213 protein-coding genes, 4 tRNA genes, 1 pseudogene and 3 riboswitches (2 of these 221 only partly in view) are annotated in these 226622 nt (G+C 63.6%); of the genes and pseudogenes, 128 read left to right on the top strand and 90 right to left on the bottom strand.

Going from position 1 to position 226622, the window contains the following annotated elements; all coding sequences use genetic code 11:
• A protein-coding gene (folE2, locus tag MVC20_RS13345; protein WP_297542160.1) for a GTP cyclohydrolase FolE2 crosses the window boundary here: on the bottom strand, positions 1 to 312 show its beginning. Its footprint begins 789 nt before the window's first position; the window shows 312 of its 1101 coding nt (coding positions 1–312); its start codon is at positions 310 to 312; its stop codon lies off the left edge, out of view.
• Positions 313 to 450: 138 nt separating this feature from the next.
• Positions 451 to 1635 (bottom strand): O-succinylhomoserine sulfhydrylase, encoded by a 1185-nt coding sequence (gene metZ / locus MVC20_RS13350; RefSeq protein ID WP_297542162.1) that lies wholly within the window; start codon positions 1633 to 1635, stop codon positions 451 to 453.
• A 56-nt stretch (positions 1636 to 1691) separates the two neighbouring features.
• A riboswitch (SAM riboswitch) is annotated at positions 1692 to 1768 on the bottom strand.
• A 113-nt stretch (positions 1769 to 1881) separates the two neighbouring features.
• On the opposite strand from metZ, the gene MVC20_RS13355 reads away from it, so the two are divergent.
• Both MVC20_RS13355 and MVC20_RS13360 read left to right on the top strand, forming a co-directional pair.
• Positions 1882 to 2823, top strand: coding sequence for a DUF726 domain-containing protein (locus MVC20_RS13355; protein WP_297542164.1), 942 nt, complete (start codon positions 1882 to 1884; stop codon positions 2821 to 2823).
• 28 nt (positions 2824 to 2851) lie between these two features.
• Positions 2852 to 3511 (top strand): glutathione S-transferase N-terminal domain-containing protein, encoded by a 660-nt coding sequence (locus MVC20_RS13360; protein WP_297542166.1) that lies wholly within the window; start codon positions 2852 to 2854, stop codon positions 3509 to 3511.
• A 4-nt stretch (positions 3512 to 3515) separates the two neighbouring features.
• On the opposite strand, the gene dacB is transcribed toward MVC20_RS13360, so the two are convergent.
• Positions 3516 to 5015: a D-alanyl-D-alanine carboxypeptidase/D-alanyl-D-alanine-endopeptidase gene (gene dacB / locus MVC20_RS13365; RefSeq protein WP_297542168.1), complete on the bottom strand. Its 1500-nt coding sequence runs from the start codon at positions 5013 to 5015 to the stop codon at positions 3516 to 3518.
• A 58-nt stretch (positions 5016 to 5073) separates the two neighbouring features.
• Complete coding sequence (locus MVC20_RS13370) at positions 5074 to 5685, bottom strand: nicotinate-nucleotide adenylyltransferase (RefSeq protein ID WP_297542754.1); 612 nt, start codon at positions 5683 to 5685, stop codon at positions 5074 to 5076.
• Between the two features lie 151 nt (positions 5686 to 5836).
• On the opposite strand from MVC20_RS13370, the gene ettA reads away from it, so the two are divergent.
• From ettA to MVC20_RS13390, 4 genes are all read left to right on the top strand, one after another.
• Entirely contained in the window at positions 5837 to 7492 is a 1656-nt protein-coding gene (gene ettA / locus MVC20_RS13375; RefSeq protein WP_297542170.1) for an energy-dependent translational throttle protein EttA, read from the top strand.
• 13 nt (positions 7493 to 7505) lie between these two features.
• Positions 7506 to 7811, top strand: a complete 306-nt coding sequence (locus MVC20_RS13380) for a BrnT family toxin (protein WP_297542172.1) — start codon at positions 7506 to 7508, stop codon at positions 7809 to 7811.
• Complete coding sequence (locus tag MVC20_RS13385; RefSeq protein WP_297542174.1) at positions 7774 to 8016, top strand: CopG family antitoxin; 243 nt, start codon at positions 7774 to 7776, stop codon at positions 8014 to 8016. The genes MVC20_RS13380 and MVC20_RS13385 overlap by 38 nt, the downstream gene beginning before the upstream one ends.
• Before the next feature lie 97 nt (positions 8017 to 8113).
• The gene (locus tag MVC20_RS13390; protein ID WP_297542175.1) at positions 8114 to 8842 is read left to right on the top strand and encodes a hypothetical protein; all 729 of its coding nucleotides are present in this window, start codon (positions 8114 to 8116) and stop codon (positions 8840 to 8842) included.
• A 138-nt stretch (positions 8843 to 8980) separates the two neighbouring features.
• On the opposite strand, the gene MVC20_RS13395 is transcribed toward MVC20_RS13390, so the two are convergent.
• On the bottom strand, positions 8981 to 9340 hold the full coding sequence (locus MVC20_RS13395) for a BrnA antitoxin family protein (protein ID WP_297542177.1): 360 nt from the start codon (positions 9338 to 9340) through the stop codon (positions 8981 to 8983).
• A gap of 183 nt (positions 9341 to 9523) precedes the next feature.
• On the opposite strand from MVC20_RS13395, the gene MVC20_RS13400 reads away from it, so the two are divergent.
• Genes MVC20_RS13400 through arsB form a run of 4 tightly spaced genes read left to right on the top strand, consistent with a single transcriptional unit; the run spans position 9524 to position 13621 of the window.
• Positions 9524 to 10363 carry a helix-turn-helix domain-containing protein gene (locus MVC20_RS13400; RefSeq protein WP_297542179.1) on the top strand — a complete coding sequence of 280 codons (840 nt, stop codon included), beginning with the start codon at positions 9524 to 9526 and terminating at the stop codon, positions 10361 to 10363.
• Positions 10360 to 11358 carry an ArsJ-associated glyceraldehyde-3-phosphate dehydrogenase gene (locus MVC20_RS13405; protein ID WP_297542181.1) on the top strand — a complete coding sequence of 333 codons (999 nt, stop codon included), beginning with the start codon at positions 10360 to 10362 and terminating at the stop codon, positions 11356 to 11358. Before MVC20_RS13400 ends, MVC20_RS13405 begins: the two co-directional genes overlap by 4 nt.
• Positions 11355 to 12617, top strand: a complete 1263-nt coding sequence (gene arsJ / locus MVC20_RS13410) for an organoarsenical effux MFS transporter ArsJ (RefSeq protein WP_297542183.1) — start codon at positions 11355 to 11357, stop codon at positions 12615 to 12617. Before MVC20_RS13405 ends, arsJ begins: the two co-directional genes overlap by 4 nt.
• The gene (arsB, locus tag MVC20_RS13415) at positions 12614 to 13621 is read left to right on the top strand and encodes an ACR3 family arsenite efflux transporter (protein WP_297542185.1); all 1008 of its coding nucleotides are present in this window, start codon (positions 12614 to 12616) and stop codon (positions 13619 to 13621) included. The genes arsJ and arsB overlap by 4 nt, the downstream gene beginning before the upstream one ends.
• Before the next feature lie 64 nt (positions 13622 to 13685).
• On the opposite strand, the gene MVC20_RS13420 is transcribed toward arsB, so the two are convergent.
• Both MVC20_RS13420 and lipB read right to left on the bottom strand, forming a co-directional pair.
• Positions 13686 to 14075, bottom strand: coding sequence for a c-type cytochrome (locus tag MVC20_RS13420; protein WP_297542187.1), 390 nt, complete (start codon positions 14073 to 14075; stop codon positions 13686 to 13688).
• A gap of 98 nt (positions 14076 to 14173) precedes the next feature.
• Complete coding sequence (gene lipB, locus MVC20_RS13425) at positions 14174 to 14857, bottom strand: lipoyl(octanoyl) transferase LipB (protein ID WP_297542189.1); 684 nt, start codon at positions 14855 to 14857, stop codon at positions 14174 to 14176.
• A gap of 81 nt (positions 14858 to 14938) precedes the next feature.
• On the opposite strand from lipB, the gene MVC20_RS13430 reads away from it, so the two are divergent.
• Positions 14939 to 16270: a peptidoglycan-binding domain-containing protein gene (locus MVC20_RS13430; RefSeq protein ID WP_297542191.1), complete on the top strand. Its 1332-nt coding sequence runs from the start codon at positions 14939 to 14941 to the stop codon at positions 16268 to 16270.
• Positions 16271 to 16370: 100 nt separating this feature from the next.
• Positions 16371 to 16457 (top strand) — tRNA-Leu (locus tag MVC20_RS13435).
• An 89-nt stretch (positions 16458 to 16546) separates the two neighbouring features.
• Here MVC20_RS13435 and MVC20_RS13440 read toward each other — a convergent pair.
• Both MVC20_RS13440 and MVC20_RS13445 read right to left on the bottom strand, forming a co-directional pair.
• Positions 16547 to 16942: a metallopeptidase family protein gene (locus MVC20_RS13440; protein WP_297542193.1), complete on the bottom strand. Its 396-nt coding sequence runs from the start codon at positions 16940 to 16942 to the stop codon at positions 16547 to 16549.
• A gap of 55 nt (positions 16943 to 16997) precedes the next feature.
• Entirely contained in the window at positions 16998 to 17921 is a 924-nt protein-coding gene (locus MVC20_RS13445) for an MBL fold metallo-hydrolase (protein WP_297542195.1), read from the bottom strand.
• A 142-nt stretch (positions 17922 to 18063) separates the two neighbouring features.
• Between MVC20_RS13445 and MVC20_RS13450 the strand changes: the two genes are divergently transcribed.
• Positions 18064 to 19395, top strand: a complete 1332-nt coding sequence (locus MVC20_RS13450) for an MFS transporter (RefSeq protein WP_297542196.1) — start codon at positions 18064 to 18066, stop codon at positions 19393 to 19395.
• Positions 19396 to 19458: 63 nt separating this feature from the next.
• The gene (gene gltX, locus MVC20_RS13455) at positions 19459 to 20784 is read left to right on the top strand and encodes a glutamate--tRNA ligase (protein ID WP_297542198.1); all 1326 of its coding nucleotides are present in this window, start codon (positions 19459 to 19461) and stop codon (positions 20782 to 20784) included.
• On the opposite strand, the gene MVC20_RS13460 is transcribed toward gltX, so the two are convergent.
• On the bottom strand, positions 20768 to 22030 hold the full coding sequence (locus tag MVC20_RS13460; RefSeq protein ID WP_297542200.1) for a DUF2254 domain-containing protein: 1263 nt from the start codon (positions 22028 to 22030) through the stop codon (positions 20768 to 20770). The genes gltX and MVC20_RS13460 overlap by 17 nt on opposite strands.
• A gap of 13 nt (positions 22031 to 22043) precedes the next feature.
• Positions 22044 to 22619, bottom strand: a complete 576-nt coding sequence (locus tag MVC20_RS13465) for a gamma-glutamylcyclotransferase family protein (RefSeq protein WP_363320787.1) — start codon at positions 22617 to 22619, stop codon at positions 22044 to 22046.
• Between the two features lie 87 nt (positions 22620 to 22706).
• Here MVC20_RS13465 and MVC20_RS13470 point away from each other — a divergent pair, with 87 nt between their 5' ends.
• The 4 genes from MVC20_RS13470 (at position 22707) to gcvP (ending at position 27923) form a co-directional block, all read left to right on the top strand.
• The gene (locus MVC20_RS13470) at positions 22707 to 23159 is read left to right on the top strand and encodes an Rrf2 family transcriptional regulator (protein ID WP_297542202.1); all 453 of its coding nucleotides are present in this window, start codon (positions 22707 to 22709) and stop codon (positions 23157 to 23159) included.
• 31 nt (positions 23160 to 23190) lie between these two features.
• A riboswitch (glycine riboswitch) is annotated at positions 23191 to 23277 on the top strand.
• A 166-nt stretch (positions 23278 to 23443) separates the two neighbouring features.
• Positions 23444 to 24571, top strand: coding sequence for a glycine cleavage system aminomethyltransferase GcvT (gene gcvT / locus MVC20_RS13475; RefSeq protein WP_297542204.1), 1128 nt, complete (start codon positions 23444 to 23446; stop codon positions 24569 to 24571).
• A gap of 20 nt (positions 24572 to 24591) precedes the next feature.
• Complete coding sequence (gcvH, locus tag MVC20_RS13480; RefSeq protein ID WP_297542206.1) at positions 24592 to 24951, top strand: glycine cleavage system protein GcvH; 360 nt, start codon at positions 24592 to 24594, stop codon at positions 24949 to 24951.
• A gap of 122 nt (positions 24952 to 25073) precedes the next feature.
• Positions 25074 to 27923 (top strand): aminomethyl-transferring glycine dehydrogenase, encoded by a 2850-nt coding sequence (gene gcvP, locus MVC20_RS13485; protein ID WP_297542208.1) that lies wholly within the window; start codon positions 25074 to 25076, stop codon positions 27921 to 27923.
• Positions 27924 to 28137: 214 nt separating this feature from the next.
• Here gcvP and MVC20_RS13490 read toward each other — a convergent pair whose 3' ends face one another.
• The 4 genes from MVC20_RS13490 to MVC20_RS13505 all read right to left on the bottom strand — a co-directional run bounded on the left by MVC20_RS13490 (position 28138) and on the right by MVC20_RS13505 (position 34218).
• The gene (locus MVC20_RS13490; RefSeq protein WP_297542210.1) at positions 28138 to 29907 is read right to left on the bottom strand and encodes a helix-turn-helix transcriptional regulator; all 1770 of its coding nucleotides are present in this window, start codon (positions 29905 to 29907) and stop codon (positions 28138 to 28140) included.
• A 112-nt stretch (positions 29908 to 30019) separates the two neighbouring features.
• Positions 30020 to 30886 carry an inositol monophosphatase gene (locus MVC20_RS13495; RefSeq protein ID WP_297542211.1) on the bottom strand — a complete coding sequence of 289 codons (867 nt, stop codon included), beginning with the start codon at positions 30884 to 30886 and terminating at the stop codon, positions 30020 to 30022.
• A 135-nt stretch (positions 30887 to 31021) separates the two neighbouring features.
• Positions 31022 to 33544 carry an FtsX-like permease family protein gene (locus MVC20_RS13500; protein WP_297542213.1) on the bottom strand — a complete coding sequence of 841 codons (2523 nt, stop codon included), beginning with the start codon at positions 33542 to 33544 and terminating at the stop codon, positions 31022 to 31024.
• A complete protein-coding gene (locus MVC20_RS13505) occupies positions 33541 to 34218 on the bottom strand; it encodes an ATP-binding cassette domain-containing protein (protein WP_297542215.1) in 678 nt (225 codons plus the stop codon). Before MVC20_RS13505 ends, MVC20_RS13500 begins: the two co-directional genes overlap by 4 nt.
• Here MVC20_RS13505 and MVC20_RS13510 point away from each other — a divergent pair.
• Positions 34217 to 34903: an arylesterase gene (locus MVC20_RS13510; protein ID WP_297542217.1), complete on the top strand. Its 687-nt coding sequence runs from the start codon at positions 34217 to 34219 to the stop codon at positions 34901 to 34903. The two genes, MVC20_RS13505 and MVC20_RS13510, sit on opposite strands and share 2 nt — an antisense overlap.
• 10 nt (positions 34904 to 34913) lie before the next feature.
• Here MVC20_RS13510 and MVC20_RS13515 read toward each other — a convergent pair whose 3' ends face one another.
• A complete protein-coding gene (locus MVC20_RS13515) occupies positions 34914 to 35819 on the bottom strand; it encodes a LysR family transcriptional regulator (RefSeq protein WP_297542219.1) in 906 nt (301 codons plus the stop codon).
• 140 nt (positions 35820 to 35959) lie between these two features.
• On the opposite strand from MVC20_RS13515, the gene MVC20_RS13520 reads away from it, so the two are divergent.
• Genes MVC20_RS13520 through MVC20_RS13535 form a run of 4 tightly spaced genes read left to right on the top strand, consistent with a single transcriptional unit; the run spans position 35960 to position 40729 of the window.
• Positions 35960 to 37414: an aldehyde dehydrogenase family protein gene (locus MVC20_RS13520; RefSeq protein WP_297542758.1), complete on the top strand. Its 1455-nt coding sequence runs from the start codon at positions 35960 to 35962 to the stop codon at positions 37412 to 37414.
• Positions 37411 to 38400, top strand: coding sequence for a membrane dipeptidase (locus tag MVC20_RS13525; RefSeq protein ID WP_297542221.1), 990 nt, complete (start codon positions 37411 to 37413; stop codon positions 38398 to 38400). Before MVC20_RS13520 ends, MVC20_RS13525 begins: the two co-directional genes overlap by 4 nt.
• The gene (locus MVC20_RS13530; RefSeq protein ID WP_297542223.1) at positions 38397 to 40076 is read left to right on the top strand and encodes a hypothetical protein; all 1680 of its coding nucleotides are present in this window, start codon (positions 38397 to 38399) and stop codon (positions 40074 to 40076) included. The genes MVC20_RS13525 and MVC20_RS13530 overlap by 4 nt, the downstream gene beginning before the upstream one ends.
• Positions 40073 to 40729, top strand: a complete 657-nt coding sequence (locus MVC20_RS13535) for a DUF3726 domain-containing protein (protein ID WP_297542224.1) — start codon at positions 40073 to 40075, stop codon at positions 40727 to 40729. Before MVC20_RS13530 ends, MVC20_RS13535 begins: the two co-directional genes overlap by 4 nt.
• Positions 40730 to 40744: 15 nt before the next feature.
• Here the strand turns inward: MVC20_RS13535 and MVC20_RS13540 are convergent, their stop codons facing one another.
• Positions 40745 to 41857 (bottom strand): pyridoxal phosphate-dependent aminotransferase, encoded by a 1113-nt coding sequence (locus MVC20_RS13540; RefSeq protein WP_297542226.1) that lies wholly within the window; start codon positions 41855 to 41857, stop codon positions 40745 to 40747.
• Positions 41858 to 41966: 109 nt separating this feature from the next.
• Here MVC20_RS13540 and MVC20_RS13545 point away from each other — a divergent pair, with 109 nt between their 5' ends.
• Positions 41967 to 42755, top strand: a complete 789-nt coding sequence (locus tag MVC20_RS13545; RefSeq protein ID WP_297542228.1) for a crotonase/enoyl-CoA hydratase family protein — start codon at positions 41967 to 41969, stop codon at positions 42753 to 42755.
• A 3-nt stretch (positions 42756 to 42758) separates the two neighbouring features.
• Here the strand turns inward: MVC20_RS13545 and MVC20_RS13550 are convergent, their stop codons facing one another.
• The gene (locus MVC20_RS13550) at positions 42759 to 43268 is read right to left on the bottom strand and encodes an alkylphosphonate utilization protein (RefSeq protein ID WP_297542230.1); all 510 of its coding nucleotides are present in this window, start codon (positions 43266 to 43268) and stop codon (positions 42759 to 42761) included.
• Between the two features lie 176 nt (positions 43269 to 43444).
• Between MVC20_RS13550 and lepA the strand changes: the two genes are divergently transcribed.
• From lepA to MVC20_RS13565, 3 genes are all read left to right on the top strand, one after another.
• Positions 43445 to 45244, top strand: a complete 1800-nt coding sequence (gene lepA, locus MVC20_RS13555; protein WP_297542232.1) for a translation elongation factor 4 — start codon at positions 43445 to 43447, stop codon at positions 45242 to 45244.
• 92 nt (positions 45245 to 45336) lie between these two features.
• A complete protein-coding gene (locus tag MVC20_RS13560) occupies positions 45337 to 45864 on the top strand; it encodes an HU family DNA-binding protein (protein ID WP_297542234.1) in 528 nt (175 codons plus the stop codon).
• Between the two features lie 19 nt (positions 45865 to 45883).
• Positions 45884 to 45958, top strand: a tRNA-Val gene (locus MVC20_RS13565).
• A 51-nt stretch (positions 45959 to 46009) separates the two neighbouring features.
• Here the strand turns inward: MVC20_RS13565 and MVC20_RS13570 are convergent.
• Entirely contained in the window at positions 46010 to 46756 is a 747-nt protein-coding gene (locus MVC20_RS13570) for a folate-binding protein (RefSeq protein ID WP_297542236.1), read from the bottom strand.
• 64 nt (positions 46757 to 46820) lie between these two features.
• On the opposite strand from MVC20_RS13570, the gene MVC20_RS13575 reads away from it, so the two are divergent.
• Together MVC20_RS13575 and MVC20_RS13580 are read left to right on the top strand one after the other, a co-directional pair.
• Positions 46821 to 47513, top strand: a complete 693-nt coding sequence (locus MVC20_RS13575; RefSeq protein WP_297542238.1) for a TIGR04283 family arsenosugar biosynthesis glycosyltransferase — start codon at positions 46821 to 46823, stop codon at positions 47511 to 47513.
• A gap of 147 nt (positions 47514 to 47660) precedes the next feature.
• Positions 47661 to 48863: an aminotransferase class V-fold PLP-dependent enzyme gene (locus MVC20_RS13580; RefSeq protein WP_297542240.1), complete on the top strand. Its 1203-nt coding sequence runs from the start codon at positions 47661 to 47663 to the stop codon at positions 48861 to 48863.
• A gap of 77 nt (positions 48864 to 48940) precedes the next feature.
• Here MVC20_RS13580 and MVC20_RS13585 read toward each other — a convergent pair whose 3' ends face one another.
• On the bottom strand, positions 48941 to 49843 hold the full coding sequence (locus MVC20_RS13585) for a pirin family protein (protein WP_297542242.1): 903 nt from the start codon (positions 49841 to 49843) through the stop codon (positions 48941 to 48943).
• A gap of 155 nt (positions 49844 to 49998) precedes the next feature.
• On the opposite strand from MVC20_RS13585, the gene MVC20_RS13590 reads away from it, so the two are divergent.
• Positions 49999 to 50478 carry a hypothetical protein gene (locus MVC20_RS13590; RefSeq protein WP_297542244.1) on the top strand — a complete coding sequence of 160 codons (480 nt, stop codon included), beginning with the start codon at positions 49999 to 50001 and terminating at the stop codon, positions 50476 to 50478.
• Here MVC20_RS13590 and MVC20_RS13595 read toward each other — a convergent pair.
• Genes MVC20_RS13595 through MVC20_RS13605 form a run of 3 tightly spaced genes read right to left on the bottom strand, consistent with a single transcriptional unit; the run spans position 50475 to position 53361 of the window.
• Positions 50475 to 51062 (bottom strand): TadE/TadG family type IV pilus assembly protein, encoded by a 588-nt coding sequence (locus tag MVC20_RS13595; RefSeq protein WP_297542246.1) that lies wholly within the window; start codon positions 51060 to 51062, stop codon positions 50475 to 50477. The genes MVC20_RS13590 and MVC20_RS13595 overlap by 4 nt on opposite strands.
• Positions 51062 to 51598, bottom strand: a complete 537-nt coding sequence (locus tag MVC20_RS13600; protein WP_297542248.1) for a TadE/TadG family type IV pilus assembly protein — start codon at positions 51596 to 51598, stop codon at positions 51062 to 51064. The genes MVC20_RS13595 and MVC20_RS13600 overlap by 1 nt, the downstream gene beginning before the upstream one ends.
• Positions 51595 to 53361, bottom strand: a complete 1767-nt coding sequence (locus MVC20_RS13605; RefSeq protein WP_297542250.1) for a pilus assembly protein TadG-related protein — start codon at positions 53359 to 53361, stop codon at positions 51595 to 51597. The genes MVC20_RS13600 and MVC20_RS13605 overlap by 4 nt, the downstream gene beginning before the upstream one ends.
• Before the next feature lie 318 nt (positions 53362 to 53679).
• Here MVC20_RS13605 and MVC20_RS13610 point away from each other — a divergent pair, with 318 nt between their 5' ends.
• The 12 genes from MVC20_RS13610 to MVC20_RS13665 all read left to right on the top strand — a co-directional run bounded on the left by MVC20_RS13610 (position 53680) and on the right by MVC20_RS13665 (position 67811).
• Positions 53680 to 55110, top strand: a complete 1431-nt coding sequence (locus MVC20_RS13610) for a Glu/Leu/Phe/Val dehydrogenase (RefSeq protein ID WP_297542252.1) — start codon at positions 53680 to 53682, stop codon at positions 55108 to 55110.
• Positions 55111 to 55242: 132 nt separating this feature from the next.
• Positions 55243 to 56496: a sarcosine oxidase subunit beta family protein gene (locus MVC20_RS13615; RefSeq protein WP_297542254.1), complete on the top strand. Its 1254-nt coding sequence runs from the start codon at positions 55243 to 55245 to the stop codon at positions 56494 to 56496.
• Between the two features lie 56 nt (positions 56497 to 56552).
• On the top strand, positions 56553 to 56810 hold the full coding sequence (locus tag MVC20_RS13620; protein ID WP_297542267.1) for a sarcosine oxidase subunit delta: 258 nt from the start codon (positions 56553 to 56555) through the stop codon (positions 56808 to 56810).
• Positions 56807 to 59737, top strand: a complete 2931-nt coding sequence (locus MVC20_RS13625; protein ID WP_297542269.1) for a sarcosine oxidase subunit alpha family protein — start codon at positions 56807 to 56809, stop codon at positions 59735 to 59737. Before MVC20_RS13620 ends, MVC20_RS13625 begins: the two co-directional genes overlap by 4 nt.
• Positions 59730 to 60287, top strand: coding sequence for a sarcosine oxidase subunit gamma (locus MVC20_RS13630; RefSeq protein ID WP_297542271.1), 558 nt, complete (start codon positions 59730 to 59732; stop codon positions 60285 to 60287). Before MVC20_RS13625 ends, MVC20_RS13630 begins: the two co-directional genes overlap by 8 nt.
• A gap of 60 nt (positions 60288 to 60347) precedes the next feature.
• The gene (locus tag MVC20_RS13635; RefSeq protein WP_297542273.1) at positions 60348 to 60635 is read left to right on the top strand and encodes a DNA primase; all 288 of its coding nucleotides are present in this window, start codon (positions 60348 to 60350) and stop codon (positions 60633 to 60635) included.
• Positions 60636 to 60674: 39 nt separating this feature from the next.
• Positions 60675 to 62624, top strand: coding sequence for a DNA primase (gene dnaG, locus MVC20_RS13640; RefSeq protein WP_297542275.1), 1950 nt, complete (start codon positions 60675 to 60677; stop codon positions 62622 to 62624).
• A gap of 118 nt (positions 62625 to 62742) precedes the next feature.
• On the top strand, positions 62743 to 64728 hold the full coding sequence (gene rpoD / locus MVC20_RS13645; RefSeq protein ID WP_297542277.1) for an RNA polymerase sigma factor RpoD: 1986 nt from the start codon (positions 62743 to 62745) through the stop codon (positions 64726 to 64728).
• Positions 64729 to 64813: 85 nt separating this feature from the next.
• Positions 64814 to 65092 (top strand): HlyU family transcriptional regulator, encoded by a 279-nt coding sequence (locus MVC20_RS13650; RefSeq protein WP_297542279.1) that lies wholly within the window; start codon positions 64814 to 64816, stop codon positions 65090 to 65092.
• 314 nt (positions 65093 to 65406) lie between these two features.
• A complete protein-coding gene (gene fabB, locus MVC20_RS13655) occupies positions 65407 to 66636 on the top strand; it encodes a beta-ketoacyl-ACP synthase I (RefSeq protein ID WP_297542281.1) in 1230 nt (409 codons plus the stop codon).
• A 6-nt stretch (positions 66637 to 66642) separates the two neighbouring features.
• Entirely contained in the window at positions 66643 to 67434 is a 792-nt protein-coding gene (locus MVC20_RS13660; protein ID WP_297542283.1) for an enoyl-ACP reductase, read from the top strand.
• Positions 67435 to 67580: 146 nt separating this feature from the next.
• Positions 67581 to 67811 (top strand): hypothetical protein, encoded by a 231-nt coding sequence (locus MVC20_RS13665; RefSeq protein WP_297542285.1) that lies wholly within the window; start codon positions 67581 to 67583, stop codon positions 67809 to 67811.
• Between the two features lie 7 nt (positions 67812 to 67818).
• Here MVC20_RS13665 and MVC20_RS13670 read toward each other — a convergent pair whose 3' ends face one another.
• Positions 67819 to 68694 carry a glycosyltransferase family 2 protein gene (locus MVC20_RS13670; RefSeq protein WP_297542287.1) on the bottom strand — a complete coding sequence of 292 codons (876 nt, stop codon included), beginning with the start codon at positions 68692 to 68694 and terminating at the stop codon, positions 67819 to 67821.
• Between the two features lie 115 nt (positions 68695 to 68809).
• Here MVC20_RS13670 and miaB point away from each other — a divergent pair, with 115 nt between their 5' ends.
• The 9 genes from miaB (at position 68810) to MVC20_RS13715 (ending at position 77321) form a co-directional block, all read left to right on the top strand.
• Positions 68810 to 70132, top strand: a complete 1323-nt coding sequence (gene miaB / locus MVC20_RS13675; RefSeq protein ID WP_297542289.1) for a tRNA (N6-isopentenyl adenosine(37)-C2)-methylthiotransferase MiaB — start codon at positions 68810 to 68812, stop codon at positions 70130 to 70132.
• Between the two features lie 261 nt (positions 70133 to 70393).
• Positions 70394 to 70894 (top strand): OmpA family protein, encoded by a 501-nt coding sequence (locus MVC20_RS13680; RefSeq protein ID WP_297542760.1) that lies wholly within the window; start codon positions 70394 to 70396, stop codon positions 70892 to 70894.
• A 12-nt stretch (positions 70895 to 70906) separates the two neighbouring features.
• Positions 70907 to 71212 (top strand): hypothetical protein, encoded by a 306-nt coding sequence (locus MVC20_RS13685; protein ID WP_297542291.1) that lies wholly within the window; start codon positions 70907 to 70909, stop codon positions 71210 to 71212.
• Between the two features lie 151 nt (positions 71213 to 71363).
• The gene (locus tag MVC20_RS13690) at positions 71364 to 72371 is read left to right on the top strand and encodes a PhoH family protein (RefSeq protein ID WP_297542293.1); all 1008 of its coding nucleotides are present in this window, start codon (positions 71364 to 71366) and stop codon (positions 72369 to 72371) included.
• A gap of 5 nt (positions 72372 to 72376) precedes the next feature.
• Positions 72377 to 72865 (top strand): rRNA maturation RNase YbeY, encoded by a 489-nt coding sequence (gene ybeY / locus MVC20_RS13695; protein ID WP_297542295.1) that lies wholly within the window; start codon positions 72377 to 72379, stop codon positions 72863 to 72865.
• A gap of 42 nt (positions 72866 to 72907) precedes the next feature.
• On the top strand, positions 72908 to 73795 hold the full coding sequence (locus tag MVC20_RS13700; RefSeq protein WP_297542297.1) for a hemolysin family protein: 888 nt from the start codon (positions 72908 to 72910) through the stop codon (positions 73793 to 73795).
• The gene (gene lnt, locus MVC20_RS13705; protein ID WP_297542299.1) at positions 73788 to 75305 is read left to right on the top strand and encodes an apolipoprotein N-acyltransferase; all 1518 of its coding nucleotides are present in this window, start codon (positions 73788 to 73790) and stop codon (positions 75303 to 75305) included. Before MVC20_RS13700 ends, lnt begins: the two co-directional genes overlap by 8 nt.
• A 38-nt stretch (positions 75306 to 75343) precedes the next feature.
• A riboswitch (SAM-SAH riboswitch) is annotated at positions 75344 to 75391 on the top strand.
• A 5-nt stretch (positions 75392 to 75396) separates the two neighbouring features.
• The gene (gene metK / locus MVC20_RS13710; protein WP_297542301.1) at positions 75397 to 76563 is read left to right on the top strand and encodes a methionine adenosyltransferase; all 1167 of its coding nucleotides are present in this window, start codon (positions 75397 to 75399) and stop codon (positions 76561 to 76563) included.
• Between the two features lie 44 nt (positions 76564 to 76607).
• Positions 76608 to 77321 (top strand): tRNA (guanine(46)-N(7))-methyltransferase TrmB, encoded by a 714-nt coding sequence (locus tag MVC20_RS13715; protein WP_297542303.1) that lies wholly within the window; start codon positions 76608 to 76610, stop codon positions 77319 to 77321.
• Positions 77322 to 77479: 158 nt separating this feature from the next.
• On the opposite strand, the gene argE is transcribed toward MVC20_RS13715, so the two are convergent.
• Positions 77480 to 78643: an acetylornithine deacetylase gene (gene argE / locus MVC20_RS13720; protein WP_297542305.1), complete on the bottom strand. Its 1164-nt coding sequence runs from the start codon at positions 78641 to 78643 to the stop codon at positions 77480 to 77482.
• Positions 78644 to 79088: 445 nt separating this feature from the next.
• Between argE and MVC20_RS13725 the strand changes: the two genes are divergently transcribed.
• From MVC20_RS13725 to MVC20_RS13740, 4 genes are all read left to right on the top strand, one after another.
• The gene (locus MVC20_RS13725) at positions 79089 to 82139 is read left to right on the top strand and encodes an Ig-like domain-containing protein (protein ID WP_297542307.1); all 3051 of its coding nucleotides are present in this window, start codon (positions 79089 to 79091) and stop codon (positions 82137 to 82139) included.
• Positions 82140 to 82213: 74 nt separating this feature from the next.
• Positions 82214 to 83521: a TolC family protein gene (locus MVC20_RS13730; RefSeq protein WP_297542310.1), complete on the top strand. Its 1308-nt coding sequence runs from the start codon at positions 82214 to 82216 to the stop codon at positions 83519 to 83521.
• Complete coding sequence (locus tag MVC20_RS13735) at positions 83518 to 85746, top strand: ATP-binding cassette domain-containing protein (RefSeq protein ID WP_297542312.1); 2229 nt, start codon at positions 83518 to 83520, stop codon at positions 85744 to 85746. Before MVC20_RS13730 ends, MVC20_RS13735 begins: the two co-directional genes overlap by 4 nt.
• A gap of 1 nt (position 85747) precedes the next feature.
• Positions 85748 to 86947 carry an HlyD family type I secretion periplasmic adaptor subunit gene (locus tag MVC20_RS13740; RefSeq protein WP_297542314.1) on the top strand — a complete coding sequence of 400 codons (1200 nt, stop codon included), beginning with the start codon at positions 85748 to 85750 and terminating at the stop codon, positions 86945 to 86947.
• Between the two features lie 197 nt (positions 86948 to 87144).
• Here the strand turns inward: MVC20_RS13740 and MVC20_RS13745 are convergent, their stop codons facing one another.
• The 4 genes from MVC20_RS13745 to MVC20_RS13760 all read right to left on the bottom strand — a co-directional run bounded on the left by MVC20_RS13745 (position 87145) and on the right by MVC20_RS13760 (position 90443).
• Positions 87145 to 87663 carry a polymer-forming cytoskeletal protein gene (locus MVC20_RS13745; protein ID WP_297542316.1) on the bottom strand — a complete coding sequence of 173 codons (519 nt, stop codon included), beginning with the start codon at positions 87661 to 87663 and terminating at the stop codon, positions 87145 to 87147.
• Positions 87653 to 88972 (bottom strand): M23 family metallopeptidase, encoded by a 1320-nt coding sequence (locus MVC20_RS13750; protein ID WP_297542318.1) that lies wholly within the window; start codon positions 88970 to 88972, stop codon positions 87653 to 87655. The genes MVC20_RS13745 and MVC20_RS13750 overlap by 11 nt, the downstream gene beginning before the upstream one ends.
• A gap of 185 nt (positions 88973 to 89157) precedes the next feature.
• The gene (locus tag MVC20_RS13755; RefSeq protein ID WP_297542762.1) at positions 89158 to 89961 is read right to left on the bottom strand and encodes a ferritin-like domain-containing protein; all 804 of its coding nucleotides are present in this window, start codon (positions 89959 to 89961) and stop codon (positions 89158 to 89160) included.
• Between the two features lie 20 nt (positions 89962 to 89981).
• Positions 89982 to 90443 carry a peroxiredoxin gene (locus MVC20_RS13760; RefSeq protein ID WP_297542320.1) on the bottom strand — a complete coding sequence of 154 codons (462 nt, stop codon included), beginning with the start codon at positions 90441 to 90443 and terminating at the stop codon, positions 89982 to 89984.
• 107 nt (positions 90444 to 90550) lie between these two features.
• On the opposite strand from MVC20_RS13760, the gene MVC20_RS13765 reads away from it, so the two are divergent.
• From MVC20_RS13765 to lpdA, 5 genes are all read left to right on the top strand, one after another.
• Entirely contained in the window at positions 90551 to 93946 is a 3396-nt protein-coding gene (locus MVC20_RS13765; protein ID WP_297542323.1) for an AsmA-like C-terminal region-containing protein, read from the top strand.
• A complete protein-coding gene (gene queA, locus MVC20_RS13770) occupies positions 93943 to 95031 on the top strand; it encodes a tRNA preQ1(34) S-adenosylmethionine ribosyltransferase-isomerase QueA (RefSeq protein WP_297542325.1) in 1089 nt (362 codons plus the stop codon). The genes MVC20_RS13765 and queA overlap by 4 nt, the downstream gene beginning before the upstream one ends.
• Positions 95032 to 95097: 66 nt before the next feature.
• On the top strand, positions 95098 to 96351 hold the full coding sequence (locus MVC20_RS13775; RefSeq protein ID WP_297542327.1) for an MFS transporter: 1254 nt from the start codon (positions 95098 to 95100) through the stop codon (positions 96349 to 96351).
• Positions 96352 to 96453: 102 nt separating this feature from the next.
• Positions 96454 to 97032, top strand: coding sequence for a DUF924 family protein (locus MVC20_RS13780; protein ID WP_297542329.1), 579 nt, complete (start codon positions 96454 to 96456; stop codon positions 97030 to 97032).
• Positions 97033 to 97170: 138 nt separating this feature from the next.
• The gene (lpdA, locus tag MVC20_RS13785) at positions 97171 to 98565 is read left to right on the top strand and encodes a dihydrolipoyl dehydrogenase (RefSeq protein ID WP_297542331.1); all 1395 of its coding nucleotides are present in this window, start codon (positions 97171 to 97173) and stop codon (positions 98563 to 98565) included.
• An 18-nt stretch (positions 98566 to 98583) separates the two neighbouring features.
• Here lpdA and crtC read toward each other — a convergent pair whose 3' ends face one another.
• Together crtC and crtD are read right to left on the bottom strand one after the other, a co-directional pair.
• The gene (gene crtC / locus MVC20_RS13790; RefSeq protein ID WP_297542333.1) at positions 98584 to 99504 is read right to left on the bottom strand and encodes a carotenoid 1,2-hydratase; all 921 of its coding nucleotides are present in this window, start codon (positions 99502 to 99504) and stop codon (positions 98584 to 98586) included.
• 5 nt (positions 99505 to 99509) lie between these two features.
• Positions 99510 to 101012: pseudogene (crtD, locus tag MVC20_RS13795) on the bottom strand (1-hydroxycarotenoid 3,4-desaturase CrtD); the annotation flags it as partial.
• Positions 101013 to 101105: 93 nt separating this feature from the next.
• Between crtD and MVC20_RS13800 the strand changes: the two are divergent.
• The 14 genes from MVC20_RS13800 (at position 101106) to dxs (ending at position 114087) form a co-directional block, all read left to right on the top strand.
• Entirely contained in the window at positions 101106 to 101975 is an 870-nt protein-coding gene (locus MVC20_RS13800; protein ID WP_297542335.1) for a polyprenyl synthetase family protein, read from the top strand.
• A gap of 1 nt (position 101976) precedes the next feature.
• Complete coding sequence (locus MVC20_RS13805) at positions 101977 to 103110, top strand: methyltransferase (RefSeq protein WP_297542337.1); 1134 nt, start codon at positions 101977 to 101979, stop codon at positions 103108 to 103110.
• 114 nt (positions 103111 to 103224) lie between these two features.
• Positions 103225 to 104166 (top strand): chlorophyll synthesis pathway protein BchC, encoded by a 942-nt coding sequence (gene bchC, locus MVC20_RS13810; protein WP_297542764.1) that lies wholly within the window; start codon positions 103225 to 103227, stop codon positions 104164 to 104166.
• Positions 104163 to 105167: a chlorophyllide a reductase iron protein subunit X gene (locus tag MVC20_RS13815; protein WP_297542339.1), complete on the top strand. Its 1005-nt coding sequence runs from the start codon at positions 104163 to 104165 to the stop codon at positions 105165 to 105167. Before bchC ends, MVC20_RS13815 begins: the two co-directional genes overlap by 4 nt.
• Entirely contained in the window at positions 105160 to 105318 is a 159-nt protein-coding gene (locus MVC20_RS13820; RefSeq protein WP_297542341.1) for a hypothetical protein, read from the top strand. The genes MVC20_RS13815 and MVC20_RS13820 overlap by 8 nt, the downstream gene beginning before the upstream one ends.
• A complete protein-coding gene (bchY, locus tag MVC20_RS13825; RefSeq protein ID WP_297542342.1) occupies positions 105315 to 106865 on the top strand; it encodes a chlorophyllide a reductase subunit Y in 1551 nt (516 codons plus the stop codon). Before MVC20_RS13820 ends, bchY begins: the two co-directional genes overlap by 4 nt.
• The gene (gene bchZ / locus MVC20_RS13830; protein ID WP_297542344.1) at positions 106865 to 108340 is read left to right on the top strand and encodes a chlorophyllide a reductase subunit Z; all 1476 of its coding nucleotides are present in this window, start codon (positions 106865 to 106867) and stop codon (positions 108338 to 108340) included. Before bchY ends, bchZ begins: the two co-directional genes overlap by 1 nt.
• Positions 108341 to 108344: 4 nt before the next feature.
• Entirely contained in the window at positions 108345 to 108572 is a 228-nt protein-coding gene (pufQ, locus tag MVC20_RS13835) for a cytochrome PufQ (RefSeq protein WP_297542346.1), read from the top strand.
• A 126-nt stretch (positions 108573 to 108698) separates the two neighbouring features.
• Entirely contained in the window at positions 108699 to 108848 is a 150-nt protein-coding gene (pufB, locus tag MVC20_RS13840; protein WP_009819267.1) for a light-harvesting antenna LH1, beta subunit, read from the top strand.
• Positions 108849 to 108863: 15 nt separating this feature from the next.
• A complete protein-coding gene (pufA, locus tag MVC20_RS13845) occupies positions 108864 to 109025 on the top strand; it encodes a light-harvesting antenna LH1, alpha subunit (RefSeq protein WP_008280385.1) in 162 nt (53 codons plus the stop codon).
• A 113-nt stretch (positions 109026 to 109138) separates the two neighbouring features.
• Positions 109139 to 109978 carry a photosynthetic reaction center subunit L gene (gene pufL, locus MVC20_RS13850; RefSeq protein ID WP_037268979.1) on the top strand — a complete coding sequence of 280 codons (840 nt, stop codon included), beginning with the start codon at positions 109139 to 109141 and terminating at the stop codon, positions 109976 to 109978.
• A 3-nt stretch (positions 109979 to 109981) separates the two neighbouring features.
• Positions 109982 to 110971, top strand: coding sequence for a photosynthetic reaction center subunit M (gene pufM / locus MVC20_RS13855; RefSeq protein WP_297542350.1), 990 nt, complete (start codon positions 109982 to 109984; stop codon positions 110969 to 110971).
• A gap of 3 nt (positions 110972 to 110974) precedes the next feature.
• Positions 110975 to 112069, top strand: a complete 1095-nt coding sequence (gene pufC, locus MVC20_RS13860) for a photosynthetic reaction center cytochrome PufC (RefSeq protein WP_297542351.1) — start codon at positions 110975 to 110977, stop codon at positions 112067 to 112069.
• A gap of 89 nt (positions 112070 to 112158) precedes the next feature.
• Positions 112159 to 114087 (top strand): 1-deoxy-D-xylulose-5-phosphate synthase, encoded by a 1929-nt coding sequence (dxs, locus tag MVC20_RS13865; protein ID WP_297542353.1) that lies wholly within the window; start codon positions 112159 to 112161, stop codon positions 114085 to 114087.
• 2 nt (positions 114088 to 114089) lie between these two features.
• Here the strand turns inward: dxs and MVC20_RS13870 are convergent, their stop codons facing one another.
• From MVC20_RS13870 to bchF, 15 genes are all read right to left on the bottom strand, one after another.
• Positions 114090 to 114521, bottom strand: a complete 432-nt coding sequence (locus MVC20_RS13870) for a c-type cytochrome (RefSeq protein WP_297542355.1) — start codon at positions 114519 to 114521, stop codon at positions 114090 to 114092.
• 112 nt (positions 114522 to 114633) lie between these two features.
• Positions 114634 to 115848 (bottom strand): 5-aminolevulinate synthase, encoded by a 1215-nt coding sequence (hemA, locus tag MVC20_RS13875; RefSeq protein WP_297542357.1) that lies wholly within the window; start codon positions 115846 to 115848, stop codon positions 114634 to 114636.
• The gene (gene puhE / locus MVC20_RS13880) at positions 115838 to 116650 is read right to left on the bottom strand and encodes a putative photosynthetic complex assembly protein PuhE (protein WP_297542359.1); all 813 of its coding nucleotides are present in this window, start codon (positions 116648 to 116650) and stop codon (positions 115838 to 115840) included. Before puhE ends, hemA (MVC20_RS13875) begins: the two co-directional genes overlap by 11 nt.
• A 63-nt stretch (positions 116651 to 116713) precedes the next feature.
• A complete protein-coding gene (gene acsF, locus MVC20_RS13885) occupies positions 116714 to 117838 on the bottom strand; it encodes a magnesium-protoporphyrin IX monomethyl ester (oxidative) cyclase (RefSeq protein ID WP_297542361.1) in 1125 nt (374 codons plus the stop codon).
• The gene (locus MVC20_RS13890; protein ID WP_297542363.1) at positions 117835 to 118131 is read right to left on the bottom strand and encodes a hypothetical protein; all 297 of its coding nucleotides are present in this window, start codon (positions 118129 to 118131) and stop codon (positions 117835 to 117837) included. Before MVC20_RS13890 ends, acsF begins: the two co-directional genes overlap by 4 nt.
• Positions 118132 to 118146: 15 nt before the next feature.
• Positions 118147 to 118614 carry a photosynthetic complex assembly protein PuhC gene (puhC, locus tag MVC20_RS13895; RefSeq protein ID WP_297542365.1) on the bottom strand — a complete coding sequence of 156 codons (468 nt, stop codon included), beginning with the start codon at positions 118612 to 118614 and terminating at the stop codon, positions 118147 to 118149.
• Between the two features lie 15 nt (positions 118615 to 118629).
• Entirely contained in the window at positions 118630 to 119262 is a 633-nt protein-coding gene (puhB, locus tag MVC20_RS13900; RefSeq protein ID WP_297542367.1) for a photosynthetic complex putative assembly protein PuhB, read from the bottom strand.
• A 12-nt stretch (positions 119263 to 119274) separates the two neighbouring features.
• Entirely contained in the window at positions 119275 to 120048 is a 774-nt protein-coding gene (puhA, locus tag MVC20_RS13905) for a photosynthetic reaction center subunit H (RefSeq protein ID WP_297542369.1), read from the bottom strand.
• A 27-nt stretch (positions 120049 to 120075) separates the two neighbouring features.
• Positions 120076 to 121518 (bottom strand): PucC family protein, encoded by a 1443-nt coding sequence (locus MVC20_RS13910; protein ID WP_297542371.1) that lies wholly within the window; start codon positions 121516 to 121518, stop codon positions 120076 to 120078.
• The gene (bchM, locus tag MVC20_RS13915; protein WP_297542373.1) at positions 121515 to 122237 is read right to left on the bottom strand and encodes a magnesium protoporphyrin IX methyltransferase; all 723 of its coding nucleotides are present in this window, start codon (positions 122235 to 122237) and stop codon (positions 121515 to 121517) included. Before bchM ends, MVC20_RS13910 begins: the two co-directional genes overlap by 4 nt.
• Positions 122237 to 123133: a ferredoxin:protochlorophyllide reductase (ATP-dependent) iron-sulfur ATP-binding protein gene (gene bchL / locus MVC20_RS13920; protein WP_297542375.1), complete on the bottom strand. Its 897-nt coding sequence runs from the start codon at positions 123131 to 123133 to the stop codon at positions 122237 to 122239. Before bchL ends, bchM begins: the two co-directional genes overlap by 1 nt.
• 112 nt (positions 123134 to 123245) lie before the next feature.
• Positions 123246 to 126803 (bottom strand): magnesium chelatase subunit H, encoded by a 3558-nt coding sequence (locus MVC20_RS13925; RefSeq protein ID WP_297542377.1) that lies wholly within the window; start codon positions 126801 to 126803, stop codon positions 123246 to 123248.
• Positions 126793 to 128337, bottom strand: coding sequence for a ferredoxin:protochlorophyllide reductase (ATP-dependent) subunit B (gene bchB / locus MVC20_RS13930; protein WP_297542379.1), 1545 nt, complete (start codon positions 128335 to 128337; stop codon positions 126793 to 126795). The genes MVC20_RS13925 and bchB overlap by 11 nt, the downstream gene beginning before the upstream one ends.
• Positions 128334 to 129614: a ferredoxin:protochlorophyllide reductase (ATP-dependent) subunit N gene (locus MVC20_RS13935; protein WP_297542381.1), complete on the bottom strand. Its 1281-nt coding sequence runs from the start codon at positions 129612 to 129614 to the stop codon at positions 128334 to 128336. The genes bchB and MVC20_RS13935 overlap by 4 nt, the downstream gene beginning before the upstream one ends.
• Entirely contained in the window at positions 129611 to 130099 is a 489-nt protein-coding gene (gene bchF, locus MVC20_RS13940) for a 2-vinyl bacteriochlorophyllide hydratase (protein ID WP_297542383.1), read from the bottom strand. The genes MVC20_RS13935 and bchF overlap by 4 nt, the downstream gene beginning before the upstream one ends.
• Before the next feature lie 386 nt (positions 130100 to 130485).
• Between bchF and MVC20_RS13945 the strand changes: the two genes are divergently transcribed.
• From MVC20_RS13945 to idi, 6 genes are all read left to right on the top strand, one after another.
• Complete coding sequence (locus MVC20_RS13945; protein ID WP_297542385.1) at positions 130486 to 131280, top strand: hypothetical protein; 795 nt, start codon at positions 130486 to 130488, stop codon at positions 131278 to 131280.
• Between the two features lie 108 nt (positions 131281 to 131388).
• Positions 131389 to 132747, top strand: a complete 1359-nt coding sequence (gene ppsR / locus MVC20_RS13950) for a transcriptional regulator PpsR (RefSeq protein ID WP_297542387.1) — start codon at positions 131389 to 131391, stop codon at positions 132745 to 132747.
• A gap of 68 nt (positions 132748 to 132815) precedes the next feature.
• On the top strand, positions 132816 to 133727 hold the full coding sequence (gene chlG / locus MVC20_RS13955; protein ID WP_297542389.1) for a chlorophyll synthase ChlG: 912 nt from the start codon (positions 132816 to 132818) through the stop codon (positions 133725 to 133727).
• The gene (locus MVC20_RS13960; protein WP_297542391.1) at positions 133724 to 135016 is read left to right on the top strand and encodes a BCD family MFS transporter; all 1293 of its coding nucleotides are present in this window, start codon (positions 133724 to 133726) and stop codon (positions 135014 to 135016) included. The genes chlG and MVC20_RS13960 overlap by 4 nt, the downstream gene beginning before the upstream one ends.
• A gap of 2 nt (positions 135017 to 135018) precedes the next feature.
• Entirely contained in the window at positions 135019 to 136197 is a 1179-nt protein-coding gene (locus MVC20_RS13965; RefSeq protein ID WP_297542393.1) for a geranylgeranyl diphosphate reductase, read from the top strand.
• Positions 136194 to 136709, top strand: coding sequence for an isopentenyl-diphosphate Delta-isomerase (idi, locus tag MVC20_RS13970; RefSeq protein WP_297542395.1), 516 nt, complete (start codon positions 136194 to 136196; stop codon positions 136707 to 136709). The genes MVC20_RS13965 and idi overlap by 4 nt, the downstream gene beginning before the upstream one ends.
• Positions 136710 to 136714: 5 nt before the next feature.
• Here idi and MVC20_RS13975 read toward each other — a convergent pair whose 3' ends face one another.
• Both MVC20_RS13975 and MVC20_RS13980 read right to left on the bottom strand, forming a co-directional pair.
• Positions 136715 to 137047 carry an AzlD domain-containing protein gene (locus MVC20_RS13975; RefSeq protein WP_297542397.1) on the bottom strand — a complete coding sequence of 111 codons (333 nt, stop codon included), beginning with the start codon at positions 137045 to 137047 and terminating at the stop codon, positions 136715 to 136717.
• Positions 137044 to 137766, bottom strand: a complete 723-nt coding sequence (locus MVC20_RS13980) for an AzlC family ABC transporter permease (RefSeq protein WP_297542399.1) — start codon at positions 137764 to 137766, stop codon at positions 137044 to 137046. Before MVC20_RS13980 ends, MVC20_RS13975 begins: the two co-directional genes overlap by 4 nt.
• Before the next feature lie 57 nt (positions 137767 to 137823).
• Here MVC20_RS13980 and fdhD point away from each other — a divergent pair, with 57 nt between their 5' ends.
• The 4 genes from fdhD to glp are packed head-to-tail and all read left to right on the top strand — an operon-like array spanning position 137824 to position 141939.
• A complete protein-coding gene (gene fdhD / locus MVC20_RS13985) occupies positions 137824 to 138714 on the top strand; it encodes a formate dehydrogenase accessory sulfurtransferase FdhD (RefSeq protein ID WP_297542401.1) in 891 nt (296 codons plus the stop codon).
• Complete coding sequence (gene mobA / locus MVC20_RS13990) at positions 138711 to 139346, top strand: molybdenum cofactor guanylyltransferase MobA (RefSeq protein ID WP_297542403.1); 636 nt, start codon at positions 138711 to 138713, stop codon at positions 139344 to 139346. The genes fdhD and mobA overlap by 4 nt, the downstream gene beginning before the upstream one ends.
• Positions 139343 to 139834 (top strand): molybdopterin-guanine dinucleotide biosynthesis protein B, encoded by a 492-nt coding sequence (gene mobB / locus MVC20_RS13995; protein WP_297542405.1) that lies wholly within the window; start codon positions 139343 to 139345, stop codon positions 139832 to 139834. The genes mobA and mobB overlap by 4 nt, the downstream gene beginning before the upstream one ends.
• A 20-nt stretch (positions 139835 to 139854) precedes the next feature.
• On the top strand, positions 139855 to 141939 hold the full coding sequence (glp, locus tag MVC20_RS14000) for a gephyrin-like molybdotransferase Glp (RefSeq protein ID WP_297542406.1): 2085 nt from the start codon (positions 139855 to 139857) through the stop codon (positions 141937 to 141939).
• Positions 141940 to 141946: 7 nt separating this feature from the next.
• Here glp and MVC20_RS14005 read toward each other — a convergent pair whose 3' ends face one another.
• Positions 141947 to 142930 (bottom strand): KpsF/GutQ family sugar-phosphate isomerase, encoded by a 984-nt coding sequence (locus MVC20_RS14005; protein ID WP_297542408.1) that lies wholly within the window; start codon positions 142928 to 142930, stop codon positions 141947 to 141949.
• A 157-nt stretch (positions 142931 to 143087) separates the two neighbouring features.
• Here MVC20_RS14005 and MVC20_RS14010 point away from each other — a divergent pair, with 157 nt between their 5' ends.
• The gene (locus MVC20_RS14010; RefSeq protein ID WP_297542410.1) at positions 143088 to 144311 is read left to right on the top strand and encodes an MFS transporter; all 1224 of its coding nucleotides are present in this window, start codon (positions 143088 to 143090) and stop codon (positions 144309 to 144311) included.
• Between the two features lie 8 nt (positions 144312 to 144319).
• On the opposite strand, the gene MVC20_RS14015 is transcribed toward MVC20_RS14010, so the two are convergent.
• The 3 genes from MVC20_RS14015 to MVC20_RS14025 all read right to left on the bottom strand — a co-directional run bounded on the left by MVC20_RS14015 (position 144320) and on the right by MVC20_RS14025 (position 147009).
• Positions 144320 to 145690, bottom strand: a complete 1371-nt coding sequence (locus tag MVC20_RS14015; RefSeq protein ID WP_297542412.1) for a glutamate--cysteine ligase — start codon at positions 145688 to 145690, stop codon at positions 144320 to 144322.
• A 63-nt stretch (positions 145691 to 145753) separates the two neighbouring features.
• Positions 145754 to 146281 (bottom strand): hypothetical protein, encoded by a 528-nt coding sequence (locus tag MVC20_RS14020; RefSeq protein WP_297542414.1) that lies wholly within the window; start codon positions 146279 to 146281, stop codon positions 145754 to 145756.
• Positions 146278 to 147009, bottom strand: coding sequence for a 16S rRNA (uracil(1498)-N(3))-methyltransferase (locus MVC20_RS14025; RefSeq protein ID WP_297542416.1), 732 nt, complete (start codon positions 147007 to 147009; stop codon positions 146278 to 146280). Before MVC20_RS14025 ends, MVC20_RS14020 begins: the two co-directional genes overlap by 4 nt.
• 11 nt (positions 147010 to 147020) lie before the next feature.
• On the opposite strand from MVC20_RS14025, the gene ubiA reads away from it, so the two are divergent.
• From ubiA to MVC20_RS14040, 3 genes are all read left to right on the top strand, one after another.
• Entirely contained in the window at positions 147021 to 147986 is a 966-nt protein-coding gene (ubiA, locus tag MVC20_RS14030) for a 4-hydroxybenzoate octaprenyltransferase (RefSeq protein ID WP_297542418.1), read from the top strand.
• 62 nt (positions 147987 to 148048) lie between these two features.
• Positions 148049 to 149956 carry an OmpA family protein gene (locus MVC20_RS14035; protein WP_297542420.1) on the top strand — a complete coding sequence of 636 codons (1908 nt, stop codon included), beginning with the start codon at positions 148049 to 148051 and terminating at the stop codon, positions 149954 to 149956.
• Entirely contained in the window at positions 149953 to 150288 is a 336-nt protein-coding gene (locus tag MVC20_RS14040) for a hypothetical protein (protein ID WP_008280346.1), read from the top strand. Before MVC20_RS14035 ends, MVC20_RS14040 begins: the two co-directional genes overlap by 4 nt.
• A 175-nt stretch (positions 150289 to 150463) precedes the next feature.
• On the opposite strand, the gene MVC20_RS14045 is transcribed toward MVC20_RS14040, so the two are convergent.
• The 5 genes from MVC20_RS14045 to MVC20_RS14065 form a co-directional block, all read right to left on the bottom strand.
• Positions 150464 to 150940 carry a copper chaperone PCu(A)C gene (locus tag MVC20_RS14045; RefSeq protein WP_297542423.1) on the bottom strand — a complete coding sequence of 159 codons (477 nt, stop codon included), beginning with the start codon at positions 150938 to 150940 and terminating at the stop codon, positions 150464 to 150466.
• A 42-nt stretch (positions 150941 to 150982) separates the two neighbouring features.
• Positions 150983 to 151330: a hypothetical protein gene (locus tag MVC20_RS14050; protein WP_297542425.1), complete on the bottom strand. Its 348-nt coding sequence runs from the start codon at positions 151328 to 151330 to the stop codon at positions 150983 to 150985.
• Positions 151331 to 151433: 103 nt separating this feature from the next.
• Positions 151434 to 151724: a 50S ribosomal protein L28 gene (gene rpmB / locus MVC20_RS14055; RefSeq protein WP_297542427.1), complete on the bottom strand. Its 291-nt coding sequence runs from the start codon at positions 151722 to 151724 to the stop codon at positions 151434 to 151436.
• A gap of 295 nt (positions 151725 to 152019) precedes the next feature.
• Positions 152020 to 152095, bottom strand: a tRNA-Ala gene (locus tag MVC20_RS14060).
• Positions 152096 to 152179: 84 nt separating this feature from the next.
• Positions 152180 to 152506 (bottom strand): TIGR02300 family protein, encoded by a 327-nt coding sequence (locus tag MVC20_RS14065; protein WP_297542429.1) that lies wholly within the window; start codon positions 152504 to 152506, stop codon positions 152180 to 152182.
• 113 nt (positions 152507 to 152619) lie between these two features.
• Between MVC20_RS14065 and MVC20_RS14070 the strand changes: the two genes are divergently transcribed.
• Together MVC20_RS14070 and MVC20_RS14075 are read left to right on the top strand one after the other, a co-directional pair.
• Positions 152620 to 153312 carry a SprT family zinc-dependent metalloprotease gene (locus MVC20_RS14070; RefSeq protein WP_297542431.1) on the top strand — a complete coding sequence of 231 codons (693 nt, stop codon included), beginning with the start codon at positions 152620 to 152622 and terminating at the stop codon, positions 153310 to 153312.
• Between the two features lie 30 nt (positions 153313 to 153342).
• Positions 153343 to 153990, top strand: coding sequence for a GntR family transcriptional regulator (locus tag MVC20_RS14075; protein ID WP_297542433.1), 648 nt, complete (start codon positions 153343 to 153345; stop codon positions 153988 to 153990).
• 4 nt (positions 153991 to 153994) lie between these two features.
• Here MVC20_RS14075 and cbiB read toward each other — a convergent pair whose 3' ends face one another.
• The 3 genes from cbiB to MVC20_RS14090 are packed head-to-tail and all read right to left on the bottom strand — an operon-like array spanning position 153995 to position 156221.
• Positions 153995 to 154876, bottom strand: coding sequence for an adenosylcobinamide-phosphate synthase CbiB (gene cbiB / locus MVC20_RS14080; protein ID WP_297542766.1), 882 nt, complete (start codon positions 154874 to 154876; stop codon positions 153995 to 153997).
• A gap of 14 nt (positions 154877 to 154890) precedes the next feature.
• Complete coding sequence (gene cobD, locus MVC20_RS14085; RefSeq protein ID WP_297542435.1) at positions 154891 to 155835, bottom strand: threonine-phosphate decarboxylase CobD; 945 nt, start codon at positions 155833 to 155835, stop codon at positions 154891 to 154893.
• 5 nt (positions 155836 to 155840) lie between these two features.
• Positions 155841 to 156221 (bottom strand): DUF1636 domain-containing protein, encoded by a 381-nt coding sequence (locus MVC20_RS14090; protein WP_297542437.1) that lies wholly within the window; start codon positions 156219 to 156221, stop codon positions 155841 to 155843.
• 233 nt (positions 156222 to 156454) lie between these two features.
• Between MVC20_RS14090 and gpmI the strand changes: the two genes are divergently transcribed.
• Genes gpmI through MVC20_RS14105 form a run of 3 tightly spaced genes read left to right on the top strand, consistent with a single transcriptional unit; the run spans position 156455 to position 160449 of the window.
• Positions 156455 to 157969, top strand: a complete 1515-nt coding sequence (gpmI, locus tag MVC20_RS14095; RefSeq protein ID WP_297542439.1) for a 2,3-bisphosphoglycerate-independent phosphoglycerate mutase — start codon at positions 156455 to 156457, stop codon at positions 157967 to 157969.
• A 29-nt stretch (positions 157970 to 157998) separates the two neighbouring features.
• Positions 157999 to 159105 carry a peptidoglycan DD-metalloendopeptidase family protein gene (locus MVC20_RS14100; RefSeq protein ID WP_297542768.1) on the top strand — a complete coding sequence of 369 codons (1107 nt, stop codon included), beginning with the start codon at positions 157999 to 158001 and terminating at the stop codon, positions 159103 to 159105.
• 3 nt (positions 159106 to 159108) lie between these two features.
• A complete protein-coding gene (locus tag MVC20_RS14105) occupies positions 159109 to 160449 on the top strand; it encodes a S41 family peptidase (RefSeq protein ID WP_297542441.1) in 1341 nt (446 codons plus the stop codon).
• A gap of 145 nt (positions 160450 to 160594) precedes the next feature.
• On the opposite strand, the gene MVC20_RS14110 is transcribed toward MVC20_RS14105, so the two are convergent.
• The 5 genes from MVC20_RS14110 to MVC20_RS14130 form a co-directional block, all read right to left on the bottom strand.
• Positions 160595 to 161209 carry a hypothetical protein gene (locus tag MVC20_RS14110; protein ID WP_297542444.1) on the bottom strand — a complete coding sequence of 205 codons (615 nt, stop codon included), beginning with the start codon at positions 161207 to 161209 and terminating at the stop codon, positions 160595 to 160597.
• 25 nt (positions 161210 to 161234) lie between these two features.
• Positions 161235 to 161369, bottom strand: a complete 135-nt coding sequence (locus MVC20_RS14115; protein ID WP_297542446.1) for an aa3-type cytochrome c oxidase subunit IV — start codon at positions 161367 to 161369, stop codon at positions 161235 to 161237.
• Positions 161370 to 161459: 90 nt separating this feature from the next.
• Positions 161460 to 161912, bottom strand: coding sequence for a hypothetical protein (locus tag MVC20_RS14120; RefSeq protein ID WP_297542448.1), 453 nt, complete (start codon positions 161910 to 161912; stop codon positions 161460 to 161462).
• Positions 161913 to 161929: 17 nt separating this feature from the next.
• Positions 161930 to 162973, bottom strand: coding sequence for an MBL fold metallo-hydrolase (locus tag MVC20_RS14125; protein WP_297542450.1), 1044 nt, complete (start codon positions 162971 to 162973; stop codon positions 161930 to 161932).
• Entirely contained in the window at positions 162973 to 164691 is a 1719-nt protein-coding gene (locus tag MVC20_RS14130) for an acyl-CoA dehydrogenase (RefSeq protein WP_297542452.1), read from the bottom strand. The genes MVC20_RS14125 and MVC20_RS14130 overlap by 1 nt, the downstream gene beginning before the upstream one ends.
• A gap of 137 nt (positions 164692 to 164828) precedes the next feature.
• Between MVC20_RS14130 and MVC20_RS14135 the strand changes: the two genes are divergently transcribed.
• Positions 164829 to 165788 carry an L-threonylcarbamoyladenylate synthase gene (locus tag MVC20_RS14135; RefSeq protein ID WP_297542454.1) on the top strand — a complete coding sequence of 320 codons (960 nt, stop codon included), beginning with the start codon at positions 164829 to 164831 and terminating at the stop codon, positions 165786 to 165788.
• Positions 165789 to 165794: 6 nt separating this feature from the next.
• On the opposite strand, the gene MVC20_RS14140 is transcribed toward MVC20_RS14135, so the two are convergent.
• Positions 165795 to 166121, bottom strand: a complete 327-nt coding sequence (locus MVC20_RS14140; RefSeq protein WP_297542456.1) for a DUF1330 domain-containing protein — start codon at positions 166119 to 166121, stop codon at positions 165795 to 165797.
• Positions 166122 to 166330: 209 nt separating this feature from the next.
• Here MVC20_RS14140 and MVC20_RS14145 point away from each other — a divergent pair.
• The 4 genes from MVC20_RS14145 (at position 166331) to MVC20_RS14160 (ending at position 168690) form a co-directional block, all read left to right on the top strand.
• A tRNA-Gly gene (locus MVC20_RS14145) sits at positions 166331 to 166405 on the top strand.
• A gap of 123 nt (positions 166406 to 166528) precedes the next feature.
• Complete coding sequence (hisB, locus tag MVC20_RS14150; protein WP_297542459.1) at positions 166529 to 167116, top strand: imidazoleglycerol-phosphate dehydratase HisB; 588 nt, start codon at positions 166529 to 166531, stop codon at positions 167114 to 167116.
• A gap of 3 nt (positions 167117 to 167119) precedes the next feature.
• Positions 167120 to 167758, top strand: coding sequence for an imidazole glycerol phosphate synthase subunit HisH (hisH, locus tag MVC20_RS14155; protein WP_297542461.1), 639 nt, complete (start codon positions 167120 to 167122; stop codon positions 167756 to 167758).
• Positions 167758 to 168690, top strand: coding sequence for a glutaminase (locus MVC20_RS14160; protein WP_297542463.1), 933 nt, complete (start codon positions 167758 to 167760; stop codon positions 168688 to 168690). The genes hisH and MVC20_RS14160 overlap by 1 nt, the downstream gene beginning before the upstream one ends.
• A gap of 55 nt (positions 168691 to 168745) precedes the next feature.
• Here MVC20_RS14160 and MVC20_RS14165 read toward each other — a convergent pair whose 3' ends face one another.
• On the bottom strand, positions 168746 to 169135 hold the full coding sequence (locus tag MVC20_RS14165) for a DUF2147 domain-containing protein (protein WP_297542465.1): 390 nt from the start codon (positions 169133 to 169135) through the stop codon (positions 168746 to 168748).
• Between the two features lie 135 nt (positions 169136 to 169270).
• Here MVC20_RS14165 and hisA point away from each other — a divergent pair, with 135 nt between their 5' ends.
• Positions 169271 to 169993 carry a 1-(5-phosphoribosyl)-5-[(5-phosphoribosylamino)methylideneamino]imidazole-4-carboxamide isomerase gene (gene hisA / locus MVC20_RS14170; protein WP_297542467.1) on the top strand — a complete coding sequence of 241 codons (723 nt, stop codon included), beginning with the start codon at positions 169271 to 169273 and terminating at the stop codon, positions 169991 to 169993.
• Between the two features lie 15 nt (positions 169994 to 170008).
• On the opposite strand, the gene MVC20_RS14175 is transcribed toward hisA, so the two are convergent.
• A complete protein-coding gene (locus MVC20_RS14175; protein ID WP_297542469.1) occupies positions 170009 to 170461 on the bottom strand; it encodes a DUF302 domain-containing protein in 453 nt (150 codons plus the stop codon).
• Between the two features lie 102 nt (positions 170462 to 170563).
• Here MVC20_RS14175 and hisF point away from each other — a divergent pair, with 102 nt between their 5' ends.
• Genes hisF through MVC20_RS14190 form a run of 3 tightly spaced genes read left to right on the top strand, consistent with a single transcriptional unit; the run spans position 170564 to position 171933 of the window.
• Positions 170564 to 171328, top strand: coding sequence for an imidazole glycerol phosphate synthase subunit HisF (gene hisF / locus MVC20_RS14180; RefSeq protein ID WP_297542471.1), 765 nt, complete (start codon positions 170564 to 170566; stop codon positions 171326 to 171328).
• Positions 171325 to 171639 carry a phosphoribosyl-ATP diphosphatase gene (locus MVC20_RS14185; protein WP_297542473.1) on the top strand — a complete coding sequence of 105 codons (315 nt, stop codon included), beginning with the start codon at positions 171325 to 171327 and terminating at the stop codon, positions 171637 to 171639. Before hisF ends, MVC20_RS14185 begins: the two co-directional genes overlap by 4 nt.
• Positions 171640 to 171642: 3 nt before the next feature.
• Positions 171643 to 171933, top strand: a complete 291-nt coding sequence (locus tag MVC20_RS14190; protein WP_037269127.1) for a Dabb family protein — start codon at positions 171643 to 171645, stop codon at positions 171931 to 171933.
• Between the two features lie 72 nt (positions 171934 to 172005).
• On the opposite strand, the gene MVC20_RS14195 is transcribed toward MVC20_RS14190, so the two are convergent.
• From MVC20_RS14195 to MVC20_RS14230, 8 genes are all read right to left on the bottom strand, one after another.
• Positions 172006 to 173577 carry a GMC family oxidoreductase gene (locus MVC20_RS14195; protein WP_297542476.1) on the bottom strand — a complete coding sequence of 524 codons (1572 nt, stop codon included), beginning with the start codon at positions 173575 to 173577 and terminating at the stop codon, positions 172006 to 172008.
• A 27-nt stretch (positions 173578 to 173604) separates the two neighbouring features.
• Positions 173605 to 174129, bottom strand: a complete 525-nt coding sequence (locus tag MVC20_RS14200) for a Twin-arginine translocation pathway signal (RefSeq protein ID WP_297542478.1) — start codon at positions 174127 to 174129, stop codon at positions 173605 to 173607.
• Positions 174130 to 174185: 56 nt separating this feature from the next.
• Complete coding sequence (locus MVC20_RS14205; RefSeq protein ID WP_037269852.1) at positions 174186 to 174581, bottom strand: VOC family protein; 396 nt, start codon at positions 174579 to 174581, stop codon at positions 174186 to 174188.
• Between the two features lie 89 nt (positions 174582 to 174670).
• Positions 174671 to 174964, bottom strand: a complete 294-nt coding sequence (locus MVC20_RS14210; protein WP_206018417.1) for a ribbon-helix-helix domain-containing protein — start codon at positions 174962 to 174964, stop codon at positions 174671 to 174673.
• 133 nt (positions 174965 to 175097) lie between these two features.
• Complete coding sequence (locus MVC20_RS14215; protein WP_297542483.1) at positions 175098 to 175487, bottom strand: MAPEG family protein; 390 nt, start codon at positions 175485 to 175487, stop codon at positions 175098 to 175100.
• Positions 175488 to 175503: 16 nt separating this feature from the next.
• The gene (locus tag MVC20_RS14220; RefSeq protein ID WP_297542485.1) at positions 175504 to 176304 is read right to left on the bottom strand and encodes a phosphodiesterase; all 801 of its coding nucleotides are present in this window, start codon (positions 176302 to 176304) and stop codon (positions 175504 to 175506) included.
• Between the two features lie 120 nt (positions 176305 to 176424).
• Positions 176425 to 179865, bottom strand: coding sequence for a pyruvate carboxylase (gene pyc / locus MVC20_RS14225; protein WP_297542486.1), 3441 nt, complete (start codon positions 179863 to 179865; stop codon positions 176425 to 176427).
• A 152-nt stretch (positions 179866 to 180017) separates the two neighbouring features.
• Positions 180018 to 181157 carry an alpha-hydroxy acid oxidase gene (locus MVC20_RS14230; protein ID WP_297542488.1) on the bottom strand — a complete coding sequence of 380 codons (1140 nt, stop codon included), beginning with the start codon at positions 181155 to 181157 and terminating at the stop codon, positions 180018 to 180020.
• A gap of 109 nt (positions 181158 to 181266) precedes the next feature.
• Here MVC20_RS14230 and MVC20_RS14235 point away from each other — a divergent pair, with 109 nt between their 5' ends.
• Positions 181267 to 183606: a UvrD-helicase domain-containing protein gene (locus tag MVC20_RS14235; RefSeq protein WP_297542490.1), complete on the top strand. Its 2340-nt coding sequence runs from the start codon at positions 181267 to 181269 to the stop codon at positions 183604 to 183606.
• A gap of 99 nt (positions 183607 to 183705) precedes the next feature.
• Here MVC20_RS14235 and MVC20_RS14240 read toward each other — a convergent pair whose 3' ends face one another.
• The 5 genes from MVC20_RS14240 to MVC20_RS14260 are packed head-to-tail and all read right to left on the bottom strand — an operon-like array spanning position 183706 to position 187461.
• On the bottom strand, positions 183706 to 184848 hold the full coding sequence (locus MVC20_RS14240) for a saccharopine dehydrogenase family protein (RefSeq protein ID WP_297542492.1): 1143 nt from the start codon (positions 184846 to 184848) through the stop codon (positions 183706 to 183708).
• A 14-nt stretch (positions 184849 to 184862) separates the two neighbouring features.
• Positions 184863 to 185111, bottom strand: a complete 249-nt coding sequence (locus MVC20_RS14245; protein ID WP_296636715.1) for a SemiSWEET transporter — start codon at positions 185109 to 185111, stop codon at positions 184863 to 184865.
• Complete coding sequence (locus tag MVC20_RS14250; protein WP_297542495.1) at positions 185112 to 186167, bottom strand: saccharopine dehydrogenase; 1056 nt, start codon at positions 186165 to 186167, stop codon at positions 185112 to 185114.
• Between the two features lie 9 nt (positions 186168 to 186176).
• Positions 186177 to 186791, bottom strand: coding sequence for a glutathione S-transferase family protein (locus MVC20_RS14255; RefSeq protein WP_297542497.1), 615 nt, complete (start codon positions 186789 to 186791; stop codon positions 186177 to 186179).
• A gap of 19 nt (positions 186792 to 186810) precedes the next feature.
• Entirely contained in the window at positions 186811 to 187461 is a 651-nt protein-coding gene (locus MVC20_RS14260; protein WP_297542499.1) for a histidine phosphatase family protein, read from the bottom strand.
• 231 nt (positions 187462 to 187692) lie between these two features.
• On the opposite strand from MVC20_RS14260, the gene fdhF reads away from it, so the two are divergent.
• From fdhF to xrtE, 6 genes are all read left to right on the top strand, one after another.
• The gene (gene fdhF / locus MVC20_RS14265) at positions 187693 to 190467 is read left to right on the top strand and encodes a formate dehydrogenase subunit alpha (protein WP_297542502.1); all 2775 of its coding nucleotides are present in this window, start codon (positions 187693 to 187695) and stop codon (positions 190465 to 190467) included.
• Between the two features lie 100 nt (positions 190468 to 190567).
• Positions 190568 to 191617 (top strand): cobalt-precorrin-5B (C(1))-methyltransferase, encoded by a 1050-nt coding sequence (locus tag MVC20_RS14270; RefSeq protein ID WP_297542504.1) that lies wholly within the window; start codon positions 190568 to 190570, stop codon positions 191615 to 191617.
• On the top strand, positions 191614 to 192342 hold the full coding sequence (locus tag MVC20_RS14275) for a cobalt-precorrin-6A reductase (RefSeq protein ID WP_297542506.1): 729 nt from the start codon (positions 191614 to 191616) through the stop codon (positions 192340 to 192342). Before MVC20_RS14270 ends, MVC20_RS14275 begins: the two co-directional genes overlap by 4 nt.
• The gene (locus MVC20_RS14280; RefSeq protein WP_297542508.1) at positions 192339 to 192968 is read left to right on the top strand and encodes a DNA-3-methyladenine glycosylase 2 family protein; all 630 of its coding nucleotides are present in this window, start codon (positions 192339 to 192341) and stop codon (positions 192966 to 192968) included. The genes MVC20_RS14275 and MVC20_RS14280 overlap by 4 nt, the downstream gene beginning before the upstream one ends.
• Entirely contained in the window at positions 192965 to 193630 is a 666-nt protein-coding gene (locus tag MVC20_RS14285; protein WP_297542510.1) for an alpha/beta fold hydrolase, read from the top strand. Before MVC20_RS14280 ends, MVC20_RS14285 begins: the two co-directional genes overlap by 4 nt.
• A 66-nt stretch (positions 193631 to 193696) precedes the next feature.
• Positions 193697 to 195301, top strand: coding sequence for an exosortase E/protease, VPEID-CTERM system (gene xrtE, locus MVC20_RS14290; protein ID WP_297542512.1), 1605 nt, complete (start codon positions 193697 to 193699; stop codon positions 195299 to 195301).
• An 8-nt stretch (positions 195302 to 195309) separates the two neighbouring features.
• Here xrtE and MVC20_RS14295 read toward each other — a convergent pair whose 3' ends face one another.
• The 3 genes from MVC20_RS14295 to MVC20_RS14305 form a co-directional block, all read right to left on the bottom strand.
• The gene (locus MVC20_RS14295; RefSeq protein ID WP_297542513.1) at positions 195310 to 195483 is read right to left on the bottom strand and encodes a VPEID-CTERM sorting domain-containing protein; all 174 of its coding nucleotides are present in this window, start codon (positions 195481 to 195483) and stop codon (positions 195310 to 195312) included.
• A gap of 207 nt (positions 195484 to 195690) precedes the next feature.
• Positions 195691 to 199470: an efflux RND transporter permease subunit gene (locus MVC20_RS14300; protein WP_297542514.1), complete on the bottom strand. Its 3780-nt coding sequence runs from the start codon at positions 199468 to 199470 to the stop codon at positions 195691 to 195693.
• Positions 199467 to 200678 (bottom strand): efflux RND transporter periplasmic adaptor subunit, encoded by a 1212-nt coding sequence (locus MVC20_RS14305; RefSeq protein WP_297542515.1) that lies wholly within the window; start codon positions 200676 to 200678, stop codon positions 199467 to 199469. The genes MVC20_RS14300 and MVC20_RS14305 overlap by 4 nt, the downstream gene beginning before the upstream one ends.
• 218 nt (positions 200679 to 200896) lie before the next feature.
• Here MVC20_RS14305 and MVC20_RS14310 point away from each other — a divergent pair, with 218 nt between their 5' ends.
• The 4 genes from MVC20_RS14310 (at position 200897) to MVC20_RS14325 (ending at position 205628) form a co-directional block, all read left to right on the top strand.
• Positions 200897 to 201586 carry a hypothetical protein gene (locus MVC20_RS14310; RefSeq protein ID WP_297542517.1) on the top strand — a complete coding sequence of 230 codons (690 nt, stop codon included), beginning with the start codon at positions 200897 to 200899 and terminating at the stop codon, positions 201584 to 201586.
• Positions 201587 to 201659: 73 nt separating this feature from the next.
• Entirely contained in the window at positions 201660 to 202988 is a 1329-nt protein-coding gene (locus MVC20_RS14315) for a PQQ-like beta-propeller repeat protein (RefSeq protein WP_297542519.1), read from the top strand.
• 49 nt (positions 202989 to 203037) lie between these two features.
• On the top strand, positions 203038 to 204504 hold the full coding sequence (gene der, locus MVC20_RS14320; protein ID WP_297542521.1) for a ribosome biogenesis GTPase Der: 1467 nt from the start codon (positions 203038 to 203040) through the stop codon (positions 204502 to 204504).
• Positions 204505 to 204614: 110 nt separating this feature from the next.
• Entirely contained in the window at positions 204615 to 205628 is a 1014-nt protein-coding gene (locus MVC20_RS14325; protein WP_297542522.1) for a fatty acid desaturase, read from the top strand.
• A gap of 350 nt (positions 205629 to 205978) precedes the next feature.
• On the opposite strand, the gene serS is transcribed toward MVC20_RS14325, so the two are convergent.
• Entirely contained in the window at positions 205979 to 207271 is a 1293-nt protein-coding gene (serS, locus tag MVC20_RS14330; protein ID WP_297542524.1) for a serine--tRNA ligase, read from the bottom strand.
• Between the two features lie 160 nt (positions 207272 to 207431).
• Between serS and yajC the strand changes: the two genes are divergently transcribed.
• Genes yajC through MVC20_RS14375 form a run of 9 tightly spaced genes read left to right on the top strand, consistent with a single transcriptional unit; the run spans position 207432 to position 214269 of the window.
• Complete coding sequence (gene yajC, locus MVC20_RS14335) at positions 207432 to 207713, top strand: preprotein translocase subunit YajC (protein WP_297542526.1); 282 nt, start codon at positions 207432 to 207434, stop codon at positions 207711 to 207713.
• A 40-nt stretch (positions 207714 to 207753) separates the two neighbouring features.
• Entirely contained in the window at positions 207754 to 210390 is a 2637-nt protein-coding gene (gene secD / locus MVC20_RS14340) for a protein translocase subunit SecD (protein WP_297542528.1), read from the top strand.
• Positions 210383 to 211147 carry a sulfite exporter TauE/SafE family protein gene (locus MVC20_RS14345; protein WP_297542530.1) on the top strand — a complete coding sequence of 255 codons (765 nt, stop codon included), beginning with the start codon at positions 210383 to 210385 and terminating at the stop codon, positions 211145 to 211147. The genes secD and MVC20_RS14345 overlap by 8 nt, the downstream gene beginning before the upstream one ends.
• A gap of 3 nt (positions 211148 to 211150) precedes the next feature.
• Entirely contained in the window at positions 211151 to 211504 is a 354-nt protein-coding gene (locus MVC20_RS14350; RefSeq protein WP_297542532.1) for an Mth938-like domain-containing protein, read from the top strand.
• A gap of 56 nt (positions 211505 to 211560) precedes the next feature.
• Positions 211561 to 212178 (top strand): heme ABC exporter ATP-binding protein CcmA, encoded by a 618-nt coding sequence (gene ccmA / locus MVC20_RS14355; protein WP_297542534.1) that lies wholly within the window; start codon positions 211561 to 211563, stop codon positions 212176 to 212178.
• A complete protein-coding gene (gene ccmB, locus MVC20_RS14360; protein ID WP_297542536.1) occupies positions 212175 to 212831 on the top strand; it encodes a heme exporter protein CcmB in 657 nt (218 codons plus the stop codon). Before ccmA ends, ccmB begins: the two co-directional genes overlap by 4 nt.
• 16 nt (positions 212832 to 212847) lie before the next feature.
• Complete coding sequence (locus tag MVC20_RS14365) at positions 212848 to 213588, top strand: heme ABC transporter permease (RefSeq protein WP_297542538.1); 741 nt, start codon at positions 212848 to 212850, stop codon at positions 213586 to 213588.
• Positions 213585 to 213743, top strand: coding sequence for a heme exporter protein CcmD (gene ccmD / locus MVC20_RS14370; RefSeq protein WP_297542540.1), 159 nt, complete (start codon positions 213585 to 213587; stop codon positions 213741 to 213743). Before MVC20_RS14365 ends, ccmD begins: the two co-directional genes overlap by 4 nt.
• Positions 213736 to 214269, top strand: a complete 534-nt coding sequence (locus MVC20_RS14375) for a DsbE family thiol:disulfide interchange protein (RefSeq protein WP_297542542.1) — start codon at positions 213736 to 213738, stop codon at positions 214267 to 214269. Before ccmD ends, MVC20_RS14375 begins: the two co-directional genes overlap by 8 nt.
• A 78-nt stretch (positions 214270 to 214347) precedes the next feature.
• On the opposite strand, the gene MVC20_RS14380 is transcribed toward MVC20_RS14375, so the two are convergent.
• Positions 214348 to 214491, bottom strand: a complete 144-nt coding sequence (locus MVC20_RS14380; RefSeq protein WP_297542544.1) for a hypothetical protein — start codon at positions 214489 to 214491, stop codon at positions 214348 to 214350.
• A 202-nt stretch (positions 214492 to 214693) separates the two neighbouring features.
• Complete coding sequence (acnA, locus tag MVC20_RS14385) at positions 214694 to 217444, bottom strand: aconitate hydratase AcnA (protein ID WP_297542545.1); 2751 nt, start codon at positions 217442 to 217444, stop codon at positions 214694 to 214696.
• A gap of 247 nt (positions 217445 to 217691) precedes the next feature.
• On the opposite strand from acnA, the gene MVC20_RS14390 reads away from it, so the two are divergent.
• Positions 217692 to 218396 carry a DUF1223 domain-containing protein gene (locus MVC20_RS14390; protein ID WP_297542547.1) on the top strand — a complete coding sequence of 235 codons (705 nt, stop codon included), beginning with the start codon at positions 217692 to 217694 and terminating at the stop codon, positions 218394 to 218396.
• A gap of 81 nt (positions 218397 to 218477) precedes the next feature.
• Here MVC20_RS14390 and moaA read toward each other — a convergent pair whose 3' ends face one another.
• A complete protein-coding gene (moaA, locus tag MVC20_RS14395; RefSeq protein WP_297542549.1) occupies positions 218478 to 219485 on the bottom strand; it encodes a GTP 3',8-cyclase MoaA in 1008 nt (335 codons plus the stop codon).
• 85 nt (positions 219486 to 219570) lie between these two features.
• Between moaA and MVC20_RS14400 the strand changes: the two genes are divergently transcribed.
• The 3 genes from MVC20_RS14400 to MVC20_RS14410 all read left to right on the top strand — a co-directional run bounded on the left by MVC20_RS14400 (position 219571) and on the right by MVC20_RS14410 (position 222040).
• On the top strand, positions 219571 to 220011 hold the full coding sequence (locus MVC20_RS14400) for a hypothetical protein (RefSeq protein ID WP_297542551.1): 441 nt from the start codon (positions 219571 to 219573) through the stop codon (positions 220009 to 220011).
• Between the two features lie 73 nt (positions 220012 to 220084).
• Positions 220085 to 220750 carry an HAD-IA family hydrolase gene (locus MVC20_RS14405; RefSeq protein WP_297542553.1) on the top strand — a complete coding sequence of 222 codons (666 nt, stop codon included), beginning with the start codon at positions 220085 to 220087 and terminating at the stop codon, positions 220748 to 220750.
• A 90-nt stretch (positions 220751 to 220840) separates the two neighbouring features.
• A complete protein-coding gene (locus MVC20_RS14410; RefSeq protein WP_297542555.1) occupies positions 220841 to 222040 on the top strand; it encodes a DegT/DnrJ/EryC1/StrS family aminotransferase in 1200 nt (399 codons plus the stop codon).
• Between the two features lie 36 nt (positions 222041 to 222076).
• Here MVC20_RS14410 and MVC20_RS14415 read toward each other — a convergent pair whose 3' ends face one another.
• Positions 222077 to 222865: an alpha/beta hydrolase gene (locus tag MVC20_RS14415; RefSeq protein ID WP_363320801.1), complete on the bottom strand. Its 789-nt coding sequence runs from the start codon at positions 222863 to 222865 to the stop codon at positions 222077 to 222079.
• Positions 222866 to 222930: 65 nt separating this feature from the next.
• Positions 222931 to 224319: a M20/M25/M40 family metallo-hydrolase gene (locus MVC20_RS14420; protein WP_297542558.1), complete on the bottom strand. Its 1389-nt coding sequence runs from the start codon at positions 224317 to 224319 to the stop codon at positions 222931 to 222933.
• Between the two features lie 231 nt (positions 224320 to 224550).
• On the opposite strand from MVC20_RS14420, the gene hemA (MVC20_RS14425) reads away from it, so the two are divergent.
• Together hemA (MVC20_RS14425) and MVC20_RS14430 are read left to right on the top strand one after the other, a co-directional pair.
• Positions 224551 to 225780 carry a 5-aminolevulinate synthase gene (hemA, locus tag MVC20_RS14425; protein WP_297542770.1) on the top strand — a complete coding sequence of 410 codons (1230 nt, stop codon included), beginning with the start codon at positions 224551 to 224553 and terminating at the stop codon, positions 225778 to 225780.
• Positions 225781 to 225895: 115 nt separating this feature from the next.
• Positions 225896 to 226622, top strand: partial view of a helix-turn-helix domain-containing protein gene (locus tag MVC20_RS14430; protein WP_297542560.1) — the 5' portion only. The gene runs 506 nt beyond the window's last position; the window shows 727 of its 1233 coding nt (coding positions 1–727); its start codon is at positions 225896 to 225898; the stop codon falls past the right edge of the window.

Below are 226622 nucleotides of genomic sequence, written 5' to 3' on the forward strand. Positions count from 1 at the left end.
CAGGCGGAAATTCGAAATCCCCACATGCTGCAACTGCTGCCGCGTCCCGCGAATGAGCGAGGCCGGCCCATTCTGCAAGTCGGGCAGGCTGGCCAGATAGGCGGCGCTCGTGGCGAAATCCTCGGGATATTCCCGCGCCAGAACCGGATAATTCGCAACCTCGCCCGAAGGCAAAAGCCGTGCAATCGCCGGATCGAGATCGGCCACCTCTTCGGGCGACGCGGCACGCGCCCAGGAGCGCAGCAGCGCCAGCGCCTCTTTGGCCTCGTCCCGGTCCGGAGCAGGCTTCATCTCAGACGGATGCACATTCATCGCAAAACTTCCCTATCCGCTCTGCCAGACCTTTACATACAAGGTTTCCGCAGGAATTGCCATTATCGTAAGGATTTACGTCAAAAGCGGCAAAGCGGATCATTCAAGCCTCGGAAATTGCTGAAAAACCCCTCTGCCTCAACTTGCCGCTTCTAGCGCGTTCCGGATGTCGCGGATCAGATCGCCGCAATCCTCGAGGCCAACGCTCAACCGTACCAGCCCCGGCGTGATGCCAAGGGCCGCCTTCTGCGCGGCAGGCAGGCGTTGATGGGTCGTCGTGGCGGGATGGGTCACGATGGATTTCGCATCGCCCAGATTGTTCGAGATCACCACGATCTCCAGCGCGTTCAGAAACCGGAACGCCGCCTCTTGCCCACCCTTGAGGTCGAGCGCCAGAACCGTGCCGCCTTCGCCCATCTGCGCGCGCACCAGGGCATTCTGCGGATGATCGGCCAGCCCCGGATAGATCACCCGCGCCAGCCGCGCATCGCCCTGCAATGCCTCGGCAATCGCCTGTGCGCTGGCCGCTTGCGCCCGCACCCGCAGGTCGATGGTCTCCAGCCCCTTGAGCATGACCCAGGCGGTAAAGGGCGACATCGAGCCGCCGGTGTGCTTCATGTAGGGTTCCACGGTGCCGCGGATGAACGCGCGGCTTCCCAGGATCACCCCGCCCAGCGTGCGGCCCTGCCCGTCGATATGCTTGGTCGCGGAGTAGATCACCACATCCGCGCCCTGCTCGATGGCGCGGGAAAAGACCGGCGTGGCAAAGACATTGTCCACCAGCACGAGCGCACCCGCCGCATGGGCCAAATCCGCCACCGCGCGGATGTCCACCACGTCGAGCGTGGGGTTCGAGATGGTCTCGAAGAACACCGCCTTGGTGCCGGGCCGGATGGCTGCGCGCCATTCCTCCAGATTGGTGCCGTCCACGAATGTGACCTCGACCCCGAACCGGGTCAGGATTTCCTCGAGCACATAGAGACACGAGCCAAAGAGCGCCCGCGCCGAAACCACATGATCGCCCGCCCGCAGCATCGAGGTCAGCGCGCCCGAGACCGCCGCCATGCCGCTCGCGGTGGCAAAGGCATCCTCGGCCCCCTCAAGGGCCGCGATCCGGTCCTCGAACATCGCGACCGTGGGATTGCCATAGCGCGCATAGATGAATTCATCCGCGCCCGCCTTGATGAATCGCGCCTCTGCCGCCTCGGCGGTGTCATAGACAAATCCCTGGGTGAGAAAGATCGCCTCGCTCACCTCGTTATACTGGCTGCGCCGCGTGCCGCCATGCACCAGTTTGGTGCGCTTCTGCCAAGTCTCGCTCATATCCGTCCTCCGGGCCAACCGCCCATGAAAAAAGCCCCGACGCGGTCAAGCGAAAGGGCCCTTTCATCCTGACCTTTTAGCGGTTTGTTTAACGTGGCCCGCAATCCGGTAACAAATCGCCACATCTGCGGATTACTCCCGCGCCGCGCGCGCGTCAACTCTGTCACGCAGGTTTCACGCAAGCGTCACCGTAACGACGTATGCGCCGCGTAGCTCTCGGCCACAACATCTGGTGGGGTGAGGGACATGCCGCTGATCCATGTGAATGCGGGGCCAAATGGCCCGGTGCTGCATGACGGGGCCGGGGATCCGGCGCTGGCGCTCCCCGGTCTCTTGCGCGACAGCGGGCCGGTGATTCTGATGGTCCATGGGTTCAAATACGCCCCTCACCACCCCACCGAATGCCCGCACGATCACATCTTCTCACTCAGGCCGGAACGTAACTGTTTCAAAGTGCGCAGCTGGCCCGCGGGGCTGGGCTTTGGCGCCAATGCGCCAGAGGAAGGATTGGCCATCGGCTTTGGCTGGCCCGCGCGCGGCAACATCTGGCGCGCCTATGCCGAGGCGGCCAAGGCGGGGGCGCAACTGGCGCAACTTGTCCTGATGATTCGCGCCGCGCGCCCGGATCGCCCGATCCACGCGGTTGCCCATTCCCTGGGCGCGCGGGTGGTGCTCTCGGCGCTGGCGCATCTGCCCGAAGGTGCGCTGCGGCGCATGATCCTGCTGGCTGGTGCCGAATTCGGTCAGCGCGCGGCAGAGGCGCTGGATACCCCTGCGGGTCGGCGCGTCGAGATCATCAACATCACCAGCCGTGAGAATGATTTTTACGATTTCCTGCTCGAATGTCTGATCCCCGCGCCCCGGCGCGGCGACCGCAGTCTCGGGTTTGCGCTGCCCGCAGGGCCCAATGTGCTCACGCTCCAGATGGACCATCCCGGCACGCTTGCGGCGCTGGACCGTCTGGGCTTTGCCATCGCCCCGCCTGCCGCGCGGGTCTGCCACTGGTCGCCCTATACGCGCCCCGGTGTCTTTGCGCTCTACAACCGCCTGCTGCGAGCTGGCCCCGATCTGCCGCTTGGGGCGCTGCGTGCGGCGCTGCCCTCTGTCTGCGAGCCGCGGTGGTCGCGTCTTTTGACCTTGCCGGATCTCCGCCTGCCCTTGCCAATGGGACGCAAACCGTCATTCTGAGCGCATCCCATGCTCAGGAGCCTGACCCATGCCCGCCCCGATCGACCTCTATTTCTGGCCCACGCCGAACGGCTGGAAAATTTCCATTGCCCTCGACGAGATGGGCCTGCCCTATCGCTGCCACCTGATCGACATTGGCGCGGGCGATCAACACGCGCCTGAATTTCTTGCCATCTCGCCCAACAACCGGATTCCCGCCATCACCGACCCCGAGGGGCCGGACGGCGCGCCGATCCACATCTTCGAGTCCGGGGCGATCCTGCAATATCTGGCGCGCAAGACCGGGCAATATTACGGACAGACCGCGCGGGACCGGATTGCGGTCGATCAATGGCTCATGTGGCAGATGGGCGGCGTTGGGCCAATGGCTGGCCAAGCGCATCATTTCCTGAAATTCGCCCCCGAGGATATTCCCTATGCCAAGAACCGCTACCGCGCAGAAGTGGCGCGGCTTTACGCCGTGCTCGACCGGCAATTGGCGCAGTCTGAATATGTCGCGGGCGATTTCTATTCCATCGCCGATATGGCGCTCTGGGGCTGGTGTTCGCTCTGGGAAGGGCAGCAACAGACGCTGGAGGATAAACCGCATTTCGCCCGCTGGCTTGAGAAGGTGGGCGCGCGCGAGGGGGTGCAACGGGGCCGCGCGCTCCATGCCGACAAGCGCCGCGATCCGACAGCGCGGAAATAGCCTGTCAGCCGCCGTAAACCGCGCCCCAACGCTCGATCAGCGCCTGTTGCAGCCGCTTTGAGCGCGCATTCCAGCCGCGCGCGCCCGGAGGGCTGTCATCCTGCGAGGGATCAATGCGCGCGCGCAAACTGTCCGAGGCGGTGAAAATGGCAAAGGCCAGATCGGCCCCTTGCGGGGTCGTCACATAGCCTGCAAGCGCGCTTACGAAATGCAGCGTGCCGGTCTTGGCCGCCACCTTGAGCGGATGATTGCGATTGGGGCGGCCTTGGGCGTCGCGCAAGTCGACCTGTCGCAAGAGCGGTCGCAAGAGGCCCGCGCCATGCGCCCGCGCCAAGGCCTGCGCCATGGCCGCCGCCGACAGGCGCGACCGATCGCTGAGGCCCGAATGATCCCGGAGCGCCGCGCCCGACATGCCCAGCGCCTGCGCCGCCCAGTCGTTCATGTCCCGCGCCGATTGATCCAGCGCCACCACCGCGCCCCGCCGCTTGGCCGAGGCCGCAAGCCCCACCATTTCCGCCGTGAGGTTGGTCGAATATTTCAGCATGTCGCGCAGGATGTCGCGGAGCGGCGCGCTGGCATGGGTCACAAGCACGGTGCCGCCGGGCAGGTTCTCGGTGATCTGCGGCGCGCCGGTCTTGATCCCGTGGCTCCGCGCGAAGGTGGCAAAGACTTCGCCCGCATAAAGTTCGGGTTTGCGCACCGGCAACCAGCGTGCGCCGCCATTCCCGAGCGCCCCCAGCGCCACGGTCCAGTCGTCATAGCCGCCCGCGTCCTTGTAAGTATAGACCGGCACGCTGCGATCGGCGATCCGCATCCGCGCCATCGTCACATCGGGGCGGTAGCGGTCTGACCGCGCGTCCATGGTGACGGCATATTTGCCGCCCGCGCGCTTCCACTCGAAATGCACGCGGTTGTAATTGAGGTTGAGGCCAGAAAGGGCGGGGTTATAGCCCGCATGTTCCGGCTGCGCCTCGTCAATGGCGCGTTTGAACGGAACCGCGCCGCCCCAGACCAGGAACCTGCCGCGCAGCTCGCGCAGCCCTGTCTTGGCCAGATTGGCGGCCAGTCCCGCCAGCGCATCGGTATCCAGCGTCGGATCCCCGCCGCCCGCCAGAATGAGATCGCCATTCAGCACACCGCCCGCAATCGGCCCGGTTGCAATCAGCCGCGTGCCAAAGCGATGCTCGGTCCCCAACGCGTCAAGCGCATAGAGCGCCGTCACCGCCTTGGTGACGCTCGCGGGTGGCAGGCCGGTCGTGGCATCGCCCGCCTCGAGCAGCTGCCCGCTGCGCGCGTCGGCCACCGCATAGCCCACACGCCCCGACAGATTGGCCTCGGAAATCAGCGCCTCGGGGGCGGGCGCGCGTTGCACCGCGCGGCGTGCGCCCCCATCGGGCCGCGCCACCGGCCGCAGGGAGACCGCTGGCGCACCCGCAAAGGCCGGACTGCTCAGCGCGGCCAGCGCCGTGCCCAGAAAATACCGCCGTGACATGCGCGTTCTCATGGCCTCGAGTAAACCTTAGGCTGCGCCCGCACGCAATCGCGATTTGCCGGCCGCGCGGTCACTTCTGCCCCCGCGTCCAGGTGCCGCTCTCGCGCAGACGGGTCGAGGAAATATCCATCATCGGGACATTGACAAAGCACCAGGCGGGGGCGTCGCGCCGTCCCAGCGCCTGGCTCTGATGGCCGGGCAGGCGGGCACTGGCGTAGATGCGCGCCGCAGGGGACAGCCGCGCCGAGATACGCTGACCGGGCCGCGCCAGAACCCCCACCGGCACCGTGTCGAGAATGTCGCGCCAATCCTGCCAGAGGTGGAATTGCGCGAGATTGTCCGCCCCCATCAGCCAGACGAACCGCACGCCCGGACAGAGCCTGCGCAGCGCGCGCAGCGTGGCGGCGGTATGGCGCGTGCCGGTCCGCGCCTCGATATCCGTCACGTCGATGCGCGGATGATCGACCAATGCCCGCGCGGCCGCCATACGCTGCGCGAGCGGCGCAGGGCCATGCGCCTTGAGCGGATTGCCCGGGCTTACCAGCCACCACAGCCGGTCCAGCCCGAACCGCCGCAGCGCCTCGCGGCTGATATGCAGATGCCCCGCATGGGGCGGATCGAACGATCCACCCAAGAGGCCGATCACCTGACCGGGGCGGGTAGGGGGCAGGGCATGTGTCATCGCCTCTTCATTGCCAGCGGCGCGCGCGGTGTAAAGCGAAATCCGGGGCGCCCCCTGATCCATCGCCCCACAGCCCATTGCCCCCGCACGCCCATGCAGGTATCACGCGGGCTGAATTAGCAGTTACCCAAGCGGAATGGAGCGGCACATCATGGCAGCGTATCAATATGTCTATCACATGCAGGGCGTCTCCAAGGCCTATCCCGGCGGCAAGAAATGCTTTGAGAACATCAACCTCAACTTTCTGCCGGGGGTAAAGATCGGCGTCGTTGGCGTGAACGGCTCGGGTAAATCCACCCTGATGCGGATCATGGCCGGAATGGACAAGGATTTCTCCGGCGAGGCCTGGGCCGCCGAAGGCGCGCGCGTGGGCTATCTGCCGCAAGAGCCGCAGCTCGACGACAGCCTCGATGTGCGCGGCAATGTCATGCTGGGCGTGGCCGAGAAAAAGGCCAAGCTCGACCGCTTCAACGAACTGGCGATGAACTACAGCGACGAGACCGCCGACGAGATGGCGCAGCTGCAGGACGAGATCGACAGCCAGAACCTCTGGGATCTCGACAGCCAGATCGACATCTCCATGGAGGCGCTGCGCTGCCCGCCCGATGACGCGGCCGTCTCGACGCTCTCGGGGGGCGAACGCCGCCGCGTGGCGCTGTGCAAGCTCTTGCTCGAAGCGCCCGACATGCTGCTGCTGGACGAACCGACCAACCACCTTGACGCCGAAACCATCGCCTGGCTGCAACAGCACCTCATTGCCTACAAGGGCACGATCCTGATCGTCACCCACGACCGCTATTTCCTCGATGACATCACAAGCTGGATTCTCGAGCTGGATCGCGGCCGGGGCATCCCCTATGAGGGCAATTACTCGGCCTGGCTCGACCAGAAGGCCAAGCGCCTCCTGCAAGAGGCGCGCGAGGATAAGTCCAAGCAAAAGACGCTGGAACGCGAACTTGAATGGATGCGCCAGGGGGCCAAGGCACGGCAGGCCAAGCAAAAGGCGCGGATCAACGCCTATAACGAACTGGCCAGCCAGTCCGAGCGCGAGCGCATCAGCCGCGCCCAGATCGTCATCCCCAACGGCCAGCGCCTGGGCAACAAGGTGATCGAGGTCGAGGGGCTGCGCAAGGCGATGGGCGACAAGCTCTTGATCGAGGATCTCAGCTTTTCCCTGCCGCCCGGCGGCATCGTGGGCGTCATCGGCCCCAACGGCGCGGGCAAATCCACGCTTTTCAAGATGCTGACCGGGCAGGAACAGCCCGACGCCGGCACGATCGAACTGGGCGAGACGGTGCAGCTGTCTTATGTCGATCAGTCCCGCGACGATCTCAAACCCGACGATAACGTCTGGGAGGCGATTTCCGGCGGGGCCGAGGTGATCGTGCTGGGCGACGCGCAGATGAATTCCCGCGCCTATTGCGGGGCGTTCAATTTCAAGGGTGGCGACCAGCAGAAGAAGGTCTCGCTCCTCTCGGGGGGCGAGCGCAACCGCGTGCATATGGCGCGGCTCCTGAAAGAGGGCGGCAACGTGCTGCTGCTCGACGAACCGACCAACGACCTCGACGTCGAAACCCTGCGCGCGCTGGAAGACGCGCTGATGGATTTCGCAGGCTGCGCCGTGGTCATCTCGCACGACCGTTTCTTCCTCGACCGCATCTGCACGCATATCCTCGCCTTCGAGGGGGATGCGCATGTGGAATGGTTCGAAGGCGATTTCTCGGCCTATGAAGAAGACAAGAAACGCCGCCTCGGACCAGACGCGCTCGAGCCGAAGCGGGTGAAATACAAAAAGTTCGTGCGATAGCCACCTCTTGATTGTGTGTACGAATGTACATACATTTGACTGGGACGACGGCAACCGCGCCAAGTGTCAGAAACACGGCCTGAGCATTGCGCAGATCGAGTTTGCCCTGACACATGACGCGCGGGCGGCCCCCGATACGCGGCATTCCGGCGAGGAACAACGCTTCATCGCCATAAGCCGCACCGAAGAGGGCCGCCCTGTCTTTGTCGCTTTCTGTTGGCGCAACGGGCGGCTGCGCCCGATCAGCGCGCGATACATGCACGCAAGAGAGGTGGTCAGATATGAAGAAGCGTTTGGTGCCCGAAATGACGACGGATGAGGAGGCCGACGCCTTCCTCGACCAAGACCTGTCCGACCTCGACTTCACCCAGTTCCAGCCGCTCGATTGGGAACGCCTGCCCAAAACCGCCCGCATCACCATGCGCGTCCCCGAAGCTCTCGTGACCGCGCTCAAGGCCCGCGCAAAAGAGCGCGGCATCCCCTATCAGAGACTGGTGCGCGAAGCCATCGAGAAGGCGGTGTGAGAGGTGGGAACACGGGCGCGCCTGTTGACTTTGTCAGGATGCGCTGGAGCCGAAGAGGGTGAAATATAAAAATTTCGCGAGGTGAGGGGTTATCTCGATGTCAAAAAAGACTGTGCATTCCTGCTTCTTTGTAACGCCCATAGGAGGCGATGCCACACCACAAAGAAAGCGTGCTGATGATCTTCTAACTCATCTTTTACGGCCCATATCTAAAGATTTTTTAGATATTGTGCGTGCCGACGAAGTCGATGAACCGGGAACAATAACCTCCGATATAGTTAGGCGATTACACACTGCTGAACTGGTCATCGCGGATCTAACAGGTCAAAATCCGAATGTTATGTACGAGATTGGTTTGCGTCACTGTTTCAATCTACCGATTGTGCACCTTGCACAAACAGGAGAGAAGCCGCCTTTTGATCTTGCTGCAGAAAGAATTATCTTCTTTGATATTGCCGACATAGCCTCAGTCGAGGCAGCTAAAGGTAAAATAAAAAAGGCTTGCCAAGCGGCACTAGAAGCAAAGCCTTTTAGATCCCCCGTTGTCCGAGCACTTGAATTGGAAAGTCTTTTTGCATCGGTAGGCGAACTGCCTATGCCGCGTGACTTGATAGAAAAGCTTGACCAATTAGAGTCTAAACTTGACGAAGTATCCGGCGATCTTAGCACGCTATCGTTCTCAATAGACAGTGGGATAACCGTTTCAGCAGACGGCTTCGACATTTCTATATTTGAGAGAATTAACGAAATTATTCGCCTTTTTGACCGTGTGAGTCCATCTGATGTTGCGCGCCTTGCTGACGCTTTGAAGACAAAGCATTTGTAGCACGCGTAGGGTGGGTGACAACCCACCATCCATACGCCATCTCGCGCCGTTGGTGGGTTGCACCCACCCTACGCGTTGTCGCAAAGATCGCTCTTGTCGTTCGACTTTCCCCCGCGCGCGTCGGCCATCGCGCGGCCCTCAACCCGCCTCCCCATCCTCTGCTGTCTCCCCTTTATCTCCCGCCACCCGCTTCGCCAGATACGCATCCAGCCGCACCTCGCCCGCGATCTTCATTTGCGCCCATGTGCGGAGCAGGCGGTTGATGCGCGCCTGATAGCCGTGCCCCATGCCGCGATAGAACCGCGCCACCGAGCGGTCGAGATAGAGCGTCACCTTCTCGCGCGGTTCCTCCACATCCAGATCGACCTCCAGCGTGTGCCAGGCATCGGGCACGACATCGGCCAGTGTGGCCGAGACCCAATCGTCGCGGCTCAGGTGAATGAGGTCATGCAAGAGCCGCTCACGGGCAAGGCGTTGGGTTTTGGTCAGGCGGGCCATTCATGCGCTCCGGATTACGTGGGATCATCCTGGTCCAAAGGGGGTTAACACGCGCTTGCGCGCCCGCACGCGCCCACCGACGCCATACCGACAGGATACTGTCAGCAAACACGGCGCATTGTCCGACCCGCCTGTTACAAAACCTTCACTTGAGTTCCTCTATATTTCCGATATTCATGAAATATGGAAACACTGGCCCCCACCCGCCTCGCAACCCTTGGTCACCCGCAGCGGCTGGCGATCTTCCGGCTGCTCATGCGCCGCTACCCGGATCGTATCCCGGCGGGCGAATTGGCCACGGTGCTGGGCCTCAAGCCCTCGACCCTCTCCGCCTATCTCGCCGCCTTGATGCAGGCAGGGCTGGTGGTGCAAGAGCGGGCGGGTACATCCCTTAGATATTCCATCGACATGACAGAGGTGCGACGCACCTTCGATTACCTGTTCAACGATTGTTGTCGCGGGCGCCCCTATATCTGCGCGCCCTTCCCCACTCTGACAGGAGGCCCCGCTATGGCCCACCGGAAATACACCGTGCTCTTCATCTGCGTCGGCAATTCGGCGCGGTCGATCTTTGCCGAAACCATCCTGCGCGACATGGCGGGGGATCGGTTCACCGTCCATTCCGCCGGAACGCGCCCCTATTCCGAGCTTAATCCCTTTGCTCTGGAGGTCTTGCGCGCCAAAGGCCATGACCTGACCCCGCTACGCGCCAAGAACGTGGCAGAGTTTACCGGCCCCGATGCCCCGGCGCTCGATTTCGTCTTTACCGTCTGCGACACCGCAGCCAATGAGGAATGCCCGGCCTGGGAAGGCCAGCCGGTCAGCGCCCATTGGGGCATGCCCGACCCGGTCAAGGCCGAGGGCACGGAGGCGCAGAAAAGCCTTGCGTTTCAACAGGCTTATGGCGCGCTCCGCAACCGGATCACGGCCTTTGCGGCGCTGCCGATTTCGACCTTGGATCGTGTCAGCCTGCAGGCCGCGGTCGATGACATCGCGCGGCAGTCCGAGGGGCAGGGCGCATGACGGTCTATGCCATCAACGGTCTGGGTCGGATCGGCAAGCTGATCCTCAAGCCGCTCTTGGAGCGCGGCGCCAAGGTGGCGTGGATCAACGACGCGGTGGGCGATGCCGCCATGCACGCCCATTTGCTCGAGTTCGACACGGTGCACGGGCGGTGGGATGCAAGTTTCGGGCATGCCGACGGCGCGGTGATCATCAATGGCGTGCGGCTGCCGTTCATCGGCGCGCGAGATCTGAATGCGCTGCCGCTTGAGGGTGTGGACGTGGTGATCGACTGCACGGGCGTTTTCAAGACCGAGGCCAAGATCGCGCCCTACTTCGCGGCAGGCGTCAAGAAAGTCGTGGTCTCGGCTCCGGTCAAGGATGGCGATGCCGCCAATATCGTATATGGCGTCAACCACGCGATTTACGAGCCTGCGCGGCATCGCATCGTGACGGCGGCAAGCTGCACGACCAATTGCCTCGCGCCCGTCGTCAAGGTGCTGCACGAGAGCATCGGCATCAAGCATGGCTCGATCACCACGATCCATGACGTGACCAACACGCAGACCATCGTGGACCGCCCCGCCAAGGATTTGCGTCGTGCGCGTTCGGCGCTCAATTCGCTGATCCCGACCACCACGGGCAGCGCCACGGCGATCACCCTGATCTACCCCGAACTGAAAGGCCGCCTGAATGGCCATGCCGTGCGCGTGCCGCTGCTCAATGCGTCGATCACCGATTGTGTGTTCGAGATGGAGCGCGAGACCAGCGTCGAGGAGGTGAACGCGCTCTTCCAAGCCGCCGCCGAAGGTCCGCTCGCGGGTATTCTGGGGTATGAAACCCGGCCCCTTGTCAGCGCCGATTACACCAATGACACGCGGTCAGGCATCGTCGATGCCCCGTCGACCATGGTGGTCAACGGCACGCAGGTAAAGGTCTATGTCTGGTATGACAACGAGATGGGCTATGCGCATCGGCTGGTCGATGTCGCCTGCATGGTCGGGGATAGCCTGTGAGCACAAGACCCGAAGGCCTGAGCGCCTATATCGCCGTCACGGCGGCCTATTGGGCCTTCATGCTCAGCGATGGCGCACTCAGGATGCTGGTGCTCTTGCATTTTCACACACTGGGATTCAGCCCGGTGCAACTGGCCTATCTCTTTGTTTTGTACGAGGTCGCGGGGATGGTCACAAACCTCTCGGCGGGCTGGATCGCGGCGCGGTTCGGATTGACGGCGACGCTTTATGCCGGGCTTGGCCTGCAAGTGGCGGCGCTGATTGCCTTGGCGCAACTGGACCCGGAGTGGAGCCTCGCGCTCTCGGTGGCCTTTGTGATGGGTGTGCAGGGGGCCTCGGGCGTGGCCAAGGATCTGGCCAAGATGTCCTCGAAATCCGCGGTCAAATTGCTGGCCCCGTCGGAGGAGGGCGGGCTTTTCCGTTGGGTCGCCGTGCTCACCGGGTCCAAGAATGCGGTCAAGGGGGTCGGTTTTCTCCTCGGCGCGGCGCTCTTGGCCGGGACCGGCTTTGTCGGGGCGGTCTGGTCCATGGCGGGGGTGCTGGCGGTGATCCTGATGGCCGTGGTCATCGCCATGCCGCCGGGCCTGCCGCGCGGGCGCAAGGGGGCGAAATTCTCGGAAGTGTTCTCGAAATCTGCCAATGTAAACTGGCTGAGCGCGGCACGCGTGTTTCTCTTTGGTGCGCGCGATGTGTGGTTCGTGGTGGGCATCCCGATCTATTTCTACGGTGTCCTGTCGGACGGGTCAGAGGCCGGGAACCGCGCCGCGTTCTTTCTGATCGGCACGTTCATGGCGGGCTGGATCATCCTTTATGGCGCGGTGCAGGCGTCGGCCCCCAAGATCCTGCGCGCCAGGTCGCGGCCAGAGGCGGCGTTGATCGCGGCGGCGCGGGGCTGGGCGCTCGCGCTTTGCGGGGTGCCTGCGGTGCTGACCGCGTTGGCGCTGATGGCCGAGGGGGCGCAGACATGGCTCACCGTGGCGCTTGTGGTGGGGCTGTTGGTGTTCGGCGCGATCTTTGCCGTCAATTCGGCGCTGCATTCCTATCTGATCCTTGCCTTCACCCGCGCAGAACGGGTGACACTGGATGTCGGGTTCTATTACATGGCCAATGCCGGCGGGCGGCTCTTGGGCACGTTGCTCTCTGGGCTGACCTATCAATTGGGTGGGCTTGCGCTGATGCTGGGTGTGGCCACCGGGATGGTGGCGCTCTCGGCGCTGGCGGCGGGACGGTTGACCCCACAGGAAAAGGCAGAAACATGAGTGCTTTCGAACGCTATCTGACCCTCTGGGTCGCGCTGGCCATGGCCGCGGGCGTGGTTCTTGGCCTCGTGGCCCCGGGTCTTGTCGCGGCGGTTGCGGCGGCCGAGGTGGCGCGGGTCAATCTGGTGGTGGCGGTGCTGATCTGGGCGATGGTCTATCCGATGATGGTCGGCGTCGATCCCACAAGCCTCGGCAAAGTGGCGCGCCAGCCCCGGGGGCTGGCGATCACGCTGGTGGTCAACTGGATGATCAAGCCGTTCAGCATGGCCGCGCTGGCGGTGCTTTTCTTTGAGGGCGTCTTTGCCGAGCTGATCGCCCCTGCCGATGCCCAACAGTATATCGCCGGGTTGATCCTCTTGGGGGCGGCGCCCTGCACGGCGATGGTGTTTGTGTGGTCGCAACTGACCAAGGGCGACGAGAGCTACACGCTCTTGCAGGTCTCGGTCAACGATGTGGTGATGGTCTTTGCCTTTGCGCCGCTTGTCGCGTTTCTTCTCGGGGTCACGGATATTGTCGTGCCTTGGGAAACGCTGGTGCTGTCGGTGCTGCTGTTTGTGGCTTTGCCGTTGGCGGCCGGGTTGCTGACGCGGCGCAGGCTGGGGTCTGAGGTGCGGATCGCGGACTTTCAGGCACGGGTCAAGCCGTGGTCGATCCTCGGGCTTGTTGCAACGGTGGTGATCCTCTTTGGCCTGCAAGGCCGGGTCATCGTCGAGCAACCCATGGTGATCGGCCTGATTGCGGTGCCCATTCTTCTGCAAAGCTATGGCATCTTTGCGCTGGCCTATGCGGCGGCTTGGGCGTTCAAGGTGCCACACCGGATCGCGGCACCCTGTGCGCTGATCGGCACGTCGAATTTCTTTGAACTCGCGGTGGCGGTGGCGATTTCGCTCTTTGGTCTCAATTCCGGGGCGGCATTGGCAACGGTGGTGGGGGTGCTGGTCGAGGTGCCGGTGATGCTGTCGCTGGTGGCATTGGCCAACCGGACGCGGGCGCGGTTTCCCTGAGCCTTTCCATTCAAAAGCCCCGCGCGATGGCGCGGGGCTTTGTGCCTTGCGGCAAAGATTTTGCTTACTGCGAGAAGGTCGCGAGATAGGCCGCCACGTCCTCGGCGCCCTTGGCCAGCTTGAAGGTCATCTTCGACCGGCTGCCGAGATAGTCGTTGGGGTTGGTCAGAAATTTGGCCAGTTCCGCCTCGTCCCAGACCAGTCCTTCGGCACCTTTGGCAGCGAGGCCATCGGAATAGCTGAAGCCTTCATAGCTGCCTGCCGTGCGCCCGATTACACCATAGAGGTTGGGGCCGGTCTTGCCGCCTTTGACGATCGTTTCGCTGTCCGAGGCGATCATATGGCAGGCTTTGCATTTGTTGAATTCTTTCTCACCCTTGGCGGCGTCGCCTTCGGCAAAAGCAGGCAGAGAAAGAGCCACAAGCGTGGCAGATGCGGCGAGAAGGGTCTTCATGAGCTACCTCATTTGGGGTTTGGTTGCAGTCCGACGTTAACCATAGTCCGACCGCCCCGGCTTGCAACCTCCAACTTTGGTGCAGGTGGCGCATTGCCTCAGTCAAATACCTGTGAAAAGCACCGGCGCAGGGCGACATCGAGGTCGTCCATGGTGACGGGCAGGCCTAGATCGACAAGGCTGGTCACGCCATGCTCGGTGATCCCGCAGGGCACGATGCCGGTGAAATGCTCTAGGTTCGGCTCGACATTGATCGAGATGCCATGAAAGCTGATCCATTTGCGCAGGCGGATGCCGATGGCGGCGATCTTGTCTTCTGCCTGTTGACCGGCCGCGGTCGGCGGCCTGTCGGGGCGCGTGACCCAGACGCCGACGCGGCCTGCGCGAATTTCGCCTGTGATGTTGAATTCCGCCAGCGTGGCGATGACCCACCGTTCCAGCTGCCGCACGAAGCAGCGCACATCGCGGCCGCGCTTGCCCACGTCGAGCATGATGTAGACCACGCGCTGACCGGGGCCGTGATAGGTATATTGCCCGCCGCGTTTGGCCTCAAAGACCGGAAAGCGGTCGGGATCGGTCAGATCCTCCACTTTGGCAGAGGTGCCGGCGGTATAGAGCGGGGGATGCTCCAAGAGCCAGATCGCCTCAGGCGCGGTGCCTTCGGCGATTCGCGCGACACGCTCTTCCATTGCGGCCACGGCTACCGGATAGGGCACGAGATCGGCGGAGAGATGCCACTCAACGCCGGATGGGTCGATGGCAAAGGGGGTTTTTAGCGGCAAGGTTTGACTCTGTTCACGTGTGAGGGAAAACTTGTGGTAGATTATCCTATCAAGTTTGCACCTGCTTAGGGGAGATGAGCGATGTTTTCAAAACGATTTCTGATGATGGCCTTGGCGACCACGGTGGCGTTGCCTGCAGGCGGGGCCCGGGCGGATTTCAAGGATGGTTTGGTCGGCGGCCTTGTTGGTGGCGCGGTGAGCGGCATCATCGTGAACGAAAGCGCCAAGGCGCGGGAGCGAAAGCAACAGACGACCACCACAACGCGGCGGGTCTATCAGGCCCCGGTGAACAGCGTCGAGCGTCAGCAAGTGCGCGAAGAGCAGACCGCGCTCAACTATTTCGGCTTTCCGGCAGGGACGCCCGATGGCGTGCGCGGTCGCAACACGCGCGATGCCGCCGCGCAGTTCCAGGCGCATATGGGCTATCCGGCGACCGGCTATCTGGCGGATTACGAGCGGCAGTTTCTCATCAGCTCGTATTACCGTGCGCAGAGCAGCGGTGCGGCGACGGCGCAGTTGATCGCGCAGCGCGGGCAGGGCACGCGTGGCCTGTTGCACGCCTATCGCGACGAGGCGGCGGGCGTGACGACCTATGCGGCCGCCCCTGCGCCTGCACCGGCTGCCCCCTCGTCGGTGATGGCGTCGATCCCTCAGGCGGCGCAGGTGCCAAGCGCGCCCGCCGCCCCGGCCGCGGTCGGGTTTGCCGCGTTGCCGAATCTGATGGGCTCGGGTGGCGAAGGGCCGTCGCTGGCGTCGCATTGCAATCAGGTGAGCCTCATTACCAACTCCAACGGCGGTTTTGTCACCGAGGCCTCGATGGGGGATGGTCGTGTGGCGCTGAACGAGCAGTTCTGCCTTGCACGCACCTATGCCATTGCCGAGGGCGAGACGATGGCAGCCTCTCTCAAAGGGGTGACACAATCGCAACTCGAGGATCAATGCCGGGCCTTCGAACCTGCGATGCGGGATCACGTGGCGGCGCTTTCGCTCAGTCCGCGCGAGGAGGTCGTGCAGAACGTGCGTGGCTTCGTGCTTCAGTCGGGGCAATCCCCGGCGCAACTGGCGGGAACGGCCAAGATCTGTCTCTCGGTCGGCTACCGAATCGACAACATGAACGTGGCGCTTGGGTCGGCGTTGTTGCTCACGGCACTGGGTGAAGAGCCCTATGGCGAGCTGATGGGGCATCACCTGAACGAAGGGTTTGGCACCACCCGGCGGCCTGATCTGGCCCTGGCGTGGTATCAAGGCGCGGTCGAGGCGATCGAGCGCGGCGCAGAGCCTGTTTTTGCTCCCGGAAACACCGGCCGCACCGGGCTTTTGCGCAAGGCGGCGTTCCAGACGCAAGGCGCTCAGACCGGCAGCGGCGGCAGCGTGCAGCCGGTTGCGACCCTGCCCACGTTCAAGCTCGACTAGGCTGCGGAACGGTCCCGTGAAAAACCGGAGGGGCAATGTGTTTTGCCCCTTCACAAGGCGGATGAGTTTGCATATACGGCCCAAACCTACCTGATCACGTGCGGTCGTGGCGGAATTGGTAGACGCGCAGCGTTGAGGTCGCTGTGGGGTAACTCCCGTGGAGGTTCGAGTCCTCTCGACCGCACCATTTCATCTCTCTGAGGTGAAATAGGATCAGAAAAAACTTTCCCAATGGTCGTGATTTGTGGCTCGCTGGAACAGCAGGGCGCCGGGCACTCATTCCCACCAGCGATCTATGCTTGCAATGTCCGCATCCGACCAGCCGAAGTGATGCGCCAGTTCATGCACCACCACATGCGTGACCAGATCGGCCAGATCAATATCGCCCCTCTCGCGCCACTCGTCGAGGATCGGCTCGCGGAATAGCCAGATCGTATCGGGGCCAAACGGCTGATCGAAATGGGATTTTTCGGTGAGCGGAATGCCTTCGTAGAGGCCAGTCAGATCGAGTGGATCGTCGATCTCCATCTCGTCGAGCAGATGTTGCGGCGGCCAGTCCACCACCAGCAACGCCACCGCTTGTGCCGCCGGGCGAAACGCCGGGGGCAGGGCGGCGATGGCCGCGCGGGCCATATCCTCAAAACCGGCAAGATCGGTGGCGGGCCTGTCCATGCCCGGCATATGGGGCGCGGGGGCGGAAATGTAAATCCGCCCCCGCGCGGACCTGTCAGAGCATCAGCTGATAGCTCGCGGGCACATACTGGAACCCGTCGCCGCGCGTTTCGACATAGCCCACGGCGGGGAAGGGCATGTGATAGCCGATGAAGGGGATCTTGTCGGCGGCCAGCATCCCCAGAACCTTGCGGCGGGTGGCTGCGGCCTGTGCCTTGTCCATGTCGAACTTGACCTCCCAGTCGGGATAGCCGAGCGACCAGACATAGTGATTGGCGAAATCGGCGGCGATGACCAGCGATTTGCCGCCGCTCTCGATCATGTAGGCGGTGTGGCCGGGGGTGTGCCCCGCTGCGGACATGGCGGTGATGCCCGAGGCCACGCTGGCCCCGTCGCCGATCATCTCGGTCTTATCGGCGAGAGGGCGCATCTTGGCGTCGAATCCCTCGTTTCCGGCTGCGGCCCAATGGTCGTATTCGGCGCTTGCGGTCACGTAGCGGGCATTCGGGAAGGTGGCGACACCGCCCTCTCCCATCAGCCCGCCAATATGGTCGCCGTGCATATGGGTGATGACCACCACATCGACCTGATCCGGGGTATAGCCCGCCGCCGCGAGCGCGCCGGTGATCGCCTCGGGATTGAGGCCGGTGTCAAAGAGTACAAGCTCGGAGCCCGTGTTGATCACCGTGGGCGTAAAGAAGAACTGCGCCTGATCTGTGGGGATATTGTTGGCGGCAGAGACCTGCGCGAATTCCTCTGCGCTGACGTTGAGGCCAAAGATCGTCTGCGGCTCGGGGCGCGGCATGGTGGCGGCGAGCAGGGTCGTTACCTCGAAATCGCCGAGTGTCACCCGGTTGAACCGTGTGGTGGCAGCCCCTAGCATCGGGGCTGCGGCACGCGCAGGGCCGGTCATTGCCGCTAGAGGCAATGCCGCGGCAGAGCCAAGAATGGCGCGACGGGTCAGTCTGGTTTTGGGCATGGAATCCTCCTGCTTATGTTACTCGCGTCAGGGTAGCGCTGTTCCATGTAGTGCGCATGGCGCTCACGGAAAATTGAGATTGTTTTGGCGCGGGAGGAAACGCGCCATTCCCGGCGCGGATCACGGGGTGTAGCATCGGATTATGTTGACCCTCTTTGCACATCGCGATTACGCCCGTCTCTTTGCCGCGCAGGTTGTGGCCCTGATCGGCACCGGTCTCTTGACGGTGGCGCTTGGCCTCTTGGCCTATGATTTGGCCGGGCCGCAGGCGGGGCTGGTTCTGGGCACGGCCTATACGATCAAGATGGTGGCCTATGTGGGCCTGTCGCCGGTGGCACAGGCGGTGGTGCAGCGTCTGCCGCGCAAGGCGGTGCTGATCGGGGCGGACATGCTGCGCGCGGGTGTGGCGCTTTGCCTGCCGTTCGTCACGGACCTCTGGCAGGTCTATACCCTCATTTTCGTGCTTCAGGCGGCCTCGGCCACCTTTACCCCGGCCTATCAGGCGGTCTTGCCGGATGTGCTGCCTGATGAGCGGGATTATACCCGCGCGCTGTCGCTCTCGCGTCTGGCCTATGACCTGGAAAACCTCGTGAGCCCGGCCTTGGCGGGGCTCTTGCTGGCGGTGATGAGCTATCACTGGCTCTTTTTGGGCACTGTGGCGGGGTTTGTGGCCTCGGCCCTTCTGGTGGCAACGGCGGTGATTCCCGGCCTGCGCGGGGCGGCGGCAGAGCGCCCCTTTCGCGAGCGTCTGTCGCGGGGGTTGCGGATATATCTGGCCACACCGCGCCTGCGCGGCCTCTTGGCATTGAACATGGCCGCTGCCTCGATCGGGGCTTTTGTTCTGGTCAATACGGTGGTGCTGGTGCGCGGTGGCTATGGTGGCGACGCGCGGGCGCTGGCCCTTGCCATGGCGGCCTTTGGGGCGGGGTCGATGGCGGCGGCGCTGCTGTTGCCACGAATACTGGATCATGTTGCAGACCGGCCGGTGATGATGACGGCGGCGCGGGGGCTTATCGTTGTCGCTCTGATCGCGGGGGCGCTGCTCTGGCAGGGTAAACTGCCGGGCTGGCCGCTCTTTCTGGCGATCTGGGCGTGTATCGGCGCGCTCTATGCCGGTATCCTGACACCGTCGGGGCGGCTCTTGCGGCGCTCGGCCCATGCCGAGGACCGCCCGGCGGTCTTTGCCGCGCAATTCGCGCTCAGCCATGCGTGCTGGCTGGTGAGTTATCCCTTGGCCGGATGGGCGGGGCAGGCCCTTGGCATGGGTCCCGCCTTGGGGGTGATGGCGGGGCTTGCGGCCATGGGGTTGGGAGTTGCGGCGCGGCTCTGGCCGGCTGGCCTGACCGATGCGCCCGTGCACGCGCATCCCGACCTGCCCGAAGGGCATCCGCATTTGCGCGCCCATGGCGGGCGGCGGCATGCACATCCGCTTGTGATCGACGACGCGCATCGTGTCTGGCCCACCCAGGGCTAGGGGCGCAATCTGGACAAACGCGCGCGCCTGTGACAAAGCCCGCGGCAGAGTCAGGAGACACCCATGATCACCACCCGCTTTGCCCCGTCGCCCACCGGCTATATCCATGTCGGCAATCTGCGCACTGCGCTGATGAACTATCTCATTGCCCGGCGCGCGGGGGGCACGTTTATCCTGCGGATCGACGATACCGACGCCGAACGCTCGAAAGAGGCCTATGTCGATGCGCTCAAGCAGGATCTGGAGTGGTTGGGCCTGCATTGGGACCGGATCGAACGGCAATCGCTGCGGCTGGATCGCTATGCCGAAGCGGCGGATCAGTTGCGCGGCATGGGGCGGTTCTACGAGGCGTTCGAGACGCCAACCGAGCTTGACCTCAAGCGCAAGAAACAGCTCAACATGGGCCGCCCGCCGGTCTATGACCGCGCGGCGCTTGCGCTCAGCGACGCGGAGAAGGACAAGCTGCGCGCCGAGCGGGGCAATGGCGTCTGGCGGTTCAAACTGATCCAGGAGCGGATCGAGTGGCGCGATGGTATCCTTGGCGATATTTCGATTGACGCGGCCTCGGTCAGTGATCCGGTGCTCATTCGCGGCGATGGTCAGGTGCTCTATACGCTGGCCTCGGTGGTGGATGATGTCGACATGGGCGTCACGCATATCGTGCGCGGCTCGGATCATGTGACCAACACCGCCACGCAAATCCAGATTATCGAGGCGCTGGGAGCCACGCCGCCGCAATTCGCGCATCACTCGCTCTTGACGGGCCCGCAGGGCGAGGCGCTGTCGAAACGTCTGGGTGCGCTGTCGTTGCGCGACCTGCGCGCGCAGGGGATCGAGCCTATGGCGCTTCTGAGCCTGATGGCGCGGTTGGGGTCATCCGATCCGGTTGAACTGCGCTCGGAGATGGCCGAGTTGATCGAGGGCTTTGACATCGAGCGGTTCGGCTCTGCCCCGACCAAGTTCGATGAGAATGACCTCTTTCCGTTGACCGCGCGGCATCTGGCGGCGCTTCCGTTCGAGGCGGTGGCGGGCAAGATCGCGGAGATCGGCGTGCCCGAGGCACTGGCCCCGCAATTCTGGGAGGTCTCGCGCGAGAATATCACTACGCTCAAGGATCTTGAGGGATGGTGGGCGCTCTTTCGCGATGGGGCAGAGCCGGTGATCGAGGACGAGGACCGGGACTTTGTGGCGCAAGCGATGACGCTCTTGCCCGAGGGTCCGCATGATGCCGAGACCTGGGGCAAGTGGACGAGTGCCGTCAAGGACGCCACGGGCCGCAAGGGCAAGGGCCTGTTCATGCCGCTACGCAAGGCGCTGACCGGTCAGGCGCATGGGCCGGAAATGGCGCAGGTGCTGCCGCTCTTGCAGGTAATCAAGGCGAAGGGCTGAGCACCGCAGCGCGCAGCCGCGTCTTGTCACGTTCAAGGGGCAGCGCCTCTTCGGCATATTCGCGGGCATGTTGCGACATTTCCCGCGCCGCCTGAGCCAGATCCTCATCGGGAGCCGAGGCCAGCCGCGCCAGAACCTGTTGCAGGCGCAGCGCCACCTCGATCTGTCCTGCCCCATCCCGCGCCACGCTGGCAAAGGCCGTGTCGATTATCGCGGCACGTGACGTTTCCGGCAGAAAGAGCCGGGGAAAGCGCGGGCTATCCTCGGTATGCGTGGCATGGGCCCAGTCCAGCAAGAGTTTTTCCTGACGGCAGAGCACCGCGATTGCGGTGCCCGGATCGTTGATCCCCGGCGAGAGCGCCCGCGACGCGGTTTCCGACAGCACCAGCAGCCCGTAGCTCGCGTCCTGCTCGAAGCTGCGGGTCGCGGCGATGGTCAGGTTCTCGCAGATGGCGCTGCGCTCTTCATCGCTCAGCCCTGTCGCATGACCCACGGTCTGGCCCCGGACAAGATAGGCACCGGGCCGGACATAGAGATAGACGCGGGTCTGATCCGTGCTCAGTTTTTCGCTGATGGCGAGCATGTCGATGAGTTGCAGATACCCGGTTCGGGGGGCGCAGAGCGGGCGGGCCTCAACCGGCAAAACCGTCTCGTCCGTCAACCTCCGCGCGCCGAGCGATGGCAGGTTGCGGTCGCGGATCAGGCTATTGCGGGCGGCCTGCTCGATGGAAAAAAGCGTGGCATCCATGCTGCCCAGATCGCTCAGATGGTGAATCCAGCGCAAAAGCGCCACCACCACCAAAAAAACTACGGCCACGGTGAAGACCAGCACCAGAATGCTGGCACCTTCGGGGTAAAAGCCGGTCTGAAAGAGAATGATCGCGCTCAGAGCATAGACGAAGGCGCCGATGAAAGTGGCCAGAACCGTATGCGTGGTCGTATCCGCCAAGAGGATCGCGTGAACGCGCGGTGTCGTCTGGCCCGCGGCGGCGTTGTGGGCCGTCACCATGACATTGAGGGAAAAGGTGCTGACCGCGAGCATGCCGGAGGCAAGGATCGTGAGGATGGGCATCACCGCATCCGAGGAAAAGCGCCTCTTGAGGCTGTCGGGGATCTGGGCGTCGAGCAGGATCGCTGTCGCTGAGGCCAGCACCGCCAAGAGCGCGAAGAGCGTGACGCGCAGCCAGAGCTTGCGGCTGAGGCGCAAGAGCGAGAGGGCCGTGGTGGAGAGAATATGAGCTTTCAAATGCGGACCCTGATTATCTGTCGGAGCTGAGCAGCGAGACGCCAAGCCGGTCAAGATGTCCGTCGGTCAATTCCCGTTCCTCGTCCGTGAGGCTCTGGTGGCGGGGATAGCGGGGGCTGCTTCGGTCATCGAGCAGAGGCGCGTCCCAGCCATGGGTGGTGTCAAAGAATCGCTGCACGCCCGCCGCGCCGAATTCGCGGAAATAGCCCTGAACCACGACATCAAGATAGCTGAGCAGGATCGGATGTGCCCGGCTGGGGGCCGCGTGCATCCCCTCGGGAATGGTATAGACGGCGATTTCCGGACTATGGGGCAGGGGGTGGCGCACCTGATGCGCGGCAGGTGCGCGGATATAGGCCGCCTCGCGCGCGTCCAGTGCGGGCCAGTCAGCATCGGGCACAGGCGCAATCAGCCCGTCAATCTCTGCATGCGCGTCCGGCACCACCGTCAGATAGGCAACGGGCCGCAGGTCCGTGTGCCGCCAGATTCGGCGCCAGCCGGTCAGCTGTGCGGGAACGGCGCCGGCAAAGCTGTGACTTGCCCGGTTCACAAGGCTGCCATAGCCAAAGAAATATGAGTTTCCAATCACGCTTTGCCCCTGTTTTGATCTGGATCATGGTCATCTCGCCGTTTCACCGCAAGACTTGATCCAGTTCTTGAGGGGGAAATGCCTGTCATGCGGATCACCAAACGCACCAATATAGCCATTCGGCTCTTGATGTTTTGCGCCGCGAACAGCGACCGTCTTGTCACGAAGACCGAGATTGCCGAGCGCTGCAACACCTCTGAAAGCCATCTGGCACAGATCATCAACCGTCTGTCGCAACTGGGATTTCTCTATACGCAACGCGGGCGCACCGGGGGGGTGCGTCTGGGGCGCCCGATGTCTCGGATCACTGTGGGCGAGGTGTTTCGTCAATTGGAGCAGCATACGCCGGTGGCGGAATGTTTTGCCGATGTCGACAACACCTGTCCGCTGACCGATGCCTGCCGCCTTCGGGTGGCGTTGGTCGATGCGGTCGAGGCGTTCTACGCGCAGCTCGACGAGGTGACGCTGGAGGCGCTTGTTTGTGACAACGAGGCGCTCTTCACGATCTTTTCAGCGGCGCCCTGCCTGAAACAGGCTTGAACTGAAGCGTGCTGTATACTAGCGTGCACAACAGATCGGATAGGGAGAACTGGCGCGAGCCAGTGCCGAAGGAGCAACCGCCCCGGAAACTCTCAGGCGCAAGGACCTGCCCGATCCTCGAAACTCTGGAGAGAGCCCGGGCGTGACCGGGACGCCGACGGGATAGCGATCTCAGGCAAAAGGACAGAGGGGGCATCGTGGCGCGGCCTGTCATGGGCATGGCGCATGGGCGGTGCCGGACTGATCGACTGACGATCCGGACCAGAGCAAAGGGAAGGATGCGGATGTCTGCTGATCTGCAAATAACGCCGTTGAATGCATTGCACCGCGAACTGGGGGCCAAGATGGTGCCCTTCGCGGGCTATGACATGCCGGTGCAATATCCCATGGGCGTGATGAAGGAGCATCTGCATTGCCGCGCCAAGGCGGGGCTTTTCGATGTGAGCCACATGGGTCAGGTGATCTTGCATGCGCCGGGGGGCTATGACGCCGTGGCCCAAGCGATGGAGGCGCTCGTGCCCGTGGATCTGCTGGGGCTGGGTGCGATGCGGCAGCGCTATGGCATGTTCACCAACGACGCGGGGGGTATTCTGGATGACCTGATGCTGGCCAACCGGGGCGATCATATGTTCGTCGTGGTCAATGCCGCCTGCAAGGCCGACGATATCGCGCATATGCGCGCCGGACTGCCGGGGATCGAGGTGCAAGAGATCGCCGACCGCGCGCTCTTGGCCCTTCAAGGCCCCGCTGCAGAGGCGGTGCTGGAGGCGATGGTGCCGGGTGTGGCTGCGATGCGCTTCATGGATGTGGGCATTTTCGAGAGCACCTTTGGCGAATTGTGGATTTCGCGTTCGGGCTACACCGGCGAGGATGGGTTCGAGATTTCGGTGCCCGAGGCACAGGCAGAGCCGCTCGCGCGCGCACTCTTGGCACATGAGGATGTGGAGCCGATCGGATTGGGCGCGCGTGACAGTTTGCGGCTCGAGGCGGGTTTGTGCCTCTATGGGCATGACATCGACACGGGCACGACGCCGGTCGAGGCAAGTCTGAGTTGGGCGATCCAGAAGGTGCGCCGCGCGGACGGGGCACGTGCGGGCGGGTTTCCCGGCGCAGAGCGTATTCTGGGCGAATTGCAACAGCGTGCGCCGCGCGCCCGCGTGGGTCTGCGCCCCGAAGGCCGGGCACCGATGCGCGAAGGCACGCCGCTTTTTGCACAAGCGACCGGCGGCGAGCCCGTCGGTCACGTGACCTCGGGGGCCTTTGGCCCGACCATCGAGGCCCCGATGTCGATGGGCTATGTCCCTCAGGCCTTGGCGGCTGAGGGCACCGAGTTATACGGTGAGGTGCGTGGCAAACGTCTGCCCGTCCGGGTGGCCAAGCTGCCCTTTACCCCTGCAACTTTCAAACGCTGAGCAACAGGAGCCGGAAAGCGATGAAATTCACCGAAGAACATGAATGGCTGCGCGTCGAGGATGACGTCGTGGTCGTGGGCATCACCGAGCACGCCAGCGAGCAGTTGGGGGATGTGGTCTTTGTCGATCTGCCCGAAGTGGGCACCGAGGTCAGCAAGGATGACGAGGTGGTGGTGATCGAGAGCGTCAAGGCCGCCTCGGATATCCTCGCCCCGATCGATGGCGAGATCGTCGAGGTCAACGAGGCGCTGATCGACAATCCCGGCAAGGTCAACGAAGACCCGATGGGCGATGCCTGGTTCTTCAAGATCAAGCCTGCCGATCCCAGCCAGATGGACGACTATATGGATGAGGCCGCCTATCAGGCCCATATCGCCTGAGCCCGCCCGCCGGAGGCGTGGACGGCCCCAGAGGATTTCGGGCCTCCGGCGGGAGTACTTTTGCCAAGAAGAAGCAGCGGGCCAGCGTCATGCCGCCTGCGCGATCTGATGAGGACAAACCCATGTCGTTCAAAGCGACCGATTATCTGCCCTATGACTTCGCCAATCGCCGCCATATCGGCCCCTCGCCCGAGGAAATGAACGAGATGTTCAAGGTTCTCGGTGTCGAGTCCCTTGAGGCGCTGATTGACGAGACGGTGCCGAAATCCATCCGCCAGGAGAAGCCGCTCGATTTCGGCAAGCCCAAGTCGGAACAGGAACTGCAATTCCACATGTGGCAGACCGCGTCCAAGAACAAGGTCCTGACCTCGCTGATTGGTCAAGGCTATCACGGCACGGTGACGCCGCCCGCGATTCAGCGGAACATTTTTGAAAACCCGGCTTGGTATACCGCCTACACCCCCTATCAGCCGGAGATCAGCCAGGGTCGGTTGGAGGCGTTGCTCAACTTTCAGACCATGGTCAGCGATCTGACCGGGCTGGAAATCGCCAATGCCTCGCTTCTGGACGAGGCAACGGCGGCGGCAGAGGCCATGACCATGGCGCAGCGCGTGGCAAAGTCCAAGGCCAAGGCGTTTTTCGTCGACGAGAATTGCCATCCGCAGAATATCGCCGTGATCCAGACACGCGCAGCACCCCTGGACATTGAGGTGATCGTCGGCAACCCGGATGATCTGGAGGCGGACAAGGTATTTGCCGCGATTTTCCAGTATCCCGGCACCTATGGGACACTGCGCGACTTCACCCCCGAGATTGCGGCCCTGCATGAAAGCGGCGCGCTGGGCATCGTGATCGCCGATCCGTTGGCATTGACGCTGCTCAAGGAACCGGGGGCCATGGGCGCGGATATTGCCGTGGGCTCGACGCAGCGTTTCGGCGTGCCGGTGGGCTATGGCGGACCGCATGCCGCCTATATGGCCACCAAGGATGCCTACAAGCGCGCCATGCCGGGGCGGATCGTGGGCGTCTCGATCGACAGCCATGGCAACCGCGCCTATCGCCTGAGCCTGCAAACCCGCGAGCAGCATATCCGCCGCGAAAAGGCCACCTCGAACGTCTGCACGGCGCAGGCGCTCTTGGCGGTCATGGCGTCGATGTATGCGGTGTTTCACGGCCCCAAGGGCCTGCGCGCCATCGCACAGCGTATCCACCGCAAGACGGTGCGTCTGGCCAAGGGGCTGGAAGCGGCGGGGTTCCATGTCGAACCGGGCGATTTCTTTGACACGATCACGGTCGATGTCGGTCTATTGCAGCGTGGCGTGCTGCAATCGGCGGTGCGCGAGGGGATCAACCTGCGCCGCGTGGGGGAGACACGGATCGGCATCACGCTGGACGAACGCAGCCGGACAGCCACCATCGAGGCGGTCTGGCGGGCCTTTGGCATCATCATGGAAGACGCCGATTTCACGCCGGAATACCGTATCCCCGATGCTTTGCAGCGCGAGTCCGAGTATCTGACCCACCCGATTTTCCACATGAACCGCGCCGAGACGGAAATGATGCGCTACATGCGGCGGCTGGCGGATCGTGATCTGGCGCTGGATCGCGCGATGATCCCGCTGGGGTCCTGCACGATGAAGCTCAATTCCGCGGCCGAGATGATGCCGGTCAGTTGGCGCGAATTCTCGCTTCTGCACCCCTTTGTGCCCGCCGATCAGGCGCTGGGCTACAAGGAAATGATCGACGACCTGAGCGCCAAGCTCTGTGACATCACCGGCTATGCCGCGATTTCCATGCAGCCCAATTCCGGCGCGCAGGGGGAGTATGCGGGTCTCTTGACCATTGCCGCCTATCACCGGGCACAAGGGCAAGGGCATCGCCGCGTCTGCCTGATCCCGGTCAGCGCCCACGGAACCAATCCCGCGAGCGCACAGATGGTGGGTTGGGATGTGGTGGTGGTCAAATCCGCCGCGAACGGCGACATCGACGTGGAGGATTTCCGCGCCAAGGCCGAGAAGCACGCGGAGAACCTTGCAGGCTGCATGATCACCTATCCCTCGACCCATGGCGTGTTCGAGGAAACGGTGCGCGAGGTCTGCGAGATCACCCATAGCCACGGTGGTCAGGTCTATATCGACGGGGCCAATATGAACGCCATGGTGGGGCTTGCGCGCCCCGGCGATCTGGGTGGTGATGTGAGTCACCTCAACCTGCACAAGACGTTCTGCATCCCGCATGGCGGCGGCGGTCCCGGCATGGGGCCGATTGGCGTCAAGGCGCACCTCGTGCCCCATCTGCCCGGCCATCCTGAAACCGGCGGCAGCGAAGGGCCGGTCAGCGCCGCGCCTTTTGGTTCGCCCTCGCTCTTGCCGATTTCATGGGCCTATTGCCTGATGATGGGCGGGGCCGGGCTGGCGCAGGCAACGCGGGTGGCCATCCTCAATGCCAATTACATCGCCAAGCGGCTCGAAGGTGCCTTTCCGGTGCTCTACAAGGGACGAAATGGCCGGGTGGCGCATGAGTGCATCCTTGACGTGCGCCCCTTTGCCGAAAGCGCGGGCGTCACGGTGGACGACATCGCCAAGCGGCTGATCGACTGCGGGTTCCATGCGCCGACGATGAGCTGGCCGGTGGCGGGCACGCTGATGGTGGAACCGACCGAGAGCGAGACCAAGGCCGAGCTTGACCGCTTCTGCGACGCGATGCTGGCGATCCGCGAAGAGATCCGCGACATCGAAGAGGGCCGGATTGATGCGGAGAACAACCCGCTCAAGAACGCGCCGCACACGATGGAGGATCTGGTCCGGGAATGGGATCGGCCTTACAGCCGCGAACAGGGATGCTTCCCGCCGGGTGCTTTCCGCGTCGATAAATACTGGCCGCCGGTCAACCGCGTGGACAATGTTTACGGCGACCGGCATCTGATCTGCACCTGTCCGCCGCTGGAGGATTACGCAGAGGCCGCCGAATAGGCGTGCCCTTGACGAAACAGAAAAAGGCGGCCTTTGCGGGCCGCCCTTTGTCCTGCTGAAATAGCTTTCAAGAAAACGTCCGTCTCATAGAAAACGGTGCGGACGCGTGACAAAACGGATGCGCCATCACTCAAACGGGCCGCTCTGATCACGTGAGTTCACGCTAGTGTGAATAACCTGAGTCTGTCATACCCCAAATAGGGTAAGGTCGCGATTAATCTCCAAGAAACCGCGTTATCTGATCCAGTACCCTGCGCCAATGCCGGAAGAAGGCCAGTTGCCCAGCCTCCTCCAGCTGATGAAATTCGATCCAGGGGTAGTCGCGGCGGAACTCTTCGAAAGTGGCCAGCGGCACTTGCGGATCTTCGGCGCCGTTCAGGAAGACAATCGGCAGCTTGCCCCGCAGCGCCTCGACTTCGCTGCTCCAATCCTCGAGCTGGCCGGAGGTCAATTGCCGTGCGAAGGCCTCATGCGCGGAATGGGTGTCGGAGAGGGCCACTTCCGATCCCGTCGCGAGGGCTTCGAAGGCTTCCGGGTCTTCGATCACGGACACATCGGCGGCAGAGTTGCCATAGACCGCGTGCAAAAAGTTGCGCTTGCCGATCTTGCGCGCGAGCAAAAAGCCTGCCTTGACCATGAAGGGCAAGAGATGCGGCGTGTATTTGGCCCCGGCGAGGATGAAGCGGTGCCATTTGTGCATCCGCTCGAACTGTTCGCGACGGGTGAGGGGCAACATACCGGAACAGGCAACGATCCCGCTGAAGGCAAAGGGATTTTGCCGGGCCAGCTTGACCGCGTAGAAAGCATCGCCGCTGAGGCAGAGGATCGGACAGCGCGTTACGCCTTCGGCACGCAGGACGCGTATTGTGTCATCGCAGAGCGCAGCGTCATAATCCGCGCCCCGCGTTACCATGTCCGACAGGCCATAGCCGGGGCGTAGAGGCACGATCACCTTGAGCCCCCGCAGCGTGGCACAGGTTTCGGCAGAGGCAGGCCATCGCACCAGCCCGAAATCGAGCGGCAGGTAGAGCACGGGGCGTCCGCGCGGGGCCCCGAGGACGAGGTAATCCACCCGCCGACCGTCTGGCATGACCAAGGATTTGAAATCCCGCTCTGACAGGGTCGCATAACCCCGGCTGACAACATGCGGGCCGGGTGCAGCGCGCACGGTCATCGCCGTCATGTCGATCATCGAGAGCGCGAGGCGTACCAGTTCGAGTTGCGAATGGGTCTCGGTCTTGGCAAGCAGTGATTTGATCTGGGCCCGCACGGTATCCACAGAGCGCCCGCGCTCGGCGGCAATCTCGTTGACGCCGCGACAATCAACCAGATGGCACAGGATATCGGCCTCGGTCTGGGTCAGATCGAAGGCCTCGATCAATATCTCGCAAAAGCCCGGCGGCATGCTGATTTCATTGGAGGCGGCGAGCACCAGCATCGTGCCATCGGGGGCAACACAGCGTTGCAGCCGAAAGACGATCAGCTGCCCGGCCTGCACCGACCGCACCCGCAACACGGCGGTGTCCTTTTCCCGGCTGTCGAACAGTATCTCGAGAGCCCCCGCGAGCGCCTCCATGTCGGCCTCGTGAATGGGCAGATCACAAAGGCGCGCGTTTGCAGCCAAGGCCATGGCCTGATGTGCGGCGGGGTTGGCGGCGCGGATGTTGCGGCCGCGATCCAGCAAGAGGGCCGGCACCCGGTCGAACGGGGCCAGCATGGCGTCCAGACTTTTGTGATCCGCATCCTCAGGGGCCAGACGATCGAGGAACTCGGTGGCGCGGCGGAAATGCTCGGATATTTGCGGCTCGTCCAGCAGACGCGGCGCGGCCAGATCTACACGCGCACGCAGAGGGCCTATCGCACTCTCCCAATGGTCGAGCAGCGCCTCGTAGCGCCCTGGGTCGAGGGCGACATCATAAAGGCGGTCGATCGCTGCCTCCCGGTCCGCGTCGGACAGGGTGACAACGTCTATTTGATCCGTCATGCGCCGGGTCGATGTCATGCCTGAAATCCGATGAGGTGAAAATGGGGCCACGCCCTGACTTAGTCATGCAGAAATGGCGTTTTAAAGGCAAATGAAAAGTTTTTTCTTGGTTTCAGATGTCCAAAAGACAGGCGAAATGATCTTTCAGACTGGTCCAGGTTTCCTCGTTCGCGGCACTGAGCAGAACGCCCTTGGTGATCGAAGTGTTGTAGTCGCGCCCGTCCAGCATCCGCGCCACGCCGCCGGCCTGTCGGCAGATGAGCACGCCCGCCGCGTGATCCCATGGGTTGAGCACATCCGACAGGACGAAATCGACGGCCCCCTGCGCCAGCAGACGGTATTCATGGCACGAGCAGCGCAGCGCGATGCAGCGCGCAAGTGCGGGCAAAAGCGGGGCCACCTTATCCTGACGGGCCTGTGTCATCAGGTAGTAATGCATATAACCCTGCAATTCCGACAAGGCGCCGCCGGAAGACACGCGCACCGGGCGCTCGGCCCCCTGAACCGCAGCCATCCGGGCCGGATTGGCCTCGTCCGCGATGATCCAGTCATCCGAGACAGGATCGTAAAGCAGCCCCAGAACCGGCCGACCAAAGCGGGTGACGGCGATGATCACCCCAAAGAGCGGCAGGCCGTGGACAAAGTTCCAGGTGCCATCCACCGGGTCGATGATGAAGGCCAGTTCCGCCTCGGACACATCCTCGCGCAGGGCGGGTTTGGCCGCCACCGCCTCTTCACCCACGATCAACGCATGGGGAAACATCCGTTGCAGGCCCCGCGCCAGCATGGCCTCGGCCTGATGATCGGCTTCTGTCACCAGATCATGCGGGCCGGATTTGGTCATGGCTTCGGCCCGGGTCACGGTGCGAAAGCGCGGCATGATTTCGGCACGCGCGGCGCGGCGCACGAGATTGACCAGCATGGTCTGTTGCGCGGGCGTGAGCGGAGCAGAGAGCGGGATCGGCAGCGAATCGGTCATGTCATCTCCTGTCGGTGCCCCGGTGGAGTGCCAGCCTTGAGGTCTGAAATCAACGCGGGAATGGCCGGAAAGACCGGGGGTTTCATCCCCGGACCCCCAGAGTATTTCGCCCATAAAGAACCAGGTCCGCAGAGGTCATTCGCGCGCGCGCAAGGTCCGGGCTGGGCGGGCGCGCAACGGCCCCAAGGCAAAGACCAAACCTGCCAGCAGCGTCACCACCATGCCGCCCAGAATGATCGCAAGGGCAGAGGGCCAGATCACGCGGAAGGGCGTGTCCATCACGAAATGACTGACCGCCCAACCGCCACCGATCCCCGCGCCAAGCGCCACGAGCCCCGCCGCCCCTCCGAGAATGAGGGCGCGCAAGACCAGGCTCGAGAGAATTCTGGCGCGTGTGGCACCGAGGGTCTTGAGGATCGCGGCCTCATAGGTGCGCGCGCGCTGATCCGCCGCTGCCGCGCCGATGAGCACGAGAAAGCCTGTGAGCAGCGTGACTGACGCGCCCCAGGAGGTCGCCGACGCGAGACCGGCCAAGAGGTCGGTCACCTGGGTCAGCGCATCGCGCACGTTGATCGCGGTGACATTGGGGAAACGGTCGGTCACATCGCGCAGGATCTGTTCCTCGGATGCCAGATCATCGGCATACACCGTGGCGATGAACGTATGCGGCGCGCCCGCCACCGCCACCGGGTTCATCAGCAGGACAAAGCCCATGCCGACGCTTGAGAAATCCACCTCGCGCAGCGAGGTGATGGGGGCGGTGATGTCACGCCCGAGAATATTCACGGTGATCTCGTCGCCGAGGCCGATGCCCATTTCCATGGCCTCTTCGGCGGCAAAGCTGAGTTGCGGCGCGCCGGTATAGCCTTCACCCCACCATGTGCCTTCTATGATCTTGGTGCGAGCGGGCAGGGCATCGGCGTAGCTCACGGCGCGGTCGCCCTCGACCACCCAATGTCCGGGGGCAACCTCGGTCGCGGGGCGGCCGTTGATGCGGCTGATGATGCCGCGCAACATCGGCGCGCTGTCGATACGGCTGACGGCGGGGTCACTCTCCAACCGGTCGAGGAACCATGCCATCTGGTCCTTTTGCAGATCGACAAAGAAGAAGGAGGGCGCGCGTTCGGGAAGGTCGGCGGCAATGGCGCGGCGCAGGTTGCCGTCGATCTGACCGACGGCGGCCAGCACCGCGAGGCCCAGACCAAGCGAGAGCATGACTGGCCCCGCAGTGGTGCCCGGTCCGCCGATGGCCCCGAGGGCCCAACCGAGGGCGGGGCGGTTGCGCAGGCGAGGACGGACTGCGCGGGCCAGCTTCTGCACCAGCATCGCAGCCAAGGACAGGACCAAGAGAGCGGCTGCGATACCGCCAGCGGTCCAGAGTGTGAGGGTCAGATTGCCAGAAAAGAGACTGGCGGCACCAAGCAGGACACCGACGAGACCGAGCGTGGTCGCGATCCAGGACCAGGCGGGCCAGCGACGCGCGGCTCCCGCCGCTTCACGGTAGAGGGCGGCGGCGCGGACCTCGCGCGCGCGGGCAAGCGGCCAGAGCGTGAAGATGAGCACGCTCAACACGCTGTAGAGTGCCGCTTCCGCCATCGGGGCCGCGTAGGGCGTAAAGATCGCAGGCACGGGCAAGCGCGCCGCGATGACGGGCCCCAGGAGCACCGGCAGGCCCACGCCGAGGATCAGACCCCCGAGGATACCGATCAGGGCCAGAACCCCGACCTGGATGAAATAGGTCAGGAAAATCGTGCGTTGATCGGCCCCTAGGGTGCGCAATGTGGCGATGACCTGCACCTTGCCCGCGAGATAGGCGCGCAACGCAGCAGAAATGCCGACACCACCCACGGCGAGGCCCGAGAGACCCACGAGCACCAGAAAGGCCCCCAGCCGGGTCACGAACTCGGCGACACGCGGACTGGCGTTGCGGGCATCGGACCAGCGAAAGCCGGAGCCATCCAGCTCTTGCAGCGCGCGGCTCTCGAAGGCGGCCAGATCGGTGCCTTCGGCCAGATCGAGGCGGTATTTCGTGGTGAAGAGCGAGCCTGCGCTGAGAAGGCCAGAGCCGTCGAGATTGGCGCGGCTGACGATGGTGCGGGGGCCAAGGCCAAAGCCCGCGCGGGTTTGATCCGGCTCTCTGACCAGTTCGGCCATCAGTCGAAATTCGCGCTCGCCCAAGCGAAAGGTATCGCCCACCTTGATCCCCAGACGCGCCGCGAGAATGGGCTGCATGACAGCGCCAGGCAGGCCGCCGGAACCACCGAACGCCACATCGAGCGGCATGTCGGGGGAAAGAACCACGGTGCCAACCAAAGGATAGGCGTGATCCACGGCCTTGAGTTGGGTCAGTTCGCGCCGCCCGTCCGGCGCGATGGCCATGGAGCGGAAATCGGCGATTTCCGAGACGGCATCGGCATTGCGGGCCATCCAGGCGTATTCGTCCTCGGTGGCGAACCGATAAGTCAGTTCAAGTTCCGCATCGCCGCCAAGGATGGCTGATCCCTGTTCGGTCATGCCGGCACGGATGCTCTCGCGCAGGGTGCCGACGGCGGCAATCGCCGCCACGCCAAGGATCACGCAGGCGAGAAAGATGCGAAATCCACGCAGGCCCCCGCGCAATTCCCGCCGGGCCAGGCGAGCCGCGATGCGCAGGCTCATGCGGTGCCCTCTATGCGGCCGTCGCGGAGGCTGACCACGCGGTCGCAGCGCGCGGCAAGGTCGGGATCATGGGTCACGAGCACGAGGGTCGCGCCATGCCGGTCGCGCAGGCCAAAGAGCAGGTCGATGATCGCGGCTCCTGTGGTGCTGTCGAGATTGCCCGTGGGCTCATCCGCGAGGATGATGGCGGGGCGGGGGGCTGCGGCGCGCGCAAGTGCGACGCGCTGTTGTTCTCCGCCCGAAAGTTGCGAGGGGTAATGCCCTGCGCGCGTGGCAAGGCCCACGGCGGCCAGTTCCTCGAGCGCGCGGGCATGGGCATCCGCCGCCCCCGCCAACTCGAGCGGGGTTGCCACATTCTCGAGCGCGGTCATCGTTGGAATGAGGTGAAAGGATTGGAACACGACGCCGAAATTCTCGCGCCGCAGGCGGGCCAACTGATCCTCGTTCATGGCCGACAGGTTGCTGTCCAAGGCGGTGATATGGCCAGAAGTGGCGCGCTCCAACCCACCCATGAGCATCAAGAGCGAAGATTTGCCGGAACCCGAGGGGCCGATCAGGCCGAGGGTCTCGCCCTTGTGGACATCCAAGGTAATCCCGTGAAGTATGTGCACAAGACCGGCATTTCCCTCCAGAGACAAGGTGACGTCGGAGAGGGACAGGATAGGAGAACTCATGCGTTTGCGCCTGATTTACAAAGGTTTTCTGTCATATGGGGTGCTGCGGCCTCTGGGCAAGGTGGTAGCGGCGTTTCTCTGCCTTGTCAGCCCCGTTATGGCGGATGAGCCGGTCACGGTTCTGGCATTGGGGGATAGTCTGACCCAGGGCTACGGTCTGCCCGAGCAGGATGGGCTGGTGCCGCAGATGCAGAAATGGCTGAATGATCAAGGGGTTGAGGCCACGCTGATCAATGCGGGCGTGTCTGGGGATACCACTGCAGGCGGGGCTGCGCGAGTGGAGTGGAGCCTCACACCCGAGGTGGATGCGATGATCGTGACGCTGGGCGGCAATGATCTCTTGCGCGGGATTGATCCGGCGGTCAGCCGGGGAAACCTCGAAGTGATCCTGCAGGTCGCGCAGGCCAAGGGTGTTGAGGTCTTGCTGGTCGGGCTGACGGCGCCGGGCAATTACGGCCCAGAGTATAAGACGGCGTTTGATGCGATCTACCCCGAATTGTCAGAGGCTTATGGTGCCCTCCTTGCCCCGGACTTCTTTGCTGGCCTTGGCGGCGGCGATCCTGCGGCTTTGCAGCGGTGGTTTCAGGCGGATGGCATTCATCCGAATGCCGATGGTGTGGCGCGTATCGTCGAGGGGTTGGGGCCAAGTGTGCTGGCCTTGATCGAGGCGACAGAGGCGGAGTAGCACCGACGCTCTAGGTCCAGCGTTCACGCAGGCCAAAGCGCTTTGCCATATTGGGCAGGGCATCGCAGAGCATGTCGATGAAGGCGGCGGCAATGGGGCTGGGTGTGCGCCCGTCGCGGACCAGCAGACTGACGCGGCGCTGGCAGGCCGGGTCGGCGAGAGGTCGCGTGACCACGCCCGAGGGCAAGGCGCGGGTGGCCAGACCGGGCAGGATCGTATCGCCTGCGTCGGCCTGGACCATCGCCAGGAGCGAGGTCAGGTTGCGCACTGACAGGCGCGCCTTTGCCGCCAGAGCGCGGAACTCGGGCGTCGCAAGCCCGCTCAGAGTTTCGTTCAGGATCAATCGCTCTCCAGTCAGTTGATGCCATGCCAGAGGGCGTGGCTCCGATGCGAGCGGATGCGCTGCATGGCAGACAAAGACCAGCGGATCAGTGAAAAGCGGGATGGCGCGCAGACCGTCAGCTTCTCCGGCCGGGCTGGCCAGACCAAGATCGGTTTCCCCGCGCAAGAGCATCTCGCGGACGCTGGCGCTGTCGGTATCGTAGAGGTCGATTTCTGCCTCGGGGCGGGCCTGCACAAAGCTCTTGAGAACTGTGGGCAGGATCAAAGCCGCAACCGACGGCACCGCCGCGATCCGCAGCCGCCCGGAATAGCCTTGCGCATAGCCGGTGATCAGCTCCAGAGCGCGGTCATGCTCGCGAAGGAGGGGCCCCACGACGTCGAGCACGAAAGCCCCGAGATCCGTCAGCTTGCTCTTGCGGTCGCTTTCGAACAGGGGACCGCCCAACTCTGCCTCAAGCTGTTTCAGGGTCATTGAAACCGCAGATTGCGTCCGGCACAAGATTTCCGCCGCATCCCGGATATTGCCATGTTCGGTGACAGTGACAAACGCGCGCAGGGCTTCGGTCCGGATCATGGCTGGCCTGTTCAATGTTTCAGATAAACTGAAATTTTATGAAGTTATATTTGTTTGCCTTAATTCAGTCAATCGCAGATCGTCTGGCGGAGTCGGGAATGGCCCGACAAATTGGCGACTCGACGGAAAAGGAAGAACGGATGACGGCGCAGCAGACCGGAAATTTCATTGCAGGTGCATGGCGCGGCTCAGAGGCGCGCATTGAGAATCGCAACCCGTCGGATGTCTCGGACTTGATCGGCAATTATGCGCAGGCGGATCGCCATGATCTGGATGAGGCGATTGCCGCAGCACGGGCGGCACAGCCGGCCTGGTGGGCGGCGGGCATTCAGAAACGCCATGACGTGCTGATGGCGATTGGCACGGAGGTGATGGCGCGCAGCCAGGAGATCGGCGCGCTCGTTGCCCGTGAAGAAGGCAAGCCGCGTGCCGAAGGAGTGGGCGAAGTATACCGCGCCGGGCAGTTCTTTTGTTACTATGCCGCCGAAGTGCTGCGCCAGATGGGGGACTTTGCCCAGAGTGTGCGCTCCGACATTGATATTGACGTGCGCCGGGAACCTGTGGGTGTCGTGGCGATTGTCAGCCCTTGGAATTTTCCTGTGGCGACACCTGCGTGGAAGATCGCCCCAGCCTTGGCCTTTGGTAATGCTGTGGTCTGGAAACCGGCCAATCTGACCCCGGCCAGCGCGGTCGCGCTGGCAGAGATCATCGCAAGGCAGGATATGCCACGCGGCCTGTTCAACCTTGTCATGGGGCCGGGGCGCGCGGTGGGCGAGGCGCTGGTGGCACATCCGGGCATTGATGCCATCAGCTTTACCGGCTCGGTCAGTGTCGGACGTGGCATCGCGGCTGCGGCGGTGCCGAACATGACCAAGGTGCAGATGGAAATGGGATCGAAAAACCCGATGCTGATCCTTGACGATGCCGATCTGGACCTTGCGGTGGCACATGCGGCGGGCGCAGCCTTTGGCGGCACCGGGCAGAAATGCACGGCAGCCTCGCGCTTGATTGTGCATGCGGCGGTGCATGATGAGTTTGTCGCGCGGCTTGTGGATGAAGCCCGCGCGCTCAAGGTCGGGCACGCGCTGGAGGAGGGAACACAGATCGGGCCGGTTGTCAGCGCCGGGCAACTCGCGCAAAATCTGGCTTATATCGAACAGGGTCGGGCAGAGGGAGCAGAGCTTTTGTGTGGCGGAGAGCGGTTGGAGCGCGCGACCGAAGGCTATTACATGGCCCCGGCGGTCTTTGCGGGCACAGCCAATGACATGGTCCTGAACCGCGAGGAAATGTTCGCGCCGATCACTTGCGTGATCAAGGTGGGCAGCTACGACGAGGCGCTGAGCGTTGCCAATGACAGCGAATTCGGCCTGACTGCCGGGATCATGACGCGCAGTCTGGCGCGTGCCAATCATTTCCGTGCGCATATGCGGGCAGGCACGGTTATGGTGAACCTGCCAACGGCGGGCACCGACTATCACGTGCCCTTTGGCGGGCGTGGCGCATCGAGCTTTGGCTCGCGCGAGCAGGGTCAGTATGCCGCCGAGTTCTACACCACGGTCAAGACCGCCTATGTCGCACGGGGGCTGCCGGAATGAGCGTGGTGATCGACGGGCTGCAATATGCCAACTGGTCGGAAAAGATCTTTCGCCAGATGCGTGCGGGTGGCGTGGACGCGGTGCATGTCACGATCACCTATCACGAGAATTTCCGCGAAACGGTGCTGAACATCGAGGCGTGGAACCGGCACTTCGAGCGGTTTCCCGATCTGATCTTTCAGGGGTTCGAGGCCGGGGACGTGACCCGCGCAAAAGAGACCGGGCGCACCGCGATTTTCTTTGGCGCACAAAACCCAAGCTGTATCGAGGATGATATCGGGCTGGTCGAGGTGTTGCACCGGCTGGGCCTGCGGTTCATGCAATTGACCTATAACAACCAATCCCTTTTGGCGACGGGCTGTTACGAGGCAGAGGATACCGGCCTCACACGGATGGGGCGCGAGGTGGTTTCGGAGATGAACCGCGTCGGGCTGGTCGTGGACATGAGCCATTCGGGCGAGCGCTCCACGCTCGATGCAATTGCCCATTCGAGCCGCCCGATTGCCATCACTCACGCCAACCCCGCCGCGTGGCACCCCGCGCGGCGCAACAAATCCGATCGGGTTCTGGCAGCCCTGGCCGAAAGTGGTGGCATGCTGGGCTTTTCGCTTTATCCGCATCACCTCAAGGGCGGCGGTGCCTGCACCGTTCACGACTTCTGCGAGATGGTGGCGCGCACCGCCGAAAGGATGGGGCCAGAGCGGCTGGGGATTGGCAGTGATCTTTGTCAGGATCAACCCGACTCGGTCGTGGAATGGATGCGGAGCGGCCGGTGGACCAAAGCGGTGGATTTTGGCGAAGGCAGCGCCGATGCGCCGGGGTTTCCGCCAATGCCGGATTGGTTTCAGGACAACCGGCATTTTGGTGCGATTGCGGATGGGCTGCATGCGGTGGGGATGAGCGGCCCAGAGGTCGAGGGTATCATGGGGGGCAATTGGCTGAGGTTCTTCGGTGAAGCGTTCGGGCCAGGCGGAGCCGCTCGATGACCTGCGGCGCCCTCGATCCGATGCCAGAGGCCACGCCGTATCGGCGCAGTCCTGATACAGTGATGCGGCTGGCGCGAATGGGCGCGGCCCATCCGACCCGCCTCTCGTTTCTGCGCCAGATGTTGCGGAGAATGCAAAACGAGAACTGGCGATTTGAGCGTCCGGTCTGGGAATTTGACGCGCGAGGTCAAGGGCGGGCGGTTTACTGCGCCATTGGACCGGAGCGGACCTACAGCCTTGTGGCCTTTGGCCATGACCTGCCCGACGAGATGCGGTCGGATCGGGTGATTGCCACCGCTTGGGATGCGACTTTCACGCTGTTTGATGGCGTGCCCGACGCAGACGATCTGACCCGTCTGGAACGCAATGTGCCGTTGCAAGAGGCTGGGCGCGTGAGCGTGCGGGAATTGAGCCTGAGCCGTGCCAACAAATCGGTGCGCCTCTTTGACCATGTGGTCGCTCGTTTGGCCGCAGGGCAACAGCCCGATGCGGCGCAACTGGCCGAAACCGGCTATCTCATGCGCACTACGGCGGTTTATGGTTCAGGCAAGTTTGGCGCGGCGGACCGCGCGCAGATTGCGGATCGCCCGGAAATGCGCGCACCTTTTCAGGCAGAGATGCTCTCGGTCTGGCTGACGCGGGCCTACACGGTCGATCTGGTCGAGCATCTGGCGCAGATGCGGGGCGGTGCCAGCGCGGTGGGCTTGGCCCCGGAATTGAGGCGGTTGTTGGGGGTGGGTAATTCCACCGGGCTTGGGATGGCCCCTTTTCTGGTGCGGCATCCGGTCTTGCTCAACAACTGGATGATGGCGCGGGAAGAAGCGTTGGCGCGGGTGCGCGCCCAACGGACAGCCACGCCCGAGACTTTGGCAGGCTTCGAGGCGGCGCTGAAGGCCGCGCAGGAGAATGCGCAAGCTTGGCAGAGCGGGCACCCCGTGCAACAGGCGCGATTGCTGGAATTGCGCAACGGTTTGGACGCGGTCGCCGCGCATATGCGTGACGTTTGGGATCGCCTCGGAGATCATCCCTGGGATGCGCTCTGGCGCTGGGCCGAGGCGCGGCTGCCGCTTGAGGCACAAGAGGCGCTAGCCGCCGCGATGATAGAACCGCATGGTGACCTCGTGGATGGTCTGGCCGAATGTATGGCCGCCGACGAAGACAGTGCCTTTTGCATCGATGGGTCGATGACGGTGGCGCGGGTGCGGGCGCTCTTGTCCGAGCGATACAGTTGGGCAATGGGGCTGGATCACGATACGCCGGCGGGCTGCGCGCGGTTCTGGTATGTCTCCGAGGAAAAGCTTGAGCCGCGTTTGGGGGAACGGGCGGCAGAGCCGGGGGCGGAACGGGAACTTCCGCTGGATATCTCACGGCAGGCAGTCGCATTGGCGCGGGCGCTCGCGGATTGGCCCGAGGATTCGCCGATTGCAAAGGTCCTGCTGGCGCAGCCCGAGCATCGCCACATGCTCCGCCGGGTGCAGATGGCAGCGATGCGGCCCTATGCCGAGGTGCGCGACAATCTGATTGCCGCCGATGTTCTGCCGATTGACCTCTTGCGCTGCAAGCTGGCGTTCTTTGGCGCGACGCGGTTTGATCCGCGCTCGGATCGTTGGGTGCGGATCAGCCTCTTTCAGGGCGCGCCCTATCCACAGGATCTGACGGCGGGGGCGGATACATGAGCGAGATGGCCCAAGACCCGACACGAGCAGGGTCAGAACCGCCGGATTGGGCGGGCGAGGTGATGCAACTGTCGCAGTCCGAAATCACGGCCCTCGCGACCAAGGCGGCGCGGGGCGCGGGGCTAAGCTGGGGCGAGGCGGAAGAGGCGGGCTGGGCCTGTTGCTGGTTGGCGCGGGCCGGTCTGCCGGCCCCTGCGATGCTCTTGCGCGCTCTGGACGCGGAATCATCGGCCAGCCCGCTGCGCGCGGGAATCCGGCTGATGGACCAAGCCGGAGGGCCGGAGTGGACGGGCGCGCTGCCTGTAACCCTTGAGGATTTGGTCGAGCCGGTGCTGCTCGTGCCTTTCCTGGCGCAGGCGGCCGAGCGGTTGGGCGCACCGGTGGAATTGGACCTTGGGTCAGAAACGATCTGTCTGACCGGGCGAGAGCCAGTGCCGGATCTATCCGCGCTGTGCGAGATTTGCCACAGAACTGGCGCTCGGGTGACGATCAGCGTGTCGCAATCCAGCGGGGCCGCGGCACCGGGCCGGTTTGACGGACGGATCGAGCGGGGCGTGTGGCAGTCGCTGGATGCCCTGGCGCTTCTGACGACCGTTCCCGCATCCGAGCAGTCGCGGCAACGGGCCGGGGCCCAATCAAGCGACAATGACTGAGCACCGCAGGCAAGCCTAGCCGGGTTGATCCGCGTCGCGCAGCGCCTCGGGCAGGGTTCTGGCCAAGACGTCCATCTCCTCTGCCCGCCCGCAACTGATACGGATGCAGCGATCCTGCGGTGCGACAAAGGGCATGCGCACGAATACCCCACGCGCCACCAGCCCTGCCAGAACGCGGCGGGCAAAGGCACCGTCGCGACCGCAATCGACGGTGACGAAATTGGTGGCGGAGGGCAGCACGCTGAGCCCGTTTGCCTTGGCGATATGCGCGATGCTGTCGCGAGAGCGGCGCACCTCCGCCTGCACATGCGCGAGCCAGTCGAGATCCTGAAGAGCGGCGAGCGCCCCCAGTTGCGCCATGCGATTCATGCCGAAATGATTGCGGATCTTGTCAAAGCTCTTGATCAGCTCTGTGGTCCCTACCGCATAGCCGATGCGTGCCCCGGCCATGCCATAGGCCTTGGAAAAGGTGCGCATGCGGATGACGCGGGGATCATCGGCGGCGATCTCGGCGGCGGTGCCTTCGGGTGCAAACTCCACATAGGCCTCGTCAAGGCAGAGAAGGCAGCCTTGGGGCAGGGTGTCGAGGGCGCTGACGATGTCCGCGCCCGAGACCCAAGTGCCCATCGGATTGTCGGGATTGGCGAAATAGATCAACTTCGCCCCCACATCGCGCGCGCGAGCGATGAGGGCGGGCAGGTCTTCGCGGTCGTCGCGATAGGGCACTTTGTGCAGCACCCCGCCAAAGCCGGTCACATGGTAATTGAACGTGGGATAGGCCCCGTCCGAGGTGACGACCGCGTCGCCGGGACCGATCAGGAGCCGCACGAGATTACCCAGGAGACCGTCGATACCTTCGCCCACCAGCACGTTTTCTGGGACCGCGCGCATGTGAACTGCAAGTGCTGCGCGCAGATCATGGCTTGTGGGGTCGCCGTATTTCCAGACATTCTCCGCCTCGGCGCGGATTGCCGCCAATGCCTTGGGCGAGGGGCCAAAGAGGTTCTCATTTGCCCCCAGACGTGCCGCGAAAGGTGCGCCGCGTTGGCGTTCCTGTTCCTCTGGTCCGACAAAGGGAACAGTGGCGGGCAGGCTGTCGATCAACGGGGTATAGCGCGGATATGTCATGGGGCGCAGTTAACGGGATGCGTCGCCGCCTTGCAAGGGTGTGCCGCGACGTTGTGCTGGCCTGCGGACGGGCCATGGTGTTTCATGACGCAAAGCCGGAGGGGATCGCATGGCCAGAGTGACGACAGAGATCAGGGATCACATCGCGCATGTGACGCTCACGCGCGGGGACAAGCGCAACGCGGTTGACCCGGAGATGGCCGAGGCGATTGTGGCAGCGGGGCAGGCGCTAGTGGAGGCGGATGTCCGTGCTGTGGTGCTCTCGGGCGAAGGCAAGGCGTTTTGCGCCGGTCTCGACGTGATGAGCTTTGCACAACTGGCGGCGAGAGATCCCGAAGCACTGATCCTGCCGCGCACCCATGGCACGGGTAATCTCTTTCAGGCAGTGGCGATGGTCTGGCGGCAAGTGCCGGTGCCGGTCATCGCGGCGCTGCACGGGGTTGTCTATGGCGCGGGGTTCCAGCTTGCGCTTGGGGCAGATGTGCGAATTGCTTCCCCCGATACGGAACTCGCGATCATGGAAATGAAATGGGGGCTGATCCCGGATATGGGGGGCATGGCGCTTTTGCCGCATCTCACCCGTTCTGACGTGATCCGGCGCATGACCTACACGGCGCGGCCCGTTTCTGCGGTGCAGGCGCGGGAGTGGGGGCTGGTCACGGATCTGGCCGATGATCCGCTGGCGGCGGCCTGTGATCTGGCCACCGAGATCGCGGGCCGCAGTCCCACGGCCATACGTGCCGCCAAGCGCCTGATCGGCGTGGCCGAGAGCGGGGCGGATGAAGCGGCGGTTCTGATGGCCGAGAGCCGGGAACAGGCCGCGTTGATCGGCAAGCCGGACCAGATGGAGCAGATTGCGGCCAATATGGCAGGGCGCGCGCCGGTGTTTCGGGGCTAGGGCTCAGCGCTTTTTTACGAACTCGGTCAGGATCACGATGCGCTGACCCTCGACCCGGCCTTCGATATGGGCGGGGTTGTCGGGAACCAGAGAAATGCCGCGCACCGCCGTGCCGCGTTTGGCGGTGAAATTCGCCCCCTTGACCGGCAGATCCTTGATCAGAACCACGGTATCCCCTTGCGCAAGCGGCACGCCGTTGCTGTCGCGGTGGCCACTCTCGCGGGGGATATTCTCGGCCCAAGCGCGGGTTTCGTCATCAAGCCAGAGCTGATCGGCCAGATCGCGCGCCCAATCATGGTCTGACAACCGGGCCAGCATGCGCGCAGCCATCACTTGTGTCGGTGCATCCTCGGCCCACATGGACGAGGCAAGGCAGCGCCAATGCTCGGGCTCGGGCGTGCCTGCGATCTGGTCAACGCAGGTGGCGCAGAGGCTGACGCTCGCCCCGTCCGGGCCGCCTGTGACAGGGAATGGGGTGAGGGCGGTATCGGTGGCACAGAGGGCGCAGGGCATGAGGGAGAACTCCAGTAAATGGGGGGCTTGATCCCCCTTAGACCCCTGCGGGGCAGGACAAAAGCCCGGAATGCACCTCTGCGGTTGCTTGCGCTGTTGCGAGGCTGCATTTGCTCAGGCCTGCACGCATCATCCCACCTTGACCAAACCCCTATTCCCATACATATGCCAAGGCTATGACAGACCTCGCTCACATCCGCAATTTCTCGATCGTGGCCCATATCGACCACGGGAAATCCACCCTTGCCGACCGGTTGATTCAGTCGACCGGGACGGTTCAGGATCGTGACATGAAAGAGCAGATGCTCGATGCCATGGATATCGAGCGTGAGCGCGGGATCACGATCAAGGCCAATACCGTGCGCATCGACTACAAGGCGCAGAATGGCGAGCTTTACGTGCTCAATCTGATCGACACGCCGGGCCATGTGGACTTTGCCTATGAGGTCAGCCGCTCGATGCGCGCGGTCGAGGGCAGTCTCTTGGTCGTTGACAGCACGCAAGGCGTCGAGGCGCAGACGCTGGCCAATGTCTATCAGGCGATTGATGCGGGCCACGAGATTGTGCCAGTGCTCAACAAGATCGACTTGCCCGCGTCGGAGTGCGACCGCGTGGCCGAGCAGATCGAGGATGTGATCGGGATTGACGCGAGCGGCGCCATTCGCGTCTCGGCCAAGACTGGCGTCGGCATCGCCGAAACGCTGGAGGCCATCGTCACCCATTTGCCCGCCCCCAAAGGCGACGAGAACGCACCGCTCAAGGCGATGCTGGTCGATAGTTGGTATGATGCCTATCTCGGCGTCGTCGTTCTGGTGCGGATCATGGATGGGCGCATGAAAAAGGGCGACCGCATCCACATGATGCAGACCGGGGCCACCTATAACGTCGAGCGCATCGGCGTATTTCGCCCGCAGATGGAAAAGGTCGAAAGCCTTGGACCCGGCGAGATCGGGTTTATCACCGCCTCGATCAAGCAGGTGCGCGATACCAAGGTGGGCGATACCATAACCCACGAGAAACGCCCCTGCGACAAGGCATTGCCGGGGTTCAAGCCTTCGGTGCCGGTGGTGTTCTGCGGGCTCTTCCCGGTAGACTCAAACGAATTCGAGGATCTGCGCGACGCGATCGAAAAGCTGGCGCTGAATGATGCCTCTTTCAGTTACGAGATGGAAACGTCAGCGGCCCTTGGATTCGGGTTCCGCTGCGGGTTCCTTGGGCTCTTGCATCTTGAGGTGATCCGCGACCGGATCGAGCGGGAATACAATATCGAGCTGATCACCACCGCGCCGTCGGTGATCTATCACCTCTACATGAAGGATGGCTCGCGGCGCGACCTGCACAACCCGGCCGACATGCCCGATCTGACCTATGTCGATCACATCGAAGAGCCGCGCATCAAGGCGACGATTCTGGTGCCAGATGAGTATCTGGGCGATGTGCTCAAGCTCTGTCAGGATCGGCGTGGAATCCAGATGGACCTGACCTATGCCGGTGCCCGCGCGATGGTGGTCTATGATCTGCCTCTGAACGAGGTGGTGTTCGATTTCTACGACCGCCTGAAGTCCGTGACCAAGGGCTACGCGTCCTTTGACTATCACCTCGAGGGCTATCGCCAGGATAATCTGGTCAAGATGCAGGTTCTCGTGAATGACGAGCCGGTGGATGCCCTCTCGATGATGGTGCATCGCGACCGGGCCGAAATGCGCGGACGGGCGATGTGCGAAAAGCTCAAGGATCTGATCCCGCGCCATATGTTCAAGATCCCGATTCAGGCGGCCATCGGCGGCAAGGTCATCGCGCGCGAGACGCTCTCGGCGCTGCGCAAGGACGTGACCGCCAAGTGCTATGGCGGGGATGCCACGCGCAAGAAGAAGCTTCTTGAAAAGCAGAAGGCCGGTAAAAAGAAGATGCGGCAGTTCGGCAAGGTGGACATCCCGCAAGAGGCGTTCATTTCCGCGCTCAAGATGGACAGTTAAGCGGACGCTTCGCGCCCTCCTGCAACTCTTGCTGGCGTTTCGCTACGTCGGGCGCTAGCGTGTTTCCAGCAGTGAAACAATAGAGGCGCATCATGACGACCAAGGCCAAGACCAGAAGCCCGCGCAAGCCGACCACCCGCACGACCGCCAAGGCCACGACCGCCAAGCCTCGCAGCTCGCGCAAATCTGCGGCAGTCGCGGACAGCGCGCCCGATGCCGCCATCGCGGAGCTGACTGAAAGCACGTCCCCGGACAGTGGCGCAACGAATGTGATCGCCCTGACGGTTGCCGAAACAACCCCCGCCGATGCCGGACCCGAATTGAAAAAGCAGGAACTGATCGACAAGGTTCTGGCCAAGGGCGACATCAAGAAGAAAAACGCCAAGCCCGTGGTCGAGGCGGTGTTGGAAGTCTTGGGCGAAGTCTTGGCCGAAGGTCGCGAAATCAATCTGCCGCCTTTGGGCAAGATCAAGATCAACAGGGTGCGTGACATGGCCAATGCCCGCATCATCGTGGCCAAGATCCGGCAGCCCAAACCCGGTGCCGGACCAGACACCGAAGCTGACGACGAAGACAATGACGAAGATATGAAAGAGGGTGTTGCACCGGTCGAAGAGTGACGCTAAAAGCCCCCACGGCGGGTGATTAGCTCAGTGGTAGAGCGCTTCGTTCACATCGAAGATGTCAGGGGTTCAAATCCCTTATCACCCACCATTTTTCTTTTCTTTTCATCTGATGCAGGTTGCTCGCAGTAGCGCCTAGATCCTATTGCGCCGAGATTGCCAGCGGGTCTACCCGTGCCTCGCCCGCTGTCATGCCCGGTGCGGCGCGATCATGGCGCAGGTAGGCGATGCCGCGCCCGCCGGACTGGGTGTAGAGCGTGCCTGCGCTCTTGCCTTCGGGTGTCAGAATCTCGCTGCCCACAGGCGCCGAGCCATGCACCGCAACCAGCATGAGCCCTTTGCGCAATTCGGTCTTGTGCTTCATCCGGGCGGTCACCTCTTGGCCGACGTAACAGCCCTTGCGAAAATCAACGCCATTGAGCCGTTCAAACCCGGCCTCAAGGATGAACGTGTCGGGGGTCAGTTCAATTCCGGTTTCGGGAATGCAATGTGCCACGCGAATGCGGTCGAAATCGCTGCCGTCGTCGCCGCCGACCTCTCCATACAGACGCCAGCCCAGATCCGGGTGGCGTGGATCAGTGAGCGCGCCCGTCGGCGCGGGGCCCGTGCCGCGCTGCACCTTGTGATCTGTATCGCGGATCGTCACGTCGGCACGCAGTTTGTACATGCTCAGACGTTGCAGCAGCATGGGGGCAAGGCTCTCATCGACATCAAGCCAGATTGCATCGCCGTGACGCGAGAGCAGAAAATCCGCCAGATACTTGCCCTGCGGCGTCAGAATGGCGGCATAGACCATGCCCTGATCCAGTTTGTGCAGATCGTTGGTGACAAGGCCTTGCAGAAAATGCAGGGCATCGGTTCCAGTGATCTCCAGAATACGGCGCATCATGCCTCTTCCCCCGTGTTGTTCGCGTGTAATATAGGTCACGAGAACAGACACAACAGGGGTCGTCATGCGCGCAGCACTCTCGGTGGTGATTCCGACGCGGAATGCGGGTGCGGGCCTGCCAACCTGTCTGGCCGCGCTCGTGGAGGGGCTCGAGGCGGGCCTGATCCGCGAGCTGATCGTCAGCGATGCCGGATCAGAGGACACCACCCTGCAAATCGCGGACGCGGCGGGGGCGGTGATCGTGCAGGGCGTGGCATCTCGTGGGGGGCAGTTGCGGCGCGGTGCGCAAGCGGCGGGCGGCGACTGGCTCTTGTTTCTGCATGCCGACACGATCCTGCCTGCCGGTTGGGCCGGTGCGGTCAGCGCGCAGATGGTGCAGGGTGCGCCTGCCGCCTTTCAACTTGGGTTCGATGCAGCTGGGGTGATGCCCCGGTTGGTGGCGGGCTGGGCCAACCTGCGCAGCCGGGTGTTCAGCCTGCCCTATGGGGATCAGGCGCTCTTGATTTCGCGCGTGGCGTATGAGGCGGCGGGTGGATACGCGGATGTTCCACTGATGGAGGATGTCGCCATGGCGCGCGCGCTGAAAGGGCGGATCGTGCTGTTGCCGCTGGCGGTCAGAACCTCTGCGGCGAAGTATCAACGCGAAGGCTGGCTTCGCCGGGGCGCACGTAACCTGTGGATATTGATGCGCTATCTCTGCGGAGCAGACCCGGTGCAGCTGGTTGATGCGTATCGGCGCGGCGCCCGGAAGAGCTAGGAAACCCGGGATAAGGACGCTCGGATTTTCTTGTTGTCGGGTGGCGTCGGCTGCATCAAATCGGTTGCGTTCGCAAAACCGTTGCAGCGATTGACGCCGCTTGCCAAGGGCGTAAGGTGCGGCGCGACAATGCAGGAGTCCCCCCACATGAGCCTCGCCCACGGTCGCGCCTATCTGGCCATTCCCGGCCCCTCGGTCATGCCCGAAGAGGTGCTACGCGCCATGCACCGCGCCGCCCCGAATATCTATGAGGGCGATCTGATCGAGATGACGGAGGGGCTGATCCCCGACCTGCGTGCCGTGGCGCGGACGCGCCAGCATGCGACGATTTACATCTCCAACGGGCACGGGGCGTGGGAGGCGGCGCTCGCCAATACGTTGAAGCCCGGCGACCGCGTGCTGGTGCCGGCCACGGGGCGGTTCGGACATGGTTGGGCCGAGGTGGCGCAGGGACAGGGAATCGCGGTCGAGATGCTGGACTTCGGCAAGCGCGCGCCCATCGATCTCAACCGCGTGGAAGAGGCGCTGCGCGCGGACAAGGCGCATGGGATCAAGGCGGTTCTGGCGACCCATGTCGATACGTCGACCTCTGTTCTCAATGACATTGCCGGTTTGCGGGCGGTATTGGATGCGGTAGGGCATCCGGCGCTTTTGATGGCGGATTGCATCGCCTCGCTTGCCTGTGACCGGTTCGAGATGGACGCCTGGGGCGTCGATGTGATGGTCGCGGGCAGTCAAAAGGGGCTGATGGTGCCGCCCGGTCTGGCCTTTGTGTTCTTTTCCGACAAGGCGGCCGAGGCGCGGCGCGCGCTGCCTTTGGTCAGCCGCTATTGGGATTGGACCCACCGTGCGAACCCGCAAATGTACTATCAGTATTTCGGTGGCACCGCACCCACGCATCACCTCTACGGATTGCGCGCGGCGCTCGACCTGATCGCGGCGGAAGGCGGTGTAGAGGCAGTCTGGGCGCGGCATGACCGGTTGGCGAGGGCCATCTGGGCCGCCTGCGAGGCATGGGGACAAGAGGGGCCGTTGGAACTGAACATCAGCGATCCCACGCTGCGCAGCCGGGCCGTGACCGCGCTGCGGATCGGCGCGCCGCATGGATCGCGGTTGCGCTCCTGGGTGCAGGATCATGCGGGCGTGACACTGGGGATCGGTCTTGGCATGGCAGAGCCGGGCGATCCGGCATGGCACGGATTTTTCCGCATCGGCCATATGGGGCATGTCAATGCCCATATGGTTCTGGGCGCGCTTGGCGCAATTGAGGCGGGATTGAATGCGCTCGATATTCCGCATGGGGCGGGCGGATTGTCTGCGGCAGCCCGGGTGATTTCGGACAAAGGGTGACGTAACCGTTCCGCCCGCGGCCCGGGTCTGAACGCCAGTGGGATGTGGGGGGCGCGGGCATTGGCCCGCGCCACGCGTTACTTGATGAAGGTTCCGTCGCGCAATTCGCGCATGGCTTGGCGCAACTCGTCCTTGGAGTTCATCACGATTGGGCCATGCCAAGCCACGGGCTCTTGAATCGGTGCGCCAGAAATGAGCAGGAACCGCACACCCTCTTCGCCGGCTTGCACCGTCACACTGTCGCCGCTCCCAAAGCGGATCAGTGTCCGGTCGCCGGAAAGATCGCGCACATGCACCTCTTGTCCCGCCACTTCCTTTTCCAGAAGAACGCCTTTGGGCTCTGAAGCGTCGGCAAAGGCCCCGGCCCCCTCGAACACATAGGCAAAGCTGCGCCGGTAGGTGTCGACCGGGAACGTCTTCTTAACCCCGGCGGGCACCGAGATATCGAGATACTGGGGGTCCGCGGCAATACCGTCCACCGGGCCCCGCCGCCCCCAGAAATCCCCGACGATCACCCGCACGCGGGTGCCGTCATCATCGATAATCTCCGGGATGTCCGTCGATTTCACGTCCTGATAGCGGGGCGCGGTCATTTTCTGCGCGGCGGGCAGGTTGGCCCAGAGTTGAAATCCATGCATCTGCCCAAGCGCATTGCCGCGCGGCATTTCCTGATGCAAGATACCCGACCCGGCGGTCATCCATTGTACATCGCCTGCGCCCAAGCTGCCCTCGTTGCCCAGGCTGTCACCATGCGCAACCTCGCCCGCAAGGACATAGGTAATGGTTTCGATACCGCGATGCGGATGCCATGGGAAACCAGCCGTGTAGCGGGCGGGGTCATCGTTGCGGAAATCGTCGAACAAGAGAAATGGATCGAGTTCGGTGGGGTCCTGAAAGCCGAACGCGCGGTGCAGGTGCACGCCTGCACCTTCCAGCGTGGGGATTGCGGCGCGCTGTTCCAAAACGGGTCTGATCGACATGGCAAATCTCCTTTCGAACAGCATATAGGCAGCCACGGCGCCGTTGAAATGGCGCAGTCTGTTCGTGGGTGAACCGCATCTGTGCGTTTTGCGCGTCCCCCCTCTCGCCATGGGGGACGATCCGGGGTAAAGGCGTGCGCAAAGGGAGATCTGGCATGCAGGATGAAGAGGTTTTGGCGGCATTAAGCGCGTCGGCGGGGCGTCGGATTCTCGGTGTCGGATCGGTCGCGGGGCTGGGGCTGACACTGCTTTACCTGGCGTTGGTGCAATCTCCGAGCCTTGGTTGGCAAGTGTTCATGGTTGGATTCGGGGCAACTTGCGTCTTTCTGGCCGAACGGATGTGGCGGGCCACGGCGCAATGGCTGATCCTGACGCGCGACGGGCTGCGCGACAACACGGGGCGCATGATCGCGCCGGTGGCGCAGATGCGCACGGTGGAGCGGGGGGTGTTCGCGTTCAAGCCGTCGAACGGCTTTCGCATCCAGCTTACGGAAAAAGCCCCGGCAGTCTGGCAGCCGGGGCTTTGGTGGCGCGTCGGGCGCAGCGTGGGCGTGGGCGGCGTTACATCCGGCACACCGGCCAAATTCATGGCCGAGCAAATTCAGGATCTGATCGCCCGGCAGGCGCAGGATTAGGCTGCGTCGCAGACACCGTCATAGCAAAGTTGTGCGGCGAAGCGCAGAGGCACGAACATCCGCGTTTTGATATTGGTGCCATCGGTGAAGCCGGTGGAGAAGACCGGGTCATATTGCGACGAGGTCTCGACCAGGATGATCTCCTGACCATTGATCATCCGTGGCAGGGTCGCATGCGCAGTGCGCACATCGTTCGCGCTCAGTGGGTTGAGGTCGCCCGTGCCGCGCACTTCCGACCAGCGCAGTTCGAATTCGTCGATGTTGTTCGCCGCATCGAGGTGGTAGCGGATCACGGTGACACGCACCTGATTGTTGCCCTCATCGTTGGTCATGATGTCGAACAGGGTCTTGACGTTGTCCATATAGGTTTGGTCCACCTCGGACGTCTCGCGAGAGAGCATGTCGGCCACTGTGTACGTCGCCTTTTCACGCACGCTCTGATAGCGGAACATGTCGAAGTATTCGTAGCTGAAGGTCAGTCCCATGAAGAGGAAGGGGAACATGACCACCGTTTCCATGGCGGCGGTCCCGCATTCCTGTTTCCAGAACCGGCGCAGCAGGGTGAAGGCAGGGCGCAGGGTCATCAGATCGGCTCCTGAACAAAGGCTGTCGTGGCGACAAGCGAGGCTTGGCTTCCGTTCTCGGGAACTAGGCGGCTGCCCAGTATGCCTGCCGGAAACAGCGGCCGGAACTTGAGGCACGCGCGCAGCAGCATCAGTTCATTTTGTTGCCCGGGCACGAATTGGCGAACCGGCTTGGCGGGTTCGGCCAGGTCCGTGCAGTCGGCTTCGGCGTCCAGCCCGTTGAAATTGCGAATATCCGCCGAGCGCATTTCGAGGCGCAGGTTGTTTTCGCAATCGTTGATCATGATCGCGTTATCACAGATGATCTGCTTGATCTCATCGTGCTGCGGGGCTGTGCCCGTGCCAAGCCTGACCTCGCGCACCGCCATGTCGAGACCACGCTCGAGAAAGGTGGAGCGCATGGTGACAAACCCCATCTCGATCGAGAAGATCATGATCGCAATGAAGAAGGGTGCCACCAGCACGAATTCGAGCGAGGCAGTGCCACTGTCATCCTGCCGGAAACGGCGCAGGAAATCTTTGTGCACACGGGTCATTGGGTCAACCTCAACTGTTTCACGTTGGCCGCGATGGCGCTGAAGGCTGCACTGATATCCGTTCCGGTTGCACGGAAATAATGGGCAGGTGTGGACGCGCACTTGCTGAGCTCGCGCTCCGCGGTGCCACCTACAGGAACTTCGAAGCCGATTGTGTAAACCACAACCCCTTCGGTTTTCGTGGCTGCACAAACCTTTTGCATCAGCTCATTCTTGATCGAGCCTGTCACGTTGTCGGTGCCCACATAGTCATTCCAGGCGCCCCAATTGCCGGTGATATTTCCGTAGTATTCCGGCGACATAAGGCCCCACGCGGTTTCCCAGCTCAGCTGAGTGCTGGAAATGAAGCCGTCCATCGTGCTTTCAAAGCTCTGGAATTCGTCTCTGGGGACCCATTTTTCCTCCGAAATACTCCAGAAATTTCCGGTGTTCGGGCTGCGCAGGTAGTAGACGGAATATTCCTCGCCGCTCACGTCATAGACGCACTCCCAGCGAGATTGGCTGCATCGAGCTTTTCCAGCGTCGCCGTAGAGTTTCCAATCCACGTTGTAGATGTTGAACGCATACTTGAAGACGCGGTCCTGAAAGCGAAGCTCATAAAGGTCAGAAAACTTGCCCCGGTAGACAGGTGAACTCCGATCAAAGAAATAGGATGTGGTATTCGCGCCGTCTCCCATGAAGATGATCGCTTTGAGCGTTTCCGGCTCGTCGTAATCCGAGGGTACGGACGCAAGAGAGGCATCCAGATCTCCCGATGCGATCATCGACGCCGTGACCTGTCTGAAGGTCGGGTCCAACAGGGCAGCACCCCAGTTCATGCCTTCGTTCCCGGATGTGTTTCCGGCGGGTTGCAAGGCGTCGATCTTCGCATGCAGATCGCCCACGCTTGTCGAATAAGGCAATATGCGCATGTACTCGTCGGTGTAACACGATCTCCAATCCTGATTGAGATCGTCAAAACCACCATAGACAGAGGTGTAGATCATTTGATTGACCGGGATACCACTGCTCAAGGATGAGCTGCCACTGGTAAGCGTGGCGTGATGATAGTCGTTGTCCGCGAACTCGAGGCAGGTGGAATAGGTGTGGTCTTCGTCCACGGCCAGCGCATCATAGATGCTGAGCGGAGGTGTCACCGAAAAACTGAACGGTACGATCGACAACACCGTATCGCCCTGGCGGGATGAATTCATGACTGTGGTCACGAAGTCCTTCGCGGCGACTTTCAGATTGTCGATCTTGGAGTTGTTTGACATCGAGCCCGAGACATCGAGAACAAGGATGCCTTCGAGTTTGGGGACGCGCACTTCCGCAGTGGCAGCCCCTGCGGTGGTCAAGGTCGGTACACCTGCAAACTTCATCAAGTAGGTGTCGAGGTCGATTTCGGCCTTTGCCGTTACCCGCGCTGCGTTGAGCGTCGTAATGATGTCGCCTTCGCTTTCGGGCAACAGCGCGCCAGCGTGCCCGGATTTGTCGAAGTAATCTTCTACGATTGCGCGCGCGGCCGCGTTCGTGTTCGCCGTGGCCCCGGCCAGAACGGCCCGATCGAGCGTCGCCTGAAGACTGGCGCGCGCCATTTCCTGACGCATCGTATCAATCCCGATGCCGCCCATGATCAAGAACATGACGAAGATGGCAAAGGCCAGCACCGTCACCGTGCCGTCTTCCTCCTTGAAGAAGCGCTCTGCATACTCTCCGGCGCGTGTCGTGCCGCGTAATTTCGACCGTGCCCCCCGATCCAACGTCTTGCTATTCCAAAGCATAATAACACCTCATTGTGACGGAGCCTTTCCCCAACTCCGCACTGCACCATCCGGTCTTATCCGCTTTGTCTGTGGCTGAATTATGGCGGGTCTCTGGCGAAAAATCAGAAGTTAACCGATTAAATTCAACAATATAAAAGTCTGTTCCCAATTGTTTTGACTTTGGCGACAAACCTTGGGTTAGGGTCCGGCCCGCAACTGACAGGGGAGCGTGTGGGTAGACAAACTGTCCACATCGGTTAACCATGAGGCAGGATACCGGCGCGGCGCGCCATTTGGGCTAGTCTATCGCTCCGGATCGCAAAAGGGAGAGGACGAATGAACGCCAACAAGGAACCCAGCTTTCGCGAGAGTGTGGATCTGATGTTCAACCGCGCGGTGGCGCTGATGGACCTGCCGCCGGGCCTTGAGGAAAAGATCCGCGTCTGCAATGCGACCTATACGGTGCGGTTCGGCGTTCGCCTGCGCGGGCAGATCCACACCTTTACCGGCTATCGTAGCGTTCATTCCGAGCATATGGAGCCGGTCAAGGGCGGTATCCGCTATGCCATGGGCGTCAATCAGGACGAGGTCGAAGCGCTCGCGGCGCTGATGACCTACAAATGCGCACTTGTGGAAGCGCCGTTTGGCGGCTCGAAGGGTGGGCTGCGGCTTGACCCGCGCCAATGGGAGGAACACGAGCTTGAGATGATCACCCGGCGCTTTGCCTATGAGCTGATCAAGCGCGACCTGATCAATCCCGCGCAGAACGTGCCCGCCCCGGATATGGGCACCGGCGAGCGCGAGATGGCGTGGATCGCCGATCAATACAAACGCATGAATACCACGGATATCAATTACCGCGCCTGCGTGACCGGCAAGCCGATCAATGCGGGCGGCATTCAGGGGCGGGTCGAGGCGACGGGGCGGGGCGTGCAATATGCGTTGCAAGAGTTCTTTCGTCATCCCGAGGATATTGCGGCGGCGCATCTCTCGGGCACGCTCGAGGGCAAGCGGGTCATCGTGCAGGGCCTCGGCAACGTGGGCTATCACGCGGCCAAGTTCCTGAGCGAAGAGGACGGATGCCGGATCACCGCGATCATCGAGCGTGACGGTGCCTTGGTGGATGACAAGGGATTGAATGTCGAAGCTGTGCGCAACTGGATTGCGCGCCACGGCGGTGTCGAGGGCTATCCCGAGGGCAAATACGTCGAGGATGGGACCAAGGTGCTCGAACAGGAGTGTGACATTCTCATTCCTGCCGCGATGGAGGGGGTGATCAACCTCGGCAATGCCGCGCAGATCAAGGCGCCGCTTATCATCGAGGCGGCGAACGGGCCAGTGACGGCAGGGGCCGATGACATCCTGCGCCAGAAGGGGACGGTGATCATCCCCGACATGTATGCGAATGCCGGCGGCGTCACGGTCTCGTATTTCGAATGGGTCAAGAACCTCAGCCATATCCGCTTTGGTCGGATCGGGCGGCGACAGGAAGAGGCTCGGCATCAGCTTTTGGTCACGGAATTGCAGCGCTTGAACCGTGGGCTCGGGGATGCGTGGGAGTTGTCGCCGGATTTCAAGCAGAAATACCTCAAGGGCGCGGGCGAGTTGGAATTGGTGCGCTCGGGTCTCGATGATACGATGCGCACCGCTTATCAATCGATGCGCGAAGTTTGGCACAGCCGCAAGGACGTGACAGACCTGCGCACGGCGGCCTATCTGGTGTCCATCGCCAAGGTCGCGGCGAGTTACCGGGCGATGGGGCTCTGACGGGTCCACGTCGCGCATGGGCCTGAAAATGGCGGGAAAGATGGCAGAGCTTCGGCTCTGCCATTGCTATTGATGGGCGAAGTTGGTTCAGTCGCGCCTGATTGGCGCACAAGTTGATGGCAGGGGAGTGGCATGCGGTTTTCCGGCCTGCGGGTTCTGAAAGAGGGGCTGACCGGCAACAAGGGCTGGCAGGCACATTGGCGCGATGCAATACCCAAGCCCGAGTATGATGTGATCATCATCGGTGGTGGCGGTCATGGGCTCTCGACCGCCTATTACCTGGCCAAGCGCCACGGGATCACCAATGTCGCGGTGCTGGAAAAGGGCTATCTGGGCGGCGGCAACGTGGGGCGCAACACCACCATCGTGCGCGCCAATTATTTCCTGCCGGGCAATTCCGAGTTCTACAGCCATTCCTTGAAACTCTGGGAAGGGCTGGAGGAGGACCTTAATTACAACGTCATGCATTCTCAGCGCGGGCAGATCGTGCTGTTTCATTCTGATGGGCAGCGCGATGCCATCGCCCGACGCGGCAATGCGATGATCAACCGCGGCGACGATGCGGAACTTCTGAGTGTGGCGCAGCTCAAACGCATGGTGCCTTATCTTGATTACGACCAGCCGCGGTTTCCCATTCACGGTGGCCTTTTACAGCGGCGCGCAGGCACGGCGCGGCATGATGCTGTGGCCTGGGGCTATGCACGCGGGGCAAGCAACCGGGGCGTGGACCTGATCCAGAATTGCGAAGTGACGGGGATCGACATCCAGAATGGTCGCGTGCGCGGCGTGCAAACCACGCGCGGTGCCATTCGCGCCAGAAAGCTGGCGATTGTGGTGGCGGGGCGTTCCAGCCAGGTGGCGGCGATGGCCGGGATGCGCCTGCCGATCGAAAGCCACGTTTTGCAGGCCTTTGTCACCGAGGGGCTGAAACCCTGCATCGACCATGTGATCAGCTTTGGCATGGGGCATTTCTATATCAGCCAATCCGACAAGGGTGGGCTGGTCTTTGGTGGCGATCTGGACATGTATGCCTCATATGCCGCGCGCGGCAACCTGCCGATTGTAGAGCATGTGATGGAGGCGGGCATGACGCTGATGCCGATGATCGGCAATGCCCGCGTGTTGCGCAGTTGGGGCGGGATCATGGATATGTCGCCCGATGGCAGCCCGATCATCGACCATTCGGGCATCGAGGGGCTCTATCTCAATTGCGGCTGGTGCTATGGCGGGTTCAAGGCCGTGCCGGGGTCGGGCGATGCGCTCGCGCATCTCATCGCCACCGACCGGCCGCATCCGGCGGCGACGCGATTCCGGCTGGACCGGTTCCGCACGGGCTGGGGGTTGATGGACGAAGAAGGCACGGGCGCGCAACACAATCTGCATTGAGATGCGCGCGGAGGGCAGGATTTGAGTATTTCTGGAACGATGAAGGCGCGGATAAGATGAGGCTGGGCTGTCCGATCTGCGGCGAGCGGGATCGTCGCGAGTTCTACTATCAGGGGGCGGCACTCCCGCGGCCCGAGGGCGAAGTCTGGGCGCCGGAGTGGGATGATTACATCCACAATCGCGACAACCTGCCGGGTGCGACCCGTGATTTGTGGCAGCACGAGCAGGGTTGCGGGGCTTGGCTCATCGTGACGCGCAATACGGTCACGCATGAGGTTCTGGGTGTGGCCCTGGCCACGGAGGCGGGCGCATGAGGCTCGAAGGCAAAGGGCTGATCGACCGGGCGCGTCCGGTGAGCTTTCACTTTGACGGCCGTCGATATGAGGGGTTCGCAGGCGATACGCTGGCCTCGGCGCTCTTGGCCAACGGCGTGCGGATGGTGGCGCGGTCCTTCAAGTATCACCGCCCGCGTGGTGTGATGACCGCAGGCAGTGAGGAGCCGAATGCGCTGGTGACTGTGGGGCGAGGTGCCGCGCAAGAGCCGAACCTGAGGGCGACGACCGTCGAAGTGCACGAGGGGCTATGGGCGCAAAGCCAGAACCGCTGGCCGACGCTGGGGCTGGATCTGCTGGCGGTCAATGATGTCTTCGCGCCGTTTCTGGGGGCTGGATTTTATTACAAGACCTTCATGTGGCCGCGCGCCTTTTGGGAGCGGGTATATGAGCCGCTCATTCGCCGTGCTGCCGGTCTGGGGGCGCTGTCGGGGGACGCGTGCGAGGACAGCTACGAGCGGGCCCATGCCCATTGCGATGTGCTGGTCATCGGGGCCGGTCCTGCGGGGCTGATGGCGGCGCGGGCGGCGGCAGAGGCGGGCGCGGATGTGATCCTCGCCGAAGAGGACACGCGACTTGGCGGGCGCCTCCTGGCCGAGACCGAAGAGGTCGATGGGCTGGCTGGTGTCGATTGGGTGGATGAGATCGCGGCGGAACTGGCCGCGATGCCGAATGTCCGGATCATGACCCGCACGGCTGTGACCGGGGTTTATGATGGCGGCACCTATGGCGCGCTGGAAAGGCTTGCACCGGATATTGCCGCGCGCGGTCACGCGCCCAAGGGCTGTTTCTGGCGGATCGTGGCGCGGCGTACGGTACTGGCGGCGGGGGCGCTGGAGCGGGCCATCGCCTTTCCTAACAATGACCGGCCGGGGGTAATGATGGCGGGGGCGGTGCGCGCCTATGTCAACCGCTGGGGTGCGGCACCAGGACAGAGCACGGTGGTTTTCGGCAATAACGACAGCGCTCATCGCACCGTGGCCGATCTGCAAGCGGCGGGGGTGCATGTGGCGGCGCTGGTGGATGCGCGTCCCTATGCGCGCTGTGACCTCGATGTGCCGTTCTATCCCGGTGCGCAGGTCTGTGGCACAGGTGGGCGTCGCGGGCTGGAGGCGGTAACGCTTGCCACGACCAAGGGTGAGGACCGGATCGCCGCCGATTGCCTTGCGGTTTCGGGCGGGTGGAATCCGACGGTGCATCTGGCCTGCCATATGGGCGCGCGGCCCACGTGGGACGCGGCGCGGCAGGCGTTCTTACCGCCCGCAGATGCCGTGCCGGGCATGCGCGTGGCAGGGGCCGCGGCGGGGGCGTTTTCCACCCTTGCCTGTCTGGAGAGCGGTCTGAACGAGGGTGCTGCGGCGGCGGTGGACCTGGGGTTTCGTGCGCCGGATATGGCGGCCCCGAGCGCCGGGAAGGCCACCTATGACATATTTCCGCTCTGGCAGGTGCCGGGGCGGGGCCGGGCGTGGCTCGATTTTCAGAACGATGTCACGGTCAAGGATGTGGTGCAGGCCGCGACCGAAAATTTCCGGTCGGTCGAGCATATGAAACGCTACACGACGCAGGGCATGGCCCCGGATCAGGGCAAGAATTCCAACGTCGCCGCGCTGGCGGTATTGGCCGAGGCGAGCGGGCAGGGCATTGCCGAGACCGGCACGACCACCTTCCGCCCGCCCTATGTGCCGGTGCCGATTGCGGCTATGGGGGCAGGGGGCAAGGGCAAAGGCTTTGCCCCCGAGCGGCGGACCACCTCGCATGCCGAGAGCATCGCACGCGGTGCGCCCATGATTGAGGCTGGGCTTTGGTATCGGCCCAGCTATTTCCCGCAAAAGGCTGAGACCCATTGGCGACAATCCTGTGACCGCGAAGTTGCGATGGTGCGCGGATCGGTTGGCATCTGCGATGTGTCCACCCTTGGCAAGATCGACGTGCAAGGCCCGGATGCCGCGCGGTTTCTGGATTTCGTCTACACCAACATGTTTTCCACGCTGAAGGTGGGCCGTGTGCGCTATGGCCTCATGCTGCGCGAGGATGGGCATGTCATGGATGACGGCACCTGCGCGCGTCTGGGGGAGAGTCATTTCATATTGACCACCACCACGGCGGCGGCGGGGCAGGTGATGCGGCATCTGGAATTCGTAGCGCAGGTTTTGCGCCCGGAATGGGATGTGCGGATCGTGTCCGTCACCGAGCAATGGGCGCAATTCGCAGTGGCAGGGCCTCAGGCACGGATGTTGCTGAACGGGATGCTCGACGCACCGATTGACGATGCCGGGTTCCCCTACATGGCTTGCGGCGCGGTTGGTCTGGGCGGGGTGGCGGCGCGGCTCTTTCGCATCTCCTTTTCGGGTGAGCATGCCTATGAAATCGCCGTGCCTGCGCGCTACGGGGCGGCGCTGTTTGGCGCGTTGGTCAAGCGCGCCGAGGACATGGGCGGCGGCGCCTATGGGCTTGAGGCGCTCAATGTGCTGCGGATCGAGAAAGGGTTTATCACCCATGCTGAAATCCATGGCCGCGTGACCGCCTATGACATCGGGATGCAGGGTATGATGAGCGCCAAGAAGGATTTCGTCGGCAAGGCGGCAGCGACGCGCCCCGGTCTGATGGACCCGGAGCGCGAGCGCATGGTGGGACTGAAGCCGGTGGGCGCGGTCAAGGAGCTACTGGCGGGGGCGCATATCTTTGATGAACACGCCGAAGCGGTCAGCGACAACGACCAGGGCTACGTCACAAGCGCCTGCTATTCGCCGACGCTTGGGCATGTGATCGGCATCGGCTTCCTCAGGCGCGGGCCGGAGCGGATGGGCGAACGGGTGCGCGTGGTGGATCACCTGCGCAAGTCCGAAACGGTGTGCGAAGTCACCCCTCTGGTGGCGTTTGATCCCGAAGGAGGGCGGTTGCGTGGCTGACTTCAAGGTTCAAACCGCCTGTGCGGGGCTATTGCCGGTAACAGTGGGCGATCTGCGTCTGACCGAGGTGGTGCCGGGGCGGGTGACCTCGCTTGCGCCCTATCTGGGCTCTGCCGGGGCCTTGTCAGCCGCGATGCAGGCGGCGCATGGCGTGGCATGGCCGGAAGCGGGGCGCATGACGGGGCAGGCGGCGGCGCGCGCGCTTTGGTTCGGGCGCGAGATGGCGCTCTTGATTGGTCCTGATCCTGATGAAAGCCTGTCGGCTCATGCGGCGCTGACAGACCAGTCGGACGCCTGGGCGGTCGTGCAATTGGAGGGCCGGCAAGCGGTCGAGGTTCTGGCGCGGCTCTGTCCTCTCGATCTGCGCGACACGGTCTTTGCGCCAGGCCATACCGCACGCACGGATGTGGCGCATATGGCCGGGTCCGTGAGCCGTGTGGGGCCGCAGACATGGCAGATCATGGTGTTCCGGTCGATGGCGGCTACGCTGGTCCATGAGGCGGAGATTGCGATGGCACGGGTTGCGGCGCGACAAAATTCACCGACGTAGGGCGCTGACAGAGACGGAAATCTGGCCTATGAGAGCCGGGTGTGAACGAAAGGATCGCCCATGCGCCCGATGCTGACCGCTGCCCTCTGCCTCTTGCCCGTGATGGCCGTTGCCGAGAACCCGATGTGTGCGCCCACGGGCGAGATCGTGGCATTGGCCGTGGAGGCGCGCAAATCGGGCGAAGAGGCCCCCGCCGCGATCACCGCGATCACCGCCGAGATGACAGGCGACATGTCGACCTATGCGCCCGCGGTGCAGCCCCTGGTGGATTGGGTCTATTCGCTGGACGAGGCGCAATTGGCCGAGGACGTGGCAGGCAGCTATGTCACGCAATGCGAGGCGCAGTAGCCCTCTGGACTCTGAGCCGCGCGCGCCCAATATAGGGGCATGAGCCTGCCCCCCGGATTTCTTGACGAGTTGCAAAACCGCCTGTCGCTCTCCCATGTGGTCGGGCGCAAGGTGTCGTGGGACAATCGCAAGTCCAATCCCGTTAAAGGTGACATGTGGGCGCCTTGCCCATTCCACCAGGAAAAAACCGCGTCTTTTCATGTGGATGACCGAAAAGGGTTCTACTACTGTTTTGGCTGTCACGCCAAGGGCGATGCGATTTCCTTTGTCCGTGAGACCGAGAATGTCGATTTCATGGAGGCGGTGAAAATTCTCGCCGCCGAGGCGGGCATGCCGATGCCGGAGCGCGATCCGCAGGCACAGGCCAAGGCCGATCGGCGCGGGCAATTGATCGAGGTGATGGAACAGGCGGTCAAGTATTTCGGCCTGCAACTGCGCAGCGGGGCCGGGGCTGCGGCGCGCGACTATCTCAAGGGGCGCAAGCTGAGCGAGGCGACGCAGGCCCAGTTCGATCTGGGATTTGCCCCCGATGGCTGGCAGGGCCTGTGGGATCATCTGACGGCCAAGGGCGTGCCGCCCGAGATGATCATGGCCTGTGGTTTGGCCAAGGACAGTCAAAAGGGCGGCAAACCCTATGACACATTCCGCAATCGGATCATGTTTCCCATTCGCGATGCGCGCGGGCGCTGCATTGCCTTTGGCGGGCGGGCAATGGACCCGAGTGACCCGGCCAAGTATCTGAATTCGCCGGAAACCGAGCTTTTTGACAAATCCCACACGCTCTACAATCACGGGCCTGCGCGCGAGGCGGCGGGCAAGGGCCAGCCGTTGATCGTGGCCGAGGGCTATATGGATGTGATCGCACTGGTCGCGGCGGGGTTTGGGGCGGCGGTGGCACCCTTGGGTACCGCTGTGACCGAGCATCAGTTGCAACTCATGTGGCGGATCGCACCCGAGCCGGTGATTGCACTGGATGGCGACACAGCCGGTCTGCGCGCGGCCTATCGCGTGATTGATCTGGCGCTGCCGCTCTTGGAGGCAGGCAAATCGCTGCGTTTTGCGCTGATGCCCGAGGGCAAGGACCCGGACGATCTCTTGCGCTCCGAGGGGGCGGGTGCGGTGCAGGCGCGGATTGATGGGGCTCTGCCTATGGTGCAGCTTTTGTGGCAGCGCGAGACGGAGGGTCGCGATTTCGACAGCCCGGAGCGCAAGGCGGCGCTCGACATGGTGTTGCGCGAAAAGATCATGCTGATTCGCGATCCCTCAATTCGCAGTCACTACGGGCAGGCGATCAAGGATCTGCGGTGGCAACTCTTCAATGCGCGTCGCAGCACGGGGTTCACGCCGCGCGCCCGCGGCGGCAAATGGCCGCTGCCGGAACCGGCGCGGGCTGCGACGAAATCCTCGCTTCTGGTCGCGGCGGGAGGGGAGAGCGCGGTTTACCTGCGTGAAGCGGTTGTGTTGGCGACGCTGATCTCGTGCCCCTCCCTGGTGGCGCGGTTCGAAGCGGAGGTGGACAGGCTCGAGTGTCGTGATCCGGATATGGCACGGTTGCGCGGGTTGATCCTGCGCCATGCGAGTGGTGGGGCAGAGGATCTGCGCGCCCGTATCGAAGCCGAGATGGGCCCCGGCCCCCTTGAAAAGCTGATGACTCTGCCCCATGTCGCCCTAATCCCGCCGGTGCGACACCCCGGAGATGAGGAGCTTGCCATTTTGACCCTGACCGAAGAATTGGCCAAGCTGACCTCTCAGCGTGGTTGGGTTGCCGAAGTCACGGAAGCGACCGAGGATATCGAAGGTCTGGCCGACGAGACGCTCACGTGGCGATTGGGGCAGGCCGCCGAGGCGCGCAACCGCGCAGTCCGCAGCCAGCAAGAGGACCGGGCCGAATACGACCTGGGCGAAAATGGCGCGCGGATCAAACGTGATGAGAAACAACAGTTCGACGCCTTGCTCGACAAGATAACCTTTTCTAAACCGGGACGATGATTGTTTTCGTAAGGAAGCGCCGAATAAATCAGGGTAGACGGGTGTGCGAATCAACAGAACGCGCTATTGATTCGGGTCAACCGAATCACCCGCCCCGCCCATAGCCGAGGAGTCATTCATGGCCGCCAAAGATACCGACGACGATAAGCCAGAGGAAGTCGAAGCCGAAGTTTCGCTCGACATGAGCCAGGCGGCGGTCAAGCGGATGATCGCGGAGGCGCGCGAAAAGGGCTTTATCACCTATGACCAGCTGAACGAGGTTCTGCCCCCGGATCAGGTGTCGTCGGAACAGATCGAAGACGTGATGTCGATGCTCTCGGAGATGGGGATCAACATCATCGAGGCCGAGGACGCCGAAGAGGAAGAGGGGCGTTCGACCGCCGTGGCCGAGATCGGGCGACGGGGCGAGATCACGCTTGGCTCGGGCAAGGAAGAAAAACTCGATCGCACGGATGATCCGGTGCGGATGTACCTGCGCGAGATGGGGTCGGTCGAACTTCTGAGCCGCGAGGGCGAGATTGCCATTGCCAAGCGGATCGAGGCCGGGCGCAACACGATGATCGCGGGCCTCTGCGAGAGCCCGCTGACCTTTCAGGCGATCACCATCTGGCGCGACGAACTCTTGGGTGAAGACATCCTGCTGCGCGATGTGATCGACCTTGAGGCCACGTTTGGCACCCAGTTGGGCGATGAGGATGCCGAGCCGGTGGTGGGGGCCGCAAATGTGCCCAACGCGCCCGGCGGTATGGGCCGCGACGACAGCGAGCCTGATCTGGATGCCGATGGCAATCCGATCCATTCCGACGACGACGACGAGGATGACGACCAGGCCAATATGAGCCTTGCGGCGATGGAGGCCGCCCTCAAGCCGCGCGTTCTGGATACTCTGGACCGTATCGCGGTGGATTACGCCAAGCTCAGCGAGATGCAGGACAGCCGGATCTCGGCCACGCTGAATGAGGATGGATCGTTCAGCAGCGAGCAGGAGCAGACCTATCAGACCCTGCGCAGCGAGATTGTGGAGCTGGTCAACGAACTGCACCTGCACAACAACCGTATCGAGGCGCTGATTGATCAGCTCTACGGTATCAACCGCCGGATCATGCAGATTGACAGCGCCATGGTCAAACTGGCCGATCAGGCACGCATCAACCGCTCTGAATTCATTGAGGAATATCGCGGTCGCGAGCTTGATCCCAACTGGCTGGAGGACATGGCGCGCAAGGCCGGCCGTGGCTGGCAGATGTTCATCGAGCGCAGCCCCGAGAAAGTGGCCGAGTTGCGCGCCGACATGGCGCAGGTGGGTCAGTATGTGGGCCTCGACATTTCCGAATTCCGCCGCATCGTGCAGCAGGTTCAGAAGGGCGAGAAAGAGGCGCGGCAGGCCAAGAAGGAAATGGTCGAAGCCAACCTGCGTCTGGTGATCTCGATTGCCAAGAAATACACCAACCGTGGCCTGCAATTCCTTGATCTTATTCAGGAAGGCAACATCGGCCTGATGAAGGCCGTGGACAAGTTCGAGTATCGCCGGGGCTATAAGTTCAGCACCTACGCGACCTGGTGGATTCGTCAGGCGATCACGCGCAGCATCGCGGATCAGGCGCGCACGATCCGGATTCCGGTGCATATGATCGAGACGATCAACAAGCTGGTGCGCACCGGTCGTCAGATGCTGCATGAGATTGGCCGCGAGCCGACGCCCGAGGAACTGGCCGAAAAGCTGCAGATGCCGCTGGAAAAGGTCCGCAAGGTGATGAAGATCGCCAAGGAGCCGATTTCGCTGGAAACCCCGATTGGCGACGAGGAAGACAGCCAGCTTGGCGACTTCATCGAGGATAAAAACGTTATCCTTCCGTTGGATAGCGCCATTCAGGACAATCTCAAGGAAACCACGACGCGGGTTCTGTCATCCCTCACGCCGCGCGAAGAGCGGGTTTTGCGGATGCGGTTTGGCATCGGCATGAACACCGATCACACGCTGGAAGAAGTGGGGCAGCAGTTCTCTGTGACCCGCGAGCGGATCCGCCAGATCGAGGCCAAGGCGCTGCGCAAGCTCAAGCATCCCAGCCGGAGCCGGAAGCTGCGGAGCTTTCTGGATCAGTAGGGTGGATGAAAATCCACACTTGAAAACAGGGGGTTATGGGGTGCGCACTGAATGCGCACCCTACGGTGCATAATCTGGAGGCCAAATGTCGATCCTGTCGCGATTGTTTGGGGGCAAGCCCAAGGCCGAGCCCGAGGTGCAGGCGGAAATATACAAGGATTTCCGTATCTTCCCCGCGCCGCAAGCGGCAGAAGGTGGATACAGGGTCGTGGCGCGCATCGAGAAGGACGTCGCGGGCGAGGTGAAGGTGCATCAGCTTTTGCGGGCCGATACCATTGCCAGTCTGGACGAGGCGAGGGCGTTTTGCGTGCGAAAAGCCAAGCAGGTCATTGACGAGCAGGGCGAGGCGATCTTTCGCAAATAAGGCGTGCGAGGCACCGGGTCAGGCCCCGGGGCGGGCATTTGGAGAATGCAAGCTCTGTAAGGTTTGTCAGGGGATTATGTAAGGTCGTGGTCCGGGGGCGGCCTCGGTTGCGGGAGCGTGCGGACGGTTGCGGGAGGCTTCGCACCGATGGCGCGCGGGGCGTTAACAGGCGAGGCGCGGGCGACAAGCGTGCCGCCGGGCCTTTGCGCAAACCGTAACCAGAGCGCGCTGTGGTGGGCGGATCGCCCCCTAACCGCTTGCCCCTCAACTCACGCTGTCTTACAGAGGCTGTAACAAAGCAGAGGGAGGCACCCATGCGTCGTGTCGTGGTCACAGGTCTGGGGATCGTCTCCAGCATTGGCAACAACGCCCAAGAGGTTCTGGCATCACTCCGAGAGGGGCGCTCGGGCATCACCGCAAACGAGGCGATGGCCGAGCATGGCTTTCGCAGTCGGGTGGCCGGGGCGATCAATCTGGATGTGACCGAGCATGTGGACAAGCGTGCGCTGCGGTTCATGGGGGGCGGGGCGGCCTATGCCCATATCGCCATGGGGCAGGCCATTGCCGATGCGGGGCTTGAGGAAAGCGACGTGATCAACCCGCGCACCGGGGTTGTCGCGGGATCGGGCGGGCCGTCGACCAGTGCGATGCTGGCGGCGCATCAGGTGGCGCTGGAAACCGGATCGACCAAGCGGATTGGGCCATTTGCCGTGCCCAAGACCATGTGTTCGACGATCTCGGCCAATCTGGCCACATCCTACAAGATCAAGGGGCTGAACTATTCGATCACCTCGGCCTGTTCCACCAGCCTGCATTGCATCGGCCATGCCGCAGAGCAGATCATGTTCGGCAAGCAGGACGTGATGTTCGCGGGCGGCGGCGAAGAGATGGACTGGTCACTGTCGTGTCTTTTCGACGCGATGGGGGCGATGTCGTCGAAATACAACGACACGCCCACGACTGCGAGCCGCGCCTTTGACGTGGGGCGCGACGGGTTCGTGATCTCGGCAGGGGGCGGTATCGTCGTGCTGGAGGAACTGGAGCGGGCGAAGGCGCGCGGGGCCAAGATCTATGCCGAAGTGACGGGCTATGGCGCCACCTCGGACGGGTCCGATATGGTGGCCCCATCGGGCGAGGGCGGCGAACGGGCGATGCGGTTGGCGGTGGCGACGCTGCCCGAAGGCCGCCGCGTGAGCTATATCAACGCGCATGGCACCTCGACGCCGGTGGGCGATGTGGGTGAGGTCGAGGCGGTGCGCCGGGTCTTTGGCCAGGGCAGCACGCCGCCGATCAGTTCCACCAAGTCGATGACGGGCCATTCCCAAGGGGCCACGGGCGCGCAGGAGGCGATCTATTGCCTCTTGATGCTGGAGCATGATTTCATTGCCCCGTCGATCAATGTCGAAACGCTCGATCCCGCGCTTGATCCGTCAGAGATTGCGACGGTGCGGGTAGACAATGCCGGGCTGGATACGGTGATGACCAACTCCTTTGGGTTTGGTGGCACCAATGGCTCGATGTTGCTGAGCAAATATCACGGGTGAGATGAGATGACGATTGCGATGCAGGGCAAGCGCGGCCTGATCATGGGGGTGGCCAATGACCGCTCCATCGCCTGGGGTATTGCACGGGCGATGCATGAGGCGGGGGCGGAGATGGCCTTTTCCTATCAGGGCGAGAATTTTGCCAAGCGGGTTGAACCGCTGGCCGCGAGCGTTGGCTCTGACCTCTTGCTCGATGTGGATGTGACCGACGATGCCTCGCTCGATGCCGCGTTCGCGGCGCTGGCGGAGCGCTGGCCGACGATTGATTTCGTGGTGCATGCGGTGGCCTATTCCGACAAGTCGGAATTGACGGGGCGGTTCCTGAACACGAGCCGGGCCAATTTCAAGCATTCGCTGGAAATCTCGGCCTATTCGTTCATCGAGGTGGCGCGACGGGCCTATCCGATGATGAAGGACAATGGCGGCTGTCTGCTGACGCTGACCTATCAGGGGTCGAACAAGGTCGTTCCGAATTACAACGTTATGGGCGTGGCCAAGGCGGCGCTGGAATCGGCGACGCGCTATCTGGCGAACGATCTGGGGCCGGATGGGATCCGCGTCAATGCGATCAGCCCCGGGCCGATGAAAACGCTGGCCGGGGCCGCGATTGGCGGCGCGCGCAAGACGTTCCGCCATACCGAGATGAATGCACCGATGCGGGCGAATGCCACGTTGGAGGCGATTGGCGGCACGGCGGTCTATCTCGCGTCGGACGCGGGCGCCTGCACCAGCGGTGAGATCATCCATGTCGATGGCGGCTATCACGTTCTGGGTATGCCACAGGCCGAGAACCTCTGAGGTCGGACAGGGTCTGGCCTCGTTATTGCCAAAGTCTTGCCGTGTTGCTGCATCAGGCTGCACGCATGGAGCAATTTCGCCAGATTGGCCAACCCGCTGAGATCAGATCGCTTGCCCGTGCCCGCCGCGCGCGGCGCTGGGCGTGGATGACGAGTGCCTCCCTTGGTCTCTGTGTGCTGCTGGCCATCTGGCAGGAGCGGGCGCTGGCACCGGGGGTGCATGACGCGTTGCAGGGCGCGGTTGCGCGGGCGCAAACCATGATTGACGGCAATGAGACCGCGCGCGCCTTCCTGGCGCGGTTCGATGGTGGCGTTACGGTGGCCAAGGATTCCGGGCTGGATCCGCTGACGGCGCTGTTGCTGCGCGTGACGGATTAATCCGTATTCAGAACCACTGTCCCGGTTCCATCAGACCCAGATCGAGCAATTGCCGCGAATGCCATTCGAACGGGATCGAATTGTGCCATTTGAAGCTGTGGATGTCGAAGGTCGAGCCGGGATTGCGTTTGAGCGCCTTGGCGGTGCGAAAGGACACGATGGCACTGGTCAGGTTGTGATGCCAGGGGCAGGCGTAGGTATTGTATTCCTCGTCGGAAAAGGTGTGGTCTTCGCGCAGTTTCAGCTCTGGTTTGGCACGGAAGAGCGCGATGCGGTCGATCTTGCGGCGTTTGGCGGGGATATGTTCCTCGTAGCGCCAGCGTAGGCCGCCGTAGAAATCAAGCTGCCGCTCTCGGGGGTGGTTGTGGTTCTCGGGGTCGGGGCGCGCGAGGGCGTAATAGCCGGATTTGTCCATATGCGCCGTCTCAAGGCAGACGGCATCGGGGTAGGTATCGAGATCGCCAGCGTAGAGATCAATCACATAGGTCAGCATCGCGTCGCGGCGTTCTTCGGTGTGAAAGGCCAGCATTTCGCCCACGGTGCGGGTCTCGCAGAAGGGATAGAACAGGTATTCGGCGTTGTAGCAGTAATACATCCAGAGGCCGGGGGCGGCGGCGATGACGGCGTTGACCGCCTCGGTCAGGCTGTCGCCAGAGGACAGGTCGTGGCGAATGCGGTAAAGGCCAGCGGTGTCGGCCACGTCGCGGGCCAGGGCAAAGTTGTCGGGCGCAAAGAGCAGCACCGCGGCAAAGCCCGTGTCGAGATGGTGGCGCAGGGTAGAGTTGAGTTCGGTTTCATCCTCTGCAAAGACCATGGCGATGGGGCCTTTGGCGAGGGCCTTGCCGGGGTTGGCGAGAAAGCTCTTGAGGTCGGGGGCGGTCATGCGCGGCTCTACCCTTGGTTTTGGATCGCAGAATCCGACAAACGCGGGGGCATTGCAAGTGCCCTGTCCCCTGATGTAGTCAGTCAGCCTGAACCCAAGGGCGGAGGCCGGGCGCATGGCGGATGTGAAAAAGCTCTTTATCAAGACCTATGGCTGTCAGATGAATGTCTATGACAGCGAGCGCATGGCCGAGGCCATGGGCGGGTCAGGATATGTCGAGACCCAAGATCCGGCCGAGGCCGACATGATTCTGCTCAACACCTGTCATATCCGCGAAAAGGCCGCGGAAAAGGTCTATTCCGAACTGGGGCGGATGAAGCAGTTCAAGCTGGACAAGCCCGATCTGAAGATCGGGGTGACAGGGTGCGTGGCACAGGCCGAGGGCGAAGAGATCATGCGCCGCCAGCCGCTGGTCGATCTGGTGGTGGGACCGCAGAGTTATCACCGCCTGCCCGAGATGGAGGCGCGGGTGCGTGCGGGGGAAAAGGCGCTCGATACCGATTTCCCGATTGACGACAAGTTCGACACGTTGCGGCACCGCCCCAAGGCGACACGCGGGCCAACCGCGTTCCTGACCGTGCAGGAGGGCTGTGACAAGTTCTGCGCCTTTTGCGTGGTGCCCTACACGCGGGGGGCAGAGGTCAGCCGTCCGGCAAGCCGTGTGCTGGAAGAAGCGCGGGATCTGGTCGAGCGCGGCGTGCGCGAGATCACGCTTCTGGGGCAGAACGTGAATGCCTATCATGGTGCCGGCGAGGGTGGTGATTGGGGGCTGGCGCGGCTGGTCTGGGCCTTGAGCGAGATTGACGGGTTGGAGCGTATCCGGTTCACCACGTCCCATCCCAATGACATGGACGATGACCTGATTGCCGCGCATGGGGACTGTGCCAAACTCATGCCCTATCTGCATCTGCCGGTGCAATCGGGGTCTGACCGTATCCTCAAGCGGATGAACCGCAGCCATACCGCCGAAAGCTATCTGCGTTTGATCGAGCGCATCCGCGCGGCGCGGCCGGATATCCTGTTGTCCGGGGATTTCATCGTCGGGTTTCCCGAGGAAACCGACGCGGATTTTCAGGCGACGCTCGATCTGATCGAGGCGGTCAATTACGGATCTGCCTTTTCGTTCAAATATTCCACCCGTCCCGGCACCCCTGCCGCCGAGCGGCCGCAGGTGCCCGAAGAGGTCAAGACCGAGCGGCTCTATCGGTTGCAAGAGCTGATCACCCGTCAGCAGCGCGCGGCGCAGGATGCGATGGTCGGGCGCCGGGTCGGGGTGCTGTTCGAAAAGGCCGGGCGGATGCCGGGGCAAATGGTGGGCAAGTCCGATCACCTGCACGCGGTGCATGTCACGGGCGATGTGGCGATTGGCGATTTGCGGCAGGTCGAGATCATCGAGAGCGGGCCGAATTCACTGGCCGGTCGATTGATTTCTTCCTGAAACTGCGGCGATTTCCATGCGCTGTAGATGAATTGTGGCCAGAGCATGGCATTGTTTCCCCAAAGGGCACAATATCTGGTGAAATTTGCTTCACTTTAAGCGAATACTTGATACTATTTGATCGTATTAAATGGTTGGGGGTCATGGAGTTGACCGCCTTCTGGGGGCAATAAAAGGACTGGGGTCGTGACGAAACGCATTTCGAATACGCTTCACGCGGGCATGCGGGGGGCAAGTGCCATTGCCCTTGGCGTCGCGGTGATGGCAAGCGGTGCAGCCGCGCAGCAGCAACGGACCGTTTTGGGAGAGCGTTATATTCCGACCATCTGGGTGGATCCGGATGGATGCGAGCATTGGGTGATGGACGACGGCGCGGAGGGCTACATGAGCCCGCATGTGACGCGTCAGGGCATCCCGGTGTGCCGTGAGGTCAACCTGTGCGGTGTGGTCAATACCGACCAGCTCTTTGCCACGGACAGCGCGCGTATCAGCGCCAGCGGCAAGCAGCGCCTGCGCGAGTTCTTCCAGCAGACGCAAGCCGTCTCTTACACCATCGTCGGTCATACCGACAGCCGCGCCTCGGATGAGTACAACATGGGCCTGTCGCTGCGGCGGGCCAATTCGGTGGCGGCGGTGGCGCGCAGCGCCGGGGCCAGCATCGCGGATGTGCGCGGCTATGGCGAGCGGATGCCCAAGGCGTCGAACAACACCGCCGAGGGCATGGCGCAGAATCGCCGTGTCGAAATCCTGTGCTGGCGCTGAGGGGGCTGAGCTATGAAAACCTATAAAATCGCGCTCGCCCTGCCCGTGGTCGGACTATTGGCGGCCTGTGATGCGGGCCCGGACAAGACAGTGGACCGGAATATCTTTGACAGAGGGCACCTGAGCCAGATGCAGGCCGGGATCTGGGTCGATCCCAACGGGTGCGACCACTGGATCATCGACGATGGCGTCGAAGGCTATCTGTCGCAGCGGTTGGACAAGTTCGGCAAGCCGGTCTGTTCGGGCATTGCCCCGCCGACCGTGGCGACGGGCAATTTCAAGCAAGGCTCCACGAGCCTGATCGGCGATCCGATTTGATCGGGATTGTCCCATCTGCTGAACCAATGTGCGGGCCCCTTGCGGCCCGCATTTTTTTCGCCGGTTTGCCCGGAATCGCGGCTGTCTGCTTGCGCAGGCGGCGGCATCTTGGCACTGTGAAGGGGAACCTCTGACCCTGTGGGAGATATGCTTGGGTAACAACGCGCCGCCCCCCGTCGCCGATCTGGCCTCTTTGCAAGAGTCCGTGATCGAATTCCCGGATAACAAGCTGCTGATTGACCTCTGCGGCGAGTATGATCGGAACCTTGCCGAGATCGAGCGAAAACTGGGGGTGCAGATTGTCCGGCGCGGCAATCACCTGTCGGTCATGGGCGAGGATGGTCCGGTGCGCGAGGCGACAGGCGTGTTGCAGGCGCTGTATTCCCGGCTGGAAACCGGGCGCGCGGTCGAGCGTGGCGACGTGGACCGCGAATTGCGGATGGGCGGATCGGAGAGTGAGACCGGCGCGCTGGCGGGCGATCAGCTCGAGATGTTCAAGAGCGGCCCAGTCGAGATCAAGACCCGCAAGAAATACGTGGAGCCACGCACCGAGGCGCAGAAATCCTATGTGCGATCGTTGTTCGCGCATGAGCTGGCCTTTGGCATCGGGCCTGCGGGCACCGGCAAGACCTATCTGGCGGTCGCTGTCGGGGTCAATATGTTCATCGAGGGGCATGTGGACCGGATCATCCTGAGCCGTCCGGCGGTCGAGGCGGGCGAAAAGCTGGGCTATCTGCCGGGGGACATGAAGGACAAGGTCGATCCCTACATGCAGCCGCTCTATGATGCGCTGAACGATTTTCTGCCCGCCAAGCAGGTGCAAAAACTGATGGAGGAAAAGAAGATCGAGATTGCGCCGCTGGCCTTCATGCGCGGGCGCACGCTGAGCAATGCCTTTGTCGTGCTGGATGAGGCGCAGAATGCGACCTCGATGCAGATGAAGATGTTTCTGACGCGTCTGGGCGAGGGCAGCCGGATGGTGATCACCGGCGACCGCACGCAGATCGACCTGCCGCGCGGCGTGCCCTCGGGGCTGGCGGATGCGGAGCGGCTCTTGACCAAGATTCCGCAGATCAGTTTCAACTATTTCACGTCCAAGGATGTGGTGCGGCATCCGCTGGTGGCCGCGATCATCGAGGCCTACGAGGCGGAAGGTTAAGCCCTGTGCTGTGCGATGTGGTGATCGAGGACGACCGCTGGGAGGCGGCGGGGCTGGAGGAATTGGCCGAGCGCGCGGCGCGGGCCACGCTGGAGCATCTGGCGCTGAACCCGGAGGATTGGGAGATCAGCCTGCTGGGCTGTGACGATGCGCGGATTGCCGTGCTCAACGAGGATTTCCGCGACAAGCCGCAGCCCACGAATGTGCTAAGCTGGCCGAGCGAGGAGCGCGGGGCAGAGATGCCCGGCGCGGCACCTGAGCCGCCTGCGCCGGGGTATGATCCGGAGTTGGGGGATATTGCGATTGCCTGGGACACCTGCGCGCGCGAGGCAGAGGAAGGCGACAAACCGCTGGCGGACCATGTGACGCATCTGATCGTTCATGCAGTGTTACATTTGTTGGGCTATGATCATGTGCGTGACCAAGATGCCACTCTGATGGAAGCAACTGAGGTGGAGATACTTGGCAAACTCGGGGTCAGTGACCCATATTAGCCGTGCTGGGGCCTGTGTGCCCTGTCACCTGGAAAGAGATGGATGGGCGAGAGTATCGACGGATCGTCTATGGCAGCGCAGAGCGCGCAGCCGGACGATGACAGGGAAACCGAGGAACAGGGCGGATTTTTCCGGCGTATCCTTGGTGTATTTTCCACAAGCGACGAGGCCGAAGAGGCCGAGGATGAGCACCCGGCCCAGGCCAATGGTGTGCCGGGAATGGGCAATCTGCGGCATATGGCCGTCGAGGACGTGGCCATTCCCAAGGCCGAGATTGTCTCGGTTCCCAACACGATTTCGAAAGAGGACCTTGTGCATGTGTTCCGCGACAGCGGCATGTCGCGCCTGCCGGTCTATGAGGGCACGCTGGATTCGCCCGTCGGCATGTTGCACCTCAAGGATTTTGCACTGAAGTATGGGTTCAACGGCGAGACCGAGGAATTCCAGCTTGAAGACATGCTGCGCCCGCTCTTGTTCGTGCCGCCTTCGATGCCGATTGGCGTGCTGTTGCAGAAGATGCAGGCCGAGCGGCGGCACATGGCGCTGGTGATCGACGAATATGGCGGTGTGGACGGTCTTGTGACCATCGAGGACCTGATCGAACAGGTGGTGGGCGAGATCGAGGATGAGCACGACATCGACGAGGATCATTACTGGACGCTGGAAAAGCCCGGCAGTTACATCGCCCTTGCCAAGACCCCGCTCGAGGATTTCGAGGCCGAGATCGGCATGTCGCTGACCGAGACCGATGAGGTCGACGAGGAAGAGATCGACACGCTGGGCGGTCTGGTTTTCATGCTGTTGGGCCGGGTGCCGGTGCGCGGCGAGGTGATCGAGCATCCCGCAGGGCCGGTGATCGAGGTGATGGAGGCCGATCCGCGCCGCATCAAGCGCGTGCGCGTGCGTCTGCCTGAGGCCAGGAATGAGTGAAACAGGCCGGGCCGCGGCCCTGATGGATCAGGTCGCGGGCCGCTCTGGGCGCTGGCGTCTTCTTGTGCTTGGGGCACTGGGGGCCATGGCTGCGCTTGGGCAGGCGCCCGTCGGGGCGTGGCCGCTGAGTGTTCTGGGCTTTGCGCTTGCCTATGGGCTGTTTCGGCGCGCCGCCGGGGGGCGACAGGCGGCGGGTATCGGCTGGGCCTTTGGCACCGGCTATTTCCTTGTCTCGCTCAACTGGATCATCGAGCCGTTTCTCGTCGATGTGGCACGGCATGGCTGGATGGCGCCCTTTGCGCTCTTGGGGCTATCCGGGGGGCTGGCGCTGTTTTGGGCGGTGGCCCTTGGGCTGGGCCGCGCCATGGGGGGCGGAGCGCTTGGGTTTGTCGGTGGCCTTGGACTGATCGAACTGGCGCGGGGCTATGTGTTGACGGGGTTTCCATGGGCGCAGCCGGGGCATGTTCTGATCGACACGCCGCTCTTGCATTGGGCCTCATATCTTGGATCGCTCGGCCTGACGGCGCTGGTGCTGCTGGCGGCGGTGGCGTTGTGGGCGGCGATGACCGGTGCGCGACGGGCGCTGCTGGCCTTGGGGGCCATGGCGATCCTGTGGCCTGTGGGCGCCTTGCTGACGCCCGAGGCAGGTGCGGCACCAGAGGCGGCCACGGTGCGGCTGATCCAGCCCAACGCGCCGCAGCATGAAAAATGGGACCCTGACAAGATCCAGGGTTTCTTTGATCGGCAATTGGCGTTTTCGGCGGCCGGGGAACGTCCCGACTTGATCGTGTGGCCGGAAACGGCGGTGCCGGTGATGCTGGAGCGCGCCGCGAGCACGCTGGAAGTGATTTCAGAGGCGGCGGGAGGCGTGCCGGTCGTGGTGGGGTTGCAACGCCGCGACGAGATGCGGCTCTACAACACGCTGGCGTTGGTCGAGGCCGGGGGCAGCGTGGCGGCGGTCTATGACAAGCACCATCTGGTGCCTTTTGGCGAATACATGCCCTATGGCGACCACCTGGCGCAATTCGGGATTCACGGCATGGCTGCCAAGAACGGGCAGGGGTTTTCCTCGGGGCCGGGGGCGCAGGTGATCGAGATGGGCGCGTTGGGGCGCGCCTTGCCGCTGATCTGCTACGAGGGGGTATTCGCGCAAGACCTGAGGGCCGCGCCGGGGCGGGCGGATTTCATCCTGCTCATCACCAATGACGCCTGGTTCGGCAAGTTCTCTGGCCCCTATCAGCATCTGGCGCAGGCGCGGCTGCGCAGCGCGGAATTCGGCCTGCCGATGGTGCGGGTGGCCAACACAGGCGTTTCGGCCATGATCGACGCCACCGGGCGGATCACGGCGGCCTTGCCCTTGGGCGAGGCGGGGTGGCGCGATGCGACGCTGCCGCCGCCGTTGCCGCCCACGCTCTATGCCCGGCTGGGGGATTCACCGATGCTGGGCGTTTTCCTTGTTTTTCTCGCGTTGTCGCGGCTGGGGCACAGCCGCAGGCGGGCGCGCACATAGGCATTGACGCTGGTTCAGCACGAGCGTAACCACGGCCTAATCCCCCACAACGGCTTCCTGGCGTGGCGGTGACATCAAATGGAGCAACTTCATGTCAAGACAGAATTACCTTTTCACCTCCGAGTCCGTTTCGGAGGGGCATCCGGATAAAGTGTGTGACCGGATTTCCGATGCGATTCTTGACGCTTTTCTCACAGAAGAGGCCAATGCGCGCGTGGCCTGCGAAACCTTTGCCACCACCAATTGCGTGGTCGTGGGCGGTGAGGTCGGTCTGACCGATCAATCGCGGCTTGCGGATTTCATGGGGCGGATTGATGGGATCGTGCGCGATTGCGTGCGCGATATCGGCTATGAGCAGGATGCGTTTCACTGGAATACCCTGCAGCTGCAGAACCTGCTGCATCCGCAATCGGCGCATATCGCGCAGGGTGTGGATCGGGATGGGGCCGGGGATCAGGGCATCATGTTCGGCTATGCCGTGGACGAAACGCCAGAATTCATGCCCGCGCCGATCCTCTATTCCCATGCCATCCTCAAGCGGTTGGCCGAGGTGCGCAAATCGGGTGCCGAGCCCACGTTGGGGCCGGATGCCAAATCGCAGCTCACCCTGCGCTATGAGGGGGGGCGTCCGGTCGCGGTGACGCAACTGGTGCTCTCGACCCAGCATTCGGACGAGAGCCAGACCAGCGACGACATCCGCGCCATTGTCGAGCCCTATATCCGCGAGGTTCTGCCGGCGGGCTGGCTGAGCGACGAGACCGAGTGGCACGTGAACCCGACCGGCACGTTCGTGATCGGTGGGCCGGATGGCGATGCTGGTCTGACGGGCCGCAAGATCATCGTGGACACCTATGGTGGCGCGGCACCGCATGGCGGCGGCGCGTTTTCCGGCAAGGATCCAACCAAGGTGGACCGTTCGGCCGCCTATGCCGCGCGGTATCTGGCCAAGAACGTGGTCGCCGCGGGCCTTGCAAAGCGCTGCACGCTGCAACTGAGCTATGCCATTGGTGTGGCCAAGCCGCTGTCGATCTATGTCGATACCCATGGCACGGGAGAGGTGCATGAAAGCGCCATCGAAAAGGCCGTGGCACAGTGCATGGACCTGACGCCGCGCGGAATTCGCGAGCATCTGTCGCTGACGCGGCCGATCTATGCGCGCACCGCAGCCTATGGCCATTTCGGGCGCGCGCCCGAGGCCGATGGCGGCTTTAGCTGGGAGCGGACCGATCTGGTTGACGCTCTGAAAAAAGCTGTGTGATCAAAGGGCTGGCGCGTGATCCTCGCGCGCCAGTTTAACTGTACATGAGCCAAGACAGACATCCGACAGGCGCGCCGTGGCGCAACTTCTATGGCCGGTTCAAGGGCAAGACCCTGCGGCCTAGCCAGGAAACCTATCTGGAAGAGGATCTGGCGAAACTGTCGCCGGGGGCCGTCGATTGGGACGTGAACCCCGATCGGCAACCGATTGATCTGAAATCGTTATTCGGGGATCGTGAGGTCTGGCTGGAAATCGGGTTCGGCGGCGGTGAGCATATGGTGCATCAGGCCGTGCAGAATCCCCAAGCCGGAATCATCGGATGTGAGCCCTTCATCAATGGCGTGGCGATGCTCTTGGGGAAAATCCGGGCGGCAGAGGCGCAGAATGTGGCGGTTTATCCCGGTGACGCGCGAAACATGTTCGATGTGCTGCCCGAAGAATCCGTGTCTCGGGCCTTTCTGCTCTATCCTGATCCCTGGCCCAAGGCGCGGCATCACCGGCGGCGGTTCGTGACACAAGAGCATCTGGAGCCGCTGGCCAAGGTGTTGAAAAAGGGTGCGATTTTCCGCGTTGCCACGGATATTCCCGATTACGTGCGCCAGACGCTAGAAGAAGTGCCGCGCGCGGGCTTTGAGTGGTTGGCCGAGGGGCCTGAAGACTGGCGCAGGCCGTGGGAGGACTGGATTTCCACGCGCTATGAACATAAGGCGCTGCGCGAGGGGCGCGTACCGCATTACCTGACCTTTCGGCGGAGGTAAGCGGCGGCGCGCTGTGCGCCGGCCGCTATCGCCCCTTGGGGCGTGCCGTGCTGGATCGAAGCCATACCCGCCCCGGGCTTGACCCGAGACCTCGTTGCGGCGGGGAGGAGGCCCCGGCTCTGGGGCCGGGGCGGTGTGGTCCCGTCATGACAACGTGCTCAGCGTCCCAGCCGGTCACCCAACCGCCCCAGCATGTCGAGACATTGCTGGAGCTGGTCGAGCGAGAGATATTCGTCGGGTTTGTGCGCCTGATCAATCGAGCCGGGCCCGCAGACCACGGCGGACATGCCATAGCTCTGGAACAGCCCCGCCTCGGTGCCGAAGGGCACGAGATCGGCCCCGTTGGCGCCGGTGAGTTCCATCATGATGTCGCGCGCCTCGTTCACTTCGGTGGGCTCCAACCCATCCACCTCGCCGATGATTTCGGTCACGATGCTGGCCTCGGGGCAGATTTCGCGCATCCGGGGGAGCAGCATTTCCTCGCAGTAGCGGCGCAGGTCCTCTTTGACGAAAGTGGCGTCTGCTGCCTGGACGGGGCGCATTTCCCATTCGATCGTGGCGTTGGAGGCGATCACGTTATGGGCCACACCGCCCTTGAGAGACCCGGTGTTGATCGTGGTCCAGGGCGGATCAAAGCGGCTGTCGCGGGGGGCGCGGGCGCGCAGCGCCTCGCGCAGCTCCAGCAGGCGGTTGACGTAGCGCACGGCATATTCCACCGCGTTCACGCCCCGGTCGGGGGCAGAGCCATGCCCGGCCAGACCACAGAAATGGGTGGTATATTCATAACAGCCCTTGTGCCCCTCGATCACGCGCATCATCGTGGGCTCGCCGATGATGGCCACGCCGGGGCGCAGGCCACGGGCGCGCAGGCTTTCGACAAGGGCTTGCGCCCCGAAACAGCCGACTTCCTCGTCATAGGTGAAGGCAAAGTGAATGGGGCGGTCGCGCACCCGTTCCGCGAAATAGGGGGCCATGGCGGTGGCGGCGGCGATAAAGCCCTTCATGTCGCAGGTGCCGCGCCCATAAAGCCGCCCCTCGTGTTCTGTCAGTTCGAACGGGTCCGAGGCCCAATCCTGCTGGGCCACCGGCACCACATCGGAATGACCCGAGAGCACGATACCGCCGTCCACCTCTGGCCCGATGGTGGCGAAGAGGTTGGCCTTGTGTCCAATGTCGTCGTGAAAAATGTCCACCCGTGCGCCCGCCGATTCAAGCCGGTGGCCGAGATAGGCGATCATGTCGAGATTGCTGAGCTCGGAGATCGTGGGAAAGGCGATCAACTCTCGCAGGAGGCCGACGGTATCGGAAAGTTGGGTGGTCAAGGGAGAAGGTCCTGTGATGACGGGATTGAAACCCCTGTGACTCTGTTGATCGGTGGCGGGCGCGTCAACCCCCCGTCGGGGGGCTGACCGGCGCGATGTGCGGAATGATTGTGTTGCCGGGCGCGTGATCGACTCAGCCGTGTGGCGAGGCGTGCCCGAATAGACTCAGTCTGTCCATATCTATGAAAAAGCGGCTTATTTTGGGATGACCGCGCCAAAAACTTCTAGCGATAGCGGCGGAAAAAAGATAATTCTTAGGCAATAAAGCAATTCGACACGCCAAAGTGTCGAGCCCTGAGGTCAGAGTGGTGGTGTTATGAAGGCGATTGATTTTGTCGCTCGCACAGATGCGGGCAATTCTCAGCGTGGGTCTATTCCGGATCAAGGTGGCGTCACGGTCATCCCGGCGGGCCACGGACAAGAAATTTCTCTTAATCTTCGGCAAATGGACATTCAGGGCTATGCCCGGGATGGATCGAACCTGGTCATCAACCTTGCGGATGGCCGGGTGGTGGTGCTGGAGGGGTATTATTCCGCAGCCGGCGCGCCTGTCAGCCGCCTGTTCATCAGCGCGGACGGTTATATCAATGAGGTGACGCTGAGCGAGGGCGGCGATGGTCCGGTCTATGCGCAATACGGCCCGACCGAGTATTGGGCCAAGTGGAGCCCGGATGAAGAGCTGATCTTTCTGGGTGGCAACGACATTACCGCGCCGGCCGAAGATGACGAGGTGTCGATGCTGGGGGCCGCGCTCTTGGGGGGTGGCGGTCTTTTGGGGCTGGGCGGCGTTGGCGCGGCCGGTGTTGCGGCGGCGGTTGTGGCCGGGGGCGGCGATAGCGGCGGCGGTGGTCGCGGTCGGATCGAACCAAAGGTGAATGAGGACGGCACGATCGCCATTGGGGGCGATCAGGAGAGCCCCAAGATCACCATCACGGGCGACGCCGAGCCGGGGTCGGAGGTGGATGTGAGCATCGGCGACAAGACGGTCACCACCGAGGCCGATCAGGACGGCAAGTGGCAGGTCGATTTTGAGGGCGAGACCTTTCCCGAGGATGGCGAGCACGATGTGGTTGTCGTGGTCAAGGAACCCGACGGCACCGAAACCACATTGGAAGGGCCGGTGGTGGTGATCGACACCACGCCGCCCGAGGTGGTCATCGAGGATGGTGTGGTCTCGACCGACGATATCGTCAATGCCGAGGATTACGAGGATGGGATCGAGATCACCGGCAGCGGTGAGCCGGGGGCCGAGATTGCGGTTGTCCTCGAGGGCATCACGGAAACCACGGTGATCGGCGAGGATGGTCAGTGGCAGGTGGTCTTTGATCCTGCCGACATTCCGGGTGGCGAACGTGAGGTCGAGGTGGTCATCATCGCGACGGATGGCTTTGGCAATTCCACCGTGGTCACGGATGTGGTGGCGATTGATACGGTGCCGCACCCGATTGCGATCCATTCCGGTGAGGTTGGCGGCGATGGGGTCGTCAATCTGGTGGAAGAGGCCGCAGGTGTGGCGATCACGGGCACCTCGACGCCGGGGGCCACGGTGACGGTCACGGTCGAGGGCGTCTCGCGCGATGTGGTCGTGGGCGAGGATGGCACCTGGACGGCAGAGTTCGAGCCCGGCACGCTGCCCGGTGGGCAATATGAGACAGAGGTGACAGCGACCACGGTCGATGCCGCAGGCAATGCCAGCAGCACCAGCGGAACGTTCCGCGTCGACACCGAAGTGCGCGATTTCGGCATGACCGGCACGCCGGGTGGCGCGGATGGCGTGATCAACGCCGCCGAGCAGGGCGACGGATTCACGATGAGCGGCACGGTCGAGCCGGGATCGACGGTGCGCTTGAGCTTTGGCGATGCGGTGGTGGATGCGGTCGTGGCGGCGGATGGTCGTTGGACCGCGACCTTTACCGGGGCGCAGATCGCGGCAGGCACCTACACGGGCGACATCGTGGCGGTGGCGACGGATGCGGCGGGCAATGTCAGCGAATTGCGCCAAGCCGTGAGCGTGGATACCGAAGCCGGTCTCTTGACGCTGAACGCTGGCGCGATTGGTGGCGACGGCGTCATCAACGGGGCCGAGGCCGATGCCGGGGTGCTGGTCACGGGCACGGCGGATGCCGGGGCGACGGTCGTGGTCAGTCTCGACGGGGTCGAGCATACGGTGCAGGCCGATGCCACGGGCCGCTGGCAGAGCCGGTACGAGAGCGCCGAGATCACGCGCGGCACGCATGTGCCCGAGGTGAACGCGCGCACGGTCGATGCGGCTGGCAACCCGACCGAGGTCGAGGCGACAGTCCGGGTTGATACGCAGGTCGACAACCTCCGCCTCAGCGATCTCAACCTTGCGATTGGTGCGGATGGGCGCGATGTCATCAACAATGACGTGGCCGAGGGCGGCTTTAGCGTTACCGGCACGATTGAGCCGGGCAGCCGGGTCTTTGTCACCATTGACGGGGTGCAGCACGAGGCGCAGGTGGCGGCCAATGGCAATTGGGTGGCGAATTTTGGCCCCAATGAGATTGCCCCCGGCGAGCGCGATGTGGCCTTGCGGGTCGATGTGACCGATCCGGCGGGCAATATCGCGTTCCTCACCGATACGGTGCGGGTCGATACATTGGTCAATGAGCTGAGCCAGGATGGGCCGGTGACACCGGACAACATCATCAACATCTCTGAGGCGGCGGCAGGTGTGACCCTGACAGGACAGGTCGAGCCGGGATCGAGCGCCGAAGTCCGGCTCTTTGGCCGCACCTATCAGGCGGTTGTGGATGCCAATGGCAATTGGTCGGTGACCCTGCCCAACGGGGACATTCCCCGTCAGGACGGTCAGGCCGCGATGGTGGTTTCAGCCACCGACGGAGCGGGCAATACCCATGAGATCACGGGCAGCCTGACCCTGGATATGGTCGCCCCCGAGACGCCGGGGATCGTTGGCTATTTCCGGCAGGGCGACGGCTATCGCAATGCCACGGTGGAAACGAGCGCGGACGATGTCAGCATCCATCAAGTCGATGCGGGCGGCAATGTGCGGGAATTGGCGCTGGGCGAGCAGGCCAACCAGTTCACCGGCGAAACGGATTACTTCTTTCTCAATGGGGCAGGGCAGGTTTCGCCGGTCTCGGATGGGTCACAGCTGGTGGTGACGAGCACCGATGCCGGGGGCAATACCGCGAGCACCTATGTCGTGCTCGACGAGACCAGCACATCGGTTGTCAATATCGCCAATCCCAACCTGAGCGCCTTTGACATCGAGACGATTGATCTGCGGTTTGGCGATCAGGCGCAATTGAGCCTGACCGAAGAGCAGGTTCTGGCGCTCTCGGGCAATAGCGACACGGTTCTGGTGCAGGGCGGTGCGGATGACCGCGTGACGCTGAGCGGGGCCGAGGCCGCGGGCAGCACGGTGATCGACGGTCAGACCTATGACATCTACACGCTGGGCAATGATGCCACGGTGGTTGTGGATGAGGATATACAGATCGTCACCTGACGCCGAACAGGGACGCGTGCCCGTGCCGGGGTGCGCGTCTCCAACGACAAGGCCGGAAGGTCGGAGGACTATGTATGGGGATTGTAACGAGGGGGTTGTTGCTGGCGGGGGCCTGTTTGGCGCTTGCGGGGTGTTTGCGTGATGGTGGCAGTGACGCCGAAGTATCGCGCGCCGCTGCGGGGCCGGACCTGCGCCCCGATCAAGAGGCCCGGGCCAAGGAAGCCGCGCAATCGGAAATCATCCGCGACTTGCAGGCGCGCCGCTCGGTTCTGGTGCCGGGCAGCACTTTTGATGAGGTGGCGGGATCGGTTCTGGCCGCCTATAGCCGCAGCGCCGAGGCGGATTTGCTGAGCGCGCGGTTGCGCGCCGAGGCTGCGTCAAAAAACTGGTTGCCGCGCATCGGACCCAATCTCAGCCTGACCAGTCTGAGTGATCTTGTGAGCCAGTTGATCATCGAGCAGGTCCTGTTTGACAATGGCCGCAAGAAGGCGGAGCGCGATTTTGCCAAGGCCGATGTCGAAGTGGCCGCCGTGACGCTGGCCGAGGATGTCAACAAGCGCGTGTTCGAGGCGCTGTCGCTCTATCTCGATGCGTCTCAGGCGCGCGAGCGTCTGGTGCTGGAGCGGCGCACGCTGGAGGATATGAGGCGGTTCGAATGGATCATGTCGGAGCGGGTCAAGGGCGGCGTGTCGGATATGTCCGACCTCAATATTCTGCGCTCGCGTCTGGCGGAGATCCGCGAGGTGATGGCCGGGCAAGAAGAGGCCGAGGCCACGGCGCTGGCGGAATTGAACGCCATGGCGGCGCGGCCCCTGGGCGGGGTTGCGGGCCTGTCGGAGGTGCCGGTGGAGGCGGGCTCGGTTGCGGCGCTCGATGTATTGCGCGCCATGGCCGAGGCCGAGCGAGACACCGCCGAGGCGGTGATGGCGCGGGCGGGTCTATTGCCGGGATTGACGGCGGGGGGCACGGTGGGCAATGGCGACACGAGTTTCGGCCTCAATCTGCGATCCGAGCAATTGCTGGGCTTGGGCACCGGCGCGCAGCTGAAGGCCGCCGAGGCCGAAAAGGAAGCCGCCAAGCGCCGACGCGCGCAGGCGGATGAGGACAGCAATCGCGTGGTGCAGCGGCTGGAGGGGCAGCTCAGCGCCCTGTCGCGGCAGGTGGGCGAGGCGAGCACGCTGCGCGACACGGCCAAGGCCAATCTCGATCTCTTTCAGGCGCAGTATGATGCCGGACAGCGTGAAGTGATGGATGTGGTCGGCGTCTACGAGACCTTTGCCCAGAGGCAGGCACGCGCGCTGGCGCTGAAATACGAACTGGCGCTGGCGCGGTTGCAATTGGCGCGGCATTTGGGCGTGTTGGCGGAGGGGAGTCGGATTTGACCAAAGCTCCCGTCGCCCTGACGATCACCACAAACGCGCGCGCGGCAGAGGTCAAGGGCGGGGCCAAGGGGCCGCAGCCCGCCGCTGCGCGGTTTGGCGAGCGGGCGGTGGCGCGGGCGAAGCTGGGTGTGGCCTATGCCGCGCTCTTGGGCGTCGAGGCGGTCGAGGGCGATATTCTGGAGGCGATGATCGCAAGCAAGGCTGGCGGCGGCCCCGCCGATCAGCCTCAGCCGCGCGCCTTGGCCGATGGGCTGGAGGCGGCGGGGCTGATGGCACGGGTCGAGCCGGTGGCGCATCCGCATCCCGATCAGTGGCCGGCGTTGGCGCAGATGACGAGCGGGCAATTCGTGCTGGTGCTGTCGCAGGCGGGCAGTGTCCTGACGATCCATGATACCACTTGCGACGATCAGCGGGCCGAGGTGGACCTTGCCGAGTTCGAGCCGTTTTTTACCGGCATGGTCGTGCGCGCCGAGGCCCCGGTGCAAAGCCTGAGCCGCGCGCATGACGCACCAGAGGCCGCGCCGCATTGGTTCTGGAGCCAGTTTGCCGGGTTCCGCCGACATATCGCAGAGGTGGCGCTCGGCTCTCTTGTGGCCAATATCCTTGCGGTGGCGGTCGCGCTCTTTGCGCTTCAGGTCTATGACCGGGTGATCCCGCATCAATCCGAGGCGACGCTGTGGGTGCTGGCGGCGGGGGCAGGGCTCGCTCTGCTGATGGAAGCCGCGCTCAAGATCGCGCGGGCGCAGTTGATGGACGGGGCCGGGCGGCAGATCGAACTCAATGTGCAGCGCATCTTGATGGATCGCATTCTGGGCATGCGATCAGAGATCGCCAGCAAGAGCCCGTCGCAGATATTCTCGGCGATGCGGGAATTCGGATCGGTGCGGGAGTTCTTTACCGCCTCGACCATCGGCACGCTGACAGATTTGCCGTTCATCGTTGTGTTTCTGGCGCTGGTGGCGTCCATCGCGGGCAACGTGGTCTGGGTGCTCATTCTGGGCGGGGTCATCATGGTGTTGCCCGGCTTTCTCTTGCAAAAGCGGATGATGCGCCTGACCCACGAGATGCAGGGGGCGGGAGCGCGGGGCGCGCGGTTGCTGCACGAGGCGATTTTCGAGTTGGACACGCTCAAGACGCAGCGGGCCGAGGACCGGTTTCGCCGGATCTGGGGCGAATTGACGGCGCTTCAGGCGATCAAGTCGAGCGAGCAGCGGCGGCTTGGATCGGTGCTGAGTTTCTGGGCGCAGGCGGTGCAGCAGGCAACCTATATCGTGGCGGTGATCCTTGGGGCCTATCTGGTGTTCGCGGGGGAATTCACCGTGGGCTCGATCATTGCCGTGGGGATCTTGACCAGCCGCACGCTCGGGCCGCTGACGCAGCTATCGGGCACGCTGGCGCGGTGGGGGAATGTGAAATCGGCGCTGGCGGGGCTGGATGCGATTGCGCTGGCAGAGCAGGACGAGGCCGAGGGGCGCAGCTATTTGCGGCGCACGTCCCTGACCGGGGCCTATGAGCTGCGCGAGGTGCAGTTTGCCTATGACACCGGGGGTGCGCCGGTGCTGGATATTCCGGGGCTGATCATTCAGCCCGGACAGGTCGTGGCGGTGCTGGGCACCAACGGGTCGGGCAAATCGACCTTTCTCAAGCTCTTGTCGGGGCTATACGCCCCGAGCCGGGGGCGGTTGATGCTGGATGGCACCGACATGGGCCAGATCGCCCCGCGCGATTTGCGTCGGATGATCGGCTATCTGGGGCAGGATGTGCGGCTCTTTACCGGCAGCCTGCGCGAGAACCTGAACCTGACCTTGCTGGAGCGCGATGACGCGCGGTTGATGCAGGCGCTGGAATTTGCCGGGTTGGGACCCTTTGTGCGCGGCCATCCCAAGGGGCTGGATCTGGAGATCCTCGACGGGGGACAGGGGCTGAGCCAGGGGCAGCGGCAGAGCATTGGCTGGGCGCGGCTCTGGTTGCAGGACCCGGCGGTGTGTCTTCTGGACGAGCCGACGGCGGCGCTGGATCAGACGCTGGAGCGCACGCTGGTGAGCCGGTTGGACGTATGGCTCAAGGGGCGCACGGCGGTGATTGCGACGCACCGGATGCCAATTCTGAGCCTGACAAGCCGGACACTTATTCTGCAGGCGGGGCGCATGGCGGTGGACGGGCCACGCGATCAGGTGCTGGCGCATCTGGCGCAGGCGGCGGGCACCGGGCCGGGAGGGGCATGAGATGAGCGATGTGGGCGCGCGCAGCACGGCAAGCATTCTGGCGGAATTGAACGGGCGCTTGCGCGGTCCGAGCCTGATGGTCTGGCTCTGTGCGGCGAGCGTGTGGATCTTCATCCTCTGGGCGGCCTTTGCCTGGATAGACGAGATCGTGCGCGCGCCGGGCGAGTTCATTTCCACATCGCGGCCGCAGATCATCCAGAACCTCGAGGGCGGAATTCTGGCGGAGTTGCTGGTGCAGGAGGGGGATGTGGTGGCGCGCGGCGATGTTCTGGCGCGGCTGCATGATACGCGGTTCAATTCCGAAGTGGCGGATTTGCAGGATCAGATTGCGGGTCTTGAAGTGCGGCAATTGCGGCTGGAGGCGGAATTGGCCGGGCAATTCGATTTCGTCGTGCCCGAGGTGCTGGCGGCGCGGGCAGGGGAAATGGTGGCCTCGGAGCGCGCACTTCTCAGGGCGCGGCAGGAGGATTTCGTCAAGCGCAGCGAAGGGGCCAAGCGGGTGATGCAGCAATCCGCCGAGGAAAAGCGACTCTTGGAGGGATTGCTGGACAAAAAGATCGTGGCCCTGATCGAGGTCACGCGCGCGCGCAAGGCACATGCCGATGCCGAGAAACGCTATGACGAGATCGTGACGCAGGCCGAGTTGGAGCGGGCCGAGGCCTATTCCGAGACCTTGAAGGAACTGGCGACCCTGCGCCAGAATTTGCGGGCCAGTCAGGACCAGCTCAACCGCACGGTATTGCAAAGCCCGATGCGCGGCGTGGTCAACAATCTGAATGTGACGACGATTGGCGGCGTGGTGCGCCCCGGCGAGGAGATACTGGAGATCATTCCGCTCGATGAGGAGATGTTTGTCGAGGCGCGGGTCGAGCCGCGCAACATCGCCAATATACGGCGCGGACAGGAGGCAACGATCAAGCTGACGGCCTATGATTACACCATTTATGGCACCTTGAAGGGGCGGGTCGATTTCATTTCCGCCGATACGTTCAAGGATGAGCGGGCGCGCGATCCCGATGGCGATCCGCATTACAAGGTGTCGTTGCGGGTGGATATGAGCGCGCTCACCCCCCGGCAGGCGGGGATCGAGATCAGGCCCGGCATGCAGGCCGAGGTGGAATTGCACACCGGCGAAAAGACCGTGCTGCAATATCTGTTGAAGCCGCTCTACAAGAGCCAGCAGGCGCTGCGCGAGCCGTAAAGCACGTTGCCTCTGATCGGGGTCATATCCCCCGGCCCCCGCGCCGGGGTCTCTGCGCTGCCTCGGAGAGGTCCTGGGCCAAGCCCGGGACGGGTGTGGTTTCGATGGGGCGCGACACGCCGCAGGGGCAGGGCAATGGGCATGAAAAAAGCGGCGATGGCACGAGGCCACGCCGCCTTTTTTGTTTCGTGCCTGGCTCAGCCTTCGGCGGGTTTCGGCGCGGCGGCGGCCACTGCCGGCTTGGGCGCGGTCTTGTTGCCGGTCAGGGGATCGTCCTGACGCTGCACCGAGCCTTCGAAATGCGCGCCGCTCTCGATGGCGATGGTCTTGTGGATGATGTCGCCTTCGACACGGGCGGTCGAGGTCAGGCGCACCTTGAGGCCACGCACACGGCCCACGATGCGGCCATTGATGACCACATCATCGGCGATCACTTCACCCTTGATGGTGGCGCCTTCGCCCACGGTCAGCAGATGGGCGCGGATGTCACCCTCGATCGAGCCCTCGACCTGAATGTCGCCAGTGGTCTTGAGGTTGCCGGTCACGTGCAGGTCCGAGGACAGCACCGAGGCAGGCGGCTTGGCCTTGGGGGCCGAGGCCTTGAATTCCGTATTCAGCGCGTCAGGCCGCGCCGAATCGAGCCGGTTCTCGGAGGCAGCCGGTTTGGCCTCTGCGGGCTTTTGCGCGGGTTCGTTGATTTTGCTCTTAGAAAACATTGTTTGCAGCCTTGATGTATATCATGGGGTTGACGGACTTGTCGCCGACGCGGACTTCGTAGTGTAGATGTGTGCCCGTAGAACGTCCAGAGTTGCCCATATCACCAATCCGTTCCCCGCGCGAGACCCTTTGCCCGACGTTGACACGGATTTGCGACAGATGCGCGTAGCGGGTTTCGATCCCGAAGGCGTGCTGGATCTTGATCAGGCGGCCATAGCCCGAGAGCCAGCCCGCGTGGGTGACGACGCCATCGGCTGTGGCATAGATCGGGGTGCCGTGCGGGGCGGCGAAATCGGTGCCCTGGTGCATCCGGCCCCAGCGCATGCCATAGCCCGAGGTGTAACGGAACGCGCTTTTTACAGGCAGGGCGAAGGGCGCTTTTTGCGCGGCGATGCGGTAGAGGTTCAGTTCATCCATGCGGCCCAGGATGCGGTTGGCGCGTTCGGCGTCCACCGAGGGTTCCTGGCCCTTGGTCGAAAAGGAGAGCGGCGTCAGCGGGCCGCCCTGACCTGAATAGCCCCGACGCACGGTCTGGAGCAGGTTGTCGGTATTGAGGCCCGCGGCGCGGAACATCTTGTCGAGCGGTTCGACCGAAATGGCCATGGCGTCTTCTAGCTGGCTGAAGATCTGGTCGTTCTGATCCTTGAGCAGTTCGAGTTCCAGCGCCATTTCCTCGGCCTTGAGCAGCGCGTCCTGGGCATTGGCAATGGTTGTGTCGCGCTCTTGCGCCGCGTCCTCTAGGGCTGCGGTCAGGAAATCGAGCGTGGCATCGGTGCCAGCCTCGGTGCCGGAGCCGACCCCGACGTCGCCCCCCGATTGTATCGACAGGGCCAGTTGTTCCGCCTCTTTGCGGGCATTCTCGCGCTCGGCCATGGTGCGGCGAAGCGTGGCCTGGATCACCTCGATGCCGGTTTCCAGCTCCCGGCGGCGGGTTTCAGAGGCCAGCAATTCGGATTGCATCAGCGAAATCTGTTCGAGGGCGGAAGAAAACCGCTCTTGCGCGGCAATCGCTTCTTGGGCGCGCTTGTCGCGCTCGGATGACAGCGCATTGAGGCGGTTTTCATAGGTGCGTTGATCGCGCTTGGCCTGTTCGCGGAAATTGCCCGCGCCGATATTGTCCATCACGAGGATGGAGGTGGCGATGATCGACCATGCGATGATGGCGGACGCCCCGAGAAAGGCGAAAAGCTGGGTAGAGGGGCGCAGGCGGATGAAGCGCGTGTCATTGTCGGATCGCAGAAAGACCCGGCGTTCAGGAAAATACCTCTCGAGGATCGCATGAATTCTTATCGCAAGTCTTGTTCTCACGCGCTCAAAGTCCCTGTTGCCCCAACCTTCGTCGCTTTGCGGTGCTCACTTTCTTTCAGGATTCCGCAATGAAACGTGATTAGCCAGCGTGCCGCCTCTGGGCAAGATTTTTGACCAATCTTGAGGCGGCTCTGGGCTGTTTCCCGCCCGAGCGGCGGAATTTCGCCGATAGCACAAGCCGGATTTCAACCGGTGATTGAGCCGCTTTCGGTGAGGGGCCAGTAAAAATCGGGCGGGATTCCGGCCTCGGCGCGCTTTTCCTCGTTGAAGGGCGGTTTCAGAGCACCGTGGAAGTAGCGGCGGACAAGCTCGTGAAAGGCGGTCTTGGGGTCGATGTCATGGCGACCGCAAAGAAAGTGAAACCACTTGGAGCCATAGGCGACGTGATGCACCTCTTCGGCATAGATCACGCGCATGGCGGCGACGGCGGCGGTCTCGCCCGCGCGCTCGAACACCTCGATCATGCCGGGGGTCACATCAAGACCGCGCGCCTCGAGCACCATGGGCACGACGGCGAGGCGACCCAGGAAATCCTGTGCGGTGTCTTCGGCGGCGCGCCACATGCCCGCATGGGCGGGCAGAGCGCCATAATGGCTGCCCATTGCCTCAAGACAGTCGCATATCATGTTGAAATGCTTGGATTCCTCGTCGGCGGACTTGACCCAGTCATCGTAAAAGCCAAGCGGCATGGGCGTGTCGGCAAAGCGCGCGATGATGTCCCAGTGCAGGTCAACGGCGTTGAGTTCGATATGGGCCACGGCATGCAGAAGGGCAATGCGTCCCTGCGTCGAGCCGGGGCGGCGACGGGGCACGTCGCGCGGGTCGCGCAACTCGGGCCGGTCCGGGCGAGCAGGGCGCGGGGGTGGCACCGCGTTGCCCAAGGGAAGGGCGCGCCCCTCGGCGCGGGCGGCAAACCACGTGGCGGCATGGGCGCGCGAGAGCGCCGTCTTGGCGCGGCCATCGCGGGTGGAGAGCACCGCGACGGCCATTTCTGTCAGGGTCAGCTCGCTCACAGCGCCTTGACCGCGTCCAGCACCTCTTCGGCGTGACCGGGCACCTTGACCTTGCGCCAGGCGCGGGCGATGCGCCCCTCCCCGTCGATCAGGAAGGTCGAGCGCTCGATGCCGAAGAACTTCTTGCCATACATGCTCTTTTCCTTCCAGACGCCAAAGTCTTCGCAGACCTGCGCGTGTTCGTCGGACAAAAGCGGCACGGTAAGGGCATGTTTGGATTGGAATTTTTCGTGGCTGGTGAGGCTGTCCTTGGAAATGCCCAGCACCGTCACCCCGGCGGCGTCGAACTGATCCTTGAGGCTGGAGAAGGCGACCGCCTCTTTGGTGCAGCCGGAGGTATCATCGCGCGGATAGAAAAACAGCACCACAGCGCCGGGACGCAGGGCCGAGAGCGTGACAGGATCGCCACCAGCGCGCGGCAGGGTGAAATCGGGGGCCATTTCAGATGTGTCAGGCATGGGGTATCCTCTGGGATGAAAAATTGTGAATTCCATATTAGGTCGCAAGGGACCAGAATAAAGCCACGAGGCAAAAGAGAGGCGCGGTCTGCGCCCGAACGGATAGGATGAGCACGCAGCCGACACAAGAGCAGGGCACGGCGGAAACGCCGGAGCCGCCAATCAAGACCACCAGGCGCGCCCGTAAGGGGCGTCGCCTGGTGCGTCATGTGATGCAGTTCGGTTTTTCCTGCGTGGTGCTGGTGGTTGTTCTGGGCCTTGGGGTGGCGATGAGCATCGGGGCAAACCTGCGCGCGCCCGATTGGGTGCAGGCGCGGATTGCCGCGCGGATTGATGCGAGCGTGCCGGGCTACGCCCTGCGGTTCGGCGAGATGTCATTGGTGGTGGGCGAGGATCTGGTGCCGCGCGTGGCGTTGCGCGATGTGGTTCTGGCCAATCTCGACGGTGTAACGCTGGTCACGCTGGGAACCCTCGCGGTGACGGTGGCACCGGCGCCGCTCTTGCGCGGCGAGGTGCAGCCCGAGGCGGTGCATCTGTCGGGCGCGCGGCTGGGGCTGCGGCGGCTGGCATCGGGCGAGTTTGCGATCATGTTCGAGGGGACGGGGCAGGGCGGCACCTTCAACGAGCAGCTGGATGCGCTCTTTGCCCGGCCGCAGCTGGATGCGCTGACGCGCGTGACGGCGGACAATCTCACGCTGCGCTATGAGGATGCCCGCGCGGGCCGTGCCTGGAGCGCGGATGGCGGACGGCTGGAGTTGGTGCGCGCGGGCAACGAGATCACCCTGCGCGGCGATGTGGCGCTGCTTGGTGCGCGCGATTACGCGACCACGCTGGCGGTGAATTACGCGGGGCGCATCGGCAGCAAGGCGGCAGAGTTTGGCGCCACGTTCGAGGATATGCCGGCGGGTGACATTGCCGGACAATCGCCGGCGCTGGCCTGGCTTGGGGCGTTGGAGGCGCCGATTTCGGGCGCGCTGCGTGCAGGGGTCGACGGCGAAGGCCGTCTTGGCCCGCTCAATGCCACGTTGCAGATTGGCGCGGGCGTGCTGCAGCCCACGCCCGCCACCGCCCCGATCAAGTTCCGCGCGGCGCGCAGTTATTTCACCTATGATCCGATGGCCCAGGAAATCCGCTTTACCGAATTGTCGGTGGATAGCGCCTGGGGTCAGGCGCGGGCCGAGGGCAGCGCGCGGCTTGTCGGCATGGAGGACGGATGGCCGCGCGAATTGCAGGCACAGATCCGGGTGAGCGACGTGGTAGCGGATCCTGCCGATCTCTATCCCGAACCGATCCGGCTTGAGAGCGCGCAGGTGGCGCTGCGGTTGCGGTTGGAGCCCTTTGTTCTGACCCTGGGCGAGTTGACCCTGAGCGATCAGGGCCGCTACCTGCGGGCGCGCGGCGAGGCGCGCGGGGGCGATGCGGGCTGGGATATTGCGCTGGAAGGCGAAATGGACGGGCTGGCGCCGGAGCGATTGATGGCGCTCTGGCCACGCGCGGCGCAGGCCAATGCGCGCGACTGGATCGAGCAGAACGTGGCCAAGGCCGATCTGCGGGACATTCAGTTTGCCTTGCGTCTTTTGCCCGAGCATCGCCCCGAGTTCTACCTTGGCTTCGATTTCTCGGATCTGGAAACCGTCTATGTGCGCGATGTGCCGCCCATCTCGGGGGCCTCTGGGCGGGCGTCGCTTTATGACAACCGCTTTGTGATCCATGCCGAACGAGGGCAAGTCATAGCGGATGAGGGCGGTGCGATCGACGTGTCGGGGACGAGTTTCATCATTCCCGATGTGCGGGTCAAGCAAAGCCCGGCAGAGGCGGTGATGCGGACCAAAAGCACGATCACGGCGGCGTTGTCGCTGCTGGATTCGCCGCCCTTCCGGTTTCTGCAAAAGGCCGGGCAGCCGGTGACGGTGGCGGATGGTCAGGCCGAACTGGCGGGGCAGTTGACGTTTCTGCTGAAGAAGCAACTGACGACGGAAGAGGTGGCCTTTGACGTGGCTGGCACGCTCAGCGACGTGCGCAGCGACCTGCTCATCAAGGGGCGGGTGCTGACAGCGGAGGCGCTGGCGGTCGAGGCGAGCAACACGCATCTGGAAATCGGCGGCGCGGCGCGGGTGGGCGACGTGCCGGTGCGCGGCAGTTGGGACATGGCGATTGGCGGCAATCCGCAGGGCGAGAGCCGGGTGCGCGGGCAGATCGAGCTGTCGCAGCGGTTTCTGGATGAGTTCGCCATTGATCTGCCACCGGGCAGCGTGACCGGCGCGGGGCAGGGGGTGATGGAAATCGGCTTTGCCAAGGGGCAGGCGCCGGAATTTGCGCTGACGTCCGATCTGGCGGGGGTGGGTTTGCGGCTGCCGCAGCTGGATTGGGCGCTGGGTGCGTCGCAGCTTGGGCGGCTCGATGTGACGGGCCGCTTGGGCGAAGTGCCCGAAATCACCGCGTTGGGTCTGAGTGGTGCGGGACTGGAGGCGCGCGGGCGGGTGAGCCTGAACGCTGGCGGCGGGTTGGACCGGGCCGAGTTCAGCCGGGTTACGCTGGGCGGTTGGCTCGATGCGCCGGTGGCGCTGGTCGGGCGTGGCGCGGGGGTCGCGCCGCGGGTCGAGGTGACGGGCGGTACGGTCGATCTACGGCAGATGTCTTTGGGAGATGCGGGCGATGGTGGCAGTGGTGGCAGTGGTGGTGCCGGTGTGCCGGTCGCCCTGCAATTGGAGCGGTTGCAGATTTCGGAGGGTTTCGCGCTCTCGGAATTTCGCGGCGATCTGGACACCACGGGCGGCATGAGCGGCAATTTCAGCGGGCTCTTGAACGGCATTGCCCCGGTGACAGGGCAGGTGGTGCCGATGGGCGGGCGCAGCGCATTCCGTATCCGGGCAGACGATGCGGGCGGTGTGCTCAAGGCGGCGGGACTGTTGCAACAGGCACGTGAGGGAACGCTGGAGCTGGTGCTGACGCCCGCGCCGGAGCCTGGAAGCTATGACGGCGTGTTGGGGATTGATCAGGTCCGCGTCAAGGAGGCCCCCGCTCTGGCGGCGCTCTTGAATACGGTGAGCATCGTCGGTCTGCTGGAGCAGTTTTCCGGGCAAGGGTTGCATTTTGGCCGGGTCGATGCGCGGTTTCGCCTGACGCCGGAGCGATTGATCCTGCTGGAAGGCAGCGCGGTCGGGGCATCCGTCGGGATTTCGATGGATGGATATTACCGTCTGGCCGACAAGCGGATGGACATGCAGGGCGTGGTTTCGCCGGTCTATCTGCTCAACGGGATCGGAGAGGCCTTTACCCGGCCCGGCGAGGGCCTTATCGGGATGAATTACACGCTCAAGGGCCCGTCATCGGATCCGGCGGTGTCGGTTAACCCGCTTTCGGCGTTGGCACCCGGCTTTCTGCGCGAGATGTTCCGGCGGCCTGCGCCCACGGTGGGCACAGGGCGGGCGGCCACCTCGGGGCAGGTCGAGAGGCCCGCTGCGCGCGAGGCGCAGGACATTCACCAAAGACAGGACAGATGAAGCTATCGGATTTCGACTTTGACTTGCCGGAGGCGTTGATTGCCACGCGTCCCGCAAGACCCCGGCGCGCGGCGCGGTTGCTGGTGGCGGAAGGTGATGCGATCACCGATGCGGGGGTGGCTGATCTGGGGCGGTGGCTGCGGCCCGGTGATCGGCTGGTGCTGAATGACACACGGGTGATCCCGGCGCGGCTGAGCGGGCTACGCCATCGGTCAGGGGCGCAGGGGGACACCGCGGCCAGGATCGAGGTCACCTTGCTGGAGCCGGGGACGCAGGGCACCTGGGGCGCGCTGATCAAGCCGCTCAAGAAGATAAACGAGGGCGAGGAAATCGTGTTCTCCGACCGGTTGTCGGCGGTGCTCGAGGCCAAGGACGAGGGGCAGGGGCGGTTGCGCTTCAACCTCAAGGGCGACGATTTCGATGCGGCGCTGGCCGAGGCGGGGGCGATGCCGCTGCCGCCCTATATCGCCGCACGCCGTCCGGCGGATGAGCAGGACAAGGTCGATTATCAAACCGTCTGGGCGCGGGCGCCGGGGGCGGTGGCGGCCCCCACCGCATCGTTGCATTTCGACGAGGCGCTCCTGGCGGAACTGGCGGCGATGGGCGTGGGGTTCACCCATGTCACGCTGCATGTGGGGGCGGGCACGTTCCTGCCGGTCAAGGTCGAGGATGTGACCTCGCACAAGATGCATGCCGAATGGGGCGAAGTGAGCCCCGAGGCCGCCGCAGAGATTGCCGCCACGCGCGCGGCGGGGGGGCGGATCATTCCGGTGGGCACCACCGCGCTGCGCCTGATCGAAACGGCGGCACGGGCCACGGGCGAGATTGCAGCCTGGTCGGGGGATACGGATATTTTTATCTATCCGGGGTTCGAGTTCCGCGTGACCGACGCCCTGATGACCAATTTCCATCTGCCGAAATCGACGCTGATGATGCTGGTCTCTGCCCTGATGGGGCAGGACACGATCCGGCAAATCTATGCGCATGCGGTGGCGGAGGGATATCGCTTTTTCTCTTACGGGGATGCCTCGCTGTTGATCCCCGCGGCAAAGCCTGACAGGCAGGGCGCGCAAGGGACAGAGTAAGTCGCCTTTGGGGTGCCTCCTGGTGATGCATCTGTTAGGCTGATCCCGAAGAACAAGGAGAGCGCGATGTTACAGGTGCTGTCGGGGGCATGGGCCCTCTTGCTGGGCATGATGCTGTTGCAGGTGGGCAATGGCATGCAGGGCACGCTTCTGGGGGTGCGCGGCGCGCTCGAAGGGTTCTCGACCTACGAGATGTCGGTGGTCATGTCGTCCTATTTCGTGGGCTTTCTGTTCGGCTCGCGCATGGCGCCCGAGATGATCCGCCGGGTCGGGCATGTGCGGGTCTTTGCCGCGCTCGGGTCGATGATTTCGGCGGTTCTGATCCTTTATCCCACGATTACAGAGCCTTGGGCCTGGTCGATTGGCCGCGTTTTGATCGGCTTCTGTTTCTCGGGCGTTTATGTGACCGCCGAAAGCTGGCTGAACAATTCCGCCACCAATGCCACGCGAGGCAAGGCGCTGTCGCTCTACATGATCGTGCAGATGATCGGGATCGTGTCGGCGCAGGGTCTGATGGTGCTGGCGGATCCGTCGGGCTATGTGCTCTTCGTCATCCCGTCGGTTCTGGTGTCGCTGGCCTTTGCGCCCATTCTGCTCTCGGTCAGCCCGACCCCCGCCTTTGGCACGACCAAGCCACTGTCGCTGCGTCAGATCATGAAGATTTCGCCGCTGGGCTGTGTGGGGATGCTGTTGACGGGCGGCGTTTTTGCCGCGCAATTCGGCATGGCGGCGGTCTACGGCGCCGAAGCGGGGCTGAGCGTCGGGCAGATCTCGGCCTTTGTGGCGTCATTCTACGTGGCCGCCGTTGTGGCGCAATACCCGCTCGGGTGGCTGTCGGACCGGATGGATCGACGCAAGCTGATTGCTGCGGTGTCCCTGGGGACTGGCATCGGGGCGGTGATCGGCATGATGCTGGGCGATAATTTCTGGTTCCTGATGCTTGCGGCCTTTATCGTCGGGGGCACGTCGAACCCGCTCTATTCGCTGCTGATTGCCTATACCAACGACTTTCTTGCGCATGAGGATATGGCGGCGGCGGCGGGCGGCATGGTATTCATCAACGGGCTAGGGGCCATCGCGGGGCCGCTCATGGTGGGTTGGATGATGGGGGTCATGGGGCCGGGGGGATACTTCCTCTATATTGCGCTGCTGATGTTCGCGATGGTGGCCTATGCGATTTATCGCATGACGCAGCGCAAGGCCCCGACAGTGCGCGAAACCGACCGCTACATGCCGGTTTCGCCCAATGCATCGCCAATGGCGGTGGAATTTGCGCAAGAATATGCCATCGAGACCGCGCAAGACGCGAAAGAGGATTGAAAACGAAAAAATATGTCCCTTCTGTAGTATTATGTTACTCTGGAATGGGAGGAAATCCCGTTACCGTCATGGAAACGTCATAGGATATTGAGGAGTCCCCCTATGGTCACACCCGACGACGTGCTGCGGTTCTGGCTGGATGAAGTCGGACCGGAAGGGTGGTACAAGGCGTCAGAGACGCTGGATGCGCAAGTACGGCAGCAGTTTCTGGCAGCATGGGAGAATGCCCGAGAGGGGGCCTATGGCCTCTGGCTGACCTATCCGAGCGGCATGTTGGCCTATGTGATCCTGACCGATCAATTTCCGCGCAATATGTTCCGGAACGATGCCCGCGCCTTTGCCACCGATCAACAGGCACTGGCGGCGGGCAAGGTGGCGATCAATCGCGGCTGGGACCTGCGGATCGACGAGCCGGCGCGGCAGTTCTTTTACCTGCCGCTCATGCATTCCGAGAACCTCTGCGATCAGGAACGCTGCGTGCGCCTGATGTGCGAGCGGATGCCAGAGCATGGCGAGCAGAACCTGACGCATGCGCGGGCGCATCGCGAGGTGATCCGGCAGTTTGGCCGCTTTCCCTATCGCAACGCAGCGCTGGCGCGGCCCTCCACCGCATCGGAACGGGCGTTCGAGGCCGGGGGCGGCTATGGCGGCACCCTGCGGCGGATCATGCAGGCGGCGTGATCAGCGACCAAGTCCTGCGTTCCGAATTGCTGAAAAGACACGTCTGACGATTGTTTGTTCAATCAGTCAATCATGTCGCGTTGCGATTTTGCGAAAAATAGTTTAATGGCAAACTAAATTTGGAAAACGGAGGGCCACATGGCGTCGACTACCTATGACATGATCGTAATCGGGGCGGGTCCGGGGGGCTATGTGGCTGCGATCCGGGGCGCGCAACTGGGCCTCAAGGTGGCCATTGTCGAGCGCGAGCACATGGGGGGCATCTGTCTCAACTGGGGTTGTATCCCGACTAAGGCGATGCTGCGGTCGTCCGAGGTGTTTCACCTGATGCACCGCGCCAAGGAATTCGGGCTCAAGGCCGATGGAATCGGCTATGATCTGGATGCTGTGGTCAAGCGCTCGCGCGGGGTGGCCAAGCAATTGAGCGGCGGTGTTGCCCACCTGATGAAGAAGAACAAGGTCACGGTGGTGATGGGCGAGGCGACATTGCCCGCCAAGGGGAAGGTCAGCGTCAAGACCGACAAAGGAGTCGAGGAGCTTGAGTCCAAGCACATCATTCTGGCCACAGGTGCCCGGGCGCGCGAATTGCCGGGGCTTGAGGCGGATGGCGATCTGGTCTGGACCTACAAGCACGCGCTGATGCCGTCCCGGATGCCCAAGAAACTCTTGGTGATCGGATCGGGCGCCATCGGCATCGAATTCGCCAGCTTCTACAACACGCTCGGGGCCGAGACGACCGTGGTCGAGGTGATGGAGCGTATTCTGCCGGTCGAGGATGCCGAGATTTCCGCCTTTGCCAAGAAGGCGTTTACCAAGCAGAAGATGAAGATCATGGAAAAGGCCATGGTCAAGCAGTTGGATCGGGGCAAGGGCAAAGTCACCGCGCATATCGAGGTAGGGGGCAAGGTCGAGCAGCAAGAGTTTGACACGGTCATCTCTGCCGTGGGCATCGTGGGCAATGTCGAGGGGCTGGGCCTTGAGGCGCTGGGCGTCAAGATCGACCGCACCCATGTGGTGACGGATGAATATTGCCGCACCGGCGTGGACGGTCTCTATGCCATCGGCGATATCGCGGGCGCGCCCTGGCTGGCGCACAAGGCCAGCCATGAGGGCGTGATGGTGGCCGAGTTGATCGCGGGCGGGCATCCGCACCCCGTCAAGCCCGAGAGCATCGCGGGCTGCACCTATTGCCACCCGCAAGTCGCGAGCGTGGGCCTGACCGAGGCCAAGGCCAAGGAAAAGGGCTATGCCGTCAAGGTTGGCCGGTTCCCGTTCATCGGGAATGGCAAGGCGATTGCGCTGGGCGAGCCGGAGGGCATGATCAAGACGGTGTTCGATGCCAAGACGGGCGAACTCTTGGGTGCGCATATGGTGGGCGCCGAGGTGACGGAACTGATCCAGGGCTATGTGGTGGGGCGCCAGTTGGAGACCACCGAAGAAGACCTGATGAACACGGTGTTCCCGCATCCCACGCTGAGCGAGATGATGCACGAAAGCGTGCTTGATGCCTATGACCGGGTGATTCACATCTGAGGGATTGGCGCGCCCGAATCAGGGCGCGTCGTTGAAGCGCCACCGTGCGCGTCGGGGGACGCGCACCGCAAGCATGGGCTTGAGCAGGCCCATGCGAAAGCGGGTGAGGTCAAGCGCCTCATGCACCCCCACGGTTTCCTCGCCATCCAGTCGCGTCTTGACCGCAGAGCGGCTGTAGAAGGGCGCGTCGAGCATGGGTTTCACCTGATGCGGCTGATATCCGGCGTCGGCGCGGGTGTCGCGGGACACTTGCCACAGGCTGCGCCGCATCTTCACCTTGGGTGGCAAAGCGATGTCCTGCGCCTGTCCGTCCACGTCGAAATGCACCGCCGTGGCGAGCGCGGAGCCATCCATCCGCACCGCATCGTAAAAGCAGGTGGAGCCGCCGCGCACCGGATAACGCCCCCAGGTCCAGTATCTGAAATCCTGTTCCAGAGCGCGGGTGCCGAAATTGGCGTCGAAATAGCCATGCCCCCGCCATTGCCAGCCGGGTGCGTCGAGATCAACCTCGATGGTCGAGGTGGGGCCAAAGGGTCGCCAGATATGGGTGCCTTCGGGGGTAAGGGGCAATTCCATCTGTGTCAGCGCCGAGGGTGTCACGGTGATGCGTCCGCGTACCCGGGAAATGAGCGGGGGCGAGGAGATTTCGTTGATCTCGATGATCAGGCGATCATTCTCCCACCGCATGGACGAGGGGCCGACGGTCAGGCAATCGCGGGTCTGGCGCAGGGCCGAGGTACCCCGGTCGGTCATGGTAAAACGTCCGCCGGGCCCGTAGGTGGCGACGTTGATACAGACATGGTTGGCCGGATTGCGCCGGCCTGACCATGCATACCACGGCGAGAACACCGAACCGATGAACCCGATCACGCTGACCGCGCGCCCGCCATCGTCGCTGAGCCCGTCGACATACCACCAGGCATAGCCGTTGGGCGGCACGTCTAGGTCGAAATTCGGTCGTTCAAGATCGCCTCGGCCGCGTGCCGGGCGGAGAGCGTGGCCATCGGCACCCCCGCCCCCGGATGGGCCCCGCCCCCCGCGAGGTAGAGGCCCCGGATGGGGGTGCGTGCCGTGGGCCGTTTGAGCCCCGCTGTCATGCCGTGCGGGCTCTGCCCGTAGAGCGACCCGAGAGAGGCGGGGAACATCCGGTCGAACCGCGCCGGTGTCGTCAGCGCCCCCTCGCCGGGTATGGGATTGAAGCGCAGTCCAAAAGCCGCGAGGGTCTGAAAGGTCCGGGTGTGGCATGAGGCGAAATCCTCGGCTGTTTGGGTGAGGCCATCAAGCGGTGGCGCGTTGAGAATGATCTCGAACCGCTCGCGCTGGGGCGGAGGTTCGGGCAGGCCGCGATCCTGAGCGCAGACATAGATCGTGGGGTCGCGCGGGCAGCGCCCGGCGTCGAGATCGTCGAATTCGCTGCGGGCGTCGGCGGCGAAAAAGACGTTGTGATGTGCCAGGTCGGAACCTGAGGGCGTGGCGGCAAAGGCCCAGACCTGCGCCGAGAGACTGCGTGGCAGTTTCATCGTCTGGGTGGCGACCGCCGTCGCGGCAGGTCCGAGCGCGCCTGAGGCAAGGGCGCGGGGGTCGCCGTTGAAAACCAAATATTCGGCCGCGAGTCGGGTGCCGTCGGCAAGGGTAACACCGCGCACCTGCCCGCCTTCGGTCTCGATCCGCGTGACATGGGTGCCGTAGTGGAAATGCGCGCCCTTGGCACTGGCGAGGGTTGCCAGGCTCTGTGCCAGGCGGTGCATGCCGCCACGCACCACCCAGACGCCCGCCGCCTCGGCCTGCCAGATCAGCGACAGGAGCGCCGGGGACTGATAGGGCGAGCCGCCGACATAGGTGGCGTAACGGCCAAAGAGCTGTCGCAGGCGGGGATCGTCGAACTGGCGCGCGAGGCTTTGTGCGAGGGTCGAGAGCGGCGCCATTGCGCGGATCAGCGCTGGTTGCCGGAGCGCGGTTGCGGCGAGGGCCAGAGAGGAGGGGGCGGCGGCCTGCATCATCGGGGCATCGAAGGCCGCGAAAAGGCGGCGCGCGCGGGCACAAAAGCTGGTGAATTGCCGGGCGGCACAGTCACCCGCAAACGTATGGATCGCGGCACGGCTCCGGGCTTCGTCGGCAAAGAGGTCAAGGCTGCTGCCATCGGGCCAGAAATGGCGGGCGAGGATGGTTTGGGGCACCAGCTCAACATGATCCTCGAGCCGCGCACCGACGCTGGCAAAGAGCGTGTCGAACACGCCGCGCATCGTAAGGACCGTGGGGCCGGCGTCGACCGGGCCTGCATCCGAAGGCAGGGCACGCATCTTGCCGCCGGGGCCCGCGTGCCGTTCCAGCACCGTGACGGCTAGCCCTGCATGGGCAAGGCGCAGTGCTGTGGCCAGCCCCGCGATCCCGGCGCCGACGATCACAGCCCTGTCACGCGGTTCCAGAGGGGGCGTGTCCGATTTCATAACGCGATTGTTGACTCGCGCGGGCAATGTGTCCAGTATGATTTACACGTGATGTGTCAGAATGTTGATGCATCCCTCGAAAAAGGAGCGGCCATGCCCATCGAGACCCGCATTGAGGCGGCCATTGCGCAGGCGATTGCGCGGGGGCAGGCGGGGCAGACCCCGGCGCGATTGGCGGACGCCCTCGATTATGCCACCAGCCCAGGCGGCGCGCGTATTCGCCCGACGATTCTGATGTCTGTGGCGATGGCCTGCGGTGATGACCGGCCCGAGTTGAGCGATGCCGCCGCCGCCGCGCTGGAGATCATGCATTGCGCGAGCCTCGTGCATGACGATCTGCCCTGTTTCGACGATGCGGATTTGCGGCGGGGCAAGGCTTCGGTGCATCGCGCCTATTCCGAGCCGCTGGCGGTGCTGACCGGGGATGCGCTCATCATCATGGCATTCGAGATTCTCGCCCGTGTGGCGGATAGCGATGCGGCGCGCGCCAATGCGCTGATCCTCGCGCTGGCGCGGCGGAGCGGTATGCCGAACGGGATCTGCGCGGGCCAGGGCTGGGAGAGTGAGCCGACGGTTGATCTGGAGGCCTATCACCGCTCCAAGACCGGCGCGCTCTTTATCGCGGCCACGCAGATGGGGGCCATTGCGGCGGGACACGAGCCTGAGCCGTGGTATGAATTGGGGGCGCGCATCGGGGCGGCGTTCCAGGTGGCGGACGATCTGCGGGATGCGCTGCTCGATGCCGAAACCTTGGGCAAGCCGGTGGGGCAGGATGATCTGCACGGGCGGCCCAATGCGGTGTCGCAATTGGGGGTGGCCGGTGCCGTGACGCGGCTCAAGGATATTCTGGCGGGGGCGATTGCCTCTATCCCGTCCTGCCCCGGCGAGGCGCGGCTGGCCAAGATGGTGCAGATGCAGGCCGAGCGCATCATTTCCGTGCTGCCTGCGCGCATGCGGGCCTGACATGGCCGTGGCGGGCGATCTGCCCGAGCACCCGTCGCGATCGCGCGGTGGCTGGCTGACGCGGTTGATTGCCAATCCACGGTTTCAGCGATGGGCCAGCGGCTTTCCCCTGACGCGCGGCATTGCGCGGCGCGATGGGGCCGAGATTTTCGATATAGTCCAAGGGTTTGTGCAGTCACAGGTGCTCGCTGCGCTGGTTGAGCTTGGTCTCTTGCATCACTTGATCGACGGGCCGGAGGCCCCTGCGGTCCTGGCCCGGCGGGTTGGTCTGGCCGAGGATCGCATGGCGATTTTGCTTCAGGCGGGGGCGGCGCTTGGCCTGCTGCGCCGGCGGCGCGATGGGCGCTTTGCGCTGGCGCGCAAGGGGGCGGCAATTCTGGGCGTGCCTGGGTTGGAGGCGATGATCCGGCATCACCGCGCCTTTTACGCCGACATGGCCGATCCCGTGGCGCTCTTGCGCGGTGAGCAGGAAACCGAACTGGCGCGGTTCTGGCCCTATGTCTTTGGCGCGGCGACCGAAATGGAGCCGGAAGTGGCGCGCCGCTACTCGGATCTCATGGCGCAATCGCAGGGATTGGTGGCGCAGGATGTGTTGCGGATGGTGTCGTTCAGGGAGACGCGGCATCTGCTGGACATCGGAGGGGGCAGCGGTGCGTTTTTATCGGCGGTTGCGGAGCGCTATCCGGATGTTCGCTTGACGCTGTTCGATCTGCCCGAGGTGATCCCTTCGGCTCGACTGCGGTTGTCGGAGGCGGGGTTGAATGCGCGGTTGACGCTATCTCCGGGCTCTTTCCGGAGTGATCCGTTGCCGGAGGGGGCCGATACGGTTTCGCTCATCCGGGTGCTATACGACCATGACGACGCCACGGTGACGGCGCTTTTGGCCAAGGTCCATACCGCCTTGCCCGCCGGTGGGCGGCTGGTCGTGGCAGAGCCGATGGCCGGGGGCGCACGCCCCGAACGCGCGGGCGACGTCTATTTTGCCTTTTATACCATGGCGATGGGCACGGGGCGCGCACGCTCTGCGGCGCGCATTGCCGAGATGTGCCGCGGGGCGGGGTTTACCAATGTCCGCATCCCGCACAGCCCGCGCCCCTTCGTTACCAGCGCGCTGAGCTGTGTAAAGGGTGCGTGACGAAAATAAGTCTGACAGTGTAAAGAAAGATTGACACATTAGCCTGTCCCGCTACACTTACAGGTAAGGGGAATCCAGAATCTGACACCGTCAGACAACGGACAGGAGGCCGCCATCGAAACCCGCGCCGTTCATCTCAGGGGACCAGAGGACCTCTCGGTTGACAGTCTGACGCTCAAGGCGCCGGGGGTGGGGGATTTGGTGGTCGATGTCGCCCATTCGGGCATTTCCACGGGCACCGAAAAGCTGTTCTGGTCGGGGCAGATGCCGCCGTTTCCCGGTATGGGTTATCCGCTGGTGCCCGGTTACGAGGCCGCTGGCGAGGTGGTCGAGGCCGGAGCCGGCACAGGATACAAGCCGGGCGATCATGTGTTCGTGCCCGGTGCGGATTGCTACGAAGGGGCCTTTGGCCTCTTTGGCGGGGCCTCGGCACGGCTTGTGACCAAGGCGTCACGCGTCTGTCGCATTGATGCAGGTTTCGGGGCCGAAGGCGCGCTCTTGGCCTTGGCGGCGACGGCGCGACACGCGATGGCGGGGCTGGACAAGGCCGTGCCCGATCTCATCGTGGGGCATGGCGTTTTGGGCCGGTTGCTGGCGCGACTGACGCTTGCGGCGGGTGCTCCGGCGCCAACCGTCTGGGAAACGCAAGCCGGGCGCAGCATGGGCGCGCAGGGCTATCCGGTGATCCATCCCGACAATGACACGCGCCGCGATTACCACGCGATTTACGATGCTTCGGGCGATCCCGCGATCCTGAACACGCTGATTGGCCGTCTGGCCAAGGGCGGCGAAGTGGTGCTGGCGGGGTTCTATCCGCAGGCGCTCAGCTTTGCCTTTCCCATGGCGTTCATGAAGGAGGCGCGGCTGCGCGTAGCGGCGGAATGGGTCCATGACGACCTGACCGCGACCCGCGCGCTGGTGGAATCGGGCGCGCTCAGCCTGGGCGGCCTGATCACGCATCAGGCATCCGCCAAGACCGCGCCGCAGGCCTATCGGACCGCATTCAGCGATCCTGATTGCCTGAAAATGATACTCAACTGGAAGGACGCAGCATGAAGGACGACGTGCCGAATCTCAAGGAGTTCGACCGCCGGCTGCGTGACGAGGCGCAGCAAGAGCCGACGCTCGAAATTCCTCAGGGCGAACCCAAGTCCACGACGCAGATCATCGCGATCTACGGCAAGGGCGGTATCGGCAAATCTTTCACGCTGGCAAATCTGAGCCACATGATGGCAGAGATGGGCAAGCGTGTGCTGCTCATCGGATGCGATCCCAAATCCGACACCACGAGCCTGCTTTTCGGCGGCAAGGCGTGCCCCACGATCATCGAGACATCGACCAAGAAGAACCTCGCCGGTGAGCCGGTCAAGATCGGGGATGTGTGTTTCAAGCGCGGTGGCGTCTTTGCGATGGAACTGGGCGGGCCGGAAGTGGGCCGGGGCTGTGGCGGTCGCGGGATCATCCACGGCTTCGAGCTGTTGGAAAAGCTCGGGTTTCACGATTGGGATTTCGACTATGTCCTGCTGGATTTTCTCGGCGATGTGGTGTGTGGCGGCTTTGGCCTGCCGATTGCGCGGGACATGGCGCAAAAGGTCATTCTGGTGGCCTCGAACGACCTGCAATCGCTCTATGTGGCCAACAACGTGTGTTCTGCGGTCGAGTATTTCCGCAAGCTGGGCGGCAATGTGGGCGTCGCGGGTCTGGTCGTGAACAAGGATGACCATTCCGGCGAGGCGCAGGCCTTTGCCAAATCGGTCAACATTCCCATTCTGGCCGCCATCCCGCAGGATGACGACCTGCGCAAGAAATCCGCCAATTACCAGATTGTCGGCACAGCGGCGAGCCAATGGGGAGATCTCTTCGCGCAATTGGCAGAGGCGGTGTCTGTGGCGCCTCCGGTGCGGCCCAATCCGCTCGATCAGGATGGGCTGCTCGGGCTTTTCGATAGCAAGGACACGGGCGGCGACATCGTGCTGGAGCCGGCCACGGACGCGGACATGCGCGGCAAATACGCGGCGCCCAAGGCCTCGTTGGAGGTGGTTTATGACGATGCGTGATGAACCCCGCCACGAGACATTGGTCGAGGTGCAGCGGCTTTTGGCGCGGGCGCGGCCCGAACAGGTGCGCCGGCTTCTCGACGATATTCGGGACGCAGGCGCAATGTCGGACCGAGATGAGCGCGCATCCCCCCAAAGGCGGGTGTCATGAGCGATGAGGTCACATATGACGGGGCCGCAGAGGCCCGCGTGATCACTGGCCCCGCTGTTGATACCGCGCCCGATATGGCCGGTGGTTGCCACTCCGGTAGCGAGATGGAAAAGGCCGCGCGCATGGCCGGGCAATCCGAATTGCTCGACCAATACGCCCGCGATTATCCCAAGGGGCCGCATGACCAGCCGCAGAGCATGTGCCCGGCCTTTGGATCCTTGCGCGTGGGCCTGCGGATGAAGCGCGTGGCGACGGTGCTCTCGGGGTCTGCCTGCTGCGTCTATGGCCTGACTTTTGTATCGCATTTCTACGGGGCGCGCCGTTCGGTGGGCTATGTGCCGTTCAGTTCCGAAACGCTTGTGACCGGCAAACTCTTTGAGGACATTCGCGAGAGCGTGCATGAGATGGCGGACCCGGACCGGTTCGACGCCATTGTCGTGACCAACCTCTGCGTGCCGACCGCGAGCGGTGTACCGCTGCGCCTGCTGCCCTCCGAAATCAACGGGGTGCGGATCGTGGGCATCGACGTACCCGGGTTCGGTATTCCCACCCATGCCGAGGCCAAGGATGTGCTGGCCGGAGCGATGCTGAACTACGCCCGCAAGGAAGTGATGGCGGGCCCGGTTGCGGCCCCTGCGGGCGGCAAGTCTGATCGCCCCACCGTGACCATGCTGGGCGAGATGTTTCCGGCGGACCCGATGATGATCGGCGCGATGCTGGCCCCCATGGGCCTTGCTGCTGGTCCGGTTGTGCCCTGCCGCGAGTGGCGCGAGCTTTATGCCGCGCTCGATTGCGGGGCGGTGGCAGCGATCCATCCCTTCTATACCGCTGCAATCCGCGAGTTCGAGGCCGCAGGCCGCCCCGTCGTGGGGTCGGCCCCTGTGGGCCATGACGGCACCGCCGACTGGCTTGTCGGGATCGGCGATGCCTTTGGTCTGTCCGCAGACCGGGTGGCCGCTGCGCAGAATGCGTTTTTGCCCGCTATCAAGGGCGCGCTGGCGAATGCGCCGATCAAGGGCACGATCACGCTGTCGGGCTATGAAGGCAGCGAGCTTTTGGTGGCGCGTCTCTTGATCGAGAGCGGGGCCAATGTGCCCTATGTCGGCACCGCCTGTCCGAAAACCCCGTGGTCGGCGGCGGATGCAGACTGGCTGTCGTCCAAGGGTGTCAAGGTCAAGTTCCGCGCATCGCTCGAAGACGACTGCGCGGCTATGGAGGCGGTCAATCCCGATCTCGCCATAGGCACCACGCCTGTGGTGCAAAAGGCCAAGTCCAAGGGCATCCCTTCGCTCTATTTCACCAACCTCATCTCTGCTCGGCCCTTGATGGGCCCGGCGGGGGCGGGGAGCCTTGCCGAGGTGGTCAATGCCGCCATGGGCAACAAGGCCCGGATGGACAGTATGCGCGAGTTCTTCGCCGGGGTGGGCGAGGGCGACACGGCGGGCATCTGGGAAGGCAGCCCAAATCTGCGCCCTGATTTTCGCGCGCAGCATCAGAAGAAGCTCGACAAGCAGGCGCGGGCCGCCAAAGCGCAGGAGATGATCTGATGCTCATTCAGGATCATGATCGCGCGGGCGGATATTGGGGGGCGGTCTACGCCTTTTGCGCGGTCAAGGGATTGCAGGTGGTGATCGACGGGCCGGTCGGCTGTGAGAACCTGCCGGTGACATCGGTGCTGCATTACACCGACGCGCTGCCGCCCCATGAGTTGCCCATCGTGGTGACGGGGCTGGGCGAGAGTGAAATGGGATCGGGCACCGAAGAGGCGATGAAGCGCGCCTGGGGCACGCTGGACCCCGCACTGCCTGCGGTGGTTGTGACCGGCTCGATTGCCGAGATGATCGGCGGTGGTGTGACGCCGCAAGGCACAAATATTCAACGCTTTTTGCCGCGCACCATTGACGAGGATCAATGGCAGTCGGCGGACCGGGCGATGACGTGGATCTTCACGGAATTCGGCATGACCAAGGGGCGGATGCCCCCCGAAAAGCCGCGCGAAGAAGGCAGCGCGCCGCGCGTCAATATCCTTGGGCCGATGTATGGCACGTTCAACATGCCGTCGGACCTGCACGAGATCCGACGTCTGGTCGAGGGGATCGGGGCCGAGGTCAATATGGTGATGCCGCTCGGGGCGCACCTGGCCGAGATGCGCAATCTGGTCAATGCCGACGCCAATATCGTGATGTATCGCGAATTCGGTCGCGGTTTGGCCGAGGTTCTGGGCAAGCCCTATCTGCAGGCGCCCATCGGGGTCGAGAGCACGACGTTGTTCCTGCGCAAGCTGGGCGAGATGCTGGGCCTCGACCCCGAACCGTTCATCGCACGCGAGAAGCACTCGACGCTCAAACCGGTGTGGGATCTGTGGCGGTCGGTGACTCAGGATTTCTTTGCCACGGCGAATTTCGGGATCGTGGCGAATGAGACCTATGCGCGCGGTATCCGGCATTACCTCGAGGGCGATCTTGGCCTGCCCTGCGCCTTTGCGGTGGCGCGCTGTGCGGGTCGCAAGACCAATAACGAAGAGGTGCGCAGCCTCGTGCATACCAAGCGCCCGCTGATCCTGATGGGGTCGATCAACGAGAAGATCTATCTCGCCGAGACGCGCGCGGGATTTGGGCCGCAGCCGGTGTTTCTGCCCATGAGCTTTCCGGGGGCGGCCATCCGGCGCGCCACGGGGACGCCGGTGATGGGCTATGCGGGGGCGACATGGCTCTTGCAGGAGGTGTGCAACGGGCTCTTTGATGCGCTCTTTCACATCCTGCCCCTGGCGACCGAGATGGACGCGACCCATGCGACGCCCACCCCCTTGCGCCGGGATTTTCCGTGGGATGCCGACGCCGCCCGAGAGTTGGAGCGGATCGTTGCGGAACATCCGGTGCTGACGCGGATTTCTGCGGCCAAGACTTTGCGCGACGCCGCCGAGGATGCGGCGCTGCGGCAGGGCGATGAACGGGTCGTGCTGCAAACCGTTCAAGCGATTTCCCCCCGTATGACCGGGGTTCCAGTTCGAGAGGAGGACTGAGACGATGACTGACATGACATCAAACCCGCCCCGCGCGCGCAGCCGACAGGCGCGGCGCCGTGGTCTGGAATTTCAGCTCTATTTTGCTCTGATTTTTGCGTTGGCCCTGCCTGTCGCCACACTGCGCTGGATGCGCGAGGTGGCGCAGTATCGCACGCTCGATCTGCGTGGCCCCCTGGCGCGTGCCTGGGCCGAGGCGGATCGCACGACGCCACTGATTTTCTCGGCCTGACAAGGGCCGGGATCACGAGCTGCCTGTCCCACGTTGGGGCGGACAGAACCCTGCGGGGCCATGCCGGCCTCGAAGGACCCGGTCGCGGGGTACGCGACGTCAGCATAACGTTCCGGAGGAAAGTTCATGGCTGATAAATCTGATCTGTCGTTCACAGGTCTCACAGACGAGCAGGCTCAAGAGCTGCATTCCGTCTATATGAGCGGCCTTTGGCTGTTCACGGCGATTGCAGTGGTTGCACATATCGCAACCTTCATCTGGTTCCCGTGGTTCTGAGGAAAGGGGTAAGACATGGCAAAGTTCTACAAGATCTGGCTCATCTTCGACCCCCGCCGCGTTTTCGTGGCGCAGGGCGCGTTCCTGTTTCTTCTGGCCGCGATGATCCATCTCGTGCTGCTCAGCACCGACGGTTTCAACTGGTTTGAAATCGCCGCTGCCAAGTATGGTCAGTGATTTCACTGCCCCAATGATCGCTGCGGGCGGGGACAACGCCGCCCGCGGCTACCTAACGAAACGAAACGGCTGAGCGGGCACCCGCGACGGCCGGACAGCGCGGGGACCACGAGATGGCTTTGCTCAGTTTTGAAAGAAAGTACCGTGTCCGCGGAGGAACGCTGATTGGCGGCGATCTGTTCGATTTTTGGGTCGGGCCCTTCTATGTCGGCTTCTTCGGGGTCACGACCGCATTTTTCGCAGCCCTTGGCACGATCCTGATTTTCTGGGGAGCGTCGCAGCAAGGGACGTTCAACCCATGGCTCATCAACATCGCGCCGCCCGACCTGAGTTACGGTCTGGGCCTGGCACCGCTGATGGAGGGGGGATTGTGGCAAATCATCACCTTCTGCGCCACCGGGGCCTTTATCAGCTGGGCGCTGCGCGAGGTGGAAATCTGTCGCAAACTGGGGATGGGCTATCATGTGCCCTTTGCCTTCAGCTTCGCGATCCTGGCCTACATGACGCTGGTGATCTTTCGCCCGCTGCTGATGGGGGCCTGGGGGCACGGGTTTCCCTACGGGATCTTCAGTCACCTCGATTGGGTCTCGAACACCGGCTACGCCTATCTGCACTTCCATTACAATCCGGCGCATATGCTGGCGGTGACGCTGTTTTTTACCACCACCTTTGCTCTGGCACTGCATGGCGGCCTGATCCTGTCGGCGGCCAACCCCGAGAAGGGCGAAGAAATGAAGACGCCCGATCACGAGGATACCTTCTTTCGCGACTTCATTGGCTATTCGGTGGGCACGCTGGGCATCCACCGCGTCGGATTCCTTCTGGCGATCAATGCGGTTTTCTTTTCGGCGGTCTGTATCATCATTTCCGGCCCGGTCTGGACCAAGGGCTGGCCCGAGTGGTGGAACTGGTGGCTCGACCTGCCGATCTGGCCCTCTCAGGTAGGGATGTGAACCATGATTGAATATCAGAACATTTTCACCCAGGTGCAGGTGCAGGGCACGCCCGAGATGGGCATGGACGACACCGGCGGGCGGCTGATGTCCGAACGCGCCGGCAAGCCCTTCTTCTCTACCCTCGTCGGCTGGCTTGGCAACGCGCAGATCGGACCGATCAACCTCGGCATGCTGGGTGTGGTCAGCATGATCAGCGGTTTCATGTGGTTCTTTATCGTCGGTCTCAACATGCTGGCGCAGGTGGGCTGGTCCTTGCCCGAGTTCCTGCGGCAACTCTTCTGGCTGTCGCTGGAGCCGCCGGGACCGGAGCATGGGCTGTCGATGCCGCCGCTCAATGATGGTGGCTGGTATATCATCGCCTCGTTCTTTCTCTTGGTGGCGGTCTGTGCGTGGTGGCTGCGGACCTATCAGCTGGCCGCAAGCCACAAGATGGGCAAGCATGTCGCCTGGGCCTTTGCCTCTGCCATCTGGCTCTTTCTGGTGCTGGGCCTCTTCCGGCCGATCCTGATGGGGTCCTGGTCCGAGGCGGTGCCCTACGGTATCTTCCCGCATCTTGACTGGACCACGGCCTTCTCGATCCGCTACGGCAACCTCTACTACAACCCGTTCCACTGTCTTTCGATCGTGTTCCTTTATGGTTCGGTGCTGCTCTTTGCGATGCACGGGGCGACCATTCTGGCTGTGACCCGCTTTGGCGGCGACCGCGAGTTGGAACAGATCGTGGATCGCGGCACGGCGTCCGAGCGCGCCGCCCTCTTCTGGCGCTGGACCATGGGGTTCAATGCGACGATGGAGGGGATTCACCGCTGGGCCTGGTGGTTTGCGGTTCTCACCCCGATCACGGGTGGTATCGGCATCCTGCTCACCGGCACGGTCGTGGACAACTGGTTCATCTGGGCGCAAGAGCACAATTTCGCGCCGATGTATGACGGGTCTTACGGCTACGAGGCTTATGGCTCGTACGAGGCCTTCATCGGAAAAGGAGAGTGAGCCATGTTTCCCAAATGGTTTGACAAATGGAACCGTGACAACCCGACCAATGTCTTTGGTCCGGCGGTCGCCATCAGCGCAGTGGGCGGCGCGGTCTTTGTCGCGGCTCTTCTGGTGACATGGGGCCAGCCCTATGCCACCGAGAGCCTCCAGACCGGCCCGCGCGGCACGGGCATGTCGGTGCCCGAGTTCAAGCTGGATCTGGCCAAGCCCGATCCGTCGATCGAGAGCTTCCTTGCCTCGACCTCGGCACCGGTGGTGCCGCGGGGCGGCGAGCAGACCGCCGGCGAGGCACGTGAAAACGTGCCGCCAGGGCTTGAGGGGCTGACGGTCGAGAACTACGATCGGCTGTTGGCGGCGATGCGTGTCTGGACCGGGATTCCCGATCTCTTCGAGAGCCCGGACAATTACCAGACCGCTGTTGGCCATGTGATGATCGGCATGACCCAGAACCTCAACGAGGAATGGTCGGGCCACGTCAATGCCAACAAGGAGGTGGGTGTAACCTGTTACACCTGTCACCGTGGTCAGCCGGTGCCCTCGGATATCTGGTTCAAGATCAGCCCGGTCAACGAGTCCGTCGAAGGCTGGTCGGCCAATCAGAACCGGGTGACAGTGCAGTCGCAATACACCTCGCTGCCTTCGGATGCGCTCGAGAAATACCTGCTCGATGGCGAGAGCATCAAGGTGCATGATCTCGAATCCCGTGTGGCGGGCGTGCCGGGCACGGACGGGTATCCGGGCATTCAGCAGGCCGAACGGACCTATTCGCTGATGAACTATGTGGCGAATTCGCTCGGGGTGAACTGTGTGTTCTGTCACAATTCCCGCGCCTTTTATGACGGGGCGCAGGTCACACCGCAGTGGGGCACGGAGATCCTGGGTATCGAAATGGTGCTGGAGTTGAACAACACCTATCTCGTACCGCTCGAAGGTCTCTTGCCCGAGAACCGGCTGGGGCCGGTCTATGCCGACGCGCCCAAGGCCGCCTGCAAGACCTGCCACAAGGGCTATCAGCAGCCCCTGCAAGGCACCAATGTGATCGGCGACTGGCCGGAACTGGCCACCACCAGCGGCACGCCGGATTACAGCAACTGACCAGGCATGGGGGCGTCCTGAGGCGCCCCCGATGCCCCCATGCCGCCCCTCGTGCGGGTGGCATCAGCGCCACCGGGGAGGAGGCCGCCATGACCCACACCAGACCCAACACACCGCTTCTGGACCGCATTGCCGGCCCGTCTGACCTGCGCCAGATGCCGGATCGGCAATTGGCCGCCCTGGCCGATGAATTGCGCGCCGAAGTGATTTCCGCCGTGTCGGAAACCGGCGGGCATCTGGGCTCATCCCTCGGCGTGGTCGAGTTGACGGTGGCCATTCACGCGGTGTTCAGCACGCCGATGGACAAGCTGATCTGGGACGTGGGCCACCAATGCTATCCCCACAAGATTTTGACGGGTCGCCGCGACCGTATCCGCACCCTGCGGCAAAAGGATGGGCTCTCGGGCTTTACCAAGCGCAGCGAGTCGATCTACGACCCCTTTGGTGCCGCCCATTCCTCGACTTCGATCAGTGCCGCGCTTGGCTTTGCCGTGGGGCGGGACATGGGGCAGGCGACCGGCGATGCGATTGCCGTGATCGGAGACGGTTCGATCAGTGCGGGCATGGCCTATGAGGCGCTGAACAACGCCGGGGCCGAGGGGCGGCGGCTTTTCGTCATTCTCAACGACAATGAAATGAGCATCGCACCTCCCGTGGGGGCGATGTCGTCTTATCTCAGCCGCATGTATGCGAGCGAGCCTCTGGCGCGCATGGCCTCCCTTGCCGAAGGGTTCGAGGCCGCGCTGCCCACGCCGCTGCGCGAGAGTGCCAAGCGCGCGCGGCAACTGGTGACGGGGCTGACAGGCTCTGGCACGCTGTTTGAGGAACTGGGATTTCAGTATGTCGGCCCCATCGACGGGCATGACATGGGGCAGCTTCTCTCGGTGCTGCGTGCCGCGCGCACCCGGGCCACGGGGCCGGTTCTGATCCATGTCTGCACGGTCAAGGGCAAGGGCTATGCCCCGGCCGAGGGGGCGGCGGACAAGGGGCATGGTGTGTCGAAATTCGACCCCGCCACCGGCGCACAGGCCAAATCCAAGCCCGGCGCGCCATCCTATACCGGCGTTTTCGGTCAGGCCCTTGTCACCGAGGCCGCGCGCGATGATCGCATTGTTGCCGTGACCGCCGCGATGCCCGATGGCACCGGGCTGACCAGGATGGCCGAACGCTTTCCGGCGCGGGTGTTCGATGTGGGCATTGCTGAACAGCATGCCGTGACCTTTGCCGCCGGGATGGCGGCGAGTGGCCTCAAACCGTTTTGCGCGATCTATTCCACCTTCCTGCAACGTGCCTATGATCAGGTGGTGCATGACGTGGCGCTGCAGGGTTTGCCGGTACGCTTTGCCATCGACCGCGCGGGGCTGGTGGGGGCCGATGGGGCCACCCATGCGGGGGCCTTCGACATCGGCTATCTTGGAAATCTGCCGGGGATGACCGTGATGGCCGCTGCCGATGAAGCGGAGCTTGTCCATATGGTCGCCACCGCCGCCGCCCATGATGCAGGCCCAATCGCGTTCCGCTATCCGCGCGGGTCTGGCACCGGCGTTGCCCTGCCGGAACGGGGCAAGCCTCTGGCCATCGGCAAGGGGCGTGTGATCGAGGAGGGCTCGGATGTGGCGGTCCTCAGCTTTGGCGCGCATCTTTTTGAATGTCAGGTCGCGGCCGATATGGTGGCGGATGACGGGATCACTGTGACCGTGGCCGATGCCCGCTTTGCCAAGCCGCTCGATACCGATCTCTTGATGCAGTTGGTCAGCCATCACCGGGCCTTGATCACCGTTGAGCAGGGGGCGATGGGGGGCTTTGGTAGCATCGTCCTGCACGAGCTGGCCCGGCGTGGTGCCTTTGACAAGGGGCTGATCCTGCGCACGCTCTGTCTGCCGGACCGTTTCATAGATCAGGCAGAGCCTGCGGATATGTATGCCGATGCCGGTCTCTCAGCCACGGATATTGCCTTTGCGATACGTGCCGCCCTGGCCGGGCGGGCCGAAGTGGTCCCGTTGCGTCAGATCCTCTGAGGCTACTGCGCAGGTGGCCGCGTCACGGTCTGGAGATAGGCCCAGACATCGTGTGCCTTCTGCACATCGCGCAGTTGATAGGCCATCTTGCCGCGCGCCTGCGGGTCATCGAGGTAGTTGCGCAGATAGGCCGTGGCATCGCGAACGTAGACCACGAAATCCTCTTCGTTCCAGCGCAGGCCGGATTTTCCGGCTGCAACCATTGAGGTGGAATAGTTGAAGCCCGGCACGCTGCCCGCGTGCCGCCCGATCACGCCATAGAGATTGGGGCCGGTGCGCCCGCCCCGAACGACCGGCGTTTCGGTCTCATCAATGATCGAATGACAGGCACGGCAATCCTTGAAGATCATTTCGCCGCGCTTGGCATCGGCCGCCTGTGCCGGTGCCCCGAGGCTCGCAAGCCCAAGCATCAGGATCGCGCATCGGTTGAACATCGTTATACCTCCTCGCCTCCACTTCCCCTGTATTAGGTGGGTGGTCTTGAGGTTCGGTCAATCAGGGTGACGGGCGGATCACGTGGTTGTCACCGCCCGTGTGCCGGTATGATTACGCAACCGCATGCGCGAGCGCGCATTGCTTCCACAAAACGGTCAGCGCCCGCACCAGATGGTCGAGATCGGCGTCCGAATGCAGCGGGCCGGGGGTGAAGCGCAGGCGCTCCGTGCCTTTGGGTACCGTCGGATAGTTGATGGGCTGCACATAGATGCCATAGTCGCGCATGAGGATATCGGCCAGCATCCGGCATTTGACCGGGTCCTTGATCATCACCGGGATGATGTGGCTGTCGTTTGCCATGTGCGGGATGCCGGCGCGGTCCAGAAGCGACCGCAGCCGCGCCACCTGTGCCCGCTGTGCCTGCCGCTCGTCCTGTGACGTCTTGAGATGCCGGATGCTGGCCGTTGCCGCCGCGGCCACTGCCGGGGGCAGGGCGGTGGTAAAGATGAAGCCACTGGCAAATGAGCGGATGAAATCGCACATCGCGGCAGAGCCGGTGACATAGCCGCCCATGCAGCCATAGGCCTTGCCCAATGTGCCCTCGATCAGGGTGATGCGATCCGCCAGGCCGCGTTCTTCTGACACGCCACCGCCGCGTGGCCCGTAGAGGCCCACGGCATGCACCTCGTCGAGATAGGTCATGGCACCGTGCTTTTCGGCCACTTCGACGATCTCTTCCATCGGGCTGATGTCGCCATCCATCGAGTAGACGCTCTCAAAGGCCACGATCTTGGGGGCGTTGGCGGGCAGGACGCTCAGCTTGCGGTCCAGGTCCTCGGGGTCGTTATGCCGCCAGATCACCTTTTTCGCGCGGCTGTGGCGGATGCCTTCGATCATGCTGGCGTGGTTCAACTCGTCCGAGAGGATCACCGCATCGGGCAGGCGCGCGCCGAGGGTCGAGAGAGCGGCCCAGTTCGAGACATAACCAGAGGTAAAGAGCAGCGCCGACTCCTTGCCATGCAGATCGGCCAGCTCCCGCTCCAGCACCAGATGGTGATGGGCGGTGCCGGAAATGTTGCGCGTGCCGCCCGCACCCGTGCCGCAGGCGTCGATCGCGTCTTTCATCGCTTGCCGGACGGCGGGATGCTGACCCATGCCGAGGTAGTCGTTGGAACACCAGACCGTGACTTCTTCGGGGGTCTGCGCATCATGGCTCCTCGCCTTGGGAAAGGCGCCGCATTGCCGCTCCAGTTCCGCGAAAATGCGATAGTTGCCTTCCTTTTTCAGCGCATCCAGCTGTGCGGTGAACATGGCATCAAAATCCATGATGTCCCTCCGGTCTTGATTTTTCAGGTGTTGGTTTGGGCGCGGGCAGCATCCAGCGCCAGAGTTTTGCATCCGGCAATGGCAGCACCATCAACCAGTGTTCGAGAAGCGCCAGCGCCGTGATCGCCGCCAGCAGGGCAAAGCCAACCGCCGCGCCGGGCGTCGGCGCGGACCACAGCCGCTCGAGCCAGCAGGCGACGGCAAAGCTGAGCGCCGAGACCGAAACCGGAAAGAACCAGCCCACCGGGGCCACGCGGAAATGGCTCGCGAGATGCGCCAATTGCGCGGGCAGGAATTCGGTGTTGATCTTGGGCACGCCGAAATAGAGGTTCAGCTTGGCGCTGATGCGGGCAAAATAGAGCACGCTGAAGGTCCAGAGCCCTACGGTGTTGACCGCCTCGGCTGCATAGAGCCAGAGCAGGATCAGCACGCCGGTCAGCAGCATTTCATGGTAGGCAATCGTGCCCCAGGCGCGGATGAACCGTTCCCATCCGACGACATGCGCGGGGCAGGGGCGCTGGTTGGGGCCGGTGATGGCCCCCGTGAGAAAGCTGAGCTCGATCCAGCCCCAGATCGCCAGTGCCGCCAGGAACGCGCCACAGGCCGCGCCGGTTCCTGTCTGTCCCAAGGTGGCCTCATAGCCCCAGATGCCAAGCGCCAGCACCGGCAGCGCCATCAGCACGGCCCGGCGTCGTGCCGCCGCCCCCCGCCGCTCGCAGAGGCGCACGACGAGCAGGATGGCCCCGGTGGCGAACCACCAGAGAAAAACCGCCATCAACGCTGCGATCCAGGGGCTACTCACGTCTGTCCTTTCATCTGGCCTCAAATACCTCGGGGGGTGTGGGAGGCTGGCCCCCCACTTGGGTCAATAGGCCGGTTCCATCCGGGTCGAGACGGGCAGGGCGTGCTTTTTCGCCGGAATGGTGTAGAGCCCGACAAAGGCCGCCGCCGCGCGCATCTGTGCGCCCAGCGACCGCAAGCGCCCGGTCACGCCACCCTCGGCGCGGGCCTCTGCGAGGTCGGCATTTGCCTTTTGCAGTCGCACCAGCCCGGCTTGCCAGCGCGGGTGGTCGATGTCGAGGGTGATCGGGAAAATCTGGCGGCTGAGCGCGCTGGTCTTGGTAAAGACCTCATGCGCATACCAATCCGGATCGACGCCCAGCGCGTTGTGGAACGCGGGGCGTTGGTGGTCGCGCACATACATCGTGGCGTAAACGGCGGTCAGGAAGAACTTGATCCAGAGGACATTCTTGCCAGAGGTCAGCTTGGGGTCGGTCTTCATCAGAAGCGCAAAGGCTTCGCCATGGCTGAACTCGTCGTTGCACCATTCCTGGAACCATTTGAAGATCGGGTGAAAGCGATGTTCGGGATGCGCCTCGAGATGGCGGAAAATCGTGATATAACGCGCATAGCCGATCTTCTCGCTGAGGTAAGTGGCGTAGTAGATGAACTTGGGCCGGAAATAGGTGTATTTCTTTTGCTGGGTCAGGAACCCGAGGTTCACAGCCACGCCCGCTTCGCGCAGCGCGTCGTTGATAAATCCCGCATGCCGCGCCTCGTCGCGTGCCATAAGCTGAAAGAGCTGGGTGATGTCCTTGTTGTTGCCGCGCCGTTTCATCTCCTTGTAGAGGACGCATCCCGAGAATTCCGCCGTGCAGGAGGAGACGAGAAAGTCGATGAACTCTTTCTTGAGTTTTGGCTCCATCCCCTCCCAATCGACATGATCCCAATCTTCGTTCTTCTTGAAATGGCCCTTGTTGGGGTCCGCCTCCATCTGCGCGATGAGCTTGTCCCAGTCCTCGCGCACCGAAGAGACGTCGATGGCATCCAATTCGTCGAAATCGGTGGTGTAAAAGCGCGGCGTGAGCAGGGTGTTCTGCATCGCGAGGTCGGTGGCGGCCTTGCTGTCGAATTTGGCATTCGCCTCCTGTATGGCGAGCCCCTCTTCGACGGTGGTGGCGTCGGCGGAATGTTTGACGGCGATATTCATAGCGTCACCTCATCGGAGAAGGAGAATTCACAGAGTTCCATCACCTCGAAATCCCCCGTCAGGCGGGTCCAGAGGCGTTCCAGCGCGCTCGCGCGGATGATCGTGGCTTCGCGGTCTTCGCGCACGACCATGCCGTAGGGGGCCATGATCTCGGGGCCGTGAACCTTGACGCTGTCGCCGGGATAGACGGTGGTGCCGTTGTTGAAGCGCACATGGGCGTGCAGGCTCTCGAAACAGTGGCTGATTTCGACCGTGCAGGGGGCGCGTTCAAATTCGCGTGTCAGAAGTCCCATGGTGGTGATCCTTTCCTAGCGGGTCAAAAGTTTGGTGAAGGCCATCGCATTGGTCTGGCCAAAGCCCATCAGATCCGCGCCCCATCCGGTCGAGGGGTCGTAGACCGAGAGGCGGCCATCCTTGCGGGCAATGATCGTCACGGGGCCGGTTAGGGCCACGCCATGCTTGGCGCGCTCGCGGTCGAGAACGCGGGACACGCCGGCGACAAAGCCACCCTCCTCTGGTGAGAGACTTGCAATCAGGGTGCCATTGGCATCAAGGATCGTGGCCGCGCCCCCCATGGTGCCGCTCAGGAACACATGACGTTCCAGCACGATCTCGCTCTCGGGCGGGGTGGCAACCAGCGGGGCATCGGTGAGGCGCGCATAAGTGACCAGCGCCAGTACCGCCAGCACCAGCCCCAGCATCGCGCGGATCATCACGCGCGGCACGAGATCGCGGTCTGGCGGGGCCTTGTATCGGGGGGCGCTTGTATCGGTCATCTTATCCGCTCCTGTTCACTCGGCCGCGATGGCGCGCTGCGGCGCGGTGCGGGCGATCTTGGGCGTGGCAACACGGGTTTCCGCCGCTTCGGCCAACAGATGCGCAACCTTGGCGGCCTCGGGGATGCAGCGCAGCGCAGGCTGGGTGCGGCGCATGACCCAGGGGCGCACATGCGGCCAGCACACAAGGTAGCTGAGCCGGGTGTCGCCCATCAGGTCGAGCGCGATGGTGCCGGTGCCGCCCTTGCCCAGCTTGAGGTCGGCGCGCCCGACCTGCGTGTAGGGCAGGTTGAGCGTGACGGTCAGTGCCGCCCCGATGCGCATGGCCACGCGGCGGTTGGTGATCGTGTAGACCGTGGCGCGCGCCTGAACATAGCCCACCAGCATGAGCATGAGGCAGACCACCCCGCCCATGATCACGAGCGGCAGGGCGGCGGCAAAGGCCGTGATGAGCGGCATCTGGTCCATCATGGTGATGAACCGCCAGACCGCGAGCACGACGAAATAGCCCGCCACCCACGGCAGGCTGAGCGCCTCGACACTCAACCGCCACCAGTTGGGGGCCCCCTGCCAGAGAATACGCTCGCCCTCGGGCGGAGTTTCGGGCAGGCCCCTTACGGGCTCAACGGCAAAATCGTCGTGGCTCATTGTCCTGGCTCCTTATCCCAGCTGCGGCTCTTGCCGGGCGTCGCTGGCATAAAGGGTGCCACCGCCGTAATAGCCGCTGATCTTGTCCTCTTCGAGCAGGGTCACTTGGCGCGGTGAGGCATGTTGCGGCACGCCGCCGAAATGCTTGCCAAAGATCGAACGGACATTGACGCGGTCGGACTTGATCCGGGTAAAGGTGATCGGCACCAGACGCTTGCCCTCGCCATGCGGCGCGGCCAGTTCGATTTCCAGATAGCGGACCAGTTGCTCGGGTTCGTCGATCCACATGTCGCTGATCTTGCCCACGATCTCGCCGTCACCCGCCACAACGGGCAGCCCGCGTGGATCGCGCCCTGCGGCCACCACGAAGTGCTCGGTCGCGGCCATCGGCACGATCTTGGGGTGCCCATGGCCATCCAGTTCCGGCACATCGCGGCGCGGCGCCCAAGACGCAGGGCCAACCCCGTCGGCCATCGGATCGCCGGTGGGGGCGAAAGGAAAGCCATTGCCCGCGGCGGTCTTTTCCAGCGCCAGATCGCTGCGGTCCGGGTTTTGCCCCGAGGGCACGGTCAATTCGCCCCGGCCATGCGGCAGTTTGAAGGTCTTGTCGCCGGGCAGCGGGAACAGCCCCTGGTTGGCCGACGGCCTGCCGTCGTCATCCTCGAGCGGATAGCCTTCGCGCATGTTTTCGCGCTGGATGTAAAAGATCAGCAGGGCAAAGAACCCGTAGAACAGCCAGAGCGAGAGGCTTGCGAGATCAAAATTTCCAAAGAACGGCTCGGTCATGTCAGTCTCCTTTCGAGCGATCGCAGGTCATGTGGGGAAATCGGCCAGCCCGATACGGCCGCCCCCGGATTGGCTTGTGCTGCCGGACTGCTTGAACCGCACCAGCGGGCCGAGCACGGCAAGGGTAATGAACAAAAGGGCAATTTCCCCGTGATAGACGACGGAATAGCCGGTGGCGGGGGTGCTCAGCGCCTCGCCCATCTGCCCCGAAAGGGCGAGATGATTGACGACGTCGCGCACACCACCGCCGATGGCAATCGAGAGACCCGCCGCCGTCGCTTGCGCCGCGCCCCAGGCCCCGAGCGCCAGGCCATTTCCGGTCATGCCGCTTGCGGCAAGGGTCATGGCGGCGGTCAGGGTCGAGACCGCGAAAAGCCCGCCGCCCAGGCCAATCAGGCCCGCCCCGGCGAAAAAGAGTGCAGGCGCCTGCATCGGCGCGGCAAAGATCACGGTCGAAAAGGCCGCGATCCCGATCAAGAGGCCGGTGCCCGCCATGCGGTAGGTATTGGCCCCTCGCAACAGTGCGCGGCCTGCAAATCCAAAGCCCAGCAGAGCGCCAATCGCCCAGATCGAGGTCAGCATCGTGGTGGAGGACACGGACAGCCCCAGCACCTCGCCGCCATAGGGTTCGAGCAGCACGTCCTGCATGTTGAAGGCCATGGTGCCAAGAAAGACCACCGCCAGAAGGCGCCCTGCGGTGCCCCCCGCCATCAGATCCTGCCAGGCCGCGCGGAATTCGGGGCGCGGGGCCGCACGCTCTTCGCGGCTCATCGGGTTGAGCTTTTCCTGTTTCCAGAGGGCCACAAGGTTCAGCAGGATGCCTGCCAACGCCGCCCCCTGAACCACGCGCACCAGCGTGAAGGGCGCGAAATCCCGCAAGAGCCAGCCAATGACGATGGCCGAAATCGCCATGCCCAGGAGGAACATGACGTAAAGCAGCGCCACGACCCGGGGGCGGGTCTCATCCGTGGCGCGGTCGCTCGCGAGGGCAAGACCGGCCGTCTGTGTCATGTGCAGGCCGAGGCCGGTCATGAGGAACGCCAGTGCCGCCAGCACCTCGCCCGCCCAGGTCGGCCCCACCTCTTGCTGGCCCGAAAGAACCAGGAGCGCGAAGGGCATGACCGCAAGGCCGCCCATCTGCCAGAGCGAGCCGAACCAGAGATAGGGAATACGTTTCCAACCCAGGGCCGAGCGGTGTGTGTCTGACCGGAACCCCATCAACGCCCGGAAGGGCGCAATCAGCACCGGCAGCGCGATCATGGCCGCAACCACAAGGGCCGGAACCGAAAGCTCGACGATCATCACCCGGTTCAGCGTGCCCAGCAGGAGCACCGTCGCCATCCCCACCGACACCTGAAAGAGCGACAGGCGCAGAAGCTGCCCGAGCGGCAGACCCTCGCTCGCCGCATCGGCAAAGGGCAGCCAGCGCGTGGTAAGCGCCATCAGCGGAGAGGGGCGGCGCGTGTTCATCTGTGAACCTCCATCGCCTGAGAGATGTAAAAGCCGGAGGTCACGCGGCCCAGCGGGCGCAGGCTGGCGGTGCTGCCGGCATAGCGCAGCGCCTGTTGCAGCCGTTTGGCGGAATGGGGCACCATGCTGGGCGAGCGGTCGGCGCGCGGGAAAAGCTTGCCCATGCGCCACATCGCCATGAGAAGCGGGGTGCGCGGGGCGACGGTAAAGATCACCGTGCCGGTGGTGCGTGCCGCCAGCGCATCTAGCGCGCGCGCGAGGTCCGCGTCCGTGTAATAGATCAGGCTGTCCATCGCGAGGACGTGATCAAACCGCCCAAGGGCGGGGTCGAGCATGTCACCGGCGTGCAAGCTGACCCGCGGCATGAGCGCGTCCGGCAAGCGCCGTCGCGCCACCTCGATGAGGGCAGGGGAGATATCCACCGCCATCACCTCGGCGCCGCGCGCCGCCAGTTCCGCCGTCATCTGCCCGGCACCGCAACCCGCATCGAGAACGCGAAGCCCGCGCATGTCCTGCGGCAGCCGCGCCAGCATCTGCGCGCGCATCCGGTCGCGTCCGAGCCGCACCGTCTGGCGGATCTTCGACACCGGCGCATCGCTTGTCAGCCGTTCCCAGACCTGGGTCGCGGTGCGGTCGAAATAGGTCTCGACCCGGTCGCGCGTCTGCGTCCAGTCATCTTGCGGTGCCCCAAGGGCCGGAGGTGCGCCGAAATCCCGCATCAATCGAACCCCAGCAGTTCAAAGATGTCTCGGTCTTCCATCGGTGAGGGGGCCAGGGGATCGGTGCCGTTCCAGAGATGCTGGGCAAGGCCCGTGTAGATGTCGCGTACCATCTGCACCTCGTCATCCAGATCCATCTCGAACAGAGTTTTCTTCTTGAGGCGCGAGCGGCGGATGGCGTCGATATCGGGCATATGGGCGATGCGGTTGAACCCCACCACATCGCAATAGCGGTCGACCTCGTTGGTCGCACGCGAGCGATTGGCCACGCAGCCCGCCAGCCGCACCTTGTAGTTCGCGGATTTGGCCTGCACGGCGGCGATGATCCGGTTCATCGCATAAATGCTGTCGAAATCATTGGCGGTGACGATCAGGGCGCGGTCGGCGTGCTGCAAAGGTGCCGCAAAGCCACCGCAGACCACGTCGCCCAGCACGTCGAAGATCACCACATCGGCATCATCGAGCATATGATGCTGTTTCAAGAGCTTGACCGTCTGGCCCACCACATAGCCGCCACATCCGGTCCCGGCAGGGGGGCCACCGGCCTCGACGCATTTCACGCCGCCCCAGCCCTCGGTCACGAAATCCTCGGGGCGCAACTCCTCGGCATGGAAATCCACGCTCTTGAGTATGTCGATCACCGTCGGCTGCAACTGGCCGGTGAGGGTAAAGGTGCTGTCATGCTTGGGATCACACCCGATCTGCAACACGCGTTTGCCCATGGCGGCAAAGGCCGCCGAGAGGTTGGACGAGGTGGTCGATTTGCCGATGCCGCCCTTGCCATAGACCGAGAACACCTTGGCGCCTTCGATCTTCATATCGGCGTCCTGATGCACTTGCACCGATCCCTCGCCGTCCTGTCCCCTCAGGTTGGGAATGTCGTCGCGCGGGCTCATATGGTCCTCCAATCGGCTTGTGCCGTGATCTTGTGTTTCATCTGGCGAAAAATACCTCGGGGGTGTGGGGGCTGGCCCCCACTCCGGCAGAGGTCACACTCGAAAAGCCTGGTCATTCTGCCGCCACCCCTTCCATTCGATCCTCCATCGCCGCCGCTGCGGATTGGAGTGCTGCAAGGGTCGCGGCATCTGTTTGCCAATAGGCGCGGTCATGTGCCTCCAGCAGACGGTTGGCCATGCGCGACGAGGCCACCGGGTTGAGATCGCTCAACCGTTTGCGCATCGCCTCATCAAGCACGAAGGTTTCGGAAATCCGCTGATAGATCCAAGGCTCCACCTGTCCGGTGGTGGCCGACCAGCCCATCGTATTGGTCACATGCGCCTCGATCTGGCGCACGCCTTCGGCCCCGTGGCGCAAGAGGCCTTCGTGGAATTTCGGGTTGAGCGAGCGGGCACGGGTTTCAAGCGCCACCTGATCGGCGAGTGTGCGCACGGTGCCTGTGCCGCGCGTGGTGTCGGAGATGTAGATCGCGGCCTCCTGGCCGCCGCGCGCCCGGCGCACGGCGCGGGAAATCCCGCCCAGCGTGTCGAAATAATGGTCCACGGTGGTGACACCGAGTTCGACCGACTCGAGGTTCTGATACGCCACCTCGACCCGTTCCAGCGCCGCCTGCAAAAGCGCGCTTTGCGCCGTGGCCTTGCCGTTGACGCCGTAGGCAAAGCCCTTGCGCGCCTGATAGGCGTCGGCCAGCTCATCCTCATCGTCAAAGGCAGAGCTGTCGACCAACTGATTGACGTTCGAGCCATAGGCGCCCTCGGCATTCGAGAACACCCGCAGTGCCGCCGTTTCCAGATCGCAGCCTGTTTTGGCCATCTGTGCGCGGACATGGGCGCGGATATAGTTCATCTCGTCGGGCTCATCGGCGCCGGCTGCCACCAGCGCCGCCTCGGCCAGCATCCGCACCTGCAAGGGAAGCAGGTCGCGGAAAATGCCCGAGAGCGTCATCATCACGTCGATGCGCGGGCGGCCCAGCACCTCGAGCGGGATCAGGTCCGCACCTGAGAGGCGGCCGAAGGAGTCGAACCGCGGCTTGGCCCCCATCAGCGCCAATGCCTGTGCCATGGGCGCGCCGTCCGATTTGATATTGTCCGACCCCCAGAGCACGAGAGCCACCGAACGCGGCAGGCTCTTGTGGGTTTCCAGCAGGCGTGCCGCCTGACGCGCGCCATCGCGGCAGGCGAATTCGGTGGGCATGCGGAAGGGATCAAAGGCATGGATATTGCGCCCTGTGGGCAGGATATCGGCCGAGCGGATCAGGTCGCCGCCGGGCACGGGCGGGGTGAAGCGCCCGCCCAGGGCGCGCAAGAGCGCCGCAATCTCGGTTTCCTGTTGCAAGAGGGTATCCACCCGCGCCCGTGTTTCGGCATCGCTGCCGTCCATGATCTCGAGATATCCGGCGCGCGCCTCGGCGCTCATGGGACGACCCAGCACATGCAGGCCTTCGGGGATCAGCGCATCCTCGGTTTCCAGCAGTTTGAGCCAGAGTGTGTCGGGGTCGCGCCCGGCCATGTCGACCGTCACGGCCTGCTCGGCGATCAGGGCGCGCAATTCCTCGCGCTCGGGCGCGTCGCCCGCCATTTCACGCCAGCGCTTGAGGCTGTCCTTGAGTTCCGCGAGCCCCTTGTAGAGGCCCGAGGCGGCCAAGGGCGGCGTCAGATGCGTCACCGTCACAGCCCCTGTGCGGCGCTTGGCCAGACTCGCCTCGGAGGGGTTGTTGGAGGGGTAGAGATAGACATTGGGCATGTCGCCAATCAGCCGGTCCGGCCAGCAGGCTGCCCCCGGTCCGGCCTGTTTGCCCGGCATGAATTCCAGCGCGCCGTGCATCCCGAAATGCAAGAGCACATCGGCCTGAAAGCCGGTCTTGAGCCAGAGGTAGAATTGCGTGAACGCATGGGTCGGGGCAAATCCGCGCTCGAACAATAGGCGCATCGGGTCGCCCTCGTAGCCAAAGGCCGGTTGCAGCCCGACAAAGACATTGCCGAACTCGGCGCCGAGGATGAACACCCCGCGCCCGTCCGATTGCACCTTGCCCGGGGCTGCGCCCCATTGCGCCTCGATCTCGCGCAGCCAGGGCGTGCCTGCCACAATGTCATCGGCGCTGACATGCGCGGCGATATTGGCCTCTTGCCCGTATTGGCGGGCGCTCCCTTCTAGAACCGCGCGGCGCAGGTCTTCGACCGTTGCGGGCGGGGTCAGGTCATAGCCGCGCGCGGCCATGGCATGCAGCATGTTGTGCAGCGATTGAAAGACATCGAGATAGGCCGCCGTACCCGCCGCCCCGGCATTGGGCGGAAAGCCGAAGAGCACAATGCCCACGCGGCGCGTCGCCACCTCTTGCCGGCGCAGATGCGCCAGCCGCGCGACCCGCGCCGCCAGAATGTCGATCCGCTCGGGGCAGGGGGCCATCGCCTTGGCCCCGCCGCCGGTGCAGCGGCGCGCGCAGCCGTCGCAGGCCGTATCGCCATGACGCCCGGCAAAGACCGTGGGGTTCGTGGCACCGTCGATTTCGGGCAGGGCCACCAGCATGGTTGTTTCGATCGGTCCCAGCCCGCCCGCCGATCCGGCCCATTGGGCAAGGGTCTGAAATTCGAGCGGATGGGCGGCGACGTAAGGAACGTCAAGGCGGCTCAGAACATCGACTGCGGCTGCGCTGTCATTATACGCGGGGCCGCCCACGAGGCTGAAGCCGGTCAGCGATACCAGCGTATCGACACGTCCCTCGAAGAACCGCTCGACCGCCGGGCGGCCATCAAGCCCCGACGCAAAGGCCGGGATCACCTTGAGGCCGCGCGCCTCGAACGCCCGGATCACCGCGTCATAATGCGCGTGATCTCCCGAGAGGACATAGCTTCGCATGACCAAGAGGCCGACCGTGCCCGTTGCCTCGTGGGGTGCGGGCAGGCGGGTGAGGTCGGTCGTGATCCGCTCGGGCAGGTCGGGATGGTAGAGACCCACCTCGGGGTAATCCTGCGGGGCGGGGGCGCGCAGCGCGCGAAAGCGGGCCTCGTGGCCATAGCGCGACATCAGGAACCGCAGCATGGCCTCGATGTTGTCGTCCGAGGTGCCGAGCCAGTATTGCATGACAAGGAACCATGCGCGCAGGTCCTGCGCCTTGCCGGGGATATATTTCAGGATGCGCGGCAGGCGACGCAGCATCTTCATCTTCTTCTCGCCAGACTCCGCCGACGGCTTGTCGGTGCCGCGCAGGCGCTTGATCAGCTTGCGCGCACCGGTTTCGGGGGCGGCCATGTCGAGCGTGCCCATGCGGGTCAGTTTCACGATCTGGGCATCGGCGATGATGCCGATCATCGCGTCACAGTGATCGCGCCGTGCGCGCAGGTCCGGCAAGATCGCGCGGATGTGATCTTCGAGAAAAAGCAGGCTTATGAGGATCAGGTCGCCGCGCGCGATATCGGCGCGGGCGGCGTCGAGTGCCGTTGGATTCTCGCCCCATTCGGCGGCGGCATGGACCTTGAGCGTGAGGCCGGGAAATTCCGCCGCCATCCTCTCGGCCACCCGCGCGCAGGCCCCTGCCGCATGGGCATCCAGCGTGAGGATCACGACGCGGTAAGGGGCTGTCGCGGCCGGGGGGATCACGTCATCGCGCATAATGGGCCTTTGCCTCGTAAAGCGTGTCGATGCCGATTTCGTTCAGCCCCCTTTGCGAGGCGAAAATCTCGGTGTTGCGCCGGGCCTTGCCGCGCACGAAGAAGGGGATCTTCTTCAACTCGCGCTCGGCGTCGGCCAGCCAGACCAGAACGTCGCCGGGCTTGGCCGGTGCATTTGCAGGGGCCGGAGGCTCTGCGATGTCCTTGGCGGCGTCCCTCGCCACATGCTGCCCGCCATGGTGGCTGGCACCTGCGGCGTCGTGGAATTCGAAATCGTCGCGGAACATATGCAAGAGGTGCTCTTCGAGCCCCATCACCAGCGGGTGCACCCAAGTATCAAAGATTACATTGGCCCCCTCGATCCCCATCTGCGGGGAATAGCGGGCCGGGAAATCCTGAACATGCACAGGCGCAGAGATCACGGCGCAGGGGATACCCAGCCGTTTGCCGATCATCCGCTCCATCTGGGTGCCGAGGATCATTTCGGGGGCGGCGGCCTCGATCGCGGCCTCAACCTCGAGATAGTCGTCGGTGATCAGCGCCTCGAGCCGGTAGGTCTTGGCCAGTGCCCGCAGGGGCCGCGCCATTTCGCGGTTGTAGCAGCCAAGGCCGACCACCTCGAACCCCATCTCGTCACGGGCGATGCGGGCAGCGGCGGCGGCATGGGTGCCATCGCCAAAGATGAACACGCGCTTGCCCGTCAGATAGGTGCTGTCAACGCTGGCCGAATACCAGGGCAGGCGCAGGCGTTCTTCATCCATTGCCTGAGGAACATTGGCCAAGGTGCTGACTTCACGAATGAAATCTCTGGTGGCACCGACGCCGATGGGAACGGTCTTGGTGTAGGGCAGACCGAGCTCCCGCTCCATCCAGCGGCAAGCGCTCTCGCCGGTTTCGGGATACATCAGCACGTTGAAATGGGCCGCCCCGAGGCGGGCGATGTCAGAGGGGGACGCACCATAGGGGGCGCAGACATTCACGGTGACGCCCATGTCGGCCAGCATGCCGGTCAGTTCGGTGATGTCATCGCGGTGGCGAAAGCCGAGGGCCGTCGGTCCGATCAGATTGCAGCTGACATGGGCGGTTTTTTCGACCGGTCTAGCCAGTGCGCGGGTGATCTGAAAGAAGGTCTCGTCCGCGCCGAAATTTTCCTTGCGCTGATAGCTGGGCAGTTCGAGGGCAATGACCGGGACGGGCAGGCCCATCATCTCGGCCATGCCACCGGGGTCGTCCTGAATGAGTTCGGCGGTGCAGGAGGCGCCGACGATCATCGCCTCTGGCTGGAACCGGTCATAGGCAGCCTGACAGGCGGTTTTGAAGAGATTGGCCGTGTCAGCCCCAAGGTCGCGGGCCTGAAAGGTGGTGTAGGTGACGGGCGGGCGGTGGTTGCGCCGCTCGATCATGGTAAAGAGCAAGTCGGCGTAGGTATCGCCCTGCGGTGCGTGGAGGACGTAATGCAGCCCCTTCATCGCGGTTGCGACGCGCATCGCGCCGACATGCGGCGGGCCTTCATAGGTCCAAAGCGTAAGCTTCATGATGCTGCCCCCAGTTTGAGAGCCGCGCGGCGCCGCATCGGGCGCGAGAAAAGCCCCGCCAGATCGCCTGCCTGTTCGTAGAAATGCACCGGGGTAAAGACCAGCTCGATCGCCCATTTGGTCGCCAGCCCCTCGGCCTCTAGCGGGTTGGCAAGGCCCAGACCGCAGACGGTCAGATCGGGCTGAGCGGCGCGGCAACGGTCGAGTTGACGCTCGACATCCTGACCTTCGGTCAGTTGCGGGCCTGCCTCAAGCAGGTCGAGATCGGGGCCGAGGATGTGTTTGTGCAGGAAAGGCGTGCCCACTTCGACGGCGCGCATGCCGCATTCGCGAGTCAGGAACCGTGCAAGCGGGATTTCAAGCTGGCTGTCGGGGAAGAAAAAGATCGACTTGCCACGCAGGCTTTCGGCGGCTTGGGCCACGGCGCGGGTGGCGCGGGTGCGCGGGGCGGCGGTGACACGTTCGAATGTCGCGGCATCCACGCCAAATTCATCGGCCACGGCGCGCAACCAGCCGGTCGTGCCCTCGGCGCCAAAGGGGAAGGGGGCCGGGATATGCCGTGCGCCGCGCCGCTCGAGCGCCGCGAGCGTATCGCCAAGGAAGGGCTGCAGCAGGGCGAAGACAGTGTTTTTACCCACGCTCAGCGGATCATCCGCCCGGCGCGCGGGCAGGATCGCGACATCGGTGATCCCCATCTGGGCCAAGAGGTCGCGGGCCTGATCCTCGACCACATCGGGTAGGGCACCCACCAGCATCAACTGGCGCGCATCGGTTTCGGGCAGCGAGGGGACCATGGAGGCAAGGCAGGCATCCTCGCCCTGGGTGAAGGTGGTTTCGATGCCAGAGCCGGAATAGTTCAGCACCCGCACATGCGGGGCGTGCTGCGCGCTCAGCCGTTCGGCGGCACGGGCGAGATCGAGCTTGATCACTTCGGACGGGCAGGAGCCCACGAGGAAGAGTTGCCGGATGTCGGGCCGGCGCGCGATCAGGCGAGCAACCTCTCGCTCCAGCTCGGCCTGAGCATCGGCGAGGCCGGCGAGGTCGGTTTCTTCCAGAATGGCGGTGCCGAATCGGGGTTCGGCAAAGATCATCACGCCAGCGGCGGATTGCAGCAGATGCGCGCAGGTGCGCGAGCCGACCACAAGAAAGAACGCATCCTGCATCTTGCGATGCAGCCAGATGATGCCGGTCAGACCGCAAAACACCTCGTGCTGACCGCGCTCGCGCAACACGGGGGCGTCGCGGCAACCTGTGCTGGGAGGCGTGTCAAAGCTCATGCCGCCTCTCCTGCCTGAAGGCGCGCCATGCGCAGCTTCCACAGGAATTGTCCGGCATTGATGACGTAGGCCGCATAGGCCGCGAGCGCGAGACCCATCAGGGCTTGGGGGGTCAGTGCGTGGGTCCAGAGCGCCCAGAGATAGGCGGTGTGCAGGGCGATGACGCCAAAGCTGAACACGTCTTCCCAGAAGAAGGCAGGCGCAAAGAGGTATTGGCCGAACACCACCTTTTCCCAGATCGCGCCGGTCACCATGATGAGGTATAGCACGCCGGTCTTGATCACGATGGACCAGGTCGCGGCAGCAAATCCGTCGCCGGTGACGAGGTAGCGCAGAACGAGCCCGAGCGAGATCAGGAAGACCAGGAATTGCAGCGGTGCGAGAATACCTTGAACCAGGGTCCAGACCGTTGCGTCGCGGCGTTCACGCTCTGCGGCGGTGTAGAGCGCCCCGGTCGCTTGTTGATGATGCGCCTGCCGCGCCATATCCCCTCCGGTCCCGTGCCTCTGGCCTGTTCCAATGCTACGACTCGAAGGTCAAATGTGTCAATTATAATTTACACTTTTGAAGGTGAGCGAACTGTAATGAAAAATGGACTTCTGCCGTTCAAGGTGGCAGGGAGTGCTGCTATGCGCTATTTTTGTGCACAATATTTGTGAAGCTGTGGGCGGTTTGTCCGAGATCCCGGTGAATTGGTGCGTTGGCCCGATTTCTTGCCTGATCCTGTCAGGATAATTTGACATTTGGCCTTTGCGCCCGCAGACTGGAGACACGGAGCAGGAAACGCGCCCCCCTTTGTCCCGTGCGCGATTCGCAGTATAGCGATACGCAGAGGTTCGCGGGATGGTAGGGTCGCCTGGGAGGGCAAGGCATGAGGGAACCCGACGACAGCGGGTCTGGTCCGCAAGCATCAGGGATAAGATTTCTTGTCGAGTCCGCCTTGCGCAAAGTGGCGCTCGACAAGCAGGGTGGGGATATTCCGAAGAGCAAAGCCGAGTGGATTACGAGGCTCTGTGCGGCTTTGACCGACGACTCCGAGATGGCGCATCAGCGCGTCATTGCCGCCATGATGGCCAACGGGATTTCGTCCAAAGATATTTACCAGACCTATGTGCCGGACGCGGCGCGCTTCCTTGGCGAAATGTGGGTGCAGGACAAGGCCAGCTTTGTCGATGTGACCGTGGGCGCGGCGCGGCTTCAGGAGTTGTTTCGGTCGCGCGACGCGGGGGATATGGGCGGCTGGATGGATCGCAGCATTCCGCTTGGGCAGTCGGTGCTGATGATTGTGCCGACGTTCGAGGATCACTCGATCGGCGCATTTGTCGCGGCGGATCAGTTCCGCCGGCATGGTATTTGGGTTCACATGGCCATCGGGCTTGAGGATAAGGAGCTGAAACACCTGCTGGGCTCTGGCAGGTTCGTTATGGCCGGTATCACGGCGGGCAGTCTGAAAACGCTTGAACAATTGACGGAATTGATAGATTACCTACGTTCTAATTTGGACAGTTGTCCGCCCATCGTCATCGGGGGGCGTTTGGTGGACAAGCCGGGGGAAGTGGAAAAGCGGACTGGTGCGGATTTTGCAGTACGGACAGCACGAGAGGCGATTGAGCTGTGCGGTCTTGCATCCGTAGTTGATCCGTTGTCAATCGACGCAAACACGTAATCCGCGCGCCCTGCGCGCGAGAGTTGGGATAGCAGCGTGACGAAGCAGAACAGGACGTCTGAGCGGCCCCTAACGGGTGGATTGCCCGGATCATCAAGTGTAGATCGCTTGATCGAGCAGGCATCCGACATCGCGGTGATGCTTGATGACAAGTCGCGTGTGGCCGCCATTTCCGTGAGTCCGGAGTTGCCAGAGCTTGGCAGTCTGGAGCATTGGGTGGGGCGGGATTTCCGCAATTTCCTGACGACCGAAAGCCGCACCAAGTTTGATGGCCGACTGGCCGAGATGCGCGCTGATCCCGATGCTCTGCCGCGTCCCATCGAATTGAACCACCGTGATAACGCGAACTGGGAATTCCCGGTCCGCTACACGCTGCATCGCGAGGCTGACAGTGGTGGTATTCTGTTGCTGGGGCGCGACATGCAGCCTCTGGCGGAAATTCAGCAACGCCTTGTGCGCGAGCAGATGGCGCGCGAGCGCGAACTCGAAAAGTTTCGCGGCATCGAGACCTGTTACCGGGTTGTGCTTGAGGCCTCGGAGACACCGCTTGTGCTGGTCGAGCCGGATCAGGGACGCATTCGTGACATCAATTCCGCGGGCGCACTCTTGCTTGGGTCCAAGCGGGACGTGCTGGCGGGCAATGCCTTTGCGCAGGCCTTCGAGGGGCAGCGCCGGGGCGGGTTCATGGACCAGTTGCGCGCTGCGGCGGCCTCGGACGAGATCACGGGGGTCGAGGCGGTGGCGCGGCGCAATGGGCGTCTGGTGCAGTTGAGCCCGGATTTCTTTCGCGCCTCGGGTGAGGTGCTGATGCTGTGCCGTATGGCGCCGGTCGAGGATGAAGAGGCGGCACGCCCCGAGTCGGCGCAGTCGCTCACGGCGCTCTTCGAGGCGGCCAGCGATGCGATCGTGTTGCTCGACGCCAATGGTATGGTTCGGGATGCGAACGAGGGCTTCTTGGTGCTGTCCGATGCCGCGCAATTGCGTGATGTGCAGGGTCGCTCGATGGCGGATTTCCTGTCGCGCGGCAGTGTCGATCTCAAGCTTATTCTCGACAATACCCGCAAGACAGGCCGGATGCGCAGCTATGCAGCCCAGGTGCAGAGCATCGTGGGCACGCGCACGTCGGTGGATATTTCCGCCGCGCGGTTGCGCGGGCGCAATGCCGATCTGGGCGTCGGACTTATCATCCGTGACACCAGCCCACGCGATCTGCCCAGTCTTGAAGAAGCCTCTGCAGTGGTCAGCGAAGAGGCGATGCGCAATGTGATGGACCTTGTCGGCACTGCCTCGCTCAAGGAACTGGTATCCGCGACGTCGGATGTGGTCGAAAAGATGTGCATCGAAACCGCTGTGCGGTTGACCAACAACAACCGGGTCGCTGCGGCCGAAATGCTGGGCCTGTCGCGTCAGAGCCTTTATGTCAAGCTGCGCAAGTTCGGTTTGATCAACGCGCAGGATGATGAATAGGCCGATTTGCGTGCCTTCTCTCGAGAATCCGCTTCCCTCACGATGGATTGTATAGTTTAATTGACACCATGAGTGTCACAGCGTCCTTACACATCGTGCGCCGCCTGCCAGAGCCTCGTGCCCTGCTGACCCTTATCAAGCCGATCACATGGTTCCCCCCGATCTGGGCCTATTTGTGTGGTGTGATCTCGTCGGGTGTTTCCCCCCTGAACAATTGGGGCTTGGTGATCCTTGGCATGGTGCTTGCGGGCCCGGTGGTCTGTGGCATGAGTCAGGCGGCGAATGACTGGTGCGACCGGCATGTGGACGCGATCAACGAGCCGCATCGCCCGATCCCCTCGGGCCGCGTACCCGGGCGTTGGGGGTTGTGGGTCGCACTTGCGATGTCGGTGCTGGCGTTGGGGATAGGCGCCTTTCTCGGACCCTGGGGGTTTGGCGCGACGGTGTTCGGCGTGCTGGCGGCCTGGGCCTATTCGGCAGAGCCGGTGCGGCTCAAGCGATCGGGTGTCTGGGGACCGGGCCTTGTCGGGCTGTGCTATGAGGGGCTGCCGTGGTTCACCGGGGCGGCGGTGCTGGCGGCAGGCGCACCAAGCGGACCGGTCATCGCGATTGCGGCGCTCTATGCCATCGGCGCGCATGGCATCATGACGCTCAATGATTTCAAGGCACTGGAGGGCGACCGTCAGATGGGCGTCAATTCCTTGCCCGTCACACTTGGTCCGGAGCGTGCGGCGCGGGTGGCCTGTGCCGTCATGGCCCTGCCGCAACTGGCTGTGATCGGTCTTTTGCTCGCCTGGGGACGCCCGTGGCATGCTGCCGCAATTGGCGTGCTTGTGCTTGGCCAATTCTGGGCGATGCGTATCCTGCTCTCTGATCCCAAGGGCCGCGCGCCCTGGTATAACGGGACCGGGGTGATGGCCTATGTCACTGGCATGATGATCGCGGCCTTTGCCCTGCGCATGATCGGAGGTGCGCCATGACGCTGAGCTGGCTACAGATTTTCCGTATGGGTCTGGTGCAGATGTGTCTGGGTGCGGTTGTGGTTCTGACCACCTCGACGCTCAACAGGCTGATGGTGGTGGAATTGGCGCTGCCTGCGGTGTTGCCGGGCCTCCTGGTGGCGCTGCACTACGGGATTCAGATCACGCGGCCAAATTGGGGCTATCTGTCCGATACGAGCGGGCATCGCACGCGGTGGATCATCGGCGGGATGGCGGTTCTGGCCTCGGGCGGGTATCTGGCGGCTTTGGCCGTGGTGTTGATGGAAGCACAATTCGGCCTCGGTCTGGCGCTGTCGATCCTCGCCTACGCGCTGATTGGTGTGGGCGTCGGGGCATCGGGCACGTCCTTGCTGGCGCTCTTGGCCACGGCGACGGCCCCGCGCCGCCGGGCGGCCGCTGCAACGATCACATGGCTCATGATGATCGGCGGCATCGCCGTGACGGCGACGGTTGTTGGCGGGTTTCTCGATCCCTATAGCCCGGCCTTGCTGCTGGAAATCGTCGGTGTCGTGGCGATTGGCGCGGTCGTGCTGACGGCGCTTGCCATTCACGGCATCGAGGCACGTGTCGGGGCGCAGCCCGCCCGCGCAGAGAACCCCCTGCGTTTTCGCGAGGGGTTGGCCGAGATCTGGGCCGAGCGTGAGGCGCGGCTCTTTACGATTTTCGTGTTTCTGTCGATGACCGCCTATTTCATGCAGGAACTTATCCTCGAGCCCTATGCCGGGCTGGTGTTTCACTTCACCCCCGGTCAGTCCACCCAACTCAGCGGTGCGCAGAATGGTGGGGTCTTTCTTGGCATGCTGACAGTCGGGGTTGCGGCCACGGGGCTGCGCCTTGGCTCGATCCGGCATTGGGTTGTGGCGGGTTGTCTGGGATCGGCTTCGGCGCTTGCAGCGATTGCGCTGCTTGGGGCCTCGGGCGCGGCGACGGCACTCGTCCCGATCGTCGTCGTGCTCGGGTTCTTCAATGGTATGTTTGCCGTGGGTGCGATTGGCGCGATGATGGCCCTTGCGGGGCAGGGGCGCGAGGCGCGCGAAGGCACGCGCATGGGACTTTGGGGAGCGGCACAGGCGATGGCGGCAGGTTTCGGCGGGTTGGTGGGGGCGGCCTCGGTCGATCTCATGCGCCTTGTGTCCGATACGGATGCCACGGCGTTTGGCACGGTCTTTTTTCTAGAGGCCGGTCTATTCGTGCTCTCGGCGCTGATGGCGCTCAGGGTGATTGATCACGGTCGCGACCGGGGCGCGACACTTGTTCCGGGGGAATGACCATGTTTGATGTCGTCGTGATTGGGGGCGGTCCGTCAGGGGCGACGGCGGCCGAGGATCTGGCCCGTTCGGGGTATAAGGTGGCGCTGTTGGACCGTGCCGGGCGGATCAAGCCCTGTGGTGGGGCGATCCCGCCGCGTCTCATTGCCGATTTCAATCTGCCCGACGATCAGCTCGTGGCCAAGATAACCACCGCGCGCATGATCTCGCCCACAGGGCGGCATGTGGATATTCCCATCGAGAACGGCTTTGTCGGCATGGTGGACCGCGAGCATTTCGATGAATTCTTGCGGCAGCGTGCAGCACAAGCCGGGGCGGTGCGCGCAACCGGCACCTATCTGCGGATCGACCGCAGCGGGCCAACCCCGGCGGTGATCTACCGCGACAAGGTCACGGGAAATGAGCGCAGCCTGTCCACACGCCTGATCATCGGTGCGGATGGGGCGCGTTCGAACGTGGCACGTGACGAAGTGCCGGGGGCTGAGCGCATTCCCTATGTCATCGCCTATCACGAGATCATCGAGGCCCCCACCGCAACCGCGGCCTATGATCCCGAACGCTGCGATGTGATCTACGACGGGGCAATCTCGCCGGATTTCTACGGTTGGGTGTTTCCGCATGGCAAATCGGCCAGTGTTGGCATGGGCAGCATGGTCAAGGACGTCGATCTCAAACGGGCGACTGCCGATCTGCGCGCGGCTTCCGGGTTGAGCGATTGCCCGACGATCCGGCGCGAAGGAGCGCCGATTCCGCTCAAGCCTCTGGACTGCTGGGACAATGGTCGCGACGTGGTCTTGGCGGGCGATGCCGCCGGGGTGGTTGCGCCATCCTCGGGCGAGGGGATCTATTATGCCATGGTCGGGGGGCGCGTGGCCGCGACGGCGGCGAGCGCCTGTCTTGCCTCGGGGCGCGCGCGCGATCTCAAACTGGCCCGGCAACTCTTCATGCGCGAGCACAAGACCGTGTTTCGGGTTCTGGCGTCGATGCAGAATGCCTATTATAGGTCCGACGAGCGGCGCGAGCGCTTTGTCTCGCTCTGCCATGACATCGACGTGCAGCGGCTGACATTCGAGGCCTATATGAACAAGAAACTGGTCAAGGCGCGGCCCATGGCGCATCTCAAGATCGGGTTGAAAAACCTCGCCCATCTCACGCGGCTGGTGTCCGCGACCCGCACATGAACGCGCTCATCCCCACATGGATCGGCGGGGATCTGGTGGCCGTGGACAAGCTCGAGGCGCATCAGCGCGGCCTGCGGCACAAGGCGGTGTCGGTTTTTGTGATGGCGGGCGAGGATCTCTTGATCCAGCGCCGCGCACTTGGAAAATATCATACGCCCGGTCTTTGGGCCAACACCTGTTGCACCCACCCGCATTGGGGCGAAGAGCCTCTGGCTTGCGCGCATCGCAGGCTCTTCGAGGAATTGGGTATCACGGGCCTCTCTCTCACCCACCGCGATCAGGTCGAGTATCGCGCCGATGTGGGGGGCGGGCTGATTGAGCATGAGGTGGTGGATATGTTCATGTGCCGCCTGCCTGCGCGTTGTGACCTGAACCCCAATCCCGAAGAGGTGATGGACACGCGCTGGATTTCGCTGAATGCGCTCAATGCCGCGATCCGCATGAACCCTGCGCGCTATACGCCGTGGTTGCGCATTTACATGGCTGAGCACGCAGCGCAGATTTTTGCCTGAGGCCCTTATATCTGCCCCATCAGCGCCAGCCCGGCGTAGAGTGTGACCGCGCCCAAGAGGATCGCCACGATCACGTTGCGCAGCACATAGCCCGCGATCAGCGTCACCAGCGCCGCCGCCATGCGCGGGGCATCGAGCGCGCCGCCTGTCGCCGCCGGCCAGACCACCAGAGGGGCCACCAATCCGGGCAGCACCGCGACTGCCGTGTAGCGCAGGTGCCGCAAGAGCCACGCGGGCAGGGGCCGGTCGCCGATCAGCCCGGTAAAGACAAAGCGCAGCCCAAAGCTGCCCAGACCCAAGAGCACGATCACGGTCCAGAGGCTCGTCTTGTCGATCATGGCAGCCGCGCCTCCTTGCGTCGTTCGAGGATCAGCTCCACCTGTGCGCCGGTCATCATGCCAGCAAGGCCCGCGACCAGCAGGCCGAGGTTATAGGGGAGAAACGCAAAGACCAGCGCCAGAGTCACAGACACAAAGGCCGCCGCCAGATGCGCAGGCGTGCGCAGCATCGGCGCGATCATCGCGAGAAACGTGATCGGCAGAGCGAAATCAAGCGCCAGCCCCTCGGGGATCGAGGTGCCCACAAGCGCGCCGACCAGAGTGAAGATATACCAGAGCGGGCAGATGGGCGTGACCACGCCAAAGAAATACGCGAGCCTTTGGGAGATCGACCAGCCGGGGTTTTTCTCAAAGGCGACGATGGCACAGGTATAGCTCTGATCCACCGTGAAATAGGCCGCAAGGGCGCGTTTTCCCAAGCTTGCCCCGCCGATATACGGGGTGAGAGAGGCGGAATACATCGCCATCCGCAGGTTGACTGCCAAGGCTGAAATGAGCGCAATCGCCGTGGGCGTTCCGTCGCTGAGCAGTTGCAGCGCGGTGAATTGTGCCGCGCCTGCGATCACCAGAACTGAAAAGCTGAGCGTTTCAAAGACGTTGAGCCCGGCCTCGGTTGCCACCACGCCAAAGAGCATCGAAAAGGGAACAATCACCAGTATGAAGGGCGCACCGTCGCGCACGCCTTGCCAATAGGTCGAATTGGTGGTTTGCCTATGCACCGCTTGCCCCTAAGTTGCCCCTGTGCCCTGACACCGCCTACCCAATGCCAGAAGGAGATGCAATTGGCCACGACCGAAGACCTTCTGTCTTATCTCATTGCGCCCGATCCCGCCGCCCCGCGCCTGACGCGCGCGGTTGAAGGGATGGATCATGAGGGCAAGCGCACGCAGATTTCGGTGGTCGAGGAGCGCCCGCTCACGATTTTCCTCAACGCGCAGGAAATCGTGACCGCCATGACGATTGGCGATTACCCTGAGTATCTGGCGCTCGGTTTTCTGCGCAATCAGGGGATGCTGGGACCGCAAGAGAAGGTTCTGGGTGTGGACTATGATGACGAGTTGGAAACCGTCGTGGTGCGCACCGATGGTCAGACGAGCTATGAGGAAAAGCTCAAGAAAAAAACTCGCACCAGCGGTTGCGCCGTGGGCACCGTCTTTGGCGACATGATGGAGGGGCTGGAGGGCGTGACCCTGCCCGCGGTGACGGTCAAGACCTCGGACCTCTATGCCTTGGCCAGCGTGATCAACCGCACGCCCTCGCTTTACCTCGAGGCAGGGGCCATTCATGGCACCGTGCTCTGCCAAGGCAACCGCCCGCTGGTCTATATGGAGGATGTGGGCCGCCATAACGCCGTAGACAAGATCGCGGGCTGGATGCTGAGCGAAGGCGTCGCGGCCGGCGACAAGCTGCTCTACACCACGGGGCGTCTGACCTCGGAAATGGTGATCAAGACCGCGATGATGGGGATTCCGGTGCTCGCTTCGCGCTCGGGCTTTACCGCATGGGGCGTGGAAATCGCGCGCCAGGTGGGGCTGACGCTGATTGGCCGGATGCGCGGCAAGCGGTTTGTGTGTCTGTCGGGTGAGGAGCGTCTTTTGCGGGATGCGGATCCTGAGAGTGTGGGCGACGAGGACAGGAAACACCGCCGCAAAGGGGCAGACGCATGAATCGCCCCCTCGGGGTCATCCTCGCAGGCGGGCAGGCGACGCGCATGGGCGGCGGCGACAAGGGGCTGCTTGCCCTTGATGAGCGTCCGATCCTTGCGCATGTGATGGACCGTCTGGCGCCGCAGGTGAGGACGATGGCGCTGAATGCCAACGGTGATGCGGCGCGGTTCGACGCCTTTGGCCTGCCGGTGCTCTCCGATCCCATCCCCGGTTTCGCGGGGCCGCTGGTGGGGGTTCTGGCCGGTCTCGATTGGGCTGCGGGGCAGGGGGCCGAGGCAATTGTCACCGTCGCCGCCGACACGCCGTTTTTCCCGACCGATCTTGTACCGCAGCTCACGCAGACGGCAGAGGGGATGACCCATCCCCTTGTCCTTGCCGCGACTCCGCGCGGCGATACGGACACAAAATCCATGAGCGGCAGCGGTCTGATCCGCCATCCCACCTTTGGCCTCTGGCCCACGGCGTTGCGGCATGACTTGCGCGCGGCGCTGATGGACGGGCTGCGCAAGGTCGTGCTCTGGACCGACAAGCACGGCGGGCGCGAGGCGGTGTTCGACGATGCCCTTGATCCGTTTTTCAACGTCAATACGCCCGAGGATCTGGACGCGGCGCGCAGGAGAATATCAGCATGAGGATTTACGGCGTCACCGGCTGGAAGAACGCGGGCAAGACCGGGCTGATGGAGAGGCTGGTGGCGGAAATCACCGGACGCGGTTATACTGTCTCGACCGTGAAACATGCCCATCATGCTTCTGACGTGGACCAACCTGGCAAGGACAGCCATCGCCATCGCATCGCGGGCGCGACCGAGGTGCTCTTGGCGTCGCGCAATCGCTTTGCCTTGATGCATGAACTGCGGGAGGACGAGGAGCCAAGCCTGGAAACCCTGCTGCAGAAACTTGCCCCCGTCGATCTGGTGCTGGTCGAGGGCTACAAGCGCGACCGCCACCCCAAGGTCGAGGCGTTTCGCGCCGAGACCGGCAATCCGCTGATTGCAAGCGATGACCCCACCATCCGCGCGGTGGCGAGCGATACGGCCCTGACCATCGACCGTCCCCTGTTCGACCTTGACGACACCAAGGCAATTGCAGATTTCATCCTGGCCGAGGTGGGCTTGTGACCCCGTTTGACACAATCGCCATGCTGGATTGGTCGGGCGGTGGCGACACCGGGCCGCAACCGTGCAAGGATGCGATCTGGCTGGGGGTGACGCGCAACACCGTGGACGAGGCACCGCGATACCTGCGCAACCGGGCCGAGGCCGAGGCGGCACTGATTTCCTTGATCGAGACAGAAATCACGGCGGGCCGCAGGCTACTGATCGGGGTGGATTTTCCCTTTGGCTTCCCAGCAGGCTTTGCGCAGGGATTGACCGGGTGCGACAATCCCTTTGCGGTCTGGGACTGGCTGGAAACGGTGATCGAGGATGGACCGCGGGGCAACAACCGCTTTGACGTGGCAGGCGAGATCAATCGCCGCTTTCCCGGTGTGGGCCCCTTCTGGTTCAATGGCGTCAAGCGCGAGATCGCCGACCTGCCGCGCAAGGATGCGCGTGCGGGGCATGGTATGGTTGAGAGGCGCACGGCCGAGGCGCGCGCCAAGGGGGCCTTCACCTGCTGGCAGATGGGGGGCGCGGGCGCCGTGGGCGGGCAGGTCCTGACCGGGCTTCCAGTGCTTAACCGGCTCAGGCGCAGGTTCTACGGGCAGGTGTCCGTCTGGCCGTTCGAGGTGCTGGACAAGCTCGTGGCGATGGTCGAGGTCTGGCCGGGGCTGATCAACCCCGCTGTCAAACGGGCCGAAGCGCAGGGTGGCATTCGCGACGCGCATCAGGTGCGGTTGATGGCGCGCGCTCTGGCCCGGCTGTCTCCGGACCGTCTGGCCGATATGCTTGCGGTGGACGCGCCCGAGGAGGGCTGGATACTGGGGCTGGGGCATGAGGCAGAGTTGATCGCCGCCTGCGAGGACGCGCTCAAACCGCCGCCTCTGCGCAATGATTGCTTCGCCCTGCCAGCGGGCGTGGATTGGACGCTGGTGGACGACGCGCTCGCCCTTTTGCGCGACCGGCTGCGCCCTGTTGTGGGTCAGAGCCGCGCGCCCTTGGCGCAGGCATTGGGCCGCGTGCTGGCAGATCCGGTTACTGCCCCGCGGGCAAACCCGCCCGAGGCGAACACGGCTGTGGATGGCTATGGCTTTGCCCATGCGAGCCTGACGACCGGCGATCAGGTGCTGCCGCTCGTCCAGGGGCGCGCGGCTGCGGGCGCGCCCTATTCCGGTACGGTGCCGCCGGGTTATGCCATCCGCGTGTTGACGGGGGCGGCGCTGCCTGCGGGCGTCGATACCGTGATCCTGCAAGAGGATGTGACCTTGGGCGAGGGGCGTATCGCGTTTCGCGCAGGCCTCACACCCGGTGCCAATACCCGCCGCGCGGGCGAAGATGTGGCGGAGGGCGCGCCGGTGCTTGCGGCGGGCCGTGTCATCACCCCTGCTGACCTTGCACTCTGCGCCGCCGTGGGGCTGTCGGACCTGCCGATCCATGACCAGTTGCGCGTGGCAGTGATTTCCACAGGGGACGAATTGGTCGAGCCGGGCGCATCCGCCAGCGACGGGCAAATCTATGATGCCAATCGCCCGATGCTCTTGGGCCTCGTGCAACAGATGGGCTATGCCCCGCTCGATCTGGGGCGGATTCCCGATGATCGCGCGACCCTGCGTGCGGCCTTTGATCGGGCTGCCGAAAATGCCGATGCGATCCTCACTTCGGGTGGGGCGTCGTCGGGGGATGAGGATCACGTCTCGGCGCTGCTGAATGAGGCGGGGGCGATGGCTGAATGGCGCATCGCGCTCAAACCCGGGCGCCCGCTGGCGCTTGGTCTATGGCGGGGTGTGCCGGTCTTTGGCCTGCCGGGCAATCCGGTGGCGGCGCTCGTCTGTGCGTTGATCTTTGCGCGGCCTGCGTTGCGGCTCTTGTCCGGGGCCGGGTGGTCCGTGCCGCAAGGATTTTACATGCCGGCTGCGTTTGAGAAACGCAAGAAACCGGGTCGCCGCGAATATCTGCGTGCGCGTATCCGCGAGGGCCGGGTCGAGGTTTTCGCCTCGGAGGGATCAGGCCGGATCAGTGGCCTGAGTTGGGCCGAAGGGCTGGTGGAACTGCCAGACGGGGCCGTAACCATCCAGCCAGGTGACCCGGTGCGCTATATCCCCTATGCGAGCTTCTTGAGCGCCTGAAGCGGGATCAGGCAACCCCGGCGCGCAGGATGTCGTGGATATGCACGAGGCCGCGCAATTGTCCGACCTCGTCCACGGCAAAGAGCGCGCTGATCTTGTGGGTGTTCATGACCCCCAGTGCTTCGGACAAGAGCGCCTCGGGCAGGATGCTGCGGGGATTTCGGGTTGCCACCTCTCCGGCGGTGCGCGCCATAAGGTCCGACAGGTTTCGGCGCAAATCGCCATCGGTGATCACCGCGATGAGGCGCCCCTCTTCGACCACAGCCGCCACGCCAAAGCCCTTGGCGGTCATCTCGATCAGGGTTTCCCCCATCGGGGTATCAGCGCCGACGATGGGCAGGGCCGCGCCGGTGTGCATCACGGAGGACACGCGCAAAAGCTGCGCGCCGAGCGTGCCGCCGGGATGAAAGGCGAGGAAGTTCTCACGCTCAAAGCCGCGCAGGCGCATCAGGGCCACGGCAAGGGCATCGCCCAAGGCCAGTGTGCAGGTGGTGCTGGTGGTCGGGGCCATGCCAATGGCGCAGGCCTCGGGCGCATTGGGCAGGGTCAGCAGGAAATCGGCCTGTTGGCCGAGGGTGCTGTCAGGCTTTTTCGTGATGGCAATCAGCGGAATCGCAAAGCGGCGGCTATGGGCGATGATATCGGCCAGTTCGCGCGTTTCGCCGGAGTTTGAGATCAGGATCAGCGCGTCTTGCCGTGTGATCATGCCCAGGTCGCCATGGCTTGCCTCACCGGGGTGGACATATTGGGCGGGCGTGCCGGTGCTGGCCATGGTTGCCGCGATTTTCGCGGCGATATGGCCGGATTTGCCCATGCCCGAGACGATCACCCGTCCCTTGACCTCAAGCAGGCTGGCCACAACCGCGTCGAAATCGGCGGGCATTGCGGAGTGAAGGGCGCCGAGGGCCTCGGCCTCGATCCGGATCACGCCGCTGGCAATCTCGGTCGGGGTTTCGATCTGGGCCTCGGTGTGGGTCTTGGCGGTTGACATGGGCGGTGCCCTCCTTTTGCGGCAACTGTTAGCCTGTCGCGCGCCCGGGGCCAAGCGCGGGATAGCGATTGCAACAAAATGCCGCCGCGTCGATCCCCTGAACACGCCTCGCTTTTTCCATCTGGTCAGTCGCCACGCGCCGTCCTATCGTCGCGCCATGAATGCCGATGCCGCTCTTCTTGACAGCCGATATGCATGGACGCGCCTTGCCGTGTCACTGGCCATTGCCATGATCGGCAATGTCGGAATGTGGTCGATCATCGTGGTGATGCCCGCCATGCAGGCCGAGTTTGGCGTCGACCGTGCAGCGGCCTCGATGCCCTATACCTTGACCATGGTGGGTTTTGCGCTTGGCAATCTCGGAATTGGCCGGGTGGTGGACCGGTTCGGTGTTACCACGGCACTGATCGGGTCGGCGCTGTTGATTTCCTGTGCCACGGCCCTGGCCGCCATTAGCCCGACGGTGCTGTTGCTGTCTGCCCTGCAATTCCTGATCGGATTTGGAACCGCCGCCAGTTTCGGGCCGCTGATTGCCGATGTCTCGCTCTGGTTTCTCAAGCGGCGGGGGATTGCCGTGGCGATCACCGCGAGTGGCAATTACCTCTCGGGGGCAATCTGGCCTGTGATCCTTGCGGGGATCTTGTCCGAGCAGGGATGGCGAGCGGTATACATGGTGCTCGCGGTGGTGACCGTGGCGGGGGTGATCCCCTTGGCTCTGCTCTTGCGCCGCCGGGTGCCAATGGCGGCGCGGGCGCATGCCGATAGCCTTTCGTCCGCGCGGGCCGGGGCCACGGGCCTCTCACCGCGCACTCTGGCACTTCTGCTCGGTCTGGCGGGGGTGGGGTGCTGCGTGGCGATGTCGATGCCGCAGGTCCATATCGTGAGCTATTGTGTCGATCTGGGCTACGGCCCGGCAGTCGGGTCACAGATGTTGTCGCTCATGCTCTTGGGCGGGGTCGCGTCGCGCATTGTCTCAGGTCTGATGGCGGATCGTTTGGGCGGCGTGCGAACGCTCTTGATCGGCTCTGCGTTGCAATGTCTGGCGCTCTTTCTCTATCTGCCGTCGGGCGGTCTGACCTCGCTCTATATCGTCAGCCTTGTCTTTGGCTTGGCGCAGGGTGGGATTGTGCCCAGCTATGCCGTGATCGTGCGGGAATACATGCCCAGTGCCGAGGCCGGGCGACGCGTGGGTTTCGTGATGATGGCGACGATTGCCGGGATGGCGATCGGCGGCTGGATGTCCGGCTGGATCTATGACCTGACCGGCAGCTATCACATGGCGTTTCTGAACGGCATTGCGTGGAATTTCCTGAACATCGGGATCATGGTCCTGATCCTGATGCGCACACGGACCCGCACCGGCAGCGCACTGCCGGCCTGATCCAGACCTCAGTAACTGTAATCGGCGTAAATCCGGCTCAGATCGCCGTTCCAATCGCCATTGTAGCGATCGAGCAGTTCATCCGCCGGGGTCTTGCCCGTCTCGACACTCTCGCGCAGGGCATTGAGGAAATGCGTCTCGTCCGGGATCATGCCGCCGCCGCCCGAGCGCGCGCGCGCCTTGAGGCCGGCCTCTGAGATGTCCAGCACCGCGCGGGCCAGTTCATGCATGTGAATATCACCCACGCGCGCCTGGAGACCCTCCACGCTGGCGGCCACCCGCAGCGCATCGCGCGTCGCGGCATCCCAGCCCTTGCAGATGTCCCATGCCGCGTCCAATGCCGACTGATCATACATCAGCCCGACCCAGAAGGCAGGCAGAGCGCAGAGCCGGCGCCAAGGGCCGCCATCGGCGCCGCGCATTTCCATGAATTTCTTGATCCGCGCCTCGGGGAAGGTGGTGGTCAGGTGATCCGCCCAATCGCTCAGCGTCGGCTTCTCGCCCGGCAGGGCAGGCAACTCGCCGCGCAGGAAATCGCGGAACGACTGCCCCAAAGCGTCGATATACTTGCCATCGCGATAGACGAAATACATCGGCACATCGAGCGCGTAATCGGCATAGGCCTCGAACCCGAACCCCTCTTCGAACACAAAGGGCAACATGCCGGTGCGCGCGGGATCAAGATCGCGCCAGACGCGGGAGCGCCAGCTTTTGTGCCCGTTGGGTTTGCCCTCGAAAAAGGGCGAATTGGCAAAGAGCGCCGTCGCCACCGGTTGCAGGGCCAGTGCCACGCGCAGCTTCTGCACCATGTCAGGTTCTGAGGAAAAATCGAGATTGACCTGAACGGTGCAGGTGCGGCGCATCATGGTCCGGCCCATGGTGCCGACTTTTTGCATATAGCTGTCCATCAGCTTGTAACGGCCCTTGGGCATGAGCGGCATGTCCTCATGCGTCCAGATGGGCGCAGCCCCCAGACCGATAAAGCCGACACCCACCTTGTCGGCGATGTCCTTGACGTCGCGCAGGTGGTCGTTCACCTCGTCGCAAGTCTGATGGATGGTCTCGAGCGGCGCGCCTGACAATTCCAGTTGCCCGCCCGGCTCGAGGCTCACATTCGCACCGTCTTTTTCCAGCCCGATGAGCTTGCCGCCCTCTTCCACAGGAGCCCAGCCATGCACATCGCGCAGCCCTTCGAGCACCGCCAGAATGCTCCGCGGTCCCTCGTACGGGATGGGGCGCTGCGTGTCCTTGCAATAGCCGAACTTCTCGTGCTCGGTGCCAATTCGCCAATCTTCCTTGGGTTTGCAACCACTTGCCAGATACTCGGCCAGTTGCTCATGGCGTTCGATCGGCCCGCCGCCGGATTGTGGGATGGACATTCTCGGGCCTCCTGATCAGGGCAGTGTCTCGGGCGACACAGTTGGCGGCAAACGTCAGGACTGTCAATGCAGCCTAAGGTGCGAGGTGGTGCTTTGCGATTTCTGCCAGATCACAGTCGGGTGATCGGGCAGGCGGCGCATTTGGAACAGCATATGTTCGGTGCGCAGGCCGGGCAGGGCGGCGAAGGCGTCAAAGAGCGCCTCTGCGCCCTCGGCATTGAGCGGGATATGCAGCGCGGGCGCGCCTTGCGTGCTCAGCACCCAATGCGGCGGCTTGCCGGTCGGATCGAGTGTCAGCGCGTCAAGATCGCGGATCGCCACCACGCCCCCCGTGAGAGGCCCGAAATAGGCAACCTGTCCCTCGTCGACCTGCACCACGCCGGGACCGCCCGCGCCTGCGCGAAAGCGTGTCCGTTGCAGCCCCATCAACAGGACCGCCCCGGCGAGGATCAGAAGCACGTAACCCAGCCATTGCAGAAGGCCGTAGCTGCCGACCCCCCACCAGAGGCCAAGGATGGCCAGCCCCAGCCCACTCAAAACCTCGCGCCAGCGCCAAAGGGCGGCGCGCGCCTGCGGACGGATAAAGCTCATGTCCAATCCCCCAAGGTGGTCTGCCAGAGCGTCATCGCCGCCACCGCCGCCGTATCCGCGCGCAGGATGCGCGGCCCGAGGCTGATGGCGTGGGCCTGCGGCAGCGCCGCGAGGCGTGCGCGCTCTGCCTCCGAGAAACCGCCTTCGGGACCGATCAGGATGGCCCATGACGCACCGCGCGGCAGATCGCGGCCAAGCGTTGCCGCGTGACCCGCCAGCGCCTCGTCGCAAAACATCAACTGACGATCCTCGGGCCAGTTGGCCAGCATCCGGTCGAGGCGGTGCAGGTCGCTGACCTCGGGCACGAATGTGCCGCCGCATTGTTCGGCGGCCTCAACGGCATGCGCCTGAAGCCGGTCCTGCCGGATACGCTCGGCGTTGGTGAATTCGGTCTGCACCGGGATGATCCGCGCCGCGCCCATTTCGGCGGCTTTCTCGACAATGAAATCCGTGCGCGCCTTCTTGATCGGAGCGAACATGAGCCAGAGGTCGGGCGGATTGCGCTGCGGGGCTGTCTGCTCGGCCACCTGCAGGGCGCCGCCGCGCTTGCCTGCCTCGATCACGTCGGCGCGCCATTCCCCGGCCTCACCATTGAACAAAAGCACGGCGTCCCCCAGGGCTTGCCGCATCACCCCAAAGAGGTAATGCGCCTGCGGCTGACTCAGAGGAATGGTTTGCCCTTCCCCCAACGGGTGCTCTACATAAAGCCTGATCTTCGCTGCTTTCATGGGGCCAACATATGACCGCAAAGAACCAGATGCCAGAGGCCACGGGACAGGTGGCCGATGCCTATGCTGGCAATTGGGTGGACCGTCTGGCCCCTGCCGCCACGCGCCCTTACTTGCGGCTGAGCCGAGCGGACCGACCGATTGGCACATGGCTCTTGCTCTTGCCCTGCTGGTGGGGGCTGACGCTTGCGATGCTGTCGGACGGGCAGGCGGGATGGCACGATCTGTGGATCTTTACCGGCTGCGCCCTCGGGGCTTTTCTGATGCGCGGCGCGGGCTGCACCTGGAACGATATTACCGACCGGCACATCGACGGCTCTGTGGCGCGCACTGCATCGCGCCCTATTCCCGCAGGTCAGGTCACGGTGCGCGGCGCGCTCATCTGGATGGCGGCGCAGGCGCTGCTTGCGTTCGGGATTCTTCTGACCTTCAACGCCGCCGCGATTACCCTTGGCGTCTTGTCGCTCTTGCCTGTAGCGGTCTATCCCTTCGCCAAGCGATTTACATGGTGGCCGCAGGTGTTTCTCGGCCTCGCCTTCAACTGGGGCGCCCTTCTTGCGTGGACGGCGCATAGCGGCCGGCTGGAAGCGCCCGCGGTGATCCTCTATCTCGCGGGTATTGCCTGGACACTCTTTTATGACACCATCTATGCCCATCAGGACGCAGAAGATGACGCTCTGATCGGTGTCAAATCCACGGCGCGGCTTTTTGGGGACAACTCGCCTCGCTGGCTGCGGTGGTTTCTGGTGGCGACCGTGTCGCTGATGGCGGTGGCCGTCATTCTTGCGGTGCCCGATGCGCGGCTGACAGCACTCCTTGTGGCGCTGTGCGGTCCTTGGGTGATGGGCTGGCACATGCAGGGACAGATGCGCCGTTTGCGGTTGGACGATACTGCGCGGTTGCTTCAACTCTTTCGTTCCAACCGGGATGCGGGTCTCTTGCCTGTGCCGTTTTTCGCCGTCGCCTGTCTCCTGTGATTGAACTCAGGCCGCCGCGCGCCTAAAGACGTGGGCAGCACTCATGAATTGGCCATTGCCCGATGCGTTTATCATCCGCTTTCACGATCGCAGGAACCTTTACCGGGGCAGCGGTGCTTGCGGTTGTCGCCGCAGGCTTTGCCGTGAGCGCCATCGAGGACAGTTCGCGTCGCGCGGTGCGCGATACGCTGGATCGCGTCGGGCTGGTCTGGGCCGATGTCGATACGGATGGTCTGCAACTCTTTCTCGCAGGCACCGCCCCGTCCGAGGCGCTGCGGTTCAAGGCGCTGTCGCTGGCGGGCACGGTGGTCGATGCGGCACGGGTGATTGATCAGATGCTGGTCGAGGATGCGGCGGATATTGCGCCGCCGCGCTTTGCCATTGAAATCCTGCGAAATGACAGCGGCATTTCCCTGATCGGTCTGGTGCCTGCCGCCACGGATCGTGAGAAGCTTTTGGCGGATATCGCGTCTGAAACCGATGACGTGACGGTGGCCGACCTGCTCGATTCCGCGGATTACCCCTATCCAGAGACATGGCCCGCCGCGCTCCGCTATGCGGTGAGGTCGCTTGGGAAATTGCCGCGGGCCAAGATATCCGTCAGCGCGGATCGGGTCGAGATCAAGGCCATGGTCGACAGCACAGAGGCGCAGCGCCGGATCGAAACGGATCTGGCACGCGCGGCACCGGACAACGTGCGGCTGGCGCTTGCCATCTCGGCCCCGCGCCCGGTTATCACACCCTTTACCCTGCGGTTCGTGATCGACGAAACCGGCGCGCGGTTCGACTCCTGCTCTGCCGACACTGAAGAGACACGCGAGCGTATCTTGCGCGCTGCGGGCAAGGCGGGCGTTCAGTCCAAGGCCCATTGCGTGGTGGGGATGGGCGTGCCCTCGCCACAATGGGCGCGGGCGGCGGAACTGGCCATAGCGGCGGTCGCGGATCTGGGCGGCGGCACTGTCACGTTTTCCGACGCCGATGTGGCGCTCCTGGCCCCGGAGGGCACGTCACAAAGCCTGTTCGACGACGTGGCTGGCAAGCTTGAGGCCGAATTGCCCGAGGTCTTTGCCCTCACCGCCACCTTGCCGCCGCCCCCTGATGCCGCACAGCCCGCAGCGCCCGAATTCGTGGCCACCCTCTCGCCCGAAGGTCAGGTTCTGATTCGTGGAAGGGTGGGCAGCGAGACCAGCCGCGAGACTGTGCGCAGCTTTGCAAAAGCACGGTTTTCTTCGGATTCGGTACATCTGACGGCGCGGGTGGCTGAGGGGTTGCCGCGCGATTGGTCGATCCGGGTTCTGACCGGGCTCGAGGCTCTGTCGTACCTGTCGAACGGCGTCGTGACCGTGACGCCCGATAATTTCGGCGTTCAGGGCAACACGGGCCGCAAGAGTGCCAGCGCGGAGATCGCGCAGTTCCTTGCGGAAAAGCTGGGTGAGGCCGAGAAATATACCATCGACGTGACCTACAAAGAGGCTCTTGATCCCGTCGCCGGACTTCCAACGCCAGATGAATGCGAGGCGCAGATCGCTGCGATTCAGGCAGGGCGCAAGATCAACTTTGAGCCGGGATCAGCCAAGATCGACGCGCAAGGGGCCGCGATCATGGACGATATTGCCGATGTGCTGAAAAAATGCGGCGAAATCCGAATGGAGATTGGCGGCCACACCGACAGTCAGGGCAGCGAGGATATGAACGTGCAACTCAGCCTCGCACGGGCGCGTGCGGTGCTGGACGAATTGCGCATGCGCCGTGTGCTGACCTCGAGCATCGACGCAAAGGGATATGGCGAAAGCGTGCCCATCGCCGACAACGGGACCGAAGAGGGCCGCGAGACCAATCGCCGCATCGAATTTCGCCTGATCCGCCCCGAGCCGGTGGCAGATCAGCAAACAGCGCTTGAAAGCCTCGAAGAACCGGGGGAAGAAGGGACTGAGGCCGAAGAGACTACGCAGGACAAGCCAACCGAATGAACAGAACCGAATTCATCATCGCAACCGCCATCGTCCTTTTCGTGGCGTTCTGCATGGGCTGGTTCGCCAATTGGCTGGTACATCGCTTCATCCGCGTTCCCGGATCCGATGTCGGGGAATTGGAACGGTTGGCGCAGGAACTGCACGAGGCCGAGGAAACCCGCGATCAGGCCATCACCTATTTGCAACAGCGCGAGGCCGAGCTGACCAATCAGATCAGCCAAACCGAGGCGGAATTGGCCGCCACGATGGATGGTCTTCGCGAAGCGCGCTACGAGGCTGAACAACTGCGCGCGCATCTGGAAAAGATGGCTGGCCGGGCGGTCGGCTGATTTCGGCAGCAGGCACAGAAAGCGCCGGCGCGAAGTTTTTCGGTCCGACGAAATATAACTGTTTGGGTTGTGTGCAAAAAACGGGGCCCCAACCGGCGTTGCGCGATTGGGGCCGCTTTACCTTGGCGTGCAGGAGAGACCGGCGTGGCAGGCCGCCCAGCCGGGCCCAAGTGGGTCAGTTACCGGTTCCGTGACCTTTTGTGCCAGCGCCTTCAGGCTTGCGCGCCAGATCGACCGGAACATCCACAACGATCTCTCCGGATTTTTCAAAAACCAGCGTCAGCGGAATGATCTTGCCCTGCTCAAAGCTCTCGGTCAGCCCCATCAACATCACGTGGGCGCCGCCGCGCTGTAACACCAACGTCTCGCCTGCCGCGATGGCAAAGCCCTCTTCGACATGCATCATTTTCATGACGCCACCCTCTTCGAGATGGGTGTGCAATTCGACCTTTTGCGCGGCGGGAGAGGTCGCGCCGAGCAGGCGGTCATCGGCGTCGCCGATATTCTCGATGAGCATGAAGGCTGCGCCGGTTTTGGCGATGGGGCTGGCGCTGCGGGCGTAGGTGTCGAGCACGTGGATTTCCTGCGCCAGTGCGGGCACGGCAAGGACGGTCGCGGCAAGGGCCGCCATAAGGGGGGATTTGAAGGACATGGGTCGCTCCTTGAATGTCTGTATCACGGTCTGAATGGGGTGTCAGACCGTCACAGGCGGCGCGCGCGCCACGCTCGGGGGCTGGCTGCGCATCACGGCATGGCTGCCCATCGCCACAGCCCCCATCCGCCGCTCTGGTCCCTGCCAGAGGCCAAGTGTCGGGGGCGAGACCGGAACGACGGCAAAACCGGGCAGGCAATCCGGGCAGAGATGCTGTGCGGCCACAGGCTGTCCGTCGGCATCGACGGCGATAGTGACCGGGCCTGTGCCGGTGCAGAGCACGATTTGCCCCACCGGCTGTGCCCCGCCGCGCGCCACTGCAAGGCTCTGGCTGGTGAGTGTCAGAACCAGGCACAGGGCCAAGGCCAATATCGGGTGCAGTGGTCTCATCGCTCCGAGGTATAGGCTCGCGTGCCCAGTCTGGGCAAGCGGCAAAAGCAAACAGCCCCGCCGGTTGGGCAGGGCTGCGCGCAAAGCGATTGGACGCGAAGGATCAGGCGTTTGCGGCCTGCGCCTTGGCAATCTCTTTCTTGACCTTCAGCGCGGTTGCGGACAGCTCGTCGTCCTTCGCCTTGGCCAGAAACGCATCAAGACCCCCGCGATGATCGACACTGCGCAGAGCATGCGCCGAAATCCGCAGCTTGATCCCGCGATTCAGGGTTTCAGATTGCAGGGTCACGTCGTTGAGGTTCGGCAGATACCGACGACGTGTCTTGTTGTTGGCGTGGCTGGAGTTGTTGCCAACCATCGGGCCTTTACCGGTCAGTTCACAGCGGCGCGACATGAGATCATCCTCGTTCTTGCTGAGGGCGCGTGCTGGCCCTTCTTAACACAAACGGGCACCACCACAGGCAGTGCCCCGAATTCCGTTTGGCGTCTTTAGGCCCAAAGCACAGGCGCGTCAAGGGATTCTCGGGTTGAAATTGCTGCAATCCGGCACCGTCGCATCACCCGCCAGCGTCGAGCACATGGGCATCTTCGGCGAGAGTATTTTAGCCAAGAAGAAGCGGGCAGGGAGGTAGCAAATGCTCGCCGCCAATCTCGGAGGGCGACAAGATGTGCGGCTGAGTTAAGAGAATTGGTGGAGCCTAGGGGGATCGAACCCCTGACCTCTTGCATGCCATGCAAGCGCTCTCCCAGCTGAGCTAAGGCCCCAATTCCGTGGCCCCTTTGGGCCGTGCGCCGCTCTCTAAGCAAAGCTGCGGGCGGGATCAAGTGGAAAATCCCGCCCCGCGATTTTTAAAGATCGTTGTCGTCCGAGGCCACGTCGGCGATGTCGTCCAGCGACACGTCTTCGTCCTCGTCATCCTCGAGCAGATCATCATCCAGCTCGACATCGACGTCGTCATCATCCAGCAGATCGGCATCATCATCGAGGATGCTCCCTGCTTTCAGCTTCTTCGTTTCCGCATCTTCGGCGTCCGGAGCCATCGAGCGCGTCTTATGCGACGACAGTTCCACCACCTCGCCCGTGTAGGGGCTGATGATCGGGTTCTTGTTCAGGTCGTAAAAGCGTTTGCCGGTGGTCGGGCAGACACGCTTGACGCCCCATTCTTCCTTGGGCATGGGTGATCCCCTTTGAATCTCTGGTCTTGTCGACGATCCGCGTCCCCTGCCATAACATTAAAGGGCTGTCAAAGCCTTTGACGGTGACACGCAGATCCCGAGCAGGAGCGCATATGGGCCATCACATGCTGGCGGGCAACCCCCCGGTTGCCCTGAGTTTACGCCATAGTGCCCGCGCGCGGCGGATTTCGCTGCGTGTGTCGGGGCTGGACGGGCGCGTCACCCTGACGATTCCGCGCGGCGTAAGCGAGGCCGAGGCGCTTGCCTTTGCCCGGTCGCGGGCCGACTGGCTGCGCGGTCATCTTGAGGGACGGCCGGCGCAAACGGTCGTGGGCATTGGCTGTGACCTGCCGGTCGAGGGCGAGATTTTGCGAATCGTACCCGGAAGCGGACGGCGAATCGTGCGTGAGGCGGCGCAACTCTGCGTGCCGGGACCGCAAGAGAGTGTTGGAGCGCGTCTTGAAGGATGGCTCAAGGCGCGGGCGCGGGATCGTCTGGCGGCGGCCTCGGATCATTACGCGGCGCTATTGGGGCGGCGCCACACCCGGCTGACCCTGCGCGACACACGGTCGCGGTGGGGATCCTGCTCTGCCAAGGGCGCGCTCGGTTACTCATGGCGGCTGATCCTCGCGCCGCCCGATGTGCTGAATTATGTGGCGGCGCATGAGGTGGCGCATCTGGCCCAGATGAATCACTCCCCGGCCTTCTGGGCCGAAGTGGCGCGCCTCATGCCGGACTATGAAACCCCGCGCGCCTGGCTGCGCCGCGAGGGCGGCGCGCTGCACCGCTATCGTTTCGGTGATTGACCGGCGCTGGATTTGTGATCACATGGGGCCATGTTGTTGCCACCGCGCCCCGATCCGTCCCCCTCTGCGCATGACCGCGTCTATCGCGGTTTGCGGTCGCGCATCATGCATGGCGAAATTGCCCCCGGTCAGGCGCTGACCCTGCGCGGTATCGGCACAGAGTTTGGCGTGTCGATGACGCCTGCGCGCGAGGCCGTGCGCCGTCTGTCGGCCGAGGGCGCGCTGACCATGTCCAGTTCCGGCCGCGTGTCCACGCCCGAACTCAACAGCGAGCGAATCGAGGAACTGGCCGCCTTGCGTGCACTCATCGAGGTGGAGCTGGCCAGCCGTGCCTTGCCGCGTGCGCATATTGCCTTGATTGACCGACTCCAGAGCATCAATGCCCGTGTGGCCGAGGATATCGCCCGTCAGGACGCGGTGGCCTATATCCGACGCAACCTCGAATTCCACCGCACGCTCTATCTGCGCGCGCAGGCCCCTGCGATGCTGGCCATGGCCGAGACTGTCTGGCTCCAGCTCGGGCCCACGATGCGCGCGCTCTATGGCCGTCTGCGGCGCAAGGACCCGCCGCACTATCATCGGCTGATCATCGCGGCGCTCAAGGCGGGGGATGAGCCCAGCCTGCGCCTGGCTGTTCGCTCCGACGTGACACAAGGGCTCAAGATGCTGATCGGCTGAGGCGTCAGACCAGCAGCGTCAACACAGCCACCAAGGCCAGGGCAGCACCCCATGTCCGCCAGAGCGCACGGCAGGCGGCGTCGATTTCGGTCGCGCCGATGGCGCGGCGACCCTGAGCGTTGACATAGGGAAACTCTTGCCGCGTGCCGTGATAGGATCGCGGACCGGAGAGCGCCACGCCCAAGGCGCGTGCCATAGCCGCCTCAGGCCAGCCGGCATTGGGCGAGCGGTGTTGCCGCGCCTCGTGCGCGACCTCATCCCACTGCCACCAGAGCACATGGGTGGCGAGGATAAGACCTGCCGTTATCCGTGCGGGGGCGAGATTGAGCAGGTCGTCAAACCGCGCGGCGGCCCAGCCAAAGGCCTCGTGGCGCGGCGTGCGATAGCCGATCATGCTGTCGGCGGTATTGGTGATCTTGTAGAGCATGAGACCCGGCAGACCGCCAATGAGATACCAGAACGCGGGGGCGATCACCCCGTCGCTGAGGTTCTCGGCGGCTGATTCGATGGCTGCGCGCGCCACGTCAGAGGGCTGCATTGCCGCCGTATCGCGCCCCACGATCTGCGCCACCGCGCGCCGGCCGTCGCCCAAGGACAGTCGCAGATCGCGCGCCACCGCCGCCACGTGATCGACAAGCGAGCGCTGTGCCAAGAGGATTGCGGCGACGACAACCTCGACCACCGGACCCAGTTGCGAGAGGACCCAGCCCAGCACAAGGGCCAAAATCCCAAGGCCCGTCATCGTCGCGATGCCCCGTGCACGCCGTGCCGCGCCACGATTGAGCACCCGGTCGCACCAGCCCACGGCGCGCCCCATCAGGACCGCCGGATGCGGCAGCCGATCCCAGAGCCAGCGCGGTTCGCCCAAGGCGGCATCAAGCAGCATCGCCAGAACGAGGGTCACAGCGCCGCCTCGAGACGTGCCCAGCCCTCTGGTCCCGGCAGACCCAACCGGATCAGATCATCCGCATAGGGGAACACCCGGATGAGAATGCGGTGTTCTGCCAGGCGCGCCTGCCAGGCCTCGGCGGATTTGACCCGGTAGAGCCGGAAAAGGGCACAGCCCCCCACCGCCTCGGCGCCCGCGCGCCACATGAGCGCGTCGAGTCGCGCCGCCTCTTCATTAAGGCGCACCCGTGTCTCGCGCACCCATTCGGGATCGTTGAGCGCCCTTGCCCCGATTTCCAGTGCCGGGCCAGACACCGGCCACGGTCCGAGCATATCGGACAGACGGTCAAGCTCGTCCCGCGCTCCGATGGCAAAGCCAAGCCGCAGCCCTGCCAGCCCCCAGAACTTGCCAAAGCTTTTGAGCACGATCCGGCCTGGCGTCAGCGCATGGCGCAACAGCGAACGGTCTGGGGCCACATCGCAAAAGCTTTCGTCCATGATGGTCAGGGGGGCGTCCAGGTCTTGCGCCCCGTAAAACTGCCCGGTGGGGTTGTTGGGATGCACGATGACCCGCGCGTCCACGGGCGCATCCGCTGTGCGGGTGTCGATCACCTGCCAGCCATGAGCGCGAAAGCTGGCGGCGTGTTCATTGTAGGTGGGGCCGGGGATATGGACCGTTCCAGGCGCACGCAGGCCGGGCAGCCGTGCAATCAGCGCCGATGCCCCGGGGACGGCCAGCACGGCGGCCCCATCCGGCACCTGCCAGAAGTGCCGCGCGGCGCGAATGAGCGCCTCTTGCGCGGTGCGGTCGGGCAGGGCGGTCCAGGCCTCGGGTGTGATTTCGCCCACCGGATAGGGCAGGGGGTTGATCCCCGTCGAGAGGTCAATCCAATCGGTTCGCTCTCCGCCATGCGCAGCCCGCGCCGCGTCGATCCCGCCGCCATGGTCCCGGTGCATGCGCGTCACGCCTCGGTGTCAGAGGGCAAGGGGGGATGGCGGGTCACGAAATGCCCCTTCACCCCCTGCGGCCATTGTTTGTAGGGCACCTGTCCTGTCGCGCTCTCGGCATGGAGGGCGGCATAGGCGACAATGGCCTCGGCGGATGCGGCGTCAGGTGTGAAATCGCCCAAGGTATAGGCCAGTTTGCCTGCGCCCTGAATGGCCACGTTGCAGCCCTTTCCACAGCCCATGAGACAGGCCACCCGTCGTGTGCGGACCGTCGCACACCCCTCTGCGGCGCGCTCGACAAGTGCCGCGAGATCCTCGCCATGCGGGCGCGTCTGCGTGGCGGCATCCCAATCCTCGCGCTTGCAGGTGTCGCAAATGGTGATCCAGGTCGTCATCTCGTGCCTTTCCTTGTCCGCAGGCCCGTTCAAGCGGAATTCCGCTCTCTTCGCAAGCGCCCTGACAGCTGCGCTGCGAAACACGGCGCGATAGCAGCTTCATAAAACGAGGGCGGGGCAGCGACCCTGCAGGGCGCGACAGGAAACCGCTGGATTGCGGCGCGACCTCAAAGCCGCTTCACCCTACGGCCCCGACAGGCTAGAAGGCGGCAAAACGAAGGTCAGGAGAGAGCATGCCGAAACCCGTCGTCCTGTGCATCCTCGATGGTTGGGGGCTGAGCGACAGCACCGACGCCAACGCGCCACATCTGGCGCGAACGCCTGTTTTCGACCGGCTGATGGCCAATTGTCCCCATGCCACACTGATCACTCACGGACTCGACGTGGGCCTGCCGCGCGGCCAGATGGGCAACTCCGAGGTGGGCCATACCAATATCGGCGCGGGCCGTGTGGTGGCGATGGACCTTGGGCAGATCGACCTCGCGATCGAGGATGGCTCTTTTTTTGAGAACAGTGCCTTGCAAAGCTTTGTAACCAAGATGAAGGCCAGTGGCGGGCGGGCGCATCTCTTGGGTTTGATGTCTGACGGCGGGGTGCATGGGCATCTCAATCACATCGCGGCGGCGGCGCGGGCGCTGACCGAAGCGGGGGTGCCGGTGCTGTTGCACGCGCTGACCGACGGACGCGACGTTGCCCCGAAATCGGCGCGGGTGCAGTTGGAACGCTTGCGCGAAATGATGCCGCCCGAGGTCCGTATCGCGACCGTCACGGGCCGCTATTTCGCCATGGACCGGGATAACCGTTGGTCGCGCGTGGAAGAGGCCTACGAGGCGATTGTCGGCGGGCGCGGCCTGCGTTGCCCCGATCCGCGCATGGCGATCACCAATGCCTATGCCCGCTCGGAGACCGACGAATTCATCACCGCGACCGTGATCGGGGATTATACCGGCGCGCAGGATGGCGACGGGCTCTTTTGTCTTAATTTTCGCGCCGACCGTGCCCGCGAAATCCTGCAAGCGATTGCCGATCCTGCGTTTGCGGCGTTTGAACGGGGCGCGTGCCCGGCATGGGCGGCGCTGCTCGGGATGGTGGAATATTCCGAGGCCCATAATGCGTGGTTCGAGACGGTTTTTCCCTCGCGCGCCATCGTCAACACGCTGGCCGAATGGGTGTCGCAGCATGGCTTGCGCCAGTTTCATCTGGCTGAGACCGAGAAATATCCGCATGTGACCTTTTTCCTCAACGGCGGCAAGGAACAGCCCGAGATGGGCGAAGATCGCTACATGGCACCCTCGCCCAATGTAGCGACCTATGATCTCAAGCCAGAAATGTCCGCCGAGGAGGTCACGACCCGGCTCGTCGCGGCCATCCGGGGGCGCTATGATCTGATCGTGGTCAATTACGCCAATCCCGATATGGTCGGCCATACTGGCGATCTCAAGGCGGCCATTGCGGCCTGTGAGGCGGTGGACCGAGGTCTTGGTCGGGTGGTTTCGGCTCTGGAAGAAGTGGGTGGCACGATGATCGTGACGGCAGATCACGGCAATTGCGAGGTGATGGTCGATCCCGAAACAGGTGGGCCGCATACGGCCCACACCCTCAACCCGGTGCCGGTCATCCTGTTGGGGGGGCCTGAGGGTGCGCGCGTGCGCGCGGGCGGGCGCCTGGCCGATCTGGCACCCACGGTGCTGCAATTGATGGGACTCTCGATACCGACAGAAATGACCGGGGAGAGCCTATTGATATGAGGGTCTTGCCCGTCACCTGCGCGGTCTTGATGCTTTTTGCAGGGCTGTCGCCTGTCGCCGCACAGGACCCCGCATCGGCGGCGCGCGACGCGAGCGAACAGCTCAGCCTTGCGGCAGAGGCGTTGGCAGAGGCGGAAGGCGCGCAGAATCGGGTGAAGGCGTTGACCCAGGTGATCGCGGCCTATGAAGACGGGCTCGAGGCAATGCGCGACGGTTTGCGCCGGGCGTCACTCCGCGAACAGGCGCTTGGTGCTGAGTTGCAGGCGCGCGAGGCCGAGATCGCGCAGTTGCTCGGGGTGCTTTCGACCATGGGCAATGCGCCGGTGCCGGTGCTGCTCATGCATCCCTCGGGGCCGGTTGGCACGGCGCGGGCCGGGATGATCCTGTCCGAGGTGGCCCCCGCACTGGACGCCCGCGCGCTTGAATTGCGCGACAAGGTGCAGGAGTTGAGCGTGCTGCGCGTGCTCCAGCAAAGTGCGGCGGACAAGTTGCAAGAGGGTCTGGAGGGCGTGCAAGAGGCGCGCACCGCGCTCAGCATCGCCGTGGCCGAGCGCACCGACCTGCCGCGCCGCTTTACCGAGGATCCGGTCAGGACGGCGCTGCTCATCGCCTCGACCGAGACGCTGGAGGGATTCGCCAGCGGTCTGAGCGAGATCGCGGTGGACGAGGCACCTGGAAGCCTGCCTGACATCACGGCGCGCAAGGGCGCGTTGCCGTTGCCTGCGGAGGGGGTGATCCTGCGCCGTGCGGGGGAAGCGGACGCCGCCGGGGTCGTGCGCCCCGGTGTTCTCTTGGCCACACGCCCGCGCGCCCTTGTCACCACGCCCAGTGCGGCCACGGTGCGCTATCGCGGCCCCTTGCTCGACTACGGAAATGTGATCATTCTCGAACCGCAAGCGGGGATTTTGCTGGTGTTTGCGGGTCTCGATGTTGTTTATGGTCAGGCAGGGCAAGTTCTGCCGGGCGGCAGCCCGGTGGGGCTGATGGGAGGGGCAGGAAGCGAAGGCGATCTGCTTCTTGCCGCCGATGCGCAGGATACGGGTGCCAGACGCACACAGACGCTCTATATTGAGGTGCGGCAAGACAATTCTCCAGTGGACCCGCTTACGTGGTTCAAGACCGATAAGGATGGTTGAGACATGAAAAAATTCCTGATGGCCGCCTCTGCCGGCATTCTGACCGGTGCTGTTGTGACGACACAGGTGGCCGCCCCGCTATTGGCACAGGAGGCCGAGACGACCAGCAACGTCTACGAACAGCTCGATCTCTTCGGAGATATTTTCGAGCGGATTCGGGCGCAATATGTTGAAGAAGTCGAGACCAAGGATCTGATCGAGGCGGCGATCAATGGCATGTTGACCTCGCTCGACCCGCATTCAAGCTATCTCTCTCCCGATGACGCCGAGAATATGCAGGTGCAGACGCGTGGTGAATTCGGCGGGCTGGGGATCGAGGTCACGCAAGAGGACGGGTTCGTCAAGGTGGTCTCGCCCATGGACGGCACCCCGGCGGATCAGGCGGGCATCGAGGCGGGTGATTTCATCACCCATGTGGACGGGGCCAGCGTTCTTGGTCTCACGCTTGACGAGGCGGTTGACCTGATGCGCGGGCCGGTGGGCAGCGAAATCATCATTACCGTGGTACGCGAGGGCTCGCCGGAGCCTTTTGACGTGTCGATCATTCGCGATACGATCAAGCTGACGGCGGTGCGGGCGCGCGCCGAGCAAGATGCCGTCGTGCTGCGCGTGACCACGTTCAACGATCAGACCTATGCCAATCTTGCCAGCGGTCTGGCCGAAAAGATCGAAGAACTGGGCGGCGAGGACAAGGTGAGCGGGATCGTGCTTGACCTGCGCAACAATCCCGGCGGTCTGCTGACGCAGGCGATCAAGGTTTCGGATGCCTTCCTCGACAAGGGCGAGATCGTGAGCACACGGGGCCGCAACCCGCAGGATGGCGAGCGCTTCAATGCCACGCCGGGTGATCTGGCGAATGGCAAGCCCATTGTCGTGTTGATCAACGGCGGCTCTGCCAGCGCATCGGAGATCGTGGCCGGGGCCTTGCAGGATCATCACCGGGCCATCGTTGTTGGCACCAAGAGTTTCGGCAAAGGGTCGGTGCAGACGGTCATGCCGCTCCGGGGCAATGGCGCGATGCGCCTGACCACCTCGCGCTACTACACGCCTTCGGGCCGGTCCATCCAGGCGCTTGGCGTCAGCCCCGACATTCTGGTCGAGCAACCGCGCCGCGCGCCGCAGACCGAGGAGGATGATGCCACCAAACGGCCCGACCGGTCCGAGGCCGATCTTCGCGGGCGTCTGAGCAACGACAGCCTGACCGAGGATGAGATCAAGCAGATCGAAGAAGACCGGGCGCGGGCCGAACTGGCGGCCAAACTGCGCGAAGACGATTATCAACTCGCCTATGCCATTGATATTCTGCGCGGTCTCTCGGTCATGGCAGAGGGTCAGCCGGAATAAAACCGAGGTTCAATTCCTAAAAAGCAAAACCCCGCCCGTCTTGCACGGGCGGGGTTTTTGTTTTCACGGGGTTGGCGGGTTCTTCTCCGGGGCATTTTGCGGCTTGCACAAGCAACCACCCGTGCATGGCAAATCCCGGCCTTCGTCACTGCGCCTTTGCGCGCTGCGGATCCCAGGCGGCGAGAACATTGGAATTGTCGTCGCTGTCATATTCGTAAAGCGTTTGCTCGGTGACGCCTGGAATGTTCCCAAAGGATTCGGCCGTCTTGCGCGGATACCAAGAGGTGCCGATCTGGCCCGGAAACAGCTCTGACAGGATGCGCGAGGTTGCAAAGGAGCATTGTGCCTGCGGCACCGGGCCATTGGCCTTGACCAGTTGCAGCGCGCGTTCCGCCAGTTCCGGCGACACGTCGAGCTGCTGGATCTGCACGCGGTAGGTCTGGCGCGCATGGTAGCGGGTATAGACATCCTCGACCTGAGGATTGATCCCGAACAGCACGTCATTGCGCTCGGGCAGGTGCCCGGCCTTGTTGAATGATCCGGCGGGGTCGAAAATCACCCGCTGCGAACCGTTCACCATCAGTGCGGTATGCGCGCCCGAGCCGTTGTTGTTGTTGATCATCGTGTAAAGGGTCAGGCGCGGCGGCCCATCATGACGATAGGCAGCGCGCGCCACCTCTTCATCGGGTGCCCAGATCGATTCCGCCGCACATCCCGCCAGCGTTAAAGAGGCGGCAAGCGCCAGAACCAATGACCGCATGATCTATCCTCGGCAGGCGCGCAGATCAGCCGTTGACCGCCGCGATGAAGAGCAACAGCGCAATGCAGCCGACGGCGACATATGTTACCCACTTGATGAACCCGTCAAAGGTCTTTTGCTGAACGTCGATATTCATTTCACCATGCTTGTGCTCGGCCATGTCGCGTGTGTCCCTTGCTGACTTCCGTTCAAATTCCGGCGTTGGATAGCCCATTTGACAGGGGCTGTCACCACCCAAGCTGTCGCGGCTTCAGGCTTTGTTGAGGTCTTGTGCGAGGCGAAATCCGATTCGGTTCGGCTCGGCTGTCTCGACCTGTTTCGGCAGGGCACGCAGCATAACGCTGAGTTGGCCGACATGCTGGATAAGCTGTGTGCGCATGCCCATCTGGTCCTGCCCGTAGAACGTCAGGATGTCGGGCTCGAAATAGCCCATGCCTTCGATGCGGATCACGCCACTGTCGCTGCCGGCAAAGCCCATCGCCACCTCATGTGCCTCGTCGAGTGTCTTTTCAAAGTTCTGGATATAGAGAATCAGCCGTTCATAGGCCCATTGAGCCGGGCTCTTGGTGTGGCCTGCGTCGTTGGACAGGGATTGCGCGGCTGTTTCGATGCAGGGTTGGTTGGGGTCGGAATGCACCTCATGGGCGCGCGGCATGGCGTCGGCCTCTGCGGCCTCGGCGGTGGTGTGGATGGTCGGGTCCATGGGCCTGTCCCCCTTTGTCAGCGGCCTTTGATCTGCCAGAGCCACGCGTCGTCGTCGCGCCGCCATCGTGTCACCTCGCCAGCGTGCAACAAGTGGTTGAGATGCGCAACGGCCTCGACCAGTGCCAGGCCATACGTGCCCCGGTCGATCTGGCGCTTGAAGAGCAGGGGAAAACAGTCGGCCGCGGTGCGCGGTGTCACAAGAAAGCCGCGCAGCCGGTCGAGCGCGCCGTGGTGATTGTCGCGCAGCTGCTGCATGCGAAAGGGCAGGCCGGTAAAGGGCAGCTTGTGCCCCGGCAGCACGAGATGCGTGTCGCGGGCATGGGCGGCCAGCCGGTCGCAGGCGGCCAGCCAGTCGGCCAAAGGGTCGGCCTCTGGTTCGGTCGGGTAGACGCCGATATTGGGGCTGATGCCGGGCAGGATCTGATCGCCGGCGATCACCAGGTTTGCATCGCGGGACCAGAGCGTGACATGTTCGGGCGCGTGCCCGCCGCCCATGCGCACATCCCAGTCGTAGCCGCCCGCGCGGATCACGTCGCCTTCCTGGATGCGGGTATAGCCCACCGGGATGGGGGCGCAGATATCAGAGAAATTATAGGGGCGCTCGGATTTGCGGGCCTCGTAAATCTCCGGGTCCATCCCACCCGCCCGCGAAAAGGCGAGGGCCTGTGGTGTCGGGCTATCCTCGACATCGAGGATCAGCATCCGCGCCATGAGCCAGCTTGTGCGCGAGGCCCAAAGCTCTGCACCAAAGCGCGCCATCAGCCAACCCGCCATGCCGATATGGTCGGGGTGATGATGGGTCAGGATCACGCGGCGGACCCGGCGGCCTTGCAATGGGCCTGACAGGATGTCTTCCCAGAGGGCAACGCTGCGCTTGGAATGGATGCCGGTGTCGACGATGGTCCAGCCATCCCCCTCATCCAATGCGTAGATGTTGACGTGATCGAGCACCATGGGCAGCGGCAGGCGCAACCAGAGCACGCCGGGGGCCACTTCGGTCGCGGCTCCGGTTGGGGGCGGCGTGTCCCAGGGCGTGGCTATGATCGGGCCGCCATCCATCAGGCCGCGAAATCCTCGTGTGCAAGGGCATAGAGATCGTCGGCCCCTTGCGTGGCATGGGCCAAGAGGCTCGCGTGTTCCGGCAAGAGGCGCGTGATGTAGAAGCGCGCAAGCCGCGTGCGTGGCCCGTTCCCGCCCTCGGCCAAGGCCGCCCTGAGGTGGAAATGCCCACCCAAGACCCGCGCAAAGCCGCGCAGAAACGGCGCCGCCCCGGCGAACCGCTGGTTGAGGTCCTTTTGCCCCAGCATCCACTCGACCGCTTCACGCAGGCTCTCGGTGGCCTGCCAGACCGGTTCGGCCAATGCGGGAAGGCTGGCGCGGGCAGTCTCTGCCTGTGCCTCGATCTCGTCGAGCAAGGCATAGGCCGCCTCGCCGCCATCCATGAGCTTGCGCGCCGCAAGATCCATGGCCTGAATGCCGTTGGTGCCCTCGTAGATCGCGGTGACGCGCACGTCGCGGGAATATTGCGCGGCCCCCGTTTCCTCGATGAATCCCATGCCGCCATGCACCTGCACGCCCATTTCGGCCACCGCGATCCCGGTATCGGTGCCAAAAGCCTTGGCAATCGGGGTGAGAAAGGCCGCGCGCGCGGCCCAATTGGCTTTGCCGGTCGCGGTCTGCATGTCGATAGCCTGGGCACAGGCCAGCGCGATGGCGCGGGCGGCAAAGATGTCGGCCTTCATCGTGGCCAGCATCCGGCGCACATCTGCATGGTCAATGATGCTGCCTGACCCGCCATCAACCGGGGTGCGGCCCTGTTTGCGATCCAGCGCATAGGCCAGCGCGTGCTGATAGGCGCCTTCGGCCACGCCGATACCCTGACCGCCCACACCAAGCCGGGCATTGTTCATCATGGTGAACATGGCGCGCATGCCATCATGTGGCTTGCCCACCAGCCAGCCGGTTGCACCATCGTATTGCATGACCGCTGTGGGGCTGCCATGCAGGCCCATCTTGTGCTCGAGGCTCACGACCTTGAGGCTGTTGCGCTTGCCGGGGTTGCCGTTCTCATCGGGGATGAACTTGGGCACCAGGAAGAGGCTGATCCCCTTGGTGCCCGGCACGCCATCGGGCAAACGGGCGAGCACGAGGTGGCAAACATTTTCGGTAAAGTCGTTATCGCCCCAGGAGATATAGATCTTCTGGCCGGTTACGGCATAGGTGCCGTCGCCATTTGGTTCGGCCTTGGAACGCAGCGCGCCCACATCGGATCCGGCTTGCGGTTCGGTCAGGTTCATGGTGCCCGCCCATGCGCCACTGACAAGTTTGGGCAGGTAGATCGCCTTGAGGTCGTCCGAGGCATGATGCTCCAGCGCCTCGATCTGGCCTTGGGTCATCAACGGATTGAGTTGCAGCGAGAGGCAGGCCGAGGACATCATTTCGTTGACGGCGGTCGTCACCGTCATCGGAAGCCCCATGCCACCATGATCGGGATGCGCGCTGATCGACACCCAGCCACCATCTGCAATTGCGCGATAGCCCTCGGCATAGCCGGGGGAGGTGCGCACGACCCCATTCTCAAGCCGGGCGGGATGGAGGTCTCCATTCCGTTGCAAAGGATAGAGCACCTCTTCGCACAGGCGCGCAGCCTCGGCGAGGATTGCGGCGGTCATGTCCGGTGTCGCCTCGGCAAAACGGTCGGTCTCGACCACCTGGGACAGGCCAACAATTTGCTCGAACAGAAAGCGATACTCATCAACAGGGGCGCGATAGGGCATGTTCCGTTTTCCTTTTCATCTCGTCGGCGTCGCTTGGCATCCGCAAGGAAGGCCTGTAGTGATCCGGGTTTGATAGTCAGACTAGCCAAAGGCACAGCGGCGGCAACCAAAACGCCGCGTCAGGTCAGGGGACGTATATGGCAAATGCAACCGAATTATTGCAAGCGGACGCCGCCGGTTATGCAGCGGCCTCTGCGATTTGGTCTGCCGGTGGTCTTGTCGCGTTTCCAACCGAGACCGTCTATGGTTTGGGGGCCGATGCCCGCAACGACCGGGCGGTGGCGCGGATATTCGAGGCCAAGGGGCGCCCCCGCTTCAATCCGCTGATCGTGCATGTCGCAAGTGCGCAGGCGGCCCGGCGCTATGTCGAATGGTCGGATGCCGCAGAACTTCTGGCCTCTGTCTTTTGGCCCGGTCCCCTGACACTTGTGCTGCCGCTGCTTGCTGATGCAGGTCTCTCGCCGCTGGTGACGGCGGAGTTGCCGACGCTGGCCATCCGCGTGCCTGCGCATCCCGTGGCGCAGGGGCTCTTGACCGAGTTTGGCGGCCCGGTGGCGGCCCCCTCGGCCAATCCCTCGGGGCGGATCAGCCCGACCACGGCAGCGCATGTTCTGGCGGGGCTTTCCGGGCGGATCGAGGCGGTGATCGAGGGCGGTGCCTGTGCGGTGGGGGTGGAATCCACCATCGTGGGGCTGGTTGGGCGGCCCAGTCTGCTGCGCCCCGGCGGGGTGCCGGTTGAGTCCATCGAGTCCCTTCTGGACGCGGATTTGGTACGCCATTCCGCCGATGATCCTTTGGTGGCCCCCGGCCAGATGCAATCCCATTACGCGCCGGGTGCGCCCGTGCGTCTGGACGCGCGCGAGCGGCGGGCCGGAGAGGTGCTGCTCGGGTTCGGGCCGGTGGACGCGGACCTGAACCTGTCGCCCTCCGGCGATCTGGTCGAGGCGGCGGCCAATCTCTTTGGTCATCTGCACGCACTTGATTCGCGGGGGGCACCGATCGCGGTATCGCCCATTCCCGAAACTGGGCTTGGTCGTGCCATCAACGATCGTTTGCGCCGCGCGGCGGCACCGCGCGACGAGAGATTGCCGGGGTAACAGTCTCTAGCCTTTGGGCAGATAGGGAATCGAGCCTGCGGCATCGGTGTCGTCAATCACCCAGAAATGCCCTTCGCTGCCCGCCTGACGGGCCTGAGCCAGCGGCGCATAGTCGGGATCACTGGCAAAGGCGCGGGCGGCATCGGCCGAGGGAAACTCGATCAGGGCAATCAGGGTGGTGTCGGGCGCTGTGCCTTCCAGTGTCGCGATATTGGCGCTGCGCGAGAGATAGCGCCCGCCGTGTTTGGCGGCGATGTCATGTGTCCGGGCCGCGTAATCGGGGACCCAGGCATCGTCGGTGATCTTGACCTGTGCGATAAGATAGGCTGGCATGCGTTTCCTCCTGATGTGACGGGCCACCATCCCCATGGCCCAACCGCCCGCACAGCCTAGCACGGCCTGCGCCGGGGCCGAGCAATTTGACGCTCCTACTTAGGTCGCAACCGCGCCGCGCTGCCGTCGCGCAAAAATTTTCCGGGTGCCGCGAATTTTCCTCTTGCAGCCGCGCGCCAGAGTTTATAGATCACGCCTCACCCAAGGATGCGGGCGTAGCTCAGGGGTAGAGCATAACCTTGCCAAGGTTAGGGTCGGGCGTTCGAATCGCCTCGCCCGCTCCAAATTTCCCAAAACCATTGAGAAATTTGGAGCGATCCGCCGGGGGGATCGTGACACTTCGTGCTTGAGGCTTGGCCTGCGCCACAGGGCGCAGTATAGAGCCACGAAAGCCGGACGGAGACCCCATGCGTAGCGCCACAATCACCCGTAAGACCGCCGAAACCGATATAACTGTCACCGTCGATCTCGACGGGAGCGGTCGGTACGACAATCAGACCGGGGTCGGGTTCTTTGATCACATGCTGGATCAACTCGCGCGGCATTCGCTGATCGACATGACCGTGCGCTGCGCCGGTGATCTGCATATCGACGATCACCACACGGTCGAGGATGTGGGAATCGCATTGGGGCAGGCGCTGACACAGGCGCTTGGCGACAAGCGCGGCATTCGCCGTTATGGCGCGTGCCTCTTGCCCATGGATGATGCGCTGGTGCGTGCCGCGCTGGACCTGTCGGGGCGGCCCTATCTGGTGTGGAACATGGACCTGCCCACGCAGAAAATCGGCACATTCGACACCGAATTGGTGCGGGAATTCTTTCAGGCGTTCAGCACCCATGGCGGGATTACATGCCATGTCGATGCGCTGCACGGGATCAACAGCCACCACATGGCCGAAGCGGCGTTCAAGGCGGTGGCACGCGCCCTGCGCGAAGCGGTCGAGACCGACCCGCGCAAGGCGGATGCGATTCCCTCGACCAAGGGCAGTCTTTGACCCATGACCACCGTCATTGTTGATTACGAGAGCGGCAATCTGCACTCGGCGCAAAAGGCGTTCGAGCGCATGGCGCAAGAGACCGGGGCAGGGGCGGTGGTCGTGACCTCGGACCCCGAGACCATCCGCGCGGCCGCGCGGATCGTGCTGCCGGGGGATGGGGCCTTTCCGGCCTGTCGGCGGGCGCTTTATGACCATCGCGGCGTGTTTGAGGCGATCGAAGAGGCGGTGATCACCCATGCGCGTCCCTTCATGGGGATTTGCATCGGCATGCAGATGCTGGCCACGCGCGGGCTGGAATATGAGGAAACCGCCGGGTTCGACTGGATCGGCGGCACGGTCGGGCCGATTGCCCCCTCGGACCCGTCGCTCAAGGTGCCGCATATGGGCTGGAACGATCTGGTGATCGACCATGCGCATCCGGTGCTGGATGGAATCAGCACGGGCGATCACGCCTATTTCGTCCATTCCTATCAGTTCCGGGTGGATGATCCCGCGCATCTTCTGGCGCATGTCGATTATGCCGGGGCCATTACCGCCGTGGTCGGGCGCGACACGATGGTGGGCACCCAGTTTCACCCCGAGAAAAGCCAGCAGACCGGCCTGCGCATGATCGCGAATTTCCTGCGCTGGAACCCCTGATGGCGGAGGCGCTGCCCCCGCTCCAGCCGGTGCTGGACGAGATCACGGAAATTGCGCGGGCCTCGGATGACCGGGGCAAGGTGGCGGATTACATCCCCGAACTGGCGGACGTGGACCTGAACCAGTTTGGTATCGCCATTGCGCGCCCCGGCTTGCCCACGGTGATGGCGGGCGATGCGCAGGTGCCGTTTTCGATTCAATCCGTGTCCAAGGTCTTCATGTTGGCCCTGGCGCTTGGGAAGCTGGGCGACCGGCTCTGGTCGCGGGTGGGGCGCGAGCCGTCGGGTCATTCGTTTGATTCGATGCTGCTCTTGGAGTTGGAGAAAGGCTATCCGCGCAATCCGTTCATCAATGCGGGCGCGATCGTGACCACCGATGCGGTGTTGCAAGGCTCCAGCCCGCGCGAAACCCTTGGCGCGCTCTTGCGGTTCATACGGGCGGCGGCAGGGGATGAGGCGATCCATATCAACGACCGCGTGGCGCGGTCCGAAATCGCGACAGGCCACCGGAATTTCGCCCTCGCGCATTACCTCTTGTCGCATGGCAACCTCAAGAACCCGCCGGAGCTGAGCCTTGGCACCTATTTCCATCAATGCGCGGTCGAGATGACCTGTGCGCAGCTGGCCAATGCCGGGCTGTTTCTGGTGGGGGCACCGGGCGCGCCGCGTCTGGTGTCACGAGCGCGTATTCGGCGCATCAATGCGTTGATGATGACCTGCGGGCATTATGACGGGTCGGGCGATTACGCCTTTCGCGTGGGTCTGCCGGGCAAGAGCGGCGTGGGCGGTGGTATTCTGTCCATCGTGCCGGGCGTTGCCGCGATTGCGGTCTGGTCGCCGGGGTTGAACCACTATGGCAATTCCAAGCTGGGCACCGAGGCGATGGAGCGTTTGACCACGCGGATCGGCTGGTCGGTCTTCGGGCCAGCCTGACAGAGATAGATGCACAGGGGCAGATGCGCCGCATCCGCCCCGTGCCCTCTGTCTCTTACTTGACCTTTTGCCAGGTGCCGCCGTCGCGGCAGATGCCGAACACGCAGCCGCTGACCGAGAGCGTATCGCCCGAGAGTTGCAGCTTGGAGTTATAGGTCTTGTCGCGGTCGGGCGAATAGACCTTGCCCTTGTATTCGCCGCCGCCCGTGGGGGCGGTATCGGAAATGATCTTGCGGCCGATATTCTTGCTCTGCATTTCTTTGCCGTTCTCATCGAAGGATTTGATCAGCGTGCCGCAGAGTTTCGCGCCGCAGGGCGCCACCTCGATCAGGCCGGAATGGCCATTGTCATCCTTGGCGGTGCGCCATGTGCCCAGGAGCGGCTCTGCCATCGCCATCCCGGCCCCCATCGTGAACACCGCCGTCATCATCACCAGTTTACGCATGTCTGATCCTCCCTGACATTCGCGAAAATCCTGTGCCACGGAGGCGCTACAAATCAAGTCTGACGTGGGGTCGCGTTGCATTTCGCGCCTGTGCATGCCAAAGCGCGCGGGACATCTACATGAAAGGCCCGCGCGATGATCCTTTACCCTGCCATTGACCTCAAGGACGGCAAGGCCGTGCGTCTTTTGCGCGGCGATATGGGCGCTGCGACCGTGTTCAACGATGACCCGGCGGCGCAGGCGATGGAGTTCGTCGCGGCGGGCTGTGACTGGCTGCATCTGGTGGATCTGAACGGGGCCTTTGCCGGGGTGCCGGTCAATGCAGCGCCGGTCGAGGCGATTCTGTCGGCCTGCAAGGTGCCTGCGCAATTGGGCGGGGGGATCCGCGATATGGCCACCATCGAAGGGTGGCTGGCCAAGGGGCTGGCGCGGGTTATTCTGGGCACGGTGGCGGTGGAGAACCCCGCGCTGGTGCGCGAGGCGGCGCGCGCCTTTCCGGGGCAGGTGGCGGTTGGTATCGACGCGCGGGGTGGCCGCGTGGCGACCAAGGGCTGGGCCACCGAGACCGATGTGGAAGCAACCGACCTTGCGAAATCCTTTGAGGATGCCGGGGTGGCGGCGATCATCTATACGGATATCAACCGGGATGGGGCCATGCAGGGCCCGAATATCGAGGCGACTGCGGCGCTTGCCCGTGCGGTCAGTATTCCTGTGATCGCCTCGGGCGGGGTGTCGTCGCTGGAGGATCTGATCGCGCTGCGCGATTGTGGCGTGGCGCTCGATGGGGCGATTTCGGGCCGCGCACTTTATGACGGGGCGCTCGATCTTGGGGCGGCCTTGGCCGCGCTCAGGGGCTGAGCGCGGCCAGAACGGTTACTGTCCTGCGGCCGCACCTGTCAGCTTGCCAAGCGCGCCGGTCATCATCTTGATGTAGTCGGCGTCGTCGTTGATGGCGGTATCGTCGAACATATCCTTGGGGTCCTGATAGGCGAGCCATGTCGCGCCCGTGCCATCCTGATAGACCAGCACCTTGAGCGGCAGGAACAGCCCGGCCACCGGATCGTCCTGCATCGCGGCCGTGCCCATCTTGGGGTTGCCGAAGATCAGCACCTGCGAGGGATCAAGCGCCAGATCGACGCTGGCCGCGCCCGCCGCATGATCCACGCGCGCAAAGATCGTGGCCCCGGCCCCGGTTACGGCTGCTTCGAGCCGGTCCATGGTCGTGGCCACATCGGAGGTGGATTTGACCTTGATGATATCGTCGTCACTGGCCAAGGCGGGCAGGGCGGTCAGGGTCATCGCGGCTGCGACAAGTAAACGCTTCATGGTAAACTCCTTCATTTGCAACACTGATATGGGTCTTATCCTCTGGCATGTTAACCGATTTGCCCATACATAGCGGCGTGAAATTCCTGTAACAGCGACACTATGCTCAAGACCCGTATCATCCCCTGTCTCGATGTCGCCGATGGCCGTGTGGTCAAGGGCGTGAATTTTGTCGATTTGCGCGACGCGGGCGATCCGGTCGATGCCGCGCGGGCCTATGATGCGGCGGGGGCGGATGAGCTGTGTTTCCTCGACATTCACGCCACGCATGAGAATCGGGGCACGATGTTCGACGTGGTGCGCCGCACCGCCGAGGCCTGTTACATTCCGCTGACCGTGGGCGGTGGGGTACGCAGCGCGCAGGATGTGCGCGCGCTCTTGCTGGCGGGGGCGGACAAGGTCAGTTTCAATTCCGCCGCCGTGGCCGATCCCGATGTGGTGGCGCGCGCCGCCGATCAGTTTGGCAGCCAGTGCATCGTTGTGGCGATCGACGCCAAAACCGTGAGCCCCGGCAAATGGGAAATTTTCACCCATGGCGGGCGCAAGCCTACAGGCATCGACGCGGTGGATTTCGCGCGGCTGGTGGCCGAGAAGGGGGCGGGGGAAATCCTGCTGACTTCGATGGATCGCGACGGGACGCGGGCGGGGTTCAACCTGCCGCTGACGCGGGCCATTGCCGATGCGGTGGATATTCCTGTCATTGCCTCTGGCGGTGTGGGCACGCTCGACCATCTGGTCGAAGGGGTCATCGAAGGGCATGCCTCGGCTGTGCTTGCCGCCTCGATCTTTCACTTCGGCACCTACACGATTGCCGAGGCCAAGGCGCATATGGCCGCGGCAGGCATCCCGATGAGGTTGGCCGCATGACGCTTGACGATCTGGCCCGTATCATCGCCGCGCGTGCAGAGGCCGACCCCGAGAGTAGCTGGACGGCGAAATTGCTGGCCAAGGGGCCGGAAAAATGCGCCGAGAAATTCGGCGAAGAGGCCATCGAGGCAATCATCGAGGCGGTCAAGGGCGACCGTGCGCGGCTGACCTCGGAGGCGGCGGACGTGCTCTTTCACCTGTTGGTGATGCTGCAATCCCGCGATGTCGCCCTATCAGACGTCATGGCCGAACTTGCCCGCCGTCAGGGCACCTCTGGCCTGACAGAAAAAGCCTCCCGCTCGAAAGACTGAGACATGATCCGCCATATTGTATTCTTTTCCGCCGCCAACCCGGACGATATCGAGCGTATCCGCGACGGGCTGATGATGCTGTCGCGGATACCCCATTCCTCGCATTTCGAGGTGGGGCGCAATCTCCAGAGCGATGCCATTGCCGGGGCGCAGGTCGATCTGGTGGTCTATGCGGAATTCACGGATGAGGCCGCACTTGCCGCCTACAAGGCAGATCCGATCTATGCCGAGTGCATAGCCCTTGTCCGGCCGCTGCGCGAGTTGCGCATCGCGGCGGATTTCAAATCCGAATAACGGCCGTTTGGCCCATGTCCCCCGGCACCTCGGGGAGAGTTTGAGGCGCCGGGGGAGGGACGGGGCAACCGATCAGAGGTTGCCGCGTGACATCTCGCCCGCAATGTGATCGGCCTGCCGAATGGCCAGCGCCACGATGGTCAGCGTCGGGTTTTCCGCCGCCCCCGTGGTGAATTGCGAGCCATCCGAGACAAAGAGGTTGGGAATGTCATGGGTCTGGCCCCATTTGTTCACAACCCCGTCGCGCGCGTTCTCGGACATGCGGTTGGTGCCGAGGTTATGCGTGCTGGGATAGGGCGGCGTCGGGAAGGTGCGGGTGGCCCCCACCGCCTCGTAGACCGCAGTGCCCCGGCCGTAGGCATGGTTGCGCATCGCGATGTCATTGGGGTGATCCGAGAAATGCACATTGGCGACCGGAAGGCCCCACTGATCCTTGACGTCATGGTTGAGGGTGACGCGGTTGGTCTCCTGCGGCATGTCTTCGCCCACGATCCACATGCCGGCCATGTTCTCGTAGGCGTCAAGCGCGGTGGTGAATTCGCGGCCCCAGGAACCGGGATCGAGGAACGCCGCCATGAAGGGCAGACCGAGCGAAAGCGTTTCCAGCTCGTAGCCGCCGACAAAGCCGCGCGAGGGGTCGTGCCGCGCTTCGTCCTGGATGATGCCCGCCATGGTCGTGCCGCGCCACATCTTGACCGGCTTGTCGAACACGCCGTAGACCGAGCCGGTCATGTGGCGCATGTAGTTGCGCCCCACCTGGCCCGAGGAATTGGCCAGACCGTCCGGGAACATCGACGACGCGGAATTGAGCAACAGGCGGGGCGATTCAAAGGAGTTGCCCGCAACGCAAACGGCGCGTGCCTTTTGCATCTGGAGATTGCCCGCCTCGTCGAAATACTCGACCCCCGTCACCTTGCCGCTTTCGTCATGCAGGATGCGCGCGACATGCGCCTTTGACCGCACTTCGAGATTGCCCGTGGCCTCGCCGCGCGGGATGTCGGTATAGGCCGCGGACCATTTCGCGCCCCATTTGCAGCCCTGAAAGCAGAAACCGGTCTGCTGGCAGGCCATGCGCCCGTCATATTCCTCGGAGTTGATGGCCATGCGGCCGGTGTGGACCTCTTTGTAGCCGAGCGCCTTGGCACCAGCCTCGAACACCTTGTAATTGTTGTTGCCCGGCAGGCCCGCGAGATTGTTGGTGCGCGTCACGCCCAGCTTTTTCTCGGCCAGATCATACCAGGGGGCCATTTCCGCCGCGTCGATGGGCCAGTCGAGCAGGTTTGCGCCCTGCACCGGGCCATAGGTGGTTGCGGCCTTCCATTCGTGGTCTTGAAAGCGGATCGAAGCCCCGGCCCAATGGGTCGTGGTGCCGCCCACGGCCTTGACGATCCAGGCAGGCAGGCCGGAAAAATCGCGTGCCACGCGCCAGTCGCCCGATGTGGTGCGCGGGTCGAGCCAGGCCAGCTGGCCAAAGCTTTCCCATTCGTCGTTGATGTAATCCTCGGGCAGATACCGCCCGCCCGCTTCGAGTGCCACGACGGAAATGCCGCGTTGTGCCAGTTCGTTGGACAGCACGCCGCCGCCCGCGCCGGTGCCGATGACAACGATCACCGTGTCGTCGTTATGATCAAAAGGTGCAGCCATAGTCTTTCCTCCCTAGATGGCTATGGCCTAAAGCCAGTTGATGTCGTCAAAGCCGCGGTTGATGTAACCGCCCTGGCTGAAGGACTCGCCCTCGTAGCCGAAGAGGGGCCAGACCGCCTTTTGGTTATAGAGGCCGGTCACCAGCCCGCCGCGCACCTGCTGAAAGAAGGGGCTGTCCTCGATGCCGCGCAGGATGTCGACGCGGTCACGCTCCCATCCGATGCTCAGGTAATCGGCATGGCCCTTTCCCTGCGCCGCGGCGTTGAGGCCAGCGATACCGGCCTCGACGGCTTCTGCGGCCTCGGCGGTGTCATAGCCCTTGACCGCGATGGCGTAGTATTCATCGGCCAGATGGTCATGCGGATAGATGTCGCGCGCCATCTGGATCAGCGTGGCCATGGTCTCGGGCTTGAGTGCCTGCGTCTCGAGCGCCCAGGCGGCATCGGTGCTGGCGACAAAGCCGGCCCCCACGACGAAACTTGCGCCCGCCGCGATTGAGCGCGAGAGCAACTCGCGCCGGGTCAGCCCTTTGCGGGCATTGGTGTCAGTCATTGGTTCTCCTCCCATAAAATGAATGCGCGCGCCCCCGTGAGGACGCGCGCCTGCTCTCATTTGAAACGCCCACCGCGTTCCAGAACTTCGATTTCATAGCCGTCAGGATCGGCGACAAAGAAAAACTTGCCCACGAGTTCGCCGTCGGGGGCGAATTCCACCATCTTGCGGGGATTGAGGCCTTCGGCCTCGAACCGCGCATGTTCTGCCGCGAGATCTTCGACCAGCACGGCCAGATGGCCATAGCCATCGCCGCGATCATAGGGTTCGGTCCGACCCTTGTTGATGGTCAGTTCCACCTCGAACGGGCTTTCGTCATTCGACATGTAGACAAGGGTGAATTTCTCGAAATCGAGCCGGTCCGCCACGCGCAGCCCAAAGGCGCGAGAATAGAAATCGACCGACCGCGCCTCGTCGAGAACGCGAATCATGCTGTGAATGGCTTTGGCCATCATGCCCTCCGAAACCTGTATTTGGTTCGGAAAAGTTACCAAAGCGGGGCAGGGCCGGGTAGTAAGGGGATACTACGCCTTGATTTGTCTCACTCCGCCGCCATCTGCCGCGCGTCCGCCTCGAGCGGGTTTTCGCGGTGCACAAGGCAGGTGCAGCGCAAGAGCGAGGTGAAATTGGCCGGCTCGCCGTGCAGTTCCAGCACTTCGGCATGAAGTTTCGACACGAAACCGGGGGTCGTCAGCCCTTCGCTCTCGGCGATTTCGTCGAGAATACCCCAAAAGGATTTCTCAAGACGGATGCTCGTGCTCTGGCCATTGAGGCGCATGCGGCGGGTTACAAGCGCGTAACGGTCGGGGTCTTGCCCGGCAAAGATTCGACACATGATCAGGTCCTCCCTCATCCGGGCCACGGCGGGGGCGCGCGCGGCGCGGATCTCAGTACGTTTTAGGATGATGGACGATTTTTGCCAGCAGGGGAAGCCTTCTGCACCGTGCCCGCCTGCGCGGGGCGGTCTGTCAGAGCAGCGCGTGGCCGATATTGGCGAGCGCGGTCAGAATCAGCATGGCAAAGGTCAGCACCATCCCGGCGCTGCGCAGCGGCATGATTTCCGGCACCCGGCCAAATCCGGCGGCATGGAATACCCGCCCGGCCAGAAGCATCAGCCCCAGCAGATGCACCACCCATCCCGGCGCGCCCTGAAGTTCGGCCATCCCCAGCAGGATCAGGCCAAGGGGTGCGTATTCGGCGCAATTCGCCTGCACCCGGATGCGGCGGATCAGGAGATCCTTGCCGCCGTCACCGATGGAGACATTGGTCCTGAAGCGCGCGGCAATGACCAGCACGCTCAGGAGGACGAAGAGAAGGCCGATGAGGCCCGCGTAAAGAGGCGCGATAGCAAGGGACATGCGATGTGCTTTCTGTTCAGGAATAGGTGGCCGACGGGACCGGCGGCAGGGTGAAATCCTCGGTATGAACAATCACCCCTGTCTCGGTCAGCAGCAAGAGGCCATAAGCACCGGGTTCGTCGATCGAGAGGCTGGTATCCTCTGCGTCAAGCGCCATGGGCATCTGGTGGCAGGGGCTCTTGAGGATGGCTGTGGGAATGCCCCCCGCCGATCCCTGAACCGTGCGGTGCACATGGCCCGATACGATCTGGACGACATTTCCCGCCGCCCTGAGGCGTGCGATGAACTCGGCGCGGTTGCGCAGCCCGATGGCATCCATCCCGGCAAAGCCCGTGTCGATGGGCGGGTGATGGGTAAAGACGATGACCGGCCCTGTGCCGGCCTCGGTCAAACGCTGCTCCAGCCAATCAAGGCGCGCGGGGCAGAGGTGGCCTGAATGCAGGTCCGGGGCGGTTTCGTCCAGCGTGTCGAGACAGATCAGCCGATGCGCCCCGATGTCGACGTGATGCTGAACATGCCCCGTTTCCATCCGTGCGGCCTCGGGGAAGGTGTCGAGGAAGGGCGCGCGGCGGTCGTGATTGCCAAGCATGAGGCTGACGGGCAGGGGGCAGTCGGCCAAGGCCCCGCGCAGACGGGCGTATTCCTCTGGCTTGGCCCGATGGGTCAGGTCGCCGCAGAGCACGATGCGCGCGGCATCGGGGTGGCGCGCGAGCGCGTGGCTCAGCCCCTGGGTAAAGCGGGCATAGGGATCAAGGCCGATGATGGTCTGGCCCTGAGCCACGATGTGAATGTCGGTGAAGACGAGGATTTTCTGCATGGCGCGGCCTGTCCTTGGGCATATGCCGTGCAGCATGGCGCAAGTGAGGCGGTTGCGGAAGCGTATTCCGGGAATGGAAATCGCCCCCCTTGGGTCACATTCCAAGGGGGGCGGGGGGTGTTATTCCAGTTCCACCAGCAGATCCTTGGCGTCGATCTGGCTGCCGGGTTGGACATGCACCGCCTTGACGGTGGCGTCACGGTCGGCATGCAGGCCGGTTTCCATCTTCATTGCCTCGATGGTGAGCAAGAGGTCGCCCGCCTTGATCTTTTGTCCGGCCTTGACGGCAACGGTTGCCACGGCCCCCGGCATCGGCGCCCCGACGTGGTTCGGGTTGCCCAGTTCCGCCTTGGGACGCGCGGCGACGGCGTTCTTGATCCGCCGGTCGGGCACGCGCACGGTGCGCGGCTGGCCGTTGAGTTCGAAGAACACTCGCGCCTCGCCGTCCTCTTGGGTTTCGCTTACCGCGACCAGCCGGATTTCCAGCGTCTTGCCCGGGTCGATTTCGGCGGTGATCTCTTCGCCTGTCTCCATCCCGTAGAAGAAGGTGCGGGTGGGCAGGGTGCGCACGGGGCCGAATTGCGCGTGCCGTTCCATGTAATCGGCAAAGACCTTGGGATACATCAGGCTGCCCATCAGGTCCTCGTTGTCGATCTTCTTGCCGAAACGCTCGGTCAATTCGGCAAGCCGCGCGTCCAGATCCTCGGGCGGCAAGAGCGTGCCGGGGCGCACGGTGATGGGCTCTTCGCCCTTGAGCACCTTCTTGACGATGGCGGGGGGGAAGCCGCCGGGGGCCTGACCGACATAGCCCTTCATCAGCGTGACGACAGAGTCGGGGAAGCTGACTTCGGTCTTGGGGTCGAGCACGTCCTCGCAGGTGAGGCCCTGGCTGACCATCATCAGCGCCAGATCGCCCACGGTCTTGGCAATCGGTGTCACCTTGATGACGTCGCCGAACATCTGGTTCACATCGGCATAGGTGCGTGCGATGTCGTGCCAGCGGTCCTCCATCCCCATCGAGCGCGCCTGCGCCTTGAGGTTGGTGAACTGGCCGCCGGGCATCTCGTGCAGGTAGACTTCGGAGGTGGGCGATTGCATCCCGCTCTCGAAGGCGGCGTAGTGATTGCGCACCGATTCCCAGTAGTTCGAGATTTGACGGATGGCCCCGATGTCGAGCCCGGTGTCGCGCGGCGTATGGCGCAGCGCCTCGACAATGGTTCCAAGCGTCGCCTGAGAGGTATTGCCCGACAGCGAATCCATCGCGCAATCGACCGCATCCACCCCGGCCTCGGAGGCCGCAAGGATCGTGGCCCCGGCAATGCCCGCCGTGTCATGGGTATGGAAATGCAGCGGTAGCCCCACCTCTTCCTTGAGCGCCTTGAAGAGCACGCTCGCCGTGGCCGGTTTCATCAGCCCGCCCATATCCTTGAGACAGAGAATATGCGTGCCGGCGGCCTTCAGTTCCTTGGCCATGGAGAGGTAGTATTTGAGGTCGTATTTCGAGCGCGCGGGATCGAGAATATCGCCGGTGTAGCAGATCGCCGCCTCAAGCACCTTGCCCGACTCGAGCACGGCATCCATCGACACGCGCATGTTCTCGGCCCAGTTCAGCGGATCGAAGACGCGGAAGATGTCCACCCCGCTCTCGGCGGCCTGTTTGACGAAGGCGGACACGACATTGTCGGGATAGTTGGTATAGCCCACCCCGTTCGAGCCGCGCAGAAGCATCTGCGTGAGCAGGTTGGGCATGGCTGCCCGAATGTCGCGCAGGCGCTGCCAGGGACATTCGTCGAGAAAGCGATAGGCCACGTCAAAGGTCGCCCCGCCCCAGCATTCGACCGAGAAGAGGCCGGGAAGATCATGGGCGTAATTGGGGGCGATGCCGATCATGTCGATCGAGCGCATGCGTGTGGCCAAGAGCGACTGATGGCTGTCGCGCATGGTGGTGTCGGTGATCAGGAGCTGTTTTTGCGCGGCCATCCAGTCGGCCACGGCCTGCGCGCCCTTGCGCTCGAGGATCTGCTTGGGGCCGTCCTTGATCTCGGGGTTGGCGGGGCGCGGGGCGCGCGGCAGCTTGAGATCGGCAGGTGGACGGGCCCGGCCTTCGACCTCGGGATGGCCGTTGACCGTGATGTCGGCGATGTAGCTGAGAACCCGCGTGCCGCGGTCCCGCCGCTTGGCGAATTTGAACAGCTCGGGCGTCGTGTCGATGAATTTGGTCGTGTAGGTATTGTTGAGGAAGGTTGGATGCTTGAGCAGGTTCTCGACGAAGGCGATATTCGTGCTCACGCCGCGAATACGGAATTCGCGCAGGGCGCGGTCCATCCGGGCGATCGCCTGTTCCGGCGTGGGCGCCCAGGCCGTGACCTTGGTCAGAAGGCTGTCGTAGTAGCGGGTGATCACGCCCCCCGCGTATGCGGTGCCGCCATCCAGACGGATGCCCATGCCCGTGGCCGAGCGATAGGCGGTGATGCGGCCGTAATCCGGGATGAAGTTGTTGAGCGGGTCTTCGGTGGTGATCCGGGTCTGGAGCGCGTGGCCATGCAGGGTGATGTCATACTGGCTGGCCTTGCCGGTGGCCTCCATCAGGCTCTTGCCCTCGGCGATCTTGATCTGGGCCTGCACGATGTCGATGCCGGTGACTTCCTCGGTCACGGTATGCTCGACCTGAACGCGGGGATTGACCTCGATGAAGTAGAATTTGCCGGTGTCCATATCCATCAGGAATTCGACGGTGCCGGCACATTCGTAATTCACATGCTTGCAGATCTTGTAGCCAAGCTGGCAGATTTCCTCGCGCTGCGTCTCTGACAGGTAGGGGGCGGGGGCGCGTTCCACCACCTTCTGGTTGCGGCGCTGCACCGAGCAGTCGCGCTCGAAGAGGTGATACATATTGCCATGCTTGTCGCCCAGGATCTGGACCTCGACGTGGCGCGCGCGCAGGATCATCTTTTCAAGATAGCCCTCGCCATTGCCGAAGGCGGCCTCGGCCTCGCGGCGGCCCTCGCGGACCTTGTCCTCAAGCTCATTCTCGTTTTCGATGGGGCGCATGCCGCGCCCGCCGCCGCCCCAGGACGCCTTGAGCATCAAGGGATAGCCGATCTCCTTGGCCTGCTTGCGAATTTCCTTGATGTCATCGCCCAGAACTTCGGTCGCGGGGATGACGGGCACGCCCGCCTCGATGGCCACGCGCCGCGCGCTCGCCTTGTCGCCAAGCGCGCGCATGGTTTCGGCGCGCGGGCCGATAAAGGTGATCCCCGCCGCGTCGCAGGCATCGACAAAGGCCGGATTCTCGGACAAAAGGCCATAGCCGGGATGGATCGCATCTGCGCCCGAGAGCTTGGCCACGCGGATGATTTCCTCGATCGACAGATAGGCCTGAACCGGCCCCATGCCCTCGCCAATGCGATATGCCTCGTCCGCCTTGAAGCGATGCAGCCCGAGCTTGTCCTCTTCGGCGAAGACAGCGACGGTTTTCTTGCCCATTTCATTGGCAGCCCGCATGATGCGGATGGCGATTTCGCCCCGGTTGGCGATGAGAATCTTCTTGAAGTCGGCCATGCCTGTCCCCCGGTTTATCAGTTCTGGCGGCGCGGCCGTCTATGCCGCATTGCAGCGCTGCGTTCTTGTAGGATTTGTGAAAGGTTTGTGCAATCCGGCAAACTGGGTATTCCCCGGCAAGGGAAAATTCCTGTCCCGATGGGTGGTCCGCCCTACCCGTTAGGGATCAGGCGTGATCGCACATCCCAGAGCGTGCGCGTGCCCAACTGGCCCATGTTGGCGCGCAGATCTTCGGCCAGGATATCCGCCAGATGCGCCGGGCCGCTCTCGCCCAGGGCGCCAAGCGCGTAGTGCCAGCCGCGCCCCATCATGACGAAATCGGCGCCAAGGGCGATGGCGCGGAGCACGTCGAGCCCGCCTTCGATGCCGCCGTCCATGATCACCGGCAGGGTGGTTGCGGCGCGCACCTGCGGCAGCACCTCGATGGTGGCGGGGGCGGCGTCGAACTGTCGGCCTGCGTGGTTCGAAATCCAGATCGCATCCACGCCCTCTTTCTCGAGCGCGGTGGCATCATCGGCGCGCAGCACGCCCTTGACGACCAGCGGCCCGTCCCAGGCATCGCGCAGCCAGCGCAGATACTCCCAGTCGGGCGAGGTACGCAGCAGGTATCCGGCATGCTTGTTCGAGGGCAAGCCCTTGGTCTGGCCCGCATAATCGTCAATCAGCCGCATCCGCGGCATGCCGAGCCGCGCGGTGCCAAGCGCCCAGGCCGGGCAGCGGGCGACCTGCGCCAAAAGCCGCGGCGTCAGCTTGGGCGGCTGTGTCAGCCCAGAGCGAACCTGCCGTTCGCGGCGGCTGCCCACGGGCACGTCGACGGTCAGCACCAGAACTGAAAACCCGGCGTTGCGCGCGCGGTTCAGCATGTCCGTGCGAATGCCGGTGTCGCGCGGCGGATACATCTGGAACCAGCCATTGTCGTTCAGATGCGGGCCCACGACCTCGGGCGTCTGGCTCGCCACGGTGGAGAGGCCATAAGGTATCCCCACCTGCGTTGCGGCCCGTGCCAGGAGACGCTCGGCATCGGGCCAGATGAGGCCGGACATGCCCACGGGTGCGATTCCGACCGGCAGGGCATGGGTCTGCCCAAAGAGGGGGGCGGTGATGTCGGCTGTGAACTCGCCATGCAGGATCGACGGGCTGAGCCGCACCTGATCGAGCATCAGGCGGTTGCGCGCCTTGGTGGCCTCTGTTCCGGTGGCACTGTCAAGGTATTCCCAGATGAAATGCGGAATGCGGCGCGCCGCGCGGGCGCGCAGGTCAGACAGGGCGGGATAGGTTGCATGCAGCGTCATGGCGCGCATTTGCGCGGGTTTTCAGGAGCTTGTCCAGAGGGCAGATCGGGGTGGAACAATCCCCGAACATCTCTTTATCTCCGGGCGTGCTCGCGCTATTGTCCTGTGCATGAACAGATTTGACGAATCCGATGCCTTTGAGGGGGCCAGCCTCTCGGCTCGCGCGATGGCTGCGCGGCCTGCGCCCTATCTCGATGACCTCAACCCCGAGCAGCGCCGCGCGGCGGAGACATTGGATGGTCCGGTGCTCATGCTGGCCGGGGCAGGCACGGGCAAGACCAAGGCGCTGACCACGCGCATCGCCCATCTGATGAACACCGGGCGCGCGGGGCCGGGCGATATTCTGGCCGTGACCTTTACCAACAAGGCCGCGCGCGAGATGAAGGAACGCGTCAGCCGCCTGATGGGCGAGCGGGTCGAGGGCATGCCGTGGCTCGGCACGTTTCATTCGATCTGTGTCAAGCTCTTGCGCCGTCACGCCGAACTCGTCGATCTCAAGTCCAATTTCACCATTCTTGATACAGACGACCAGTTGCGCCTGCTCAAGCAACTGGTGCAGGCGTCGGGCATCGACGACAAACGCTGGCCCGCGCGGATGCTGGCCGGGATCATCGACCAATGGAAGAACCGCGCCTGGACGCCCGACAATCTGCCCAGCAGCGAGGGCAGCGCCTATGACGGCAAGGGGCCGGCGCTCTATCGGCAGTATCAGACCCGCCTGCGCGACCTGAACGCGGTCGATTTCGGCGACCTGCTCTTGCATGTGGTCACGATCTTTCAAAAGCACGACGATGTGCTCAGGCAATACCAACGCTGGTTCCGCTATATCCTCGTGGACGAGTATCAGGATACCAACGTGGCGCAATATCTGTGGCTGCGCCTCTTGGCGGGGGGGCACAAGAACATCTGCTGCGTGGGCGATGACGACCAGTCCATCTATGGCTGGCGCGGCGCCGAAGTGGGCAATATCCTGCGGTTCGAAAAGGATTTTCCGGGCGCGGCTGTGATCCGGCTGGAACAGAATTACCGCTCGACCCCGCATATCCTTGCGGCGGCGTCGGGGGTGATTGCGGGCAATCGCGACCGGCTGGGCAAGGAGCTGTGGACCGCCGCCGAGGAGGGGGAAAAGGTCCGCCTGATCGGCCATTGGGATGGCGAGGAAGAGGCCCGCTGGATCGGCGAGGAAATCGACGCGATGCAGCGGGGCACGCGGCGGATGCGGCCCTATTCGCTGGACGAGATGGCAATTCTCGTGCGCGCCTCGCACCAGATGCGCGCCTTCGAGGACCGGTTCCTGACCATCGGCCTGCCGTACCGCGTCATCGGCGGTCCGCGATTCTACGAGCGTTTGGAAATTCGCGACGCCATGGCCTATTTCCGGTTGGTGGTCTCGCCTGCCGACGATCTGGCGTTCGAGCGGATCGTCAACACCCCAAAACGCGGTCTTGGCGACAAGGCGCAGCAGAAAATCCAGGTCTCGGCGCGCCAGAATGGCGTGTCGCTGGTCGAGGGGGCGCGGCTCTTGCTCGACGACAAGGGCATCAGCGGCAAGGCGGCGGGGGAGTTGCGCCTGCTGATCGACGGGCTGGCCCGTTGGGGCCGCATGGTGGACGATGCCGACATCACCCATGTCGAACTGGCCGAGATGATCCTCGACGAGAGCGGCTACACGGCCATGTGGCAGAATGACAAGACGCCCGAGGCACCGGGGCGGCTCGAGAATCTCAAGGAATTGGTCAAGGCCCTGGAGGGCTTCGAGAATCTCCAGGGGTTTCTGGAACATGTCAGCCTCATCATGGACAACGAGTCGGGCGATGAGGGCGAGAAGGTCACGCTGATGACCCTGCACGCCGCCAAGGGGCTGGAGTTTCCGGCGGTGTTCCTGCCGGGGTGGGAGGATGGGCTTTTCCCGTCGCAACGCGCGATGGACGAAACCGGCGTGCGCGGGCTCGAGGAAGAGCGGCGGCTGGCCTATGTCGGCATCACCCGCGCCGAAGAGGTCTGCACCATTTCGTTCGCGGGCAATCGCCGCGTTTACGGCCAATGGCAATCGCAAATGCCCTCGCGCTTCATCGACGAATTGCCCGAGGCGCATGTCGATGTGCTGACCCCTCCGGGGCTTTATGGCGGGGGGTATGGGGCGGCGGCCAGTTCAGGTATCGAGAGCCGCGCCGCCGAGGCCAATGTCTACAATAGCCCCGGTTGGCGGCGGCTTCAGGCGCGCGGCGGCGAACGGCCCATGAGCCAGCCAAGCGAGGCCCGCCACAGCGTGATCGACCTTCAGGCCACCAGCGCGCATACGGTGGGCGAGCGCGTCTTTCATCAGAAATTCGGCTATGGGGCGATCATCGCCATCGAGGGTGACAAGCTCGAAATCGCCTTTGAAAAGGCGGGCACCAAGAAGGTGGTTGCACGGTTTGTCACCGGCGCGGATGACGTGCCGTTCTGACGCGGGGCCAGCGGCGGATCTGAGTATTTTTGCCAAGAAGAAACCCGATGTCGCTTCTTCTTGGTGCAAATACTCAAATCCGACCTTGCGCCGAAACGATCAGCCGAGGTGATCCACGACCGTGAGATGCTGCGCCAGCCGGCTGACCTCGGCCAGATAGCGCGCGACCAGCTTCGGATCGTGGGGAGCTGCGCTGACGCCTGCGGGGATTTCGCGCGCGAGCACCGACTCGACCGCGAGCGAGACCGGGATCGACACGAGCCGCGCCATCGCCGTGCCGCGCGCATCGCCCCAGGCGTCCATCACATAGCTTTGGTGCCAGACGGGTTTCCCGGCCTTTTCTGCCTTGAGATCGACGCAGAGCACGACGCGGTCCGGTTCGCCCTCATCATAGGCGTTCTCTTGCCAGAACTGATCGGACATCTCCTTGAGCCGGGCATCGCCTGCGGCACCGTCGAGCGTTTCGATCTCGGCAAAGACATCCTTCCAGGCCTCGGACCAGCCATTCAGGCGCAGCGTGCCGCGCACGAAGTCCTTGATCCGCCAGTCGGGATCGAACCGGTAATCGGCGATGAAGGGGATTGAATCGCGGTTGGGATACACCTCGAAGGTCTCGGGGGTTGGCAAGGGCGCGTCGTAGCTGGAAATCGCGTCCCAGGGTCGAGACACCCTGAGTTCCGAGAAATCGCGAATCGAGCGCGAGGGCGAGCGCAGCGCCTTGAGCACGCCCAGAGGCGACCAGCTGAACTTGTAGCGAAACGGGTTGGGATGTTTCGGCACGCCGCCGCAATAGGAGGTGAACGACAGATCATTGCCCGCGTCAAAGGCCGGGGAGGCGCGATAGTCGGCCACCAGATGATGCGCCATCAGGTGGTCGATGCCGGGATCGAGGCCGATTTCATTGACAAAGCACAGCCCCTTGTCGCGGGCCGCCTCATCGAGGGCGCGCATCTCGGGGGCGATGTAGGAGGAGGAGACGAAATGCGCGCCTGTCCCGAGGCAAAGCTCGGCCAGCGGCACATGCCAGTCGCCGGGCAGCATCGAAACCACCACATCGCCGGGTTTGAGCAGCTTGGCGAGGGCATCCTTGTCAAAGGCGTGGATCTTGTCCGTGAGATCACCGACGGCGGCGCGCGCCTTGTCGGTCGACCGGTTCCAGACGCGCACGTCATGCCCTGCCTCGATCAGTCGCCGCAGACCGGGAATGGCCGATAGGCCGGTGCCGCACCAGTGAATTGTCATGTCCGTCTCTCCTTTTACTTGTAACGGAGTTTCGCCGCGACGATGCTCAGCATCGCCAGAACGGCGCAGATATTGGCCAGGATGAGAGGCCAGTCGCCGATCATCAGCCCATAGACCAGCCACAGGGATACGGTGGTCAGAAAGAGCAGGTTTGACGGGAGCGAGAGGCCCGAGGTGTCGCGCGTGGCCCAGGCCTTGACCGCCTGTGGAATCCAGCAGATCGTCCCCAGAAAGGCGGCCAGATATCCGACATAGGGCGCCATTCAGATCGCTTTCATATGGGTGTGAAAGGTCTCTGCCGCCCGCGCCCAGACCCCTTGATCCAAGGTGTCGAGGGTCAGGAGGGAGGCCAGCAACTGCCCCGCGTAATCCTGCGAGGATTCCACCGGCAAGAGCGACGGCAGGTTGTCGATGGCCATGATGTCGAGCGGCGGCGCGTCATGCACACGCAGCACGGGGGCCGCCCAGGAGGTGGCCGCGTCATAGAGCGGCACCGGGTTGTAATCGCTGTCAGGATCGCAGGCCACATCGCCGACCACGGTCAGTTGACGGGGTTGAACAAGCGCGGATTTCGGCACGAAAACCGGCGTGCCGGGGCGCGCGAAGATGCAGTTCAGAAAGATGTCATGGGCGAGAATTTCCGGGAATGGTCCGCCGGATGCGGTCTCGGCCATGTCCCAGCGGGTGACGGGCACATCCATTGCCTCGCAAAGGTCTGCCGCGCCGGTGCCCACGCGGCCCAAGGCCCCGATGACGATGGCGCGGGGGCGCGGCGCGCCCGTGGCATCGAGCCGCGCGCCGAGGTCCGCCAGCAGCGCGTCGCGACCCGGATAGGTGTCGACGGGGGGGCAGGTCGCGTCGCCCTGTTGCGCCACCCATGCCATGAGCGACACCGCCGCCCCGGCATAGCCCGCCCAATAGCCGAATGCGGCGACGCGGCGGCCCGTTTCATCTACGAGATATTCGAGATCATAGAGCGTGCCGCCCCCGGCCTTGAACCGCTGCAAGAGGCGCCGTCCGGCGTGCTGGCCCTTGAAGGCATGGCCGAACATGATGTGGCGATGCGGCAGGGGGGTGCCGTCTTCGGGCAGTTCCTTGAGCCCGAAGATGATCGCGTCGGCGGGGGCGGAGGGCCATGCGTTTTCCGGTGCAATCCCACAGCCCGCCGCGCGGTAGCCGTCGATCGGAATGGCGCGGTTGTGGCTTTCCTCCACCGTCACGCGGATGCCCTTGGCGATGAGTTGTGCCGCGCCCTCGGGCGTCAGCCCCACGCGTTCCTCGTTTGGCCGCTGTTCGGCCCTTACCCAGAGATGTGTCATGTCAGCCTTTCAGATCATGTTGTCGGCGATCACCTGCGCGACCGAGGGGCGTGCGCGCATGGCCTGCATGAAGGCGGTGATCTTGGGGAATTGCGCCACATCCACCCCGTCACCCTCGAGCCAGTTGCAGGCGACAAAGAGATAGGGATCGGCGAGCGAGAGTGTTTCGCCCAGAACGTAAGGACCGGTGAGCAGATGGGTTTCGACATAGGTGGCGCTGTCGGTCATGGTCTGGACCGACTTGGCCTTCATGTCGTCGAAAGAGCTTTGTTCATTTGCCCAACGGTGGCCGCGCATCTTGTGCGCGTGGTTCACATGCATGGTGGAGGCGAGGTAATACATGGCCTCGCGCATCTTGGCTGCCTGATGGGGATCGCTGGGGCGCAAACCGGCCTGCGGCGCGCTGTCGGCGATGTAGTCGAGAATGGCGCCGGTTTCGGTCAGGATGCCGTTGTCGGTGACAAGGGCCGGAACGCGCCCTTTGGGATTGATCGCAAGATAGGTAGCCCCTGATTGTTCCCCCGCCCGGAAATCGAGGCGCATCGGTTCAAAGTCGAGACCGGCCTCGTGCAGGGCGATGGCCACCGCAATCGAGATGGTGCCTTTGGCATAATAGAGTTTCATGGCGGGGTCCTCTTGAGTGTCAGATGAAGGTGCGGGCATGCGCCCGGTCGGGTGTGTCGAGATGGGGCGTGGCGTTGAACGTGCCCAGCATCAGCATGTCGTGCACATGTTCGAGGCGGTGCAGCGAAGAGTTCATCACTTGCAGCATGACCTTGGACATGCCCGGAATATCGAGGCCGAGAGCATGCCGCATGACCATGCCGATCACGCCGCCGGAGGTCACGATCAGGATGCGCCCGTTGTGATGACAGATGTCGTCGATCAGGCTGGTGATCCGGGTTGTGAAATGCTCGAAGGTCTCTGGCACGTCCTCCAGATCGCCGCGCGCCCAATGCGCGATCACCTGCGGCAGGTAACGGGCGAACTCGGTCGCATCGGACGGGGCGGGAATCCCGTGCTGCGCCTCGATGGCTCGGGCGAGGGCGAAGTAGCTCAACTCGTCAAGGCGCGGATCCCGTTCGGTGATCTCGTAGCCCATGGCGCGGGCGGTGCCGATCTGACGGTTGAGCGTGCCGGTGATGACATGGTCGAAATGGGGATTCGTCTGCGCGAGATGGGCGCCCAGCCATTCGGCCTGCTGCACGCCCAGAGGCGACAGCCGGTCATAATCTGTCTCATCGGTCGCATGGCTGTTGGCCTGCCCGTGACGCACCAGAATTAGCTCTGCCAAGGTTTCCCTCCCCGAATTCCGCGCGACGTTAGCGCCGGTTGCGGCGGGGTTAAAGGTGGTGCGCGAAATAATCCGCCCGTTTGCCGGCGACGCGCAAGAGGCGCGGGAATTGGGGCCAATGCGATGGCTCTTTGTCTTGTGTGGCGCAAACGCAGGGTGAGATGTCGGGATTGACGGCCTATGGGATGCAACTGCATGCTTAAAAAAGACCCAAAGCAGGGAGGCACGCTGATGACCGACAAAATCACATTCGTATTGGACGGCCAAGAGGTCGAGGCGGAAGCCGGTCAGACGATCTGGGAAGTTGCGAATGGTCGCGGCCTGAAAATCCCGCATCTCTGCCACAAGCCCGCCCCCGGCTATCGCCCCGATGGCAACTGCCGGGCCTGCATGGTCGAGGTTCAGGGCGAGCGGACGCTGGTTGCCTCCTGCATCCGCGAGGCAAAGGCGGGCATGGTGGTCACGACCAATTCCGCGCGCGCGGAATCGGCGCGCAAGATGGTGGTCGAGATGCTGCTCGCGGATCAGCCCGCGCAGGACGAGGCGCATGACCGCTCGAGCCATCTGTGGGACATGGCCGAGGCCAATGGCGTAACCCACAGCCGCTTTCCCAAGCTCGAAAAAGAGCGGATTCCGCTGCTTGATGACAGCCACGTTGCGATGCGCGTCAATCTGGATGCCTGCATCCAGTGCGGGCTTTGCGTGCGCGCCTGCCGGGAAGTGCAGGTCAATGACGTGATCGGCATGGGCGGGCGCGGGCATGATGCCTATCCGGTCTTTGACCTTTCGGATCCGATGGGGGCGTCCACCTGCGTGGCCTGTGGCGAGTGTGTGCAGGCCTGCCCGACCGGGGCCTTGATGCCGGCCACCGTGCTTGACGATCAGCAGCAGGGCGACAGCGCCGATTTCGACGAAGAGGTCAAGAGCCTCTGTCCCTTCTGTGGCGTGGGCTGTCAGGTCTCGCTCAAGGTCAAGAACGGCAAGGTCAAGTACGTCGAGGGCATCAACGGGCCTGCGAACGAAGGGCGTCTGTGCGTCAAGGGGCGGTTCGGCTTTGACTATATCCACCATCCGCACCGCCTGACCAAGCCGCTCATTCGCCGCGACGATGCGCCCGCCAAGGGGCTGAATGTCGATCCCGGCAATTGGCAGGAAGTATTCCGCGAGGCCGAGTGGGACGAGGCGCTCGATCTGGCGGCGGGCGCGCTGAAGGGGCTCAAGGATACCCATGGCGGGACCAGCGTCGCGGGCTTTGGCAGCGCCAAGTGCACCAATGAAGAAGCGTATCTCTTTCAGAAGTTCATCCGGCAGGGGTTTGGCCACAACAACGTGGATCACTGCACGCGTCTCTGCCATGCGTCCTCGGTGGCGGCGCTGATCGAGAATGTCGGCTCGGGCGCTGTGACGGCGACCTTCAACGAGATTGAAAACGCCGATGTGGCGATCATCATCGGGGCCAACCCGCTGGAAAACCATCCCGTTGCCGCGACCTATTTCAAGCAGTTCACCAAGCGTGGCGGCAAGCTGATCGTCATGGATCCGCGCGGGCAGGGGATGAAGCGCTTTGCCACCCATATGCTGCAATTCCGCCCCGGTGCGGACGTGTCCATGCTCAACGCGATCATGCATGTGATCGTGGAAGAGGGGCTCTACGACCAGCAATATATCGCGGCCTTCACCGAGAACTGGGAGGCGGAGAAAAAGCATCTGGCGCAATTCCCGCCCGAGAAGATGGAAGCCATCTGCGGTATTCCGGCCGAGACACTGCGCGCGGTGGCGCGGGACTTTGCCACGGCCAAGGCGGCGATGATCTTTTGGGGGATGGGTGTCAGCCAGCACATCCACGGCACCGACAATTCGCGTTGCCTGATTTCTCTGGCGCTGATGTGCGGCCATGTGGGTCGCCCGGGCACCGGGCTGCATCCGCTGCGTGGCCAGAACAACGTGCAGGGGGCGTCTGACGCAGGCCTCGTGCCGATGTTCCTGCCCGACTATCAGACCGTGACCGACGACGGCGTGCGCCGCGCGTTTACCGAGGTCTGGCAATCGGGGGACTTCTCGAACCAGAAGGGCCTGACCGTGACCGAGATCATGGATGCGGTTCACGAGGACAAGATCAAGGGCATGTATATCCTGGGTGAGAACCCGGCGATGTCAGACCCGGATGTGGAGCACGCCCGCGATGCTCTGGCCAAGCTGGAGCATCTGGTGGTGCAGGATATTTTCATCACCGAAACGGCGAACTATGCCGATGTGATCCTGCCCGCGAGCGCGTTCTACGAGAAATCCGGCACTGTCACCAACACCAACCGTCAGGTGCAGATGGGCCGCCCCGCCGTGCCCCCGCCGGGAGAAGCGCGTGAGGATTGGGCGATCACCGTGGAACTGGCCAAGCGGATTGGTCTCGATTGGTCCTACAACAGCCCGGCGGATGTCTTTGCCGAGATGAAGGTCAACATGCGCTCGCTCGACAATATCACCTGGGAGCGGCTGGAGCGGGAAGGCGCCGTGACCTATCCCTGCAAGGGCCCAGATCAGCCGGGCGAGGCGGTGGTGTTTGGCAACGGGTTCCCGCGCCCCGAGGGTCGTGCGAAATTCACCCCGGCGGCGATCATTCCGCCCGATGATGTGCCCGATGCGGATTATCCGATGATCCTGACCACGGGGCGGCAACTTGAGCATTGGCATACGGGGTCGATGACCCGGCGTGCCACCGTGCTCGATGCGGTCGAACCCGAGGCGAATTGCTCGATGCACCCCTCGACCCTGCGCAAGCTGGGGGTAGAGCCCGGCGGCATGGTGCGCCTGAGCACCAAGCGCGGCTCGATCCGGATCATGGCGCGGGCAGACCGCGCCGTGGCCCCCGATATGGTGTTCCTGCCCTTTGCCTATGTCGAGGCGGCCGCGAATATCCTGACCAACCCGGCGGTCGACCCCTATGGCAAGATCCCCGAGTTCAAGTTCTCGGCGGTCAAGGTCGAAGCGGCGAATATCGCGGCGGAATGATACGCAGTGCGCCCCGCGCAGGTCGCGGGGTGCAGACGCCCTTGCCCGTGGATTTGGCATTTGGCCTCGGAGTTTGGCGCGCCTATAGTCGCGCTTGGACATGACCCGAAAACCCGACACCCCCCTGCGCCGTGGCTGGACCACGGGCGCTTGCGCCACCGCAGCGACGCGGGCGGCGCTGAGTCTGTTTTGGGGGGAAGGCAAGGTGCGGTGCGTGCAAATCACCCTGCCGCGCGGCGAAACACCAGAGTTCGACATCGCGCATCACGCCAGTGGCGAGAACTGGGCCGAGGCGGGGGTGATCAAGGACGCCGGTGACGACCCGGATGTGACCCATGGGGCGATGATCATCGCCCGTGTGGCGCGCTCGCGCGGCGGCGTGGTGTTTCGCGCGGGCGAGGGGGTGGGGCGTGTCACCATGCCCGGCCTGCCGATTCCGCCGGGAGAGCCTGCCATCAACCCGGTGCCGCGCCAGATGATGCGCGAAACGGTCGAGGATATGGCCGAGCGCCTGTCGGAAAGCCCGGATATAGAGATCACCGTTTCGGTGCCCGGTGGGGCAGCGCTCGCGCAAAAGACGTGGAACCCGAGGCTGGGTATCAAGGGAGGGTTGTCAATTCTGGGCACCACCGGGATTGTGCGCCCGTTTTCCTGTGCGGCCTGGATCGCGTCGATCCATCGTGGCATCGACGTGGCGCGCGAGACAGGGTTGACCCATGTGGCAGGCTGTACGGGTGCCACGAGCGAACAGGTGGTGCAGGGCCTCTATGATCTGCCAGATCACGCGATGCTCGATATGGGAGATTTCGCCGGTGGGATGCTCAAGTATCTTGCCCGGAATCCGGTGCCGCGCCTGACGGTGGGGGGCGGTATCGGCAAGATGACCAAGCTGGCGCAGGGCGCGCGCGATCTTCATTCGGGTCGCAGCCAGGTGGATTTTGCGGGCCTTGCCGAGGCGCTAGGCCTGCCTGAACTGAAATACATGAATACGGCCTTGCAAGCCTATGATTTGGCGGGGGAAACCCTGGCGGATTGGGTGGCGCGCGAAAGCCGCGCCAAGGTGTTGGCGATGCTGCCTGACGGGGTTGCGGTGGATACCGTCGTGATCGACCGGGCAGGCGCAGTGCTGGCGCGGGCGGGGGGCACATGACGCTCTTGCTGCTGGCGGGCACGGGCGAGGCGCAACAGCTGGCGCGACATCTGGCCGAGGGGGGGCGCGCGGCGGTGGCCTCGCTCGCCGGGGCGACGCGGATGCCGCGCGCCATGGGGCTGCCCACTCGGATCGGAGGGTTCGGCGGTGAGGCAGGGTTTCTTGCCTATGTGGCAGAGGCGGGCATTACGGCGGTGCTCGATGCCACGCATCCCTTTGCGGCGCAGATCTCGGCGCGGACGGCGCGGCTCTGCGCGGTCCATGATCTGCCCTATTGCCAGCTTTTGCGCCCGGAATGGGTGCCGGGGGCAGAGGATCGCTGGACGGACATTGCCGCCGAAGAAGAGGCGGCGGCGCATATTCCGGAGGGGGCTACGGTGTTTCTTGCGACTGGGCGGCAGGGCGTGACCCGCTTTGCCAATCTCGACGGGCGGCGCCTGATTTGCCGTGTGGTCGATCCGCCCGAGGCACCTTTTCCCTTGGCGCATGGCAATTATATCGTTGGCCGTCCGCCGTTTTCCGTGGATGATGAGATTGCCCTTTTCACCCGCCTTGGTGTGGACTGGCTGGTGGTCAAGAACGCTGGCGGAGCCGCGTCCGAGAGCAAATTGGCGGCGGCGCGGGCGCTGAGCCTGCCGGTGGCGATGATCGCCCGCCCGCCTCAGCCGGATGCGCCGCGCGTGGCGACGGTCGCGGAGGCGATGGAATGGGTGCAGGGGCTATGACGGGTCGAATCATCACATGTGAGGCGGATGTGGAAGAGGGCGCGGCCCATCTGGTGGCACGCTGCCCGCGCATGCGTCATGCCTATGATCTGACCGGGCCGTTGCCCCTGCGGCGCAATCCCGACGGCTTTGCGCGTCTGCTCGGCGCGATTGTGAGCCAACAGGTCAGCGTGGCCTCGGCCAATGCGATCTGGTCACGGCTGGAGCAGGCCGGATATGTCGAGCCTGCAAATATTCTCGCAGTCACGGATGACGACCTGCGCGCCGTGGGTCTCAGCCGTCAGAAGGCGCGTTACGCCCGTGCGCTCGCCGAGGCGGGGATCGACTATGAGGCCCTGCGCGAAGCCCCCACATCCGACGTGATCGCAATTCTCACGCAGGTGCCCGGTATCGGCGTCTGGACGGCGGAAATCTATGCGATGTTCAGCCTGGGGCGCGCGGATGTCTTTGCGCCCGGCGATCTGGCCTTGCAAGAGGCGGTGCGCCTGCTCTACGACCTGCCGGAACGCCCCAAGGAACGGGCGCTGCGGCAGATGGCCGAGGATTGGGCGCCGTGGCGCGCCGTTGCGGCACGGCTCTTGTGGGCCTATTACCGGGTGGCCAAGGAGAGGGAAGGGATCAGATGACACGGGTGTTGCAAGCAGGCCGCAAGGCTCCGCAGTCGGGCGAGACACGCTCGGCCGTGGTCTTTCTGCACGGATACGGCGCCAATGGCGCAGATTTGCTGGGGCTGGCCGATCCGCTGGCCGAGCATCTGCCCGATACGCTTTTTGTAGCACCCGATGCGCCCGAGAGCATTCCGGGCATGCCCTTTGGCCTGCAATGGTTTCCGATTCCCTGGATCGACGGGTCGAGCGAGGAAGAGGCGCATCGCGGGCTGATGACGGCCTCGGCGGATCTGAACGCCTTTCTTGATGCGCTGATGGTGGATGAGGATCTCTTGCCCGAACAGGTGGTGCTCTTTGGGTTTTCGCAGGGAACGATGATGGCGCTGCATGTGGCCCCCCGGCGCGAGGATGCGCTTGGCGGGGTCGTGGCCTTTTCCGGGCGGCTGTTGTCGCCGGAACTGCTGAGCGATGAGGTGCAGAGCCGTCCGCCCGTTCTGCTGGTGCATGGCGATGCCGACGAGGTGGTGCCGGTGCAATCGCTGCCGCAGGCGGCAGAGGCGTTGCAGGGGGCGGGGTGGCAGGATGTCTATGCCCATATCATGAAGGGCACGGGCCACGGGATCGCGCCCGACGGGCTGTCGGTGGCTCTGGCGTTCCTGCGTGACAAGCTGGGCCTCTGACGGTTTTCCGCAAATCGCCGCAGGCCTGCCATATTATGGCGGCGCGGATGCGCTAGGCCGGGACGGATGAGCAAGGACACCGACAGCCTCTCCCCGCTTGGACGGGCCTATTCTCTTGGCGCGCTCTTTGTCGCCGAGATGGTGCTGCTTGTCCTGCTCTATCAGGTTCTGAGTGACCTTGAGTGCCGCGCAACCGGGATTGAAACCGCGTGCCGAGGGCTGCGGTTCGTGGCGCTCTGGCTGCTTTGTGCGGGGTCATTGGTCGGCGTCTACCTCTGGGCGCGTCCGGTGGCACGGTCCGAGTTCGCAGATGCGGCCAATGCCGCACCGGGCGGGTGGTCATGGGCCTTGGTGCATGGGGCAGGCATCGTCGCCATGATTGCGCCCTTGGTGGTGGTGGCCCCCGGAGCCTTGAGCGCGGAATTCGCGCGGATTTTTCCGCTGGCAGCCATGGGGGCGCTGACGGCGGCCCTGGGTGGGGTGCTGTGGCTCATGCGGCTGGGCGCCTGGCTCGTATGGTTGCGGGGGCGGACCCTGTCTCTTGTCGCGATTGCGGGTTTTGCTGCGGCTTTGCCGGGAGCGGTGGTTCTGGCCGGGCCCCTCTGGAGCGTGCAGGCGATCACGGATGTGACCTTCATCGCGGTTTTCCTCTTGCTGCGCCTTTTCGTCGAGGATGTGGTCGTGGACCCTGCGACTTATGTGATCGGCACGCCGGAATTCCGGGTCATGGTGGCGGATAGCTGTTCCGGGATCGAGGGGCTGGTGTTGATCACGGCCTTTCTTGGTCTCTACGGGGTGCTGTTTCGCGATGAATTGCGCCTGCGCCGCTTTGGGCTCGTGATCTGGCCTCTCGCGCTCTTGGTGAGTTGGATGTTCAACGCGGTGCGGATCACGGTTCTGATCCTGATCGGGGTGAATGTCTCGCCTGAGCTGGCGGTGAACGGCTTTCACAGCTTTGCCGGGTGGTTGATGTTCACGGCGCTGTCCATCGGGGTATTGGTGGTGGTGGGGCGCAGTGGCTATGCGTTGCAAGCGGTGGCGGTGCCACGGGTGCGCAGCGCCTCTCCAATTGCCCAAGACGATGTGGCGGGTCGCATTCTGCCGTTCATCGTCTTTGCCGTATCGGGATTGATCGCACAGGCATTCTGGAGCGAGCCGGCCCTGGCCTATCCGGTACAGGTGGGCATGATGCTGGCCGCGCTCTGGTGGGTGCGGGCCACCGTGCGGCATCATCTGGCGTGGCCATCAGGGGTGTCGGTGATGGCCGGGGCCGTGGTCGGGCTGGCATGGATTGTCACCGCGCCCGCAGCGGAACCCCCTTCTGAGGCGCTCTTGTCGCTTGGGGCAGGGGCCTTTGCCCTTTGGGCGGCCCTGCGCATTCTGGGCACGGTCGCCCTAGTGCCGGTGATCGAAGAGCTTTTCTTTCGAGGCTACGTGCAGGCGCGACTTGATCGGGGAACCGTTGTCAGCCGGATCATCGCTATTGCGGTTTCGGCCGGTCTATTCGCCCTTGTTCATGGCCGCTGGATCGAAGCGGGCCTGGCGGGCGTTGTGTTTTCTCTGGTTTACATGCGCAATGGGCGGCTGGCTGATGCCATGGCCGCCCATGCTGTTGCCAATGCTGTCATCGCAGCCGTCGCCCTTTGGAGGGGGGATTGGACGCTGATCTGACCGTCAGGTCAGTTCCGCGCGCGACGGCGTTTGATTTCCCAAGCAAGGACAAGGGCCGCGAGAACCACCGCAATGGCGAGTGTCCCGCTCGCGGCGTCCATTTCCGGCACGGAAGATGTTGACGACGACCCACCACCCGACGTCGTGCCACCGTACCAGCCATTCCAGAACCAATCAAACATCGGTCATCTCCGTATATGTCTAATGCAAACTCTTGCCTTCGTTATGCCAGATTTTCGACACATTTCAAGCTGCGCCGCTCAATAACCCGGTTTTTGGAAACGAACCGCACCAAAAGGACGCTTTGTTTCCGAGCCGAGAGCGGAGATGCCGGAACAATGAGCAGTTTTCCCGGTTGGCGTGCCGTTGCTCTGACACGCCGCTGAGAATCACTCTGCGGCGCGCAGGGGAGAACCCTCGACCCGCGTTGCCGAGTCGGTTGGCTCTTGCCTGGATGCGGTGGGGTAGCTGACTTGCGCGGAGGCGTTGTGCCCTTCGACCGGCCAGACGATTTCCGAGTGTGCAAGGCGGCTTGCGGTTCGGGCGAGGGCCCAGTCCCGGGCGGCGCGGCTGGAGCGGCCCATCGAGAGCTTGGCCAGGAGCTGTGCCCCCCAGAGGACGTAGGTGCCAAGCCATACCCGCAGGGCCAGCATCGCAGGCGTAAAGACCAGCGTGAGAACAGTAGCGATGCCAAGGCCGAACACCACGGCGGTGGCCAGCTGTTTCCACCATAAAGCTGTTGGACTATCAAAGGCATAGCCGCCATTCACGAAGTCGAGGCTGAGCCCGAACATCATCGGCGCAAGCCCCGCCATCGTGGTGATCGTGGTCAAGAGCACCGGGCGGATACGATCCTGCGCGGTGCGGGTGATGGCGTCGATCGGGGGCATGTAGCGGGCGTATTCCTGAAAAGTGTCAATCAAAACAATGTTGTTGTTCACCACAATGCCCGCCAGGGCCACGATGCCGGTGCCGGTCATGATGATCGAAAAGGGCTGATCCATCACGAGCATGCCGATCAGCACGCCCGTGGTCGAGAGCACGACCGCCAGGAGAACCAGCACCGCGTTGTAAACGCTGTTGAATTGCGCCAGCAGAATGATGAACATCAGGCCAAGCGCGCCGGCAAATGCCTTTTGCAGAAATTCACCGGACTCTGCCTGATCCTCGGCGTCGCCGGTCCATTCGTAGCTGATACCGGGCGGCAGAACGCCTGACTCGAGCCATTCGGTGAGATGGGTTATCCGTTCGTTCGCTGTGATCGGAACCTTACGATCTGTAACGTCGGACGCGGATTCTGTAACGAATACCCCGTCCTTGACCGCCGCCTTGATGTCGAAGAACCGGGTCTGATCGACGCGGTCGATCTGGGCCAGTTGCTTGACCGGTTTGCGGGTGACGAAATTCGATAGTGGCACAAGCCCGTCGTCGGTGCGCACCTTGAGGCTGTCGAGGGTCGAGAGCACGCGGTCCTGATCGGGCAGGCGGACCCGGATCTCGATTTCCTCGTCGCTGCTGTCGACGCGCATGGTGTCGAGCAGGATGCCGCGTGTCACGAGTTGCACCATGGCACCGACGGTGGCGACATCGGCGCCAAAGCGCCCGGCCTTTTCGACATCGACGTCGATCTGCCAGTCGATGCCGGGGAGGGGCAAGGTATCCTCGATCTGATGGAGCCCCTCGGTTTCGTCGAATGTCTGCCGGGCCACTTCGGTAAAGGCGATGAGATCTTCCCAATTGTCGCTTTTGAGGCGCAGGTGAACCGGTTTGGCCGAGGCGGGGCCACGGGATTGGGCGAGCACCTCGAACTTGATGCCGGGCACGTTTTCCAGCTCTGCGCTGAGTTCGGAGATCACGGTATCGCCGTCGAATTCCGTCGCGACCACATGGCGGGTCACGGGCAGATCGAGAAGCGGAATGGTGAACCAGGTCTCGATGGATTGCGGGCGATCCTCCCAGGCGATGGTTTCAAACTGAATCTGGCCGATCGTATCGCGCGGGGGCTGTGCGCCGCCGGTATTCGTATTGAGCCCGCCATCCCCGGCAAAGGCGAAAGCGGTCTGGATGCCGGGATGGGCGCGAATGATGTCCTCGACCTGTTTGACCAACTGGTCCTTTTGGTCAATCGAGAGGTTGCCGCGCCCGCGCACATAGACGATGCCGCGCTCTGGTTCGCTATCGACGAAGAATTCGGTGCCGTTGTTGTTGTTGATGTAGAACATGAGCACAGAGCCCACGAGCACGAAAATCGCGCCAAAGGCCACCAGCGGCATGACCGGATTGCCCGCGATGGCATGGATCATCCAGCCGAATGCCGAGCGTTTGTAGCCGCCCTGGACACGTTCGCGGCGCGGGGGCAGCCAGCGGCGGCGCGCGGCGCTCATGAGTTTGCCAAAGCGGCGCGGAATGGCCAAGAGGCCCAGGAGCGTGGCGGCAACCCCCGAGACACCCACCGCCAGCAGCACGGAAACCCCGAGCATGAGGCCAAAGACCGTTGCCAGCACCGGCACGACCGAGCCGAGAATGCGCGTGCCGTCCATGCCGGAAAATTGCGTGCTCACGGCGTTGAGCAGGGTGGGAGCGATCTGACCGGCCAGAAGGGCCGCCCCGATGGCCACCGGAAAGAGCAGCAGATGCCAGAGCCAGAAGCCGCTTGCGATCTGGTCGGTGCGGGTGTTGAACCAGCGTTCCAGCCGCCCGGTGACGCCGCCCAGCACAGGCAGGTAGACAAGCGCCACGAGAAGAGAGGCGGAGAGCACGAAAATCAGCGTGACCGGCAACATGCCCATGAATTGCCCCGGAATGCCGGGCCAGAAGAGCATCGGAAGAAAGGCGCAGAGCGTGGTGGCTGTGGAGCTGACCACGGGCCAGAACATCCGCTTGGCGGCCCCGACATAGGCGTGCATCGGGCCTTCGCCCTCTGCGATGCGCTTGTCGGCGTATTCCACCACGACAATGGCCCCATCCACCAGCATCCCCACCGCGAGAATGAGGCCGAACATCACGATATTCGAGATGGCAACGCCCATGACGGCCAGAAGGGCGAAACAGAGGAGGAAAGAGGTGGGAATGGAAAAGCCCACCAAGAGCGCGGGCCGGATGCCCAGGGCCGCCAGCGTGACGACCATCACCAATGCGATGGCGGTGAGAACCGAGCCTTCGAGCTGGCTGACCATGGAGGCCACGGTGCTGGACTGATCGTTCGAGGTGCCGACGCTGACGGCGACCTGCAAATCCTCGGGCCAGGTCTTTTCCGCCTCGGCGACGGCGGCACGCACGAGGTCGGCGGTTTCGATGATGTTGAAGCCTTTGCGCTTGACCACCTGTAGCGCGACGGTCGTCTCGCCGTTGAAGCGCGCGGTGCCAAGCCGGTCCTCGAAGGTGAGGTTGATCGTCGCCAGATCGCCAAGGCGCACGATGCGGTCGCCATTGGTCTTGACCGGCAGGTTGTAGAAATCGCTGGTATCTTCAAAGGAAGAGGGAATCTTGACCGCGAAAGTGCCCTGGGCCGTGTCGACCTCGCCCGCCGCGATCAGTTGGTTGTTGTTCTGCACCACGTTGATGAGATCGAGCGCGGTGACGTTATAGGCCTCAAGGCGCAGCGGGTCGATGATGACTTCGAGCATCTCCTCGCGATTGCCCGCGATACCCGCCTCGAGCACCGGTTCCAGGCCTTCGAGCGTGTCCTGGAGGTCATTGGCCAGCCGCGACATGGTGCGTTCGGGCACCGGGCCGGAGAGGTTGACGATGATGATCGGAAATTCACTGAAATTCACCTCGTTCAGGGTGTATTTCTCGGCCCCTTCGGGGAAATCCGCCTCGGCGGTGTCCATCGCGTCGCGCACATCGGCAAGGGTCTTGGTCTTGTCCCAGCCGAATTCGAATTCGAGCGCTACACCGCCGTAATTCTCGGCGGCGGTGCCGGTCATCTTCTTGAGCCCGTCCAGATCGCTCAGTTCGGTTTCCATCACCTTGACGAGCAGTTTCTCGCTGTCTTCGGCCGAGATGCCGGGGAAGGGGACCGAGATGAAAAGGGCTGGGATCTCGATGTCGGGCTCGCCCTCTTTGGGCAGGTTGACATAGGCCAAGGTGCCGGCAAGGACCGAAAGAACGATAAAGGCCAGCACCATCCGGGCGCGGGCGGCGGCCCAGTCGACGAGGCCGGTCATTGGCCGAGGTCCTGAAATACGGGGTCAACGGGCACGCCATCGGTCACGTAATCCTGTCCGATCACGATCACATCAGCGTTGTCGGGCAGGCCGGCGATCCAGACGCCAGAGGGCGTGTCGCGCAAAAGTTCGACCGGGACGAATTGCGCCCGGCTTTCGGGGCCGACGATGCGCAGCCCCAAGGTGCCCTCGTCATCGAGGGTGAGGGCCGATTGCGGCAGGAGATGCGCGCGCTTGCCCGCGGCACCGATCAGGATTTCGGCGGTTTCCCCGTCGCGCAGCGTCAGGTCTGGATTGGGCACGGTCACTTCGACGCGGAATGTGCGGGTAACGTCATCGGCTGAGCGCGCGACGAAGGTGACGCGCCCCTCGACCATGCGGCCCGAGGCCATGCGGATGCGCGCGGGGGCGTCCATCTGCACGCGGGCCACCTGCAATTCCGACACGAAGCCCACCATCGAGATCGGGTCGAGTTGCAGCACCGTGGCGCAGAGCGCGCCGGGTTGCAAAAGGCTGCCGATTTCGGCGGTGTCGGTGTCGAGCACCCCGTTGAACGGGGCGATGATCGAGAGGCGGTCGATTTCGGTCTGAGCGGCGGCGACGGCGGCGCGGGCGGATTCGATCCCGGCGCGCGCGGCCTCGAGGCCGGAGGTGGCCGATTGCACCGCCGCTTGCGCCGAACTGACCGCGGCACGCGTGGACGCGACGCGGGTCTGCGAGGCGAAGCCGCTCTCGATCAGGTTCTCGGCGGCGTTGGCGTTGATTTGCGCCTCTTCGAGTTGCGCGCGGGCCTCGGTGGCGCGGGCCTCGGCCTCGGGGATGCGGGTCTCGGCCTCGGACAGGCGGGCGCGGGCCTCGGCCAAGGCGGCCTCGCGCGCGGCGGGGTCGAGGCGGCAGAGGATGTCGCCCTCGGATACCATATGCCCTTTGCGCAAAGGCTCGTTGATGACGAGGCCCGAGGTCTCGGCGCGCAATTCGACGATGCGGTCGGCCTCGGAGCGGCCGCGCACGACGACGGCGCTGTCGACCTCGCGGGCCTGAGAATGCAGGGCCACGACGCGCATGATCGTTTCGGCCTCTGGGGCGGTCTCGGGCTGCGGTTCGGCGGTTTGCGGTTCGCGGGCGGGGAGGAAGCGGTCATGCTCGAAAACGACCATATAGACCAAGGCAGACACCACGAGGGCGATGAGAACAGGAAGCAACCGCATTTATCTACCTTCGAGCCATGAGGCGTGGCGGGGCCGGGGGGGCTTGCCCTGCGGGACTTGGCCCAGACCTCAACCATACAGAGTTACGCTAAACTAACCGGTTCAGATTAATCTTTTCCGATGCCTGCTGCAAGCGCGCCCTTGCGTCGCGGGTGCGCCGCCCCTTGGCAGGGGCAGGGCTTCGGGGTAAGAGGGGCAAAATTCAAGGGGGGCGCGGCGTGAGCAACACCGACAGTTTCATCGACGAAGTCACCGAAGAGGTGCGCCGGGACAGGCTATTTGCGTTGATGCGCCGGTATGGCTGGATCGCGGTCCTGGCGATCCTGTTGCTGGTAGGCGGTGCCGCGTGGAACGAGTGGCGCAAGGCACAAGAGCGCGCCGCGGCACAGGCATTGGGCGATGCGGTGCTGTCAGCCCTCGCGACCGAGGATCGGGCGGCACGGGCGGCCGCGCTTGATGCGATTTCGGCACCGGACGCGCAGGCGGCGTCGGTGATTGCCCTCCTGGCGGCGGCAGAGGAAGCCGCAGACAATCCCGAGGCGGCGGCGCAGCGGTTGCTGGCGCTGGCGGATCGGTCGGACGTGGAGGCGGTCTATCGCAACCTTGCCACGCTCAAGGCGGTGATGCTGCCCGGCTCTGGGCTGGATGCCGAGGCGCGGCGCGGTCGGTTGAACGGCTTGGCGCTGAGTGGCGGTGTGCTGCGGCTATTGGCCGAGGAACAATTGGCCCTGATCGACCTTGAGACAGGCAACCGCGAGGCGGCCATCGAGCGTCTTGTGGCGATTGCCAGCGATGCCGAGGCCACGACGGGCTTGCGCAGGCGGGTGACACAAGTGATTGTGGCCTTGGGTGAAGAATTGCCCGACCTTCCGGAGCCTGTGACAGGGGCCGTGTCGGTCGGCGAATGACGAAGGCCGCGCCAGGCCAAAGGCCCAAGCGGGTCGACAGGGCGGTACAAGGCGAAGAGTGAGGGCAAGAGCAGTGAAACCGAACGGATTGATTCTGGGGCTGGTTGCAGTCCTCGCGGTGACGGCCTGCACCAAGAAGACGCAGATCTTGAGTGGCGAACGCCTGGGGATTCGCGAAGTTCTCCAAAGCGAGGCGGCGCGCGCCGAGGTCAACGTGACCCCGGAGAACCGGGTGCTTCCGGTTTCTCTGCCTGCGGCAACCGTGAATGCCGACTGGCGTCAGCGGATCGGGACGCCGGGCACCCGCACCGCCCATCCCGCGCTGTCGCGCGCGCCGCAACTGGCGTGGTCGGTCAATATCGGGCAGGGCGACGGGCGGCGGGTGCGGATCACCGCAGACCCCGTGGTGGCCGAGGGGCGCATCTTTACGCTGGATGCCGAGGCCAGGGTGGCGGCGGTATCGACCACGGGTCAACTGCTCTGGACGCGAGACCTGACCCCGGCCAATGACAATTCGGACAATGCCAGCGGCGGTGGTCTGGCCTATGGCGATGGCAAGCTCTTTGTCTCGTCGGCCTTTGGCAAGCTTTCGGCCATCGACCCGGCCAGCGGTGGCGTGATCTGGGAACAGGAGCTGGGCGCGCCCGGCAGCGGCACGCCGGCGGTATTTGACGGGTTGGTCTATGTGGTGGCGGGCGACGATGTGGCCTGGGCCATCGAGACCGACACCGGGCGCATTGCATGGCAGTTGAGCGGCACGCCCGATATTCACAACGTGCTGGGCGGTCCGGCCCCGGCGATCACGGACAAATACGTTGTCTTTGCCTTTGGTGCGGGGGAATTGCAGGGCGCGTTCCGCCGGGGCGGTCTGCGCCTCTGGGATGCGCAGGTCGCAGGCGAGCGTCTGGGTGTGGCGAGCGCGCGGGTGGATGACATCACCGGCGATCCGGTGGTCGTGGGCGACCGGATCTATACCGGCAGCCATTCGGGGCGCACCGTGGCGCTCAGCCTTGGCAGCGGCAATCGTCTCTGGACGGCGGCGGAAGGCCCGCTCAACCCGGTCTGGCCTGCGGGCGACTCGGTGTTCATGGTCACCGATCGCAACGAATTGGTGCGCCTCTCGACCGAGGACGGCACGCGCATCTGGGGGCATGAATTGCCGCTCTTTTCGGATCGCAAGCCCAAGCGGCAGGCCGAGATCGTGGGCCATTTCGGCCCTGTTCTGGCCGGTGGTCAGTTGATCCTGGCATCGGGCGACGGGCAATTGCGGTTCTTCGATCCGGCCTCGGGGCAGATGACGGGCGCGCGCGATTTGCCGGGCGGGGCCACGTCCAACCCGGTGGTGGCGGGCAATACCCTCTATGTCGTGTCGAAAAAGGGTCAATTGCTGGCTTTCCGTTGATCCAGTGTTCCTGTATCAGGGCGACTTGATCCGTATCGGAGCCTGAGCCATGACCTTTTCTCTCGCCATCGTGGGCCGTCCCAATGTTGGCAAATCCACCTTGTTCAACCGTCTGGTGGGCAAGCGGCTGGCCTTGGTCGACAACCAGCCCGGTGTGACGCGCGACCTGCGCGAAGGTGCGGCGCGTTTGGGCGACCTGCGGTTCACGGTGATTGATACGGCGGGTCTGGAGGACGCCACCGACGAGAGCCTGCAAGGCCGCATGCGCAAGCTGACGGAGCGCGCCGTTGATATGGCCGATGTCTGCCTCTTTCTGATCGACGCGCGCACGGGCGTGACACCCACGGATGAAAGCCTTGCGGAAATTCTGCGCAAGCGCTCGGCGCATGTGATCCTTGCCGCCAACAAGGCCGAGGGGGCGGCGGCGGATGCCGGTGTGATCGAGGCCTGGGGGCTGGGGCTGGGCGAGCCGATCCGCATGTCGGCGGAGCATGGCGAGGGTCTGAATGATCTCTATGCGCAATTGATGCCGCTCGCCGATGCCTTTGAGAAACGCGCCGAGGCCGAGGCGCCGGAGGTGGATGTGGCCCTCGATGAGGATATCGAGGACGACGAGGATGTCAGCTATCGCAAGCCCACCGAGGCGCGCCCCATGCAGGTGGCGGTGGTGGGGCGGCCCAATGCCGGGAAATCGACGTTGATCAACAAGATCCTTGGCGAAGAGCGGCTCTTGACCGGGCCCGAGGCCGGGATCACGCGCGATGCCATTTCCCTGCGCATCGACTGGGACGGGATGCCGGTGCGCATTTTCGACACGGCGGGGATGCGCAAGAAGGCCAAGGTTCAGGACAAGCTGGAAAAGCTGTCGGTGTCGGACGGGCTGCGCGCGGTCAAATTCGCCGAGGTGGTCGTGGTTCTGCTCGATGCCGCGATTCCCTTTGAGCAGCAGGATCTGCGGATCGCCGATCTGGCCGAGCGCGAGGGGCGCGCGGTGGTGGTGGCGATCAACAAATGGGACATGGAGCCCGACAAGAGCGACAAGATCCGCGAATTGCGCGAGGCCTTCGAGCGTCTGTTGCCGCAGTTGCGCGGCGCGCCGCTGGTGACGGTCTCGGCCAAGACCGGCAAGGGGCTGGACCGGCTGCGCGACGCGGTGGCACGCGCGCATGAGGTCTGGAACCGGCGCGTGACCACGGCGCAGTTGAACCGCTGGCTGATCGGCATGCTGGAGCAGCATCCGCCGCCCGCGCCGGGCGGTCGCCGGGTCAAGCTGCGCTACATGACGCAGGCCAAGACGCGGCCACCGGGATTCGTGGTCATGTGCAGCCATCCCGACAAGCTGCCCGAAAGCTATGCGCGCTATCTGGTGAACGGGCTGCGCGCCGATTTCGACATGCCGGGCACGCCCATCCGCCTCTTTTTCCGCAGTCAGGCGGATCGCAACCCCTACAAGAGCAAGAAAAAGGCGGGGCCGTCGAGCCTGCGCAAGCATCTGACAGGCCGCGCGAGCGACTGAACCGGGCAGGGCCGTGCAGATTCCTGCGCGGTCCCTCTTGCATTCCCGCGGGGCGAGGTCACATCTGCGTCACATCAAGACTGTTATTCCTCTGTGGCAAGGAGGCTGACGTGACCGAAACCCCCGACCCGGCCGCGCTGCGCGCGTTTCTCAAGCCCTATACCGCCAAGAGCGATCTGCGCGGGGCGCTGTCCTTCGCGGCCACGCTTGCGGTTTACGCGGTGACGTTGGTCCTGGGCGCGTGGTGGGCAGAGGTGGGGCAATGGGCGGCGGCGGGGCTGATGGTGGTCGTGCTCGCCTTTGCCTCGGTCCGGCTTTATGTCTTGCAGCACGATTGCGGGCATCACGCGCTCTTTGCGCGCAAGGGGCTGAACGATGGGGTGGGATATATCCTGTCGGTGTTTTCGCTGACGCCCTACCGGGTCATGCAATACAATCACAACCAGCATCACGCCTATCTGGGCAATCTCGATCACCGCGAGACGACCGAGGTCTATACGATGACGCTGGCCGAATGGCGGGCGGCGCCTTGGCCCCGGCGGCTGTGGTATCGGCTCTATCGCAATCCGGTGGTGATGCTGTCGTTGGGGGGCATCTATGCCTATTTCATCGCCTATCGCTGGCCGCGCAATACGCGTGTGGTGGGCGTGTGGGGGGTGATTGCCCACAACCTGATGCTGGCGGGCTATCTGGCGCTGATCTGGGTTGGGTTGGGAGTGACCGGCCTGGCGGTCTGGGGCCTGAGCGCGCTGCTGGCGGGGGGGATCGGGGTGTTTCTGGTCTATCTCCAGCACAATTTCGAAGAGACCTATTGGGACCGCAAGCCGTCGCTTGATTTCCGCAAGGCGACGCTTGTCGGGTCAAGCTCGCTCGATCTGGGGTGGCTGTGGGATCTGGGGACGGGCAATATCGCCTATCACGATCTGCATCACTACAACCCCGGTATCCCGTCCTATAACCTGCGGCGCTGTCAGAGGGCGTTGCCGGAGGAATTGCGCGCCCATGACGTGATCCGCTGGCCCGAGGCGATCCGCAGTTTCCGGCTGAAACTCTGGGATGAGGACGAAGGACGGTTGGTGCCGTTTCCGAAGGCGGACGCGGTAGGGGTCGTGGCGGCGGAGTAGGGGGGCGCAGGATGGATGGGTTTTAAGTCATAGTGTTGAGGCTAGAGTGAGACCGGACATTCTTGCTGTGCGCGTCGAATTGGCGCTTTGTCCGCTCTGCGAACATTTGCGCGCTCGGTCTCGAAGGTCGGGTCTTGGATGGACGGGCTTGGCCTTTGGATCAAGAGCGCCTGACCGTTGGGCGTTTGCCCCCGCGAGGCGTCAAAGGCGAGAGGAAATCCCTGCGTAGGGCGTTTCGCGCACAATCGGAACCCCACCCGTCCCGGGCTTGATCCGGGACCGCGTGGAGGCGGGGTGGAGGCCCCGGGGCAGGCCCGGGGCGATGTGACCGCGATCAGGCGCGAGGTGCTTTAGCCCAGACTGCCGTCTGCCTTGAGCATCGTCTTGCCGCGCAGATAGGGGTGGAGGGCGTCGGGGATACGGACGGAGCCGTCGGCCTGTTGCCCGTTTTCCAGCACCGCGATCAGGCAGCGGCCGACGGCGAGGCCGGAGCCGTTGAGCGTGTGCACGAATTCGGGCTTGCCCCCCCCCTGCGGCTTGAACCGGGCGTTCATGCGGCGGGCCTGAAAATCACCGCAGACCGAGACCGAGGAGATTTCGCGGTAGGTGTTTTGCCCCGGCAGCCAGACCTCGATGTCATGGGTGCGGCGCGCGCCAAAGCCCATGTCGCCGGTGCAGAGCACGATGGTGCGATAGGGCAGGCCAAGGCGTTCCAGAATGCCTTCGGCGCAGGCCGTCATACGGTCCAACTCGGCGCGGCTCTCGTCGGGGTGGGTGATCGAGACCATCTCGACCTTTTCGAACTGGTGCTGGCGCAGCATGCCGGCGGTGTCGCGCCCCGCAGAGCCCGCCTCGGAGCGGAAGCATTGGGTGTGGGCCACGTAGCGGCGCGGCAGGCTAGCGGCATCGACCGTCTCGCCATGCACGATATTGGTGAGCGTCACCTCGGCGGTGGGCACCAGCCACCAGCCATTGGTGGTTTCATAGCTGTCCTCGCCGAACTTCGGCAATTGCCCGGTGCCCAGCATCATCTCGGGGCGCACCAGCACGGGCGTCCAGGTCTCGGTCAGGCCGTTTTCCTCGATATGGGTGTCGAGCATGAATTGCGCCAGCGCCCGTTGCAGGCGGGCGATGCTGCCCGAGAGCACGACAAAGCGCGCGCCGGAGAGTTTGGCGGCGGTCTCGAAATCCATCCCCGGCTGAACGCCGGTGATCTCGTAATGCTCTTTGGGCTGAAAATCGAAATGCGCGGGCGTGCCCCAGCGGCGCAGCTCGACATTGCCGCTCTCGTCCGCGCCATCGGGCACGTCGTCGAAGGGCAGGTTGGGCAGAGCCATCAGAAGGTCGGTGAGCTGAGTGTCGAGCGCCTTGGCCTCGGCCTGCATCGCGGCCATTTCATCCTTTTTCGCAGAGACCAGCGCGCGCAGGCGTTCGAATTCGGCCTCGTCGCCGCGGCCCTTGGCGGCGCCGGCCTCTTTGCTGGCGCGGTTCTGGTCGGCCTGAGCGGTTTCGGCCGCGTGGATGCGGGCGCGCCGCGCCTCGTCGAGGGCGAGGATCTGGGGCGAGACCGGGGCCAGGCCGCGCCGCGCAAGGGCGACGTCAAAGGCATCGGGGGTCTCGCGGATGGCGCGGATATCGTGCATGGCGCTGGTCCTCAAAGCTGTCGGTGAATCGCTTGGGCGGCGTTATGCACCAGAAACCGGGGCTGCGCCATGCTTTCGCGCCTTGCAAATACCCCGCCTCGCGCCTAGGTTCCCCGGCAATTCGTGAACCCCTGTTCACGCCCCAAATAGAGGATACCCCATGGAAGCCTTTGGCCAGTTCATCCCGCTCATTCTGATCTTTGCGATCATGTATTTCCTGCTGATCCGTCCGCAACAGAAGAAGCTCAAGGAGCATAAGGCTATGATCGGCGCGCTGCGCCGGGGCGATCAGGTGGTGACGCAAGGCGGCCTCATCGGCAAGGTCTCCAAGGTCAAGGACGACAGCGAGATCGAGGTGGAACTCGCGGAAGGTGTCAAGGTGCGTGTGGTGCGCGCCACCATCGCACAGGTTCTGTCCAAGACCGAGCCGGCCGAGGGCTAAGCCCCCGGACCCTGCGCAAAAGCTCTGAAAGGGCGGGAAAATGCTGCAAATCGACCTGTGGAAACGCCTCTGTATCTGGGGGTTGGTGGCCCTTGGTCTGATGCTGGCCCTGCCCAACGGATTTTATGACAGGGTAGAGCGGCATAACTACGCCGTGGCCGCTGTCGAGGCGGGACGGGATCCGGCCGCGGTGGCCGAGGATCTGGCGCTCTGGCCCGACTGGATGCCGTCCAACCTTGTCAATCTGGGGCTCGACCTGCGGGGCGGTGCCCATCTGTTGGCCGAGGTCAAGGTCGAGGATGTCTATCAGGCGCGGGTCGAGGGCATGTGGCCCGAGGTGCGCGATCTGTTGCGCGAAGAGCGGGACCGCGTGGGGCCGATCCGGCTGCAACAGACCGATGCGCCCGAATTGCGGGTGCGGCTGGTCGAGCGGCCCGAGATGGCGAGCGAGGCGGCGGCACTGGTGCGGGGGCTGGCCCGCCCCGTCACCGACATTCTGACCGGCGTGGGTGGCAACGACATCGACGTGACCACCGACGGCGCGGATATCATCATTCGCCTCAGCGAGGCCGAACAGCGCGCCACGGACGATCGCACCGTGCGGCAATCGCTGGAAATCATCCGTCGCCGGATCGACGAGGTGGGCACGCGCGAGCCGACGATCCAGCGCCAGGGGGCGGACCGGATTCTGATCCAGGTGCCGGGGATCGGCAGCGCCGCCGAGTTGAAGGCGCTGATCGGGACCACGGCGCAGCTGACCTTTCAGCCGGTCGTAAGCCGCGCCGCAAGCGCCGATGCCCCGGCGGGAGCGGGCAACGAGGTCTTGCCATCGCTGGATGAGGCGGGGGTTTTCTACATTCTGGAACGCGCCCCGGTCGTGACCGGCGAGGAACTGGTCGATGCGCAGCCCGATTTCGATCAGAATGGCCGACCGGCGGTCTCATTCCGCTTCAATCCCACGGGCGCGCGCAAGTTCGGCGATTACACGGCTGAGAACATCGGCAATCCCTTTGCCATCGTTCTCGATGGCGAGGTCATCAGCGCGCCTGTGATCCAGAGCCATATTCCCGGCGGATCGGGCATCATTACCGGCAATTTCAATGTCGAGGACAGCACGCAACTCGCGGTGCTCTTGCGCGCGGGCGCGCTGCCTGCCGGGCTTGAGTTTCTCGAAGAGCGCACGGTGGGCCCGGAACTGGGTGCGGACAGTATCGAAGCGGGCAAGCTGGCCTGCCTCGTGGCCTTTGCTCTGGTGCTGTTCTACATGGTCCTGAGCTATGGCATCTTTGGCATTTTTGCCAATCTGGCGCTGATCGTGAACGTCGGGTTGATCTTTGGGCTGTTGAGCCTCATCGGCTCTACGTTGACGCTGCCGGGCATCGCCGGGATCGTGCTGACCATCGGTATGGCGGTGGATGCCAACGTGCTGGTGTTCGAGCGCATCCGCGAAGAGATGAGATCGGCCAAGGGGGCCGCGCGTGCGATTGACCTCGGGTATGAAAAGGCGATGAGCGCCATTGTGGACGCCAATATCACCACCTTCATGACCGCGCTCATCCTCTATGTCATGGGCTCTGGCCCGGTGCGTGGCTTTGCCATCACGCTGGGGCTGGGGATTGTGACCTCGGTCTTTACCGCGCTCTTTGTGACGCGCCTGATCACGGTCATGTGGTTCGAGCGCAAGCGGCCCAAGACGGTCCTGAGCGGGCGCAGTTTCCGGATCGTGCCGGAAACCACCTCTTGGGATTTCTTCAGCCGGTGGAAGCTGTGGTTGGGCATTTCCGGGGTCATGATCCTCGTGGCGCTTGGCTCTTTTGCCATGCAGGGGCTGAATTTCGGTATTGATTTCAAGGGTGGCACCACGATCCGCACGCTCAGCGCCGAGCAGGTTGACATTGGCACCTATCGCGGCGCGATCAACGATCTGGGCTTGGGCGATGTGAGCATCACTGAGGTATTCGACCCGACCTTTGGCCCCGAAGAGAATGTGGCGATGCTGCGGATACAGGCGCAGGATGAGGCCGAGAGCGTGACACCCGAGGTCATTACAGCGGTCGAAGCGGCGTTGCAGCAGGTGGTCCCGGATATTCAGTTCACCTCGGTCGAGAGCGTGGGGCCGAAAGTGTCGGGCGAGCTGATCCAGACGGCGGTGCTTGCCGTTGTCCTCGCGATCGGGGCGGTACTGATCTACATCTGGATGCGCTTCGAGTGGCAATTCGCGGTGGGGGCGGTCATCGCGCTTGTGCATGACGTCGCGCTGACGGTCGGGGTGTTCTCGGAATTGCAGATCCAGTTCGATCTGGCGATTATCGCGGCCCTCCTGACGCTGGTCGGCTATTCGCTGAACGACACGGTGGTGGTGTTCGACCGGGTGCGGGAGAACCTGCGCAAATACAAGCAGAAGCCGCTGCGCGAGGTTCTCAACCTCTCGATCAACGAAACGCTGAGCCGAACCATGGTGACGTCGCTGACCACGCTGCTGGCCCTGTTGGCGCTCTACTTCCTTGGCGGTGACGTGATCCGGGGGTTTGTTTTCGCGATGATCTGGGGGATTATCGTGGGCACCTATTCGTCGATCTTCGTGGCCAGCACGGTGCTGATGTGGCTGGGTGTGAAGCGCGACTGGTCCAAGCCGGATGCCAACGCGGGCACGCAATTCGCCAATATAGATGCCTGAGACGCTGAGCGCGGTCTGGGCTACGCCGGGGCTGCCATGGCTCTTGCTGGCGATTGCATTGGCGGGGATCGTGCGCGGCTTTACCGGATTTGGCACGGCGCTGATCTTTGTGCCGGTGGCGGGAATATTCCTGCCGCCGGAGGTCGTCGTGGGGGTGATCACGCTGACGGGCATTGCCAGCACCTCGGCGCTGTTGCCGCGGGCGTGGTCGCATGCGGATCGGCGCGAGGTGGGTATCCTGGCGTTTGCGGCGCTCGTGACCGTGCCGCTCGGCCTGTGGCTCATGGCGCGGCTGGATCCGGTGAGCATTCGTTGGGTGGTGGCCGCCGTCGGAACCGGGACCCTGGCCGCACTCATCACCGGGTGGCGGTTTTCGGGGCAGGTGGGGCGGCCCATGCTGGTGGCGATTGGCGCGTTGGCCGGGGTGATCGGTGGGCTGACGGGATTGACGGGCCCGGTGGTGATCCTGTTCTACCTCGCCGGGCAAGCGGTGGCGCAATCGGTGCGGGCCAATACGATCCTCTTTCTGGCGGCGCTCGATGTGGTCATCGTGGTGAACCTGCTCTTGCGCGGGGCGATCAATGGCCAGATTTTCCTTTTGGCGCTGATACTTGCGGTGCCTTACTTCATCACGTCGCTGTTCGGCCAATCGCTCTTTGACCCGCGTCACGAGCGGCTTTATCGTTGGGCGGCCTATGCGGTGATCGGTCTGGCGGTGATAAGCGGGCTGCCAATCTGGGGCAAGGAAGGGGGATAAGCCATGCGCATGACGGAGATCAGTTTTGACGCGGCAACGCCGATTGATGGCTATGGGCCTGGGTTTTTTCGAGTTGCCGGGCAGGTGATGGAGGGGGCTATTCTTGTCACCCCGACGGGCGCGCGCGGATGGGGCGGCTACGAGGATGTGGCGGCGCTGATGGCTCTGGCGGCGGATGTCGATGTGATCTTTATCGGAACCGGGGCGGAAATAGCGCATATTCCCAAACGGTTGCGCGATGATCTTGAGGCGGCGGGACTTGGCGTGGAAACGATGAATTCGCCCGCGGCCTGCCGGACTTATAACGTCCTTCTCTCCGAAGGGCGCCGGGTCGCGGCGGCGGTGCTGCCGGTGTGACGATCCGCGCGCCGATGGTGCTTTTCCAAGGTCTCGCATTGGGCTAAGCACGGCGCATGATGTTGCAAGTCTCTGATCTGACCATTGCGCGCGGCGGGATACCCGTGCTGGAAGGGGTGCGTTTCACGCTGGCCCCCGGTCAGGCGCTTGTGGTGCGTGGTCCAAACGGGATTGGCAAGACCACGCTCTTGCGGACGATTGCGGGTTTGCAGCCGCCGGTTTCAGGCCGGATCGACGTGCCGCCGGAAAGCCTTGTCTATGCCGGGCATGCGGATGGGATCAAGGCCACGCTGAGCGTCAACGAGAACTTGAAGTTCTGGGCGGAAGTCTTTGGTCAGAAAGACTATTCCAAGGCGATTGAGGTGTTCAACCTTGGTCCCCTGGCCACGCGCCCCGCCGGCGCGCTCTCGGCCGGGCAAAAGCGGCGTCTGGGGCTTGCGCGGTTATTGGTGACAGGGCGGGCGATCTGGGTGCTGGATGAGCCGACCGTGTCGCTCGATACGGATGCGGTGGCGATGTTCGCACATGCCGTGCGCGGGCATCTGGCGACGGGTGGCATGGCGCTGATGGCCACACATATCGACCTCGGGCTTGGCGAGGCACAGGTGCTGGATGTTGCCGCGTTCAAGGCCAAGCCATTGGCGGATAACGACTTTGACGGGGCCTTCTTGTGATTGCGCTGCTTCTCAGGGATATTCGTCTGGCGATGCGAGCGGGTGGCGGCTTTGGTCTCGGGCTGTCGTTTTTCCTGATCGTCGTGGTGCTGGTGCCCTTTGGCGTGGGGCCGCAAAGCGCGCTTTTGACGGTGATCGCGCCCGGTATCCTGTGGTTGGGCGCGCTGCTGGCGTGCCTGCTGTCGCTTGACCGCATTCTCGCGCTCGACTGGGAGGATGGGAGCCTCGATCTGCTGGCCACCTCACCCCTGCCGATGGAGGGGATCGTGAGCGTCAAGGCGCTTGCGCATTGGGTGACCACGGGCCTGCCCCTGGTGGCGGCGGCCCCGGTGCTGGGTCTTTTGCTCAACCTCTCGGAACCGGGCTACAAGTGGTTGATTATCTCTCTTTTTCTGGGAACGCCCGCACTGAGTGTGATCGGCACTTTCGGTGCGGCGCTGACGGTCGGGCTCAAGCGTGGGGGTCTGCTCCTCAGCCTGCTTGTGCTGCCGCTCTACGTGCCTACATTGATCTTTGGGGCCGAGGTGGCGCGGCGCGGCGCGGAGGGGTTGGACGCAACCACGCCGCTCTTGATGCTGGCGGGGATCACCTGCGGCACCATCGCGCTTTTGCCTTTTGCCTCGGCTGCGGTATTGAGAGTGAACCTGCGCTGATGACACGGGAAATACGATGAACCTGAACGCATTCTGGGAATATGCCAATCCCAAGAAATTCATCCAGACCGCCGACCGGCTCTTGCCGTGGTTCGCGGGGCTTGCGGCGGTGACCTTGGTGGGCGGTCTGATCTGGGGGTTCTTCTTTACGCCTGCGGACTATCGCCAAGGGTCGACAGTAAAAATCATTTATTTACATGTGCCTAGCGCGCTGATGGCGATCAATGCCTGGTTGATGATGCTGGTCACATCGCTGATCTGGATCGTCCGGCGGCATCATGTGAGCGCGCTGGCGGCGCGGGCGGCGGCGCCGGTGGGCATGGTAATGACGCTGATTGCGCTGGTGACCGGGGCCATCTGGGGCCAGCCGATGTGGGGCACCTGGTGGGCCTGGGATCCGCGGCTGACCAGTTTTCTCATCCTTTTTCTGTTTTATCTCGGGTACATAGCCCTGTGGGAAGCGATCGAGAATGACGACACGGCGGCGGACCTGACCAGTATTCTTTGCCTTGTGGGATCGGTCTTTGCCCTGCTCAGCCGCTATGCGGTCAATTTCTGGAACCAGGGGCTGCATCAGGGGGCGTCGCTCAGCCTCGACAAGGAGGAGAATGTGGCGGATGTGTTCTGGTATCCGCTGCTGGTCTGCATTGCTGGTTTTGTCTTTCTTTTCATAGCCTTGGTGTTGATGCGGACGCGAACGGAAATTCGCGCGCGGCGGATGCGGGCGCTTTTGACGCGCGAGAGGATGGAGGCATGATGCCGGATTTGGGGAAATACGCAGACGCGGTCTTGTCGTCCTATGCCGTGTCGATCCTGATGATCGTGGTGGTGGTGCTGCTGAGTGTGCGCCGGTCAAATCGCGTGAAGAGAGAGCTGCAAGAGCTTGAAAGCAAGGTGAAATCCAATGGCTAAACTCTCTCCCATGATGGTGCTGCCGCTGGTGATCTTTGCCGGATTTGCCGGGCTCGCCTTTGTCGGGTTGCAGCGGGACAACCCCAACGAGCTGCCCTCGGCGCTGGCCGGCAAGGCGGCGCCGGCGGTGGTCGTGACACCGCTTGGCGATGGAAAGACGTTTACGGACAGTGACTTGCGCGACGGAACGGTCAAGCTGGTGAACTATTGGGCAAGCTGGTGTGCGCCCTGTCGGGTAGAGCATCCCAACCTTGAGAAACTGGCCAGGGACGGGATCACGATTTATGGTGTGAACTACAAGGACAAGGCCGATAACGCCTTGAATTTCCTGAAGGAGCTTGGGAATCCCTATGCCGCCATGGGCGCGGATGAAACTGGGCGGATGGCGCTGGATTGGGGCGTCTATGGCGTGCCCGAGACCTATGTCATTGATGGCGAAGGCAATATCGTGCTGCGCTTTGCCGGGCCGATCACCGAGCGGGTGATGCAGAGCACGATCCTGCCTGCGATCGAGGCCGCGCGCTAGGGGCGCTTGGCGCAAGGCCGCGCGACCTTACGATTTGTAAGGAGTGTACGCAGATTTCGTAAGGTCCGACGGCACCCGTCATTGCGGTGCCGCACAGTCCTGCGCGCTGGTCGTTGCGGGCAGCGGGCAGGCGGGTTGCTTGGAATTGTCGCCATAGGCGCCATAGACGGCGAGCAGGCTGATCAGCCCGGCCTGGGCGAGGATGAGTGCGGTGGTGCGCATGGTTTACCCTTTCTCAATCTCCTGCCCTCAAGATTGGGGCGGAACGATCACGGAAAAAGGGGAATCATCTCACGATGGCATCAGGAGCGCGGGACCGGCGGGGAATGGCCGGAAATTGGGCGGCGCAGGCGGAACCCTGCGCAGGACATGAAAAAGGCGGCCCGGATGAGGGGCCGCCCTGGTGATGAGACCGCAGGGTTTATCAGGCCGCGGATTTGGCGAGGTTGCGCAGCACGTAATGCAGCACGCCACCATGCTCGATATATTCGATCTCGATCGCGGTATCGATCCGGCATTTGAGCGTGATCGTCTTCGAGCTGCCATCGGCATAGGTGATGGTGCAGGGCACCTCGGCCAGCGGCTTGATCGTATCAAGGCCCGAAATGGCCACGGTTTCCTCGCCGGTGAGGGCCAGCGTCTTGCGCGTGTCGCCGCCGGTGAACTCGAACGGGATGACGCCCATGCCCACGAGGTTGGAACGGTGGATGCGTTCAAAGCTCTCGGCGATCACCGCCTTGACGCCCAGAAGCGCCGTGCCCTTGGCCGCCCAGTCGCGGCTCGAGCCCGCGCCATACTGTTCGCCGCCAAAGATCACCAGCGGCGTGCCCGCCTCCTGATAGGCCATGGAGGCCTCAAAGATCGAGGTCTGCGCGCCATCCGGCCCCTTGGTATAGCCGCCCTCGACCCCATCCAGCATCTCGTTGCGGATGCGGATATTGGCGAAGGTGCCGCGCATCATCACCTCGTGGTTGCCGCGCCGCGAGCCGTAGGAGTTGAACTCGCGCACGGGCACCTGACGCTCGGTCAGGTATTTGCCGGCGGGGGTGGTTTCCTTGAAGGAGCCGGCGGGCGAGATGTGGTCGGTCGTGACCATATCGCCCAGGAGCGCCAGCACGCGCGCGCCGGAAATGTTGGAGATGGTGCCCGGTTCCTTGGCCATGCCCCGGAAATAGGGCGGGTTTTGCACATAGGTCGATTGCGCGGGCCAATCATAGGTTTCGCCTTCGGAGGTCTCGACCGCCTGCCACATCTCGTCGCCCTTGAAGACATCGGCATATTTCGACTGGAACGCCTCGCGCGTCACCGTGCGCTCGACCAGTTCGGCAATCTCTTGCTGCGAGGGCCAGATGTCCTTGAGATAGACGGGGTTGCCGTCCTTGTCGGTGCCCAAGGGTTCGGTGGTGAGGTCGATGTTCATGTCGCCCGCGATGGCATAGGCCACGACGAGCGGCGGGGAGGCGAGGTAGTTGGCGCGCACGTCGGGGGAAATGCGCCCCTCGAAATTGCGGTTGCCCGAGAGCACGGAGGTGGCCATGAGATCCCCCTCGGCGATGGCTTCGGAGATTTCCTTTTGCAGCGGGCCGGAGTTGCCGATGCAGGTGGTGCAGCCATAGCCCACCAGGTTGAAGCCGACGGCATCGAGATCCTCTTGCAGCCCCGCCGCCTCGAGATAGGCGGAGACGACCTGAGAGCCCGGCGCAAGCGAGGTCTTGACCCAGGGCTTGCGGTTGAGGCCAAGTGCGCGCGCCTTGCGGGCGACGAGGCCCGCGCCGATCATCACATAGGGGTTGGAGGTGTTGGTGCAGGAGGTGATCGAGGCGATCACGACCGAACCGTCGCGGATGGTATAGTCTTCGCCCTTGACCTTGACCGACTTGCGCGGGTCGGCGGCGACGGCCGTGGCCGGGCCTTCGGCGGCCATGTCGGCAGCGGCGGGGCTGGCATCCTTGCCGCGGTATTGCGACACGACGTCAAGGAAGGCCGCGGCGGATTTGTCGAGGGTGACGTAATCCTGCGGGCGTTTCGGCCCCGAGATGGCGGGCACGATGCTGCCCATGTCGAGATGCAGCGTGTCGGTGTAGACGGGGGCGTAATCCGCGCCGCGCCAGAAGCCGTTTTCCTTGGCATAGGCCTCGACCAGCGCGACGCGCGCCTCGTCGCGCCCGGTGTTGCGCAGGTAGCGCAGGGTTTCATCGTCGATGGGGAAGAAGCCGCAGGTGGCGCCGTATTCGGGCGCCATGTTGGCGATGGTGGCGCGGTCCGCCAGCGGCAGGTGATCGAGCCCCGCGCCGTAGAATTCGACGAACTTGCCAACCACGCCCTTTTTGCGCAGCAGTTCCACGACCTTGAGCACGAGGTCGGTGCCGGTCGTGCCTTCGACCATGCGGCCGGTCAGCTCAAAGCCGACAACCTCGGGGATGAGCATGGAAATCGGTTGACCCAGCATCGCGGCCTCGGCCTCGATCCCGCCCACGCCCCAGCCAAGGACGGCCATGCCGTTGACCATGGTGGTGTGGCTGTCGGTGCCGACAAGCGTATCGGGATAGGCGACGGTCTGGCCGTGCTGGTCGGTGTCGGTCCAGACGGTCTGGGCCAGGTATTCGAGATTGACCTGGTGACAGATGCCGGTGCCCGGCGGCACCACGCGGAAATTGTTGAACGCCCCCTGGCCCCATTTCAGGAACTGGTAACGCTCCATGTTGCGTTCGTATTCGCGGTCGACGTTCATCTGGAAGGCGCGCGGATTGCCGAATTCGTCGATCATCACCGAGTGGTCGATGACGAGGTCCACGGGATTGAGCGGGTTGATCTGCTGGGCATCCCCGCCGAGGGCCACGATGCCATCGCGCATGGCGGCAAGGTCCACCACCGCCGGAACGCCGGTGAAATCCTGCATCAGCACGCGCGCCGGGCGGTACGCCAGTTCGCGATTGGCGTTGCCGCCATTCGCCGCCCAGTCGGAGAAGGCGCGGATGTCATCGAGCGAGACGGTCTTGCCATCCTCGAAGCGCAGCATGTTTTCCAGCACCACCTTGAGCGCGGCGGGCAGGCGCGAGAAATCGCCAAGTCCGGCCTCTTCGGCGGCCGTGATCGAGTAATAGGCGACGGTCTGGTCGCCGACGGTGAGGGTCTTGCGGGTCTTTGCGCTGTCTTGTCCGACGCTGATGGGCATGGGCCGTCCTTTCATGGTCGAGGCTGGATCACTTGATCCTGCTTCTGACCGATTTGAAACGCTCGATCAAGAGGGGGGAGAGAATATTTGTATACTATTGCACACAATTGATCGATGTTTCAGGAAATCACCGCCGACTCTCGAAACGTTGATTGGTTATTGTGGGACAGGCGGCCTAGATACGTAGGGGCGCGGATATGATATGTTGCGCATGTGATTTTGCACAGCGAGCGGGAAGACCAACGATATGCGACACGTTGCAGCGAGCGTATGCGCAGGGCTTTTGTCCCTCTGGGCGGTGCAGGCCGGTGCAGAGGATAGGCCTGTGGTGGTGGAATTGTTCACCTCGCAGGGCTGTGCCTCTTGTCCGCCGGCGGATGCGTATTTTCAGGACCTCGCGGCGCGGGAGGATGTGGTCGCGCTGTCGCTGCATGTGGATTACTGGGACTATATCGGCTGGGAGGACAGTTTCGGCAGTCCCGACAACAGCGCCCGGCAGCGTGGCTATGCCAAGGCGGGCGAGCGCAAGATGGTCTATACGCCGCAGATGATCATCAACGGGTCCGATCATGTGGTGGGCACCCGGTTCGAGGATGTCGAGGCGCTGATCGCGCGGCACAAGGCGGAAAAGCACAATGGAATCGCCCTGGAGGTGGAGCGCGACGAGACGCAGGTGCGGATCGTGGCGCGGTCCGAGCCTGCGCGCACGATGCCGCTGACGGTACAGTTGGTGCGTTATATCCCCGAGGAGACGGTTGCCATCGAACATGGCGAGAATGCCGGGAAAACCATCACCTATGCCAATATCGTGACGGAGATGACGCCGCTTGCGGTGTGGGACAGTCGCGAGCCGCTGACGCTGGATTTCACGCTGGCCCGCGAGGACAAGGCGATCGTGCTGCTGCAATATGTGGATTTCGGAACGATCGAGGCGGTTGCGCATCTGCGCTGAGGGCCCGCAGCGGGACAGCGCGGTGATATTGAGTATTTCGGGAACGATGAAGCCTGCGGGTTTTGGCGCGGACGGGCGGGGTTATCCGCCCGTGTGGCTCATGTGGCGCGAGACACGGCCGTCGACGGTCTGGCGCGAATAGTCGAAATCGTGCCCCTTGGGTTTGCGGCGGATGGCGGCGCGAATGGCCTCTTCCAGCATGGCGTCGCTGCCGGGATTGTTGCGCAGGGGCGCGCGCAGGTCGGCCATGTCCTCTTGGCCGAGGCACATGTAAAGCTCGCCGGTGCAGGTGAGGCGCACGCGGTTGCAGCTTTCGCAGAAATTATGCGTGAGCGGCGTGATGAAGCCGATCTTTTGGCCGGTTTCCTCAAGGCGCACATAGCGGGCGGGGCCGCCGCTGCGCTCGGTCAATTCGGTGAGGGTGAAGCGTTCGCGCAAGCGCGCGCGCAGATCGGAGAGTTTCCAGTATTGGCCCAAGCGGTCCTCGTTGCCGATGTCGCCCATCGGCATCACCTCGATGAAGGTGAGGTCCATGTCGCGCGACGCGCACCACTCGGTGAGGGTGAACAGCTCGTCCTCGTTGAAGCCCTTGAGCGCCACGGTGTTGATCTTGACGCGCAGTCCCGCGTTCTGGGCGGCGTCGATCCCCTTGAGCACCTGGGCCAAGCGGCCCCAGCGGGTGATGTCGGCGAATTTCTGATCATCGAGCGTGTCGAGCGAGATATTCACCCGGCGCACGCCAGCGGCATGGAGGTCGGCCGCGAAGCGTTCCATCTGGCTGCCGTTGGTGGTGAGGGTCAATTCCTTGAGCGCGCCCGAGTCCAAATGGCGGGTCATCGCGTCGAAGAAGGTCATGATGCCCTTGCGCACCAGCGGTTCGCCGCCGGTGATGCGCAGCTTCTGCACCCCCATGCGCACGAAGGTCGAGCAAAGCCTGTCCAGTTCCTCGAGCGTGAGCAATTCGCGCTTGGGCAGGAAGGTCATGTTCTCGGACATGCAATAGACGCAGCGGAAATCGCAGCGGTCTGTCACGGAGACACGCAGGTAGGAAATGGCGCGTTGGAACGGGTCGATGAGCGGTGCTGTCATGGCGCAAATCTAGGGGGGGCGGCGCGGCGGGGCAAGGGACAAGTTGGCCGTTGAAGGGCTGAAGCATGGGGGGTAGGGTGGACAAATGAGGCTTTTGATCGTGATCTTGGGCGTTCTGACGGTTTCGGGCTGTGCGCAGGTGGAGCGGCTGTTTGGCCCGCGCGCGGAGCCTGCGCCCGAAGTGGTGGCGCCGATGACGCCGGAAACGCTGGACGCGACGACGCCCGCCGAGCGCAAGGCGGCGCGGGTCGAGGCGGCCACGGCATCGGCGGGCGCGCTGGGCACGACCGTGGCCTCGCTTGGATCGCCGGCCGAGCCGGGGCTCTGGCTCAAGACGCCTCTGGTCGATGTGCCGGGGCGCGGGCGGGTGGATTATGCGCCGACCGGGCAGTCGGTGGCGGTAGACCTCGTTCCGCTAGAGGCCGAGCGCGGCGCGGGCAGCCAATTGTCGCTGGCGGGGTTCCGCGCCCTGGGGGCGGCGCTGACGGCGCTGCCGGAGTTGCGGGTATACCGGCTGGCCGAATAGGGCCTGTGCATTTTCCTTTGTAATTCGGGCAGGGGCGCACTATCCGCTGGCGTGAGGCGGCGAGGGAGCAGGCATGCGCACGGTGGTTTTCGATCTGGATGGAACGCTCGCGGATACGAGCGGCGATTTGCTGGCGGCGGCCAATACCTGTTTTCGCGACATGGGCGCGGGCGATCTGCTGCGGGCCGAAACCGACACCGGCGTGGCCCTTCGTGGCGGGCGCGCGATGCTGCGTTTGGGGATGGAGCGGCTGGGCCGGGCCGGGGATGAGGCCACCATCGACCGCTATTACCCGGTGTTGCTGGAGGCCTATGCGCAAGCGATTGACGTGCACACGGTGCTCTATCCCGGTGCCATGGCGGCTGTGGAGCGGCTGAGCGGCGATGGCTACCGCGTGGCGATCTGCACCAACAAGCCCGAGCGTCTGGCGCGTATCCTGTTGGAGCGGTTGGGGGTATTGGGGGCGTTTCAGGCGCTCACGGGCGCGGATACGCTGGCGGTGCGCAAGCCTGATCCCGAGCATCTGCGCGAAACGGTGCGACGGGCGGGGGGCGACCCGGCCCGCGCGCTGATGGTGGGCGATACGGTGACGGATCACGATACCGCGCGGGCGGCGGGGGTGCCGTCGGTGCTGGTTGGGTTCGGCCCCGGCGGGGCGGCGGTGGCGGCGCTGAAGCCCGAGGCCGTGATCGCGCATTACGACGAATTGCCCGGCGTGGTGCGGCGTCTTATCGGCTGAGCCGCAGGGCGGTTTCGGGTTTTCTGAAGGAAGGTGGGGCCGGGCCGCAAAGCCATTGACGCAAGGCCGGGTGCGCCCCACAACAAGGACATGACAGAGAGATTCACAGGCAATTTCACGCAACAGGAACCGATCCCTGAAGAGGGGATCGCGGCGGCGCTCGACGTGCTGCGGTCGGGCCGGTTGCATCGGTATAACCTTGTGGGCGAGGAGGCGGGCGAGGTGGCCGCGCTCGAGCGCGAATTCGCGGCCTACACCGGCGCGCGCTATGCCCTCGCCGTCACCTCGGGCGGTTATGCCATGGCCACGGCGCTGCGCGCGCTGGGGGTGGGGCCGGGGGACAGGGTGTTGACCAATGCCTTTACGCTTGCCCCTGTGCCGGGGTCGATTGCCAGCGTGGGGGCGGTGCCGGTCTTTGTGGGTGTCACCGAGGCGTTGACGATTGATCTGGAGGATCTGGCGGCCAAGGTTGGGGATGCCAAGGTGCTGATGCTGAGCCATATGCGCGGGCATCTGGTGGATATGGACGCGCTGATGGCGATTTGTGACGCGGCCGGTGTGACCGTGATCGAGGATTGCGCGCATACGATGGGGGCGGCGTGGCGCGGCATCCCGTCGGGGCGTTGGGGCAAGATCGGGTGTTATTCCACCCAGACCTACAAGCATATGAATTCCGGCGAGGGCGGGTTCCTGATCACCGACGATGACGAGGTGATGGCGCGGGCGGTGATCCTGTCGGGGTCCTACATGCTCTATGCGCGCCACGGCGTCGTGCCGCCTGCGGAGGTGTTCGAACGGGTCAAATACGACACGCCCAACGTGTCGGGGCGGATGGACCATCTGCGCGCGGCGATTCTGAGGCCGCAATTGCGCGCGCTGGACGCGAAATGCGACAAGTGGAACGCGCGGTACCGCGTGGTCGAGGAGGGCCTGCGCGGCACGCCGGGGTTGACGGTGGTGGAGCGCGCCGAGGCGGAGCGCTATGTTGGCTCGTCCATCCAGTTCCTGTTGCTGGATTGGGACGGCGGGCGGATCGCCGAGGTCTTGAAGCGCTGCCTGTCGCGCGGCGTCGAGTTGAAATGGTTTGGCGGGGCGGAGCCTGTGGGCTTTACCAGCCGCTATGACAGCTGGCGCTATGCGCCGTCCGCGCCGATGCCCAAGAGCGACCGCATCCTGCGCGGCATAGTCGATATGCGCCTGCCGCTGACCTTTAGCCTAGAGGATTGCGCCCAGATCGCGCGGATCATCCGGGCCGAGGTGGGCGCGGTGTATCAGGCGCAGGGCGCTTAGGGCGCGCGGCCCAAGGGGTGTGTCGGCCAGATGGTTTCAGCGTTTTGCGAGAAAGTCCTGCAGGGCTTGCGCGGTTTCCTGTGGGGCGGTGTCGGGAAAGAAATGGCCACCCGGTAGGGCGCGGGCGGTCATGTCGGTGCATTTCGTGGCCCATGTTGCGGGGACATCGTAGTGTTTGGCCATGGCCCCGGAGGCCCCATAGAGGATGCGGGTGGGGCAGGTGATTTGCGCCGTGGCATCGGCGCTGTCATCGGCCATGTCCAAGGTGAGTGTGGCGCGGTAGTCGTTGCACATGCCGCGGATCGTGTCGGGATCGTGCCAGGCGGCGCGGTATTGCGCCAGTTGGGCCGCGTCGAAATCCGTCAGCTGTGCGCCGCCCCAGCCGAGCAGGCAGGACGTGAAATAGCGCTCTGGATCGGCGGCGATCATCTGATCGGGAAAGGGGGCGGGCTGGGCGAGAAAGAACCAGTGATAATAGGATTTTGCCACCTGCCAGCGCAGGTCCGACAGCAGGGTATGGGTCGGAATGATATCCATCAGGCAGAGCGACGTGACGCGGGTTGGGGCATCGAGCGTCAGGCGATGGGCGACGCGCGCACCGCGGTCATGGCCAATCAGATCGAACCTGTGATGGCCAAGGCTGTCCATCAGGGAGGTCATCTGCGCGGCCATGGCGCGAAAGCTGTAGGCAGAGAGATCGTGCGGTTTGGCCGAGTCGCCATAGCCGGGCAGGTCGGGGCAGATCACGGTGTGGCTCTGCGCGAGCGCGGGCGCGATGTGCGCCCACATGGCGCGGGTCTGCGGAAAGCCGTGCAGAAGCAGCAACGGCGGGCCCTCGCCGCCGATGCTGCAGGCGAGGGGGCCGTGGCGCTGACCGGTGAAGCCGGGGATCATTGCGCCAGCGCGTCGAGCACCCGTGCCCAGCTTCGGATGCCTTTGTGAAAGCTCTGGACGTTGTATTTCTCGTTGGGCGAGTGGATGGCGTCATCCTCTTGGGCAAAGCCGATGAGCATGGCGTCAAGGCCGAGGATCTCCTTGAAAAACCCGGCGATGGGGATGGAGCCGCCCATGCCGGTAAAGACCGCCTCGCGCGCCCATTCGTCCGAGAGCGCCTGACGGGCGGCCTCGAATTCGGGACGGTTGATGTTCATCACCGCCGCGGGCGAGCCGTCGAGATCCTGATTCCAGGTGATCTTGGCATCGGGCGAGAGGCGATCCTCGACGTGTTTGCGGACCTTTTGGCGGAGTTTGTCGGGGTCCATGTCGCCGACAAGGCGGCAGGTCAGTTTGCAATGTGCCTCTGACGGAATCACCGTTTTGGTGCCTGCGCCCTGATAGCCGCCCCAGAGGCCGTTGATTTCGAGCGTCGGGCGCGCCCATTGCTGGACGAGGGCGGAGTAGCCCGCCTCGCCATGGGCGCGGGTCATGCCCACGGACGACAGGTAATCGTGTTCGTCGAAACCGCAGTTTTCCCACTGGCGCAGCAGGTCGGCGGGCACCTCGTGCACCCCTTCGTAGAAGCCTTCGACCGCGACGCGTCCGGTCTCGTCGTGGAAGGATGCGATGAGCCGCGAGATTTCGCGCAAGGGGTTGAGGGCAGGGCCGCCATAATGGCCCGAGTGCAGGTCGATGCGCGGGCCGGTTATGGTGAATTCATCCTTGAGCATGCCGCGCAGTTGCGAGGCGATGGAGGGCACGCCGGGCGCGACCATGGAGGTATCGCAGATGAGCGCGAGGTCTGCGCCGAGTTCGGCGGCGTTGTCGCGCATGAAGGGGATGAGCGAGGGCGAGCCTGATTCCTCTTCGCCCTCGAAGAAGAAGGTGATGCGGCAGGGCAGTGCGCCGGTCACGTCGCGATAGGCGCGGCAGGCCTCGACGAAGGTCATGAGTTGGCCCTTGTCATCGGAGGCCCCGCGCGCCCGGATCACTTTTCCGTGCGGGGTGTCCTGAATTTCAGGCGCGAAGGGATCCGTGTGCCAGAGCGCCAGAGGGTCGACCGGCTGCACATCGTAATGCCCATAGAACAGCAGGTGCGGCCCCGAGCCCCCCGCTGGTCCGTCGATATGACCCACGACCATGGGGCGGCCCGGGGTTGCGCGTTTTTCTGCATGCACGCCAAGGCTTTGCAGGTCTGCCACCAGCCAATCGGCGGCCGCCTCGCAATCCGCCGCATAGGCGGGATCGGTCGAAATCGAGGGGATGCGCAAGAGCCCGGTCAGACGGTCGAGGGCGGCGGGCAATTGGTCGTCGATGCGGGAAAGAACGGCGGAAAGCGACATGGCGGGCCTTTGGGTTTGAGTATTGTCGCGCGTGAGGGTATCAGGCCAATCGGTGCTGTCCAGTCACTTGACCCAGGTCAAGGAGCGGGGCAGCGTCAATTTGTAACCTGTTGCGTGAAGGGAATGTGTTTTATATGCATTCCAAATATTGAATAGGTGGTGCACCCCGCCGCGCAAGACCCGATAGGCGGTTGGCCCCGTCGCTCGGTGACGATCAGGAAGGAAACGCCAGTGGATTACGAAGCCAAGCTGGATCAGGCGATCGACCGTTTGCACAAGGAAGGTCGCTATCGCACCTTTATCGACATCGAACGGAAGAACGGAAATTTCCCTCACGCGATATGGCGCAAGCCGGATGGCGCGGAGCAGCCGATCACGGTCTGGTGTGGCAATGATTATCTGGGGATGGGCCAGCATCCGGTTGTCCTGAGCGCGATGCACGAGGCGATTGACGCCACGGGGGCCGGATCGGGCGGCACACGCAACATTTCCGGCACGACCGTTTACCACAAGCGGCTCGAGGCGGAATTGGCCGATCTGCATGGCAAGGAAGCGGCGCTGCTCTTTACTTCGGCCTATATCGCCAATGACGCGACGCTGAGCACGCTGCCCAAGCTCTTTCCCGGGTTGATCATCTATTCCGATGCGCTGAACCATGCCAGCATGATCGAGGGCGTGCGCCGCAACGGGGGCGCCAAGCGGATTTTCCGGCATAACGATGTAGAGCATCTGCGCGAGTTGATGGCGGCGGATGATCCTGCCGCGCCCAAGCTGATTGCCTTTGAAAGCGTCTATTCGATGGACGGGGATTTCGGCCCCATCGAGGCGATTTGCGATCTGGCGGACGAATTTGGCGCGCTGACCTATATCGACGAGGTCCATGCGGTGGGCATGTATGGCGCGCGCGGGGCTGGGATTTGCGAGCGGGACCGCTTGATGCATCGTCTGGATATCATCAACGGCACGCTGGCCAAGGCCTATGGCGTGATGGGCGGCTATATCGCGGCCTCGGCCAAGATGTGCGACGCGGTCCGCTCTTATGCGCCCGGTTTCATTTTCTCGACCTCGCTGGCCCCGGCACTGGCGGCGGGGGCCACGGCCTCGGTCGCGTTCCTCAAGACGGCCGAGGGGCAAAAGCTGCGCGATGCGCATCAGACCCAGGCGAAAATCCTCAAGACGCGCCTCAAGGGCATGGGCCTTCCGATGATCGACCATGGCAGCCATATCGTGCCGGTGATCGTGGGCGACCCGGTGCATACCAAGAAGCTGAGCGACATGCTGCTCGAGGGCTATGGCATCTATGTGCAGCCGATCAATTTCCCGACCGTGCCGCGCGGCACCGAGCGGCTGCGCTTTACCCCCTCGCCGGTGCATGGGCCCAAGGAGATGGATGCGCTGGTGCGCGCGATGGATGAGCTATGGAGCCATTGTGCGCTGAATCGCGCCGAATTGGCGGGCTGATCTCTCTGCGCGTGCATTATACCTTGCCTTGTGTTACCGTCTGATAAAGAAAAGTTCAGAGCTCGAATCGGGACATTCGGGCAGCTGGGCAAGACACTCGAGAGGCAGGGGGCGCATGATCGGGCGGCGATTTTCGCGGAAGGCCGAAGTTGAGGAAGTTGAAGCCAAAGGCTTTGACGCCTTCGAGTTACGCCTTGGCGATCTGATGCGCGGCGAGCGTGCGACGCTTGGCAAATCCCTTCTGGATGTCGAACGCGAGTTGCGGATCAAGGCCAATTACGTGGCCGCAATCGAGAATTGCGATCCGTCTGCCTTTGATACCCCCGGTTTCATTCCCGGGTATGTCCGGTCCTATGCGCGCTATCTGGGGATGGACCCGGATCAGGCGTTCAAGGCGTTTTGCGAGGAATCCGGATTCTCCATCGCGCATGGCATGTCGGCGGAGGCATCGTCGATCCGCAAGGCGGGCCCGGTCAAGCAGCGCAAAGCAGCGATGCAGGATCCGCTGATGTCGCCCAACACGCCGTTTCTGCCCGCCTCGGAGAGTTTCCTGTCGCGGATCGAGCCCGGAGCGATCGGATCGGCCTTTGTGCTGGTCGCGTTGATCGGGGCGATCGGCTATGGCGGATGGAGCGTGTTGCGACAGGTGCAGCAGGTGCAGCTTGCGCCGGTGGAAAATACCCCGGTGGTCCTTGCCGACCTGGATCCGCTGAGCGGGGCCACGGCGGCAGAAACGGACGCGGGCGAGGATGCCGCATCGGGCGTCTTTCAGCCGCCGCGCGACGAGCGGTTGAGCCGCCTCTATCGCCCCAAGGCGCTGGATGTGCCGGTGATGGTGGCGC

Origin of the sequence: Roseovarius sp., from assembly GCF_027019125.1 — a bacterium.
Classification (GTDB): Bacteria; Pseudomonadota; Alphaproteobacteria; order Rhodobacterales; family Rhodobacteraceae; genus Roseovarius.

Bases quoted from the DNA above. Each gene is read 5' to 3' on its own strand.
- metZ (WP_297542162.1), bottom strand. From the start codon at position 1,635: ATGAGCGAGACTTGGCAGAAGCGCACCAAACTGGTGCATGGCGGCACG.
- MVC20_RS13355 (WP_297542164.1), top strand. From the start codon at position 1,882: ATGCCGCTGATCCATGTGAATGCGGGGCCAAATGGCCCGGTGCTGCAT.
- MVC20_RS13360 (WP_297542166.1), top strand. From the start codon at position 2,852: ATGCCCGCCCCGATCGACCTCTATTTCTGGCCCACGCCGAACGGCTGG.
- dacB (WP_297542168.1), bottom strand. From the start codon at position 5,015: ATGAGAACGCGCATGTCACGGCGGTATTTTCTGGGCACGGCGCTGGCC.
- MVC20_RS13370 (WP_297542754.1), bottom strand. From the start codon at position 5,685: ATGACACATGCCCTGCCCCCTACCCGCCCCGGTCAGGTGATCGGCCTC.
- ettA (WP_297542170.1), top strand. From the start codon at position 5,837: ATGGCAGCGTATCAATATGTCTATCACATGCAGGGCGTCTCCAAGGCC.
- MVC20_RS13385 (WP_297542174.1), top strand. From the start codon at position 7,774: ATGAAGAAGCGTTTGGTGCCCGAAATGACGACGGATGAGGAGGCCGAC.
- MVC20_RS13390 (WP_297542175.1), top strand. From the start codon at position 8,114: ATGTCAAAAAAGACTGTGCATTCCTGCTTCTTTGTAACGCCCATAGGA.
- MVC20_RS13395 (WP_297542177.1), bottom strand. From the start codon at position 9,340: ATGGCCCGCCTGACCAAAACCCAACGCCTTGCCCGTGAGCGGCTCTTG.
- MVC20_RS13400 (WP_297542179.1), top strand. From the start codon at position 9,524: ATGGAAACACTGGCCCCCACCCGCCTCGCAACCCTTGGTCACCCGCAG.
- MVC20_RS13405 (WP_297542181.1), top strand. From the start codon at position 10,360: ATGACGGTCTATGCCATCAACGGTCTGGGTCGGATCGGCAAGCTGATC.
- arsB (WP_297542185.1), top strand. From the start codon at position 12,614: ATGAGTGCTTTCGAACGCTATCTGACCCTCTGGGTCGCGCTGGCCATG.
- MVC20_RS13420 (WP_297542187.1), bottom strand. From the start codon at position 14,075: ATGAAGACCCTTCTCGCCGCATCTGCCACGCTTGTGGCTCTTTCTCTG.
- MVC20_RS13430 (WP_297542191.1), top strand. From the start codon at position 14,939: ATGTTTTCAAAACGATTTCTGATGATGGCCTTGGCGACCACGGTGGCG.
- MVC20_RS13440 (WP_297542193.1), bottom strand. From the start codon at position 16,942: ATGGACAGGCCCGCCACCGATCTTGCCGGTTTTGAGGATATGGCCCGC.
- MVC20_RS13445 (WP_297542195.1), bottom strand. From the start codon at position 17,921: ATGCCCAAAACCAGACTGACCCGTCGCGCCATTCTTGGCTCTGCCGCG.
- MVC20_RS13450 (WP_297542196.1), top strand. From the start codon at position 18,064: ATGTTGACCCTCTTTGCACATCGCGATTACGCCCGTCTCTTTGCCGCG.
- gltX (WP_297542198.1), top strand. From the start codon at position 19,459: ATGATCACCACCCGCTTTGCCCCGTCGCCCACCGGCTATATCCATGTC.
- MVC20_RS13470 (WP_297542202.1), top strand. From the start codon at position 22,707: ATGCGGATCACCAAACGCACCAATATAGCCATTCGGCTCTTGATGTTT.
- gcvT (WP_297542204.1), top strand. From the start codon at position 23,444: ATGTCTGCTGATCTGCAAATAACGCCGTTGAATGCATTGCACCGCGAA.
- gcvH (WP_297542206.1), top strand. From the start codon at position 24,592: ATGAAATTCACCGAAGAACATGAATGGCTGCGCGTCGAGGATGACGTC.
- gcvP (WP_297542208.1), top strand. From the start codon at position 25,074: ATGTCGTTCAAAGCGACCGATTATCTGCCCTATGACTTCGCCAATCGC.
- MVC20_RS13490 (WP_297542210.1), bottom strand. From the start codon at position 29,907: ATGACGGATCAAATAGACGTTGTCACCCTGTCCGACGCGGACCGGGAG.
- MVC20_RS13495 (WP_297542211.1), bottom strand. From the start codon at position 30,886: ATGACCGATTCGCTGCCGATCCCGCTCTCTGCTCCGCTCACGCCCGCG.
- MVC20_RS13500 (WP_297542213.1), bottom strand. From the start codon at position 33,544: ATGAGCCTGCGCATCGCGGCTCGCCTGGCCCGGCGGGAATTGCGCGGG.
- MVC20_RS13510 (WP_297542217.1), top strand. From the start codon at position 34,217: ATGCGTTTGCGCCTGATTTACAAAGGTTTTCTGTCATATGGGGTGCTG.
- MVC20_RS13505 (WP_297542215.1), bottom strand. From the start codon at position 34,218: ATGAGTTCTCCTATCCTGTCCCTCTCCGACGTCACCTTGTCTCTGGAG.
- MVC20_RS13515 (WP_297542219.1), bottom strand. From the start codon at position 35,819: ATGATCCGGACCGAAGCCCTGCGCGCGTTTGTCACTGTCACCGAACAT.
- MVC20_RS13520 (WP_297542758.1), top strand. From the start codon at position 35,960: ATGACGGCGCAGCAGACCGGAAATTTCATTGCAGGTGCATGGCGCGGC.
- MVC20_RS13525 (WP_297542221.1), top strand. From the start codon at position 37,411: ATGAGCGTGGTGATCGACGGGCTGCAATATGCCAACTGGTCGGAAAAG.
- MVC20_RS13530 (WP_297542223.1), top strand. From the start codon at position 38,397: ATGACCTGCGGCGCCCTCGATCCGATGCCAGAGGCCACGCCGTATCGG.
- MVC20_RS13535 (WP_297542224.1), top strand. From the start codon at position 40,073: ATGAGCGAGATGGCCCAAGACCCGACACGAGCAGGGTCAGAACCGCCG.
- MVC20_RS13540 (WP_297542226.1), bottom strand. From the start codon at position 41,857: ATGACATATCCGCGCTATACCCCGTTGATCGACAGCCTGCCCGCCACT.
- MVC20_RS13545 (WP_297542228.1), top strand. From the start codon at position 41,967: ATGGCCAGAGTGACGACAGAGATCAGGGATCACATCGCGCATGTGACG.
- MVC20_RS13550 (WP_297542230.1), bottom strand. From the start codon at position 43,268: ATGCCCTGCGCCCTCTGTGCCACCGATACCGCCCTCACCCCATTCCCT.
- lepA (WP_297542232.1), top strand. From the start codon at position 43,445: ATGACAGACCTCGCTCACATCCGCAATTTCTCGATCGTGGCCCATATC.
- MVC20_RS13560 (WP_297542234.1), top strand. From the start codon at position 45,337: ATGACGACCAAGGCCAAGACCAGAAGCCCGCGCAAGCCGACCACCCGC.
- MVC20_RS13570 (WP_297542236.1), bottom strand. From the start codon at position 46,756: ATGATGCGCCGTATTCTGGAGATCACTGGAACCGATGCCCTGCATTTT.
- MVC20_RS13575 (WP_297542238.1), top strand. From the start codon at position 46,821: ATGCGCGCAGCACTCTCGGTGGTGATTCCGACGCGGAATGCGGGTGCG.
- MVC20_RS13580 (WP_297542240.1), top strand. From the start codon at position 47,661: ATGAGCCTCGCCCACGGTCGCGCCTATCTGGCCATTCCCGGCCCCTCG.
- MVC20_RS13585 (WP_297542242.1), bottom strand. From the start codon at position 49,843: ATGTCGATCAGACCCGTTTTGGAACAGCGCGCCGCAATCCCCACGCTG.
- MVC20_RS13590 (WP_297542244.1), top strand. From the start codon at position 49,999: ATGCAGGATGAAGAGGTTTTGGCGGCATTAAGCGCGTCGGCGGGGCGT.
- MVC20_RS13595 (WP_297542246.1), bottom strand. From the start codon at position 51,062: ATGACCCTGCGCCCTGCCTTCACCCTGCTGCGCCGGTTCTGGAAACAG.
- MVC20_RS13600 (WP_297542248.1), bottom strand. From the start codon at position 51,598: ATGACCCGTGTGCACAAAGATTTCCTGCGCCGTTTCCGGCAGGATGAC.
- MVC20_RS13605 (WP_297542250.1), bottom strand. From the start codon at position 53,361: ATGCTTTGGAATAGCAAGACGTTGGATCGGGGGGCACGGTCGAAATTA.
- MVC20_RS13610 (WP_297542252.1), top strand. From the start codon at position 53,680: ATGAACGCCAACAAGGAACCCAGCTTTCGCGAGAGTGTGGATCTGATG.
- MVC20_RS13615 (WP_297542254.1), top strand. From the start codon at position 55,243: ATGCGGTTTTCCGGCCTGCGGGTTCTGAAAGAGGGGCTGACCGGCAAC.
- MVC20_RS13620 (WP_297542267.1), top strand. From the start codon at position 56,553: ATGAGGCTGGGCTGTCCGATCTGCGGCGAGCGGGATCGTCGCGAGTTC.
- MVC20_RS13625 (WP_297542269.1), top strand. From the start codon at position 56,807: ATGAGGCTCGAAGGCAAAGGGCTGATCGACCGGGCGCGTCCGGTGAGC.
- MVC20_RS13635 (WP_297542273.1), top strand. From the start codon at position 60,348: ATGCGCCCGATGCTGACCGCTGCCCTCTGCCTCTTGCCCGTGATGGCC.
- dnaG (WP_297542275.1), top strand. From the start codon at position 60,675: ATGAGCCTGCCCCCCGGATTTCTTGACGAGTTGCAAAACCGCCTGTCG.
- rpoD (WP_297542277.1), top strand. From the start codon at position 62,743: ATGGCCGCCAAAGATACCGACGACGATAAGCCAGAGGAAGTCGAAGCC.
- MVC20_RS13650 (WP_297542279.1), top strand. From the start codon at position 64,814: ATGTCGATCCTGTCGCGATTGTTTGGGGGCAAGCCCAAGGCCGAGCCC.
- fabB (WP_297542281.1), top strand. From the start codon at position 65,407: ATGCGTCGTGTCGTGGTCACAGGTCTGGGGATCGTCTCCAGCATTGGC.
- MVC20_RS13660 (WP_297542283.1), top strand. From the start codon at position 66,643: ATGACGATTGCGATGCAGGGCAAGCGCGGCCTGATCATGGGGGTGGCC.
- MVC20_RS13665 (WP_297542285.1), top strand. From the start codon at position 67,581: ATGACGAGTGCCTCCCTTGGTCTCTGTGTGCTGCTGGCCATCTGGCAG.
- MVC20_RS13670 (WP_297542287.1), bottom strand. From the start codon at position 68,694: ATGACCGCCCCCGACCTCAAGAGCTTTCTCGCCAACCCCGGCAAGGCC.
- miaB (WP_297542289.1), top strand. From the start codon at position 68,810: ATGGCGGATGTGAAAAAGCTCTTTATCAAGACCTATGGCTGTCAGATG.
- MVC20_RS13680 (WP_297542760.1), top strand. From the start codon at position 70,394: ATGGCAAGCGGTGCAGCCGCGCAGCAGCAACGGACCGTTTTGGGAGAG.
- MVC20_RS13685 (WP_297542291.1), top strand. From the start codon at position 70,907: ATGAAAACCTATAAAATCGCGCTCGCCCTGCCCGTGGTCGGACTATTG.
- MVC20_RS13700 (WP_297542297.1), top strand. From the start codon at position 72,908: ATGGGCGAGAGTATCGACGGATCGTCTATGGCAGCGCAGAGCGCGCAG.
- lnt (WP_297542299.1), top strand. From the start codon at position 73,788: ATGAGTGAAACAGGCCGGGCCGCGGCCCTGATGGATCAGGTCGCGGGC.
- metK (WP_297542301.1), top strand. From the start codon at position 75,397: ATGTCAAGACAGAATTACCTTTTCACCTCCGAGTCCGTTTCGGAGGGG.
- MVC20_RS13715 (WP_297542303.1), top strand. From the start codon at position 76,608: ATGAGCCAAGACAGACATCCGACAGGCGCGCCGTGGCGCAACTTCTAT.
- MVC20_RS13725 (WP_297542307.1), top strand. From the start codon at position 79,089: ATGGACATTCAGGGCTATGCCCGGGATGGATCGAACCTGGTCATCAAC.
- MVC20_RS13730 (WP_297542310.1), top strand. From the start codon at position 82,214: ATGGGGATTGTAACGAGGGGGTTGTTGCTGGCGGGGGCCTGTTTGGCG.
- MVC20_RS13740 (WP_297542314.1), top strand. From the start codon at position 85,748: ATGAGCGATGTGGGCGCGCGCAGCACGGCAAGCATTCTGGCGGAATTG.
- MVC20_RS13745 (WP_297542316.1), bottom strand. From the start codon at position 87,663: ATGTTTTCTAAGAGCAAAATCAACGAACCCGCGCAAAAGCCCGCAGAG.
- MVC20_RS13755 (WP_297542762.1), bottom strand. From the start codon at position 89,961: ATGGCCGTCGCGGTGCTCTCCACCCGCGATGGCCGCGCCAAGACGGCG.
- MVC20_RS13760 (WP_297542320.1), bottom strand. From the start codon at position 90,443: ATGCCTGACACATCTGAAATGGCCCCCGATTTCACCCTGCCGCGCGCT.
- MVC20_RS13765 (WP_297542323.1), top strand. From the start codon at position 90,551: ATGAGCACGCAGCCGACACAAGAGCAGGGCACGGCGGAAACGCCGGAG.
- queA (WP_297542325.1), top strand. From the start codon at position 93,943: ATGAAGCTATCGGATTTCGACTTTGACTTGCCGGAGGCGTTGATTGCC.
- MVC20_RS13775 (WP_297542327.1), top strand. From the start codon at position 95,098: ATGTTACAGGTGCTGTCGGGGGCATGGGCCCTCTTGCTGGGCATGATG.
- MVC20_RS13780 (WP_297542329.1), top strand. From the start codon at position 96,454: ATGGTCACACCCGACGACGTGCTGCGGTTCTGGCTGGATGAAGTCGGA.
- lpdA (WP_297542331.1), top strand. From the start codon at position 97,171: ATGGCGTCGACTACCTATGACATGATCGTAATCGGGGCGGGTCCGGGG.
- MVC20_RS13800 (WP_297542335.1), top strand. From the start codon at position 101,106: ATGCCCATCGAGACCCGCATTGAGGCGGCCATTGCGCAGGCGATTGCG.
- MVC20_RS13805 (WP_297542337.1), top strand. From the start codon at position 101,977: ATGGCCGTGGCGGGCGATCTGCCCGAGCACCCGTCGCGATCGCGCGGT.
- MVC20_RS13815 (WP_297542339.1), top strand. From the start codon at position 104,163: ATGAAGGACGACGTGCCGAATCTCAAGGAGTTCGACCGCCGGCTGCGT.
- MVC20_RS13820 (WP_297542341.1), top strand. From the start codon at position 105,160: ATGCGTGATGAACCCCGCCACGAGACATTGGTCGAGGTGCAGCGGCTT.
- bchY (WP_297542342.1), top strand. From the start codon at position 105,315: ATGAGCGATGAGGTCACATATGACGGGGCCGCAGAGGCCCGCGTGATC.
- bchZ (WP_297542344.1), top strand. From the start codon at position 106,865: ATGCTCATTCAGGATCATGATCGCGCGGGCGGATATTGGGGGGCGGTC.
- pufQ (WP_297542346.1), top strand. From the start codon at position 108,345: ATGACTGACATGACATCAAACCCGCCCCGCGCGCGCAGCCGACAGGCG.
- pufB (WP_009819267.1), top strand. From the start codon at position 108,699: ATGGCTGATAAATCTGATCTGTCGTTCACAGGTCTCACAGACGAGCAG.
- pufA (WP_008280385.1), top strand. From the start codon at position 108,864: ATGGCAAAGTTCTACAAGATCTGGCTCATCTTCGACCCCCGCCGCGTT.
- pufL (WP_037268979.1), top strand. From the start codon at position 109,139: ATGGCTTTGCTCAGTTTTGAAAGAAAGTACCGTGTCCGCGGAGGAACG.
- pufM (WP_297542350.1), top strand. From the start codon at position 109,982: ATGATTGAATATCAGAACATTTTCACCCAGGTGCAGGTGCAGGGCACG.
- pufC (WP_297542351.1), top strand. From the start codon at position 110,975: ATGTTTCCCAAATGGTTTGACAAATGGAACCGTGACAACCCGACCAAT.
- dxs (WP_297542353.1), top strand. From the start codon at position 112,159: ATGACCCACACCAGACCCAACACACCGCTTCTGGACCGCATTGCCGGC.
- MVC20_RS13870 (WP_297542355.1), bottom strand. From the start codon at position 114,521: ATGTTCAACCGATGCGCGATCCTGATGCTTGGGCTTGCGAGCCTCGGG.
- hemA (WP_297542357.1), bottom strand. From the start codon at position 115,848: ATGGATTTTGATGCCATGTTCACCGCACAGCTGGATGCGCTGAAAAAG.
- acsF (WP_297542361.1), bottom strand. From the start codon at position 117,838: ATGAATATCGCCGTCAAACATTCCGCCGACGCCACCACCGTCGAAGAG.
- MVC20_RS13890 (WP_297542363.1), bottom strand. From the start codon at position 118,131: ATGGGACTTCTGACACGCGAATTTGAACGCGCCCCCTGCACGGTCGAA.
- puhC (WP_297542365.1), bottom strand. From the start codon at position 118,614: ATGACCGATACAAGCGCCCCCCGATACAAGGCCCCGCCAGACCGCGAT.
- puhB (WP_297542367.1), bottom strand. From the start codon at position 119,262: ATGAGCCACGACGATTTTGCCGTTGAGCCCGTAAGGGGCCTGCCCGAA.
- puhA (WP_297542369.1), bottom strand. From the start codon at position 120,048: ATGACCGAGCCGTTCTTTGGAAATTTTGATCTCGCAAGCCTCTCGCTC.
- MVC20_RS13910 (WP_297542371.1), bottom strand. From the start codon at position 121,518: ATGAACACGCGCCGCCCCTCTCCGCTGATGGCGCTTACCACGCGCTGG.
- bchM (WP_297542373.1), bottom strand. From the start codon at position 122,237: ATGCGGGATTTCGGCGCACCTCCGGCCCTTGGGGCACCGCAAGATGAC.
- bchL (WP_297542375.1), bottom strand. From the start codon at position 123,133: ATGAGCCCGCGCGACGACATTCCCAACCTGAGGGGACAGGACGGCGAG.
- MVC20_RS13925 (WP_297542377.1), bottom strand. From the start codon at position 126,803: ATGCGCGATGACGTGATCCCCCCGGCCGCGACAGCCCCTTACCGCGTC.
- bchB (WP_297542379.1), bottom strand. From the start codon at position 128,337: ATGAAGCTTACGCTTTGGACCTATGAAGGCCCGCCGCATGTCGGCGCG.
- MVC20_RS13935 (WP_297542381.1), bottom strand. From the start codon at position 129,614: ATGAGCTTTGACACGCCTCCCAGCACAGGTTGCCGCGACGCCCCCGTG.
- bchF (WP_297542383.1), bottom strand. From the start codon at position 130,099: ATGGCGCGGCAGGCGCATCATCAACAAGCGACCGGGGCGCTCTACACC.
- MVC20_RS13945 (WP_297542385.1), top strand. From the start codon at position 130,486: ATGAGGGAACCCGACGACAGCGGGTCTGGTCCGCAAGCATCAGGGATA.
- chlG (WP_297542389.1), top strand. From the start codon at position 132,816: ATGAGTGTCACAGCGTCCTTACACATCGTGCGCCGCCTGCCAGAGCCT.
- MVC20_RS13960 (WP_297542391.1), top strand. From the start codon at position 133,724: ATGACGCTGAGCTGGCTACAGATTTTCCGTATGGGTCTGGTGCAGATG.
- MVC20_RS13965 (WP_297542393.1), top strand. From the start codon at position 135,019: ATGTTTGATGTCGTCGTGATTGGGGGCGGTCCGTCAGGGGCGACGGCG.
- idi (WP_297542395.1), top strand. From the start codon at position 136,194: ATGAACGCGCTCATCCCCACATGGATCGGCGGGGATCTGGTGGCCGTG.
- MVC20_RS13975 (WP_297542397.1), bottom strand. From the start codon at position 137,047: ATGATCGACAAGACGAGCCTCTGGACCGTGATCGTGCTCTTGGGTCTG.
- fdhD (WP_297542401.1), top strand. From the start codon at position 137,824: ATGCAATTGGCCACGACCGAAGACCTTCTGTCTTATCTCATTGCGCCC.
- mobA (WP_297542403.1), top strand. From the start codon at position 138,711: ATGAATCGCCCCCTCGGGGTCATCCTCGCAGGCGGGCAGGCGACGCGC.
- mobB (WP_297542405.1), top strand. From the start codon at position 139,343: ATGAGGATTTACGGCGTCACCGGCTGGAAGAACGCGGGCAAGACCGGG.
- glp (WP_297542406.1), top strand. From the start codon at position 139,855: ATGCTGGATTGGTCGGGCGGTGGCGACACCGGGCCGCAACCGTGCAAG.
- MVC20_RS14005 (WP_297542408.1), bottom strand. From the start codon at position 142,930: ATGTCAACCGCCAAGACCCACACCGAGGCCCAGATCGAAACCCCGACC.
- MVC20_RS14010 (WP_297542410.1), top strand. From the start codon at position 143,088: ATGAATGCCGATGCCGCTCTTCTTGACAGCCGATATGCATGGACGCGC.
- MVC20_RS14015 (WP_297542412.1), bottom strand. From the start codon at position 145,690: ATGTCCATCCCACAATCCGGCGGCGGGCCGATCGAACGCCATGAGCAA.
- MVC20_RS14020 (WP_297542414.1), bottom strand. From the start codon at position 146,281: ATGAGCTTTATCCGTCCGCAGGCGCGCGCCGCCCTTTGGCGCTGGCGC.
- MVC20_RS14025 (WP_297542416.1), bottom strand. From the start codon at position 147,009: ATGAAAGCAGCGAAGATCAGGCTTTATGTAGAGCACCCGTTGGGGGAA.
- ubiA (WP_297542418.1), top strand. From the start codon at position 147,021: ATGACCGCAAAGAACCAGATGCCAGAGGCCACGGGACAGGTGGCCGAT.
- MVC20_RS14035 (WP_297542420.1), top strand. From the start codon at position 148,049: ATGCGTTTATCATCCGCTTTCACGATCGCAGGAACCTTTACCGGGGCA.
- MVC20_RS14040 (WP_008280346.1), top strand. From the start codon at position 149,953: ATGAACAGAACCGAATTCATCATCGCAACCGCCATCGTCCTTTTCGTG.
- MVC20_RS14045 (WP_297542423.1), bottom strand. From the start codon at position 150,940: ATGTCCTTCAAATCCCCCCTTATGGCGGCCCTTGCCGCGACCGTCCTT.
- MVC20_RS14050 (WP_297542425.1), bottom strand. From the start codon at position 151,330: ATGAGACCACTGCACCCGATATTGGCCTTGGCCCTGTGCCTGGTTCTG.
- rpmB (WP_297542427.1), bottom strand. From the start codon at position 151,724: ATGTCGCGCCGCTGTGAACTGACCGGTAAAGGCCCGATGGTTGGCAAC.
- MVC20_RS14065 (WP_297542429.1), bottom strand. From the start codon at position 152,506: ATGCCCAAGGAAGAATGGGGCGTCAAGCGTGTCTGCCCGACCACCGGC.
- MVC20_RS14070 (WP_297542431.1), top strand. From the start codon at position 152,620: ATGGGCCATCACATGCTGGCGGGCAACCCCCCGGTTGCCCTGAGTTTA.
- MVC20_RS14075 (WP_297542433.1), top strand. From the start codon at position 153,343: ATGTTGTTGCCACCGCGCCCCGATCCGTCCCCCTCTGCGCATGACCGC.
- cbiB (WP_297542766.1), bottom strand. From the start codon at position 154,876: ATGCTGCTTGATGCCGCCTTGGGCGAACCGCGCTGGCTCTGGGATCGG.
- cobD (WP_297542435.1), bottom strand. From the start codon at position 155,835: ATGCACCGGGACCATGGCGGCGGGATCGACGCGGCGCGGGCTGCGCAT.
- MVC20_RS14090 (WP_297542437.1), bottom strand. From the start codon at position 156,221: ATGACGACCTGGATCACCATTTGCGACACCTGCAAGCGCGAGGATTGG.
- gpmI (WP_297542439.1), top strand. From the start codon at position 156,455: ATGCCGAAACCCGTCGTCCTGTGCATCCTCGATGGTTGGGGGCTGAGC.
- MVC20_RS14100 (WP_297542768.1), top strand. From the start codon at position 157,999: ATGCTTTTTGCAGGGCTGTCGCCTGTCGCCGCACAGGACCCCGCATCG.
- MVC20_RS14105 (WP_297542441.1), top strand. From the start codon at position 159,109: ATGAAAAAATTCCTGATGGCCGCCTCTGCCGGCATTCTGACCGGTGCT.
- MVC20_RS14110 (WP_297542444.1), bottom strand. From the start codon at position 161,209: ATGCGGTCATTGGTTCTGGCGCTTGCCGCCTCTTTAACGCTGGCGGGA.
- MVC20_RS14115 (WP_297542446.1), bottom strand. From the start codon at position 161,369: ATGGCCGAGCACAAGCATGGTGAAATGAATATCGACGTTCAGCAAAAG.
- MVC20_RS14120 (WP_297542448.1), bottom strand. From the start codon at position 161,912: ATGGACCCGACCATCCACACCACCGCCGAGGCCGCAGAGGCCGACGCC.
- MVC20_RS14125 (WP_297542450.1), bottom strand. From the start codon at position 162,973: ATGGATGGCGGCCCGATCATAGCCACGCCCTGGGACACGCCGCCCCCA.
- MVC20_RS14130 (WP_297542452.1), bottom strand. From the start codon at position 164,691: ATGCCCTATCGCGCCCCTGTTGATGAGTATCGCTTTCTGTTCGAGCAA.
- MVC20_RS14135 (WP_297542454.1), top strand. From the start codon at position 164,829: ATGGCAAATGCAACCGAATTATTGCAAGCGGACGCCGCCGGTTATGCA.
- MVC20_RS14140 (WP_297542456.1), bottom strand. From the start codon at position 166,121: ATGCCAGCCTATCTTATCGCACAGGTCAAGATCACCGACGATGCCTGG.
- hisB (WP_297542459.1), top strand. From the start codon at position 166,529: ATGCGTAGCGCCACAATCACCCGTAAGACCGCCGAAACCGATATAACT.
- hisH (WP_297542461.1), top strand. From the start codon at position 167,120: ATGACCACCGTCATTGTTGATTACGAGAGCGGCAATCTGCACTCGGCG.
- MVC20_RS14160 (WP_297542463.1), top strand. From the start codon at position 167,758: ATGGCGGAGGCGCTGCCCCCGCTCCAGCCGGTGCTGGACGAGATCACG.
- MVC20_RS14165 (WP_297542465.1), bottom strand. From the start codon at position 169,135: ATGCGTAAACTGGTGATGATGACGGCGGTGTTCACGATGGGGGCCGGG.
- hisA (WP_297542467.1), top strand. From the start codon at position 169,271: ATGATCCTTTACCCTGCCATTGACCTCAAGGACGGCAAGGCCGTGCGT.
- MVC20_RS14175 (WP_297542469.1), bottom strand. From the start codon at position 170,461: ATGAAGCGTTTACTTGTCGCAGCCGCGATGACCCTGACCGCCCTGCCC.
- hisF (WP_297542471.1), top strand. From the start codon at position 170,564: ATGCTCAAGACCCGTATCATCCCCTGTCTCGATGTCGCCGATGGCCGT.
- MVC20_RS14185 (WP_297542473.1), top strand. From the start codon at position 171,325: ATGACGCTTGACGATCTGGCCCGTATCATCGCCGCGCGTGCAGAGGCC.
- MVC20_RS14190 (WP_037269127.1), top strand. From the start codon at position 171,643: ATGATCCGCCATATTGTATTCTTTTCCGCCGCCAACCCGGACGATATC.
- MVC20_RS14195 (WP_297542476.1), bottom strand. From the start codon at position 173,577: ATGGCTGCACCTTTTGATCATAACGACGACACGGTGATCGTTGTCATC.
- MVC20_RS14200 (WP_297542478.1), bottom strand. From the start codon at position 174,129: ATGACTGACACCAATGCCCGCAAAGGGCTGACCCGGCGCGAGTTGCTC.
- MVC20_RS14205 (WP_037269852.1), bottom strand. From the start codon at position 174,581: ATGGCCAAAGCCATTCACAGCATGATTCGCGTTCTCGACGAGGCGCGG.
- MVC20_RS14210 (WP_206018417.1), bottom strand. From the start codon at position 174,964: ATGTGTCGAATCTTTGCCGGGCAAGACCCCGACCGTTACGCGCTTGTA.
- MVC20_RS14215 (WP_297542483.1), bottom strand. From the start codon at position 175,487: ATGTCCCTTGCTATCGCGCCTCTTTACGCGGGCCTCATCGGCCTTCTC.
- MVC20_RS14220 (WP_297542485.1), bottom strand. From the start codon at position 176,304: ATGCAGAAAATCCTCGTCTTCACCGACATTCACATCGTGGCTCAGGGC.
- pyc (WP_297542486.1), bottom strand. From the start codon at position 179,865: ATGGCCGACTTCAAGAAGATTCTCATCGCCAACCGGGGCGAAATCGCC.
- MVC20_RS14230 (WP_297542488.1), bottom strand. From the start codon at position 181,157: ATGACGCTGCATGCAACCTATCCCGCCCTGTCTGACCTGCGCGCCCGC.
- MVC20_RS14235 (WP_297542490.1), top strand. From the start codon at position 181,267: ATGAACAGATTTGACGAATCCGATGCCTTTGAGGGGGCCAGCCTCTCG.
- MVC20_RS14240 (WP_297542492.1), bottom strand. From the start codon at position 184,848: ATGACAATTCACTGGTGCGGCACCGGCCTATCGGCCATTCCCGGTCTG.
- MVC20_RS14245 (WP_296636715.1), bottom strand. From the start codon at position 185,111: ATGGCGCCCTATGTCGGATATCTGGCCGCCTTTCTGGGGACGATCTGC.
- MVC20_RS14250 (WP_297542495.1), bottom strand. From the start codon at position 186,167: ATGACACATCTCTGGGTAAGGGCCGAACAGCGGCCAAACGAGGAACGC.
- MVC20_RS14255 (WP_297542497.1), bottom strand. From the start codon at position 186,791: ATGAAACTCTATTATGCCAAAGGCACCATCTCGATTGCGGTGGCCATC.
- fdhF (WP_297542502.1), top strand. From the start codon at position 187,693: ATGACCGACAAAATCACATTCGTATTGGACGGCCAAGAGGTCGAGGCG.
- MVC20_RS14270 (WP_297542504.1), top strand. From the start codon at position 190,568: ATGACCCGAAAACCCGACACCCCCCTGCGCCGTGGCTGGACCACGGGC.
- MVC20_RS14275 (WP_297542506.1), top strand. From the start codon at position 191,614: ATGACGCTCTTGCTGCTGGCGGGCACGGGCGAGGCGCAACAGCTGGCG.
- MVC20_RS14280 (WP_297542508.1), top strand. From the start codon at position 192,339: ATGACGGGTCGAATCATCACATGTGAGGCGGATGTGGAAGAGGGCGCG.
- MVC20_RS14285 (WP_297542510.1), top strand. From the start codon at position 192,965: ATGACACGGGTGTTGCAAGCAGGCCGCAAGGCTCCGCAGTCGGGCGAG.
- xrtE (WP_297542512.1), top strand. From the start codon at position 193,697: ATGAGCAAGGACACCGACAGCCTCTCCCCGCTTGGACGGGCCTATTCT.
- MVC20_RS14295 (WP_297542513.1), bottom strand. From the start codon at position 195,483: ATGTTTGATTGGTTCTGGAATGGCTGGTACGGTGGCACGACGTCGGGT.
- MVC20_RS14300 (WP_297542514.1), bottom strand. From the start codon at position 199,470: ATGACCGGCCTCGTCGACTGGGCCGCCGCCCGCGCCCGGATGGTGCTG.
- MVC20_RS14305 (WP_297542515.1), bottom strand. From the start codon at position 200,678: ATGCGGTTGCTTCCTGTTCTCATCGCCCTCGTGGTGTCTGCCTTGGTC.
- der (WP_297542521.1), top strand. From the start codon at position 203,038: ATGACCTTTTCTCTCGCCATCGTGGGCCGTCCCAATGTTGGCAAATCC.
- serS (WP_297542524.1), bottom strand. From the start codon at position 207,271: ATGCACGATATCCGCGCCATCCGCGAGACCCCCGATGCCTTTGACGTC.
- yajC (WP_297542526.1), top strand. From the start codon at position 207,432: ATGGAAGCCTTTGGCCAGTTCATCCCGCTCATTCTGATCTTTGCGATC.
- secD (WP_297542528.1), top strand. From the start codon at position 207,754: ATGCTGCAAATCGACCTGTGGAAACGCCTCTGTATCTGGGGGTTGGTG.
- MVC20_RS14345 (WP_297542530.1), top strand. From the start codon at position 210,383: ATGCCTGAGACGCTGAGCGCGGTCTGGGCTACGCCGGGGCTGCCATGG.
- MVC20_RS14350 (WP_297542532.1), top strand. From the start codon at position 211,151: ATGCGCATGACGGAGATCAGTTTTGACGCGGCAACGCCGATTGATGGC.
- ccmA (WP_297542534.1), top strand. From the start codon at position 211,561: ATGATGTTGCAAGTCTCTGATCTGACCATTGCGCGCGGCGGGATACCC.
- MVC20_RS14365 (WP_297542538.1), top strand. From the start codon at position 212,848: ATGAACCTGAACGCATTCTGGGAATATGCCAATCCCAAGAAATTCATC.
- ccmD (WP_297542540.1), top strand. From the start codon at position 213,585: ATGATGCCGGATTTGGGGAAATACGCAGACGCGGTCTTGTCGTCCTAT.
- MVC20_RS14375 (WP_297542542.1), top strand. From the start codon at position 213,736: ATGGCTAAACTCTCTCCCATGATGGTGCTGCCGCTGGTGATCTTTGCC.
- MVC20_RS14380 (WP_297542544.1), bottom strand. From the start codon at position 214,491: ATGCGCACCACCGCACTCATCCTCGCCCAGGCCGGGCTGATCAGCCTG.
- acnA (WP_297542545.1), bottom strand. From the start codon at position 217,444: ATGCCCATCAGCGTCGGACAAGACAGCGCAAAGACCCGCAAGACCCTC.
- MVC20_RS14390 (WP_297542547.1), top strand. From the start codon at position 217,692: ATGCGACACGTTGCAGCGAGCGTATGCGCAGGGCTTTTGTCCCTCTGG.
- moaA (WP_297542549.1), bottom strand. From the start codon at position 219,485: ATGACAGCACCGCTCATCGACCCGTTCCAACGCGCCATTTCCTACCTG.
- MVC20_RS14400 (WP_297542551.1), top strand. From the start codon at position 219,571: ATGAGGCTTTTGATCGTGATCTTGGGCGTTCTGACGGTTTCGGGCTGT.
- MVC20_RS14405 (WP_297542553.1), top strand. From the start codon at position 220,085: ATGCGCACGGTGGTTTTCGATCTGGATGGAACGCTCGCGGATACGAGC.
- MVC20_RS14410 (WP_297542555.1), top strand. From the start codon at position 220,841: ATGACAGAGAGATTCACAGGCAATTTCACGCAACAGGAACCGATCCCT.
- MVC20_RS14420 (WP_297542558.1), bottom strand. From the start codon at position 224,319: ATGTCGCTTTCCGCCGTTCTTTCCCGCATCGACGACCAATTGCCCGCC.